Origin of the sequence: Lactococcus taiwanensis (assembly GCF_017068355.1) — a bacterium.
Lineage (GTDB): Bacteria > Bacillota > Bacilli > Lactobacillales > Streptococcaceae > Lactococcus > Lactococcus taiwanensis.
In genome coordinates, this window is sequence record NZ_CP070872.1 from 115,343 (window position 1) to 346,028 (window position 230,686).

The following is a 230,686-nucleotide window of genomic DNA, read 5'->3' on the forward strand; positions in this document are numbered from 1 at the left end:
CCCATTCGGAGACCTAGGGATCAATGCGTACTTACTGCTCCCCCTAGAATATCGTCGTTAGTCACGTCCTTCATCGGCTCTTAGTGCCAAGGCATCCACCGTGCGCCCTTATTAACTTTGCCATGATGATTTAAATCATCGTTTTTCAAGTATAAGTTTGTAAATTCTTTAAAATTCACAGCTTTTCGGTTTATTTATCGTTATTAGATATTGTTATTTAGTTTTCAATGTTCAAGTTTGAAACTTTCGTTTCAATGGAGCCTAGCGGGATCGAACCGCTGACCTCCTGCGTGCAAAGCAGGCGCTCTCCCAGCTGAGCTAAGGCCCCACAATCAAGAAGTTGATTCTTGTGTAGGTTTTTTACTAAACCCCTCAAAACTGAATAAAGTTGAATGCTCACTCTTGTATATATTCCTTAGAAAGGAGGTGATCCAGCCGCACCTTCCGATACGGCTACCTTGTTACGACTTCACCCCAGTCATCGGTCTTACCTTAGGTAGCGCCCTCCTTGCGGTTAGGCAACCAACTTCGGGTACTCCCAACTCCCGTGGTGTGACGGGCGGTGTGTACAAGGCCCGGGAACGTATTCACCGCGGCGTGCTGATCCGCGATTACTAGCGATTCCGACTTCATGTAGGCGAGTTGCAGCCTACAATCCGAACTGAGAATGGTTTTAAGAGATTAGCTAAACATCACTGTCTCGCGACTCGTTGTACCATCCATTGTAGCACGTGTGTAGCCCAGGTCATAAGGGGCATGATGATTTGACGTCATCCCCACCTTCCTCCGGTTTATCACCGGCAGTCTCGTTAGAGTGCCCAACTTAATGATGGCAACTAACAATAGGGGTTGCGCTCGTTGCGGGACTTAACCCAACATCTCACGACACGAGCTGACGACAACCATGCACCACCTGTATCCCGTGTCCCGAAGGAACTTCCTATCTCTAGGAATAGCACGAGTATGTCAAGACCTGGTAAGGTTCTTCGCGTTGCTTCGAATTAAACCACATGCTCCACCGCTTGTGCGGGCCCCCGTCAATTCCTTTGAGTTTCAACCTTGCGGTCGTACTCCCCAGGCGGAGTGCTTATTGCGTTAGCTGCGATACAGAGAACTTATAGCTCCCTACATCTAGCACTCATCGTTTACGGCGTGGACTACCAGGGTATCTAATCCTGTTTGCTCCCCACGCTTTCGAGCCTCAGTGTCAGTTACAGGCCAGAGAGCCGCTTTCGCCACCGGTGTTCCTCCATATATCTACGCATTTCACCGCTACACATGGAATTCCACTCTCCTCTCCTGCACTCAAGTCTACCAGTTTCCAATGCATACAATGGTTGAGCCACTGCCTTTTACACCAGACTTAATAAACCACCTGCGCTCGCTTTACGCCCAATAAATCCGGACAACGCTCGGGACCTACGTATTACCGCGGCTGCTGGCACGTAGTTAGCCGTCCCTTTCTGGTTAGATACCGTCACACGAGGAGCTTTCCACTCTCCTCGTCGTTCTTCTCTAACAACAGAGTTTTACGATCCGAAAACCTTCTTCACTCACGCGGCGTTGCTCGGTCAGACTTTCGTCCATTGCCGAAGATTCCCTACTGCTGCCTCCCGTAGGAGTTTGGGCCGTGTCTCAGTCCCAATGTGGCCGATCACCCTCTCAGGTCGGCTATGTATCATCGCCTTGGTGAGCCTTTACCTCACCAACTAGCTAATACAACGCGGGATCATCTTTGAGTGATGCAATTGCATCTTTCAAACTTAAAACTTATGTTTAAAGCTATTATGCGGTATTAGCATTCGTTTCCAAATGTTGTCCCCCGCTCAAAGGCAGATTCCCCACGCGTTACTCACCCGTTCGCTGCTCATCCAATCGGTACAAGTACCAATCTTCAGCGCTCAACTTGCATGTATTAGGCACGCCGCCAGCGTTCGTCCTGAGCCAGGATCAAACTCTCAAATAAAGTATTTAAGTCACCGAAGTGACTGGCTTGTCTTTCATTATTGATTGACAGATTTTTGATGTATTTCTACATCACATGAGTCATTCTTCTTTATTCAGTTTTCAATGGTCTAGCTCGCTTCAAGACCCTCGTCTCTCGCGACAACTATTATATTCTATCAAACCTAACTCCCCTTGTCAAGAATAAACTGTGACTTTTCCCCCTTTTTTCCTCCCTCGTTCGCTTTTTACGAACATTCTGGTAGCGCTTTATCCCATGGTGTCACTCGTTGTATCCTCAAAAAAATAAGTCAAAATTGACTTATTTTTTAATGAATCCATACACTCATCAACATCACCATCCCTAACCCTACTACAGCAATAATTGTTTCTAAGACCGTCCACGTTTTGAGCGTTTGTTTTACATCAAGATCGAAATATTCTTTAAACATCCAAAAACCCGCATCATTGACATGCGATGCTGCAATGGATCCCGCCCCAATAGCAAGGACCATCAATGCAGCAGTATTTGGGGAGGCGGAAGCAAGCATCGGTTGAACTAAACCTGCGGCAGTAAGAGCTGCAACCGTTGCAGAACCTAAAGCCACACGTAAAATAACAGTGATTATCCACGCAAGAAGCAATGGCGATAAGGGTGAATCTTTGAAAATTTCTGCGATCTGACCAGAAATACCCCCGTCTATTAGAATTTGTTTTAATGCTGCACCTCCTCCTATTACTAGAAGAAGCATAGCGATAGATTTTACAGATTCGACAAGAGTATTCATGATTTCAGTATTTTTTTTGCGTTGCATCCACCCCATTGTCACGAGAGCAAAAAGTAATGAGAGAATCATTGCAGAGACCGGATTTCCCAAAAACATCATGATATTTTCGAGTAAGCTGGATGGATAAGTGGTTGTTGTGACTACTTTCCCTGCTTTTATAACATTCGTTGTAGTAGCAACAATTGGCTTTCCGTCGTTTGCGACAATTGAGTGTACCGTACTGATTGCCATTAAAATTACTGGCATCAGTGCAGTTAAAATAGAAATCCCAAAACTAGGTGTATCTTTAAGCTCCCACTCTTTAATTTCCCCGAAAGCAGAAAGTTTCTTTTTAACAACAAACGCCTCAGGGACCCATTTGCGAGCGATTTTTGTAAAGACAGGTCCTGCAATAATCACAGTGGGTATAGCTGCAATAATCCCATAGATAAGAACAGTCCCAGGATTAGCTCCTAATACACCTGCGATTGCAATAGGAGCGGGATGAGGAGGAAGAAAACCATGTGTTACCGATAGACCAGCAGCCATTGGAACCCCTAAATAAATTAGGGGAACTGAAGCCTCAAGTGCTACGGCAAAAACAATAGGAATCAGAAGTACCATGCCTACTTCAAAGAAGAGTGCAATCCCGATAATAAAACTAGCAACCATGATAGCCCACTGGATTCTCTTTTTCCCAAAACGATTAATTAACGTTTTCGCTATACGGTAGGCCCCTCCTGCATCAGCAATAAGTCGTCCAAGCATCGCACCAAAACCAAATACAATCGCAAGCTCACCGAGAGAACCTCCAATCCCGTTTTGAATGGAAACAGGAATTTGTCCTAAAGGCATTCCCAAGCCTAAACCGACAAGGACTGAAACAATAATCAGTGACACAAAAGTGTTGAGTTTGAATTTTATTATAAGTAATAAGAGGATAAGGACTCCGATAAAAAGAACAAGTAAATCAAGCATTAGTTTTTCCTTTCAGGAACGACTGGAAGCACAAAATCATTTATGTTTACGCTTTCAGCACGTGCTATTTTTTTACTCAATGCTAAAGAACTGAATGTTATAGTGGTTCTCGCATTGAGTAATAAAAAATAAGTTTAGTAAAGTCTATATTCTTTGGCTCTCAGGAACGTTTTAATCTTCAAAACGCCTTTGAAAGTTAGAAATGTTTTGATATTCGGCGGTAAGAGCACGAGATAATCGAATAAATATAGGTGCAAGTTCACGATAAATCTCAAAGTGTTCCACTTGTGGTTCATAGGAACGATTTGTTCCCACCATCTCTTCAATCACTTCTAAATTATCTACTATTCCTAAGGCTTTTTCAGCCATAATCACAGCTCCTAGGCACCCTGCTTCACGGCTTTCAGGAACATTTATTGGTTGTTCAAAAATATCTGCCAGGATTTGTGTCCATAGTTCAGAGCTCGTGAAACCTCCCGTTGCTTGAATCATATTCAAGTTTCCCACTACTTCAATCAAACTCAGGGCTACCATATAAAGGTTAAAGACCACGCCTTCTAAAACACTACGTGTCATCTGACTTCGGTTATGGCCATAATTGAGTCCAAAGAAGGAACCTCTTGCATTAGCATCCCATAAAGGAGCACGCTCTCCACCGAGATAAGGATGAAAAAGAAGGCCATCAGCTCCCGGAGCTACTTTTGAAGCTAGAGCTGTAATTTCATCATAGCTTAACTTGCCATCGAAGATTTGGTCACGCGCCCAACGAAATACATCTCCCCCCGAGTTGACTGGCCCCCCAACGACCCAATGTTCTCGGTCTAAAGCATATGTAAAAGTTCTTCCTTTTTCATCAGTTTTTGGTTGATCTGTTACTACACGAATCGCTCCTGAGGTCCCAATGGTGATGGCAGCGACACCAGGTTTAATAGCATTGACTCCCAAATTTGAGAGTGGCCCATCTGCAGCACCCCACACAAATTTTGTATCTTCTTGAATACCCATTTTTTTTGCAAACTCATGGGGCATCCCTTGTTCAATCGTATAAGGTTCTACTACTTCTGGAAGTTGGGCTTTTGTAAGTTGAGTTAGTGCTAATGCTTTTTCTTCCCAGTCAAGTTTAAAAATATTGAATAAACCTGTTCCTGTGACAGTTGAAAGATCAATTTTATTGGTGGCAAAGAGGCGATAAAAGATATAGCCCTTCAAGTCTAAATAGTGTGCCGCACGCTGATAAATATTATTTTTCTCTTCCCTTAACCAAATCAGTTTAGACAGTGGGGCCATGGGGTGAAGCGGAGTCCCTGTGCGTTTATAAATTTCAAATCCTTCGGCACTATTTTTTATTTGCTCTGTATACTTCACTGCTCGAGTATCAGCCCATGTGATGACACGAGTTAGAGGCTGCCAATTTTCATCAAAAGCAATCAAGGAATGCATTTGAGTGCTAAATGAGACCGCCAAAAGTTCATCTTCCTCTGCTAGATTAAAGGAAACTTCTCGAATTGTGACGAGGACAGCTTCAAAAATATCTTCAAGTGCCTCCTCAGCCATGCCACTGGCATCACGATAGAGCGGATACGCTTGACTACTACTTGCTACAATTTTTCCATTTTTTTCAAATAATACGGCTTTTGTGGCGGTAGTACCAAGGTCTACGCCAATGAGATATTCCATAATTGCTCCCTTTCTTCAATAATATTATAGCAGTTTCATCTCTAGTAAGCACTGACCAGCCCGTCAGTAACTATTTATGAGCCAAATCATGTCCACCAAAGCCATTACGCAAAGCTGCCACGACTTTTCCCGTCATCGTATCACTTTGTAATGAACGGTTCCGCATCATCAAGGATAGGGCGATGATTGGTGCTGGTACTTCTAAATCAAGACTTTCTTCCACGGTCCATTTTCCTTCTCCTGAAGCCTGTACCTGCCCTAAAATTTCGTCTAATTTAGGATCTTTGGCAAATTGTTCTTCTGCCAGTTCCATCAGCCAACTGCGTATCACTGAGCCATTATTCCAAAGTTTGGCTACGGCCTCGTAATCATAATCATAAGGAGAAGCTTCTAAAATTTCAAAACCTTCGGCAATAGCTTGCATCATCCCATATTCTATTCCATTATGGATCATTTTAAGATAGTGTCCACTACCAAGTGGCCCCGTATAAAGATAACCATTTTTTTGAGCCAATGCTTCAAAAAGAGGCTCGATTTTTGGCCAAGTTTCCTTGTCTCCTCCAATCATAAAGTTTCCACCATGCCGTGCACCAGACATCCCACCAGAAGTTCCAACATCAAAAAATTTTATCCCTTTTTCTGCTAAGCGTTTATTTTGCTCCAAATTATCTTTATAGTTTGAATTTCCCCCGTCGATCAAAATATCACCAGCAGAGAGCATATTTGAGAGCGTCGCTATTGTTGAATTAGTCGGCGTACCCGCTGGCACCATCACCCAAACTATTCTCTGGCTTCTTTCAAGCTCTGAATTTACTGACAGCTCTGTCAGTAGCTGTTCCAATGTGTCAACCGGTGTAATTTTAGAAGAATAGGCTGCCATTTCTTGACGCGCTGTGCGATTCAGATCATAGGCGACCACTTCTATGTCATGGTCCACAGCATTCTTTACTAAATTTTTCCCCATTTTTCCAAGCCCAATCATCGCAAATTTCATCATTATTCCTCCAATGTTATCGTTTTCATAACTCTTGTTTTAATTATAGGAAATTTATTTTCATTTGTCAATAATATTTTTTGTAAAACTTTTTCTGATTTGTCTAAAAATTCATAATACACTTCGTTTTTGTTAAGAAGACGTCTCTAAATTTTGGCCCCCTTTTATGGTATAATGTAATCAAATTAGAAGGAGGCGTGTTATGGCGCGTACGCTCATTGGCCGTATCAAAAGTTATTATGATAACCTCAGCAAATCTGATCAAGCAATCTCAGATTACCTGATTGCTAATATCGACAGCGCTGCAATGCTCTCGATACAAGATTTTGCTAAAGCGACTCATGTCTCAACAGCAACTATCTCAAGATTCTCAAAAAAAATTGGTTTCAATTCATTCCAAGAACTGAAACTCGCCATCCACGCAACAGATGCTGGTGGAACTGATGAATTTTTTAGTGAACTTTCTCCAACAGATAACTACAAAGAAATCTTAACCAAAAATTTTAACGGTAATATCTCTTCACTTAGCTCAACATTAAATCTTGTGACAGAACATCAGCTCAATCAAACCATGGAGCTCTTACTTAATGCTGAAACGTGTGGTTTTTTCGGCCTAGGGGGATCAAACGCTGTTGCGCTGATTGCTTATCATAAGTTTTTAAGAATGCCTTTGAATACAGTCTACCATCAAGATTTTCACTTTCAACAGATGCAAGCTGCTAAACTCACTTCAAAGGACTGCGCTTTTGTTATTTCGCACACAGGAAAAAATAAAGACACCATGCATCTTTTAGAGATCTTAAAAGAACGTGGAGTGCCGGTGATTGCAATCACCTCTTTTGCAAGTTCTCCACTTGCCAAAGCCGCTGATGTCGCACTGATTTCTATTTCAGAGGAAATTTCATTTCGACCTGAAGCGGTAGCCTCCACAGTTTCACAGATTAGTTTGTTGGACGCTCTTTTTATGATGTATGGCATGCGGATGAAGGATGATTCTAAAAATACCATTTCAAATATTCGTCAGGTTATCCGAGACTCCCGGCTCTCCTAAGCTATTTTTATATCAACTCAGAAAGGATGTGATATTTTGGCATTTTCTAACACTAGACGTCGTTATGCAAGTTTTGATACTGTTTCTTCTATTCCAGGTGAAGTCATTGATGCATTTTGGTACATCATCGACCATCACCTTAAAGGTGTTTTCCCTATGGAAAACGTGATTCATTTTGATTTACTCAATTCCCAAGGGCTTTTATCCATCCGCTTTTCACAGGAAAATAGCCCAACGACACTCTTGATTGATTTCGATTATCCTTTTAATCCCTCTTGGCCAAGGGAGTTCCGTGCAGTAGACAACATGGGACGAGAAACCATTATGACGGCCCGAGAAATGTAAGAAGGATTTAAATTTACTAAGAAACACTCAAAAAAAGCCAGTGAGTAGCAACTGGCTTTTTTAAAGTTCATAATATACAATCTCAGGCTTTACTCCAAAACGAATCGGTAAAAAGGTCAATCCAATCCCGCAATTTACATAGAGTTTTGTTCGAGCGTTTAAGGGATAAAGACCACTATCAGCACTGCTAGAACCTTTATTGCGCAACCGCCAGTTTCCCAGCCGAATCTGTCCGCCATGGCTATGCCCTGATAAAATCAAATCAAATTGCTCAACCGTCTGCATTTCTAAAACAGTATCAGGTTCATGTAAAGCTAAAATTGAAAAGTCAGCATCAAGAGGTGCCAGTTGAAAATCAGGTTGTCCCTCGCGCCAATCATCAACCCCTGCAATTGCAATTTTCTTTTGATCAACCTCACGTACAATACTCTCATTTTTAAGCACTATAAAACCTGCCTTAGTTAAGAGTTCTTCTACAAATAGAGAAGACTTTTCTTCATCAAAATCATGATTTCCAAGCACCGCAAACTTACCTAAAGGAGCTGTGAGCGCTGATAACATGGTCAGTAAGTTCTCCCAGTTTTTGTGACGAGCCCAAGTGACCTTATCAAACAAATCACCCGAGAAAATAATCATATCTGGTTGTCGCTTAGCGATATCTTCTGCAAATTTTTTAAAACGCCGAGCACTGGTATGCCAGGTAAAATGTGTATCCGTAAAATGAGCAATGGTCAACTTTTGTTGCTCAGCTATCTTGATGTGACGCACCTGCATTAAATGCGGCTCCACAAAAACACCATAACCCAGTAACATCAGACCTAACGCTCCGATTATCAATCCAATCATTTGTCCATTCTACCATATTTTATGCCACAAAAAAATAGTAACTCTCAAAAAGTACTCTGACCGCCCTGTCAGCTGCACCTTTTTTACTGATTTTTACTGACGATAACGTCAGTAAAAGCTAACAAAAAAGACTGCTTTTGCAGTCTTTTTTAAATGTATTAGTTTTCGTCAGAAGCTACGAATGGAAGCAAAGCCATTACGCGCGCGCGTTTGATAGCTGTAACCACTTTACGTTGGTTTTTAGCTGAAGTACCAGTCACGCGACGTGGCAAGATTTTTCCACGTTCTGAGATAAAACGTTTCAAAAGTTCAGTATCTTTGTAGTCAACGACTTCGATTTTGTTAGCAGCGATGAAGTCAACTTTTTTACGGCGTTTGAAGCCGCCACGACGTTGTTGTGCCATTTTATTTCTCCTTATATTATTTTTTAAGATGTCCTGTTAAAGACTAGAATGGAAGATCATCATCCGAAATTTCCATTGGTGAGCCACCAAATGGATCAGCATCACGTCCGAAATTCGGAGTAGCGGTATTATTATTCGTTTGTGGTCGAGAATTAGTTGTAGATTGGCTTGGTGCAGAATATGAACCAGTAGAAGTTCCACCGCCCATACCTTCACGAGCCGAACGACTTTCCAACATTTGGAAACTATCAGCCACAACTTCCGTCACATAAACCCGTTGGCCTTGTTGATTTTCATAATTGCGCGTTTGGATACGACCAGTTACTCCGATCAATGCTCCTTTTTTAGCCCAATTTGCTAAATTTTCAGCTTGTTGGCGCCAGATCACACAGTTAATAAAATCAGCCTCACGTTCGCCATTTGCGTTCTTAAATTGACGATTAACCGCCAATGAGAAAGTAGCAACAGCTTGATTTTGTGGGGTATAACGAAGTTCAGGATCGCGTGTAATGCGTCCCACTAATACTACATTGTTAATCATGATGAACTTCTCCTATAAAGCTAATTAAGCTTCAACTTTAACGATCATATGACGAAGAATGTCAAGATTGATCTTAGCAAGACGGTCAAATTCGCTCAACGCTTCTGAAGTTGTTTCAGCTTCAAAAGTTGCGATGTGGTAGAGACCTTCGCGGAAATCATTGATTTCGTAAGCAAGTTTGCGTTTTTCCCAGTCTTTAGACTCAAGATTTACAGCACCGTTGTCAGTCAAGATAGTATCGAAACGTTCAACGAGGGCAGCTTTTGCTTCTTCATCAATGTTTGGACGAATAATATAAAGAATTTCGTATTTAGTCATTGATTTTTCCTCCTTTTGGACTAATGACGCAGGTTGAGGCCCGCGTAAGTTGTGAGTTTTTCCCACAGAAAGCTATTATAGCAAAACTTCGATCATTTTGCAAGCAAATTTTTACTGACAGAGTGGTCAGTAACATTTAATGCGTCATGCTGATTGTCGGACTTTCATTCAGCTTTTTTTAGTCTAACTTTTCATTCAAAAATACCGCTCCATAGGATCGGTAAACTTCTTTATCTTAACCCAACAAAGCTTTGAGGCCTGCATAAATCAGCAATATCACACCCAATACAATCCGGTATTTACCAAAGAAAGTGAAATCATGTTTTTTCACATAATCCATCAAGAACTTAATAGCAACCATCGAAACACCAAAGGCTACCACACAGGCAACCAATAAAACGCCAAATTGCTCGAAGGTAAGAACATTTCCTCCCTTGATGAAGCCGACAATTTTTACAAAGCTGGCACCAAACATGACAGGAATACCTAAAAAGAAAGTAAATTCGGCAGCCACTGCTCGACTGACCCCAATTAATAAAGCCCCTACAATCGTAGCACCAGAACGGGAAGTTCCTGGTAAAAGAGAAAGCACTTGAAAAAGACCAATGTACAAGGCAAATTTATAAGGTAACCGATCAATATTAACGACTGAGAACTGATGGTTCGGCACCCAGCGTCGCTCAATCACGATAAACGCCACCCCATAAATAATCAGCATGAACGCCACGGGGACAAAGTGGTAAAAATGTGCATCAAGCCAGTCATTCAAAGGCAAGCCAATGATGGCTGCTGGTAACGCAGCAATTAAAACTTTCAACCACAAACGCCAAGTCAACTGTATCTCACGTGGTGTTTTTTGTTTATCTTTCGGATTAAGTTGATTAAAAGGATTAAGTTTATGAAAGTATAAAACTACAACAGACAAAATTGCTCCGAGTTGAATCACCACATCAAACATTTCCTTGAAAGCTGCAGATTGATTCAATCGAATGAACTCGTCTGCAATTATTAAATGTCCCGTCGATGAAATAGGTAACCATTCTGTAATCCCTTCAATAATCCCTAAAATTATTGCACGAATAAAATCCATATTTTGCTCCTAGAATTGCTCAGTGAAACACTGAATATTTTGCTGTTCAAATTTTTCTTGAACAGACTTACTTCATAAGTATACCATAAAAAAAGGCGAACAAAACCTAAGAAGGGCAAGTGCTTACAAAGCTTTCATCTTCTTATTCTTGACAACCTCTATAAAATACGCTAAAATTACACGTAACACATCGATAGAGGTCGCAACCGATAAGAATCTATGCCGAGTTGGAGCACAACAAAGACACATAGAAAGAGGAGAGGTTGCCGAAGAGGTTTTGTTGCTCAGCAAAATCTTTGGGCTAGTGAGGAATACTCACTAGACTGTCGCACATGGTCACTGACCATAGCGGGGGGCTATTCGTTCAGAAAATTTCAAAATTTTTTCGTACGTTTAGCAATCTACTAGAAGATTGCTTTTTTTGTTTTTATCTAAAAAGTGAGCTGAACTTAACAGGAGCAACTCAGAAGATAATAAACACCTCGATGTAGAATAAATTTTATTAGGGAGAGAATTTTGGAAAATTCTTCAAACAATGAGTCGCACGTACAACGCGGCTTAAAATCACGACACGTTTCAATGATTGCCCTAGGCGGGACAATCGGAACAGGCTTATTTTTGACTTCTGGAGATGTCATTCATACCGCTGGACCTTTCGGCGCCCTTACAGCTTACATCCTTATCGGAGCCATGGTTTACTTTTTGATGACTTCACTAGGAGAAATGGCAACTTACCTTCCTACATCAGGTTCTTTTTCTGATTATGGAACGCGCTATGTGGATCCCGCTTTTGGTTTTGCTCTAGGGTGGAACTATTGGCTTAATTGGGCGATTACTGTTGCAGTAGACCTCACCGCCGTAGCTCTTTGTATGAAATTCTGGTTACCTGACGTTCCAAGTTGGATTTTCTCTCTTATCGCTTTAGTAGTTGTCTTTTCTATTAACGCTTTGTCGGTAAAAACTTTCGGTGAGACGGAGTACTGGCTGTCAGCAATCAAAATCACGGTAGTTGTACTCTTCTTGATTATTGGTTTCTTATCAATTTTTAATATTATGGGCGGCCATATTGACGTTGCCAAAAATCTTTCCGTAGGAAATCATGGTTTTGTCGGAGGTTTAGGAAGCTTTACGACTGGTGGAGGGATTCTTGGCGTCTTGCTAGTAGCTGGGTTCTCTTTCCAAGGTACTGAGTTGCTCGGAATCACAGCTGGTGAAGCCGAAAATCCCGAAAAATCAATTCCTAAAGCCATGAATTCTATCTTCTGGCGTATCCTTGTTTTTTATATCTTGTCTATTTTTGTCATGGCAGCTATTATACCTTTTACTGACCCACATTTAGTCGGAGGAGACTCTGCTGCCCAAAGCCCCTTCACCATTGTTTTTGAACGGGTGGGACTTTCTATCGCTGCCAGTGTAATGAATGCGGTTGTTTTAACCTCTGTAGTATCGGCAGCCAACTCTGGGATGTATGCTTCTACACGGATGCTTTACTCCCTTGCAAAAGATGGAGGGGCTCCAAAAATCTTTTCCAAAACTTCTAAAAACGGAATTCCCTTTATCGCTTTGTTGGCTACGACGGCTGTGGCTCTATTGACTTTCTTAACTTCTATTTATGGTGTGAGCTTCTTTACTTTCCTCGTATCTGCCTCAGGGTTAACAGGTTTCATCGCTTGGATCGGTATTGCAATCAGTCATTTCCGTTTCCGGCGCGCTTATGTTGCTCAAGGAAAAGATACGAAAGCCCTCCCTTACCACGCTAAATTGTTCCCATTTGGCCCTCTCTTAGCTTTATTGATGACTATTTTAGTCACGCTTGGGCAAGACCCGATGTTACTCTTTGGTTCAACATGGGTTCAAGGAGTTGTCATGTATGCAGCGATTCCTCTATTCTTTATCTTATACTTTGGCTATAAAATTAAAAATAAAACAAAACTCATTCCACTAAAAGAAGTTGATTTGAGTCGCCACAAAGATTAAAAAAATAAAAAGACCACTCAAACGAGTGGTCTTTTTATTTCGATATTTTCGTTAAATCGCGCTTAAATTTCTTCTCAGAATAAACTTCAAGTGCACCTGTCGACGTCCGCACCAGATATTCTCCAAGATGTCCAAAAGCGGGAATTCGGAATTGATTAACTATTAGCAGAATACTTTCAGGATAGGCATTGCCCATTTTATTGAGGGAAATGTAAAGTCCCGTCCACTCAAGGCTTTCAACTTCTTGAGCAAATTCTCCCTGCTGCGCAGGACCTGTCTTTCCCATCCCTTGCTTTTGTAGCTGTTGCTTTTCTTTAAGGGTGAGTGCAAATTGTCCACTCCAAGAAAGTTGCTTTTTTTGAAAAGCTTCCAAGACCCAGGTTTCCTTTGACGGTTGAGTTAAACTGATTTGCCAATAATCAATCTCCGTGTTACCAAGTTTTGCTTTCATCGCCTTCTCCTCTCTGATGTCACAAAATCCTATCACGCAATAGCCACCAACAGGGTTAAATTATAAAAGTAGAGAAGCCGCTAAGAAAATACAAAACCCTAAAAAATCTTTTCACTTTTTGAAAAATTATTAGCCAATTGGCTTACTGCTTCAGCAGCCCTCTTTTACTAGAAAGCACCGAAGAAAAAGCGTTTTCTTTAACGTTATTATAGCACTAAAAAATAAAAACACAATCCTAAAATTGCATTTTTATTGCTGTTATAACAAATATTAATCATTAATTTCAATGACTTTCTCACCAAAAAGTGATTTTGCAAGATCTAGCCCTTCGTCCTTTGAAGGTTGTTCCTCCTCTAAGGGTTCTGTCTTTTCGGATTTGAGGTTTGCGACATATTCTGCCCGGACTTCTTGCCATTCTTGCTCAGCGAGGGCAATGATTTCAGGAGAAAAACCAACGATAGAACTTAAGAGCTTTCCACAAAAGAGTTGCAAATCAGTATTTTCACTTACCCGTTTAGCTAAGTTTTCATGCGGGAAGGTCACAACTACAAAATGATCAGATGCTGCCACAGGAGCGGTGTTATTAAGTAAGGCTCGCTCTGCCGGTTTACTGATAGAAGCAACAAGCTCTGGCCAGGCTGCAAGTACAGCTTTACGCGCCTCATTCGTTGCTTCTGCTAAGGCTTTATAGATCAAATCTCTATTAGGTCCTGATTTTTTAGGAACAGTTGAAGGCGTCGGACGATCAGGTGATGAAGGCATTGAAGAAGGTAGGTTACCTTCTCCTAAGCGCGCTTTAAGCTGGTTAATTTCCACTTTCAACTCAGCCACTTCTAGACTCAATTGAGAAGATTCGACAGCATTTTCCGTCGCAGCTGTTTTTTCTGCCAAACGCATGGTCATCACATCTGCAGCAATTTTTGCTTGAGTTGTTTCTTTGATTGTTTTTAAACTTTCAATCGCAATGTCAATCCAGCTAAAAATCTGCTGACGTGACACAGAAAGTGTGGATTGATCCGCCAAAAGCAAATCCCTAAAATAAGCGAGCAAGTCCTCGGTAAACCGAAGCATATTTTTTCCTTCAGAAAAGCTCTTGGATAGTTCCTCCAATGCAGCTGTTTCATCATTTTCTGAGAGAGCTTGAACATAGTTGACTAAAGCTTCTTCTGCAATAGATCCTGTCACTAGTAAAGCGTCTTGCTCCTCAAGTTTACCTGCTGAAAAAGAGAGGGCTTGGTCCAAAAGAGAGAGGGCATCGCGCATCCCACCTTCGGCAGACTTTGCTAATACTTCAAGTGCTTTGGGTTCAAATTCAACTTGTTCGTCTGCCAAAATTTTTGCTAAATAATCACGAATCGCCGCAGTGGTAATCGACTTAAAGGCAAAGCGTTGCACCCGCGAAATGATGGTGGCAGGTATTTTTTGTAACTCTGTGGTTGCAAGAACAAAGACAACATTTTCTGTCGGTTCTTCCAAGGTCTTTAACAAAGCGTTAAAGGCTCCAGTAGACAACATATGTACCTCGTCGATAATGTAAACCTTATAAGTTGCCTGACTGGCGGCATAAGTAGACTTATCCCGTATTTCCCGTATTTCATCTACTCCATTATTTGAAGCAGCATCTAATTCAATTACATCATCAAGGGTCCCTTTTGTGATCGCCTCACAAATAAAACAGTTATTACAAGGTTCTCCATCCACTTGATTTGGACAATTGATTGCTTTGGCAAAGATTTTTGCCGCAGAAGTCTTACCCGTTCCACGGGGTCCACTAAAGAGATAGGCGTGCGAAATCTGATGATTAATGATTGCATTCTTCAGTGTAGTCGCAACAACTTCCTGTCCGACCATCTCATCAAACCTTTGACTTCTATATTTTCGATAAAGTGCTTGGTATGCCATATTTTCCTTCTATTTTGGGTGGTATGCTTAAATCTTTTTTAACTCAAAAGAGCTGACAGCTCGGTCAGCAAAATTTTTTATTAATACATATCTTGAGCGATGGTATAATTTAAATCTTTCAATATTTCAGTTGAAGCATCGCGAGACTGAATCAAAAGATCAATATCCTGTGATTGATAATTTTTCAGGGCTGTTCGTAAGGCAAACATTCTTGCACGATCAATGGTTTGCGTATCCGTGTCAGCAGCACTGAAAAAGATTTTACGCGCTTTTTCGTCAAAAAGTGTCCAAGCGATGGCCAAATCACAAGCAGGATCACCACTGACCGCTTGATCAGTAGCTTTTACACCAGTAAGCTTCCCATCTGTCACACTAAGATTTTCTGGCCAAAAGCGCCCCAAGACCCAGACTGGTTTTTTCTGCCATTTTGTTTTGGCCGCTCGTGTGAATTGTTCTTGAAGAAGTTCTGCTGGAACAATTTTTTGATACTGGGTGAGGAGTTCTGTAAATTCCGCTTCAAAGAAAATCAAATCTTGTCCTGCAAAAGCATTCTCAAAGCTTGGGGCTGGGGCTGTCTCAAGTGGTAAGCGATGAAGCTGATATAAAAAATTGCCAAGTTCACGTGCAAACTCACGCGGTTCTCCAAGATTAGCAGGTGTGACCTTTGCTCCACCCTGACTTCCAAACTTATCAGCAATAAATTTTTCAACTACTTTACTCATTTTTCTCTCCTTAGCCTCTTCAAATTTACATCCTTTTCACAGTCTTTTGAACTATTTTATCAACCAACAGGGAAAAATTCAAAATCTGTACATTCACATAAAATACGACTGAATTCTTCAAGATATTTTTGATCTATCGCATCATAAGCACCAATTTCTGAGCTATCTAAGTCCAAAACACCCATTAAATGTCCATTTTTAACAAGAGGAACCACGATTTCAGACATGGCTCGTCCATCACACGAAATATAATTTTTATGGGTTTTGACATTATCAACAATTACCGTCTCGCGATTTTCTGCTGCTTCACCACACACCCCTTTTCCTAATTCAATCTCAACGCAGGAGACTGAGCCTTGAAAGGGACCTAAAATCAACTTTTCACCATTGTAGAGGTAAAAGCCCGTGTAAACCTGTTTTGGCAAAAAGTTCCAGAGCAAACTGCTCGCATTGGCCAAGTTAGAAATTGTATAATTTTGCTCGCTCAATAGTCCCTTGAGTTGCAAATTAAGCATTTCGTAACCTTCTATTTTTTCTTCTTTATTCATTATATTCACTTCTTTTCTTCGTTAGCTTCGTGCCTTTTCTAGATAAAAACTCTGGCAACAGTAAACCAATTATAACATTTTTCTTTTATTTTTTTGATAGATTTTTTAAAAGTGGTCATTAAAAAAACTGGTGAATGCCTCGGCAGTCGTCTGACAAATTTTTTGAGTCTAAACCTGGAGTTAGAGCTACCTACAACTCAAGTATTTTGTTATAATAAAACACATGAATTTAGAAGAACTTCGAAACCAAATCGACCAAGTTGATCAAGATATTATCCAACTCCTAGAAAAAAGAATGACGATTGTCCAAAAAATCAGTGAAGTAAAAGAGGCTCAGGGTCATAATATTCTTGACTCCACTCGTGAACAGGAAGTTTTAAATCGGGCTCAACAGGCCATTAAAACTCCCGCTTATCAGGAAACGATTTTACAAACCTACCAAGATATTATGAAAAACTCTCGCGAATACCAGAGTAAAGCTCGCCTTAAATAAAAAGTTACTGACCGATTGGTCAGTAACTTTTTATAAGTTGAATTCATCAGTCAAACTATCTTTCAACATCATATATTCTAACTGAGGCAGATCGAGTAAAACCACCTTACTAGAAGCCAGTAGGTTGTTTTCCTTTAACGTATAGAGGAAACTTTTAATCTCTGTTGTGCCCAGATACAAACACTCTAGAAAGATAATATGATAAGGAGCCGACATCTGTTCAAGAGAAGCATCAATATCCTCTTGCGTGAGTGCCACATCAATATCTACACGACCTACTACTGTTAAGTCTTCATCCTCTGCCTTTAGTTCTGCCGCTAAGTCTTTAAAAATGCCGGTCGCCATTTTTGAACCCCCAGAGACAGCATCTTGCATTTCAGCATAAGCCCCACGGTCAATCATGGCTACAGTTGCAATTTCACCTGGTTCTAACGTTTTTAATGATTCTTTTAGCTCATTTAAATCCATTCTTATTTTTGCAAATCAAACCCTTCGGTCATAAAAGCGTCGATTCGGCTTCCTTTCTTCTTTTTCTCTTCTCCCTTAAGTTTACACTGCCAGAGCTTTTTTTTCAAAGAATCTGGCTTTTTTTGACGACATTTCTCTCAAGAGCGTATAATTTCACAATATATTTCTGCTTTGTTATAATGAAATTAGAAGAAAATGAAAGGATAAGTCCTATGAAATTTAAATTTAAAGGAATTGCTTCTTATGAAGAACCTGTTAACAATTATGTGGGAGCCGTTAAGAACCTTTCGGCAGTAAAAGAATTTGGTAGTTTCCAAGAAGCTATTGATTATGTCGCTGATCAAAAAGGCTTTTTAATGTCTGAAGATGGTAAGTCAGCTTTTAACGTCTTGACGATTAGTGAGATCGAGTAAAAAAGAAAGTTAAAAAAGCACAAACAGGCTACTCCTGTTTGTGCTTTTTAATTTTATATTAGTAGAGTTCTAAGTAATTATCGATTTCCCACTGCGATACAAATTGTGCATAGCTTGCCCATTCGATACGTTTTGCTTCAACAAAATTAACCAAAACATGTTCGCCTAGCGCTTCTGTGACAATCTCATCTTCGCGCAAGGCCTTTACCGCATTGTGCAATGTTGAAGGTAAATCAGTAATGCCGTGTGCTTTACGTTCTTCTTCTGTCATCACATAAATATTTGACTCAATAGCTTCTGGCGCTTCCATTTTATTCTCAACACCGTCAAGACCAGCTGCTAATAGAACAGCCAAGGCAAGGTATGGATTTGCTGTTGGGTCAACCGCACGAAGTTCAACGCGAGTTGACAAACCACGTGAAGCAGGTACGCGAATCAAAGGTGATCGGTTACGTCCAGCCCAAGCGACATAAACGGGTGCTTCATAACCAGGAACCAAACGTTTATATGAGTTAACAGTTGGGTTTGTAATGGCTGTAAAGTTATAAGCATGTTTCAAGAGACCGGCAATAAAGCTATGGGCAACATCTGAAAGTCCCATATCACCTGTTGGATCCGCAAAGGCATTGGCACCATCTTCTGTAAATAAAGACATGTTACAGTGCATCCCAGAACCGTTGATTCCGTGAACGGGTTTTGCCATAAACGTTGCATGTAAACCATGTTTACGCGCAATTGTTTTAACAACAAGTTTAAAAATTTGAATATTATCACATGCCTTCAAAGCATTAGTATATTTAAAATCAATTTCATGTTGTCCGATTGCTACTTCGTGGTGAGAAGCTTCCACTTCAAAACCAAGGTCTGTCAACACGTTGACGATTTCACGTCTTGTGTTTCCAGCAAGGTCGGTTGGTGCAAGGTCAAAATAACCACCTTTATCATTCACTTCAAGTGTAGGTTCATCATTTTCGTTAAGTTTGAAAAGGAAGAACTCAGGCTCAGGTCCAAGATTAAAGTTTTTAAAGCCTAATTTTTCCATTGCTTTCAAATTACGTTTCAAAACACCACGTGGGTCACCTGCAAATGGTTCTCCTTCAGCAGTGTAAACATCACAAATTACACCGGCAACCTTGCCATATTCATCCCCCCAAGGAAATACTATCCAAGTGTCAAGATCTGGATAAAGGTACATATCTGATTCATTGATGCGCACAAAGCCTTCGATCGATGAACCATCAAACATCATTTTATTTTCAAACAATTTGTCCAATTGCTCATCTGTCGCTGGAACTTCTACATTTTTGAGCGTTCCCAAGATATCAGTAAACATCAAGCGTAAAAATTTGATGTCTTTTTCTTTAACGTCACGACGAATGTCTGCTGCTGTGATTACCATTAGTGTGTTCTCCTATGGGGTGAAGTCGGATCTCCCAAGCTTCCTGTAAAGCTTGAAGACCTTCTCGTTTTGCAATGCCCTGTAAAGAAAGTTGACGCAGTTGTTACCCTCCTTTACATGCGGGGCTGGGTAAAATGAGTCGGATCAGGCGTACCAAATCGCCCTTGTTGGGCAAATTCGCGTTCAAGTGCATGGTGAACTTCGCTAATTGAGAGCGTTTGACCTTTTTTCGCATCTCTCTTGGCATAGATTTCTTTAATATCTGCAATATTATTGCCTTCATGCAATAAATCTGCGATATCAAAGAGAGCATCAATGTCATTAAGTGAGTACATCCGACGATTACCGTCGTTGCGCTCTGGAAAAATCAATTCTTGCTCTTCATAATATCGAATCTGCCGTGCACTTAAATCAGTGAGTTTCATGACAGTCCCAATCGGAAGAACTGCCATAGAGCGTCTTAATTCACGTTCTTTCACTAAGTATCGCCTCCATGTTTTTCATTATAGACCTTGTTTTGCACAATGTCAAGGGTTAATGTGAGATTATCTCACATCAGCATCATTTATACAGAATTTTCATTCTTTTTTAGCCAAAATTTTCTGACAGCCTTTACTGACCAAGCGGTAAGTTTCTTCAAAATCTCCAGTATACCAAGGATCAGGTACATCTTCTTCGAGCAACATTTTAATTTTATATTGCAAGTCAGCTGGAGCCATTTTTTTCAAATCTTGAACGTTAGAGTGATCCATCGCAATAATCTGGTCAAATGCTGAAAAATCTTCCAAACTTATCTTTTGACTTGTTTTTTTCTTATCAAATGGAATCTTTTCTTGCTTTAAGAGAAGTTGCGTGCCGGAATGGATCGGATTACCATGTTCCCAAGAGGAAGTGGCACGACTTTCGATATGATACTTTGTTTGAAGGCCTGCTTTTGTTAGTTCATTTTTCATAACAAACTCTGCCATTGGACTTCGACAAATATTTCCCAGACAGACAAAAACAATTTTTTCCATACACTCTCCTTTGTTCTTCTTATTCACCCACGCAAGTGTGTCTTACCTTCTATTATACCTTATTTCTTTTAAGAATACAGAACCCTTCTGAAAGGCAAAGTAAAAATCACTGACAGCTTGGTCAGTGATTTAATTTCATTTTTCATCTTGATAGGGATAACCCAAATGCTCATAAGCTCTTCTTGTTGCCTGACGTCCTTGTTTTGTACGCATCAAAAATCCCTTTTGTATCAAGTAGGGCTCATACATATCTTCTACAGTTTCACGATCCTCAGCAATATTAACCGCTAGAGTGCCTAAACCGACTGGCCCCCCATGATACATCTCAATCATGGTTTTCAAAATTTTCTGGTCGATATAATCAAGCCCAGCACTGTCTACATCAAGTATTGTCAAAGCCTTATCGGTGATGGCTTTATCGACACGACCATCCCCCATGATTTGAGCAAAGTCACGGACCCTCTTCAACAGGCGATTGGCGATACGCGGGGTGCCACGACTCCTTAACGCAATCTCCAAGGCCGCCCCTTCAACCACTTCGACTTCAAAAATATCTGCTGTACGCTTAACGATTTCTTCCAAATCTTCTTCTTGATAGTATTCCATATGGGCTGATATTCCAAAGCGTGCACGCAAAGGATTAGAAAGCATACCTGCCCTTGTAGTTGCCCCGACTAAAGTGAAGGGCGGAAGCTCCAAGTGGACCGAGCGCGACCCATCTCCTGAGCCTAGCATAATATCAATGTAAAAGTCTTCCATAGCACTATATAAGATTTCCTCAACTTGCATAGGCATGCGGTGGATTTCATCAATAAAAAGAACATCTCCTGGTTCCAATTCATTCAAAATTGCTACCAAATCACCTGGCTTTTCAATCGCTGGTCCAGCCGTTTGCTTGATGTTAACCCCCAGCTCATTGGCAATAACAAAAGCCATCGTCGTCTTCCCTAAACCAGGAGGACCAAAGAGCAAGACATGATCCAGCACCTCTTCTCTCATTTTAGCTGCTTTGATAAAAATTTCTAGCTGTTCTTTAACTTTATTTTGACCAATATATTGATTGAAGTACTGAGGGCGAAGAGATTTCTCCAACCCAGCCTCATCCTCCATTGGTTCCTTATTTAAAATATCATTCATCTTATGTTTATTATAGCAAGTTATTCTGACAAAGGCGATAAAAAGCTTATGAAAAACAACAATAAGAACTTATTACTTCATCATTAATTTCAAAGCCGCTTTGATATAAGCTTCGCTGGTCATGACGCCTTCTTGAGCGAGTTTCTTCTCAATCTTCTTCAATTCGGTTACCTTGTAACCAAGCGCTTGTAAGGCTTCCATTGCCTCTTCAAGTGCCAGATTACCTGTAGAATCGTTATCAAGCAAAGAGAGTCCCACGGCCTCATTGGCTTCAAATTTACCAGCTAAATCGAGGACCATTTGCATTGCCGTCTTTTTACCGACTCCCGGGAATTTTGTCAGATACTTGATGTCGCTATTATCTATTGCGTTTATCAACCCTTCATTATCACTTGCCGCAATAATGGCGAGGGCAGACTTTGGTCCAATACCCGATACGCTAATCAGGCGCAAAAAAAGCAACTTTTCAGCTTCGTTGACAAAACCATACAGCGTATGTGCATCTTCTCTAATCACCTGATGAACAAAAATCTTGACTTCGGTCTGCAATAAACTTGACCAAGCATAGGGATTAGCCACGCTAACAAGGTAGCCAACTCCTCCCAAATCCACTACAATATTAGTGGGGGAGATTTTAACGAGTTTTCCATTTAGATATTCAAACATATTTTATTTTTCTCATTTATTTTAATATTAAAAGTTACTGACAGCTCTGTCATTAACTTTTTGAGGGACACTTACTCAAAATCTTTCCAGCTTGCAGCTTTGGAGCGATGCGTTTCCTGAATACGCCGAAACATTTTTTGAACATCGTCTGTTGAAAAGTGGACGATGGTAGGGCGGCCGTGGGCGCAACTGTACGGATTTTGACACTTTGCCAAGTCACTTAATAAAGCACGGGCTGACACGGCATCTAACGGATGATTGGCCTTAATTGAACTTTTACAAGCCACCATTGCTGCAAGATCGTGCCGGTACTTCTTCAACGAAAAATCCTGGTGAGAGATGAGAATTGCCATCATTTCATTAATCGTTTCTTCCAGCTCGTTTTCTTTTAGCCAGACCGGGTGTTCCCGGAGAATAAATTGTTGTTCCCCATAAGTTTCTAAATAAATCCCTGCTTCGTGCAAAATAGCCTTGTGTTCATCAACGAGTAAAAATTCATTTTTAGGTAAAGTAAAGAGGTAGGGGGCGAGCAAGACTTGTTGCTCCATGCTAACCTCTCCAATCTTATCGCGCCAATACTCATACTTTATGCGTTCTTGAGCTGCATGCTGATCGACAAGATAGAGCCCTTCAGGGGCTTGACAAAGCAGATAGGTCGCATGAAGTTGCGCCAAATAATCGAGCTGAGGAAATTGAGCGCTGCTTTGTGAAGCGGCAACCGACGCCGCTTGTTCATTGCTTTCCTCCTCCTTTGCTAACGCATCGGACCCTTGATCGACTGATAAAGAAGGACTGACCACTTGGTCAGTGAGATTGGTGTCAACTTTTGGCTTAGCAACAAAGGTAGCTTCCTCATTCACATAGAAATCCTGCCGAATCTTATCATAATGAAGTGGCGCATTCTGTAAAGGAAGTTCCGTTTGAATCGCTGATGAGCTTGGAGTTTGTTTTTTCTGCCCTTGCAAATTCTCTAGAGCTTCAGGGATAAGCACACCTTGCGAAAGTGCGGTATCAATTGCCCCTGTGATCAATCGCATCAATTCACGCTCTTTAGACAAACGAACTTCCTGCTTCGTCGGATGAACATTCACGTCAGCCAGATGAGGATCAATTTGAATGGACAAAACAGCAATCGGAAAGCGTCCCACCATTAAGCGATTGCCATAGCCTTCTAAAATTGCTCGATTCAATAAGAAGTTTTTTATAAAACGACCATTAATCAGGAGAGTAATATAATTGCGATTGGCTCGGCTTAACTCTGGTAGGCTCACATATCCCGTTAGCTCAAAATCCAAGTCTTCTCCCTGAATCTGCCTCATTTTTTTGGCTGTGGCTATACCATAGATGGAGGCAATTACTTGGCGTAAATCTCCGTTTCCGGCAGTTTTTAAATATTCACGTCCTTCATTAATCAAAGTAAAGGAAATCTCAGGATGTGCCAAACTCAAACGGTTGAGGATATCAGTGATATGAGACAATTCTGCTTGAAGTGATTTAATGTATTTAAGGCGTGCAGGTGTATTATAAAAAAGATCTGCCACTACAATTTTTGTACCAACTCTTTGAGCAAGAGGTTCAATACTTTCAATTACACCTCCCTTAGCAAACAACTTCGTTCCCGAATTTTCCTTAGCATTACTGGTTTCTAGGGTTAGCAGGCTGACCGAAGCGATGGACGGAAGTGCCTCTCCTCGGAAACCAAGCGTCCGTATCCGAAATAAGTCCGACGCTGTTTTAATTTTACTAGTGGCGTGACGACGTAAAGCCAATGCTACGTCCTCTTTTTCCAAACCCGATCCGTTATCTGTTACCTCAATCTTTTTGAGCCCTGCTTCTTCAATGCTCACAATGATTTTGGTGCTACCAGCATCAATTGAATTTTCTACTAATTCTTTGACCACACTGGCTGGACGTTCTACAACCTCACCAGCCGCGATTTGGTTGGCGAGTGCTTCATTTAGTTCTACAATTTTTCCCACAAAATCCTCGCTCTCTTCCTACATGAAAATTAATACTAATTATAACACAAAAAGCGGTCGTCCCGCTTTTGATTTTTTACTCAATAGTTGCTAAAGCTATTGTAATTTTGATTAAATTGATCTTCAATAAAATGCATGTTATTGAAAAGGACCATCGCTATAACAGAAAAGAGAAGAATCACTAAAAGCAAGGCAGCAATCCCAACGATGAAAGCAATTAAACCTGCACGGTTCCAACCATCCATAATTTTCCGAAATTCTTCTTCATCACGGTAGTGATTGCTTCTGTTCTCAAGTGCCCATTTTTCTCCATTAAAGCCATACACAATCATCCAAACAATAGCAAAAATCCAACCAATCCAAGGAATCAGACCGATAAGAATCAGCAAACCAAGATAGGCCCGATTCGCAATCCCAAACCACATGGTAAAAGAGAAAGCACCCCAGTTCCACTTAGGTTTAATGCCTGTATTTGCGAATGCTGAAGAATTGGGCAGATCCGCATAAGGAACTGCTTGAGTAGTGGCAGTATCTTGTTGTGAAGTTCCTCGCTCTTCACTTTGCTTCTGCGAAATGAATGGGTCCACAGTTTCAGGCTGGGTCGTTACAGGTCGGTCAGGCATGATTTCTGGTTGGGGGTTCGGTACCTCGGGGATTGTCTGGGGTTGGGGCACCTCCGGACCTGGAGCCGGTTCAGGTTTGGGATGAGGAATCTCTGGCTCAGGGCTAACTTCTGGGGCTTCTGGGGACGGAACGAGCGTTGGCTCTGGAACTGGCATTTCAGGACCTACTTCTGGCTCTTTAGGTGTGTTATCAGGGTGCTGTGGGTTTTCTTTTTCCATACTGTACCTCCTTAGGTGCTCTGCAGTGAAACGTGGGCTTTATGCTTATTATAACCTTTTTCTCTCCTTATTTTAACAATTCAAGCTGGGATTTCAAAATTATACGTGCAATCTCCCCTCACAAAGCATCCTTTAACTCCCATAAGAAGTTTAGAGCCTCCCGTGCGGTCATATTATCTACATTCAGGTCTTTAAGTTTATCGATGATTTCCGAATAATTTTCATCGATGTCAAAAAGGCTAAGTTGTTCCTCTTGCGCTTCTACTTTTTTTGCAGGTAAAGGTTTATTTTCCAATTTTTGGAGAATTAAATCGGCACGCTCAAGCAAATCACTAGGAAGCCCTGCAATTTTAGCAACATGAATCCCATAAGATTTATCAGCTGGCCCTTCTGTAATTTTATGCAAGAAGGTAACATTACCATTTTGTTCCAAGGTGGCGACGTGGACATTATCCAGATGTTCCAAGGTTTGATCCAGTTCTGTGAGTTCATGGTAATGTGTTGCAAAAAGCGTTTTTGCCCCAATATGCTCATGCACATACTCGATAATTGCTTGGGCGAGGGCCATCCCATCATAGGTTGCCGTTCCGCGCCCCAATTCATCAAAAATAATCAAGCTTCGACTTGTCGCCTTCTGAATCGCATGATTGGCCTCTGACATTTCGACCATAAATGTTGACTCACCGGAAATCAAATTATCACTTGCGCCGATACGAGTGAAGATGGCATCAAAAATAGGAAGAGCCGCACTTTCGGCAGGCACAAAAGAACCAATTTGAGCCATGATGACCGTTAAAGCAAATTGACGCATATAAGTTGACTTCCCAGACATATTAGGCCCTGTGATCAATTGAATATCCGTTTGTTCTGGTAGTGCGATGTCATTTGGCACATATTCTTGAGCACCCATGACCGCTTCAACGACAGCGTGACGGCCAGCTTTTATCTCAACGTGCCTAGAATTTTCAGTGAGAACAGGCCGGACATAGCCTTGCTTTTCAGCAACGACGGCGAGACTTTGTAGGCAATCTATTTCAGCAATGGTCTTAGCTAAAGCTTGGAGCCTCGAGATATACTGCTCCGTTTGATCCCTTACACTCATAAAAAGTTCGTATTCAAGTATGCTAGATTTCTCCCGAGCTTCTAACATAATTTCTTCGATTTCCGTTAACTCTTGTGAGCCGAAGCGCTCAGAATTTTTAAGCGTTGCTTTACGGAAAAAATGCTCAGGTACGCTATCCAGTTGGCTCTGAGTAATGTGAAAATAATAGCCATCTTTGCGATTATAATCAATCCGTAAAGTGGAAATCCCCGTACGTGCTTTTTCAGTAGCCTCTAACTGAGCAATCCAAGAGGTGCCATTTTCTAAGGCTTCCCGGTATTTATCTAATTGAGGATTATAACCCGTTTTAATGATACCACCCTCGGTAATGGTTCGAGAAGCTTCTTCACTGATTGACTGATGGATTAAATCCGCAAGCTCTGGAAGGGCATCTAAACGTTCTATAAGTTGCTTCATCTGTTCTTGCGGTAGCAACTCCAAGATATTTTTTATTGCAGGAACATTTGATAACGAATGTGCAAGCTGTAAAAAATCAACGGGGAGAGCTTTCCCAAATGATACACGCGAAGCTAAACGTTCTAAATCATAGACCCCTTTTAGTGCTTCAATCAAATCGGAACGTTCAAAGAAATGATCCAAAAAGAGCTGTACGATTGCCATCCGTTTAGCTATGGCTACTTCAGAAATCAAAGGGCGCTCAATCCATGTGCGTAACATTCTGGTTCCCATGGCCGTCTTCGTCTCATCTAATAACCAATAGAGCGTGCCATGCTTTTTATTTTCTCGTTTATTCACTGTCAACTCCAGAGAAGTTTTAGTGGCAAAATCCATCTGCAAAAAGTCTTTAATCTCGTAATGCTCAACCTCTTGTAAATGGCTCAAGTCTCTCATTTGTGTACGCTTGACGTAAGCTAACAGCTTCAAAGCTACCTGTTCTTCAATGGCAGAGAGGTCCCCATGCTCCATCTGGAGTGTTTCAGGTAGGTCAAGTTGCTCCGAGAGCAGCAAATTCATTTGCTTATCCAAAATCTTTTTCTGGGACTCATCTAATAAAAATCCGATGACCACTTCACGCGCTTTGAGTGAGGCAATTTCGCCCACTACTGCAGAAAAATCTTGCAAGACCGTTACCTTAAATTCGCCTGTGGACAAATCCATATATGACAGGGCAAAACGCTGTTCTTGCTGCTCAATAGCAACTAGGAAATTATTGTCCACAGCATTCGCATGATCAATCGTTGTACCAGGTGTGATGACCTGTGTCACAGCACGTTTCACGATTCCTACCGCTTTTTTAGGGTCCTCCATTTGCTCCGCAACTGCTACTTTGTAACCCAAATTAACGAGTTTATCGATGTATTCAGTTGCGGCGTGATGAGGGACGCCTGCCATTGGTATGGGCTGTGCAGAATTCTTATTGCGAGAGGTCAGCGTCAGCTCTAAGATTTGCGCGGCATTAACTGCATCCTCATAGAAAAGTTCATAAAAATCGCCCATCCGAAAGAGCAAAAAAGCATCTGGATAATCTTTTTTGATATCCAAGTACTGTTGCATTCCTGGTGATATTTTCTCAGCCATTTCTCTCTCTTTTCTCGTTATTTTTCACTGACCAAGTGGTCAGTAATTGCTTTATAAGTTTTTATTACTGACAGGCTGGTCAGTAAGCACTTTACTCATCCGTTTTTAAAAGACTATTCACTTTTTCCTCAATTTGACCGGTTACATACTGAACTAAATCATTAACATTTTCCAATTTCATCGCATAATCTTCCACGATAGGATGATGTTTAATTTTTTTTTCCAGCTTTTGTGCCGCCTGAGCAGTCTCTTTATAAGCCTGACTTTTTCCTATTTTTTGGTAGAGGGTAGCCTCTTTTTGTAATTGTTTCATTTCTTCTTGGGTTTCAAAAAGTTCCTTCTCAGCCATCAAATGGGTTTCTGCTTTTTGAAAGTCCTGAACATAGTCTAACGTTTTTATTTTATGGACCAGACGCTCTACCTGACGGTCATATTCCTGCTTAATATCCGTCAGCTCTGACGATGGCTTTACCTCTTTTTTACTATTCATCATTAAATCCTCATGACTTCTCCGCTTAATTATAACATTTTTTGACCAATCCATCAGTAGCCTTACGATAAAGGAATTAGCACTCTCTGTATTGAAGTGCTAATTTTTGAGCTTTTTTCTTGAAAGTTTGACCAATACTGACTATAATAGAAGTGTAGGGTTAAGAGATAACCCAAAGGATAACTGGAGTTTCACCCCAACAAAACACTAATCGTACTGCTTTTTTGGCGGTAGAACTCCCATCTTTATTATTAGAGGAGGTATTACAATGTCAAACGATTTGATGAACAATCAAAACAATTGGATGGATTTTGGAGATGATTTCTTTAATCATTTCGGTCGAAATTTCTTCAAAAATGGCTTTAGTTTTCCTGCTTCTAACCGTCAAATGACGATGAAAACAGATGTTTCCGAATCAGATACGGCTTACAGCGTCAAAATTGATTTGCCTGGCTTAAAGAAAGAAAATATTGCGATAGAATACGAGAACGGTATACTGAGTGTATCTGGTAAACAAGAAAAAGCCAATGAAGAAAAGAATGAGGATGGTGAAATCATCCACAGCGAACGCTACTATGGCTCTTATAGTCGTTCTTACCATTTGCCAAATGTTGAGCGCGATCACATCACAGCCAAGTATGACGGTGGTGTCCTGACGCTCAACTTACCAAAATCGTCCTCCACACAAAGCACGCATCGGATTGAGATTCAATGATGACGTCTTTTAAATGAAAAAGTTACTGATAGAGCTGTCAGTAACTTTTTTGCTTATTTTGGAAGATGTCCTTGATCCCACCACAGTTTAATCAAAGCTTGCGTTCCATCATTTTCAAAGCCTTTGTCAGCGAGCTGATCGTAAAGCTTCTTAGCTTGAGCAGTGGCTGGAAGTTCCAGCCCCATCTTTTGCGCTTCAGCAAGGGCAATTCCTAAATCTTTGATGAAATGTTTAACAAAAAATCCTGCACTGTAATCTTCGCGTAAAATGCGCGGTGCATAATTGGCAAGTGACCATGTGGCACCAGAACCGCCACCGACTGTTGTTAATACTTTTTCCAAGTCTAGTCCTGCTTTTTGAGCATAGACAAGTAGCTCTGTCATCCCCGTCATTGTTCCTGCAATACAAATTTGATTAGCCATTTTAGTGTGCTGACCACTCCCCGCGGGACCTTGGAGCGTAATGGTTTTCCCCATTGCTTCAAACAGCGGATAAGCCTTATCATAAGTAGTCTCATCTCCACCCACCATAATGGTTAAAGTAGCTTTTTTAGCTCCTAAATCCCCACCAGAAACAGGCGCATCAAGCGCACTTGCCTCTTTTTTAGCAGCTTCTGTGTAAATCTCTTTAGCCAAAGTAGGTTCAGTCGTAGTCATATCAATCAGCACCTTACCCGAAAGCTCATTTTGAAAAATGCCCTCCGTCCCAAAGTAAACTTCTCGTACATCCTTCGGATATCCTACAATTGTAATTACGAAATCAGCTTTTTCAGCTGCCAATTTTGGACTTTGTGCATAGCTCGCTCCACGTGCTACTAAGTCATCTGTTTTCGATTTTGTTCGGTTATAGACAATTAAGTCATGACCAGCATCCATCAGATGCCCTGCCATTGCAGCTCCCATCACGCCTGTACCTATAAATGCGATTTTTGCCATATCTGTTCCTTCTTTCCTCGCTTAATTTTGAATATCACGTCGTTTTCTTGCCTTAGGTCCCCGCAAACGTTTAATTTTTCGATTGCGGTAATCCTCAAGCTGATACGTTTTTAATAATTTTTCAATCGCCCCACGGGACTGACCAGTCATGGCTCCTATACTCGATAAGGAACGCAGTGGCTGCTCATCAATGAGGGCTTGCAATGCTTCTTTCGTTAGTCTTTGCAAACTTTTATATCCCTTCTTATTTATACAAAAAACAGTTGGCACCCAGCCAACCGTCCCTTTGTGTTTTTGATGGGGAAGAAGGGATTTGAACCCTCACGCTCTTTCGAGCACATGCACCTGAAGCATGCGTGTCTGCCATTCCACCACTTCCCCAATATTTTATATGATAACAGTTTCATTATAAAAATGCAAGCTTGAGATTGGCCTATGCCTTAAGGCAAAAGCCCTAAAAATAAAAAAGAAACACCCCATCCAAAGAGGTGTTTCTTTTTTATTTAGGCTCCACCGTGACCAATAATCATGGCAACTAATAAAATAACCAGAACTAAGGTCGTGATTGCTACATACAGTTTATCCCCTTCTCTTGCAAAAGAAAAGATGGAGGCCACGACACGCAAAACTGGAGTTAAAATCAATAAAAATAAACCCGTCATTAACCACGCCAAAGCTTTAAAACCGACCAAGCCAGATAAGATAGCGTCAAAGCGCACAGGCCACTCGCCCGTTGCATACCCGGAATGCCCCGTCAATACAAACATGAGAATTCCAACAATAATTACCGCAGAGCTCACAAATACACCCGCCCGCAGTATTTTACCGATGTTGCGCTCAATTTTCAAGAGTTCTTCTTTAGTCATTTCTTCATTTTTCATCAGAAAGTTACCCCCAATCCTTTAAGCAACATTTGTAACGCCATAATTAAAATGACAGGAATAAAGATGATACGAATCGTTTTCGCAGGTAATTTCGGCATAATTTTAGAACCTAATGCGGCTCCCCCGACGATACCAATGGCGAGTGGACCTGCTAAAGTAGGATCCACATAACCATTAAAGAAATAAACCGTCGCAGAAGCTGCAGCTGTTACCCCAATCATCAAATTTGACGTTGCCGTGGAAGCTTTTAGAGGCATTTTCATCATGGAATCCATCGCCATGACCTTAAATACACCCGAACCGATTCCTAGTAAACCAGAAGCCACCCCAGCGCCTAGCATAACACCAGCACCTGCTGGAACTTTTTCTACTTGATAAGGCACTTCCTTACCAAGCTGTTTATCATAATAGCTGGAATTTAATTTCAATTTTTCAGCCACTTTATCTGCTTGCGCATTTTGAAGGACTTCTTCACCTTTATGCAATTTCTTCCACATATTATAACCTTGAAAGACTAAAAGACAGCCAAAGAGGATATTCAAGATGGTTGCATCAAAGAAGCCTGCTAAGATGGCTCCCACAAGCCCACCAATAGTGGTAAAAATTTCTAAGAACATGGCGGCGCGCACATTGATCATATCATCTTTCAGATAAGAAATGGCCGCCCCCGAACTTGTTGCAATGACTGCTACGATACTTGCACCAATTGCATATTTTATATCAACTCCAAAAAAAGTTGTAATAATCGGTGTGATAATGATTCCACCGCCTAACCCTAAAATAGAGCCAAAAACTCCTGCCACGAAGCCTAAAAGCAACATGCAGAGTGTAAAAGCTAATAAAGACATATTTTCTCCAATCTTTCTCTATTTTATCAAAAACTTCTCAAAGCTGCACTTCAACTGACAGCTCCATCAGTAAGTCAAAATCTTTTGCTCATTTTTCACCCTTGTTTTATGATATAATTTTAAATAAGATTAGTGTTTCACAAAGCAGTGTGAAACCCCTTTGGGAGGTTGAAATGAACAGAAAAGAATTAGAGCAGCGCCTGCGCCAAGAGCTCGCGCTTCCATATTACAATGCTAAAATTGCTGAGCGAGACTACAGTGAGTCTGAATTTCAAGAAATGAAAGCTCAACTTCAGGCAGATATTGAACAATATGCGCGGGATTACGTCAATGAAAGTAATGCCAATGGCTAAAAAGTTTACTGACCAGCCTGTCAGTGACCTTTTGCAATCCCCCCCTTTCTGTAAGTGACCGATGTTCTTACAGTTTGCTTTAATAAACCCCTAATTTCATAAGGAATATAGAAACAGGAAATCGTTATGACTGAACAAAAACAAGCTCTTTTCACTATTTTTGGTGCTACTGGTGATCTTGCAAAACGCAAGCTCTACCCTTCACTTTTTCGTCTCTTTAAAAAAGGAGAACTTGCCGATAACTTTGCCGTAATTGGTACGGCAAGACGCCCTTGGACGGACGAGTACTATCGCGGTGTAGTTTTAGATTCGATCAAAGACCTCATGCGTTCAAAAACTGAGGCTGAAGCCTTTGCCGCTCATTTCTACTACCAAAGCCATGATGTCGGTGATAGTTCTCATTATGTTAACTTAAAAGAGCTCGGTGAAAAATTACGTCACACCTACAAAACAGCGGGCAATCAAGTCTTTTTCTTGGCCATGGCTCCTCAATTTTTTGGAACCATCGCTGAACATCTTAAATCTGAACATATATTAACTGGAGAAGGTTTTGAACGGATTGTCATTGAAAAACCTTTTGGAACAAGTTATGATACTGCAAAAGCGCTCAACGACAGTCTCTCTAAAGTCTTTACAGAAGAACAAATTTTCCGTATCGATCACTATCTAGGAAAAGAAATGATTCAAGCGGTCTCTGCTGTTCGTTTTGCCAATCCAATTTTTGAATCTGTCTGGAACAATGAACATATTGATAATGTTCAAATCACTTTCGCTGAATTTATCGGAGTCGAAGACCGCGGAGGCTATTATGAAACCTCAGGGGCTTTGAAAGATATGATCCAAAACCACGTCTTACAAGTCCTCAGCCTCATCGCCATGGAACGTCCTGCAAAATTTGATGAATCACATATTGTTGAAGAAAAGGTCAAAGCCCTCAAGGCCATGCGCCAGTATACAGCAGAGGAAGCCTTAGAAAACTTCGTTCGCGGACAATATAGCGCTGGTTATTTCGATGGAGAAACCTATCGTGGCTACCGCCAAGAAGATTCCGTCGCATCCGATAGTCAGACCGAAACCTTTGCTGCTGGGAAGTTTGTAATTGACAATGAACGCTGGGCTGGCGTACCTTTCTATGTCCGCTCAGGTAAGCGGATGACTGAAAAAGGAACGCGGATTAACATTGTCTTTAAGAAAGATCCCGACAATCTTTTTGCAGGTAACTGCGATGATGAGCAAAGCCCAAATATCTTGACTATTTACATCCAGCCCACAGAAGGCTTCTCCCTTTCAGTGAATGGTAAAGCTGCAGGACAAGGGTTCCATCTTGAACCTTTCCGCTTGAATTTCAGACATGACAGCGAATTTCTCGGCAATTCACCCGAAGCCTACGAAAAACTCTTCTTAGATGTTCTCAACGGAGATGGCACGAACTTCTCACATTGGGAAGAAGCGGCTCGTGCGTGGGAATTAATTGACGTCATTCGACAAGCATGGGATAATCAAACGAGTGAGATTCCAACTTACCCAGCTCGCACAATGGGACCAGCCAATGCTTTTGAGCTTCTTGCTAAAGACGGAAGAGAATGGGCTTGGCAACCTGATCTCTGGTATCGAGAACGCGGTTATTACGAAAAATAAAAAATAATTTTAAAACCCGCCAAAAGGCAGGTTTTTTTATTTCTCCACAAAGTTTTACACAGTTTTCCACAACTTTGTGGAAAGACTTCACAATTCTGTGGAAAACTTTCCACTTTATCCTTACTAATTACCTCTATTATGAGAATATACCTGTGGATTTTATTTTCCACAATAAAAAACTTTCGATTTTTCTAAAGGCTAGTTTTCCACTCAGGTTGTCCATAACGCTCGATCAATTTCTTCCACATTCGACGTTCCCGCCAACGATTTACTTTAGTGCTCCAAGCATCCGATTCGACTAAGGGGCGTACCAAAATACTCCTTATCCCCGCGCGGTGAGCGGCTCGAATATCGGTCATCAATTGGTCTCCAACCATGACGACATGCTCTGGCTTTTCGCCTGAACGCTTCAAAGCTTTTTTTATTCCCCAAGAAAAAGGCTTGAGCGCTCTCCAAATATAATCCACGCCAAATTTTTCAACAGCTCGCGCCACACGAGTTCGCTTATTATTAGAAACTACAATAACACGAATACCGTTTACACGCATTTCTGAAAGCCAGACCAAAAGTTCTGGCGTTCCGTCGGGATTATCCCAAGCAATCAATGTGTTATCTAAATCAACGAGGACCACTCGGATTCCTAGCTCTTTTAAGCGCTCCGGTTCCAATTGGTAAACAGCTTCCACTAAAAAGTCAGGCTTATAATTATCAATTTTCATGCCCTTATTATACCAAAAACTCACCAAAAAACCTTTATTATTCCCCAGAAGTTACTGACAGCCCTGTCAGTAACTTCTCACTTGACTACATTCAAAAACCTACTAACCACTTTTTCAATATACAAAAAAGACCTTTTTGAGGCCTTTTTGTTATTTAAATTTATCAAAGAAACCTTTTTTCCCTGAGCCTGAAACTTCAATCCCACTCGCTTTAGCAAAAGCTTGTAAGGCTTCTTTTTGAGCATTGTTGAGATTTTTGGGTGTGACGATATCAATAATAACATACTGATCACCATTTCCAGAACCGCGCAATTTAGGAGCACCTTTCCCTTTCAAGCGGAAATTAGCACCCGTTTGAGTCCCTGCAGGAATCTTCAACTTCACATTTCCGTGCACAGTAGGAACTTCAACTTCATCACCTAAAGCTGCTTGAACAAAGTTCATTGGCATCTTGTAGTAGATTTCTGAGCCATCACGCTCAAATTTATCTGAGGCTTCTACTTGGAAAACCACATACAAATCACCATAAGGACCCCCGTTTACACCGGCATCACCTTGTCCTTGTAAACGCATCTTTTGACCCGTTTCGACACCAGCTGGCACAGTTACTTTAACAGTGTGTGCTACTTTTTCGTGTCCAGAACCATGACAAGTGGTACATTTTTCTTTAATCTCTTTACCTGTACCATGACAGACATCACAAGTCGTTTGAGTTTGCATCCGACCTAAGGGTGTATCACGTACCACATTGATTTGTCCACGCCCGCCACACTTATGACAAGTTTCGGGATGAGTACCTGCTTTAGCTCCTGAACCACCACAGGTGTGGCAAAGCTCTTCACGGTTATACTTAACTTGCTTTTCCACACCAAAGATCGCCTCTTCGAATTTTAAGTTAATCCGATATTGCAAATCATCACCTTGACGTGGGGCGTTAGGATTAACTTGTCCACCCCCGCCGCCAAAGAAGCTAGAGAAAATATCTTCAAATCCACCAAATCCGCCTGAACTTCCGAAGCCAGAAAATCCACCTGAGCCGCCAAATCCGCCACCGCCGAAGCCGCCGTTGGCTCCAGCTTCACCATATTGGTCATAAGCGGCACGTTTTTGCTCATCTGATAATGTTTCGTAAGCCTCTTGAACTTCTTTGTATTTTTCCTCAGCACCTGGTTCTTTATTTAAATCAGGGTGATATTTTTTTGACATTTTGCGATATGCTTTTTTTATTTCGTCTTGACTAGCATTTTTATCTACCCCTAGACGTTCATAATATTCAGTATTATTCATCTCTAAACGATACACTTCCTTTCCTTGATCCATTTTTCAATAGCACTATTTTACCATGTTTTTTGACTTTTGGCAAAAAAATTAGCACTCTTTTTACTAGAGTGCTAATTTCACTTCAAAAACTCTATAGCAAATTGATTTGTCCCTGTATAGATAGAAGCTACTGTAGCTTCAGACAGCCAATATTTCCCTTTAATCGGATCATTCACATGGAATTCACCTTTACTAGCATCATAGCCATCTAAGAGTACAGCATGTGTATTTGTCACTACCCGATGGCCATAGTAGTTAGTATAAGTAATATTTGGTGTGGCAAAATCAATCGTAACCCACATTTCGACGAGATGTTCTTTCAGCACTGCTGCCTTAATCTCATCCATACTTTTTCCCGATAAATCGATAACCGATACACCATTTTGCTGTGCAAAAGCCATTAAAGCTGTAGGCCAAATCGTAGGAAAACCACCATCTGGAATCTCGTTATCGGGAGTCCACGGATTTCCAGCATAACCACTGTTAGGGTCTCCCCCCCAACCTACTAGAGTTAACTCATCAATCAAGTCCTCGGCTGATTTCCCATGTGTTTGACCCAAATAAACTAAAGCATTATAAAGCGAAACAGTCTCACAACCTTGATAGGCTCCGATTTTTATTTGATTGACATCCCCAGTATCCATCAATACATAATCTTCTCGACCTTTGCTATCTGACTTTGAAGTTATTTTAGAAGCGGGTGTAACGGAAGTCTCATCTTTTTGAAAATGGTGAACAACCGCCCAGACTAAGAAGCACAGAACAGAAATAACAAAAAGGGCAAAAAGGAGATTTTTCTTTTTCAGACGTCTTTTCTTTTTATTTATCATCTTCTAAATCTTTTTTTCCCATCATCACTAAAGTTCGATGTATTGTTTCGGCCTGTGCATCAATGATATTGAACTCTTTAGTCAAATCATAAGCGTCATAAAGTACAGAGAGTTCCGTACAACCTAAAATCGTTACTTCACAATCCATCTCAGAAGCAACATCAGATAAAATTTCATGATAGAGCTCAAAATTGAGATTTTTATTCTCTTTAACTTCTTGGTAAATCAATCGATTAACTTTTTCTTGGAGTACATCACTTGGACTAACTGCCTCATAACCATGTGCTTTTAACTCTTCACGGTAAACCCCTGTCAGAATTGTCCCTTCAGTAGCCAGCACAGCTACTCTTTTCGCCTCAGGATAATGAGTTGCTATAGCTTCGACAGCTATCCTTGGCATATGGAGAATAGGAATTTCGGTTGCCTTTTCAAGCTCCGAAAAATAATAGTGAGCCGTATTACAAGGAATGACAAAAAACTTTGGAGCTAAACGACTTTGCAATTTGATATCATCAATCAGTTTCAATTCTGGATTTTCTAAAGAGGAATCTTTAATATAAGCTGTCCGGTCAGGAATCGTAGCATGATTGACAACAATATAATTCAAATAATCCTGATCGCGATGGGCTTCGGTCCGTTGGTTCAGTGTATGAATAAAACTCTCTGTCGCTAGAGTTCCCATTCCACCCAAGATTGTAAAGAAGTTTTCCATTGTCTCCCCCTGTCCTTCTTAGTGTTATTCTTTTATGTTAAACATTATTTTCGGAAGTAAGTTTTAAAGGCCCCAATATACCGATGAAAAGCATATTTCATCAAAAGATAACGTTTTGGCGATTTATCTTTTGAATAGAACAAGGTCGTCCCATAATTTCCTGATTGGATATAATTTTGGATTTCATCTTTAAAAGTTGGATTAACATATTGGAGCAAGACTTTTTTCGGTACCCCCAACCACAACTTAGAACCCTTTCCGTAAACAGTCTTGGTAAAAGGTTGATCAAAAACACGATCTTCCACTAGATATTGTGCTAAATTATAGCCATTTAAGGTCACGTAAAACGAACTCCGTCCTTGACGCAAATTAATTTCAAAGAGACGGTAAGACCCGTCTCGAGGGTCATATTTCATATCAAAATTGGCAAAACCAGTATAACCTATCTTTTCCAAAAAAACTTGAATTTGTTGATAAACTGCTTCATTATAATCTGGTAATATTCCAACATAGTTACCAATAGCCTTAGGACTTGGGTCCTCCAATAAAGGGTGTCCTAAACACATCATTCGAACTTTATGATTCTTATCGACATAAGCATTGAGAACACGCATATTTTCGTCACCACCAGGTATGAAATCCTGAATGATCATTTCATCAGGGTAACCTGCTTCGTAACAACGATGAAGCATAAGCTTCATCTCTTCACTATCCTTGATGGTGAAGGCTTTCTTTTGCCCTTCAAAATGAACTTCTAAATAGGAGATAGAATTTCCTGGTTTTAGAATCATTGGATAAGGGAAAGTCAAAGCATCGACCAATTCATCAATATCGGACTCTGGCGTAACGAGGACCGTTTTGGGATAAGGTAAACCATATTGCTCACAAATGTTATAAAAATCAGGTTTATTTTCTAATTGTTGATAGAGCGAATAGTCAATATAAGGAACTTCGAAAAACTTAGACAGTTCTTGCCGATGTTTAGAAGCTAATAAAGCATAACCATCCCCACAAGCCACCAATAGATATTTTTTTTGATCTGATTGATGTTGCTCAGCAAAATTTCTGAGGACTTCAAGGAACGTTTCCTCATGATCAAAGTTGGGGTGACTTCTGACCTCTACAATTTTCGAATATTTAGTGGGTGCTAGTTCAGACGCACTTAGCGCAATAGAGGTTATCCCAAAAGCCTCATGGAACGAGCGCGCCATCCCATAAACATTAATATCCGATCCTAAAAGAATCGGTTGAAACTCAATAGCATTCGACACAATAAACTCCTCTAAAAATTAACCACTGCAGGTTTTTCACCATTATGAATAAAGTAAACATCATACCAAGTTAAGAATGAATAAACCGTCCAAAGTTTACGACGCGCATCATTTTTACCAGCAAAATTATCATCCAGCATCTTTAAGAGTTGTTCTTGATCAAAAAACTCTGCTACAAATTCTTGTTCAAAAAGTTGACGGACCACTTTATAGTATTTTTCTTCTCTTAACCAATCTTTAATTGGTACAGGGAACCCGAGTTTTTTACGATTTGACCACTCTTCTGGTAGATGACGACGCGCAGCTTGACGAAAGGCATATTTAGTATTGTTTTCATTCAAAAGATATTTTGAAGGAATTTGCTCTGCCGTATGCATCAACTCAATATCCAATAACGGAACACGCAACTCAAGGGAGTGAGCCATAGCCATTTTGTCTGCTTTAAGCAGGATATCACCAGGCATCCATTGATGCATATCCAAATACTGCATCTTGCGTAATTCAGAACCTTCAGGTGCCTTTTTGTAGGTTTTGCCAACAATTTCTTTCACTGAAGGCGCAGCTTTAAAATCATCTTTTAGAAGTTCAACGGATTCTGATTCATCAAATACTTTGGCTTGACCGATAAAAAAGTCTTCTGCTGGCGCAAGTGAACGATAAAGATGTGTTTGTCCTTTAAAGTGTTTGTTCTTGATGCCACGAGCGATCGAAAAGCGCATCGATTTTGGTAGTTTTTTCAAGCCTTGTGCCACAACGCGTACAGCTTTCGAGTTTGTATTGAAGCCATAAGCCTCATAACCAGCAAAAAGTTCATCAGCCCCCTCACCGGACATGACAACACGTACGTCACGGGCTGCAAGCTCTGCCAAGAAGAACAACGGTACGCAAGAAGGATTTGAATCCGGTTCATCCAAATAATATTGGATTTGAGGGAAATGTTTAAAAGCTTCATCTCCATGAATTTCACGAGAAGTATTGTTCAAACCAATCATGTCGGTCAACTGTTTAGCTTGTTTAGATTCATTAAAAGTCCCTTGCCCAAAACCAATCGAGTAAGTATGTTCAGGACGTAATGTAGAAGCTACATAACTTGAATCTACCCCGCTGGACACAAATGCCCCGACTTCGACATCAGCAAATTTATGCGCTTCAACAGAATCTAGAACAGTCTTATCAATCAAATCAATAGATTCATCTAAACTAATATTTTTTTCATCTACCTTCATGTCCCAATACGGTTGAATATCCAAAACCCCCTCTTTATAGGTGAAGTAATGCCCCTCTTTAATCCGGTAAACACCTTTAAAAAAGGTTTCATCAAGCGCTGAATATTGGAAGGTCATATAAGGCTTGAGCGCTTCCTTGTTCAATTCTTTTTTGAAATTAGGATGTTTCAAGAAGCTCTTTATTTCAGAACCGTACATAAAAGTACCATTCATTTGGGCATAATAAAGTGGTTTGATACCAAAATGATCACGGGCACCAAATAATTCTTGTTTTTCTCTATCCCAAATGACAAAAGCAAACATCCCACGCAATTTTTGAAGTAACTCTACGCCATATTCTTCGTAACCGTGCAAAAGCACTTCCGTATCTGCATGCGTTGAAAAATCGTGTCCTTTAGCTAAGAGATCTTCACGCAACTCGCGGAAATTATAAATTTCACCATTAAAGGTTATTAATTTAGTTTTATCTTCATTAAAGATGGGTTGGTCCCCACCCTCTAGGTCAATAATACTTAGGCGTCGGAAACCTATCGCCGCGCCTTCATCAATAAATTCACCAGAACTACTAGGTCCTCGGTGGACAATCGTATTCATCATTTCTTCCAAAGTTTTTGCTTTATTTCCTTGATCCATATGATCAATAAAGCCAACAATTCCACACATTGATCTCTATCCCCTTATAAAATTTTCCCTTTTATTATACCATAATAATAAAAAATGATTTGACAGAAGGAAAATCATCCCCCCTATCAAATCACTTTTCTTATCTTTAAAAATTTTAGACTAATTTGGCATCAAGAAGGTAACACCTGCTGCGCTCACGTGTGAACGTGTGTGTCCCCAACCAAATCCTGAACCACCTTCAACAACATCAATTGTACCATCAGAATTAACTGCTGTTACAATCGCCACGTGGCCATAAGGTGAACCAGCGTAGCCAACAAAGTCTGTTGAGAAGCCTGAAGCAATTACACCAGGGGCTGCACTAACGACGTGAAGGACGCCTTGGGCAGGTCCATTGGATGCCCATTGTCCTCCATTACCTGGCATGATGTTACGGATATAAATACCTTGGGCAGCGAAGTGTTGCCATACGTAGTCTGTACATCCACCACCTGCATATGGATTAGCTATAGGGGTACTATTGATACCTGAGCTTCCACTGTTTGAGGAATTATTACTAGAACCTGTATTTGATGAGCCAGAGTTCGATGTGCTTGAGTTCGAAGAACTTGAACTTGATGAACTGTTTGAGCTTGATGAACTAGATGGTGTGCTTGAGTTAGCAGTACTTGAACTTGATGAAGTGCTTGCAGTACTTGAGCTTGATGAAGCAGTTGAAGTTGATGAACTATTTGAGCTTGATGAAGCTGCACTTACGCTGCTTGAAGCAGGAATATTAGCTGATGTTGAAGTTGCTTTTGCTTCAGCGACTGCCTTATTAGTAGCTGCCGTAGCTGCGGCTTGAGCTTCTGCTGCTTTCTTTTGTTGCGCTTCATAAGCAGCTTGTTTTTCAGCAGCTTTCTTAGCGGCAGCTTCTGCTGCAGCTTTTTGAGCCAACAAATCAGATTTTTTATCTTGAGCAGTTGTGATAGTTGCTTGGTAATTCAAAGTGGCAACTTTAAGTTCAGCTTGTTGTGAAGTGATTTCTTTAGCTTGAGAATCTAAATCTTGAGAAAGTTTTTCAAACTGATTGTAGTTTTTCTTAACATCATCAGATTTTTGCTTCACTTCTTGTTGCTCTTTCTTTTGTTGTTCCAACATTTGTTTATTGGCACTAGATACAGTAGAAATAGCTGTTACTTTTTGGATAGCGTCCGTCAATGATTTTGAGTTTACAACGGCATCCAAGTAATTCGTTGCTGAATTATTCACTTGGGCACTACGTGCTTGGGCTTCCAATGCGCTTGTCCGTTCACTGATGCTTTTGTTTAAAGCTTCAATTTGTTTGTTCAATGATTCAGCTTGAGCTTTAATCTGAGCAAGTTTTTCTTTTGTAGCAGATTGCTCACTCTTTAATTTATCAACTTTGGACTGCAAAGCATCAACTTGTGATTGAGCTTGAGCTTTTGCTGATTGAGCGCTTGCGATAGTAGCATCTTGTTTTGCGATATCTGAATTTGTATCAGCATAGACCCCTGATAAAGGCGCTGCAGCAGAAAGAACCACTGTAGACATTAAAATAGCCGAGATTAACTTTTTTTTCATAACTTTTCTTTTTAATTTTCCTCCCAATAGAAGTTCGGTTGAATAAACATATTATACTATTCTTAGCTTATAGGATTATTTCTTTTTTGTTACAAGATAGTTTCTATCTGTATCTTTTGTGACCTTTTCTTAATCTATAAAAGAGTTCCAAAGGAAATTGCAAGGCCGCAGCAAAGATAATATTGAGGAAAAGCGTTGGTGCAAGCTGGTATACAACAAAGTTGCTAAAGTTCAACTCTGATAAACCGAAGCCAGCAGTTATTAAAGCACTGCACACCTCAAATGCGGTGATAATGATAATCAAGGTAAAAAGACGTGTCCACCGATTGGTAAAAATAGTCGTTTGTATGTTATAGACAAAAAGAGCTATGAGCGGAAACAAAAGGGTGGCGATACCATAAATTCCTAAATAGTAACTATCATAAATAGCACCTAACAAAGCGGCTAGAATGATGATATAGCTTGGTCGGTGTTGTAGTACGCTATAGAGTAGAAAAAGTAAGAATAAATGACTTACGGGAGTCCAAACTCCACCACTTAACATTGTTAGGACATGTGTGATTTGTCCATCTAGTATCAGAATGAAGAAAAGCAGGAGAGGTGAAAAAAATTGGAAAGTGAAGCGACTCATTAGTTGCCCCCAATCATGCGTTCAACCACGAAGACGAAACGAATATCATAAAGGTTACTTGCCGGTTTAACATAAATTTGACGATTTAACCCTTGCTTATCATCTTTTTCACCAATTACCGTACCAACTAAGAGGTCCCGAGGACTATCTCCTCCACCCAAACCACTGGTATAAACCTGAGTGTCTTTATCAAACTTATCTTGAGTCGTTAACTGTGTAATGATATAAGCATTTTGCTGGCTATCATAGCCGGTTAAGAGCCCATAAGAGCTCTCTTCCCCGTTGCCTAGACGGATTGGGATTTTATTTTCAATCCCTTTGGATGAGCTAAGCAATGCTACTTTAGAGCTTTCTTTGTTGACTTGTGTAACCCGTCCAATAACACCTCCATTGGCCATAACGATCATCCCCGTTTTTAGGCCGTCTTTACTACCGCTGTCAATGACTAGTGTATCATTCCAAGAGGTGGGGTTGCGGGTGATAACATTTGCTGCAACTGTCTGATAGTCGGTCAATGTTTCTTGTAGTTTAAGGGCTTTTTTTAATTCCGTATTTTCTGACTCTAAGCCATTAAGCTTGCTTGCATCATCTTTTGATTTTGCTACTTGCGTCTTCAAACTTTCATTTTGTTTGTAAGTTTGCATCAAATCTGTAAGTTGATTGGTTTTATCTTGGACAAAACGAATTGGGGCAGCAAGCACTCGGTCAACAAAGCTTGTGCCATCATTAATGACTTGTGTCATCGCAGAAGGTTCGCGATTTGACTTAAAATTCTTAGCTGAAATGACGATAGCTGACATAGCTGCAATAATAATAATTAAAGTAATAATGATCAGCTTACTTAAGTTAAATTTTTTCAATGTTCTGGGTTCCCTTCAGTAATCCTGCTCCAGATTTTTCACGGTTGCTCTGAAAGCTACAAAATTCTCGTAGCCTTTTGCTCAATGCAAAAGCAAACTTTCCTTATTATTCAAATTTTGAAGAATTAAGTTCAGTTGTTGTTACTCGTACCTTATTTTATCAAATTTGGCAGAAATTTGATAGAATAGTGATAAGAATTTTTTGTAAGCGGTTTTGCTATTTCTATCAATAATTTTACGTTAAGTTTTGGGGAGGTTTTAGAATTGAAAGAAATTCCAGTTTTTGGGGAAAAAGTCGAAGGAAAGAGCTATCAAGCTCGCTATGGGGTGTATGCCATTGTCACAAAAAGCGGCTCTGATATTTGCCTTGTCCAAGCTCCAAATGGTGCTTTTCTACTGCCAGGAGGAGAAATTGAACCTGGTGAAAATCATGAGCTTGCATTAAAGCGGGAGCTTTTAGAAGAGCTTGGAGCAACTGCTCGTATTGGAGCTTATCTCGGACAAGCTGATGAATATTTTTATAGCTCGCATCGCAATAAATATTTTTATAACCCAGCTTATCTATACGAAACACAGGAGCTTCGGATAGAAGGAGCTCCACTTGAAGATTTTAATACTATTTTTTGGTGTTCACCTCAAGAGGCACTCCAAAAACTCAAACGTGGTTCGCATCGCTGGGGTGTACAAGAATGGCTAAACAAACAACAAAACACGATCTAATTGAGATCGTGTTTTATTTACTGACAGCTCTGTCAGTAAATTTTAACTTCATTTCTCGATGATGCGTACGCCATCAGTACCTGCTACAATGACTTTTTTGACCATGTTATTAAATAAGCCATGTTCTACAACACCCACTGTACAATCCAATTCATGAGCAAGTGTCGCGGGATCCTCAATCTTATCAATGTGAAGATCAATAATGTAGTGCTGCATATCTGTCACCACTTTTTCTCCGCTAGTAGACATGCGCCAAGTGGGGGCATATCCTACTTCTTTGAATTGGCGAAATAACTGCTCAGACCCATAAGGAATGACTTCAACAGGTACCTTGAAACTTCCAAGGTGGGTAGAAAGCTTCCCTTCATCTACTATCCAAATATAATCTTTTGAGTAAGTGGCTACGATTTTCTCCATTAAAAGGGCCGCCCCGCCACCTTTTATACCGTTAAGTTGATGGTCAATCTCATCTGCACCATCTACGGTCAAGTCCACATGGCTCACTTCGTCGATAGACTTAAGCGGGATTCCTAAGGCTTTCGCTTGAGCACTTGTAGCATGTGAGGTCGTCACACCAATTACTTTCAAGCCTTCTTCTTTAATGCGTCGCCCAAGTTCCTCTACAAAAAAAGCTGCGGTAGAACCTGTCCCTAATCCGACAATCATTCCTGATTCTACATACTCAGCCGCTTTTTTTCCCACTTCTTTCTTTAACTTTTCCATTCTTACACCTCACCAATACTTTAGTTTAATTATAACAAAAAAGCTACCTTAAGTAGCCTTTTTATTATATAAACAATTAACTGATGTAATCTTCGAGGTACTGGGCATTATAAATCATGATTTTATTATCAATGACTCCAATTACTTTTTCATCTTTTAAGTCATGAAGGATACGATTGACACTGTTGCGTGTTGAAATTCCACAAAAACCTGCAATATCTTCATTCGTTACTGGAAAATCGATGAGAATGCCTTCTTTTTTACGGATACCAAAATCTTCAATCAAACTGTTAAGACAGGCACATACTGCACCTTTTTTACCATTAATTGTCATTTTTTGGAGGATTTCTAAATTAAGGGCTAACCGACGTTTATAGAAATCATCTACCACCCGAAAAAGTTTTAAATCGTTTTTCACCCAACTCCAAAAATCACTGCGTGAGATTTTGTAAAAGCTAGCTTCATCAGTTTCAATTCTTACATTGAATAATGCCGAAATGCCATCGGATTGGTTTTCTTCAAGAAGAGAAACAAAATCCGGCTCAGCGACATATAAAATATTAAATTCGCGTCCGTCTCTCAAAATATTGCTAATTTTGGCGACGCCTTCTTTAAGCACATAAATATACTCAGATTCTATACCTTGGTACATAATGTAGCTGTGCTTTTTGCGTGTCACAACACTCACTCTTTTTTCTTCGAGTATGTTTATTAAATAATCAATATTTGGATTTGCCATTTCTTTCATTCTATTAAAATTCATCACTCACTAAATTACTTTTGATATTTGCTCTTCTCCCAAAGGATGATTAGCTTTATTATTATATCATCCTATGTCAAGATATACCAACCTCAAGAGCGAGTACTAACTTTTTGATTTTTTCCGTGAATAAGATAATAGATAATCCAGACAACCACAACAGCAGGAGCACTATAAAGATAAAGATTACGAAAACCAAGCATCCCTTTACCGAGCATTGGAATAATTGCTCCTAAAATAATTGGCCCGCCACCAACACCAAGGTCTAAGAAACCAAAGAAAGTTGAAGTAGCCACACCAATCCGCTCTTTGCTAGAATCGCGAATCGCGACGGCTTGACCAAACGGAGCAACTCCTCCGTAACCAAGTCCGAAAGCTCCACCAGCAATAAGTAAGATCACAAAACCGATAGCTGGGCTAAAGAAACCAGCAATTCCGACAAGGAGCATGGCTACTGCAAAGAAAGCAAAAGTAGGGTTGAAAATCCAATTGTCACCTTTCGCATCGAAGAGTCGGCCTGTAAAGGGACGTGAGATAAAGATAAAGATTGCGTACATTGTGAAGAAAAGTGAACCCGCAAGTGGAATTTTAAGATCTGTTGAGAATGAGCCCATTCCTGTTAAAATGGCTGAGTCAATAAATCCGGCGAGAAAAGCAATGATAGAGATAGGAAGTGCTGATTTTTCGATGTAGCGTTCCACCCCTTTAGGCTCATTTGCAAGTGCAATTTCTCGTTCTTCGGGTGTAAATTCTTGCACATGAACAAAAAAGACTAAGATAAAGGTAATAACAAGTAAAGCTAAAGCAAGACCTAAAAGTGTATTAAATCCAAGAGCAGAATAAATCATGATAGATAATGCTGGTCCAACAGCAGCTGCGAGAGTTACTGACAGAGCGTAATAACCAATTCCTTCCCCGCGCCGTGCGGCAGGGACAACATGTCCAGCAATTGTTCCTGAAGCCGTTGCTCCAATCCCAAAACCTGCACCTTGAATGATTCGAATAATAAAGAGTAGCGGAATATTTGTTGTTAAATAATAGCCAAAAGTTAAAATAAGAAAAATGAGTCCGCCAATGTAAAGCAACCGTTTCATTCCGATGCGGGTAATACTTATCCCTGTCCATACACGCCCAATCAAGGCACCAATAACAAAGACGCTAGAAAGCGAAAGGCTAATCACGGTTGATTGGTGGAGTTGTTCTAGCGCATACGTCCCGATTGAAGAGGTTAAAACGTAAAATACGATATAAAATAAAAAACTAATAAGTGTGTTGATGATGAAAGTAGGGGTAAAGATACTTTCTTTTTTCATGATTCTTTCCATTTCTATGATAACGACTTGAGATCGTTTGTTAAGTAGTAGTTGCTTATTTTCTTACAATAAGCGTGTTACATGGGGCATGGTTGACAATATAAGAGGCAACTGAACCAACGACAACCCGTTCAATATAACTAATCCCTGTTGCTCCAACAACGATCAAATCAACGTTTTCCTCTTTTGGAATTTTCGTTGACATTAATACCTTTGGAGAACCATATTGTAAGACTGTTTCAACCTTACTGACACCCGCGTCAGTAGCTTCTTGAGCAAATTGTTCGAGCAAAATTTTTGTACCTGCTTCGTGGCGTTCTTCTGCAATCGTGTCATAAGTATTGACAGCTAAAAAAGAACGTTGTTCAATTACATTTGCAAGAATCAATGCCGCATCATTGCGTTTAGCAATTCGTAAGGCTTCATCGAAAGCTTTCAATGATTCAGCTGAACCATCCATCCCGACGAGTATACGTGTGTATTTTTTTTCCATTATGTTTGTCCTTATCTAATTCGCTAAAATAGGGCTGGCAGAGCCAGAAGCGACAAATTAACCTACAGCAGAAATATTTCTCACTTCAAAAGCAAACTTCCCATCTTCTGTTTTAACAAAACCATGGTGATTAGAAACATATTCAATTGCTTCATCCATATTGATAAACTCTTGAATGACGCTACGGATTTCTGCATCACCCATAAAGTTTGGCATTGAGTTTTCTTCATAAGAAGAGAGTCCTTTAAATTCGAATTTCATTTTGAAATTCCTTTCTTACTATTTTTTGAGGACAACCAGTCGGTTTAATTTTTGTTAACTGATTGCTTCAACTTACCCACTTATTTTAAACAAAACCGCGCCCTTGTGCGCTAACAATTTTTGATAACATACTTTGATAACAATTTCTGATAACAATTGTTAACAAAAATGCATTAAAAAAATTACTGACAGCTTGGTCAGTAATTTTAATTTTAACGATTTACTAAATTAAGGTTTGAAGCTACTGCTGACGCTTCTGTCAGTTCCTTTTCTTGAGCTTTGACAGCCTTTTTGGCCGTTGCCATCATTAAACGAATACGATTGAGCTGATTTACAGAAGAGACCCCTGGATCATAATCAATTGGTGCTAGATTGGCTCCTGGGTACTGACGGCGGAGCTCTTTCATCATCCCTTTCCCCACGATATGGTTAGGTAAGCAACCAAAAGGTTGGAGACAGATGATATTCTTAATGTCCTTTTGGAGCAACTCAATCATTTCACCTGTAAGGAACCAGCCTTCTCCGGTATGGTTTCCAACGGAAATAACCTCTTGAGTTGAAGTGGCGATTTCATAAATAGACTCGATTGCTTCAAAACGTTTTGAAGCCTTGAGCGCCTTATTCATTGGTTTTTCCAACATATTAATGATGCCAATAAAAGTTTTAGCCATTAATTTATTTGTTTTGCTAAAACCAATTTCATCCGACTTCCAAATTTGATTGTACAAACTATAGTTCATAAAACCAATCAAATCAAGAACTACAGCTTCTCCCCCTTCCTCTTCAATGATAGAAACAATATCATTATTTGCAGTTTTACTGTATTTAACAAGGATTTCGCCCACTACCCCAACGCGCGGTTTCTTAATTTCTAGCAATTCAATCTCATCAAACTCTGCAATAATTTTTTTCATGTTGCGATTAAATTCAAAAATTGAACCAGATTCAACATTTTTCTTCGCTTTTTCCAACCATTTAGCATGAAGAGCATTCACCGAACCGCTGACAGCTTCGTAAGGGCGCGTCCGATAAACAACACGCTCAAATAAATCTCCATAAAGGACTGCAATCATGAAACGTGTGATTAACGGTACAGTGAATTTAAAACCTTTTTCTGTTCCTTGGTTACCCATTGACAAAGAAACAACGGGTACTTGCGGGAAACCGGCATCAATTAAAGCTTTTCTAAGCAACGGAATATAATTGGTAGCACGACACCCACCACCCGTCTGCGTCATCATCACAGAAGTGTTATTGACATCATATTCTCCCGATTGCAAGGCTTCAATCAACTGACCAATAGTAATAATAGCTGGATAACAAGAATCATTGTTGACATACTTTAATCCGTTATTGACAGAGGTATTACTTTCAGGAAGTGAAACCACATTATATCCTGCTGAAGCAAAAGCCACATCGAGTAAACCTTCTTGGTGAATTGGTGACAACATCGGCAACAAAAGTGTATGCTTTTTAGCCATTTCTTTTGTGAAAGCTGGGGTTTCTTGTACTAACTCATGAACCTCTGTCGTTGCTTCAATATTATGACGCACGCGCTCTGAAACTGCTGCTTTCAGACTACGTAAACGAATCCGAACAGCTCCCATGTTTGAACCTTCGTCAATTTTCAAGACGGTATAGAGCTTATTGTGTCCGCGCATGATTTCTTCTACTTGGTCTGTCGTTACAGCATCAAGGCCACAACCAAAGGAATTAAGTTGAACAAGTTCGAGATTTTTATTTTTACAAACCACATTTGCAGCTGCATAAAGGCGGCTATGGTAAACCCATTGATTGACCACACGCAGACCAGAAACTTCGGCTAAATGACTAATAGAATCCTCAGTCAAAACGTGAAAACCTTCTTGAGTGATGATGTCAGCAATTCCATGATTGATTTCTGGGTCCAAATGATAAGGACGTCCAGCAAGAACAATGGCCTTTTCATTATTTAAATTAATTTGCATGAGCAAATCTTCAGCTTTAAGACGCAAATCTTCTTTAAAGTTATCCATTTCTTCAAAGCCATGAGTCACAGCTTCTTGCACTTCCTCAAGAGCTACTACGATTCCTTGTTCTAGAAGCATTTTGTGAATATTTACCGCAACCCCAGCAGGATCTGCAAGATTGATAAAGGGATGGAAATAATTCACTTGTCCTTCCCGAATTTCATCAATATTATTTTTGATCACTTCAGGATAAGATTGGACGATAGGACAGTTAAAATGATTTTGAGCATTTTTTTGTTCTTTTTGTTCAAATAAAACTGAGGGATAGAAAATATTTGGCACACCTTTATTAATCAATGCTTGGATATGTCCATGGGCCATTTTTGCTGGATAACATACTGTATCTGAGGGAATGGTTTCAATCCCAGTTTCAAAAAGTGCTTTATCTGACTTAGGTGAAAGCACAACCCGAAAACCAAGATCGGTCAGCAAAGTATGCCAGAGGGGATAATTTTCGTACATGTTAAGCACCCGTGGAATCCCAATTTCTCCACGTGTTTGTTTTTTGCGAGAGAGGCTATGGTACTTGAAGAGTTTTTTGTACTTATAATCAACTAAGTTAACTTTTTTATCTTTCTTTGCAATTTTAACTTGAGTTGCTTTTTCTGCACCACGTTCACAACGGTTCCCTGTAACAAATTTACTGCCATCGTTAAAGACAGTCAAGGTCATCTTGCACATGTTTTCACAGAGTCCACAAACCATAAACTCTTTATGCGTTTCAAAGTTCTCTAAATCTGCTAATTTGAGTAGCGTCGATTCTTCGTTCGCCACATAATGATCGAGTGAAATCAGTGCACAGCCATAAGCACCCATCAGTCCAGCTATCGAAGGTCTTACAACCTCACGCTCAGAAATTTTTTCAAAAGCACGAAGGACGGCTTCGTTATAAAAAGTTCCCCCTTGAACCACAATTTTCTTACCAAGTTCTTCTGGACGTTTTACTTTTATAACTTTATAGAGGGCATTTTTAATGACACTGTATGAAAGGCCTGCGGAAATATCTCCGACAGTTGCTCCTTCTTTTTGAACTTGTTTCACTTTTGAGTTCATAAAGACAGTACAGCGAGAACCCAGGTTTACTGGATGCTCAGCTAAAAGGGCTTTTTGGGCAAAATCTCGGACATCGTGTTTGAGAGAGTTAGCAAAAGTTTCAATGAATGAACCACAACCTGATGAACAAGCTTCATTAAGTTGAATACTTGATAAAGCACCATCACGAATTCGCATAGCTTTCATATCTTGTCCACCAATATCAAGAATGAAATCTACTCCTGGATTGAAATAATCAGCAGCCTTATAATGAGCCATTGTTTCAACTTCACCATAATCAACGTGAAGTCCTGCTTTAATCAGGTGTTCTCCATAACCCGTTACTGTTGATTTTGCAATATAGACGTCCGCTGGAAGTTTCGCATAGACCTCTTTTAAAATATTAATGACAGATTCAAGTGGTTCTCCATTGTTAGAACCATAATGGTCATAAAGAATATTTCCTTCCTCATCAATCAGCACAACTTTGGTTGTCGTGGACCCTGCATCAATACCAAGGAATGCAGCACCGTGGTGATTCGAGAGTTCTTTATAGTTAGCCTGTGCTTTAGCATGGCGTGTACGAAATTCTTCAAGCTCAGCTTCATTCTCAAAAAGTTTATCCATTGTATCCTGAGGAATTAAGCTTGCCGAATGATCTTCTTCTAAGCTCTTAATCAGCGTTGAAACGTCTTTTTCCGTCGTTTCTTCAGAAAGAGAGGCGCCCATTGCTACAAAAAGCTGTGGATTTTCTGGGAAAATAACTTGTTCAGGCTGCAAATTCAAAGTTTCAATAAACCGTTGGCGTAACTCGCTCATAAAATAAAGCGGTCCCCCTAAAAAAGCAACGTTTCCTTTAATTTTTCTTCCTGAGGCAAGTCCAGCAATCGTTTGATTAACAACCGCTTGAAAAATACTCGCCGCAATGTCTTCACGTCGTACTCCCTCATTAAGTAGAGGTTGAACATCTGTTTTAGCAAACACCCCACAACGTGAAGCGATCGGGTAGAGTTTTTCATAATTTTTGGCCAATTCATTGACCCCGTTGGCATCTACTTTTAATAGTGCTGCCATTTGATCAATAAAGGCACCTGTGCCGCCTGCGCAGGTCCCATTCATCCGTAACTCTTGGGTGCCATTATCAAAAAAGGTCATTTTAGCATCTTCACCACCAAGTTCAATCATCACATCAGTTTCTGGAATGAACTTTTCAATTGTCATGGCACTCGCAATGACTTCTTGAATAAAAGGAACATCGATGACTTCTGCTAAGCCCATACCGCCAGATCCCGTAATCGCTAAGCGCAAACTAAGGTCTCCATGTTCCGCAATAAAATCTTTTAATACTTTGATGGTGGCCGTTTTGACATCAGAGAAATGACGTTCATAGCGGCTAAAAATAAGTTGATCTTGGGGATCAAATACGACTAATTTTACAGTGGTTGACCCAACATCTATGCCTGCTTTATAATTATTTTCCATTATTTTTTCCTTTATCACTTGGTTGTTCTTCACGGTTTCTTTTATCATTTTAAGAGCGAATCACTGAGTGTTTGTTTGAATTATTTTTGTAAAAAATATCTTGACACTTTGTTGGTTATCTCATCTATTCTTAATTTTATCATTTGTGAACTTTTTTTCAACCAGCAAAAACGGCGTGGTTGTCACATAAACAACAAAGTCAGAGGGCATGTCGTTTTTGTTAAATTGTTTTGACATCCAATGACAAAATGTTTTGACGTGATTGGAAAATGACTTTGACATTTTTTTCGTCTATAATAGAAAGTAAGTTTTGTGATCAAAAGAGAGTGATCATCAAAGGATTGGGAAAGAATGAGATTATGGTAAAAGTAGATGATTTACGAGTCAAACGAACGCGAAAGTTAATTACTCAGGCTTTCTTTGCTTTACTACGCAAAAAGAAATTTGAAAAAATTTCAATACAAGAAATTGCTGATTCTGCGATGATTAATCGAGCCACTTTTTATGCGCATTACGCGGATAAACAGGACCTCTATGATAGTTTGGTAGATGAATTTTTAGCAAATTTTTCAGAAATTTTAGATGAACAAAACCTTGTCGATGGAAATAATGTGCATGTTAAAGAAATTGAAACCATGCTAGCACGCTTTTATGATTTTGTGCGAGATAATCCTGAAGTTGCCCGTATCATTACTGACCGTGCAAGTGATGAAAGTCTGATCAATCGGTTCTTAGAAATCCTATCTAAGCGGTATAAAGCATTGTTTGAACAACTTGAGGTCCGCGAGATGGATGTCGTTGTACCCAACGATTTTGTCATTTCCTATATCAGTTCAATCTTAGTCGGAACCTTGAACTGGTGGATTAACTCCTCTCAACAAATGTCTTCAAAAGACTTTGCTCATCTGATTATTAAATTAATCTCGAACGGTCATTTGACGGTACTTGGAGTAAATATTAACCGTGATAATTAAAAAAAAGTTACTGACCAGGCTGTCAGTAACTTTTTTAATTAATTTTTCAAAAGGGCGATTTCATCAGCGGTTAGGGGACGATATGCTCCTAAAGCTAAGTCTTTATCAAGCGACAAAGCCCCCATTCGTAGCCGTTTTAAGCTCAAGACATACATGTCGACGGCTTCAAACATACGTTTGACTTGGTGAAACTTTCCTTCATGAATAATAACACGTATCTCACTTTGCCAGCCGTTTCGTGTATTGCTTTTTGTCACCTTTTCGATAAAAAGTTCCCCGGGACGAGCCTGTTCCCCATTTTTTAGAAGGAGACCTTTAGCAAACTGCTGTACCGTTTGAGGTGTTACTTGACCATCGATTTGCGCGTAATACTCTTTTTCAACATGTTTTTTAGGTTGCGTCAAATCGTGTCCTAGTGCGCCGTCGTTGGTTAAAATCAGAAGACCTTCAGTATTTTTATCGAGGCGTCCAACAGGGAAAATATCCGGACGATAATCTTCCGGACGAAGTAAATCTACCACTGTTTTGAACTGCTGATCTTTTGTAGCAGAGACCACTCCTTGTGGTTTATTGAGAAGATAATAATAAAATTCTTGATAAATTAGGGGGGCTCCATCAAAAGCGACTGCGGTTGTATTTTTATCAATCTGAAATCGCCCGTCTTTTTGTACCTGTCCTGCGACAGTCACGCGCCCTTTTTTCAGTAATATCTTGACCTCGCTGCGGCTTCCTAGCCCAGCTTCTGCTAAAAATTTATCTAATCTCATATTTTCCATTATATCAAAAAATATTGGCCCTTTTAATTGCGCTGACAGGCTCGTCAGTCAATTTTTTCGTCTTTTTTTGGTTGCTTCTGCCCTTTTCTTTTAATTTTCATAAAAAAAGTGCTTCAATTTAGAAAAAATAAGGTAAAATAGAGTCATGAGTTTAACACAAGAATTTGATACAATCGCGGCGATTTCAACGCCGCTTGGCGAAGGAGCAATTTCCATCGTTCGCTTATCTGGAACGGATGCGCTAAAAATAGCACAATCTGTTTTCAAAGGAAGAAATTTGACAACCGTAGCCAGTCATACCATTAACTATGGGCATATTTATGAAGATAAACGCTTGGTAGACGAGGTAATGGTCTCGGTCATGCGCGCCCCCAGAACCTTTACCAGAGAGGATATTGTCGAGATCAATACTCATGGCGGAATTGCTGTGACTCAAGAAATTTTGCAACTTTTACTTCGCTCTGGTGCACGACTTGCTGAACCGGGCGAATTTACCAAACGTGCCTTCTTAAATGGACGGATGGATCTTGCCCAAGCAGAATCTGTCATGGACTTAATACGTGCCAAAACAGACAAAGCCGCCAATATCGCCGTCAAACAGCTTGAAGGAAGCCTCTCCAAAATGATTCAAAACATCCGTCAAGAGATCTTGGAAAGTTTGGCTCAGGTAGAGGTTAATATTGATTATCCCGAGTATGATGACGTCGAAACGATGACCTCTCAAATGTTGATTGAAAAAACCACCCGGTTTGAACAGTTGTTGGAAAATCTTTTAGCCACAGCGAAACGTGGTAAAATTCTGCGTGAAGGCTTAAAAACAGCCATTATCGGTCGACCAAATGTCGGAAAATCTAGTCTTTTGAACCAAATGCTTCGTGAGGAAAAAGCTATTGTAACAGATATCGCAGGGACTACCCGCGATGTGATTACCGAGTTTGCCAATATCGGTGGTGTCCCTCTAGAACTGATCGACACAGCGGGTATTCGTGATACAGACGATATAGTAGAATCAATCGGTGTGGAGCGTTCTAAAAAAGCATTGGCCGAAGCTGATCTTGTCTTACTTGTGCTGGATGCCTCTTCTGCGCTGTCTCCTAAAGATAAAGAGTTACTCGAACTTTCAGCCTCAGCAAACCGGATTATTTTACTTAACAAAACTGATCTACCAGAAAAGATTGAAATAGCGGAGCTTCCTGCTGATTTTATTCGTATTTCAGCTTTGAAAAATGAAAATCTCGATGCCGTAGAAGATAAGATTAATAAGATTTTCTTTGCAGGTGAAATTGAAGCTGGTGACGCGACCGTGCTCTCCAACGCACGACACATTGCTTTAGTAGAACAAGCACTTGCCGCACTTAAAGAAGCAAACAACGGCCTCATGATGGGCTTGCCGGTCGACTTAATTCAAGTCGACGTCACGCGGTGTTGGCAGCTTTTAGGCGAGATAACAGGTGAAGCAGCTCCCGATGAACTGATCACACAACTCTTCTCCCAATTTTGTTTGGGCAAATAAAAAAGCGCTTTTTAGAGCGTTTTTTTGTACTGTTTTACTGACAGGCTCATCAGTAACTTTTTAAACTAGAGCTTTTATTTTTTGAAGGCAAGTTTTAACAAACGATTCAGTCATTCCTCCAAAATATGTCCCTTGGAAATTACGACCATTGATCACAATCACGCTTTGGTCAACACGGTACGCCCGCACATATTTTGCAGCTTTACCTGGAACTTCCTCATTGAAGATTTCTTCAACTTGGTCTCCCACTTTGCCCAACAAGATTTTCAAATTAGGGGCTGACAGACTGGTCAGTATTATATCAGGTTGCAAGTAGGCAAGGAGTTTTGGAAAGATCATCTCAAATTGTGCCTGTTGCGTTTTGCTCAGAGCCGGCCAGACCGGAGTTGTAGCAATAGGAGTGAATAGATCGACATGTAAAGCACAGGATTGTGTTGATTTTTCTGGTGCATAAGCTGCATCAAAAACAGGCAAAAATTTAGCCAATTGCTTAAACCATGGGTTGGGAGCTTCTTGAAAATAAGCATTTAAGGCCTTTTGATAGCATGCAGAATTTACTGACGGCGCTGTCAGTAAATCCTTCAGCTCCTTAAAGCGTTTATTTGCTCCGAATTCTGCGTCGGAGGGATTTTTACTAACCGTCAAAACACGTAAACTTGACGTTTGATACGCGGGAAGATTACCAAACCATAAGAGCGGCATACTTTCTGGTACTAGAATGTCTGCCGTTTCGGGAACTGATTTTAGTTTCGCAAAATCCTGCCACGTTTGGATAATTAAAGTGGCGAGTTCCATCAATCAAAACCACCTTCCACTGACACTTGAGCGATTAATTCAGGGTAATGCTCAGCTTCTTTGAAGAGCGCGACTGCTTCTTTCCGAGCAACTTCTAAGATATTGTAATCATTGACCAGATCAGCTGCGACAAATTCGGGAAGTCCCGATTGCCGGACCCCAAAAATTTCTCCAGAACCTCGCATCTTTAAATCTTCTTCAGCTAAAATAAAGCCATTTTGAGTTTCAGTCATAATTTTCATACGTTGTTTACCTGAGTCTGACTTAGGATTTGCCACCAAAATAGTGTAAGATTTTTTGGTACCGCGTCCCACACGTCCGCGCAATTGATGGAGTTGCGAAAGGCCAAAGCGATCGGCATCCATAATCACCATGATTGTGGCATTGGGCACGTCCACCCCTACTTCAATAACAGTGGTAGAGACCAAAATATCAAGTTTTTTAGCCTTGAAGTCTTGCATGATGTGATCTTTTTCATCATTTTTCATCTTCCCGTGCAAGAGCCCTACTTGAGCAAACATTCCAAAATATTCCTGAAGTTCAGTAAATAAAGCTTCCGCATTTTTTAGATCTAGGGCTTCTGATTCTTCAATCAAAGGAGAAACAAAATAAACTTGAGCGCCGTGATCAACCTCACTTTTAATCCACTTTAAAACTTCAGCAAATTGCTCATGCTTCACCCAACGTGTAGTAATGGGCTGACGTCCCTTGGGAAGCTCATCAATGATGGAGACGTCCATATCCCCAAAGGCCGTGATCGCCAGTGTACGAGGTATAGGTGTTGCAGTCATCATCAGCACATCTGGGTTCTGACCTTTCTCACGTAATACTTTTCGTTGGTTGACACCAAAGCGATGCTGTTCATCAGTAATAACAAGCCCCAAGTTGTAAAAATCCACTCCCTCTTGGATTAGCGCATGTGTGCCGACCACCATATGAGTCCGTCCGCTCGCTAAATCTGCCAAAATTTCACGGCGCTCTGAAGTTTTTAAACCCGATACTAATAGCGAGACCGAGAGCTCTGGAAAGAGGGCCTTCAAATTAGCATAATGCTGCCGCGCTAAGATTTCTGTTGGCACCATAATTGCTGCTTGAAAATTGGCTAAACATGCGGCATACATGGCGAGTGAAGCCACGACTGTTTTTCCCGAACCCACATCGCCTTGCAGTAAGCGATTCATATGATAAGAGGATTTCATATCTTGCAAGATTTCATTTAAAGCTCGCCGTTGCGCGCCCGTCAATTCAAAAGGAAGCTCAAAAATTTTATCCTCAATCTCTTGAGTTTCAAACGCAATAGCTAAACCTGCTCGTCCTGATTTTTCTTTATTTTTTAGAGCTTGAAGTTTAAGCTGGAACATAAAAAGTTCTTCGAATTTTACACGCCGCAAGGCTTGCTTATGCGCCTGCATATCTGCAGGAAAATGCATTGCCCGAACTGCTTCTTGTCGCCCCATCAACCGGTATTTTTGTAATAAAAATTGAGGCAGGTTTTCCGTCAATTCTGTCAAGACTCCCGCATCAAAAACCTGTTGAATTGCCTTTACTAGACTACTTTGCTTCATTCCAGCCGTCAGGTGATAGACTGGTTCTAGCCCATCATCTACTTGGGCCACGACCTTCATCCCCAAGAGTTGCTGTTTGGCCTGCTCCCACTTACCATACACAGCGATTTCCTTACCAACTTCGACCTTGTCTGCCAAATAAGGCTGGTTAAAAAAGCTGACAGCAATTACTGCTTCATCTTGTTTAATTTTAAAAGAAAGCCGATTACGCTTAAAACCATAGTACTGCACATTAGCAGGCGTTACGACCTTCCCAATCAATGTGGCTTTTTCGCCATCAAGGAGTTCAAAGACAGAACGGCTCGCAAAATCTTCATAGCGAAAAGGGAAGTACAAAAGTAAATCCTGAACGGTAAAAATACCTAATTTCTGAAAATTTTCGACGGATTTTGGTCCGACTCCTTTTAAAAATTGGACGGAATCTGTTAGTTTCATAGTTTCATTATACCAAGTTGTCAGAAGAAATGGGGATAAAATCACATCAAAGGGCTCTGAGAGCTCCAAAAAAGTTACTGACAGCTTCGTCAGTAACTTTACATTACATAAAAATTCGATTTTAAAAGTTTGTATTTATTTTGACCAGTTTCTCTTTATTAAAAATAAAAAAACCAGCTCGAAAGCTGGTTTTTACACTGTTAAAACGCGAAAATTATTTAGCGATTTTAGCGAAGTGTGCAAGTGTACGAACAAGGTTTGAAGTGTATGACATTTCGTTATCGTACCAAGATACTGTCTTAACAAGTTGAACACCGTTAGCTGAAGTAACTTCAGTTTGAGTAGCGTCAAAGAGTGAAGAGTTAGAGATACCAACGATATCAGATGAAACGATTTGGTCTTCGTTGTAACCAAATGATTCATTTGAAGCTGCTTTCATAGCTGCGTTGATTTCTTCAACAGTAACTTCTTTGTCAAGGATAGTAACAAGTTCAGTCAATGAACCAGTTGGAACTGGTACACGTTGAGCATGTCCTTGAAGTTTACCATTAAGTTCTGGCAATACAAGACCGATAGCTTTAGCAGCACCTGTTGAGTTAGGTACGATGTTTTCAGCTGCAGCACGTGCGCGACGGAAGTCACCACCACGGTGTGGGCCATCAAGAGTCATTTGGTCACCAGTGTAACCGTGAACTGTAGTCATTGTACCAACTTTGATACCGAAGTTTTTGTTCAAAGTATCAGCCATTGGAGCAAGACAGTTAGTTGTACATGAACCAGCTGAAATTACTGTTTCTGTACCATCAAGTACGTCGTGGTTAGTGTTGTAAACGATAGTTTTAACATCTGATCCACCAGGTGCTGTGATAACAACTTTCTTAGCACCGTTAGCGTGCAAGTGTTGTTCTGCTTTTTCTTTAGTTGCGAAGAAACCAGTTGCTTCAAGAACGATTTCTGCACCAACTTCAGCCCAGTTGATGTTAGCTGGGTTAGCTTCTGCAGTTACTTTAACGAATTTACCGTTAACTTCGAAACCACCATCTTTAACTTCAACTTTACCATCGAAACGACCTTGAGTTGTATCGTATTTAAGCAAGTGAGCAAGCATTGCTGGATCTGTCAAGTCGTTGATTGCAACAACTTCAACACCTTCAACATTTTGAATACGACGGAAAGCAAGACGACCGATACGACCGAAACCGTTAATACCAACTTTAACTACCATTAGTAGTTTCCTCCTTATAGGGATTAGATTTTATAAAAGGCATACCTTTTAAATTGACTAAGTTAACAATTTAACTTACTCTTTTATTTTATCACTTTTTTCGAAATTTGCAAACATAAACTCCCTTAGAAAGCGCACCACATAAGGAACCACGCTCCAATCGAACTGTAAGCGGTTAACACCTTTCTGTGGCTTCTTCATAAATGAACTAGTTCGCAACAAGCTTTCTCAAAAAGTTACTGACCGCCTCGTCAGTAACTTTTTTACATTATTTCTTCTTAAATAAGCGCCCAAAAAAACCTTTACTTTCAACATTGCCTGCATTCTGTATTTGTTCTTGCAAGTCAGTGAAGAACTGGTTTTGATCTGTTAGAGCCTTTTCCATCAACTCTTGTTGTTTCTTAATTTGCGCATCTTTTTCAGCGATCTGACTATCCTTCACCGTCAATTGTTGGTCCTTTGCCACTAACTGACTATTAAGACGTTCAATTTCTGCATTTTTATCCTTCATCAGCGCGCTGATCATCTCATAAGCTGCTGACGCCGCATCGTCAGACTGAAGCGCAAGATCCGCACTCGGACTTCCTTGTTTTTCCAACATTTCCGCCTGAGCTGTAACCACTTTTCCATAGAGGCCTTCAAGTTCATGAATTCCCTCTTTTGTGACAACTGTTACATTTTTCTCATTTTTTTCTACAAACTTAGGGTCAAGCGACTTGACACGCTTATTCATCGCTTGTCGCGTTACGCCAAAAAGCTCTGCTAATTCACTTACTGTTTTCGTTTCCATATCATCCATAATACCATATTTTTGGCGATTTATACAGCCTTTTATCAAAAAACAGTCTTATCATTTTTCGATATATGAGAATTATATTATAATTAAATTACAACCACTCATTAAGTTAGAAAAAATAGAAAGGAATTTCTAATGAAATATCGTACTGCCTCCTTAGAGCAAATAAAAAAATACTACCAACTAGAGACCGACAATGGTCTAAGCCCCTCACAAATCAAAGCTTCGCGCGAAAAATATGGTCACAATGACTTCTCAACCAAGGCAGGTCCTAATCTTTTTCAAAAAATTCTGCATCACCTCTTAGAAGTCATGAATATTATCCTACTTCTAGTCGGTGGGCTCTCTGCTTACTTAGCTGCCATCAGTAATGGAAACTACACAAAAACAGTTGTTGTTTTACTGATTGTGATCATTAATGTTGTCGTCTCTGTCTTTCAGGAAAGTCGTGCAGAAAATGCACTTGCCGCTCTCAAAAAGCTTGCTTCACCTACTTCTACTGTACTACGTTCTGGAAAGATCCAAACAATAGCCCCTAATGAACTTGTTTGCGGTGATATTATCGAACTTTCAGCAGGGGTGCAAGTAGGTGCTGATATCCGCTTACTTACAAGTAATTCCCTCCAGATTGATGAGTCCTCATTGACTGGAGAATCTGAACCCATTGATAAGAATGCCGAAGTTGAGATTTCTACCGATGTTCCTCTAGGAGATCAACTCAATATGGTCTTTTCTGGAACCAATGTCCTCAACGGGACAGGTCGTGGAATTGTAATTGCAGTTGGTAAACAGTCACAAATGGGACAAATTGCCACACTTATCGGTGAACAGGTTAAAGGCAAGACCCCGCTTCAAAAAAGAATTGATAAACTTGCCAAACGTTTGGCAATTATTGCCTTTGCCGCAGGGGTATTAATCTTCATCATTAATCTTTTCTACGGCAATGTACCTCTCGTCGATAATCTCATGACAGCTGTAGTCCTAGGAGTTGCCGCTGTACCAGAAACACTACCAGTCATCGTCACACTCAGTTTAATCTATGGCGTAGAGAATATGGCACAAAAAAAGGCTATCATCCGAAATATCCCCGCTGTCGAAACCTTAGGAAATGCAACAGTTATCGCTTCAGATAAAACCGGAACCCTCACCCAGAACCAGATGACTATCCAAAAAATTTGGCTTTCTGGACAAAAAGTCTGGTCCGAAGGTCATCTCTCTGATCACGAAGTCACTCTCTTACAAAACTTTGCCTATGCTTCTAATGCGACAGCACAATTCCATGATGGTGGTTGGGAGATACATGGAGATCCTACTGAAGCGGCTATCATTCGCTTTCTTATTAAGCATGATCTCTACCATCCCGAAAACTCACCCAAACGCATTATCGAACTCCCTTTCGATAGTACACGAAAAAAAATGTCTGTGGTTATCCCTCATCCAAAAACTCCGGGGCGCTACATGGTCCTAACCAAAGGGGCATTTGATCGCCTAGCTCCTACCAGTCAACATCAACCCCACCATCCTCAAATCCTCCATATAGATGGCACGGCTGCTTTACAGTCCGATCCAGAGGAGGCCTTACTTCTGGAAGCCGAAAATATTCATGATGACTTTGCGGCTAACGCTCTGCGAGTCCTCGCCCTCTCTTACAAAGACTTAGATGAAATCCCTAAAGATTTATCAAATCTCGAAGAAAATCTCAATTTCCTAGGAATAGTAGGAATGATAGACCCTCCACGTGATGAATCAAAAGCAGCGGTTCAAGAAGCACGAACAGCTGGAATTAAACCCATCATGATTACAGGAGACCATGCTCTTACTGCAAAAGCGATCGCTAAGCAGATTGATATCTTTCGCGAGGGGGATCGTGTCGTTGATGGACCTACCTTATCTCAAATGTCCAATGAAGAACTAAATACTAAAATTGAAAAAATTTCCGTCTATGCACGTGTTAGCCCTGAAGATAAATTACGTATAGTAAAAGCCTGGCAAGAAAAAGAACAAATTGTTGCAATGACTGGTGATGGCGTCAATGACGCACCGAGTTTACGTGCCGCAGATGTCGGAACAGCAATGGGGATTGCAGGAACAGAAGTCGCTAAATCTGCTTCAGATATTGTTCTTGCTGATGACAACTTTGCCACAATTGTAGCGGCTATCCGTGAAGGACGAAGAGTTTACACAAACATCAAAAAAACTATCTACTACCTCCTATCAGCAAACGTAGCTGAAATTCTTACGATGCTCATAGGGGCTATCGTTGGGTGGGGGCTTCCTTTCACTGGAATACAGCTCCTTTATATTAACGTTCTTGCTGACGGTATTCCTGGCTTCGGATTATCAAGAGAAAAAGCAGACTCGCACCTGATGGAACAACCACCTATAGGGGTAAAAGAAAGTATCTTCTCCAGAGGTGTAAGTCAACGCATTGCTATTTGTGCCATAGCTTTCATTTTCACAGCACTCACAGGTTTTTATATTGGAAAATTCATTGAAATAGGCGGTTTAACTCCTCATCATCAACTCGGACAAACCATGGCATTTGTCATACTAACTATTGCCTCAACAATCAATGTTTACAATGCAAGAAGTAATGAATCCCTCTTTAAAAGAGGAATAACAACAAATAAAACAATTTTTGGCACCACCCTGTTATCCCTCGCGATAACTATCATCTTTACAAATACCCCCTTATTGATGAATATTCTAGAGATTGTTCCTTTATCACTAACCCATTGGCTAATCGCAATTACCCTAGCCCTGATACCTACTCTTGTCATTGAAGTCACAAAAGTGATCCTTAACAAAACAGGAAAAAAATTTATCGGTTAACAGCATAATCTAAAAAAAACCAAGGAAAAAATTCCTTGGTTTTTACATTAACTAAAACTAACTCTCTATCACTAATAAAATAAAAAAGCTAACAATAGGCAAAGTTAGCTCAATATAATATGCCGAAGGCCGGGGTCGAACCGGCACTCCCGTGAAGGAACCAGATTTTGAGTCTGGCGCGTCTGCCTATTCCGCCACTTCGGCGAATAAAACAACTGGGGTAGCTGGATTCGAACCAACGCATGAGGGAGTCAAAGTCCCTTGCCTTACCGCTTGGCTATACCCCATTAAATAGGCGGATGACGAGGATCGAACTCGCGAGTGCCGGCGCCACAAGCCGGTGTGTTAACCACTTCACCACATCCGCCATAATTTTAAAACACGGGCAGCAGGAATTGAACCCACACTAAAGGTTTTGGAGACCTTTGTACTACCTTTATACGATGCCCGTACAACTATGGAAGGGGAGGGATTCGAACCCCCGAACCCGAAGGAGCGGATTTACAGTCCGCCGCGTTTAGCCTCTTCGCTACCCTTCCAACACACTATTCAATTAAGGCTGAACCAACCTATGGGAGTTAACGGGATCGAACCGCTGACCCTCTGCTTGTAAGGCAGATGCTCTCCCAGCTGAGCTAAACTCCCAAACTTGGCCACTCGCCTATCTCCCAGGGGGCAACCCCCAAGTACTTCCGCCGTAGATGGACTTAACTTCTGTGTTCGACATGGGAACAGGTGTATCTCCATCGCAATGATGACCAAATCATTAAATGTTACCTTGAACATTCAAAACTAAATAACAATTCTTCTAACTCATAAACCTTAAGCATTTTATATTTGACTCTTTGGTAAAGTCCTCGAGCGATTAGTACTGGTCCGCTCCACGTCTCGCAACGCTCCCACTTCCAGCCTATCTACCAGATCATCTCTCTGGGCTCTTAATTCTTACGAATGGGTAATCTCATCTTGAGGTGGGCTTCGCACTTAGATGCTTTCAGCGCTTATCCCTTCCCTACATAGCTATCCAGCCGTGCTCCTGGCGGAACAACTGGTACACCAGCGGTAAGTCCATCCCGGTCCTCTCGTACTAAGGACAGATCCTCTCAAATTACCTACGCCCGCGACGGATAGGGACCGAACTGTCTCACGACGTTCTGAACCCAGCTCGCGTGCCGCTTTAATGGGCGAACAGCCCAACCCTTGGGACCGACTACAGCCCCAGGATGCGACGAGCCGACATCGAGGTGCCAAACCTCCCCGTCGATGTGAACTCTTGGGGGAGATAAGCCTGTTATCCCCAGGGTAGCTTTTATCCGTTGAGCGATGGCCCTTCCATGCGGTACCACCGGATCACTAAGTCCTAGTTTCCTACCTGCTCGAGTTGTAGCTCTCGCAGTCAAGCTGGCTTTTACCTTTACACTCTACGATTGATTTCCAACCAATCTGAGCCAACCTTTGAGCGCCTCCGTTACTCTTTAGGAGGCGACCGCCCCAGTCAAACTGTCCGTCAGACACTGTCTCCCTGGCCGATTATGCCAGCGGGTTAGAGTAACCATAAGTCAAGGGTAGTATCCCAACAACGCCTCAATAGAAACTAGCGTCCCTATTTCAATGGCTCCTACCTATCCTGTACATGACTTACAGGTACTCAATATCAAACTACAGTAAAGCTCCATGGGGTCTTTCCGTCCTGTCGCGGGTAACCTGCATCTTCACAGGTACTAAAATTTCACCGAGTCTCTCGTTGAGACAGTGCCCAAATCATTACGCCTTTCGTGCGGGTCGGAACTTACCCGACAAGGAATTTCGCTACCTTAGGACCGTTATAGTTACGGCCGCCGTTTACTGGGGCTTCAATTCATACCTTCGACTTACGTCTAAGCACTCCTCTTAACCTTCCAGCACCGGGCAGGCGTCACCCCCTATACATCACCTTGCGGTTTAGCAGAGAGCTGTGTTTTTGATAAACAGTTGCTTGGGCCTATTCACTGCGGCTGGCTTTTACACCAGCACCCCTTCTCCCGAAGTTACGGGGCTATTTTGCCGAGTTCCTTAACGAGAGTTCTCTCGATCACCTGAGGCTACTCGCCTCGACTACCTGTGTCGGTTTGCGGTACGGGTAGATATGACTTTACGCTAGAAGCTTTTCTTGGCAGTGTGACATCACGGAGTTCGCAACCGTAGTTGCTTCCCCATCACAGCTCAATGTTAAAGAGAAATGCATTTGACACATCTCACACCTCACTGCTTAGACCAGAATCCATTAACTGGCATCCGTTAGCCTACTGCGTCCCTCCATCACGATCATATCTAGTACTGGAATATCAACCAGTTGTCCATCGACTACGCCTTTCGGCCTCGCCTTAGGTCCCGACTAACCCAGGGCGGACGAGCCTTCCCCTGGAAACCTTAGTCTTACGGTGGATAAGATTCTCACTTATCTTGCGCTACTCATACCGGCATTCTCACTTCTTAACGCTCCAGCACTCCTCACGGTATACCTTCATCGCGGTTAAGAACGCTCTCCTACCATTGATAAAATATCAATCCAAAGCTTCGGTAATATGTTTAGCCCCGGTACATTTTCGGCGCAGGGTCACTCGACTAGTGAGCTATTACGCACTCTTTGAATGATAGCTGCTTCTGAGCTAACATCCTAGTTGTCTGTGCAACCCCACATCCTTTTCCACTTAACATATATTTTGGGACCTTAGCTGTTGGTCTGGGCTGTTTCCCTTTCGACTACGGATCTTAGCACTCGCAGTCTGACTGCCGAACATGTGTATTAGCATTCGGAGTTTATCTGAGATTGGTAATCCGAGATGGACCCCTCACCCAAACAGTGCTCTACCTCCAATACACTTACATTTCGACGCTAGCCCTAAAGCTATTTCGGAGAGAACCAGCTATCTCCCAGTTCGTTTGGAATTTCTCCGCTATCCACAAGTCATCCAAACACTTTTCAACGTGTCCTGGTTCGGGCCTCCAGTGCGTCTTACCACACCTTCACCCTGCTCATGGATAGGTCACTAGGTTTCGGGTCTACATCATGATACTAAGTCGCCCTATTCAGACTCGGTTTCCCTACGGCTCCGTCTCTTCAACTTAACCTCGCATCATAACGTAACTCGCCGGTTCATTCTACAAAAGGCACGCTCTCACCCATTAACGGGCTCGAACTTCTTGTAGGCACACGGTTTCAGGTGCTATTTCACTCCCCTCTCGGGGTTCTTTTCACCTTTCCCTCACGGTACTGGTTCACTATCGGTCACTAAGGAGTATTTAGGGTTGGGAGATGGTCCTCCCGGATTCAAACTGGATTTCGCGTGTCCAGCCCTACTCAGGATACTGCTAGGTATAAGCGCTATTTCGTCTACGGGATTATTACCCTCTTTGATTAACCTTCCCAGGTTATTCGACTATAATGCTTAAGTCCACGTTGCAGTCCTACAACCCCAAGAAGCAAGCTTCTTGGTTTGCCCTTCTTCGCGTTCGCTCGCCGCTACTTACGAAATCGTTTTTACTTTCTCTTCCTGCAGGTACTTAGATGTTTCAGTTCTCTGCGTTACCTTCACGTAAGCTATGTATTCACTTACGGATAACTGCTAGTAGCAGCTGGGTTTCCCCATTCGGAGACCTAGGGATCAATGCGTACTTACTGCTCCCCCTAGAATATCGTCGTTAGTCACGTCCTTCATCGGCTCTTAGTGCCAAGGCATCCACCGTGCGCCCTTATTAACTTTGCCATGATGATTTAAATCATCGTTTTTCAAGTATAAGTTTGTAAATTCTTTAAAATTCACAGCTTTTCGGTTTATTTATCGTTATTAGATATTGTTATTTAGTTTTCAATGTTCAAGTTTGAAACTTTCGTTTCAATGGAGCCTAGCGGGATCGAACCGCTGACCTCCTGCGTGCAAAGCAGGCGCTCTCCCAGCTGAGCTAAGGCCCCACAATCAAGAAGTTGATTCTTGTGTAGGTTTTTTACTAAACCCCTCAAAACTGAATAAAGTTGAATGCTCACTCTTGTATATATTCCTTAGAAAGGAGGTGATCCAGCCGCACCTTCCGATACGGCTACCTTGTTACGACTTCACCCCAGTCATCGGTCTTACCTTAGGTAGCGCCCTCCTTGCGGTTAGGCAACCAACTTCGGGTACTCCCAACTCCCGTGGTGTGACGGGCGGTGTGTACAAGGCCCGGGAACGTATTCACCGCGGCGTGCTGATCCGCGATTACTAGCGATTCCGACTTCATGTAGGCGAGTTGCAGCCTACAATCCGAACTGAGAATGGTTTTAAGAGATTAGCTAAACATCACTGTCTCGCGACTCGTTGTACCATCCATTGTAGCACGTGTGTAGCCCAGGTCATAAGGGGCATGATGATTTGACGTCATCCCCACCTTCCTCCGGTTTATCACCGGCAGTCTCGTTAGAGTGCCCAACTTAATGATGGCAACTAACAATAGGGGTTGCGCTCGTTGCGGGACTTAACCCAACATCTCACGACACGAGCTGACGACAACCATGCACCACCTGTATCCCGTGTCCCGAAGGAACTTCCTATCTCTAGGAATAGCACGAGTATGTCAAGACCTGGTAAGGTTCTTCGCGTTGCTTCGAATTAAACCACATGCTCCACCGCTTGTGCGGGCCCCCGTCAATTCCTTTGAGTTTCAACCTTGCGGTCGTACTCCCCAGGCGGAGTGCTTATTGCGTTAGCTGCGATACAGAGAACTTATAGCTCCCTACATCTAGCACTCATCGTTTACGGCGTGGACTACCAGGGTATCTAATCCTGTTTGCTCCCCACGCTTTCGAGCCTCAGTGTCAGTTACAGGCCAGAGAGCCGCTTTCGCCACCGGTGTTCCTCCATATATCTACGCATTTCACCGCTACACATGGAATTCCACTCTCCTCTCCTGCACTCAAGTCTACCAGTTTCCAATGCATACAATGGTTGAGCCACTGCCTTTTACACCAGACTTAATAAACCACCTGCGCTCGCTTTACGCCCAATAAATCCGGACAACGCTCGGGACCTACGTATTACCGCGGCTGCTGGCACGTAGTTAGCCGTCCCTTTCTGGTTAGATACCGTCACACGAGGAGCTTTCCACTCTCCTCGTCGTTCTTCTCTAACAACAGAGTTTTACGATCCGAAAACCTTCTTCACTCACGCGGCGTTGCTCGGTCAGACTTTCGTCCATTGCCGAAGATTCCCTACTGCTGCCTCCCGTAGGAGTTTGGGCCGTGTCTCAGTCCCAATGTGGCCGATCACCCTCTCAGGTCGGCTATGTATCATCGCCTTGGTGAGCCTTTACCTCACCAACTAGCTAATACAACGCGGGATCATCTTTGAGTGATGCAATTGCATCTTTCAAACTTAAAACTTATGTTTAAAGCTATTATGCGGTATTAGCATTCGTTTCCAAATGTTGTCCCCCGCTCAAAGGCAGATTCCCCACGCGTTACTCACCCGTTCGCTGCTCATCCAATCGGTACAAGTACCAATCTTCAGCGCTCAACTTGCATGTATTAGGCACGCCGCCAGCGTTCGTCCTGAGCCAGGATCAAACTCTCAAATAAAGTATTTAAGTCACCGAAGTGACTGGCTTGTCTTTCATTATTGATTGACAGATTTTTGATGTATTTCTACATCACATGAGTCATTCTTCTTTATTCAGTTTTCAATGGTCTAGCTCGCTTCAAGACCCTCGTCTCTCGCGACAACTATTATATTCTATCAAACCTAACTCCCCTTGTCAAGAATAAACTGTGACTTTTCCCCTTTTTTATTCAGTAACCCTCTCAAAACCCTCTGTTCTCACGTTTTCGTTTGAAAATTTCAGGTGTAGTTTTTTTAATTTATCGTGTTATTTCTTTTTTACGCCTTAGTGCAATATTATATATTCTAGTAGTATTCTGCCCAGAATGAATAGAAAAAGGCACTCCTTTTCGGAGTGCCTGAAACATTGACATTTGATAAAATATTAACGTTTTGAGAATTGTGATGCTTTACGAGCTTTCTTAAGACCAGCTTTTTTACGTTCAACCATACGAGCATCACGTGTAAGAAGACCAGCGCGTTTCAAAGAAGCACGGAAGTCTGGGTCTACTTGGAGCAATGCACGAGCGATTCCGTGACGGATAGCTCCTGCTTGACCTGATACACCACCACCATTTACGTTTACGAGTGTATCGTAGCTACCTTCTGTTTGTGTAGCTGCAAATGGTTGGTTGATAACGAGACGCATGTCTGCGTGTGGGATGTAGCTTTCTACTTCACGTCCGTTAACTGTGATTTTACCAGTACCAGGTACGAGACGTACGCGTGCTACTGCATTTTTACGACGGCCTGTGCCGGCATATTGTACTTGTGCCATTATGTTCGTTCCTTCCTGATTAAATCAAACCTGTGATGTCAAGGACTTCAGGTTTTTGAGCTGTATGTGTGTGTTCTGCGCCAACAAACACTTTAAGTTTCATGCCTTGAGCACGTCCAAGTGTGTTGTGTGGAAGCATACCTTTTACTGATTTTTCAATCAAACGTACAGCATTTTTTTCACGGAGTTCACCAGCAGTAACTGATTTCAATCCACCTGGGTGAAGTGAGTGTGAGTAATATACTTTATCAGTTGCTTTTTTACCAGTCAATTTGATTTTTTCAGCGTTAATAACGATTACGAAATCACCTGTGTCAGTATGTGGTGTGTATGTTGGTTTGTTTTTTCCGCGAAGTACGCTTGCGACAACTGCAGAAAGACGTCCAAGAGGAACATCAGTTGCATCGACGACGTACCATTTACGGTCAACGTTTTGAGCGTTAGCCATGAATGTAGTTTTCATCATTTTGGTTATTTTCCTTTTACTAGAATTTGTTTACAGCAGGTGTAAGAGTCCTGCAAAGTATTTTTGGGTTTCCGGGGCCACAAAAATGGGGTAAACAATACCGTTTATCATCATATCACAATCATGGTCGATTTGTCAATAACTTTTAGAAAATAAGCTAACTTTAAAAACGATATACTTTGGTAAGCGTTTTATCTCATGCAGAAGCAGGCAAGCAATCCTCTATGACATTATCTTAAAGTATGGTAGACTTTCTATATAAGTATTCTTTTTAATACAAACTATTTCATTTTTACCTTTTTTACTTTGCTTAATAAGGAGGATTATGTCACAATTTCTTAGATTATTTTTCGCTACAGCTCTCATTTTTTTATTTTTTGATTTGATTTGGTTGACCTTTATTTCTAAACGTATGTATCAAAATTTTATCAGCCATCTTTTGGGAGATACGCGCTTAGCACCTGCTGTCATATTTTATTTACTTTATACACTAGGCATGGTTGTTTTCATACTACTTCCTAGTATAGAGAAACAAAGTGCTGGTTACCTTTTATTCGCTGCAGCTCTTTTTGGTTTAATTTGCTATGCGACTTATGATTTAACAAACCTTGCTACTTTGAAGGGTTGGCCCGTCGGCATGACGCTTATAGACCTTGCGTGGGGAGTTTTTGTTACAACTTTGACTGCTATAATTGTTTATTTCTTTAATTTAATAATACTATCTGGAGGATAAGAGGATGAGTGAAAAGTTAGACAGTTTTCGTCTCACAGAGAGTTTTTTACAAGGCGCTAAACGAGTGATTGAGAAAAAACAAGAACTTAACAATATTAATATTTTTCCTGTCGCTGATGGTGACACTGGAAGCAATCTCTCTTCTCTAATGCAAGCAATCCTCGATAATGCGCAAGGAAATACTACTTCTATTAGTAATTTTCTTAATGAAATGGCCGAAGCTTCTTTATTAGGGGCACGTGGTAACTCTGGGCTTATTTTCGCTCAGTATTTGAGTGCTCTTGCCGAAAACTATCCTAAAACCTCGCATAAAGTCCAGGACTTAATCAATGCCTTGAATCATGCTGTGAACAAGGCTTATTCTTCCTTAATTGATCCGCGCGAAGGAACAATCCTTTCCGTTATGAGAGCATGGTCTAATGCATTACTAAGTGCTTCTCAAGAGGAAGAGCCGTTTAGAGAAGCACTCCTGTCATCAAAGCTATCTGCTAAAAAAGCTCTTACACAAACACAATTTCAAATCAAAGTCCTTAAACAAAATCAGCTAGTTGACTCTGGTGCAATGGGATTCTACTATTTTGTAGAGGGTTTTACCGAAACTTATTGTTCTGAAGGTAAAATAACTTATAAAAAGGAACAGAGCACTGAGCTCGTTTCCTCTTTACCTTCACATTTTGAAACAGTAGCTCCAACCTACCGTTATTGCTCTGAGTTCATCCTTAAAAACCCTCTCCTTTCAAGTAAGGAGCTACAGAACCTCCTTGAAGACTATGGTGATTCTTTAGTCATCATTGGCAATAGTGCCCAACTTAAAATACATCTCCATGTCCATAGCCCAGAAAAAATTCTCCAGTTATTAGAACCCTATGGTGAAGTGACTTATCAAAAAGTAGATGATATGCAACTTCAGTATGATATCACAAAGCATAGAAAAGCCTCCATTGCACTTGTTACAGATTCCATTGCAGACCTCCCCTCTACTTTTTTAAACAATCATCAGATTAATGTTTTACCAATGAACATCATGATCAATGATCAAGCCTTCCTGGACAAACTGACAATCCGTGCTACCAGTCTTGAGAACAAACTGGTTTCTCAACCCAAATTGAGTACCGCCCAACCCACTATCCGGACCGTTGATGCATTACTGTCTTTTTTAGAGGAAAAATATGAACATGTTCTTGTAGTCACCGTCTCTTCTAAGCTGAGTGGAACTAATCAGCTGATTAACCAACGGATTAAAGAAAAACAACTTTCTCCTAATTGGATACGAGTGATTGACTCTAAACTTAATTCTGCTGCTCAAGGGCTTCTTGTACAAGAAGCGTCAAAGTGGATTGAGACAGGAATGACTTTTGAGAGTCTTATATTCAATGTAGAAAAACTCAGAGAGCGTATTTTTATTTATGTTGCTGTTGAGGATTTATCTGCAATGATAAGCTCAGGTAGAATACCAGCAAAACTGGGTAAAATCGCGCAAAAACTCTCACTCCATCCGATTATCACCCTTGATTCCTCAGGAAATGGCCGTCTAGGTGGTCTCTCTTTTAGCCAAGAGGGCAGTATGAAAAAAATCAAGAAAAAGATTGACAAATTAGTTGCCAAAAATAAAGTTCAAAATTTAGCAATCACGCATGCTGCGGTTCCAAACAAAGCTCTCCAGTGGCGCGAGGAATTACTGGGTACTGCACAGCTCGATTTCATCGTCGAAAGCTCAACAGCTATTGCTATTAGTGCCGGTATCGGTAGTATAGCAATTGCTGGTATACAAAAGGAGAAAAATTTATGATATATGGCATAGTCGCATCATCTTTACTTCTATATTTTATCTTTTGGTTTATCTTATCCAAGGTAAATAACAACTACTCATTGGTTGATATCGCATGGGGCGGTGGTTTTGTGGTTGTAGCTTGGGTAGGTTTTATATTTACATCTTCTAGAACTTTGCAAAATGAACTCATACTAATTTTAGTTAGTCTTTGGGGTATACGTCTTTTCGTGCACCTCGCGCGTCGTAATTGGAACAAACCTGAAGACTATCGCTACGTTAATATGAGAAAGCGCTGGGGAAGTAAATGGGTGAACTTAAAAGCTTTCTTAAATGTCTTTATTTTACAAGGTATTCTCCTCTTCATCATTGCGCTCCCCGTCATCCATAGCTTTTCTGCAATGCCTTTGACTTTAATGCATTGGTGGAATTTTTCCGGTCTAATAGTGTGGCTGATTGGCTTTATCTTTGAAGCGGGAGGGGATTACCAACTAACTAAATTCAAAAAGAATCCTAACAATCATGGTACTTTACTTACCAGCGGGCTTTGGTCTGTAACCCGTCATCCCAATTACTTCGGAGAAGCACTGTGTTGGTGGGGCGTATTTTTGGTGAGTATTAGAAATTTTAGTGATAGCTGGCTTTTAATTAGTCCTTTGCTTATAACTTTACTACTCCTATTTGTTTCAGGTGTACCTCTCCTTGAGAAAAAATACAAAAATCGTCCAGATTTTCAACAATATGCTCAAAAAACTCCCAAATTTTTCCCATTTATTGGAAAAAAAGGATTATAGATTAGGAGGTCCGAATGTTTTTAGCATTAAACGAAATTCGCCATTCAAAATTAAGATATGCCTTAGTTATTGGCGTTATGTTTTTAATCGCTTATTTAGTTTTTTTCCTATCTGGACTCGCTTATGGATTGGCCCAAGAAAATCGTATGGCCGTTGATAAATGGAAGGCGACAGATATCCTGCTCTCCGACAAAGCGAACGATACTTTAACCCTGTCTATGATTGATCCAAATTTGGTAGATGAAGTTACAGCTAAAGATACTGCGGTATTAGCACAAACTTCTAGTATCATTTATAAACAATCAGATAAAAATGCCAAAGAAAATGTGAGTTTCTTTGGAATTGAATCTGATCAATTTTTAAAGCCGAACATCATAGAAGGAAAAAATTTTAAACAAAAGGGTGAAGTCGTTGCTGATATCAGTTTGAAAGATCAAAAAAATTATGCTGTAGGAGATAAAATCAAACTTGCCACAAATGAGGAAGAATTAACAATTGTTGGATTTACTGACAATGCTCGATTTAGTGTTTCTCCAGTTCTCTATACTTCTCTGGACACTTTTCAAACGGTACGTTATGGATCTTCTATGTCTATCCAACAAAAACCAAGTGTTAACGCCATTGTGACCAGAGGAAAAGTTCAAGATAAGCCTGCAAGCCTCCAAAAACTCTCGATAGGTAAATTTATCAACAAACTTCCTGGGTATAGTGCGCAAGTCTTAACATTCGGCTTTATGATTGGCTTTTTGGTCGTCATTGCTGCGGTCGTAATCGGGATCTTCATCTACGTTTTGACCATGCAGAAAATTGCAATTTTTGGAGTAATGAAAGCCCAAGGGATTTCTAGTCAATACATTGCTCGTTCGGTGATTGCCCAAACCTTTATCTTGGCTTTTACTGGTGTTGCAATTGGCTTTCTAGCAACGCTCGGTTCTGCACTTGTCTTACCGAGCGCTGTTCCCTTCCAAAGTAATCTACTTTTCTTTAGTGGTATCGGGATTTTGATGATTATCGTCGCGATTATCGGAGCTTTATTCTCTGTGCGAGCTATCGTAAAAATTGATCCATTAAAAGCAATTGGTTAGAGGAGGAAGAACGATGTATGCCATTGAATTGAAAAAGGTCACGAAATTTTTTAAAGATGGAGACGAAACGATTGAAGCTTTAAAGGAGACTGATTTCTCTGTTAAAAAAGGTGAATTTATCGCGATTATTGGTCCTTCTGGTTCTGGTAAGAGCACGTTACTGACTATAGCTGGAGGATTGCAAACACCTTCTGATGGTGAAGTGTTGGTTAACGGCCAGTCTTTCACAGGGAAAAAAGAGAAGGCACGCGCTAAACTACGCTTTAATGAGATTGGTTTTATTTTACAAGCTTCTAATCTTGTACCGTTTCTGACAGTAAAAAAGCAACTTGAACTGGTCGATAAAGTGATGAAACAGAAAGCTAGAGAAAAGGGGAGCGAATTACTTGCACAATTAGGTGTAGACGACCTAGTGGATAAGTATCCTGATGAACTCTCTGGAGGTGAACGCCAGCGTGTGGCTATTGTGCGGGCGCTCTATAATGACCCTGCGATCATTTTAGCCGATGAACCGACGGCTAGCTTGGATACTGAGAAAGCTTACGAAGTGGTCAAAATACTTGCCAGAGAAGCAAAAGAAAAGGATAAAGCGACGATTATGGTTACCCATGATTTAAGGTTAGTGGAGTATTGTGATCGCGTTTATATCATGGAGGATGGAAAATTATCAGAAAAAAAGACTAGCTAATTCATAAAGACCTTCTCGTTCTTTTAGGAAGGTCTTTTTATTATTTTTCCTAAATGTGAAGCAAGGTTTTTTGTTGGCTCTCTTTTTATGGTAGAATATTCTTATGAATATTGTTCTCAACTTGAACCAAGAAGAACTTGTACGTCTTAAAGCAAAGTATTATTCGTCAAGTCAACCTTCTAAAAATCCTTATATTACTTTTTTTGCTAAAGTAGGGAAAACTTCTATTTCCCTATATAATTCTGGCAAAGTAGTTTTTCAAGGTTCAGATGCTGAGAAATTGGCTGAAGATTTTGGGTACGTTCGTACACCGGTGCCAAAGAAACAAACTGATCTGATAGGAACTGATGAAGTCGGCAATGGTTCTTACTTTGGAGGTTTGATGGTTACTGCTAGCTTCATAAGTGAGGAGAATCTTCCTTTTCTTAAAGCGATCGGAGTTGCTGATTCTAAAAAATTAACGGATGAAAAGATTTGTCAAATTGCTCCGTCATTAATAGAGAAGATCCCTCATGTCGCCTTAGTGGTCGAGCCACAGAAGTATAATGAGGTTATTGCTTCTGGTTACAATGCTGTCAGTATCAAGGTTGCCCTTCATAACCAAGCTATTTATCTCCTTGAAAAGCAATTAAAGCATCAGCCTGAACATGTTATCATTGATGCTTTTACAAGTGCCACGAATTATCAAAAGTATGTTAATAAAGAACAGAACCATCCACTGACAACAGTAACATTACTGACCAAAGCTGAAGATCAATTTTTTGCTGTCGCAGTTAGTTCCATAATTTCACGTTTTCTTTTTTTAGAGAGTCTTAAAAAATTATCCAAAGAAGTTGGTCTGGTATTACCGAGCGGCGCTGGGGCCTTGTCTGATCAAGTAGCAGCGCAAATTATTAAAACCTATGGTATTGAAATGCTGGAACACGTGGCTAAACTACATTTTGCTAATACACAAAAAGCCCTAAAATTGGCTCAAAGATAGAAGGTAAAATTTATGATTAAATTTTTAAAAGAATGGGGTATCTTTCTCCTCATTATTGTCGCAATTATCCTTTCACGGATCTTCATATGGTCCTTAGTTATTGTCGATGGTCATTCAATGGATCCGACTTTAGCTGACAAGGAACGCCTAGCTATCGTCAAAACTTCCTCTATTGACCGCTTTGACATAGTGGTTGCCAAAGAGGAAACTTCTACAGGGGACACGAAAGACATTGTTAAGCGGGTCATTGGTATGCCAGGTGACGTCATCAAATTCAACAACGATAAGTTGACTATTAACAATAAAGTTTATTCCGAAACCTATCTCAATAATTTCCATAAGCAGCTTGCAAATGGGACTTTAGCTGAAACTTATGGCGCTTACCCCCTTACAAACAGTCTGACAGAGCAAAATCGTAATTTGTTTGTAAGTTTAGCTGAAAACACAAAAGCTTTCACGACTGATAGCACTGGAAACCCTAGTTTCACGGTGACAGTTCCTCAAGGAGAATATTTCCTCATGGGGGATAATCGAGTCGTATCGCAAGACAGCCGTGCTGTTGGAACCTTCAAACGTTCAGCAATTATCGGAGAAGCCAAGCTTCGAATCTGGCCGCTGAATAAAATTTCCTTACTCAAATAAAAAAACTACTGACCAAGCTGTCAGTAGTTTTTTTACTCCGTTTTCTCGTCAAAAATATTTCCCAACTGTACATCGATTGAACGATTTGCAATATCAATACGATCTACTTTGAGAATTGATTTATAATCCTCTACGAGTCGCTCCCCTTTAAAAGGTCCCTCTAGAAAAACAGCGACTCCTGCTAAGAAACAATCAAATTCATGCACTAAACTGCGCATCCCATTTATTGTCCCTGCACCTTTCATAAAATCGTCAACAATCAAAACATTTTGACCAATGGACAAGCTTCTTTTTGAAAGTGTCATGTTTTCTACACGCGAGCTGGAACCTGACATGTAGTTAACATTCAAGGTTGCACCCTCTGTGACTTTAGGATCACGTCTGACAATAACAAAGGGTACGTCTAAGATTTCAGCCACCGACTGAGCAATTGGTATTCCCTTTGTTGCAATGGTCATGACAACATCAACTTGCTTTCCATGATACTCATGGGCAATAATTTGCCCAATTTTACGTAAGTTAGAGGGCGTGCCTAAGATATCAGATAAATAGATATAGCCCCCAGGCAAAATGCGATTTTCTTCTCGCAAAAGCTCCGCAATTTCTTCACTCATCTCCCGTGAGCGCTCATCTGAAATATAGGGTGTAAAGCGAACTCCACCAAGACTACCTGGAAAAGTCTCTACCAAACCTACGCTCTGGTTCTCAAAGACGCGCTTGATAAAAACTAAATCTTCAGAAATAGAAGACTTGGCGACTTCATAATGCTTACTAAGTGTGTTGAGATTAAGCATTTGATTAGGATGATTGATTAAAAAGTTTGTAAAGTCAACTAAACGTTCGTTTCTTTTCATTTTTTACCCTATTTTCTATTTGATACGTTCATTATATCACTGTATTTCCGAACATTCAAGTTTCACATGAAACTTTTTACACTCTGGTAAGAAAATAAAAGTAGCATGACACACATGCTACTTTTATTTTAGGAGTAAATTTATGAAAAATTTTATTGGAATACTATTATGATACAGCACTTCTCTTAAATTAAATTTAAAGAAGCCACAACTCAAACTAAAGTTTACTGACCACTTTGTCAGTAAAAAAAAAAATCCGTCAGTTCTGACGGATTATTATTCAATTAGAGCTTATTCAGCGTTCCGACCGCTTTTAGCAATAATTTCTTCTTGTACTGATTTAGGTACGTCTGAATAGTGGTCAAATACCATCATGAAAGTACCACGTCCTTGTGTAGATGAACGGAGAGTTGTTGCGTAACCGAACATTTCAGCAAGTGGGATGAAAGCATTAACGATTTGTGATTTACCGTGAGCTTCCATTGAGTTCACTTGACCACGACGTGCAGTCACGTGACCCATGATATCTCCAAGGTTTTCTTCAGGAACAGTGATGGTAACTTTCATCATTGGTTCAAGGATAGCTGGTTTAGCAGTTTTAGCAGCTTCTTTCATAGCGAGAGATGCGGCAACCTTGAAGGCAGTTTCTGATGAATCGACATCGTGGTATGAACCATCGTAAAGTTTAGCTTTAATGTCAACCATTGGGTATCCAGCAAGGACACCGTTAGCCATAGTTTCTACCAAACCTTTTTCAACGGCTGGTACGAATTCACGAGGAACGACACCACCGACGATAGCATTTTCAAATTCAAATCCAGCGCCTTCTTCATTTGGTGTGAATTCGATCCATACGTCACCGTATTGACCTTTACCACCTGATTGACGTTTGAAGAATCCACGCGCTTGTGTAGAAGCACGGAATGTTTCACGGTAAGCAACTTGAGGTGCACCAACGTTTGCTTCAACTTTGAATTCACGTTTCATACGGTCAACAAGGACGTCCAAGTGAAGTTCACCCATACCAGAGATGACTGTTTCACCAGTTTCTGGATTTGTTTCAACACGGAAAGTTGGATCTTCTTCTGCCAATTTTTGAAGAGCAACACCCATCTTATCTTGGTCAGCCTTAGTTTTAGGTTCAACCATCAATTGGATAACTGGTTCTGGAACTTCAATTGATTCAAGGATGATTTTAGCTTTTTCATCTGTCAATGAGTCACCAGTTGTTGTATTTTTCAAACCAACAGCAGCAGCGATGTCTCCAGCATAAACGGTTTGAATTTCTTGACGAGTGTTAGCGTGCATTTGAAGGATACGTCCGATACGTTCACGTTTACCTTTAGAAGTATTCAAAACGTATGAACCAGCATCAAGTGTACCTGAGTACACGCGGAAGAATGAGAGACGTCCAACAAATGGGTCAGTCATGATCTTGAAGGCAAGCGCAGCAAATGGTGCATCATCTGTTGCTGGACGTTCGTCTTCTTCATCTGTATCTGGGTTAACCCCTTTAATTGCAGGGATGTCAAGTGGGCTTGGAAGATAGTCAATAACGGCATCAAGCATCATTTGAACACCCTTATTCTTGAAGGCAGAACCAGCAAGCATTGGGTAGAAATCAACATTGATGGTTGCTTTACGGATAGCAGCTTTCAATTGATCAACAGGAATTTCTTCACCAGCGAAGTATTTTTCCATGATATCTTCATCAAAGTCAGCAATTGCTTCGATGAGTTTTTCACGCCATTCGTTAGCTAATTCTGTGTATTCTTCAGCATTGAAATTAAGTGAAGCCAACTCAGCATTAAATTCGTCTGAACCTACAACAGTTTCTTTGATATCAGTACCAAGGTCGTTAGTATAGATTTCAGATTTCATAGTTACCAAGTCAATGATACCGATGAAGTCGTCTTCAGCACCGATTGGGATTTGGATTGGATGTGCATTTGCACCCAAACGATCGCCCAATGTAGACAATGAGTAGTAGAAATCAGCACCGATTTTGTCCATTTTGTTAGCAAAAACGATACGTGGTACACCGTACTCAGTTGCTTGACGCCATACAGTTTCTGTTTGTGGTTCAACACCTGATTGAGCATCCAGAACGGTTACAGCACCATCAAGAACGCGGAGTGAACGTTGTACTTCGATTGTGAAGTCCACGTGACCTGGTGTGTCGATGATGTTGACGCGGTTACCTTTCCATTGCGCAGTAGTCGCAGCAGATGTGATTGTGATACCACGTTCTTGTTCTTGCTCCATCCAGTCCATTTGTGATGCACCTTCGTGAGTTTCACCGATTTTATGGATTTTACCAGTGTAGTAAAGAACACGTTCAGTTGTTGTTGTTTTACCAGCATCGACGTGGGCCATGATACCGATATTACGTGTATTAGCAAGTGAAAATTCGCGAGCCATGTTGTTCTCCTATTTGATTTTAGTCATGAGAAATTCTCATTAGTTTTATTGTATCAAATTTATGTTTAAAAATTAAAACAAAACCGAGCAGGCGAGGAGCCCAAGCCCGGTAATTGTTCGTTTTTACATCAATTCGATGTTTTACAATCTTTCTGACTGTAAAATTCGATTTGCTAAGCAGATTCGAGGAAGAAGCTGCGACGCAAATTGGATCTTACCAGCGGAAGTGAGCGAACGCACGGTTAGCTTCAGCCATTTTGTGAGTATCTTCACGTTTTTTGACTGCTGCACCTGTGTTGTTAGCTGCATCCAAGATTTCTTTTGCAAGACGATCTTGCATTGTGTGTTCACCACGATTACGAGCGATTGTTACCAACCAACGAAGTCCAAGTGTTGTACGACGTTCTGGACGAACTTCAACTGGGACTTGGTAGTTAGAACCACCGACACGACGAGCGCGAACTTCAAGAACTGGCATGATGTTTTCCATAGCAGTTTCGAAGACTTCGAGTGGGTTGTTTCCAGTAGCTTCTTCAATTTGTTTGAAGGCACCGTAAACGATTTGAGCCGCAACACCGCGTTTACCATCAAGCATTACGCGGTTGATAAGACGAGTTACGACGATTGAGTTGTACATTGGATCTGCCAAAACTTCACGTTTTGGGGCACGATTTTTACGCATTCTTACTTATCTCCCTTCTTAAGCTTTTGGTTTTTTAGCACCGTATTTAGAACGGCTTTGTTTACGGTCAGCGACACCCGCTGTATCAAGTGCACCACGAACGATATGGTAACGTACCCCTGGAAGGTCTTTTACACGTCCACCACGAAGAAGTACAACACTGTGTTCTTGGAGGTTGTGTCCGATACCTGGGATGTACGCTGTTACTTCCATAAGGTTTGAAAGACGTACACGCGCGAATTTACGAAGCGCTGAGTTAGGTTTTTTAGGAGTCATCGTACCAACACGAGTTGCTACTCCACGTTTTTGTGGGCTTGCAAGTTTAGTTTGTACTTTTTTACGGCTGTTGTAGCCAACGTTCATTGCTGGTGATTTAGATTTAGTCACTTGAGCACGACGTGGTTTGCGTACCAATTGGTTAATTGTAGGCATTTTACTGTCTGCTTTTTGTATTTTTCCACATTTTATTTATGCGAAGCGATGAGAAATACAAAAGCATTCCTTTCTTTTTATTGGATGGCGAATCGCCAATTTTTTAGTCAGTATATGGTCGCTTAAGCCAAGTTCTGACAAGAAGTTTAGCAACTTATACAAGTTCTCCTGAGAGTCCAAAGTAAAAAGTACCGTTTAATATAATATCATTTTTTATAAGAGTTGTCAATCCTTTCTGATAGTTACTGATAATAGGGTCAGTAAATAAGAAAGTTTGCACCTTACTTTGGGCTTTTAGTCATTTTTTGATATAATCAGAACATGAAAAAAATAGTTTTAATCTTTTGTAGCTTACTGATGGGGCTGTCAGTAATGACAGGTGTCCAGGTACATGCAGACTCTACTTCTTCTAATGATTTTTCGGTCGCGGCAAAATCTGCCATTGCAGTAGATGCCTCCAGTGGCAAAATTTTATATGCACAAAATGCAGATGATGCAAGCACAGCGATTGCTTCCATCACGAAATTATTAACGGTTTACTTGGTTTATAAAAACATCGAAGAGGGCAAGCTAAGTTGGGATACCAAAGTATCTATATCGGATTATGCTTATGAATTAACACAGAATTCTAATGCAAGCAACATTCCCCTCTCTAAGGATGAACAATATACCGTTAAAGATTTAACCAACGCCTTGCTTTTACCTTCAGCAAATTCTGCAGCCGTAGCTTTAGCTGAAAAAATTGCTGGCTCAGAACCTAAATTTGTAGATATGATGACCGCCCAGATGAAGGCTTGGGGGATCACAGATAGTCACTTGGTTAACGCCTCTGGTCTTCCCAATGATGATTTAAATGGACACATTTATCCTGGTTCAGATGAAAACGCCACAAACACCATGAGTGCTAAAGCAGTGGCTGTATTAAGTTATCATCTTTTGAAAGATTTTCCAGAAGTTTTAAAAATAACTAAGCAAACCGAGCTTCCTTTTGATACCAACGGAGCCACAAAAACTACGCTCACTAACACCAATCAAATGTTAAAAGGTTACTCAACCACTAGAAGTGGTGTAGACGGATTAAAAACTGGATCAACCAGTTTTCAGGTCGATTGTTTTGCTGGGACCACCAATCAAAATGGTTTTCGTATTATTACAGTCGTTTTAGAAGCTGAAAATCCTGCTACCGACAATACAACCCCCTTCACCTTAACCAACCAACTGATGAATAATGTTTATGGTTCTTGGACCGCAACAAGTCTTGTCACCAAAAATCAACCCTTAAGTACCTTGAAGAATCTGCCTGTTACGGATGGGAAAAGTGATAGAGTCCCTCTCGTCGCTGCAAAAAACATCACTGCAGTCGTTCCTTATGCAAAAGATGGAAGTGCAGATAAAGATGTACTCTCTCTAAAATTTAATCATGAAAAAAATACAAGCATTGAAGCACCGATTACTAAAGGACAAGAGCTAATGACCGTTTCTGCTTCTGTGAAAGATAAACTCGGCTACCTGCCTAAATGTTCTGCTTACGAATTTCCGCTTGTTGCCAAACATCAAGTCGAACGTAGCAATCCTATTAAAGTGCTTTGGAATCATTTTGTTACTTTTGTGAACGAAAAACTTTAAATATTTTTACTGACAGCTCTGTCAGTAAAAAAAATCTGTCTATTATAGACAGATTTTTTTATCCTTTGGATTTTACAATCGCAAGTAAGATAGCCCCAACAACGAACAAAACAATTCCGATGGATACATAAACCATTTCTTTTTTTGTTTTCTTTTCGCCAAGGAAGAAGATTCCTCCTAAAGTTGAGATAATAATTCCCAGTTGAGAGAATGAGAAGGCAATTGCATTACCCGCTTCGCTCGCAGCCATCAACATGAAGATGTTACCGATTCCCCACATAACGCCGACAAGCATATTTTGGAAAACATATTTTTCCATTTTAATTTTAAAGCGACCCATAACAAGTGCACCTACAATCATCCCCACAGACATCGGCATGATAATAGTCAAAGTGTCAAAGTGAACATCGAACCAAAGTGCAGCCAAATTGTTAAATAAAATGACATAAATCACATATCCTAATGTCGAGTAAACAAGAGCTGTCAACCCTTTGGTCGAATTTTGAGGAGCATAAACTCCTGTGTTTTCTGGATCACGTTTTGATGAAAAGTAAAAACCAACAACCAAAACAATCATCGCAATAAAGCCAAGCACAAATTGAATATGTTGCGTCCATTCTTGGAAAGCAAAAACACCAATCAGGCTTCCGATTACCAACTGACTTCCTGATGACAGCGGACTTGCAACGGATACACCCATATATTTCATTGCATTAAATTGACCGAATTGTCCAATAGCCCAAAGCAAACCACCAATGAAACCAATTAAAAAGATTTGCCATGTCAATGTCGGCATACGGAACAAGAAAACAATAAGTGCAAAAACGAAGGCGCCCAAAGTCATACCAAGTGTTTGTTGTTTAGCATCCCCACCAAATTTGTTGGCCACAAATCCGATAGAACCCCAAGCAAACATTGGGACAAGCGCGAGAAGAACTCCTTGCATATCTACCTCTTTTAAAAATTTTTTTCTTTGCTCAAAAAATCAAGCATTTCTCTATTTTACTCTTTTTTCAAAAAAAAACAAGAGACAAAAGAATACAGTAAGTGAAACGACAGGCTTTAAGCCTCTTTTCTTTTTTCTAAAACAATTAAAAAAGGAGGGGTATGAATCTGGTTGAGAGGGGCATAGGACATGACTTCCCAACATTCTTGAGGTAAAGAGGTCACCCAGTTAACCACGGCTGTTTTTTCAGCTTCTCCACCTTCATGCCCATAATATACCATGACTGCAATACGACCTCCCACTTTCAACTGTTTAGCTAATGCTGACAGCGCCGTCAGCGTAGTTTCAGGACGCGTGATCAATTTTTTATCTGCTTTAGGCAGGTATCCGAGATTAAAAATCGCTGCGGTAACGGGCTTCTTTACATATTGACCTACAGTTTCATGGCCACTATGGATGAGATGCACAGTTGAATGGGAAGCGAGTTCTTTTCTCCCTTCTTCTAAAAAATCAGAGAGGATCCCTGCCTGATTAAGCCGTTTTTCAGTCATTTCAAGTGCCGTTTTTTGAATATCAAAAGCATATACTTCTGCTTGAAGCATGGCTAAAAAAAGCGTATCATAACCATTTCCCATCGTAGCATCTACTACAACATCTTTAGGGTTAATAACCTCGGCTAATAACTCATGTGCCATTTCTAAAGGCTTTAACATTTTTCTCCAATCTATTAACTACTGATTAAAATTATCAAACCATAATTTGTCGCGTGATTACTGACCAGCCGGTCAGTAATCCTTTTACCCTTAAACGTATAATTTTTTCATAATTATTCATGAAAATACACCAAAAAAGAGGCAATGATCCTCTTTATATTAGTAAGTTACGTGTTCGGTTTGTCGAATATCTTTACAACCTTGCACGGCACCCCGTCGCTCCATTTCTGCGTCAATACTATTGAGTACTTCCCATTTTTTAAGTGACCACATTGGCCCTATAATAAGATCGCGTGGCGCATCTCCTGTTAAACGGTGTATAACAATATCTTTTGGAATCAACTCCAATTGGTCACAAATTACTTGCACATAGTCCTCTTGGTTCATCAACTGGAGACGCCCCTCATGGTAATCACGTTGTAAGCGTGTTTGTTTCATGAGGTGAAGTAAATGAAGTTTTACGCCTTGAATATCAGAATCTAAAATCATCCGACGAACATTTTCTCGCATCATCTCTGGCGTTTCACCTGGTAAACCATTAATCAAATGTGTACAAACATTAATCCCATGGACTCTCAAACGCTTAACCGCATCTACATAGGTTGCATAATCATGCGCACGATTTATCATTTCAGAAGTCTCTTCATAGGTAGTCTGCAGCCCCAAATCAATCCACACCTCCATGCGCTCATTTAACTCTGCCAAATACTCTACCACATCCTCTGGTAAACAATCTGGTCGCGTACCAATTGATATCCCCACAACGTCAGGTTGACTTACTGCTTGTTCAAAACGTTCACGGAGTACCTCAACAGGGGCATGTGTATTCGTGAAATTTTGGAAATAAACAATATATTTTTTAACGCCAGGCCACTTCTTATGAAATTGTTTAACCTCTGCCGCAAATTGATCCGCAATTGGCGCCTCCGGCTCCAAAATCATATCCCCAGAACCAGAAACCGTACAAAATGTACAACCTCCATGCGCCACCGTCCCATCCCGATTGGGACAATCAAACCCCGCATCAATAGGGACCTTAAATATTTTTTCACCAAAATTTTTGCGCAGATACTCATTCCACGTCGTATATCTTTTTTGCATTCTATCCCTCAGTCAAAATATAAATAAATTATAACAAAAAAGGAGACTTATAGTCTCCTAAAAAGCTGCGGATGTCAGACTCGAACTGACGACATCATGATTAACAGTCATGCGCTACTACCAACTGAGCTAATCCGCAATAACATAAAACCCGGTTCCCCGAGTTTTAATAATATAGTCCGTACGGGATTCGAACCCGTGTTACCGCCGTGAAAAGGCGGTGTCTTAACCCCTTGACCAACGGACCATAAGAGTTTTCCCAAACTTGGCCACTCGCCTATCTCCCAGGGGGCAACCCCCAAGTACTTCCGCCGTAGATGGACTTAACTTCTGTGTTCGACATGGGAACAGGTGTATCTCCATCGCAATGATGACCAAATCATTAAATGTTACCTTGAACATTCAAAACTAAATAACAATTCTTCTAACTCATAAACCTTAAGCATTTTATATTTGACTCTTTGGTAAAGTCCTCGAGCGATTAGTACTGGTCCGCTCCACGTCTCGCAACGCTCCCACTTCCAGCCTATCTACCAGATCATCTCTCTGGGCTCTTAATTCTTACGAATGGGTAATCTCATCTTGAGGTGGGCTTCGCACTTAGATGCTTTCAGCGCTTATCCCTTCCCTACATAGCTATCCAGCCGTGCTCCTGGCGGAACAACTGGTACACCAGCGGTAAGTCCATCCCGGTCCTCTCGTACTAAGGACAGATCCTCTCAAATTACCTACGCCCGCGACGGATAGGGACCGAACTGTCTCACGACGTTCTGAACCCAGCTCGCGTGCCGCTTTAATGGGCGAACAGCCCAACCCTTGGGACCGACTACAGCCCCAGGATGCGACGAGCCGACATCGAGGTGCCAAACCTCCCCGTCGATGTGAACTCTTGGGGGAGATAAGCCTGTTATCCCCAGGGTAGCTTTTATCCGTTGAGCGATGGCCCTTCCATGCGGTACCACCGGATCACTAAGTCCTAGTTTCCTACCTGCTCGAGTTGTAGCTCTCGCAGTCAAGCTGGCTTTTACCTTTACACTCTACGATTGATTTCCAACCAATCTGAGCCAACCTTTGAGCGCCTCCGTTACTCTTTAGGAGGCGACCGCCCCAGTCAAACTGTCCGTCAGACACTGTCTCCCTGGCCGATTATGCCAGCGGGTTAGAGTAACCATAAGTCAAGGGTAGTATCCCAACAACGCCTCAATAGAAACTAGCGTCCCTATTTCAATGGCTCCTACCTATCCTGTACATGACTTACAGGTACTCAATATCAAACTACAGTAAAGCTCCATGGGGTCTTTCCGTCCTGTCGCGGGTAACCTGCATCTTCACAGGTACTAAAATTTCACCGAGTCTCTCGTTGAGACAGTGCCCAAATCATTACGCCTTTCGTGCGGGTCGGAACTTACCCGACAAGGAATTTCGCTACCTTAGGACCGTTATAGTTACGGCCGCCGTTTACTGGGGCTTCAATTCATACCTTCGACTTACGTCTAAGCACTCCTCTTAACCTTCCAGCACCGGGCAGGCGTCACCCCCTATACATCACCTTGCGGTTTAGCAGAGAGCTGTGTTTTTGATAAACAGTTGCTTGGGCCTATTCACTGCGGCTGGCTTTTACACCAGCACCCCTTCTCCCGAAGTTACGGGGCTATTTTGCCGAGTTCCTTAACGAGAGTTCTCTCGATCACCTGAGGCTACTCGCCTCGACTACCTGTGTCGGTTTGCGGTACGGGTAGATATGACTTTACGCTAGAAGCTTTTCTTGGCAGTGTGACATCACGGAGTTCGCAACCGTAGTTGCTTCCCCATCACAGCTCAATGTTAAAGAGAAATGCATTTGACACATCTCACACCTCACTGCTTAGACCAGAATCCATTAACTGGCATCCGTTAGCCTACTGCGTCCCTCCATCACGATCATATCTAGTACTGGAATATCAACCAGTTGTCCATCGACTACGCCTTTCGGCCTCGCCTTAGGTCCCGACTAACCCAGGGCGGACGAGCCTTCCCCTGGAAACCTTAGTCTTACGGTGGATAAGATTCTCACTTATCTTGCGCTACTCATACCGGCATTCTCACTTCTTAACGCTCCAGCACTCCTCACGGTATACCTTCATCGCGGTTAAGAACGCTCTCCTACCATTGATAAAATATCAATCCAAAGCTTCGGTAATATGTTTAGCCCCGGTACATTTTCGGCGCAGGGTCACTCGACTAGTGAGCTATTACGCACTCTTTGAATGATAGCTGCTTCTGAGCTAACATCCTAGTTGTCTGTGCAACCCCACATCCTTTTCCACTTAACATATATTTTGGGACCTTAGCTGTTGGTCTGGGCTGTTTCCCTTTCGACTACGGATCTTAGCACTCGCAGTCTGACTGCCGAACATGTGTATTAGCATTCGGAGTTTATCTGAGATTGGTAATCCGAGATGGACCCCTCACCCAAACAGTGCTCTACCTCCAATACACTTACATTTCGACGCTAGCCCTAAAGCTATTTCGGAGAGAACCAGCTATCTCCCAGTTCGTTTGGAATTTCTCCGCTATCCACAAGTCATCCAAACACTTTTCAACGTGTCCTGGTTCGGGCCTCCAGTGCGTCTTACCACACCTTCACCCTGCTCATGGATAGGTCACTAGGTTTCGGGTCTACATCATGATACTAAGTCGCCCTATTCAGACTCGGTTTCCCTACGGCTCCGTCTCTTCAACTTAACCTCGCATCATAACGTAACTCGCCGGTTCATTCTACAAAAGGCACGCTCTCACCCATTAACGGGCTCGAACTTCTTGTAGGCACACGGTTTCAGGTGCTATTTCACTCCCCTCTCGGGGTTCTTTTCACCTTTCCCTCACGGTACTGGTTCACTATCGGTCACTAAGGAGTATTTAGGGTTGGGAGATGGTCCTCCCGGATTCAAACTGGATTTCGCGTGTCCAGCCCTACTCAGGATACTGCTAGGTATAAGCGCTATTTCGTCTACGGGATTATTACCCTCTTTGATTAACCTTCCCAGGTTATTCGACTATAATGCTTAAGTCCACGTTGCAGTCCTACAACCCCAAGAAGCAAGCTTCTTGGTTTGCCCTTCTTCGCGTTCGCTCGCCGCTACTTACGAAATCGTTTTTACTTTCTCTTCCTGCAGGTACTTAGATGTTTCAGTTCTCTGCGTTACCTTCACGTAAGCTATGTATTCACTTACGGATAACTGCTAGTAGCAGCTGGGTTTCCCCATTCGGAGACCTAGGGATCAATGCGTACTTACTGCTCCCCCTAGAATATCGTCGTTAGTCACGTCCTTCATCGGCTCTTAGTGCCAAGGCATCCACCGTGCGCCCTTATTAACTTTGCCATGATGATTTAAATCATCGTTTTTCAAGTATAAGTTTGTAAATTCTTTAAAATTCACAGCTTTTCGGTTTATTTATCGTTATTAGATATTGTTATTTAGTTTTCAATGTTCAAGTTTGAAACTTTCGTTTCAATGGAGCCTAGCGGGATCGAACCGCTGACCTCCTGCGTGCAAAGCAGGCGCTCTCCCAGCTGAGCTAAGGCCCCACAATCAAGAAGTTGATTCTTGTGTAGGTTTTTTACTAAACCCCTCAAAACTGAATAAAGTTGAATGCTCACTCTTGTATATATTCCTTAGAAAGGAGGTGATCCAGCCGCACCTTCCGATACGGCTACCTTGTTACGACTTCACCCCAGTCATCGGTCTTACCTTAGGTAGCGCCCTCCTTGCGGTTAGGCAACCAACTTCGGGTACTCCCAACTCCCGTGGTGTGACGGGCGGTGTGTACAAGGCCCGGGAACGTATTCACCGCGGCGTGCTGATCCGCGATTACTAGCGATTCCGACTTCATGTAGGCGAGTTGCAGCCTACAATCCGAACTGAGAATGGTTTTAAGAGATTAGCTAAACATCACTGTCTCGCGACTCGTTGTACCATCCATTGTAGCACGTGTGTAGCCCAGGTCATAAGGGGCATGATGATTTGACGTCATCCCCACCTTCCTCCGGTTTATCACCGGCAGTCTCGTTAGAGTGCCCAACTTAATGATGGCAACTAACAATAGGGGTTGCGCTCGTTGCGGGACTTAACCCAACATCTCACGACACGAGCTGACGACAACCATGCACCACCTGTATCCCGTGTCCCGAAGGAACTTCCTATCTCTAGGAATAGCACGAGTATGTCAAGACCTGGTAAGGTTCTTCGCGTTGCTTCGAATTAAACCACATGCTCCACCGCTTGTGCGGGCCCCCGTCAATTCCTTTGAGTTTCAACCTTGCGGTCGTACTCCCCAGGCGGAGTGCTTATTGCGTTAGCTGCGATACAGAGAACTTATAGCTCCCTACATCTAGCACTCATCGTTTACGGCGTGGACTACCAGGGTATCTAATCCTGTTTGCTCCCCACGCTTTCGAGCCTCAGTGTCAGTTACAGGCCAGAGAGCCGCTTTCGCCACCGGTGTTCCTCCATATATCTACGCATTTCACCGCTACACATGGAATTCCACTCTCCTCTCCTGCACTCAAGTCTACCAGTTTCCAATGCATACAATGGTTGAGCCACTGCCTTTTACACCAGACTTAATAAACCACCTGCGCTCGCTTTACGCCCAATAAATCCGGACAACGCTCGGGACCTACGTATTACCGCGGCTGCTGGCACGTAGTTAGCCGTCCCTTTCTGGTTAGATACCGTCACACGAGGAGCTTTCCACTCTCCTCGTCGTTCTTCTCTAACAACAGAGTTTTACGATCCGAAAACCTTCTTCACTCACGCGGCGTTGCTCGGTCAGACTTTCGTCCATTGCCGAAGATTCCCTACTGCTGCCTCCCGTAGGAGTTTGGGCCGTGTCTCAGTCCCAATGTGGCCGATCACCCTCTCAGGTCGGCTATGTATCATCGCCTTGGTGAGCCTTTACCTCACCAACTAGCTAATACAACGCGGGATCATCTTTGAGTGATGCAATTGCATCTTTCAAACTTAAAACTTATGTTTAAAGCTATTATGCGGTATTAGCATTCGTTTCCAAATGTTGTCCCCCGCTCAAAGGCAGATTCCCCACGCGTTACTCACCCGTTCGCTGCTCATCCAATCGGTACAAGTACCAATCTTCAGCGCTCAACTTGCATGTATTAGGCACGCCGCCAGCGTTCGTCCTGAGCCAGGATCAAACTCTCAAATAAAGTATTTAAGTCACCGAAGTGACTGGCTTGTCTTTCATTATTGATTGACAGATTTTTGATGTATTTCTACATCACATGAGTCATTCTTCTTTATTCAGTTTTCAATGGTCTAGCTCGCTTCAAGACCCTCGTCTCTCGCGACAACTATTATATTCTATCAAACCTAACTCCCCTTGTCAAGAATAAACTGTGACTTTTCCCCCTTTTTTCCTCCCTCGTTCGCTTTTGAATTCTTTGTATCCGTTTGCTTTGTATGCCACGACTCACTTTACCCTAAGCAATCTTTTTTCAAAAAGAAAGGCCTCTTCTCAATTGAAGAGGCCTGCTCAGTTACGGTTAGTCTTCATCAAATAATATCGCTTTTTACTTGATTTGTGTTTATTTAATAGTAGAAAACGAAAAAGTTTCTCATTTGAGCTCCTCAATCATAATTATAGCTTATTATGCCCTTTCCACAATATCATTTTACTTTGTATAAAAGTTGTGATTAAACCCCTCTACTTTTTTCCCTATCCACAGAAAAAAGACTCTTGTTTTAACTTTTCTACTCCTGTGGATAACTATCTCAATCGCTTTTATTCTCCTGTTTCCAGCAGTTATTTTTTCAAGTTTACACACTTTCCACAAAAATGTGAATAACTTTTTCAAGCGGTGGAAAACTTTCTTTTTGAAATATCAACAGACTGTGGAAAAATAGAGATTGAAATGATATAATGAGTTATCAACAAACTAAAAGTAAAGGAGTATTATGGCATCCCCTAATGATAATCAAAAGTTTTGGGCTCGAGTCACTGAACTTGCAAAGCAGAGTATCGGAAAGCAAGCTTACGACTTTTTTATAGAACCTGCTCAATTGATGTCCGTTGAGCAAGATACCGCCAATATCTTACTTGATAGCGGAATGAAAAAAGATTACTGGAAAAAACAGTCTGATTTGATTACCACTGCTGGTTTTGAAGTCTTTGGACGTCTTATTGATTATGTCCTTTATGCGAACGATGAATTAACAGATTTAGAGCTTCAGCGTCTAAGTAATCAATCGGCTCCTTCTCTCGAAACTCCAAGTGATAATAAAGCTACTCTACCTATGGTCAGCGGACTCAATGAAAAATATAATTTTGAAAATTTTGTTCAGGGCCCTGGTAACCGTTGGACTTTAGCTGCAGCCATTGCAGTTGCCGATAAACCAGGTGATACTTACAACCCCTTATTTATCTATGGTGGAGCAGGCCTAGGTAAAACCCATCTGATGCATGCGATTGGAAATCAAATCTTAACAGACAACCCAACAGCTAAAATCAAATATGTTTCTTCTGAAAATTTCGTGAACGATTACGTGAATGCAACCCGCAAAAATCAAATGGAAAACTTTGAGAACACGTATCGAAATCTAGATCTTCTCCTCTTAGATGATGTTCAGTTTTTTAGTGATAAAGAAGGAACAAAAAATGAATTTTTCAATACGTTTAATGCACTTTATGATAAAGGATCTCAAATTGTTCTGACTTCTGACCGTATCCCGCAAGAGTTAAATAATTTGGAAGATCGTTTAGTATCCCGCTTTTCTTGGGGACTAACTACTGATATTACAGCTCCTGACTACGAAACACGAATGGCCATCCTCTTAATAAAATCAGAATCAAGCCACCTTGAATTTCCAAGTGAAACCTTATCTTACATTGCCGGACAAATTGATTCAAACGTCCGAGAGTTGGAAGGAGCACTTAACCGCGTAGAATTTGTTGCACGCGCTAACGGTGTTTCTGTGGTAGATATTGAAACAGCAAGCCAAGCCTTACGCTCTTTAAAAAATGCAGCCCAACAATCTTTATCTAACTTGACGATTAAAAAAATTCAAGACGAAGTGGCTAATTATTATCATATCTCGTTTTCAGATCTTATAGGCCCTAAGCGTCCGAAAGAAATTGCTTTTCCAAGACAAATCGCTATGTACCTTGTTCGTGAATTGCTCGGAACAAGTCTTCCTGCAATAGGAAATGCCTTTGGAGGACGAGATCACACAACTGTGATGTATGCCTACAAGCAAATTTCAGATAAAATGAAAAATGATATGGAAGTTCAAAAAGATATTGATAGTATAAAACGTAAATTTTAGGCTTGTGGAAAACTCTAAGAGTTATAAAACGGTTGTTCTTATTTTATCCACAGGGCAAATGTCCTGTTTTCTAAGCGAATTTCTCTTATTAAGGTTATCCACAGGGCCTACTACTATTACTATTATATTTATAAAAAGAAATAATAAAAGGAGTCTCATGATTAAATTTTCAATTAATAAAAATGCTTTTCAAAATGCTTTAAAAATTACTAAGCAAGCGATTGGTTCTAAAGTTACTATTCCTGCACTGACAAAGTTGAAAATTGAAGTAGAAGAAAACGGGATTACTTTGATTGGTTCTAATGGACAAATTTCAATCAAAAACTTCTTACCCGTAGATAATAAAGATGCAAGCATGCTCATCTCAGGAACTGGCTCTGTTTTGTTAGAAGCAGCTTTCTTTGAAAATGTGGTAAGTCAACTGCCCGAAGTTACTCTGGAATTTACTGAAAAAGAACAAAAACAAGTCTTGTTAACTTCTGGCAAGTCAGAAATCACTTTAAAGGGTTTGGATTCCGAAATTTATCCGCACTTACAAGAAATTTCTGAAGGTGCCTCTTTAAAAATGAAAGTTAAAGCACTCAAAGAAATTTTTACTGAGACCGTCTTTGCTGTAAGTACACAAGAAAATCGTCCGATTTTTACAGGGGTCCATCTGGAAACATTACCCACTGGTGAACTAAAGGCCGTGGCAACGGACTCACATCGAATGAGTCAACGTTTGCTTCCCTTGGAAGATTCAGAGTTAAAATTTGATGTGATTTTGCCAAGTAAATCAATCAATAGTTTTAAAAATGTTTTCACAAATGATGAAGAAGAGATTGAAATTTTCATCAGTGGAAGCCAAATGCTTTTTAGAAATGAAACAATTAGTTATTATAGTCGTTTGATTGAAGGATCTTATCCTGATACTAATCGTTTAATTCCTAAAGAGTCGGATTATACATTAGATTTAGTATTCGATGCTGCGCAATTACGTCATACCATGGATCGTGCTCGTTTACTTACGGTTATGACAACAAATGGAACAGTAAAATTATCGGTTTCAGGTGATTCAATCATTACAACAGCAAATTCACCTGAGGTTGGGTCTGTCCATGAAGAGCTGACAGCCTTGTCAAAAGAAGGAAATGACTTATCAATTAGTTTTAATCCTGAATACTTAATTGATGCCTTGAAAGTGATTAAAGCACCAGAAGTGCGCATTCGTTTTATTTCAAATGTCCGTCCCTTTACTTTGCAACCTCGGAACGAAGCAGAAGGATTTATTCAATTGATTACACCTGTACGGACAAATTAAAAATTATGAGGCTTTAGTCGCTGGATTTTCTACTGATGGAGCTGTCAGTAAGCTAAAAAATTAGAATTTGTTATAATGGACTTAACGAAAGTTAGGTCTATTTTTTATGGAAATTATATATACAGAAATTACTCAAGATTTGACAGCAGGGCTTTTGGAAGTCGCGCTCCAAGAACTTGCAGCAAAGCGAAAGGTCTATTATATTGTCCCTTCTTCCATGTCTTTTGAAAAGGAGAAGGAAATTTTAGAGCGTCTCGCTCATGGAACTGACACTGCTGTTTTTGATTTAATGGTTACAAGATTTAAGCAACTGCCCTATTATTTCGATAAGCGAGAAAGTACCACTGACAAAGTTGAGCTAGGTTCTGCTGGTTTTTCAATGCTCTTTCGGCGTGTCCTAAGAAGTTTTTCAAAAGAAGACTTACCGCTCTACTATTCCATGCAAAACTCAGCAGGCTTCTTAGAACTTCTTGTTCAACTACGAACGGAGCTTTTGACAGCCAATTTAACAGCAGATGACTTACCAGTAAATCCCAAAAATGAAGAATTAAAAAAAATATTTTCGCGTTTTGAGATTGAATTAGACAAAGAATACGCTAATTTTTCAGAATTTAGTGATTTTACCCAGCGAATTGCTCAGGGGGAATTTGATAGAGTTCTCCAAAAAGCTGTTTTTGTTATTGATGGTTACACACGGTTTTCTGCAGAAGAGGAATTTTTTATCTCAACAGTGCAAAACCGACTGGCGCGTCTTATCATGGGAACTTATGCTGATGAAAAGTCACTGACCAGTCTGTCAGAGAGTATCTATACAAATGGTGTCGAACTGATCCAACATTTTCGTGATAAATTTGGAGCTCAACTGACCAGATATCATGGAAAAGATGTCAATGAAGTTTACAGTAAGTTGACAACACTGATTGATCAGGATAGTCGTTTTGTTATAAGTGACGAACCAATCAAAATTACTGATGACGATAGTACACATTTTAGAATTTGGGAAGCTGAAAATCAGACTGCTGAAATAGAGCGAGTGGCCAAAGAAATTCGTCAGAAAATCTCGCAAGGGATACCCTTTAAAGACTTTACAGTATTAGTTGGGGATGTTTCGGCTTATGAGATTCCAGTTAAAGAGATTTTTGACCTTTATGAGATTCCTTATTTCTATGCACAGGAAGAAGCGATGAGTCAACATCCGCTCATTGTCTTTTTTGAGAGTCTTTATGCAATCAAAAAAAATAATTACCGACCGGATGATGTTGTTAATTTATTAAAAAGTAAAGTTTACAAGATTGACAACTTAGAAGAGGAAGTGATTGATCAATTTGAATATTATGTTCATAAATTTAAAATTTCTGGACACAAAAGATTTACTGAGGAGTTTACTGAAAGTGAATTTAGTGGGTTAGAGTCGGTCGATACTTTACGTGAATTGCTACTTGGAGCTCATTCTCCCCTTCAGCATTTTTTGACCACTAACCAGAAAAAAACGGGAAAAAATTGGGTGAAAGAACTTCGCAAGTTTTTGGAAGAAGGAAATGTAATGGCCGAAATGAACCATTATTTTTCAGAAGCTGAGGCACAGGGCGATCATCAACTCGCAGATCGTCACGAACAAGTGTGGCGTCTCCTCTTAACTGTTTTAACTGAATTTGAAGCTGTTTTTTCAGCTGAAAAGATGAAGAATATCGAATTTCTCGATATCCTGTTAGCGGGTCTAAAGAATGCAAAATATCGCCAAATTCCAGCTAATGTTGATGTTGTCAAAGTACGTGACTACGAACTGGTTGAACCACAAACTAATAAATATGTCTATGCCATTGGTTTAAGTCAAACTAACTTTCCTCGGATAAAGCGAAATTCGACCCTTTTAACAGATGAGGAGCGTGCTGAAATCAATGCGCATACAGCAGATCATCAGTTTATTGAACAACTCAATGTTCGCAATTACCATAAAAATATGTTTACCGTGCTATCCTTGGTTAACTCTGCCACAAAGAGTTTGGTAATGTCTATGCCACAGATTATGGGCAACGAACAAGGGGAGCTCTCACCCATTTTTCAACTTTTTGTGTCGCACGCTGAAGGCAAAGTTATCAATAAAATTCAAAGTGTAAACTTACAAGAAGGCATAGAGCACGTTGCTAACAGCCGGGCAGTGATTGCTATGATGGGAAAAATCGAACGTGCGCTCCATGAAAATGAAGAAGGAGCCAAGGATAAACGGGCCTTTTGGTCCAGTCTTTTTCGCTTACTTGTCAAGGAGCACCCTGATTTTCAAAATATTTTAATAAGTGTAGATCACGATATTGAAACGGAAAAACTTGCTCCAGAAACACTTGAAAAACTCTATGGTGATAAGATTTATGCCTCTGTCAGCAGCTTTGAACGTTTTTATAACTGTGAGTACCAGTACTTTTTAGAAAATACGTTGGGGCTTGAAACCTTTGAAAATATTGACATTAACTCTAAAATTGTTGGTAACTTTTTCCATGAGGTATTTGAAAAAGTCATGCTACTGACAGAGCTGTCAGTAGATAATTTTGATGAAAAATTGGGTACTGTTTTACAAGAGGTTGATAAAAATTACGCTCGTTATTTTACACAAGATGCCACTGCTCGTTTTACATGGGTTAATTTAGAAGAAATTGTACGTCAAACTGCTCGGATGTTAAAACGGACTGTGGCAGCTGATGAGTTAACCACTTTACTGACGGAAAGTAGTTTTGGCTTACCGAAAAGTGAACTCGGTCAATTTTCTATAGAAGAGATTTATTTGCGAGGACGGATTGACCGAATTGATCAACTCTCTTCTGAGCGATTAGGCGCTGTAGACTATAAATCGAGTGCACACAGCTTTAAGTTACAGGATGCTTATGATGGCTTGAGCCTACAGTTTTTAACTTACCTTGATGTTTTGAAAAAAGCTTTTCCGCAGCAAAAAATCTGGGGCGCACTCTATTTACAATTTAAAAACCAACCGCTTAATCTGAATGAGGTCAATCATTTATCAGAAATTGCTTTGCTTTTAAATCAAGCGATGCGCTATGAAGGGCTGTTGTTGACTGATGCTATTGCTGATGTACAGAAAGTTGATAGTATTGCAATCAAGAAGAATAATCTGTATAGTCCTGAGGTTTTTGATGAACTTTTGCAGATGAATGAGCAGCATTATAAGAATGCGGGCAAGCGTCTAAAATCAGGTAAAATTGCCATTAATCCTACCATGAAACGATCTGAAGGAATAGATAAATCAGGGAATGTTCAGGGATGTCGGTATTGTCCTCTTAAGTCAATCTGTCGTTTCGAAGCAAATGTGCATATGCAACAGCATACACGGGAAATAGGACAAAAATCAGCCGCAGAGATTTTAGCAGAACTGAAAGGGGAAGCCACAAAAGATGAGTGAAATACAGTTAACACCAGAGCAGTTTGAAGCTATCCATAGCTCTGGTAAAAATATTTTAGTTTCAGCAAGTGCTGGTTCAGGGAAGACTTTCGTGATGGCTCAGCGTATTGTTGAGAAAGTCAAACAAGGGGTTGAAATCGACCATCTTTTTATCTCGACCTTCACAAAAAAAGCTGCGAGCGAATTACGCATGCGTCTAGAAAAGGATTTGAAAAAAGCGCGAGCAGAAAGTAAGGATGTGCACTATCAAAGGTTGACAGGAGCTTTACAAAATCTTGCTAATGCAGATATTGGAACAATGGATAGTTTCACCCAAAAACTTGTAAAGACTCATTTTAATCGAGTAAACATTGATCCTAATTTTCGTATTCTTGCTGATCAAACGGAGAGCGATTTAATCAAACAGGAAGTTTTTGAGCGTCTGGTAGAAGAGTACCTTGCAGCAGATCACGAACAAGACATTCCCAAAGAAAAATTTGAGCGTTTGATCAAAAATTTTTCCAAAGATCGAAATATTTCGGGATTTCAAGAAGTCGTTTACAAGGTTTACAGGTTTATAACCGCCACAGAAAACCCCACAAAATGGTTAGAAGATCAGTTTTTAAAAGGTTTTGAGACATATCAGCAGCTGACAGATCTATCAGTAGATACTCATGGACTCATAAAAGAAAAGTTATTATCTTTTTTTGAACTTTTAGAAGCAGCATTGGATAATGGAGTGATAGCCAAAAAAGGGGTTGGTCGTGATAAAGCGAACATTATCTTAGATAATAAAAACGAACTCTTAGAAGCTTTAATCAATCAGGAGTTTACGACTTTTTCTGAGCTTTTTCTGACCTTGGATACTGACATTCGAGTTGGTACTTCAAAAGATGCAAATATTTCGGTCTTGAAAAAAGAGTTTTCTGCACTTAAACAAGAGTTGGTAGGTTCAAATAGTAAACCGGGGCTGATTAGAGAGTTCGTCAATAAAATCAAACATGCGGAACTTATACAAAGGTATCAACCTGAAGCTTTTGATGTAGCGAAAGATTTACAGCGCTTCATGCTTCATTTTTATCAAGCATATCTTGAACGTAAAAAGATTGAAAATGCTTTTGAATACTCTGATATTGCGCATTTTGCTATAGAAATACTGGAAAATAATCCGGATATTCGTGAGGAACTGCGTCTTTATTATGAGGAAATCATGATTGATGAGTACCAAGATACCAGTCATACGCAAGAGCGAATGTTGGAGCTTCTCTCAAACGGACAAAATCTTTTTATGGTGGGTGATATTAAGCAATCCATTTATGGATTCCGCTTAGCTGATCCAAGTTTATTTTTAGAGAAGTATCAAAGTTATGATCAGGAAAACGACCCTAATCAACTGATTCGCTTGAAAGAGAATTTTCGTTCTCGTGGTGAGGTGCTCAACTTTACGAATGTTATTTTTGAGCATTTGATGGATCAGGATATTGGTGAAATGACCTATGGTCAAGCTGAAAAGCTAATCCAAGGAAATACCACAGATTACCCTACTCAAGCAGAGCAAGAATTTTATCCAGAGCTCTTGTTATACAATGAGACTAAAGAAGACGAGTCTACTGAGGAGAATGGGGAAAATCTTTCTGATGGAGAAATCAGAGGAGCAGCTCAAAAGATACAGCATTTGATTCAAAAAGGGGTTCAACCCAAAGATATTGCGATATTGGTACGCTCAAAATCAAATAATAATAAAATTGAGGATATACTTTTAAGTTATGACATCCCCGTAGTTTTAGACGAAGGTCGTGTGGATTTTCTAAAATCAATTGAGGTTTTAGTCATGCTAGATGTCTTACGCGCCATTGACAATCCTCTATATGATTTATCTCTCGTGGCCACCCTGCGTTCTCCTCTTTTTAATTTCAATGAAGATGAATTGACAAAGATTAGCCTGCAGGGGGGAAGAGAAGTTCGCTTTTGGGATAAGTTAAAGCAAGCACTTACTCTAACAGGGCAAAATCCTGAATTAATCGACGGAGCCTTCTCCAAAAAGCTGAAGTCCTTCTATGATAAGTTTACAGAATGGCGTAAACTTGTCAACCAAATTTCAATTCACGAACTCCTTTGGCGAATATATACAGAAACCTACTATTTCGACTATGTGGGAGCCTTAAAAAATGGTGAAATGCGACAGGCAAACCTTCAAGCTCTATCAATAAGGGCTGAATCTTACGAAAGCAGTGGCTATAAAGGACTCTTTAAATTCATCAGATTGATTGATAAGTTTATGGAACAAAATAATGACTTGGCTTCTGTAAATATAAAATTACCTCAAAATGCGGTACGTGTGATGACTTTTCATAAGTCCAAAGGATTAGAGTTTGACTATGTTTTTCTGATGAATCTTCAGTCGCGCTTTAATAGTCGTTCGCTGCAAGAAAGTGTAATTTTAAGTCGAGAAAATGGGTTGGGCATGAAATACGTGGCAGATTTGAAAAAAGAGCCAGAAGTCGTCACTGATTTCCCATATGCTCTCGTTCGGATGGAAACTTTCCCTTACATGGTAAATCAAGAGCTTGAACAGAAGGCGACACTTTCTGAGGAAATGCGCGTGCTCTATGTTGCCTTCACAAGAGCAAAGAAGAAATTGTATTTAGTCGGAAAAATAAAGTCTACGGATAAAAAATCAGGGCTTGATCTTTACGATACAGCTGTACTAGAACAGAATATTCTCTCCGATAAATTCCGGAAGTCAACACGTGGTTTCCAACACTGGATACTTGCTCTGCAAGCAGCAATAAACCTCCCGCTGAAAATGAATATTTATACAAAAGATGATATTGCCTCGCCATCTTCAAATCTTTTAGGCCATCCTGATTTTAAAAAATTGGTAGAAGAAGCAACGAATTTTGATCAAATCATGTCATTTTCGGAAGAGATAAAAGCAGCCCAAAAAATTATGACTTACCAGTATCCACATCAGGCAGCGACAGAGTTGTCTAGTATACAGACTCCTAGTCAAGTCAAAAAAAGGAGTTATGAAAAGCAGCTAGCAGTTGGAGAGGTACAACCGAGTAGTGAATTTATCCGATCTAAGCGTCTCGACTTCAGCGCCTTTGATGAGCATCAAGTGACAGCTGCTCAGATTGGTTCGGCAACACATACTTTCATGCAATATGTTGACTTTTCACATCCCGATTTATTTAGTTTTCAAAGCACTTTAGACGAGATGGGATTTGTTGAGGAGATAAAAAATCAGATTGATTTAGTCAAAATTTTGACGTTATTTGATACTGAACTTGGGAAATTTTTAACTGAGAATGTCGCAAATACAAAAAAGGAAGCACCATTTTCGATGTTAAGGACGGATGAATACGCTGAAGAGCAATATATTGTTCGAGGAATTTGTGATGGTTTTGTGCAGCTGGAGGATCGGATTGTTCTTTTTGATTATAAAACAGATCGCTTTACAACTGCTCAGGCTATCCCAGAAATAAAAAATCGTTACCAAGGTCAAATGGAACTTTATGGAGAAGCTCTGCAAAAAGCTTACCAAGTCAAGGAAGTTGACAAATATTTAATATTACTAGGCGGACCAAAGCAAGTATTTGTGGAAAAATTGGACTGAAAAATTACTGACCAGAAGGTCAAAAACATCAAGGAGAAAATATGGTAGATTATCAGCTGCATTCCATTGTGGAAATGAAAAAGCCTCATGCTTGTACCATAAAGGCAACAGGTAAAAAGGCTAATGCTTGGGAAATTACTCGTCTTGGTGCGGACATTCGCATTCAGTGTACTAACTGCCATCACGAGGTAATGATGAGTCGTTACGACTTTAATCAGAAGATTAAAAAAGTGCTCAATTGAGCACTTTTTAGTTATAGAGAGATTTAAGATTAAATTTGAGGTATTGAATAAGTCCATTGTAAAGGACTTTAGTAAAGCGCCAAATATAGCGTCCCAAAACTATGACAAGCGTACAAGAGAAAATTGCTATGAGCCATTGCCACCAAGCGTATCCAGCAACACCTGTATTACTGATAAAAGTGATATTCGGATTGTGTGTGAAGGTCCCAATGATCATTAAAAGGGGTGAAATCAGTAGGGCAGCAAGTAAGCTATACAGCGCAGCAAGTAATAGTGCCACGGCAACGATAAGCCATACTCCAATAACAAAATTAAAGGCAAGTACGCCTATGCCTGCTAAAATATTGAGATGCTTCTTACGTTTTCTGGGGTTAATCCCTGCACATAGTGCTGCTAAATCTGTTTGATAAAGCGCTGCTAAAGCAATCAGAGTTTCCAGATTTGGCTCTGTTTTGCCCGCTTCCCAACGTGATATAGCTTGGCGGCTAAAATAAAGTTCTTTAGCAACTTGTTCTTGGGTTAAATTTTGTGCAAGTCGTGCAGCTTGTAAGTTTTCTCCGAGCATTTTGCTACCTCCTGAGTTTCTGTCTACATTATTAACTAAAATCCTAAGAATAGCAAGGCTTGTAGAGCAAAATAAGAGCAACATTTTGTAGCACATTGGATTTTAGAGAAAAAAGTGGGAAAAAGGTGTAAACTTGTAAAGTTCTAGTTTTAACAGGAGGGACTAGCCGTTTATTGTCTTTTTTGACGATTTACAGTATAATTAGAACTAATTAATCTTAATTTTGGAGAATATAAAACATGGCTTTAACAGCAGGTATCGTTGGTTTACCTAACGTAGGTAAATCAACTCTTTTTAATGCAATTACAAAAGCAGGCGCAGAAGCTGCAAACTATCCTTTTGCAACAATTGACCCAAATGTTGGGATGGTAGAAGTACCAGATGAACGTTTAAACAAGTTAACAGAGTTGATTAAACCTAAGAAAACTGTTCCGACAACTTTTGAATTCACAGATATTGCTGGGATTGTTAAAGGGGCCTCACGCGGAGAAGGTCTAGGAAATAAATTTCTTGCCAATATCCGTGAAGTAGATGCCATCATTCATGTGGTCCGTGCTTTCGATGATGAAAATGTAATGCGTGAAAATAATCGTGAAGGTGAATTTATTGATCCCATGGCAGATATTGAGACCATTAATTTGGAATTAATTTTAGCAGACTTGGAGTCAGTCAATAAACGTTATGCGCGCGTTGAAAAGATTGCCCGCACTAAAGATAAAGATGCAGTGGCGGAATTCAATGTTTTGCAAAAAATCAAACCTGTCCTTGAAGATGGAAAATCAGCTCGTACGATTGAATTTGACGAAGATGAAGCAAAGGTAGTTAAAAGTTTGTTCTTGTTGACCACGAAACCTGTGTTGTATGTGGCGAATGTTTCTGAAGATGAGGTGGGTGAACCAGACAATATCGAATATGTCAAACAAATTCGTGAATTTGCAGCTACTGAAAACGCTGAGGTGGCTATAATTTCTGCGCGTGTTGAAGAAGAAATCTCCGAGTTGGAAGATGACGAAAAAGCTGAATTTTTAGAAGCCATTGGGTTACAGGAGTCTGGTGTTGATATGTTGACGCGTGCAGCCTACCATTTACTAGGTCTTGCTACTTACTTCACAGCAGGAGAAAAAGAAGTTCGTGCTTGGACTTTTAAACGCGGCATGAAAGCGCCACAAATGGCTGGGATTATCCATTCGGACTTTGAAAAAGGCTTTATCCGCGCAGTGACCATGTCTTATGAGGATTTGATTAAATACGGCTCAGAAAAAGCCGTTCGTGAAGCTGGTCGCCTGCGTGAAGAGGGGAAAGACTATGTCGGCCAAGACGGGGACATCATGGAGTTCCGCTTTAACGTGTAAACCCATTGTAAATTTAGAAATTGCGCCATTTTGGTGCTTTTTTTAATTCTAAAGTTGCTGACAGCTTCGTCAGTAAGAAAGTACCAGTTTGCTAGGTAAGATATGTTATAATAAATGCAGTCGCTGATTTCTAGAAATCAGCCTTTTGGCATTTGGTCAGTAAAGTGTCTACCGATGAAAAAACTAGCGAAACAGAAGGGACTAATCCGCTAACAGCTACCCTATGACAGCTTCGTCAGTAAATTTTTTTTGGGGGGGAATGATGAAAATTTACATCGTTGGAACGGTCGGTTCTGGAAAATCGACTTTGGCTAGGCAACTTGGAGATTTACTGGATGTGCCAGTCTTTCATTTGGACAATGTGGTGCATGATGGCGAACGGAAACGTTCTGAGCAAGAGATTTCTGGTTTGATTCAGCAGATTTTGCAAGATGAAAATTTCATCATTGAGGATACTTTACGTGATCGTTTTACAAGCTTGTTGCCAGTGGTTGACAGTGTGATTTTCCTAGATTTACCGGAAATTTTCTTGAAATATCGAGTCATCAAGCGGTATATTAGACAAAAATTGGGACTGGAAAACGCCAATTATCAACCAAGTTTACAGATGCTCAGGCAAATGTTCATCTGGCAAAAAATTGACCGTAGGGATCTGATTGAGGTTCAACCGCATCTTATCGTGCTACGGAGTAAAAGCCAAATCAAGAAATTTATAGAAGGATTTAAAAATGACAAAAATGATTGTAGGCCTGGGTAATCCAGGTGATAAGTACGACAAAACCAGACACAACATGGGTTTTATGGCGCTGGATTTGCTGGCCAAGGAGTTAAATGTTGAATTTCGTGAAGAAAAAACGTTTATGTCCTTGGTCGCATCGACTTTTATTAATGGTGAGAAAATGTTTCTCGTGAAACCTTTGACTTTTATGAATGAGTCAGGTCGAGCAGTAGCACCTCTTTTGAAATATCATAATCTTGACCCAGCAGATTTGACGGTGATTCATGATGATTTGGATTCGCCAGTCGGGCGTGTACGTTTACGGCAAAAAGGTTCGTCTGGTGGTCAAAATGGTATCAAATCGGTCATCACTCATGTCGGGACGCAAGCATTTAACCGAGTTAAAATCGGTATTGGGCGTCCGAAAAATGGGATGACGGTCGTTAATCATGTTCTCTCACGTTTTGATAATGCAGACAAAGAAATCGCTCAAGACGGTATTTTCAAGGCGGTAGACGCCATGAAATTCTATATTGAAAACGGTGATTTCCAACAAACGATGAATAAATTTAACTAGATGAATATTATTGAATTTTTTGACCAAAATTGGCAGTTACAAAAATGGCAACAAGGCTTTTCCAAGCGCGAGCGTACGCTACTGACAGGGCTGTCAGGAACCGCTAAAAGTTTGGTTATGGCCAATGCTTATGAAAATGTCCCTGACAAGTACATCATTATTACGGATAGTCAATTTCATGCCAATGAGCTGTATGATGAGTTATCAACGCTCCTTGGTGAGGAAAAAGTTTATCAATTTTTCTCAGATGATAATGTTTATGCGGAATTTGCCTTGGCTTCCAAAGATCGTGTGGCTTATCGCTTAGAAGCACTGAATTTCCTGTTGGATGAAGCGGCAACAGGCTTTTTAGTGGTACCGTTTTTGGCAACACGTAGTCTCTTGCCCCATCCAGATAATTTTTTGGAAAACTATCTTTTACTGACAACTGGTGACGAATATGACCTGAAAAATTTACTGACCATGCTGTCAGCAGCTGGTTACGAAAAAACGCAGCGCGTGATGACGCCGGGGGAATTCTCTATTAGAGGGGACATCGTGGACCTCTATCCTTTAGATGCCGCAAATCCTGTGCGCTTAGAATTTTTTGGTGACGAAGTAGATACTATTCGCACTTTTGATGTCGATAGCCAACGCTCACTTGACAGCTTAGAAACGCTTGAAATTTACCCTGCTAGCGATTTTATTTTATCGGATAAAGAGTTTGACAAGGGTGTAAAAGCTTTGCGCACACAATTAGATTTACTGACAGAGCCGTCAGCAAAATCCTACATGGAAGAAGTCATCTCAGCAGCAGAAAATCATTATTATCACAAGGATTTACGAAAATTTGCTGCTTATTTTTACGATAAGAACAATTCACTCTTAGATTATTTTCCAAAAAATGTTCAGATTTTCATTGATGATTTCCAAAAAGTCAATGACGCCAATAATAAATTAGAAATGGAATTGGCGGATTTTATCTTGTCTGAAAAGACTATGGGACGTGGTCTTGATGGACAAGTTTATCTTGTAGATACGATGGCTAAGGTACGTAATTACAAACCTGCCACTTTCTTTTCAAATTTTCAAAAGGGACTAGGGAACCTGCGCTTTGATCAGCTTTATAACTTCAAGCAGCACTCCATGCAGCAGTTTTTTGGACAGTTAGAACTGTTTTACACTGAAGTCGAGCGTTTTGTTAAGCAAGATTTCACAGTCGTCTTAGCCGTTTCTTCTGAAAAATTAAGAAAATCTCTTCTTGAACTGGATCTTAAGTTCTATGAAGTTGACAATGAAAATTTACAGGTTGGAAAGATCAATCTGATTGATTTACAGTTGGCTAACGGTTTTAATTTCCTTGATGAAAAACTTGTCGTCATGACCGAGCAGGAAATTTTTGGGAAGATGCGCAAGAAAAAAGCGCGTAGACTCAATATTACCAACGCAGAGCGACTAAAAGACTACAATGAATTGGCAGTCGGCGACTTTGTGGTCCATAAAAACCATGGGATTGGGAAATATCTTGGTTTACAGACCCTTGAAGTGGGTGGCATGCACCGTGATTATCTGACCATTCAATATCAAAATGGTGATACAATTTCTGTACCGGTCGATCACCTGGATCTGCTCAGCAAGTATTCCGCAGGTGAAGGCAAGACCCCAAAGATTAATAAGCTGAATGATGGACGCTGGCGTAAAACCATGTCAAGTGTTTCCAAGCAAGTGGAAGATATTTCCGATGATCTTATCAAACTTTACGCTACTAGACAGGCTCAAAAAGGCTTTGCATTTTCGCCAGATGATAGCAACCAAGAGGAATTTGATAGTGCTTTTGCTTACGTGGAAACTGAGGATCAGTTGCGATCGGTCAATGAAATCAAACAGGATATGGAACAAGAGCGTCCAATGGACCGATTGTTAGTAGGTGATGTCGGATTTGGTAAAACTGAAGTGGCTATGCGTGCGGCTTTCAAAGCCATCAATGACGGTAAACAAGTCGCTGTACTTGTGCCAACGACCGTGCTTGCAGAACAACACTTTAACAACTTTTCTGAGCGCTTTATTAATTTTGGTGTCAATGTCGAGGTGCTCAGCCGTTTTCAAACGAAGGCGCAGCAAGCGGAAATTTTAGCCAAGTTGAAAAAAGGTCGGGTAGATCTCATCATCGGCACACACCGCTTATTGTCAAAAGATGTTGAATTTTTTGACTTAGGTTTGATGATTATTGACGAAGAACAACGTTTTGGTGTCAAACATAAAGAGCGACTAAAGGAGTTGAAAACGCAGGTTGATGTTTTAACACTCACTGCAACACCTATTCCCCGGACCTTACATATGTCCATGCTGGGAATTCGTGATTTGTCAGTCATTGAAACGCCACCTACTAACCGTTACCCCGTTCAGACTTACGTTATGGAAACGAACTATGGTGTGGTTCGAGATGCAGTTTTGCGAGAGATTTCACGCGGTGGACAGGTTTACTATGTTTACAATAGAGTTGACACGATTGAACAGAAAGTTTCCCAGTTGGAAGAGCTGATTCCAGAGGCTCGGATTGCTTCTATTCATGGACAAATGACTGAAATTCAGCTGGAAAACACCTTGCTTTCGTTCATTGCTGGTGATTATGATGTACTCGTAGCTACTACCATTATTGAAACTGGAGTTGATATTCCAAATGCTAATACGCTTTTTATTGAAAATGCGGACATGATGGGCCTATCACAACTTTACCAATTGCGTGGGCGTGTGGGTCGTTCTAATCGAGTTGCCTATGCTTATTTCATGTATCGGCCTGAAAAAATATTATCTGAGGTGTCCGAAAAACGTTTGGAAGCGATAAAAGGTTTTACAGAGCTGGGTTCTGGTTTCAAAATAGCCATGCGTGACCTCTCGATTCGTGGGGCAGGAAATCTCTTGGGTGCTGAGCAGTCTGGCTTTATCGATTCCGTCGGTTTTGACCTTTACTCACAACTGCTTGAAGAAGCTATTCATAGTAAATTAGGCACCCAAAAACAAAAAAGGACGACAAATGTCGAAATAAGTTTGGGATTGGATGCCTTTATTCCAGGTTACTATATCGCAGATGAACGGCAAAAAATCGAAATTTATAAACGTATTCGCCAGATTGATAGCCGTAGTGTTTATGAAGAACTGCAAGATGAGTTGGTGGATCGGTTTGGTGAATATCCCGATGAGGTTGCCTATCTTCTCGAAATTGGTCTTTTGAAGCACTTTGCAGATAACGCACTAGTGGAAAAAATTGAGAAAACGCGTTTTGAGGCAATTGTTACTATGGATCGTTCAGCACATACCATGTACGATCCACAAGAATATTTCCAAGCTTTAGCAAGTACTACAATTAAAGCTTCTGTGGGAGAAAAGTATGGGAAAATGACCTTTCGCTTTAAGATTGACCAGCGTAGTACGGTCGTCCTAATGCGAGAGTTGATGAACTTTGTTGAAAGTTTGTCGGCTTTGCGAGATACGCATGAAAAAAGTTAAAAACTTACTGACGGCTTGGTCAGTAAAAATTTAAAGCTCTGTCAGTGCTGACAGAGCTTTAATTATTATAAGTAAAGCCATTTTCAAACAAAATGAAATATGTTATAATCAAGCCATGAGATTAGATAAGTTTTTAAAAGTTTCGCGCCTGATTAAACGTCGTCCAGTCGCGAAAGAAGTTGCTGATAAAGGTCGTATTAAAGTGAATGGAAAATTGGCCAAGTCCTCTACGGATGTCAAATTTAATGACCTTATTGAGATTCGCTTTGGTAATAAGATAGTTGAGGTCCGAGTTGCAGAACTTAAAGAGTTCACACGCAAAGAGGATGCGGACAAGATGTATGAAATGATTAGCGAAACACGCATTCAGGCAGAAGAAGAATAAGACAGCGCCTTGGGAGGTTTTAATGGCTAAACACGTGATTCAATTGAATAATGAGTTTATTCAAAATAAAAATAGAAAAGCTGTAGCACCAGTACCTAAACGTAAACATTTAGGGCTGATTTTAGTCGTTGCTATTCTATTGTTTAGCTTGGCAAGCATGAGTTTGATCAAATCTTATGAAAATTTGCAAAAACAAGTTGCTTTAGAGCAAAGTGCCAAAAAACAGTATGATACTCTGTCAAAAGAAGTCGCAACGAAAAAAGAAGAGATAAAAAAACTTCAAGATGCAAATTACTTGCAAAAATATGCTCGTAGTCAAGACTATTCTCAGAGTGACGAGAAAGTTTTTAACACAAATAATCCTCTAGTTGATGGAGACGGGACAAGCCAATGATTGGAAAGGTTGAGCATATCACAAGATTTGGACTGTTTGTGACTTTTTCTACTGACGACACTGTCAGTAAAAAAACAGGACTGATGCGCTGGTCAGCACTACCCAAAGGGCATCCCAAATACCAGATTGGGGACTTGGTTTCGTTTGAGATTTCTAAGGAGCATACTGACGGAAAAATTGACTTAACATACCTAGACGAGGATTTCAAAAGTATTTTTGGACAGTTTTTAGAAGAAACTGAACACCGATTAGAAAGCCTAAAAGCAGTAAATAAGGATTTAAGATGAGCCTGAAAGAGGACATTCTTAAGCACGGGCGGTTAGTTAATCGTTATGAAAAAAGGGAAAGACATGGCTTAAGAGCCTGTCTTTTCACGTATATTTAAAAAAAACAGACAGCGCTTTGAAGGTTTCAAAAAGAGAAATAGTTATAAAATAAATTTTTCGATGGAGCTGAGCCAGCTAGGAGTGTACACTCCTAGCCACTGTCTGCAGATTTATAGTCTGCTTATTAAGAGTTGAACAAGGTTTTAAAACATGCAAAAAATGAAAGATAAATTTAATATTGCAGTGATCTTAGTGATGGTGTTCATGCTAATTCCTAGCTTTTTTGTGTCACTTCATTCGCAAAAATCAACCAATCATTCACTCAGTAAAACAAGTAATACGGTTGTTGCAGATAAAGTGACCCCTGAGGATTATTGGACAACAGTGCCCCAGCGACCAGTTGCACTTAAGACTATCAAAGTCTATAGTGATGAGAACTTGTCGAAAACCGTTGGCGAGATCAGTGCCCGTACTCAATTAAACTTAACTGAGCTTAAAAATCAAGCCTTCAAAATTAAGGATGGAAGATATATTGCTGCTTCGAAGGCGCAGATTGTTTCGGATGTCCCACTTTCTCGGAAAAAGGTAACAACTCCTTTATATACGACCAAGCGTGTCAACGTATTTTACAGTCCGGTGACCACTTATGACCAAGAAGTTTTAACAGCTATCTCAGGAAATAACCAGTTCGTTGCTGATAAGATTGCACAAACTTACTGGGGGAGTTATTATGAGATTGCTCTAAGTAATGGTCAAAAAGGTTGGGTTTCCTCAGACGATATTTCTTTAGTAAATCCCAAATTACAGAAGGTTCAAACCTTACTGCAAAAGAAATACAAGGATAAAAAGTACTCGATTTATGTAAAGGAACTCAATGACAATAGTTATACAGCTGGTGTAAATGAGGATGAGAAGATGTATTCGGCAAGTCTTTCTAAACTTCCGATTTTATACTGGACACAAAAAAGATTAAACGAAGGATCAGCTTCTCTAGAGGATCAGCTGCTTTATCGCACTGCTGTCAATACTTTTTACGGGAGTTATAAGCCGGCTGGAACTGGAAACTTGCCTAAAACTGCGGACAATAAGAATTACAGTTTACAAGATGTGATTAATCGTACCGCAAAACTCTCTGACAATGTTGGGAGTAACTTACTGGCTTATTATGAAACAGATCAGTTCAGTACTAGTTTTCAAGATGCAATTACGCAGATAGCGGGTACACCATGGAATCCTAAAGAAAGAGAAGCATCAGCGAAGATGGTAGGTAAAGTACTGGAAGCTCTCTATAATGAAGGAGGGGCATCATTTAATGCACTCTTTAACACCGCTTTTGATGATGTAAAGATTCGCGCAGGGGTTCCTAAAAACATTCCTGTTGCGCATAAGATAGGAGGGGCAGGTAGTGATAATCATGATGCGGCGATTATATTTACTGAGCAGCCTTACCTCTTGGTCATTGAAACAGATGGGGCTACGGATGAACAAATTCAAACAATTTCCCAGGAGATTTATGAGGTCATGAAATGACACCAGCAGAAAAGAAATTTTTGAAAATCGTTACTGAAGAACATTATTTTGATCAGCATCATAAAGTTCTGATAGCCTTATCTGGCGGTCAGGACTCAATGACGTTATTCAATTGGTTATATGCCTTTAGAGAAACCCTAGGTATTACCTTAGGAATTGCGCATATTAATCATGGTTTACGTGCAGAATCAATAAAAGAAGAGCGTGCGATTAGAGAATTGGGAAATGATAAACAAGTTCCTGTCTATGTTGACAAGTTTACGGGAGAGTTTACTGAAAAAAAAGCACGAGAATTTCGGTATCATTTCTTCGAAAAAATAATGAGCACAGATGGCTACACTGCTCTAGTAACAGCTCATCACCAGGGAGACATCGTAGAAACGGTATTAATGCGGCAAATAAGTGGAAGAGGACTACGAAGTTTACAAGGCATAGAGCCGCGTCAACCTTTTGGCTTAGGAGAATTAATCCGACCTCTTCTTCGGTTTGAAAAAAAGGAACTTGACGCCCCCGTTTTCTTTGAGGATGCAACAAACAAAGGGACGGATTATTTACGGAATCGGATTAGAAATCAACTCATTCCCGGCTTGACCCAAGAAAATCCTCAATTCTCTGAAGCAATACTCTCGATGACCGACGAAATTAGGATGTCTTTCTCCATTATCCATGATAAAATTGATGAATTAGATATTTTAAAGGATAAAATTTCTCTCTCTAAGTTTTTAGCTCAAACTGAGGCTTTGCAACACTTCATTTTACAGGAATATTTTACTCAATATCCAAGTATCCAAATAAACAAAAAGCAATTCCAGCTTCTCCTTCACATTATTAGAAGGCCCCAACAGTATAAAGGAGAGCTTAATAAGTCTTTCGAGTTCATTAAAACTAAGACGGTCTTTTATCTCCGACCCAAATTACAAGCTCAACTCGAAGATCTCCTTGTGTTGTCAGAAAATCCTAAAGATTCCAGTTTCATGGAAGTCGCCCTCCCAATAGAGGGAGAAATTGAGATTCGAAAAAGAAGGCCAGGTGATGTGATTTTGATTAATGGCCATCATAAAAAATTGAGGAAATTTTTTATAGAATATCAGGTTCCACTAGAAAAACGTGAGATGCCTTTAATCTTTGTAGATAAGATGCTTTATGCAATAGTCGATGTGGCATGCTCTGATTTGAGTAAAGCTGCTAAAAATGATAAAATTAAAAGAATATTATGGGTTAAACCCAGTGTAAGAGAGGAAACACACCATGCTCGAAAAAAATCTTGATAAGACAATAGAAAAAGTACTGGTTTCAGAAAAAGAAATTATTGAAAAATCCAAAGAACTTGGTGCAATATTAACAAAGGAATACGAAGGAAAAAATCCTTTAGTATTAGGAATTCTACGAGGCTCAGTTCCTTTCTTAGCGGAACTTATCAAGCATATTGACTGTCACCTTGAAACAGATTTCATGACCGTGTCAAGTTACCATGGTGGGACAAAATCTTCTGGAGAAGTGAAGTTAATTTTAGATGTCGATACGGCTGTCAAAGATCGAGAAATTCTTATCGTTGAAGACATTATTGATACGGGCCGTACCCTTAAATATCTGAAAGAACTTTTGGAGCATCGTGGAGCAAATGTAAAAATTGTGACGCTTTTAGATAAACCTGAGGGGCGTATTGTGGAAATCAAACCAGATTATTCTGGCTTTACTATTCCTAATGAATTTGTGGTCGGCTTTGGTTTAGACTATGACGAAAATTATCGTAATCTCCCTTATGTCGGTGTTCTCAAACCAGAAGTTTACAAAAAATAAAGGAACAATAAATAGAGTAATAGAGTTTTTCTCAGACTAAAGTATGAAAAGGACTCTGACCAATACTTACTATTAGCATTCCACTAGGAAATGTGCTATAACTAGTTATGGACTGTTATTGATTTTTAAATAAGACAAAATTGATGACAAATAAATAAAAGATAAGGTAAATATGAATAACAACAAACAACCAAGACAAGGAAATTTTGTAAAAAATATCTTGATGTGGGTGATATTGGCAATTGTTGTTGTCGTCGGTTTTAATTTCTTCTTCGGTACAAATCATGCCAATGTGGATAAAATTAGCTATTCACAATTGATGACTAAACTTAGTGATGATGATATTAAAACAGTCACAATGCAGCCTTCAGATAGTCTGATCACAGTTACAGGTGAATATAAAAAACCTGTAAAGGTCGATAATGCGGCCAGTTTCCCCCTTTTAGGAAATTCTACAACAGAAGTTAAGCAATTCCAAGCTTACATTATCCCAACAGATAGTATCATCAAAGACTTGCAAGATACTGCCAAAAGCAATGACATTAAAGTCAATGTCATTCAAGCTTCTTCTAGCGGCATGTGGGTTCAAATTCTCTCTTATATCGTCCCAATGCTCCTATTTGTGGGTATTTTCTGGTTGATGATGGGTGGAATGAATCGTGGCGGAGGCGGCGGTGGAAATCCGATGTCCTTCGGTAAATCTCGGGCTAAACAACAAGATGGTAAAACATCAAAAGTTCGTTTTGCTGACGTTGCTGGTTCTGAAGAGGAAAAACAAGAGCTTGTAGAAGTTGTTGATTTCCTTAAAAATCCGAAAAAATATCATGATTTAGGCGCTCGTATCCCAGCAGGTGTTCTTCTTGAAGGCCCTCCAGGTACAGGTAAAACATTGCTTGCTAAGGCTGTTGCCGGTGAAGCAGGAGTTCCTTTCTATAGTATCTCAGGTTCTGATTTCGTTGAAATGTTTGTCGGTGTCGGTGCCTCACGTGTCCGTGACTTATTTGAAAATGCGAAGAAAACTGCACCATCAATTATCTTCATCGATGAAATTGATGCCGTTGGTCGTCAACGTGGCGCAGGTCTTGGTGGTGGTAACGATGAACGTGAACAAACCCTTAACCAATTGCTTGTTGAAATGGATGGTTTCCAAGATGATGGCAACTCAGTAATCGTTATTGCTGCCACTAACCGTTCAGATGTACTTGACCCTGCGCTTTTACGTCCAGGTCGTTTTGACCGTAAAGTTTTGGTCGGAGCTCCAGATGTGAAAGGTCGAGAAGCCGTTCTTAAAGTTCATGCTAAAAACAAACCTTTAGCAAGCGATGTTGATTTACACAATGTTGCTACACAAACTCCTGGTTATGTCGGAGCTGATTTGGAAAATGTTTTGAATGAAGCTGCACTTGTTGCTGCCCGTCAGAATAAGACCGAAATTAACGCTGCTGACATTGATGAAGGAATGGACCGTGCAATGGCTGGTCCAGCTAAGAAAGATCGTATTCAATCCATGCGCGAACGTGAGATCGTGGCTTACCACGAAGCAGGTCACGCTATTGTTGGACTCGTTCTTGAAAATGGTTCTACTGTCCGTAAAGTTACCGTTGTGCCACGTGGACGTATCGGTGGTTACATGCTTGCTCTTCCAGATGAAGAAATCATGCAACCAACAAACTTCCACCTCAAAGATCAACTTGCCAGCCTTATGGGTGGACGACTTGGTGAAGAAATTGTCTTTGGTGTAGCTACACCAGGGGCATCAAATGATATTGAAAAAGCTACTCAAATTGCTCGTTCAATGGTTACCGAATATGGGATGTCTAAGAAACTTGGTATGGTATCTTATGAAGGAGATCATCAAGTATTTATTGGCCGCGACTATGGTCAAACTAAGACTTACTCAGAAGCAACTGCTGTTATGATCGATGATGAAGTGCGTCGTATTCTTGGTGAAGCTTATGACCGTGCTAAAGAAGCAATTGAAACACATCGTGAGCAACATAAAGCAATTGCGGAAGCTTTGCTTAAATATGAAACACTTGATGCGAAACAAATCATGTCACTCTTTAAAACAGGTAAAATGCCTGATGAAGCAGCGGCAGCAGAAGTTCCAGAACCAAAAACATTTGAAGAATCTCTCAAAGATGCAAATGCGAATGTTGAAGATTTCTCAAATATTAACATCTATAATGGTGAAGAAGAAAAAGCAGACTCTAAACCAGCGGAAGATGCGGAAGATAAGGAATAAACATAAAAACAGCCCAATAAGGCTGTTTTTTTATGTTTTAGAGTAAATGGTCTAGTTTATTCTTGACAAAAACTATTAATTTGATATAATTAAATAGTTGTCGTTTGAAACAACACTTTCCCTAGGATACACAAAAGTAGTTGCAAAAGTAAACATAGTTTATTCTTGACAAATGCTAAAAATAGTGTATAATAGAAAAGTACTGTTTGAGACAGCACAAAATATATGGTCCGTTGGTCAAGGGGTTAAGACACCGCCTTTTCACGGCGGTAACACGGGTTCGAATCCCGTACGGACTATATCTGGAGGATTACCCAAGTCCGGCTGAAGGGAACGGTCTTGAAAACCGTCAGGCGTGTAAAAGCGTGCGTGGGTTCGAATCCCACATCCTCCTTTATAATTATCGCGGGATGGAGCAGCTAGGTAGCTCGTCGGGCTCATAACCCGAAGGTCATAGGTTCAAATCCTATTCCCGCAATTTGTTTGGCTCGGTAGCTCAGTTGGTAGAGCAATGGATTGAAGCTCCATGTGTCGGCGGTTCGATTCCGTCTCGCGCCATTACATTTTACTACGCGGATGTAGTTTAATGGTAGAACCCCAGCCTTCCAAGCTGGCTACGCGAGTTCGATTCTCGTCATCCGCTTAACTTAATAATTTGGGAGTTTAGCTCAGTTGGTTAGAGCACTGTGTTGATAACGCAGGGGTCCCAGGTTCGAATCCTGGAATTCCCATATTTGGTATTTATTGCATAGGAGATATACCTGTTCTCATGTCGAACACAGAAGTCAAGCCCTATCGCGCCGGAAGTACTTGGGGGTTGCCCCCTGGGAGATAAGGTCAATGCCAAGTTGTATTGCGGATTAGCTCAGTTGGTAGTAGCGCATGACTGTTAATCATGATGTCGTCAGTTCGAGTCTGACATCCGCAGTTAGTAAGATCACCTAAGGGTGATTTTTTTTATTGGCTTAACTTGTTTGTATGAAATCTTGACACAGAAGAACGTGTCAAGATTTTTATTTACTTCACGGTTGTTAGCGGTTACAATATATTTATAGTAAGTATAATATAAGGAGCTTAAAATGACTGAAACCGTAAGCTTAAAAGTACGAGTGCAAAAACTTGGTACGGCATTATCTAACATGGTAATGCCCAATATTCCTATTTTAATTGCCTGGGGGGTGTTGACAATGTTCTTCATTCCTGATGGCTTTACCCCTAATAAAACATTTGCCGCTATGGTAAGTCCAATGCTAGCGTTTTTGATACCTCTCATGATAGGCTACACTGGTGGTAAAAATATATATGAACATCGTGGTGGAGTGGTTGGCGCAATAGCAACTTTTGGTTCGATTATTGCCACAGCGACTGTCTCTGTAGGAGGTCTCAATACTAAAGGAAACGTTCCAATGATTTTGGGAGCGATGATTTTAGGTCCTTTTGGTGCTTGGTTAATTAAGAAGTTTGATGAATATGTTCAACCCCATATTAAAGCGGGTCTGGAAATGTTAATTAATAATTTCTCAGCTGGATTAGTTGGTTTTGGACTTGCCCTTTTTGCTGTAAAAGTGGTTGGACCACTTGTAGCGTGGCTAACCGATGTGATGGGACATGGGGTTGATTTTTTAATTGCTAATCACTTGATTCCTCTTGCTAATCTTTTTATTGAACCAGCCAAAATATTATTTTTAAATAACGCAATCAATCAAGGAATCTTATCACCTTTAGGCCTTCAACAGGTTTCTGAAAGTGGTAAATCGCTTCTATTTTTACTAGAAGCCAATCCTGGACCAGGACTTGGAATTCTAATTGCTTTTATGCTTTTTGGGAAGGGTTCGGCTAAAGCAACGGCACCTGGAGCGATTTTAATTCAATTTGTCGGTGGGATTCATGAAATTTATTTTCCTTATGTCATGATGAAACCTGCACTCTTCTTTGCTGTGATGGCTGGTGGGGTATCGGGTACCTTGACAAATAACTTACTAGGTTCAGGTCTTGCTGCTCCTGCTTCACCTGGTTCAATTATTGCGATCACAGGGATGGCGTCTGGTAAATCAGCAGGTGGTTTTGGAAATGTAGTTTGTGTTTGGGCAGGAATCATTGTGGCTGCCTTGGTATCATTTGCAGTTGCTGCAGTCATCTTGAAGCGTGACAAGTCGTTGGTGGATGATTCCACTTTCGCTCAGGCGCAAGCAGAGGTTGCTGCTGACAAAGCGGTCAGCAAGGGCCAAGCGCAAGCAGCAGCTACAAAGAAAACGTCAGAAGACTTCTCTTCTGTAAAACATATCATCTTTGCTTGTGATGCAGGGATGGGTTCTAGTGCTATGGGGGCTTCAATCTTACGTAATAAGGCTAAGAAAGCAGGACTGTCCCAAGACGTTACGAATGTAGCGATTGCCAATCTAAAAGCTGGTCCCGATACCATTGTCGTAACTCAGGATGAACTAGCTCCTAGAGCTGCGACAATGGCTCCTGAGGCAATACGTTATTCCGTAGCTAATTTCTTGAACTCACCACGGTATGATGAGATTATCAGTAATCTTTCTGGCATTGATGAACGGCTCTCGGCACCAGAAGTTGCTGACCAAGCTGTCAGTGACGAAGAGATAGATTTAAATCAGATTGATGAAGTTGTTTTTGCTCATGACGGCGCACATGTGGGCTCAAGTACAATGGGCAAAGAAACACTTCAAGCAATTTTTAGAACGCATGAGGTTAAAATCCCAGTATCTGATGTTGAATTTTTGGGCTTGGGTGCTTTCAATGCTAGTAATATTATGGTGGTGTCCCTCCATGAGTTTACAGAGCAAGCTAAAACTAAAGCACCAAATGCACAACATCTATCAGTTGAAAGCTTAATTACGACGCCTGAATACTTAAAAATGGTCAATAGAATGAATAAATAGCAAAGGAAGATTGCTGACAAGCCCGTCAGCAAATTCTTTACGAATAAATGGAAAATAAAAGTAATATAAGACAGAGAGAAGAGTCATGTTTGTAACAAGTCGTGAGCAAAAATTAATTCAAAGTTTTTTAAGACGAGAGCGCCTCACGATTTCTGAGATGATGGAGCTCACCGGTACAAGTCGTCGAACGCTTTACCGTGATCTTGAAAAGTTGCAACAATCTTTACCTGAAGCTATCGAACTCAAAACCTCAGAAGAAGGTTATTACTTGGCAGGCGATCTAACGGAGCTGACAAGGGCTCACGAATTAGTGGAGTATTCGGTCATTGAGCGGCTTTATGGAGAGCTCCTCCTTTTGATTGAAAATAGGGCATCGATACTCTCACTAACCGAGCACTTTGGGGTTAGTCAACCAACTGTAACGAGTGATTTACGTCAAATTGAGCAAACGCTACTAGAAAGCGAATTAGTTTTGGAGCGTGAACATGGCCTAAGAATAAGAGGGAAAGAAGAAAACATTCGATCCGTATTGGTCTCCAGTCTCTTTAATTCTAGTACAATCCAAGAAATTATCAGCGGAACATCCACTAAAAATCGAGTTTTAGAATTTTTAGATTCAGAAAAATTTGTACAAGCTCAAAAGGGGTTTGAACAGCTCGAACTTCCAAGCGGGATGACAGATAAAATCCGTGTGTTGATGCAACTTTTTCTGACAGTGGTTCTCTTACGAATTGAAGAAGGTTACTCATTAGAGTTAGAGAAGGTTCGACAACCCAGTAAACAAGCACTGAGCTTTGTCAATCAGTTACTGACCAAGCTGTCAGTGACTAATTTTAGAATATCAGAGATCCTTTATCTAGCATCAATATATGATGTTCTCTATTTTGGGTTTGGACGCGAAATTCTATTTATGGAGAAATTTGATACAGATTTTTCTTATAAGATTCGTCAGCTTATTGCACAAGTTTCTTCAACTCTAAACATCGAATTTAGTAAGGATGATCGATTGTACGGGCTTTTGTATGCTCATTTAAAAGGGACGGATGTTTTACCAGCTCTCTTTTCAGAAAAACAAAATGATTTTGTAAAGAAAATCGCCAATGATAACGCAAAAATTTTTCAAGCTGTAAAGAAAGAACTCACAGCAGTATTCAAGAAACGTTTTTCAGACGTTGAGTTCGCCTTTGTCACTTTACATTTTGTTGCTACGCTGGAACGGAGTGATTTAGTACTTCCCTTACGTGCCGCCTTAGTAACGAGCCGCGGGCGGATTTCCTGTGAGTTTCTTATGAGTAGCTTAAGAAAAAATTTCCCTTTCTTGAGGAAGATTGATTTAATTCAAAGTTCAAAATCTGTAGATAAAAACCAATATGATGTTATCTTTACGACAGAAAAAGAACTTGATTATCTTTATGTAAGTCGCGACTTAGATCAAAAAAATCTTGATGAGATTCGTCATAAACTTCGAATAATTCAGCAGAACACGAATCCTTCAAGTTCAGAAGAACCACAGAAAAGTTTCGTTAATCTGAATGAACTTTTTAAAGTAGGTAATAAACTTCTGGCGAGTTTTGAAGTAACAGCAATCAAAAATCGTGCAGATTTGACAGATGTTGTCAAACAAGTTGTCAAAGATGTCAATGTAAAAGATTCCGGGTCACTTGTTTCATTGTTAAAAGATAGATTTGAAGAAACACATCTAGCCATTCCAGAAACTCAACTCGCTTTACTTCATGGTGTGCATTCCTCTGTAAATGCCCCGCTCTTTAAAATATATGATTTGAGTCAAAGTATCGAAGTCATTGCTATGAATCGTCAACCTTTGGAGGTCAAACGTATTCTTCTTCTTTTGGCGCCACCAGAAGTACCCGAAGACGTGGCTTATCTTCTCGGTAAAATTTCAAGTTCAATCATTGAAAACAAACTCTATACAAGTATCTATAATTCAGGAAATTATGATATCGTTAGTGAACTTTTAAGAAAGATTATTACCGACTCAATCAGAACCTATGGGGAGTAACTTTACATTTACTGTAAAGACTGTAAACTAAGAAAGGAACTGAAAGCTCGAGTGTTTGTGAGCTTTTCAAAGATTAAAATGGAAATTCAAAAAAATCTAATCAAACTTAATCAAAACTTCCAAACAAAGGAAGAAGCTATTGAATTTTGTGGGGAGCTTTTGGTGGCTGGCGGACATGTGACTCCTGATTATATCCCAGCTATGCTACAGCGTAATGAAGAACTTTCCGTGTACATGGGAAATTTCATCGCAATCCCTCATGGGACAGATGCTGCAAAAAAAGAAGTATTAAAAACAGGTATTGCTATTGTGCAAGTACCACGCGGAGTAAATTTTGGAACGGAGAAAGATCCGAAAGTGGCTACGGTACTTTTTGGAATAGCTGGGATCGGGAATGAGCACTTAGAGCTTATTCAAAAAATCTCAATTTTCTGTGCGGATGTAGACAATGTGGTTAAAATTGCTGATGCTCAAACAGTCGAAGAAATCGCAAATTTTTTTGAAAATTAAGCGTCAAAAGATGAAAAAATGACACAAATTTCTGTGTCATTTCTTTTATTTATTTCCAAAATGTAAAAGCTTACAATTGTTATTATAAAGGGTTTTGAAGGATTTTTTAAAGTCACAAAACTTATAATAAGGAGATGTAAGAAAATGAAAAAAGCAGTACATTTTGGAGCAGGAAATATTGGACGTGGTTTTATCGGTGAAATTTTAAACAAAAATGGATTTGAAATTACTTTTGTTGATATGAACGCATCCGTCATTGATGCGCTTAATGAACGACACGCTTACGAAATCGGTTTAGCAAGCCCTGAGCATGAAAAAATTGAGATTACAAATGTTCAAGGGATTAATAATGGGCAAGATCCCCAACAAGTCGTAAAAGCTATCGCTGAAGCTGATCTTGTGACTACAGCGATTGGTCCAAATATCTTACCATATATTGCAGAACTTATAGCTCAGGGCATTCAAGGACGTAGAACTTCTGGTAAGCAAAGTCCTCTTGATTTCTTAGCTTGCGAAAATATGATTGGAGGCTCTGAATTTTTAGGTGAAAAGGTAGCTGAATATTTATCAGATGAAGATAAAACCTATGTGTCACAGTACATTGGATTTCCCAATGCTGCAGTTGATCGTATCGTTCCCGGCCAACACCATACCGATGTACTCTACGTGGAAGTAGAACCTTTTCGCGAGTGGGTCATTGATGAAAGTCAGTTAAAGAACACTAGCTTTAAACTTGAAGGTGTGCACTATGCCACAGACTTAGAACCTTTTATTGAGCGTAAACTCTTTTCAGTCAACTCTGGGCACGCAACTGTTGCCTACAATAGCGCATACAAAGGCTACCCTACGATTTTGGAAGGTTTACAGCATAAAGAAGTGCTTCAAGCCCTCAAAGACGTACAAGCAGAAACGAGAGCACTCCTTCTAGCAAAATGGGGGAGCTATTTTACAGAGGAAAGTCTATTAGAGTACCATAAAGTGATTATCTCACGTTTTGCAAATCCGGAAATTGTGGATGAAGTTTCACGTGTAGGACGTACACCCATCCGTAAATTAGGCTACGATGAACGTTTTATCCGTCCTATCCGAGAACTAAAGGAGCGAGGTCTTAACTATACTGCACATCTTGATGTTGTAGGTAAGATTTTTGCTTATCAAGATGATCAAGATGTGCAAGCCGTAGAGCTTCAGAAAAAAATAGCAACTACTGATTTACTACAAGTTATCAAAGAAGTGACGGGGCTAAGTGATCCACAACTCCTCCACGAAATAGAAAACATCGTAAAAAAATACAAAAAATAAGATAGCGCTGGAGGTCATCTCCTCCAAGGAACGTTGAATACAAAAGGTAAATTAAACCGTTTCCACTTGAAAAAATTAGGAGAAAGTGTTAATATAGAAGCATAGAAAAGCACTGGAATGTGCGAGCTCTTTCATTTTTTTGACCGACTATATTTGTATTGCATAGGGGTTCATGAGACATTCAATAGCGTAATACCTCGAACGAAAGTAGGGGAAGCTGACTTGAAGCGAGAACACCCACCTGGCGTTTTGGCGGGTTCAATACACGGAAGAGCATACGGCATTCAATCAGTGTTTTTTTGTTGTCTTGAAAACTTAAGGGATAGGTGTGTAAAGGCCGACGAGGGTTATGGTCCTGATGTAAAGCATAGTGTCCCGAAATAGTTAAAGATTCAATCTCATTTTACGTTATCAGCACTATGTGGGCTTATCTAACAAAAATTCTTGCATTTTTAGGCGAAAAGGCGTAAAATAATAGAGTAAGTCTTGTGAAGACATTTCTTATTGTTATAGGCCTCCTTAGCTCAGTTGGTAGAGCAGTAGACTCTTAATCTATGGGTCGTTGGTTCGAGTCCAACAGGGGGCATCATCAAGACATAAAGTCCAGGTAACTGGGCTTTTATTTTATTTAAAAACTTAAAATTAGGCTTGATAGATCTAAAATAGAGGTCGTAATGATGGTTTTACCACTATTTACTGCTGTAATATTAATTTTCATTTCATTTTTCCCGATTATATGGGTTCAACTTTTTGGCTTAAAACCTTTTACAGAGAAAAGATTTGTGGAAGAGCAAAATTCAATAGAGGAACTTGAGCAAATTATTATTGCTGTGCTCGAGTCTTGGAATCAGAAAAGTTTAGTAGATGCTCAGCAGTATTATACGCCAGCACTCATGAAAAAACATGAGAGTCATTTGACGACTCTAGGTTTTGATGGTAAAAAGGTGACTTTAAAGGTCCAAGATGTGGCGGGCCTGATTGCTTCACAAAAAAGAAAAGGAAAGATTTCTGTAAAGGCTACGGTTGTGGCAACTACAGTAACGGATTATCCAGAAGAGTGGTATTATTATCCTAGTGTAACGAGGACTAGAATGCTTGACCATATGATTAAAGGCCCAAGCAAGGCTCCGCCAATGAAAGTGATATATGTCCAACGGTGGTGTTTTATCCGTGATGACAATAAGTTAAAAGTTCAAAAATTTAGTGGCATTTAATCCAATAATTGATGAAAATTTTCTGAAAAAAAGCTATAATAAGGTCAATGTTTTTAGCGAAACTAGCGCACAAAGGAGAACATATGAACTTAACGCAAAAATTTAACCCTAATCTGGATCGTATTGCTATATCATTGATTCGTCAGTTTGACCAACAAGTTTCATCTATTCCTGATATTATTAAGTTGACTTTGGGAGAACCTGATTTTTATACGCCTGAGCATGTTAAACAAGCAGGGATTGCGGCAATCGAAAACAATCAAAGTCATTATACTGGAATGGCTGGTTTACTAGAACTACGTCAGGCAGCTAGTGAATTTATGAATAAAAAATATGGTTTATCTTATGCAGCAGAAGATGAAATTTTAGTTACTGTTGGCGTAACGGAAGCCATTTCTAGTGTTTTATTGTCAATTTTGGTTGCTGGTGATGAAGTTTTGATTCCTGCGCCTGCATATCCTGGTTATGAGCCATTAATTACGCTTGCTGGCGGTTCTTTGGTTGAAATTGATACAAGAGCTAATGATTTTGTTCTTACGCCTGAGATGCTTGAACAAGCGATTGTCGAGCGTGAGGGAAAAGTTAAGGCCGTTATTTTGAATTATCCAGCAAATCCTACAGGGGTAACTTATAATCGGGGGCAAATTAAGGCTTTAGCTGAAGTTTTGAAAAAGCATGAAGTATTTGTGATTGCTGATGAAGTTTATTCTGAATTAAATTACACTGACCAACCGCATGTGTCAATTGCTGAATATGCACCTGAGCAAACAATCGTACTTAATGGTTTATCAAAATCGCATGCGATGACTGGTTGGCGGATTGGATTAATCTTTGCAGCGCGTGAATTAGTGGCACAGATTATTAAGACTCACCAATATTTGGTGACTTCGGCTTCAACTCAGTCACAGTTTGCAGCGATTGAAGCGTTGAAAAATGGTGCTGATGATGCTCTTCCGATGAAAAAAGAATATCTTAAACGTCGTGATTATATTATTGAAAAGATGTCAGACCTTGGTTTCAAAATTATTGAACCAGATGGAGCTTTCTACATTTTTGCAAAAATTCCAGCTGATTTAGAACAAGATTCATTCAAATTTGCTGTGGATTTTGCAAAAGAAAATGCAGTTGCCATTATTCCTGGTATCGCTTTTGGTCAGTACGGTGAAGGATTTGTCCGCTTATCTTATGCGGCTTCAATGGATGTGATTGAGCAAGCAATGGCAAGATTGACGGATTATATCACTCAAAAACGCCCCTAAAAAAATTACTGACAGAGCTGTCAGTAAAATATTTTCAGAGAAAAATCACTGACAAAACCAAGAATTGTCAATGATTTTTTTGATATAATGAAGTGAAATTAGTAAAGGAGAAAAAGAATGCGCGATGCTGAAACCCGGGGATTAGTGCTTTACAGTCGGAATTATAAAGAAAAAGATAAATTAGTTAAAGTGTTCACCGAATCGTTTGGGAAGAGAATGTTCTTTGTTAAAAATTTTGGTAAGTCGCGCTATGCTAGTTCTTTACAGGCTTTTTCAACTGCTCAAATTACGGCGACAATAAATGATGAAGGCTTCTCATTTATTGATGATGTGAGTGAAGTAATCACTTACAAAAATATTGCTGCTGACATTTTTGTCAATGCGCATGCCTCTTATCTGATAAGCTTGGCTGATGCAGCCATTAGTGATAATCATTATGATCCGGCCCTTTATGCATTTCTTATCAGAAGTCTAGAGCTCTTAGATCAAGGTTTTGATATGGAAGTTATTACTAATATATTTGAGCTACAAATCCTTAATCGATTTGGAGTTTCTTTAAATTTTGCAGAATGTGCTTTTTGTCATACTACTAGAGGACCATTTGATTTTTCTTATAAATTTAGTGGCTGTCTTTGCTCCCGGCATTTTGATGAAGATTTACGGCGGAGCCATCTTGACCCGAATGTGATTTATTTGGTCAATCTTTTTCAAGAAATATCTTTAGATGAACTCAAAAAAATCTCGATAAAAGCAGATATGAAATTAAAAATTCGGCAATTTATTGATGGGATCTATGATGAATATGTGGGTATTCATCTCAAGGCGAAGAAATTTTTGGACTCCATGCAGCCAGGTTCGTGGGCGGATATTATGAAATGAGCCTGTGGATAAGATCAAAAATCTTTTCCTAATAAAATTATCCACAGGGAAAACTTTTCAAGGGGATGAGCTTTATCGAAATTTACTATAAAAAAACACTGACAGCTCTGTCAGTGTTTTTTAATTTTATTAAACGTGGATTGGTAAGCCATCAGCCAATTCAGCTGTATCCATAATCGCTTCACCAAGTGTTGGGTGAGGTTGGATGGTCAATGAGATATCTTTAGAAGTCAATCCATTTTCAATCGCTAGTGACAAACCAGAAATCAAGTCAGATGCACCAGGACCAACAATTTGCGCTCCAATGATGGCTCCTTCCTTAGTTTCGGTAATCAACCGTAAGAAACCAGTAGTATCATTCATTGAAATGGCACGACCATTTGCAGCAAATGGGAACTTAGAAATCTTAACATCTTTGCGATCTTTCACTGTTTCAGGCGTTTCACCGACAGTTGCCAATTCAGTAGTCGTATAGGCTACAGCTGGTAAAGCCACGTGTAAATCGACATCATCTTCAGCGCCAGCAATTGCAGCTGCAGCAACTTTAGCTTGGAAAGAAGCTTTATGAGCAAGCATTGGACCAGGCACCACATCACCAATTGCATAAATGTGGGGCACGTTTGTTGCATAAGATTCATTAACCTCAATCAACCCGCGGTCAGTCAACTTAACATCAGTATTGTTCAAACCGATTAAATCAGTATTTGGGCGACGGCCAATAGAGACGAGTAAGTAATCACCAGTCACTGTTTGTTCTTTTCCGTCCACTTCAAACGTCAAAGTCACATCTTTATCAGTTTGAGTAGCAGATTTAGCCATTGCTGAAGTAAAGATTTCAGAACCAGCAGATTTCACGCGATTAGCAATGATATCAGACATTTCTTTATCAAACCCATTTAAGATGTGATCCAATCCTTCAACGATTGTAATCTTAGAACCGAGCATCCGGTAAGCTCCACCAAGCTCAGATCCAATAACTCCTCCCCCAACAATAATCAAATGTTTAGGAACTTCTGGAAGTGACAAAGCACCAGTGGAGTCAATAATACGACCACCAAATGGGAAAGAAGGGATTTCGATAGGACGTGAACCAGTAGAGATAATCACATCATTAAATTGTAAAAGTTGGAAACCATCTTCTTGTTCAACATTAATTGTATTATTGTCAACAAATTCTGCCGTTCCTTTAATCACGTCAACTTTGTGCTTTTTAAGTAGCATTTTAACGCCACCTGTCAACTGGTTGACAACTTTATCTTGTTTCCATTTTTGAGCAGAAGCCCAATCAAGCTCTACTTTACTCATTGAAAGGCCGAAAGGATTTTTCTTTTCCGCAGCCTCCAAAGATTCTTGATAATGGTGACCAATATTAATCAATGCTTTTGAGGGAATGCAACCAATATTTAAACAAACCCCACCGACATTATCTTTTTCGATAATTGTAACTTTTTTACCAAGTTCAGCCGCACGAATGGCAGCAACATAACCACCAGGGCCAGAACCAATAACAACCAAATCAACTTCTGTTGCTTGTGCACCAACAACCATAATATATCCTCTTTCTTGTAAACATTAGTGTCAAATTGATTGACAATATTGTAAACTAGCTGACAAAACTTGTCAGCTGATGGAAAATGACGTTTTCGTTATTTTCCTATTAAATCTCCATCAACATAAACTCAGGATCAGCCAAAAGTGATTTCAAGTAGTTAAGAGAACTTTGTCCTAACATGCCATCAATCAAACGGTGGTCATAAGTTAGTGACAATTTCATATTTTGACCTACGACAATTTCACCTTCTCCATTGACAATTGGTTCTTTAACAATTGAGCCGAGTCCCAAAATCATGACATCAGAACCATTAATAATAGGTGTAAACCATGAGCCACGCGCAGAGCCAATATTTGAAATTGTTATAGTTGAAGCTTGCATTTGCTGTGGTTTCAATGTGCCTTCACGTGTAGCAGTAGCTAACTCAGCGATTTCTTTGGCAATTTCAAGAATTGATTTATTTTCAGCTTCATGAATAACCGGCACATACAAACCGGTCGGTGCATTGACTGCAATCCCTACATTAACGTGTTCGTGATAAACAATTTCTTGTTTTTCATAATCCACAGAAGCATTGATATCTGGGAATTTATGAGCAGTAGTGGCCAAAGCTTTAGCAACATAAGCAAGATAAGTTAATTTGATATCTTGTTTAGCGGCAATTTCTTTAAACATTGCACGATGTTTGACCAACTTAGAAACTTCAACTTGATCAAAGTTTGTTACTGGTGGAATGTGTGTATGTTGAGCAGTCATGACTTTAGAAACAACTTTACGAGTTGGATTCATTGCTTCACGTCGATCACCAGCCCCTGCTTTAACGCTTGGCGCTTTTTCAGCAACAGGAGCTGCTGGTTTATCAGCCTTAGGTGCTGGAGCAGCTTCTGATGCTGTATTTGCTGCAGGAGCAACATTGCCAGATTCAAAGGCTTTAACATCAGCTAAAGTGGTATGACCATGACGACCCGTTGCAGGAACTTGTGTTAAATCAATCCCTGCTTTACGAGCGTAGTGACGGACAGAAGGCATCGCAAGGATGTGTCCAGTAGAAGTCGTTTTTGTCATTGACGAATCAGCAGGAGTGGGTTGAGGAGCTTCAGCTGTTTGTGGTTGAGCTGGAGTAGGAGTAGGATTAGTTGTTGTACTCTCACCACTTCCATTGTATTCAATCAAAGGAGCCCCAACTTCTACAGTTGTTCCAGCTTCAACGAAAAGTTTAGTGACTTTTCCAGAATATGGAGAAAGAATTTCTTGCATGAGTTTATCATTTTGAACCTCTGCAACAGGATCATCTTCTTTAATTTCGTCTCCAACTTTAACTAACCAGTTGGCGATATCTCCTTCATGCATTCCTTCACCAATATCAGGCATCGTGAAGATTTGAGCTTCTCCAGAAGGCGCATCAGTTGTAGCAGTATCAGAACCAGCTGTTTCTTGAGGAGCAGGAGCGGCTGCAGAAGAGCCTGAACCGTCACCATCAAACTCAACCAAAGGAGCATCAACTTCTACGGTTGTTCCCTCTTCAACAAATAGTTTAGTAACAGTCCCAGAGTAAGGAGAGAGAATTTCTTGCATAAGTTTATCATTTTGTACTTCAGCAATGGGATCATCTTCTTTAACAACATCTCCAACTTTAACTAACCAGTTGGCAATGTCTCCTTCGTGCATTCCTTCGCCAATATCAGGCATTTTAAAAATCTCAGTCATAGTCAACCACCTCTTTAACTTTATTCACAATATCTTCAGCTTTAACTGCCCAGTCATTTTCTGCTTGTGCAAATGGGAAAATTGAGTCAGGGCCAGTAACACGTCCAATTGGCGCTTTAAGGTTCAAAACAAAACGTTCTGAAATTTCGGCCATGACATTCGCTGCGATACCGGCTGTACGTTGAGCTTCTTGAACAACGACCACACGCCCAGTTTTTTCAACTGTTTTACCAATTGAGGCAATATCAAGAGGAGCAACTGTTCTGAGGTCAAGGACTTCAGCTTTAATTCCCTCTTTTTCGAGTTGTTCAGCTGCTTTAAGAGCAAGTGGAACTGTTCCACCATAAGCAATGATTGAAACATCAGAGCCTTCTTTAGCGACTGCAGCAGTATCAAGTGGCGTAGTATAGTAACCTTCAGGAACCTCACCTTTAAGAGAGCGATAAAGGTGAAGGTTTTCAAGGAAAATAACAGGGTCGTTATTTTCAATTGAAGCCAGCAACAATCCTTTAGCATCAGCAGGATTTGAAGGCATTACAACACGAATTCCGGGGATTTGTGAAAAGAGCCCTTCAATTGAATCCGCGTGCATTTCAGGCGTTTTAGTCCCAATTCCATAAGGTGTACGCACGACAATATTATTTGAACGTGTGTTATTAAAACGATAACGTGTCCGGCTCATTTGTCCAGCAATTGAGTCGAAAACTTCAAAGATAAAGGTTCCGAATTGGATTTCCATAATGGGGTGGAAACCTTGTGTTGCAAGACCAATGGCCATTCCACCAATTCCTGATTCAGCAAGTGGCGTGTTGAAAACACGTTCTTCTCCATATTTTGCTTGCAGACCATCAGTAGCACGGAAAACCCCACCATTTTGTCCAACGTCTTCACCAAAAATGAGTGCATCTTTATCTTTTTCGAGCGCCAAATCAAGCGCTTCTGTAATTGCTGCAATATAAGTTTTTACTGCCATTCTTATTTGCCCTCGCTTTCAAATTTTGCAATTTGTTCTGCCATTGCTTGGCTTGGCACTTCAAGTGTATTTTTAATAAAGCTAGAAATTTTTTGTTTTTCAACATTATTAGCTTTTTTAATATCAGCATCAATGCGAGCATCAAGTTCAGCAATATAAGCTTCCTCTTTCTCTGTATCCCAAAGTCCTTTTTCAGTCAGGAAATTACGCATACGAACGAGAGGTTCTTTTTTCCACCAAGCTTCAATGTCTTCTTTAGTACGATAGCGAAGTGGGTCGTCACCAGCTGTTGAATGTGGTTCTAAACGGTTTGTAATGGCTTCAATAACAACGGGACCATTTCCAGCTACTGCCCAAGCACGAGCTTCTTTAGAAGCAAGATACATGGCAATCGCGTCCATTCCATCCACTACGATAGAAGGAGCGCCTGCGGCCCAACCTTTAGCAGCTAAATGAGGAGCAGCACTTTGGAGACTACGAGGTGTCGAAATGGCATAGCCGTTATTTTGGATAAAGGCAACAAGTGGGGCTTTGTAAGCTCCAGCAAAGTTAATTCCTTCATACGTATCACCTTGTGAAGAACCACCATCACCAGTGTAAACGAAAGCGACAGCATCTTTTTTACGTTTTTTTAGTCCGAGTGCGACACCAGCGGCTTCAACGTATTGAGCACCAATGATAATTTGTGGGAACCAAGAGTTTACAGGTTTACCGTCGTCGGTAGTATACTCATTACCAAGTTGATGTCCACGAGACCAAAGAAGACCTTTCCAAATTGGCCAACCTTTTGCGTAAATCTGTGGCAAGTCACGGTAACCAGGGAAGAGCCAGTCTTCGTCAGTGAAAGCAAAAGATGAGGCCATTTGAGAAGCTTCTTGACCAGCGTGAGGTCCAAAGAATCCCATACGTCCTTGTTTAGCTAATTTCATGGAGCGAATGTCAACTTGACGCGCAAAAAGCATGCTTTTAAAGAGTTCAACGAGTTTTTCATCAGAAAGTCCTGCACGTTTAAGACCCTCTTCGTCAACAATTTTTCCTTCTTCATTAAGAATTTGAAGCATTGGAAATGTAGTGTCTTGCAGTTCTAGCTGCGCTTTGAAATCTAAGATTTGTTGTGAGTTTGACATAATAGATTTCCTTTCTATTTTTGTGTATCTATATCTAGAACTTAGCATTTTTAGCTGAAGTTTTCTAGGAGTACGCTTGTGAATATTACAATGCTTAGTTTAAATCACCTTTAAACATTTCAGCAAGTTCTGCATTGGTAATTGTGCCAAAATATTGACCTTCTTTGTTCTTTTCAAGGACATTCATAACCGCTTCCGGTGTGAATTCAACGCCCAGAAATTGATCCTGGATATCACGCCAATCTCTCACGCCTAAGAAGTCTCCTTGGAAATTGATATCGGTGATTTTACCATTTTCAACATTCACTTGGATATCAATCACCCCACCTGCATATTTGGCATGATTTTGAAAGGAGAATTTTGGCGACTCGCCATAATTCCAATCCCAAGTAGCAAATTGCTCATCACGCAATTTTTTGATTGAGGAAAGTTGGTCTTCACTAAGTACGAGTTCGCCATCTTTACCTTGATCAGTGAGGTAGTATTTCAAGGCATCGATAAAACTTTCTAAAGTTAAATCGTTCGGAGCAAAGTCTTTAATGTTACCCACTCGAGCACGTACGGATTTTGCCGCCTTACTCACGAATTTTTCATCGGAAACATTAAGGGAACGTATCATTGCCTCGACATCAGTGTCCCATAAAAGCGTACCATGATGCATGAGATAACCACCAGCGTAGCGTTGTGCATTTCCCGAAATTTTCTTACCGTCTACTTCAAGATCGTTTCGACCAGTGATTTCAGCATTGATGCCAACGGCATGAAGTGCTTCATACATGGGTTGAACAAATTTCTTGAAGTTTACTGTTCCTGAGTTTTCAACAGGAACAAAAAAAGTGAAGCAGATATTACCTTCATCGTGATAAACGGCTCCGCCGCCAGACACACGACGTACAACTTGAACGTCGTGGCTATCGATGTAGTCTTGATTCACTTCAGCAAATGTATTCTGGTTGCGTCCTACAATAACAGCACGTTTATTTTGCCAGAGAGCAAAGACAGGTTCAGTTGGTTTCAAATGTGTAAGTAACCAGCTGTCCATTGCGATGTTAGTATAGGCGTCTTGACCAAGATAGTTGATAAATTGCATGTTTATGCACCTTCCCCCAATCGTTGTGACTGTTTTGTCAAAGGTATTTGACAAATTTACACGCACAGTTTAATTATACCTATTGTGAAACCAAAAGTAAAGGAAAATGGTTTGCGCTTACATCAGTTGTTACTAACAGGTCCAATACTTAAAGATTGTGAAATTATTAGCATTGGGGAAATTTATAAAAAAATGCCCTTGTGTGCAAGAAGGCATTCTTTATTTCTATTTTTATTTCTGGCATTGCTTACGAATACGTCGCGCTTTTTCGGGATAATCCGTAATAATAGCAGCAACATTTTTTGTAAGTAACTTTTTTATGTCTCGTTCAGCGTTGACTGTCCAGACACGTAAAGGTTTACGGGAAGATTCAAAATGCTTAGATAAAGCGTAACTTTTTTTAGGGTGGAGAGCAGTTATGAAGTCAGCTTCTAATCCTCGCTCAATTTCATTTTGATTATTATAGGTGAGGTAGGCTAAATCTACTGTGGGTTCAAGTTCATGAAGAAGTTCCAGACTTCGAAAGTTAAAAGAGCTATAAAGGTATGTAAAAGAGAGTTCTCGCTGAACCATTTCCTCAGAGAGAATGGTCTCGATATCGGGATAGTGGATATGATCCGTTTTAACTTCAATATTTAAGCAGCCGGTAAAGTTGTTAGCTTCCAAGAAGTCAAGAACTTCACCTAAAGTAGGAATTTTTTCGTGCGTATAGACTTTTTTGATGAGCAGTGAACGGAAGCGCTGGATAAAAGTTAGAAGGGGACTAGAAGCTTGGAGCTTAAAGTTGCATCCAGCGTCGAGCGTCTTGAGTTGTGACAAGGTCAAATCATGAACAAATCCCTTGGCGTTGGTCGTACGATTAACTGTTTCATCGTGTATTACGATAAGTTCATTATCCTTGCTGAGATGTACATCTAGCTCAATACCGTCAGCTTTTTCTCGGAGCGCTTGTTGAAAGCTTGCAAGAGTGTTCTCGGGTCGGCACCAACGGGCACCGCGATGGGCAAAAATTTTAGTTTCCATGGGGTAGAGTATTTTCCTGATATTCACGTTTTATTTCATGCACGAAATCGTGCATGATTTTACTGCGAGTGGATCCAATACGTCGAGCTTCTGCAGTATTGAGAAGATCCTCTAGTAGAAAGAGCTTTTCGTAGAAATGATTGAGGGTGGTGCTTTTAGAATTCTTATGATAAGCCGTTTTAGAGGCATAGCTAGTTGGTTTAAGCTGTGGATTGTAGAATTCCCGATTATGAGCCCAGCCATATTCTAGCGTGCGAACGATGCCCCATGCGCCCATAGCATCAAGACGGTCAGCATCTTGAACAATTTTCCCATTCAAAGAAAGATTATTCTTTTTTATGATGTTGTTAGAGTAGCTCATCTTGTCAATGATATCAAAAATTTCACTGATGGTTTCGTCAGTAAAAATTTGGCTCAAAAAAGTCGTGACTTTTGCTTTTTGAGTAGGCACGTCAGTTGTCAATTTATCATCGTAAGTGTCATGGAGATAGCAGGTGGCAAGTACCAGCTCGCGATTTGCTGATGGCTCTGTCAGTAAAATTTTTTCAGCCAACGCTACCACGCGCTCGATGTGGTCAAAGCCGTGACCGTCATTGTTCTGCGCGTGAATGTCTTTGGCAAAATTGGCGATTTTTTGTAGAGGTGTCATGATTCAATTATACTTTAAAATGGCAAAAATTGGCTGGAAAAGCTGATTTTTAACTGTTGAAAATTAATGATTGACAAAATAGTCAGAATATTTTATGATTACTCATAAGCTTTACTTCAGTGTATAAAAGTTCATAGTGATAAAAGAGTATTGAAATCATAGGAGGAGAGATATGAAAAAATTATATTTGTTACTTATCGTTGTTGCCCTCATTTGTTTAGCTGCAACGTTAGTTCTCTTTAAAGTAATGCCAACAGGAAGTTATGTTCCTTTTGTTCCATGGCTAGTTTACATTATCTTTCTCTTTATTTTTCAATATCAAAAGAAAAAAGTAAAACAATAAAATAGAGTAGCTAAAGCTACTCTATTTTATTTAAAATAATTAATTCCCATGGCAGATTTGACTTCGTCAAGTGTTTGTGCAGCCACGCTTTCAGCTTTTAGGGAACCCGCTTTGAGCATGTCGTAAACGTAGTCCATGTTTTTCGCGAACTCGATGCGGCGCTCGCGAATTGGCGACAGCTCACGGTCGAGGACTTCCAGCAGGTAGCGCTTGGTTTTGACATCGCCCAGGCCGCCGGCTTGATAGTGCGCCTTCATTTCAGCGATCGTCGCCGCATCTTCAGGTTTACCGAAAACGTCAAGGTAATGGAAAACCATATTGCCCTCGATTTTTCCGGGATCTTCAACTTTGATGTGGTCGGGGTCCGTATACATGGACATGACCTTTTTCTTGAGCGTATCCATGTCGTCTGCTAGGAAAATACCGTTGCCCAATGATTTGGACATTTTAGCGTTACCATCAAGTCCTGGCAGGCGTCCAGCTGCTTCATTTTCAGGGTAAATACCTTCTGGTTCAACCAGTGCGTCGGTGTTATAGGCATTGTTGAAGGAGCGTACGATTTCGCGTGTTTGCTCAATCATCGGTTTTTGGTCATTACCAACCGGGACATGTGTGGCTTTGAAAGCTGTAATGTCTGCCGCCTGTGACACGGGGTAAACCAAAAAACCAGCAGGAATTGATTCGCCAAAAGCTTTTTGAGCAATCTCGGTTTTAACTGTTGGATTACGTTCAAGGCGTGCTAGAGAAACTAAATTCATGTAGTACATTGAAAGTTCAGCTAGTTCAGGGATTTGGCTTTGGATGAAAATGGTTGATTTTTCAGGATCTAGACCAGCCGCTAAATAATCTAGTGCTACATCCCCTACAGACTGGCGAATAAGCTCAGGTTCTTTAGCGTGGTCAGTTAGCGCTTGTTGGTCTGCTAAAAAGACAAACATATTGTATTTATCTTCGTTTTGCATTTTAACTCTATTTTGAAGTGAGCCTACGTAATGGCCAATATGAAGTTTTCCTGTTGGGCGATCGCCTGTTAAAATGGTTGGTTTTGTCATGAGATTCTCCTTTTGTTTTCTGTTTATAGAGAGGCATAGCATATTGTAAACTTGGTTTACAAACTTCAGTAAATCAAACAAAAAACACCCGTAGAGCAAGCAAATGCTCTACGGGCGCTAATGCGCGGTGCCACCGTAATTTTGAAATCAAAGATTTCCTTAAAACTTGTCAATAAACAAGTTGCTTTGTAACGGGAGCTACCGTGATTTTTATTGTATTAAATCAGTATGGAAAGAACCAAGAAGTTCTAAATTATTGCTTACGCATCAAACAAGCCCATTCACCTTGTGAGAAACATCGGTTTACACAGCCACCGACTTCCTAGAGATTCTACCTCAAAGCTACTTTCTTGTTTATTGTTATAAATTTTACACTTTTTGTGTGAAACTGTCAACATTTAAAAATAAAACGGATTTCTTGATTCCCCAAAAATAAAGCGCTATACTCGAAAAGTAAACGTCGTTTTACTATTGTAAATTAAGAAATAAACGAAGCGTCTTCGCTTTTGACTTGTAAAGGAGAAAATCATGGCAAATATATCAGTAGCATCAGCTCATTGGGAAGATAGTCTGGAAGAAGGTTTTGGGACAATTTCCGCAGAATCTTCCCAACTCTTCACGGAAGCACCTTATAATTTTAAAGCTCGAGCAGAAAGCCAAGTGCATATTACAACACCTGAAGAATTACTTGGAGCGGCTCATGCGGCTTGTTTTTCTCAAGCTCTGGCTCTCTTTTTGGGAGAAAAGAAGTTAGTCGCTAAATCAATTGATACTACAGCTGAGGTCACTTTTGATGTAGTAGATGGTGCACCAACGGTAGCGAAGATTCATTTAAAGAACGTAAGCGATATCCCGGGACTTTCACAAGCTGATTTTGCAGAAATTGCGGAGTATACAAAAAACAATTGTCCTGTATCACGGGCTCTTGCAGGTGTGCAAGAAATTAGCTTAGAAGCTCATCTAGCCTAACAGAGCGTAAAAAGTAGAGTTTTTTCCTGCTTTTTTTTAAGCGTTTATAAATAAGCGTACACAAATGGAGGAGCAACAATGACCCTTAAAATGAGCACACAGCTGTATGTAGAGAATGTTGCTCTAGAGCGGCGTTTTTTCAGCGCTATTGGCTTTACTGAGATTGCTTTTCAGGAGGTAGAAGGAAGTGAGACCGTAACCTTTGCACCAGATAATAAAGGAAATGCGCTTTTACAGATTTGGGATATCCAATTTATCCGAGCCGTAAGCCCTGAGGTGGCAGAAAATAAGCCTTCTTTGCTGTTTACGGTAGATGATATCGGGGAGTGGCATGATCGTGTGGAGGCGCTCGGAGGCTTTACGAGTGAACTTGAGACACTTGGAGATAAGCAAACATTTAACTTTCAGACTCCTAATGGTTGCTTTTTTGCATTTATGGAGAACTAAAAAAGAACGCCTGAGGGCGTTTTTTAACTGATATTATAAGATGTTCTTTTAGAGCACTCTTTTCGTCAATTTCTGATATAATCTGTTTAAAGAAAAAAAGAAAACGATATCATTTTAGGAAGAGGTGTTGTGATGAAAAAGCCTGCTTTACTTTCACCTGTCGCCATTTATTTATTAGGCATAAATTCTATTATTGGATCAGGGATTTTCCTGCTTTCAGGTAAGATTTATCAGGAAGCTGGACTGATGAGTTTAGGGGCCATTCTATTGGCGGGTTTGTCTGTCTCAGTGATTGCCTTTGCTTATGCTAACATGAGTAAAATTTATTCTAAAAATGGCGGAGCGTTTGTCTATGTCAAGGAAACCTTTGGTCGTTTTCCGGGGTTTGTCGTTGGCATGGTGACCTGGATTTTGGGAACGGTCACATTGGCAACAGAAGTTTCGGCTCTTTTGACTGCACTGAAAATGATTTTACCGCACTTTAATGGACTTCTGTTTGGTTTAGGGCTTATTCTGTTTCTCGGTCTTCTCTCTTATTTTGGCAGCGCCTTGATTGCAGGATTGGATAATTTGACCTCTTTTGTCAAAATTGCACTGGTAATGATTTTTATCTTCAGTTGCATTTGGATAGTAAAAGGGAGCCATTTTAGCGCTGAAAATTTACTGACAGCCTCGTCAGTAAAAAATTCGGGTTTACACGGTTTTCTGTCAGCTTATGGTACCGTATTTTTCTTCTTTACAGGCTTTTCGTTTTTACCAGTTAATGCGGAGAAAATGAAAAATCCCGCCAAAAATTTGCCAAAAATGTTGACCCTGGTCATGTTGACTTGTCTGTCAGTTTATTTGATCATTCAAGCCATTACCATTGGTGTTCTAGGTCCTTCCTTAGTAAATACAGTAGTGCCGGCAGCGACAGCTTTCAGTAAAATTGTAGGAATGCTTGGGATTCCTTTATTTGTGGTCGGGATTTGCTTATCCATTTTAGGCGTTATTGTGGCGACGACTTTCAATACCCCAACCATCCTAGCCAGTCTTGCGCAGGCTCATGAGGATGTGCCCATGTTTGTCGCCAAAACTAACCGATTTGGTACGCCAACTTGGGCGATTATCTTGTCGACTCTTGCGGCTATGGCCCTTTTTCTGACAGGAAACTATGTTTTTTTGAGTGGGTTGACCGTTTTTATGAGTTTTGTGCAATATTTATCAACTGGCCTAGCCAATCTCAAGAAAAAGTTTATCTGGGTTGGGCTTGGGAGTAGCTTATTCTCACTGGTCTTATTAACTAGTTTCACCCTCTCTGTTTTAGTTTTAGGCAGTGGTATTTTGCTGGCGCTGGTACTAATTTACTTCATTGTCAAGCTAGACGATACGGCAAGAGAAGCGTGGCTGAAAACCAAAGAAAATAAGGCGAAGGGTGCTGATGTCAATACGGTAAAACGTTTGTAAACTTTACTGACAGCCTCGTCAGTAAGGTTATGGGTGAGGCAGGATAGAAAGGATTAAAGATGACAAAAAAAGAATATGCTTTTTGGTCGGTCAGTTCCCTTTTTCTAGTTGTTGGTGCTGGAATTTTCTTCTTAGCGGCCTATCCAGCTAGAAATTGGGGCTTAGTAACTTTAGTTATCGGTCTTGTTTTATCCTTGTTGATTAAAGATAAAAAATCCCCGCCCAAACCTCTTCCACAAAAACTTTATCAAAGGCATGCTTTTTGGGCCGGGATAATTATTGCTCTGCTCTTAATTTGGGCGGTTTACTGGTTTCTTTTTGGTAATGAAGCGAGCTATAATTATGTTATTTTGATTCTTGTAGCTGAGGTGGTGATTTTTAATTATTTTGGTACAAAATATGATTGGCGAAGTAAAAAGTGAGGGATAAAAAGTCACTGATGGACTTGTCAGCAAAAAAACTCGGTTTTCCGAGTTTTTTATTTGTTCATATTTTCAAAATGATTAACTAATTTACCAGATACGTCAGAGTCGACCATCTTGTGGACTTGACGTAAGGCTTGGGCGATTTCTTCAGCACCAGAATTACCGTGTGCTTTTACTACAGGAGCCTTTAATCCAACAAATGCTGCTCCTCCACCGCTACCAGCTAAATCTTTAAGGCTGGCAAGGGCAGGCGCCACCAAAGCTCCCCCAATTTTTGTTTTCAAACTTCCGTTTTTAATCGTCGATTTAATGAGTTTAAAGACACCACTCATTGTACCTTCTATTGACTTCAAAATGGCGTTTCCCGTGAAACCATCAGCAACAACGACATCTGCGCTGCCTTCTAAGATATCCCGTGATTCAATATTACCAATAAAGTTAATTTCGGTCATTGCAGAGAGAAGCGCATGAGCTTCTTTAACGGCAGGTGAACCTTTTGACTCTTCGGCACCGTTAGAAATAAGGGCAACGCGAGGTTGCGTAATACCACGAACGTTTTCAGCATAATAGGCTCCCAAAATGGCGAAATCTACCAAGTGTTGAGCGGTATTTTCGGTGTTAGCTCCAAGATCTAGCATGTCAAAGCCACGTCCATCAAGTGTGGGGAGAGTAGACATCAAAGCAGGGCGCGAAACTTGTTTGATGCGTTTGACAAGCATCAAACCAGCGGTTAAAAGTGCCCCTGTTGATCCAGCTGATAAAACAGCATCAGCTTCGCCTTTTTTGACTGCTGTTACGGCTCGGACGAGAGAGCTATCTTTTTTCGATTTGATAACAGCGACGGGATCATCGTGGAAATCAATGACCTCGGTCGTTTCGATAATTTCCACATTTTGTTCATCTTCTAAGTATTCCTCTATTTGAGCTTTATCGCCGTAAAGTTGAAAAGTCACATTCGTCAGTTCTTTTTTCGCCAAATTGACTCCTTTGACGATATTTTCGGGAGCGAAATCTCCTCCCATTGCATCAATTGCAATTTTCATATAAAATTCTCCAAATCAAATAAGTTATCATTAAAATTATAACAGAAAAAGTGACGCAGGCGTCACTTTTGGTGATTTCATCTTTCGGTCACCCAAGAGAGGATTAAACCTCTTCCAGAATTTTTTCAATCTCGAGAAGAACAGCATCTTCATCGTTGCTCAGGATAACTTTGTCAGCAATCGCTAAGATTTCCGGAGCTGCATTACTAACGGCATAAGCAGCACCAGCATATTCTAACATTTCAAAATCATTCATTTGATCACCAAATACTGCAAGGTTTTCTGGTAACCAATTGAAATGGGCTAAAAGATGCGCGAGGCCAGAAGCTTTGGAAATACCCGTGGGTACAATATCAATACTCGTAAATCCTGTGGTTGTAGCACGAATGAAAGGCAGGCGGTTGGTTACCCATTGCTCACAGTCACGCACATGTTGATCTGGAAAATCTGTCGTGATTTTCAAAAGCTTGTCATCAATATCTGCCAAGTCGTGATAAAGTTGGCAATTAGGATAATAGAGTTTGGCATGTTTCAAGTAATCTTCGGAAATTCCTTCAGGGTAGTAAGCTCCCTTAAGCCCTGAAATTAAATAATCTTGTTTAGGACTATAGGGCATTTCTTGTAGTGCGTCAATAAGTTCTTGAGTTTGCGCAATGCTTAAATCCTTCGCAAAAAGAATTTTTCCTTGATAAGCTACCACTCCGCCATTTTCAGCCACAAAAGCCATGTGATCTTTATATTCTGAAAATACTTGGGTTAACCCAAGTAAGGAACGTCCTGAAGAAGCAGCGAAAAGAAGTCCCTTGGCTTGAATCTGTGGAATGAGTTCAGCAAGTTTTTTATGGTTGTAAGAATGGTCATTACGTAAAAATGTTCCGTCCATATCGGTTGCAAAAAGTTTTAATTGTTTTGTCATAAATGTCTCCCACTTTACTGATAGCGCTATCAGTGAATGAAAAGGAATTCTGTCAGTAAAAATTACTGACAGAACTATAAATTTTAATTATTTTCCCAAAGTGCTTTGACTTTTTCTTGTACTTCAGTATTTTCTAAGAAATCATCATAGGTTTCACCAATACGGTCAATGACCCCAGATTTGCCAAGAACAACAATGTGATTAGCAATAGTATTGATAAATTCACGGTCATGAGAAGCAAAGAGAATAGAGCCTTTGAAAGCTTTCAAGCCGTCATTAAGTGCAGAAATAGATTCCAAATCCAAGTGATTGGTTGGATCATCCAGCACCAGCACATTAGCACGTTGAAGCATCATTTTAGAAAGCATCACGCGTACTTTTTCTCCCCCTGAAAGGACATTCACTGATTTCAGAGATTCTTCCCCTTTGAAGAGCATACGTCCGAGGAAACCGCGAAGATAAGTATTATCATCTTCCTCTTTCGTCAAGACAAACTGGCGAAGCCAATCCAAGATAGAATCCGTAGTATCAAAGTCTTTGCTGTTATCTTTTGGTAAGTATGAACGAGAAGTCGTCACGCCCCATTTAATCTCGCCAGTCACCGTCCAATTGTCTTCAATATCATCCATAAGTGCACGAATCAGGGTCGTTTGTTGAATATCATTTTGCCCGATGAAGACGGTCTTATCGCCTGGGTTCAAGATAAAGGAAATGTTTTCTAAAATCATTTCGCCATCGATAGCAATCGAAAGATTTTCTACACGAAGTAAATCATTACCAATTTCGCGTTCTTGTTCAAAACCAACAAAAGGATATTTGCGTGATGAAGGAACGAATTCTTCAACTTCAATTTTATCAAGCATTTTCTTACGTGAAGTTGCTTGTTTTGATTTAGACGCATTCGCAGAGAAACGCGCGATAAAGTCTTTCAACTCAGCAATTTTTTCTTCGGCTTTACGATTAGCATCCCCTTGCAAGCGCAGAGCAAGTTCAGAAGATTCTTTCCAGAAATCATAGTTCCCTGGGTAAAGTTTGATTTTACCGTAGTCAAGGTCAGCCATATAAGTACAAACGTTGTTCAAGAAGTGACGGTCATGGGAAACAACGATAACCGTATTTTCAAAATTAATCAAAAACTCTTCCAGCCAAGCAATCGCTTGAATATCCAGCCCATTGGTTGGTTCGTCAAGAAGAAGAACATCAGGTTTACCAAAGAGGGCTTTAGCAAGAAGGACTTTAACGTGTTCGCCAGAAGTCAAATTGGCCATTAAATCTGTATGTTGTTCAGTTTTAATGCCGAGGTTTTGCAAAAGACGAGCAGCATCGGCTTCGGCTTCATAACCACCCATTTCGCCAAATTCTGCCTCAAGTTCGGCAGCTTTCATGAAGTCATCATCTGTCGCATCAGGGTTCATGTAAATGGCATTTTTTTCTTGATTAATGGCGAAAAGTTTTTCATTTCCCATCATCACGACATCAAGTGGTGTTTGGTCTTCGTAATCGTAATGATTTTGACGAAGAACAGACATGCGTTCGTTTGGCCCCATTGAGATGTGACCTGTTGTTGGTTGAATTTCACCGTCCAAGATTTTCAAGAAAGTTGATTTACCAGCACCGTTGGCACCGATTAAACCGTAACAGTTTCCCGGTGTAAACTTGATGTTTACTTCGTCAAAAAGCTTGCGGTCAGAGAATTGTAATGAAATATCAGATACTGTAAGCATGTAATTTCCTTTTTTTATTGATGAGAAATTTTCTCAAATATTTTTCGATAAAGTAGTTTGACTACTTTTGTGCTCAAAAATAAGCATTCTGCCCCTATTCTATCATAAAAAAGACACTTTATAAAGCTCACTTTTTTAGAAAAAAGTCCTCAAGATAAACAGCGCTTGCTAGACATGGTTTTCAATAATTGTTAAGTAAGGTTGTATGAGGGGAAGGTGCAAGTTCAGTTTCGCTTTAGTGCTATTTTAGTAAAACTTAAGCGAAGCTGCTTATAATATATTTATTCCAATTAAATTTTTCATAAAGTTTACTCCTAAATAAAAAATGAGCGACAACCAATCGCTCATTTTTTATTTTGAAGTATTTTGTTTTTCAAAGTAACGCATGGCTATAATTATTGCTTTGCGGAAAATTTTGGGATGTCTACGTGCCACATTAACCATAAATTTATCGCCGAAAGCGTGTAAATAACGTAAACTTGGCTTAAGTTCAGTTGCTGCTTTATAGAAGACCTCCGCTAAATCCGAAGCCTTCACACTCCGCTGCATAAAACGATCAAGCCCCGCTGAAACAGTGTCAACCAAAGGTTGGTAAGCTGAATTTTCCCTCATGTTACTGTGTGAATTTTTAAGAGCAATCGTTCCCCAGCTGGATTGAGTCCCCCCGGGTTGCACACAAACCGAACGAATACCAAACTGGGCAACCTCAAGGTCTAAGACATCACTCCATTGTTGAAGCGCTGCTTTTGTTGCATGGTAGTAGGCTCCAAGGGGCATGTAGACATCACCTCCTATAGAAGAAATATTCACGATTCGCCCGTAATTTTGAGCCCGCATTGTTGGTAAGACCAGTTGCGTTAATTCAACTGCACCAAAAAAATTAGTTTCAAATTGATTGCGTATCTTCGTCATTGAGATTTCTTCAGCAGGACCATATTCGCCATAACCAGCATTGTTGATTAGAACATCAATGTGTCCAGCCTCTTTTAAAATGTGCGTCACAAAAGCATGATTGGAGTCTGTATTTGTAACATCAAGATGGAGCGCCACAATTCGATCGGCATCACGTGGTATTTTTTCCACCCGACGCGCTCCTGCAAAGACTTTCCAACCTTTATTTGCAAAAAGTTTGGCGGCTTCTAGCCCCATTCCGTTTGATGCTCCTGTAATTGCTACGACTTTTTCATTCATTGTATGTTGTCCTTTCCGTGAACGTTTTTATTTTAAGGTAGTTTTATAGAGCGCTGCCGTCTTAATACGTGCTTGCATAGCAGCTAGAAATTCACTAAGGCGCCTGTCTCGAGTCTTCTGATGTTTCGCTGAGTAGATATATCGTGCCCAGTCTCGCTGATAACCGGGTGATAGACTTTCAAAGAAGGCCAATTCAGCTGACCGAGCTGTCAATAGTTTTGAAAGCTCAGGCACTCGGTGTTGGTAATCGGCGATACGTTGACTTGGCGTAGGCATTTTTCTGTTGCTGACCGAGCTGTCAGTAAGATCAAAGTGCTCTAAATCAGCTAAATAGCTTGAATCAGGACGGTGGAGCAGGAGTTTACTCTCAAATGAGTTGAGTTTTAATTTTTCAACCAGTGTTTTAACCATTGGGAACCTCCCATTTTTAAAATAATTATACCATTTCAAACCCCTAAATTGAAAAAAAACTTCCGTGGAGTAGACGGAAGTTTTAGGAGTAATTTATGAAAAAGTTTATTTAGGAGTATGAAAGATATTATATGTTATATAGCTGAAATGAAACTTAAATAAAAAGAAAAATATTTTCTTTAAATCGTAAGGGCAGAAAATGGTACTAAAAGAGTAAAGAGATGTCTTATTTTCATTGTATTTAACATACGAAAGTCAACAAAAAATAAACGATCCTAGATAAAGTCTGATTCTGGTTTTTTCTTGTTTGCCACGGCTATTTCAACGTTATAACGAGCATATTTGGAAATAGCTTCTATAAAGATATCAAGAGTTTCAACAGAAAAATGTGAAATAACAATATAGCAAGCCTGACCCCTTACTTTATAAAAATCTTGTATACCTTCAAATTGATTAACAAGTTTTTCCAACTCATTAAAATAAAGATCTTTTAAAAAAATTCTTATAAACTGGGTTTCAAGATATGTTTCAGAAATAGTAAACTTTTCTATAATACCATGGTTAATCATGTTGTTAATTCTGTTTCCAACAGCTTGTCCAGTTAGATAAACTCTTTCACCAATCTCTTTATTTGTTAACCTGCTGTTTTCTTTTAAGAGTTTCAAGATAAGCTCATCTGTATGATCCATACTTTTTCACAATGAAAGAAAATTGATTAACAATTTTCATCATACCCTTTCTTCTGATAGATGCTATGTTTATAATTAAGTATACCAAAAAGAAAAGGACTAAGAGAATGAAAAAAGCCTTAATGATTATTGATGTGCAAAAAGATTATTTTACAGCAGGGAAAATGGAACTGTATCAACCAGAAAAGGCTCTACAAAGAATCAATAAATTAGAAGAAAGCTTTTTAGCTTTAGAATGGCCAATTATTTATATACAACACATCAACGTTAAAAAAGATGCGTCCTTTTTCATCCCTAACACCAAAGGTGCTAAACTCCATGAGAAGTTAAAATTAAGAAGCCACTCGATAATTATTGAAAAAAACTTTCCTAATAGTTTTAAAAATACCCAATTGCTTGATATATTGCAATATTTTAAAGTGGAACAGGTTGTAATTACAGGTATGATGACACATATGTGCGTTGATTCCACGACTCGAGCCGCCGCAGAACTGGGTTTTAAACCGATATTACTTACCGATGCCACGGCGACAAGAAGTTTGAATTATCTTGGAGAAGAAGTGACAGCAAAACAAGTACAGATTAGTTATTTAGCCGCATTACAAAATTTTGCTATTTTACAGACAGTCGATACTTTTCTTGGTAAAGAGTAGATAAGAATATTGTCGATTAGCATAGATGATATAAAGTATTTCATTAATTACAGAGGCTCCAAAGCTAATGAGTTTCCTAATTCTTTGTATTCTATTTAATAGATTATGCGCCGTTTAATTGGACTTCTTACTAAAAATAACGTAAAATGTTAAGGAGGAGGGCGCTTACAATGATGAAAAATTACAAAAAAATCCTAGTTGCCGTTGATGGTTCCGAACAAGCTGAAGCGGCTGTAAAGGAAGCTGTCGTCATTTCCAAACTGAGCGATGCTCAACTGTTTATTCTGTTTGCTACTGATAAAATGAATCTCTATGCAGCAGCAGCACCGATGCCTGCAGTTTCTGCACCTGCTGTGCCAGTGGTGCCCGCTGTACCAATTGTGGAAGAAGACCTTGATGAAGAAGCAAACGATATTCTAGATCGGGCAACTGCCTTGATTGGTAATGAAGCAAAATACGAAGAAGTTCGAGTAGATGGTTCAGCGAAAAAAGAAATCGTTGATTTTGCCAAAGAGCATGAGATTGACTTAATTGTTATGGGCTCATCAGGAAAAGGTGCTCTTGACCGGATGTTGCTTGGTTCTACGGCTGTATCAGTAGTTAAACACTCCCCATGCAGTGTGATGATTATCAAATAACTTCAAAAAATAAAAAAGTCGACGCGCTCGACTTTTTTTGATTGAACTCAATCTTAATTCTTGACAAGAAAACTCTTTTCGTTTACAATTGTAAACATAAAGAACAGAAAGTTGGTAGAACAAATGAAAGTAACATTTAAAACCCTTGATGGACGTACAGGAACAAAAGAATTTAGCAGCGTTGACGAATTTGTCACTTTGCAAAATCGCGAAATCCCAGCCATTGATGATGCGGCAAAAGTTGTAGAACTCATTGTAGAGGGAAAAACAGAAACTTTTGAAGGAAATATTGCAGATTTGTATTTCAAACTGAGCAAGTAAGACACACTAACAATCAATCCTAAATTCAGTAGAAGGAGAGCAAAGTGACCGATTATTTATTTAAACCTGGCGACAATAAGTTAGCTCCTCTTTTGCTTTTACATAGCACGGGCGGTGATGAGCAACAACTTTTGCCTCTAGCAGAACTTGTAGCGCCTGGACATCCCATTTTGTCCATCGCAGGTCGTGTAAACCCTGATGGACCTCGCCGCTATTTCAAACTCAGAGGGACTGGGGGATTTACACCTGATAATTTTGACTTGAACTCCTTGGCGAAAGAAAGTCAATGGTTGTCTCAAACAATTATTAAGCTTAGTCAAAAACATGAGCTCGATCTTTCAAGAATGATTGCCTTGGGTTATTCTAACGGGGCCAATATTCTTCTTGATATGCTCTTATCCGACTTGATTGCCTTTGATAATAGCATCGCCTTCCATGCTATGCGTCTCAAAGAACACCCTACCCTACGGGAAAAAAAATCGCGCTCCCTCTTTTTAACTTATGCTAAAAATGATGAAATTGTCCCCTTAGATAATTTTAAATCACTAAAGACAGAATTAGAAAGTGCGGGCTGTCGTCTGACAGTATTTGAAAGTACTTTGGGTCATCAGCTGAGCGAAGAAGAAGTTTGGGCAGCAAAGCAGTGGCTGACAGACTTGTCAGCAGCTACAAATAAAACGTAATAATGATAAAGCAACTGATGAAGCCATCAGCAGCTTCTGCTAATAGATCAGAAATGGAGAAAGCACATGACTGAAACAATTTATCCATCCATCCCTAATTCTTACATTTTAGGGGGAGTGCACCACGTTACCGCCATTACCTCAAGTGCACAAAAAATCTATGATTTTTTCACTAATATTTTAGGACTCCGTCTCGCCAAATTAACGGTTAACCAAGATGATTATGAAACTTATCATCTGTATTTTACAGAGGAAGACGGCAAAGGGGCGGATATGACTTTCTTTGATTTTAAAGGGATTCCTCAAGGAAAGCATGGTATAAATAATATTGAGCGTGCTTCTTTTCGAGTACCGAGTGACGCTTCGCTTGACTACTGGGAAGAACGCTTCACAAAGGCGCATGTCCCACATGGTAAAATCCAAGAAAAGTTTGGTCAACAAACACTTGAATTTGAAGATTTTGATGGGCAACGCTATCAACTGATCTCAGATCAATCTAATACGGGGGCACCTTCTAAGGGGCGCTCTTGGCAGCTTTCTAATGTTCCTGCAGAGCATGGCATCACTGGTCTTGGACCGGTCTTTGTGAAAGTAGAAAATCCTGAAGGCCTTCGATTAGTCTTGGAGTCGGTATTTGGTTTTCGTTATGCTGGTACAGAGGGTTCTCTCTCTCTTTATGAAGTGGCGCAAGGGGGAAATGGAGCAGCGCTAATCCTAGAAGAAGCTGCACAAGAAGATGTTTATGCCTATCAAGGTTATGGAACCATTCATCATCTAGCCCTTGGGACAACTGATCCTGATAGTTTAAATTACTGGATTGAACGAATTAACGCCTTTCGTTTGCCGAACTCTGGCCTAGTAGACCGCTTCTATTTTTCAAGTGAATATGTCCGAGTCGCACCCGGTGTTTTGTTTGAAATTGCTACTTATACACCAGGTATTGGTGCATTAGAAATGGCTAAATCCGGTTTAGGTCAAGTGGATAGTTATGAAGAAGCACTGATCACATCAGGTTTTTGGATAGATGAATCCAAAGAAGAATCTGGAAAACAACTCAGCCTTCCTCCTCATCTCTTCCCAGGAGATGAAGCAACTAAAGCGCGGACTGCTGCGGCTCTTCGCCCTCTAGATACCTCAGACACCATGCGAGATCGCTCAATGGATGACTTATGGACACTGGAGCGTGTTGAACAACGTAAAGCTGGATCCCCTATTGAAGCACTCGAATAGAAAGGATTTCTCATGAAATCTTATAGAGCTAAAGAGTTGGACGAGCAACTCATTTATAAACTCCTTTCTGGTAGCGTTGTTCCACGACCTATCGCTTGGTTAACGACCCAAAATGAGGAGGGGCTTGTGAATGTCGCTCCTTTTAGTTTTTTTAATGTTGCCTCCGCAAACCCTCCGCTACTCTCTGTGGCGTTCACGGGAGAGAAAGACAGTTACCTTAATCTACGAACTACAAAAGAAGCTGTGATTCATCTGATAAACAGTGATAATGTTGTACTGATGAATCAAACAGCGGCAAAGTTAGCTGCAAATGAGAGTGAGGCAGAAAAGTTTGCTCTGGACTTAGAACCCTCCCAAATAGTCAACGTCCCAAGTTTAGTAAAGAGTAGGGTGAGGTTTGAAACACAGCTTTATCAAGATATCTCTTTGGGCCAAGAGGGTCATCTGGTTTTACTAGAAGTTGTCTCTCTATCATTTACCGATGAAGTTATAGACACGGAAAAATTTTATATCGATGTAGAGGCATTAGGACCTATTGCACGGCTTGCAGGAAATGATTATGCTAAACTTGGCGAAAGCTTCAAAATTGAACGACCTCATTAAAACACACTGTAGCAGTGTGTTTTAATATAGGATAAAAAAAGCAGGCTACCGCACTGCTTTTAAATTTTTTCAAAACGTTCCACATAAAGCAAACAAAAAGTCATTACAGCCGCTAGAATTAACAGAATAACTTTTGCGGGAAACCATGATTGAAAAAGGACGTGCGCATAACCAAAACCAATCGGTCCGACTGCAGCAAGGAAATATCCCCCAGTCTGAACCATACCAGAAAGCTGGGCAGCTTGATGAGCAGAAGTTGTTTTCAAAGATAAACTAGTCATGAGGTAGGGAAAGAGCGCACCAACAGTCAAACCTAACAAAGCATTAATAATCAACCAATAGATAAAGTTATTCAACGGGATTAACAGTAGAATCAGTGAAACTATGCCGAGTCCACTGATACCACCCATGAGATAGCGGCGTTGCTTAAGTTCTAAGCGTGTGAGCGCAATGGGAAGAAAAAGTGAGAAGGGCATTCCAATCAAAGTGTAGACGCCTGCCAGTATTCCTGTTAGTCCAGCTGAAATTCCCGCATCTTGTGCCATAGTAGGCAACCAGGTGACACCAGTATAAAAGAGAAAAGACTGTAGACCGCCAAAGACGAGAAGAAACCACGCTAATTTGTTTTTCCAGAGTTTCTCACGGGAGGCATTACTTATCTCTTGGGAAAGTTGAAGTTTATGATTATTTTTGTTATTGGGAAGCCAAACGACTAAAGTGACGACGAGCAAAGCTGTTAGTACCAATATTAATATTTTCCAAGATGAGGCCATTACAATGGGGACTGCAAGTGCAGAAAAAATAGCCATGGCAACTGTCATAGCAGTCGTATATAGAGTGGTATAACGACCAATTTGATGAGGTTGATTAACCAAAATCAGTGCAGGCAGTAAGACATTTAACATCGCAATAGCGGCCCCAATAATAATGGTTCCTAAATAAAGGGTTGGGACGTTAAAGATTCGGATGAAAGAGCCTATAACCATAGCGAGTAAGGCCATGGTGAATAAACGTTCGATTCCTGAATATTGGGCGAGTTTGGGCGCTAAGGAAGAAAAAAGAGCAAACATTAATAGCGGAACGGTTGTTAAAATACCAAGGGAATCGACCGATACGTGTAACGCCTGCGCAATTTGATTAAGCACAGGAGTCAGGGTAGTAAAGGGCACACGGATAGCAAACCCTAGCAGGATAAGTCCCCAGATAAAGAAGGGGGATGGTTTTGAGGTGGGCATAGGAACTCACTTTCTTTAAGAGTTTTTATCAGAAACCTGGAAACTATAGGATTCTAAACGATGTTATTTCACAGATTGATTTATCAATTATAACAAAAAAAGCCCTGTTATCGTCTCTTTTTACGATACAGGGAAAATTTTTAAAGTAAAGTGATTACTTTTTCAGCAACTGCTTTAGCAGATTGAGGGTTTTGACCAGTTACCAAGCGTTCTGAGACTCGGACGACCGAGGTAAAAGGTGCTTCAGCTTGATAATTAGCTCCCGCCTTGATTAAGGCATCTTCTGTCAAAAAGGGTACTTCCGCTGTCGTTTGATTGGCAGCTTCTTCAGCATTACTAAAGCCGGTAAGCGTTTTGCCCTCAATGAGGAGCCGATGGTTTTGCCCTTTAACTGGTAGCAGGCCTACTACTCCGTGACAGACCGCGCTTACGATACCGCCTTTAGTATAAATATAACTAGCAATATCGGCAATGGCTCTTGATTCTGGGAAATCCCACATGGTCCCGTGACCACCAGTATAATAAATGATGGAGTAGTCATCAGGATTGATTTCTTCTGGTTTTAGGGTTTGGCTGAGCGCTTTATTTTGAAAGGAAGCATTCGTATAATACTTGTTGTCCACTTCATCAAGATTCGTTAAACTGCTTGGATCTAATGGGACATACCCTCCGTTGGGACTCACAAAATCTGCTTCGATATTATTTTTAAGCATAACATCGTAGAAGTGGGTAAGTTCGCTTAACCATAGACCAGTGAGACGATTGATTTTATCATACTTGGGGGTGTTCGTTACAACAATGAGTGCTTTAGTCATTTTATCTCTTTTCTGTTTTTTATTTACTAAGCTATTTATAATAGCTCGCCCTCGCTTTAATGCAATGGATTATAGCGCAAAATATTTTTAGATACAACTATTTGGATTTAAAAAAACTACACTAAATAGTGTAGTTTTTATTTCTTTATTAAAAACTTATTTAACTTCTTTAAAGATTACGTGTTTGCGCAATTTTGGAGAGTATTTTTTAAGTTCAAGTTTATCAGGTGTGTTACGTTTGTTCTTTTGTGTAAGGTAAAGACGTTCGCCTGATTCTTTATGTTCGAGAATAACGTGTGTACGTACTCCAGCTGCCATAGTATGTTACTTCCTTTCTAAAATTACTTTGTTTCGCGGACTTTGCGGCCTTTGTAGTAGCCTTTAAGTGAAACGCGGTGTGAGTGACGGTAGTCACCAGTAGTTTCGTCAAAAGTAACAGTTGGAGCTGTCAATTTGTAGTGTGTACGACGACGGTTTTTCTTTGCTGATGAAGTGTGACGTGCAGGTACTGCCATGATTTTTTTCCTCCGTAGATTTTATCGATTTTTGCAAGCGTGCAAAAACGTACTTTACTAGTATAGCATAAATTTTAGGAAATGCAAGTTTTGTAAAGTAAAAATACTTGACAAAATAGTCTTAAAAAAAGCTGACACATGGGTGAGAGGCTTTGACAAAAACCTTTGACAGCATAAGTTCACTTAATAGCTTTGCTTTTTTGATAGAATAGAAGTAAGAAAAATCAGGAAAAACCCTTAAAGTTTAAGCTCAGCTTCGAAAGAATCAAAGCGGCGTGTGGAGAAATTAAGTAGAAAAACTTCTCCCATAATGCAGGGCATTGTTCAAGGACAAAAAATTTAAGGAGAAGAAAGATGAAAAACTGGAAAAAGTTAATCTTTGTTTTTATCATCGCACTGGCTGCACTCGTAGCCTCATTTGTTTTTGGGGAGCCACTTATAGCTCGTCTGATTGTGACCATAGCGGGAGGGCTCTTGGCCCTCAGTATGTTCATTGAGATGATAAAAACACTACGAAGTGGTTCTTACGGGGTTGATTTGTTAGCAATCACTGCAATCATTGCAACCTTGACTTTTGGGGAATATTGGGCTGCTTTAATTATCATTTTAATGCTTGTAGGTGGGGAAAGCCTCGAGGATTATGCAGCAGGTCGTGCGAATCGGGCTCTGACAGCATTGTTGGATAAATCACCAACAATTGCCCATGTTCAAAAAGAAGGTCATATTGAGGATGTTCCACTTGAAGAGGTAGCGATTGGGAGTAAACTTCTGATTAAACCTATGGAAGTTATTCCGATTGATGGAAAATTGCTGTCTGAGGCTGTTGTGCTTAATGAAGCGTCAGTCACTGGAGAAACGAAGCCTAATGAATTGCTGCAAGGAGATGAGGTAATGTCTGGAGCGGTAAATGGCAATTCTACTATCGAAATTGAAACGCTCGTTTTGGCTTCAGATTCGCAATTTCAAAAGATTGTCCAGCTTGTTAAAGCGGCAGAAGAAACACCCGCACAGTTTGTCCGCTTGGCCGATCGTTATGCGGTTCCTTTTACGATTATTGCCTACCTTATTGCTGCAATCGCCTACTTCATCTCTGGTGACCCTGTACGGATCGCTGAGGTACTTGTGGTGGCTAGTCCATGCCCTTTGATTTTAGCGGCTCCTATAGCCTTCGTATCAGGGATGAGTCGTACGAGTCAAAATGGAGCATTAGTCAAAAATGGTACTGTTATAGAGAAATTGGCCAAAGCGAAAGGAATATTTCTTGATAAGACCGGCACCATCACAGAGGGAAAAATAGAAGTGGACACCTTGGAGCCAGTAGGGGAGGTGAGTACCACTGAACTTTTACAGTTGGTTTACAGTCTGGAACGTTCTAGTGGTCATATCTTAGCGAAAGCTGTATCAGATTACGCACAGCAAAAAGGTATGGCTGTTTTGCCGATGGACTCTTTAAGTGAAGTAGCGGGTTTAGGTGTAGTGGGGACAATAGACAATCAGGAGATAAAGATAGGCCGAAAAAGCTTTGTCAACGCACCTGAGGGTTTAAATTATGAAACGGCCTTTTATGTAAGCCGTGCTGGTAAGTACATTGGAGCGATAACTTTTACTGACACATTGCGTCCAGAAGCTAAGGGGACGATTAAAAAACTGCGTCAATTAGGCCTTTCTCGTATCGCGATGCTTACGGGGGATAATGAAACGGTTGCTGAAAAAATTGCCTCTGATGTAGGCATCAGCGAGATACACGCTGGGCTCATGCCAGATGAAAAGTTAACCTTTATTAAAGAAGCTGAGGAAAGACCTATAATTATGGTAGGGGATGGGGTGAATGATGCCCCAGCACTTGCAACAGCTGACGTAGGTATCTCTATTGGTGTTGGCTCAGGAACCGTAGCGAGTGAAGCGGCAGATATCGTGTTACTGCAAAACGACCTATCTAAGGTGACGCAATCAATTCAAATCAGTAGAGACACAATGAAGATAGCTAAGCAAGCAGTAATGATTGGGATTGTGATTTGTATTATTTTGATGTTTATTGCAGCAGCAGGGGTTATACCTGCGGTAATAGGTGCTCTGTTCCAAGAAGTGATTGATGTTATTTCTATCCTCTATGCTTTACGAGCTTTGCGAGGTTGAAAAAAATGAACTTACAGCTCTGTAAGTTCATTTTTTTAATAGTTTTATTAGCTGTTCCAGCTCTTCTAGGGTAGTAAAGTCGATGGACAGTGTTCCTTGATAATTTTTATTGGCTTTGATTTTGACTTTATTTCCTAGAGCTTGGTGTAAGAGTTGTTCAGTTTCATTAATGAAAATATTATTGGACGCTTTCTGAGCAGGAGGAGGCGAGGAGTGTCTCCTTTCTCCATAAATCAGCCTTTCCAGTTCTCGGACATTGAGGTGCTCAGCAATAGCTTTTTCTGCAAGGAGACGTTGTTTTTGTAAGTTCTTTTCTGCAAGCAGGGTCCTCCCATGTGCAGGTGAAAGCTCTCCTTTTTCGACATAATCAAGTAAAGGAGCAGGTAAGCTGAGGAGACGGATGAGGTTCGAAACATAGGAACGTGATTTCCCGAGAGTTTTAGCTATTTCTTCATGTGTCAGCCCTAACTTTTCAGAGAGTTGTGTCAAACTACGTGCCTCTTCAACAGGGTTGAGGTTTTCACGTTGCAAATTTTCTAATATTGACAGGGTCATCATTTCTTGATCCGTGTATTCTCTGATAAGAGCAGGTATATATGTTTTGCCTGCTAATTTTGAAGCCTGAAAACGACGCTCGCCAGCCAATAATTCATAACCTAAGAGGTCCGATTTACGAACGATGATAGGTTGGAGTACTCCATTTTCTTTTATAGACTGTGCGAGCTCTTCTAGCTTATCCGTGTCAAAGACTAGGCGGGGCTGGTAAGGATTCTTTACAATCAGATGGAGTGGAAGTTGTACAATTTCTTCAGTCATAATATCTTAATAAGGAGGAGACGAGCTATAGCAACTTTACTCTTTGGTACTCGATTTACCACCTGTACCTCCTTTCTGTTCATCAATCCATTGTTTTCTACTGTGGAGGGCACGTTCATATTTTCCCATATCATCTGGGTGGAAGTAATTGGCTTTTTTTAGTTTATCAGGTAAATACTGTTGATCCACCCAATGCCCAGGGTAATTATGGGCGTACATGTAACTGACAGAGCGCCCTAAATCTTTCGCTCCAGCATAGTGACCATCTTGGAGATGAGAAGGTACGGGAAGATTCCCGTATTTTCCCAAGTCCGCTAAGGCTTCATCCATGGCGGTGTAGGCTGCATTTGATTTGGGAGAAAGAGCTAAGTCAATGATAATATTAGCAAGTGGAATACGTGCTTCAGGAAACCCTAATTTCTCTGCTGCTTGAAGTCCCAGTACCGTATGAACTGCAGCATCTGGATTAGCTAAACCAATATCTTCGTACGCCATGACGGTCAGTCGTCGCGCCAAGCTTTGAAGATCGCCACCTTCAATCAGACGTGCTGCGTAGTGTAAACTGGCGTTGACATCAGAACCACGAATTGATTTTTGTAAAGCTGAAAGTAAGTCGTAATGTGCATCTCCATCTTTATCAAATGTCGCCGCTTTACGTTGGAGAGAATTTTCCATATCATCAAGTGTGACATGATGGTTTTCACTGGATAAAACAGCTAATTCTAGTGCATTAAAAGTGGAACGCAAATCGCCGTTGGTTGAATGGACTAGAAAATAGAGTGCATCCTCATCAAGTGTTACTGAAAAGTCAAATCCTCGTTCTTTATCGTGTAAACTTAAGTTTACAGCCTCTTCTAAATCTTGTGGTTCTAGCGGTTTTAACTCAAATATTTGCACGCGGGAACGGATGGCAGGAACCACTGAAAAGTAGGGGTTCTCAGTTGTCGCACCAATTAGGATAATTTGTCCATTTTCTAAAAGTGGTAACAAAAAATCTTGCTTAGGCTTATCAAGGCGATGGATTTCATCAAGGAGCAAGACGAGTTGACCCGAAAATTCAGCTTCTGCTGCAATTTCTTGAAGTCTTTTTTTAGTGTCTGTTGTAGCATTAAAAGTGCGAAAAGCGGCATTCATGGTGCCAGCTATAGCTGAAGCAATAGATGTCTTGCCTATCCCTGGTGGACCGTAAAGAATCATGCTTGATAAAAGCTCAGTTTCCACCATACGGCGGATGATCTTTCCTTTCCCAACTAAATGTTTTTGACCGATAATCTCATCAATATTTCGCGGCCTCATCCGCCGCGCCAGATTTTGTGTCATCTTAATCTCCTGTCGCTGTGTTTACAGTTGTGTAAACTTAGGTTACTTGGCTTATTTATTGAGAGGAAAGCCTAAAATATAGTCATCTATATAACGGCCATGGATAAAAAATTCATTGCGTAAGCGTCCTTCTTCAATGAAACCAAGTTTTTTATAGAGGGCTAATGCTTGGGGGTTTGATCCCATTGCCTGAATAGTAATTTTTTGATAACCTTCTTTTCGCGCATACTCGATGAAAAACTGTATAAGTCGAGAGGCCACGCCTTTACCACGTGCATCCTCATCAGTCATTACACCAAAAGTGATAACGTGCTGCCCAAATTCGGATTTATGTCGTGGGCCATAATCTAAAACACCAAGAATTTTTTCATCTTCTACAGCAAGAAAATAGCCCATACCATGAGTAATTTTCTCAATAATTTTTTCAGCAGAGGACTCCATCACATGAGGAGTTGAGTCTAGGGTCCAATTTTTATTTTCCAGTTGAGCGACAATAGCGAAATCCCGTGGTTCTATTTTACGAATGTTCATACAGATACCCTCCAACCTGCTTATCATCCCTAAAGATTACTGACAGCTCCGTCAGAAGCTTAGTTTTACTGTCAAGTTGGGCTAATTTTTCAACAAGTTATCCGTCAGTAATGGAGCATCAGTAAAATTTATTTCCGAGATGTCTAAAAAACAGGCTAATCTCTAAGTATTTTTTGTTATAATTATTTTAACATAATATAGATGAGGTTTGAACATGGCTAAATTTGGATTTTTAGATATTTTAGAAGAAGAGCTGGAAAAAGGCTTTTCTTATGATTTTGAGATGAACTGGGACAAGCGTAACTTTGCGGTAGAGGTCAGCTTTTTACTAGAAGTTGAAAATGCAGCAGGCGTTGATGTTGTTGATGCTGACGGGGTTGAGTCGGCTGAAAATATCATGTATGAGGACGCGGTGATCTTTTATAACCCCGCCAAATCACGTTTTGATGAGGCTGACTATCTGGCGGCAATTCCTTATTCAGAAAAAGGACTTTCTCGTGAATTTTTGGCTTATTTCACACAATTTTTGCAAGAAACCGCTGACCAAGGCTTGGATGAGCTTATGGATTTTTTGGCTGACGATGAAGCCGAAGCATTTTCGGTCAAATGGGATGCTGACCGCTTCGTAAGCGGACTGACCGCTTTGTCAGAAACGGAATTTTACAAATATCCGCGCTACTAAAATTTTTAGAAAGAATTAACAAGTAAACAATGAGTATTTTAAATGTAAAAAACTTATCCCATGGTTTTGGTGATCGTGCGATATTTGAAAATGTAAGTTTCCGTTTGCTCAAAGGCGAGCACATTGGCTTTGTTGGGGCAAATGGTGAGGGTAAATCAACGTTCATGAATATCATCACAGGAACACTGGTGCCTGATGAGGGAAAAGTAATTTGGTCTAAAAAACACCGGGTTGGCTATATGGACCAACACGCTGCGCTTGGAAAAGGTAAAACGACGCGTGAAGCATTGGCTGAGGCTTTTCAATATCTTTTTGATATCGAAGCGCAAATCAATGATACTTACATGAAAATGGCAGAAATGTCAGAAGACGAGATGAATGCTGCGCTTGAGAATGTCGGAGAGCTTCAAGAAGAATTGGATAATAGTGACTTTTATCTCATTGATGCCAAAGTTGAAGAAACAGCACGAGGTCTTGGTTTAACTCCTCTTTTGGATAAAGATGTGGCCGAGCTTTCTGGAGGGCAAAGAACAAAAATTTTACTTGGTAAACTTTTGCTTGAAAAACCAGATATCTTGCTTTTGGATGAACCAACAAACTATTTGGATGAAGAACACATTTTATGGTTGAAAAATTACCTTAAAAACTATGAAAATGCCTTTATTTTGATTTCGCATGATGTGCCATTTATGGATGAAGTGGTCAATATCATTTATCATGTGCACGGTCTTGGGATTACCCGCTATTCAATGGGTTATGCGGAATTTGAACGTGTCTTTGAAGAGAAAAAGGCACAGCTTGAAGCTTTGCATAATGCGCAGGTCGCTGAGCAAGCTAAACTTAAAGATTTCATAGCCCGTAAAAAAGCGAATGTGGCAACGTCTGGTCAAGCAAAAGCGCGTGAGAAAAAATTGGCGAAAATGGAAATTGTTGAAACGATTTCTGAAAAGCCAAAACCTCATTTTGATTTTAAATTTAGTAGAAAACCAAGTCGTCTCGTTTTTGAGGCAAAAGATTTAGTCATTGGTTACAATGAACCTTTGTCGTCAGAAATTAATTTAAAAGTAGAAGCTGGACAAAAAATTGCCTTTATTGGTTCCAACGGGATTGGGAAATCGACGTTGCTCAAGAGTTTAATGGGCTTGATTCCAAGTCTTGATGGGGAAGTTGAAAAAGGGAATTTCCAAGATATTGCTTACTATGAGCAAGAAATCAAAAATCCTTCGCAAAAAACGGTACTTGATGATTTATGGGATGAATATCCAAGTTGGAATCAAGCAGAGCTTCGCGGGGCACTTGCTCGTGTGGGCTTGACAGCCAAACAAATTGAATCACGTGTTTATGTTCTTTCAGGTGGAGAACAAGCAAAATTACGTTTTGCTAAATTAATGAATACTGAATCAAATATTCTCATCTTGGATGAACCAACCAATCATTTGGACGTGGACGCTAAAGAAGAACTCAAACGTGCATTGATTGAATATCCAGGAACTGTTTTGATGGTTTCACATGAACCAGAATTTTATGAAGGCTTGGTTTCTGATGTGATTAATTGTGAAGAATGGACCACACGGATTTTGTAAGAAACGATGACTTGCTGGAGGTGAAAGATGGCAGAGCGACATTCTCCTTGGGAAAATCCCCAACAAGATTACAAACTGATTTTGGCAAAACGTCGCTCAGAACGGCGTTATCGAAGTTTACAGCTGGCGAAAACACTCAAAATTTTACTGACGAAGTTTAAAAAATTGAACGTGGACAACCTTAATGCAGAAATACTAGGTTGGATTGACCAACTTGAAAATGATGCAGAATATTTAGATGATGAAGACTTCGCGGCAGCTAAAAAGTTCGTCTCGCGTATGCAAAAAGAACTGACGAAGCTTGAAAAATGAACTGACAGGGCGGTAAGCCAGAAAGTGTACGAAAAATGAAAGCAAGTCTGCAAAATTATTTTGATCAGTGGGAAAGTCCTTGGATGCAGCTCTACTATCGGATGGTTTGGGCACAAGTCGGTCAGCTTGAAGGTCAGAAAATCTTGGATTTCGGTTCGGGATTTGGCTGGAATGCTAATCACTTTGCTGCGCATAACGAGGTAGTGGCAGTTGAACCCGATTTGGAAATGGTGGAAAATCGGCAGCGAGAAAATACCTATGAGCAGATTGTTGGTGGACTTTCAGCGCTTAGCGCCTTTACTGACGGAAGTTTTGACGTCATTCTCTGTCATAACGTTTTTGAATATGCACCAAAAGAGCGCCTGGCGATGTTGCGAGAATTTGCCCGCCTGATTAGTAAAGAAGGTTTCATTTCGATTGTCAAACACAATCACGCAGGAGCACTGATGCAAAAAATTGTCTTTGAAAATGCCTTGGACGAAGCTTACGCTTTACTGAGGGGAGCGTCAAAAGTTAATCAGATGTTTGGCAAGATTCATTATTATGATATAGCGGCTATGCTAGAAGCTGACAGCGCTGTCAGTACTTTTAAAACGTATGGCTTACGGACTTTCTGGGCTTTACAGCCTAATGAATTTAAAGGAGAAGCTGGTTGGGCAGATAAAATGTTTAAAGTCGAATGGGAAGTTTGTGATAAGCCGGAATTTATTGCACTTTCATTTTTCAATCACGTGCTCTTGAGGAAAAAATAATGATGAAAACTCATGAATTTACAGCTGAATTAGAAATTGTCGGGGTTAATCCTTTTGTGACGGTGCCATCAGCCATTTTACAAGAAATTTTTAAGGCAGCAGGTAAAGAAAAATCACCTATTCCCATTTGCGGTGCCGTCAATGACAAGCCCTATCAACAAAATCTCATGTTTTTCAAAGGGCAGTGGCGCTTGTATGTCAATATGAAAATGCTAAAAAATTCACCCCAAAGAATTGGCGAAACCTTAAAAATGACGATTGCTTACGATGCTGAGCCTCGGCTCATTGAGCAGCCGCAGCCCCTCAAAGAACCTTAGCGGCAAATCCCGATGCTCAGGAAGTGTTTGAAGCTTTGACACCATCCAAGCAACTTGAGATTAACCGCTATATCGCCAAATTAAAAAGCCAAGAAGCTATTGAGCGCAATGTGGCGCGCGCCATTGGCTTTTTGTTAGGCAAGAACCGCTTTGTCGGTAGAGACAAACCTTAGAAAGAGATAAAGATGAATAATTGGAATTCCATTACTGTAACCATTGTTCGGGAGGCTGAAGAAGCTATTTCAGCACTCTTGATTGAAGCTGGCGCTGGCGGCGTTGAAATCAACGACAGTGCGGATTATTTGACACACGAAGATCAATTTGGCGAAGTTTTGCCAAAGGTTGAGCAATCTGACTATGTCGAAGTTACGGCATATTACCCTGAAAATATGCCCATTGTCGAACTGAAAGCAGAGTTGGAACATAAGATTGCTCGTTTGAGTGACTATTTTTCACTGACAGGCTTGTCAGTGAAAACAAACAATCTGTCAGAGACAAATTGGGAAGAAGCTTGGAAAAAATATTTTGAACCCGCACGTATCACACATGATTTGACGATTGTCCCTAGCTGGACAGAAGACTACGAAGCTACAGGTTCTGAAAAATTGATTCGCCTTGATCCAGGCATGGCCTTTGGAACAGGTACCCATCCAACGACTAAGATGTCACTTTATGCTTTAGAACAAGTCCTTCGAGGCGGCGAAACTTTGCTTGATGTGGGTACAGGTTCAGGGGTACTCTCTGTGGCAGCAAACTATCTGGGCGCTAAAGAAATTTTTGCTTATGATATTGATGAAGTGGCGGTGCGTGTAGCTCGAGAAAATATCGAACTTAATCCAGGACATGAAAAAATCCATGTTTCAGCAAATAACCTCCTTGAAGGGATTACTCAAACGGCAGATGTCATTGTGGCCAATATCTTAGCGGATATTTTAGTCCTAATGACTGAGGATGCTTATCGCTTAGTCAAAGAAGAGGGTTATCTTATCATGTCAGGAATTATCGCAGATAAGGCAGAAATGGTAATTGCTTCCGCTGAGGCTGCAGGCTTTTTCCTTGAAACACGGATGATTCAAGGGGAGTGGAACTGTGTGATTTTCAAAAAAACTGAGAACAGAGAAGGTGTAATTGGAGGATGAGTTTACAGCTGTTGTAAACTTCGTGTAAACTCTTAAAGGACAATGGCAAATCAATATTTTATTTTTAAAGAAAGACCTGAAGTAGGTGCTCTTATCACAATCGATGATGAAGCTGCTGCACATCATATATTTACAGTAATGCGTACCCAGCCAAAGGAGCAGCTCCGTCTGGTGTTTGATAAAGGAGAGTTGGGCTTAGTAGAAGTGGTTTCTGTTTCTGACCGTTCGGTCAGATTGATTGAACGGCTTACCGAGCAGTCAGAACTACCAGTTGCAGTGACGGTTGCTGTCGGGTTTCCAAAAGGTGATAAGCTTGATTTTATTACAGAAAAGGCCACTGAACTGGGCGCTTCAGCCATTTGGTCGGCGCCCTTCAAATGGTCTGTAGCCAAATGGGATAGGAAAAAATTGGCTAAAAAACAAGAAAAGCTGAAAAAAATTGCACGGGGTGCTGCCGAGCAATCTCGGAGGTTGCAGATTCCGCAGGTCGAACTTTTTGAAGACTTTACGACTTTTCTTACTCAATGTAAGGATTTTGATCAGATTCTTGTCGCCTATGAAGAAACGGCCAAAGCAGGAGAAATGTCGGGTTTGAAAAAAGCACTGACAGAGCTGTCAGTCGGTAAAAAAGTGCTTCTCGTTTTTGGACCAGAGGGAGGGATTAGCACGCAAGAAGTTGAAAAATTTGAGGCACTTGGTGCAAAATTAATTGGCTTAGGCCCACGAATCTTACGCGCTGAAACTGCTCCGCTCTATGCATTATCTGCTTTTTCAACTTATTTTGAGCTTTTATAAAAGAAAATGAACTCCGAACGATCGGAGTTTTAGCTTTATTTTTTGACAATCATTCTTTTTCTTCGCTTACAAATGTGGTAGAATAGATTCAATTAACTTTAAATGAACCTTTAACTGTAAAGGTAACAGAGCCATCTAACAAATCTAATAAGGAGGAAAGCTAGTTCATGTTGACCATAGGCTCAACGACTGACAACAGATACTAGCATTTCAAACTATGCCTTCAGAACCAGTCTTAACGGGCGCAGAAGTTGTCAATATCTGCGCAGAATATATGAATGAAACCGACCTTTTGCTGGTGCAGAAGGCATTAAATTGCGCCTCATTGGCGCATGCTGATCAATATCGTGCTTCGGGAGAAGCCTATTTTGTGCACCCTACACAAGTTGCTGGCATACTTGCCAAATTAAAACTTGATGCGGTGACTGTAGCATGTGGTTTTCTCCATGATGTGGTAGAAGACACTAATTTTACTCAAGGAGATTTAGAAGAACTCTTTGGTCGTGAAATTGCGGACATTGTGGATGGTGTGACGAAACTTGGAAAAGTTGAATATAAGTCGCATGAAGAACAATTAGCTGAAAATCATCGTAAGATGCTGATGGCTATGTCTAAGGACATTCGAGTGATTTTGGTCAAATTGGCGGATCGCCTACACAATATGCGTACGCTTAAACATCTTCGTCCCGATAAACAAAAACGGATTTCACGTGAAACGATGGAGATCTATGCGCCTTTGGCTCACCGTTTAGGGATCGCCAGTATTAAATGGGAGTTAGAAGACCTTTCTTTTCGTTATCTAGAAGAAACTGAGTTTTACCGTATCCGTGGGTTGATGAATGAAAAACGTGCTGCTCGCGAAGCACTCGTTTCTCAAGTCATCGAAAAACTTCAAGAACGCGTAGAAAATTCTGGGGTGGATGCAGAAATCTACGGACGTCCAAAACACATCTATTCTATTTATCGTAAAATGCACGATAAAAAGAAACGATTTGATGAAATTTATGATTTGATCGCCATCCGCTGTATCACTGAAACGACCAGCGACGTTTACACTACTCTCGGTTATATTCATGATTTGTGGAAACCAATGCCTGGCCGTTTTAAAGACTACATTGCTAATCCGAAAGCAAATGGCTATCAATCTGTGCATACCACCGTATATGGTCCTAAGGGGCCGATGGAATTTCAAATTCGAACACGCGAAATGCATCAAATCGCTGAATATGGGGTAGCCGCACATTGGGCCTATAAAGAAGGACGCAAAGCAAAAGTAGATGTTCAAGAGATTTCCGAAACCCTAAACTGGATTCACGAATTGGTTGAATTGCGCGAAGAGGCGGGAGATTCAGCAGAGGACTTTGTAAAAGCAGTTCAAGAAGATATCCTTTCAGATAAAATATACGTCTTCACGCCAAACGGGGAAGTCCAAGAACTCCCCCGTGGCTCAGGTCCGATTGACTTTGCTTATGCAATCCATACGAAGGTAGGGGATCACGCTACAGGTGCTAAAGTGAATGGCCGTATGAAACCCTTATCTGTCCAATTAAAAACAGGTGATCGGGTGGAAATCATCACAAGCCCTACATCGTTTGGACCAAGTCGAGATTGGATTAATCTTGTCAAAACCAATAAAGCGCGCAATAAAATCAAACAATTCTTTAAAAATCAAGATAAAGAGCTGTCAGTCAATAAAGGACGCGAACTCTTGCAAGATGCTTTGGCAGAAGCAGGTTTTGTTCCTAATCAGTACCTTGATAAAAAACATCTGGATGAGTTGTTTAATAAAATGAGCTATCGAAGTGCTGAAGCACTTTATGCTGCAATCGGATTTGGAGAATTATCGGCGACCACAGTTGCCAATCGTTTAACAGAAAATGAACGACGTCAAGCAGAGAAAGCGAAACAAAAAGCAGAAGCCGAAGAACTGATGAAGGGTGAGGTGAAGCGCGAAACAACCAAAAATGTCATGAAGATTCGTCATGATGGGGGAGTGAGCGTTTCAGGAATCGACAGCCTTTTGGTGCGGATTGCGAAATGCTGTAACCCTGTACCTGGCGATGCTATTGTAGGTTATATCACGAAAGGGCGTGGTGTCTCGGTTCACCGCGCCGACTGTCAAAATGTTCGAAGCATGGAAGATTTTGAACAACGGTTGGTAGAAGTAGAGTGGGATGACTCAGAAAACTTAACTAAAGAATATGTAGCAAACATTGACGTCTATGGATTCAATCGGCCCGGTTTACTCAATGATGTCATGCAAGTCTTGTCAAATTCTACTAAAAATTTGATTTCAATTAATGCCCAACCCACAAAAGATAAAAAGATGGCGAATATTCATATCGCTTTGGGTATCAAAAATTTGTCTGATTTAACTTTAGTGGTGGATAAGATCAAGATGACACCTGATGTTTATTCTGTAAAACGTACCAATGCATAAAAAATGCTTGACATTAGTCAAGCGTTTTTATATTACTTTCTTTAATGAGATAGTTAGGTCGCCTTTTAGTTTCCAAAAAGATCTTTGCAATATACTTCCCAATAATGCCAAGAGACAGAAGCTGAAGACCGCCTAAAAGCAGGATAAGGACAATTAAAGTAGGAAAGCCTTGAACAGGATCACCAAAAACAAGGGTCTTGAAAACGAAGAAGGCGCCGAGAGCGAGTGAAGTAAGAAAGCTTACAAAGCCGATAAAAGTAGCGATATTAAGGGGTGCCTCGGAAAAACTGACAATTCCATCAATCGAATAGCTAAGCAGTTGACCAAACGTCCAAGACGTTTTTCCGGCACTACGCTCGTGGTTACTGTATTCTATATAGGTTACTTGATAACCGACCCAAGCAAAAAGACCTTTTGAGAATCGATTATTTTCTTCTAAGCGCAAAACACTATCAACAACAGGGCGTCGCATTAAGCGAAAATCACGTGCTCCTTCTACAATAGGTACTTTGGAAATTTTGTTAATGATTTTATAAAAAAGTCGCGAGAAAAAAGAAATGACTACTGGCTCACCATCACGAGAAATACGTCGTGTTCCAACCACATCAAAGCCATCTTGGAGTGTTTGATACATCTTAGTTAATAACTCTGGTGGATCTTGTAAATCAACATCCATGACTGTAACGAGCGGTTCAGAAGTTGCTTTCAACCCAGCTAACAGGGCGGCCTCTTTCCCAAAATTTCTGGAAAAACTGACATAGTGAATGGTTTCGTTTTCCGCAGAGAGTTTTTTTAAAAGGGAAAGTGTCTGATCACTAGACCCATCGTCGATAAAGTAAAAGTTTTTCTTTAGGTCAAGTTGTACTTTGTTGACTTCTTGAATGAAAAGCTCAATGGTTTCTTGTTCGTTATATACGGGAACAACGATAGCTAGTTCTTCCAAATTTTCTCCTTTTTGCTTTGATGATTTTAAATGACTTATTATGATAGTAACTAAACATGAGGTTGATGTCAAGACTCGTCTGTTTATGCTACAATGGAAACATGAAAATTGTAATTCAACGTGTAAAAAGTGCTTCTGTTAGTATTGATGGTTTGATCAAAGAAAAAATTGATTCAGGTCTGTTACTTTTAGTGGGTGTAGAAGATGCTGACACTGGCTGGGATTTGGAATATGCTGTGCGTAAAATTACTCAGATGCGCATCTTTTCTGATGAACAAGGAAAGATGAATTGTTCAATCCAAGAAATTAAGGGTGAAATTCTATCTATCTCGCAGTTTACCTTGTATGCCTCTACCAAAAAAGGTAATCGCCCAAGCTTTTCGGGTGCAGGTAAACCTGATTTTGCAAAAGCCTTTTATGAAAATTTTAATGAAAAATTGGCAGAAGTGGTTCCTACAAAATCAGGAGTATTTGGTGCAGACATGCAAATTGAGTTAGTAAATGATGGTCCGGTAACCATTATTTTGGATACGAAAGAAGCTCGTAAGCACTGATGGGAACGTCAGTAAAGTAAGACAGCCGATGAAAGGGGTAAATGATGACTCAAGCAATTATTTTTGACTTAGGGGGAGTAATACTCGATCTTAATTTCAAGCGCATGGTTGACCAATTTGAAAGATTAGGGGTGCAAAACTTTGCGCAATACTTTACACTGCAAGGTCAAGTTGACTTTTTTGAACAGCTGGAGTTGGGGCAAATTCGTCCCGAAACGTTTTTTGCTAAATTGCGCTCCGTCACGAATACTTCAATAACTGACGATCAGATCCGTGAGGCTTGGAATCTTATTCTGACAGATTTTGATTTATCTCGCTTAAGTCTACTGACAGAGCTGTCAGTAGACTATCCCCTCTATCTTTTTTCAAATACCAATGCCATCCATGCGGCTTATTTTGAAAAGCGTTGTCTTGAGCAAACCGGTCATCCTTTAAGTTATTATTTTACTAAAATCTATTATTCACATGAGCTGCACTTACGTAAGCCAACTATTGAGAGTTTCAAAAAGGTATTAGAGCAAGCCCAGTTAGAAGCAGCTGACACCCTCTTTATTGATGATAATGCTGCCAACATTGCAGGTGCGCAGGCTGCTGGCTTACGCACTCATCATTTAAGTCCTGTTGAGCAGCTCGTAGACCTCGATTTTGTTCGACTTTTTTACTGATTTTTTTATTAGTAACTTCCTATTTTTTCACATTAATGCCTCATAAAATTCTTTCTTGACAATTGTCTGACAATTCGGTAAAATACAGTTTATTGAAATTATTTGATTAAAATATCAGAAAATGAGGATTTATTATGGGATTTACGAAAAAAGCTGATTTTGAGCTCTATCAAGATGCAGACAAGCATTACAAACAAGTACTCAGTACGCGTGATTTTCTGGCCTTAGGTGTAGGAACAATCATTTCTACTTCTATTTTCACACTACCAGGCCAGGTCGCGGCTCAATTTGCGGGCCCAGGTGTCGTCTTTTCTTACCTGTTAGCTGCTTTGGTGGCGGGTTTTGTCGCTTTGGCATATGCTGAAATGTCCACCGTTATGCCTTTTGCTGGCTCGGCCTATTCCTGGATTTCGGTTTTGTTTGGAGAAGGTTTTGGTTGGATTGCAGGATGGGCTTTGTTGGCAGAATATTTCATTGCCGTAGCTTTTGTTGGTTCTGGATTCTCTGCTAATCTGCAGCAACTTTTAGCACCACTTGGTTTTCATCTACCTGCCTTCCTAGCAAGTCCGTTCGGTACCAATGGCGGTGTTGTGGATATTATTTCGCTTATTGTGATTTTGCTGTCCGCTTTGATTGTTTTCCGAGGTGCATCTGATGCTGGGCGTATCAGTCAAATTTTGGTAGTTCTTAAAGTTGCTGCGGTTATTGCTTTTATTATTGTCGGTATTACAGTGATTAAACCTGCTAACTACCATCCTTTCATCCCGCCTCACAATCCTAAAACTGGTTTTGGTGGATTCTCTGGGATTTGGTCTGGTGTTTCGATGATTTTCTTAGCCTATATTGGTTTTGACTCTATTGCAGCAAATGCTGCAGAAGCAAAAAATCCGCAAAAAACGATGCCTCGTGGAATCATTGGTTCCCTTTTGATCGCGGTCGCACTTTTTGCAGCCGTAACGCTTGTTCTTGTTGGAATGCATCCTTACTCCACATATGCTGGTAATGCTGCACCGGTTGGCTGGGCATTGCAAGAATCTGGTTATGCGGTACTTTCAGAAGTAGTGACTGCAATTGCTCTTGCTGGGATGTTTATCGCCCTTTTAGGAATGGTTCTAGCGGGGTCACGTTTACTCTACGCATTTGGCCGTGATGGACTTTTACCAAGTGGTCTTGGAAAATTAAACAAGCGACAATTGCCTGCTAATGGAGTGTGGACATTAGCTATTGTTGCTGTAGTGATTGGGGCATTTTTCCCCTTTGCCTTCCTCGCTCAATTGATTTCAGCTGGGACGTTGATTGCCTTCATGTTTGTAACTTTAGGTATTTACGCTCTGCGTCGCCGTCAAGGTAAGGATTTACCAGTCGCTTCTTATAAAATGCCTTTTTATCCTGTGCTTCCTGCCCTTGGTTTCCTTGGCTCCCTCTTTGTTTTCTGGGGCTTAGATTTTGAAGCGAAGGTTTATTCAGGAATATGGTTCCTTCTTGGCCTAGTGATTTATTTTATCTATGGCTACCGTTCTAGCAAGAAAGCCGCAACAAAAAATGAAGAGAGTGTTGCTGAAGTAAAATAAAGTTTCCTAAAGAGGAGAGAGTTCCAATTTTTGGAGCTCTCTTTTTATGTCGCTTGCGATTTCAAACATTGATAAAATCATTAAAATAAGTTAAAATAATGAAGTTATTAGCAATGATCAGGAGTAAAGAAATATGAAAGAATATGAAAAACAACATCGGCTCTTCTATGTGTTCTTACGCAATCTTGTAGCCTTTTTGCTGTTTATCTTTAACGGAAAAAGTAAATATTATCATGTGGATCGTATCCCCAAAGATGAAAACTATATTCTAGTAGCACCTCATCGGATGGCTTGGGAACCAGTTTGGTTCGCTTTTGCTACCCGTCCTAAACAATTTATTTTCATGGCGAAGAAGGAATTGTTTAAAGGATTTGGTGGTTGGTGGATTAAAATGTGTGGGGCCTTTCCAGTTGATCGTGAAAATCCAGGAACTAAACCTATCAAGCATGCGGTAAAAATGTTAAAAGAATCAGACAAGTCAATGATTATGTTTCCTTCTGGTAGCCGTCATAGTGCAGAAATGAAGGGTGGAGTAGCAGTCATTGCAAAGATGGCTAAAGTTCGTATTGTGCCTGCCGTTTATCAGGGACCTCTCAGCATGAAAGGTGTTTTTAAACGTCAGCGCGTATCCATTAATTTCGGTGATCCTATTGATATTTCTGATATTAAAAGAATGAATGATGAAGGGATTGCCGAGGTCAATCGTCGTATGGAAGAAGCCTTTGAAAGATTAGACAAAGAGTTAAATCCTGATTTCCATTATGAAGCAAAATAAAAAAACGGACCTACTAGTTCGTTTTTTTATTTTGCTCAAAAATTTGTGCTTCGACTCTATTGAAGTCTGTTAAGAATTTAAGCATTTGTTCTTTTTCGGAGATTGTGTAAGAGGACAAAAGAATATTGAACTTTTCCTCGATGAGCTTGTGCATCTTGTCATGGGTGAGGGCTACTTTTCGACCCTTATCAGTCAAGTGAAAATAAATTTTTTTCTTATCCTGTATTCCTTGATGACTTGTTAAAAACTGATATTTCAAGAGATTTTGAACTGCCCGACTCACTCCCCCACGTGTTACCTCAAGTTGATTGGCTAGTTCAATGCCAGTTTTATCATCTGTTTTCAAGGCAGATAAGATATGGAGAGCCGTAACAGATAGTTTCATTACTTCTTGTGTGAGACCTTCGTCTTGAAGCTGATCTAGTATCCAATCACGTTCTTTTGAAGGTGTCAGCGATGAATGCCGTAGCGCGTGCAACTGTCGTGCAATATTTTGATTGAGGTCGGTACTATTCATTCTTTAATTATACACTATAAAATAACCTTTTAGAAATTTTTTCCCAGAGAGATAGCATCTGTAAAGGATTTTTCTTTTAGGGAATCGGCGCGTTCCGGATATCGCGCATAGCCTTCAATAAATAGTTGTTGGCGATCTTTATCAGCAATACCTATCATTTTCATAGTTTGGTCGATATAAGCGGCCCCTAAATCTTCAGCCATATGTGCGGGATCTTTTTCATTGTGATAAAAGCCGCCAGCTGATTGAATGTGAAGTGATTTTTTTCCTTTGAGCAGACCAATTGGGCCATTTTCACTATATCGGAAAAGTTTTCTAGGGACAGCGATAACATCAATATATTGCTTTAGTTCAGCGGTAACAAAACCATTGTACATTGGATTGACAAAAACATATTTATCTGCAGATAAAAATTCGTCTAAATAGACCTTATGGCGTGCAAGTAAAGTTTTATCATGGACAGTAAGTGTATCAGGTGCATACTTATTACGTTTCCAAGCTGCAAAAGTTTCATTATCTAGAGCAGGTACTTTTTCAGAAAACAAATCTCGGATAATTACTGTATCAAAAGGATGTTCTTTCTGGTAGCTTAATTTAAATTTCTCTGCAGTGGTCAGCGACCAGCTGAAATCATCGGTATGTGGGTGGGCAAGAATCATTAGTAGAGTAGTCATAGTATTACTTCTTTCTTCGTTTTATTTGTTGACAAGCAACATTATAAATCAAAATATGTTGCTTGTCAACAAATAAAAGGGTCTCTTTCAGAAGAACAGGTTATTCCAATTTGTAAAAATGCTGTAAAAGTGCTAAAATTAAGGATAATATCCACTATTTATCTGAAAGAGAAAATATGCCAAACATTATTAGAAAATTTGTCGAAAATGACAAAAAAGAGCTAAAAAAACTCAATAAAATGGCGCTCAAAGTTGAATCATTCGCTGAAGAAATGGAACATTTGACAGATGAGCAGTTAAAAGCCAAAACTCCAGAATTAAAAGAACGCATTGCCAAAGGAGAAAGTCTTGATGAGCTTCTCTATGAAGCATTTGCTGTCTGTCGTGAAGCAGCCCGCCGTGTGCTTGGCTTGTACCCTTTCCATGTTCAAATTATGGGTGGGATTGTCTTACACAATGGTGACGTGCCCGAAATGCGTACTGGTGAAGGTAAAACTTTGACCGCAACAATGCCTGTATACTTAAATGCTTTGACAGGGAACGGGGTTCACGTGGTTACCGTCAATGAATACTTGGCAACTCGTGATATGACGGAAATGGGTGAACTTTACAGCTGGCTTGGATTGACTGTTGGTTTGAACTTGAATTCAAAATCACCAGAAGAAAAGCGTGAAGCCTATAACTGTGATATCACTTATTCAACATCAGCTGAACTTGGCTTTGACTATCTTCGTGATAACATGGTCACACGTGCCGAAGATATGGTTCAAAAGCCATTGAACTATGCTCTTGTCGATGAAGTTGACTCAATTTTGGTCGATGAAGCCAGAACACCTTTGATTATTTCTGGACAAGCTGAAAGTTCATCAGCACTTTACTATCGTGCGGACCAATTCACTAAGACTTTAAAAGGACAAAACTTGAATGTTGCTACTTCGGAATATGAAGAAGGCGACGATTACAAGATTGATTTACAATCAAAAACAATTTCCTTAACTGAAGAAGGAATTGATAAGGCCGAAAAATTCTTCCAAATCGAAAATCTTTATGATATGGAAAATGTCGCCTTAACTCACTTTATAGATAATGCTTTACGTGCCAACTTTATCATGCTTCACGACATCGACTATATGGTTGATGAAAACCAAGAAGTTTTGATTATTGACCAATTTACTGGACGTACGATGCCTGGACGCCGTTATTCTGATGGGCTTCACCAAGCAATTGAAGCGAAAGAAGCTGTGCCAATTCAAGATGAATCAAAAACAATGGCTTCAATTACGATTCAAAACTACTTCCGGATGTATAAAAAATTGTCAGGGATGACCGGTACTGCTAAAACCGAAGAAGAGGAATTCCGTGAGATTTATAACATTCAAATCACACCAATTCCAACCAACCGTCCTGTTCAACGTTTAGACCATCCAGATTTACTTTACCCAACTTTGGAAGCTAAATTTAAAGCAGTGATTGATGATATTAAACGTCGTCATGCGGAAGGGCAACCAATTTTGATTGGTACTGTTGCTGTCGAAACTTCCGAATTGATTTCTAAGAAATTGGTTGAAGCTAAAATTCCTCATGAAGTTTTGAACGCAAAAAATCACTTCCGTGAAGCACAAATTATCATGAATGCGGGTCAACAAGGGGCAGTAACGATTGCGACCAATATGGCCGGTCGTGGGACTGATATTAAGCTTGGACCTGGTGTTATTGATCATCCAGATCCCGAGTTTCGTGGACTTGCTGTTATTGGTACTGAGCGTCATGAATCTCGCCGTATTGATAATCAATTACGTGGTCGTTCTGGACGTCAAGGTGACCCAGGGGTTTCACAATTCTACCTTTCTCTTGAAGATGAATTAATGAAACGTTTTGGTTCGGAACGTGTTTCAGCTTTCCTAGATCGGATGCGTATTTCTGGTGAAGATGCAGTCATCAAATCTGGATTGATTACTCGTCAGATTGAAAGTTCACAAAAACGTGTCGAAGGAAATAACTACGATTCTCGTAAACAAGTCTTGCAATATGATGATGTCATCCGCGAACAACGTGAGGTGATTTACGCACAGCGCCATGCGGTCATCATGGCTAAAGAAGATTTAACACCCGTACTTATGGGCATGTTCAAGCGAACAATTGATCGTCAAGTGGATGGTCATGAACTTGCAGGAAGTCTTAAAGATGAAGAAAATGTCAAAAATCTCTTGCAAACATTACACAATACAATGTTGCCAGAAGATGGCATTGAATTGTCTGAACTGACAGGCCTGTCAGTACAAGCAATGAAAGATTTGATTTTTGATAAAGTCAAAGCTCGTTATGCTTCACAAATGGAAAAATTATCTGACCCAGAGCGTCAGTTGGAATTCCAACGTGCAGTTATCTTGCGAGTTGTTGATAATAACTGGTCAGAACACATTGATGCGCTTGACCAGATGCGTCAATCCGTAGGACTTCGCGGTTATGCCCAAAATAATCCTATTGTTGAATATCAAGAAGAATCATATAAAATGTACAATAATATGATTGGTGCGATTGAATTTGAAGTGACGCGTTTGATGATGAAAGCTCAAATTCAACCACAAACGGCGATCCGTCAGGAAGCACCGCGGATGACCACCACCGCTTCACAAGGAAATATTACGAATGTCGGTACTGAGGAAGCAGTCAGTGATGAAGTTTCATTTGAAAATGTGGGTCGAAATGAGCTTTGTCCATGCGGATCAGGTAAAAAGTTTAAAAACTGCCATGGACGTACTCATATTGCCTAACACACCAAAAAAAATTTACTGATGACGCTATCAGTAAATTTTTTTACAAATTTCTCTTAAAAAAAGAGATAATTAACAGAAAATTTGATACAATAGATAAAATAAATTTGTGAAACCTGAGGAAATATCATGTCTTTTAAAGAAGTAAGCCCCAAAATAAATATCGATGCAATCAAAATGTTAGGCCACCTCAATAGTGAGCAGCAGGCTAAAAAAATGGAGCGTGATCAAGAGCTTGAGGCCATCATTAAAGGTGAAGATGACCGTTTACTCCTGATTATTGGCCCATGTTCGTCAGATAATGAAGAAGCTGTCTTGGAATATGCTCGCCGTTTAGCTAAACTTCAAGAAGTAGTTAAAGATAAGATTTTTATGGTCATGCGTGTCTATACGGCAAAACCTCGTACAAATGGGGACGGCTATAAAGGATTGATTCATGAGCCAGGAGCTGATGGACGTACAGATCTCATCAATGGGATAAAAATGGTTCGTGACCTTCATTATAAAGTGATCACGGAAACGGGGCTGACGACGGCTGATGAAATGCTCTACCCAGAAAATGTGCGGCTAGTTGATGACTTGGTGAGTTACCACGCGGTGGGGGCGCGTTCAGTTGAAGATCAGCAACACCGCTTCGTAGCATCAGGTATTGATGCTCCGGTAGGAATGAAGAATCCGACATCAGGTAATCTCAAAGTCATGTTTAATAGCATTTATGCAGCGCAACAAAAACAAGATTTTATTTTTGCGCGAGCTGAAGTTGAAACATCAGGCAATAGTATGGCACACGCGATTTTACGTGGGGGGCTAGACGAAAATGGTAAGAATCATCCTAATTATTACACAGACAATCTGGTGGAAACAATTGAGTTGTATGAAAAAATGAACTTAAAAAATCCTTTTATTGTGATTGATACCAATCATGATAATTCAGGCAAGAAGTTTATGGAGCAGATTCGGATTGTTCGCCAAACATTGATTAATCGTGAGTGGGATGACAGCATTAAAAAATATGTTCGTGGTTTCATGATTGAGTCTTATCTGGAAGATGGTCGTCAAGATCACCCTGAGATATTTGGCAAATCAATCACAGATCCTTGCCTGGGCTGGGAGAAAACAGAGCAATTAGTACAAGAAATTTACGCAGCGGAGTCTAAAAAATAAAACGTAATCTAAAAAAATCTGTCAACTCTGCAGATTTTTTGTTTTTTTAGCAAAAAATGCTCGAAAAATTTAAAGCAAATATTGCAAACCCTTTCGTTTTGTGGTACAATTTTTAGAGTGATAAATATCTCGGATATTATCAATAAAAACGAAAATAACTAAGGAGAACCATAAAAAATGGCATCTAAAGAATTCCACATCGTTGCAGAAACTGGTATCCACGCACGTCCAGCTACATTGCTTGTGCAAACAGCTTCAAAATTCACATCAGAAATCACTTTGGAATACAAAGGGAAATCAGTAAACCTTAAATCAATCATGGGTGTTATGTCACTTGGTGTTGGTCAAGGTGCAGACGTTACTATCTCAGCTGAAGGTGCAGACGCTGATGATGCTATCGCAACTATCGCTGAAACTATGACTAAAGAAGGACTCGCTGAATAATCATGACAACTATGCTCAAAGGTATCGCTGCATCTTCAGGTGTAGCAGTAGCTAAGGCATACTTGCTTGTCCAACCAGACTTGTCTTTCGAAACAAAGACAATTACTGATACAGCTAATGAAGAAGCTCGCCTTGATGCAGCACTTGCTACGTCGCAAAGCGAGCTTCAACTCATTAAGGACAAAGCAGTAACAACCCTTGGTGAAGAAGCCGCTTCTGTATTTGATGCACACATGATGGTCCTCGCTGACCCAGATATGACCGCTCAAATTAAAGCAGCAATCAATGATAAAAAAGTTAACGCTGAAGCAGCCCTCAAAGAAGTAACTGATATGTTTATCGGTATCTTTGAAGGTATGACAGACAATGCTTATATGCAAGAACGTGCAGCTGACATTAAAGACGTTACAAAACGTGTTTTAGCTCACCTTCTTGGTGTTAAATTGCCTAGTCCAGCACTCATTGACGAAGAAGTAATTATCGTCGCTGAAGACTTGACTCCATCTGATACTGCTCAATTGGATAAGAAATATGTCAAAGCCTTTGTTACTAACATTGGTGGACGTACTTCTCACTCTGCTATTATGGCGCGTACTCTGGAAATTCCTGCTGTTCTTGGAACAAACAATATTACTGAACTCGCTTCTGAAGGTCAACTTTTGGCTGTTTCAGGATTGACTGGTGAAGTAATTCTTGATCCGACTGAAGAACAACAAAGTGAATTCCATAAAGCTGGCGAAGCTTACGCGGCGCAAAAAGCAGAATGGGCTGCCCTTAAAGATGCTGAAACAGTAACAGCAGATGGTCGTCATTTTGAATTGGCTGCCAACATTGGTACACCTAAAGACGTTGAAGGTGTTAATGATAATGGTGCTGAAGCCGTTGGTCTTTATCGTACAGAATTCTTGTACATGGATGCACAAGATTTCCCTACAGAAGATGACCAATACGAAGCATATAAAGCTGTACTTGAAGGAATGAACGGTAAACCAGTTGTTGTCCGTACAATGGACATCGGTGGTGACAAAACATTGCCTTACTTTGACCTTCCTAAAGAAATGAACCCATTCCTCGGATGGCGTGCACTCCGTATCAGCCTTTCAACAGCTGGTGACGGAATGTTCCGTACACAATTGCGTGCACTCTTGCGTGCTTCTGTACACGGTAAACTTCGTATCATGTTCCCAATGGTTGCACTTTTAACAGAATTCCGTGCAGCGAAGAAAATCTACGAAGAAGAAAAAGCAAAATTGATTGCTGAAGGTGTTCCAGTTGAAGATGGTATCGAAGTAGGTATCATGATTGAAATTCCAGCAGCAGCAATGCTTGCCGACCAATTTGCGAAGGAAGTTGATTTCTTCTCAATCGGTACAAACGACCTCATCCAATATACAATGGCTGCAGACCGTATGAATGAACAAGTTTCTTACCTCTACCAACCTTACAATCCATCAATCCTTCGTTTGATTAACAATGTAATCAAAGCAGCTCATGCTGAAGGTAAATGGGCTGGTATGTGTGGTGAAATGGCTGGTGACCAAACTGCCGTACCATTGCTTATGGGTATGGGGCTTGACGAATTCTCTATGTCAGCAACATCAGTACTCCAAACTCGTTCACTTATGAAACGTTTGGATTCTAAGAAAATGGAAGAATTGGCTAACAAAGCCCTTAGTGAATGTGCAACAATGGAAGAAGTTGTTACCCTCGTTGAAGAATACACTAAATAATTCTTTATCTAAAAAGTAAAAATCCTGTCAGTTACTGACAGGATTTTTTTAGCTTCGATAAAAAAACTACTTATCTCTATGGATAAGTTTGACATAAAGTTGTATAATCAATGTGAAAAGAAGGACGAGCAATGAAAAAATTAAACTTTTTTGACTATTGGACCATTGGTGAATTACTTTATAGCTTAGTTCTGCTCCTTATTTTACCACGTCAAATCCAAATTAATTTTTGGCTTATTTTAACAAGTCAAGAGCCGTCTGGTTCGTCCTTCAATATTTTTGCCCTTCCTGTCATTATGGCCTTACCCAATTTGCTTCAGAGAATTTTGGAAAATAAGTGGATTTATTTTGAAAATCTGCACAGGTTGTTTCTGCTGGCTAATCTTATTTTACTTTGTCTGACGAGCTTTTGGCTCTTTAGCCTCCCTTTCATCCAATAATTTTTTACTGACAGGCTGGTCAGTAGAAATTTAGATAAAAAATTACTGACTAATCTGTCAGTAATTTTTATTTTATTTAAAATGGCAAACCTTTGCTGAATTTACCCATTTTTTGTTCTGTGATTTTTTCGATTTGAGTAAGTGCATCATTAACTGCATCAGCCACCAAATCTTGAAGTGTATCAGGGTCTTCAGGATCGATGATGTCAGATTTAATTGTTAAAGAGGTGAGTTTACGTTCCCCTGTAAATTCAGCAGTCACCAAGTCCTGAGCTGATTTTCCCACAAATGTAGTGTTTGCAATTTCTTCTTGTGAAGCTTGCATTTGTTTCTGAAGTTTTTGGGCTTGTTTCATCATTGATTGCATATTCATCATGATTGATTGGTCTCCTTTATTCCTCAACGAGGGTAAAATAAATTTCAAATAGAGTTTTACCACTTAGTGATTTAAAGAGGTAATACGAAAGTTTTACGCTTTCAATTATAACATTTTCAGCCTTTTTTTTGTAGTGCCATGGCGGTATGCTCAAAGTCATCTTATATCCGAAAAATTAGAGTTTTTCGGATACTTATAGTTAAAAAGCTCTTTTTACTTAAAAACTGAGCTTATTTTTATTAATAAATTCTCTTTTATCAATAAAAATAGAAACGTAACGCATGCTCTTGAATTATTCTATATATTCTTGTAGAATATTAAATACATAGATGAAACAAATCAAACAATTTTTACAAAAATATAGCTCTGTATTATAAGAAAAACTCTAATTTTTCTGAGTTGATGTAGCAAGGATTAGAGAAATTATTTGCTCTTTTAGAATTTTTAAAATAAGAAAAAAGTATTTATTTTTTAATTTATTTTAAAAATATTTGTATTTTTATAATGTCGTTTGAGGAAGAAGTATTAAGTCTAGAGTTATTGGAGCCATGTGACTTGAAAGAAACACTTTTGATGGCGTAAGTAGGAGTGAAAAAGGAATATGATGAAAAAATTAATGTTTATTTTCGGAACGAGACCAGAGTTTATAAAGTTATTTCCTTTGATAAAGGAAGCGGAAAAAAGAGGAAATAAAGTGGTTGTCGTTAATACAGGGCAACATCGAGAAATGCTTAGTACGCTACTCACTCACTTTAAAGTTGAAGCAGACTATGACTTAAAGATAATGCGTCAATCTTCAAATTTATCAGACATAGTGGCAGGTACGATTAGTGGTTTAGATCCTATTGTCAAAACAGAAAAACCTGATCTCATCCTTGTTCACGGTGATACAGCAGCTACTTTGGCTGGGGGTCTTGTCGCATACTTCAATCAAGTGCAATTGGCGCATGTCGAAGCAGGCCTACGAACTTATAATAAATATTCACCTTTCCCTGAAGAATTGAATCGTCAAATGGTAGGCGTTCTTGCCGATTTACATTTCGCACCTACGGCGGTTACCAAGCAAAACCTTTTAAAAGAAGGAAAAGATGAAGAAAATATCTTCGTTGTAGGAAACAGTGCAATTGACATGTTTCAGTACACGCTTCAAGATAATTATCAGCATGAAGCTTTGAGTTGGCAAGCTGATAAAGCAATGATTTTGATTACAGCACATCGACGTGAAAACTTAGAAGATTTAGAGCAAATTTTTGCTGCAATTGGAGAGATTGCTGATGAATTCAAGGAAACCCATAAAATAGTTTACCCCATTCATTTAAATCCTCTCATACGTGAAAAGGCTAAAAAATTGCTGTCTTATACCAATATCAAAATTATAGACCCTCTAGAGACAGTTGATTTTCACAATGTGATGAGACACGCTCAACTCATCTTGACAGACTCTGGTGGTATCCAAGAGGAGGCCGCCCATTTAGGCATTCCCGTACTTGTACTGCGTGATACAACTGAACGTCCAGAAGGAGTCACAGCTGGTACGTTGCGTTTGGTAGGGACTTCTAAAGCAAATATCGTCAAAGAAACCCGACGACTTTTGACCGATAAAAAAGCCTATGAAGAAATGGCCAATAAAGAAAATCCTTATGGAGATGGGACGACTGCAATTAAGATTATGGATATCATAAATGGATAATTTGAAAATAAAATCGAGTTCACTCATTTTTGTTGTTTTACTGTTTGCTTTGAATGTGCAGGGCTTAGTAAGAATGACACAAGTAGGATGGAGAGAAAATCTCGCTGCTCTGTTATTATTGACGCTACCTTTACTCATTATTTTTTATATTAATCTTACACGAGTTAACAAAAATTCAACGTTTTTAACGCTGTTTCTCTATTTTCTCCTGAATGGAGTTTTACTTGAAGAGCTGGTTCAGCTGGGTAATACCTTAACTTCAATGACTGAAATAGGGCTGTTCGCCAATTCGGGCTTTTTAGTCCTAAGTTTTGTTATGGGGATAGTTTTAACTTTTCTCTTATCACTTCGGCTTAATTTTCTCTCGCTTTTTATCAAATTTCTCTCTTTTGCTTCCCTCACAATCTTTTTAATACTTTTAGTGAGTGGATTATGGCGAGGTGTACATCCAATTTTATTTGATACTCAAGCTAATCCCGTCCTGAGCCTTTTTAACTCATTATCTCTCCTAGCTTGTGTCAGTTTTTTCAACTTGAAACCTGTAGGTGAAATCAAGAGGATTAAAGTGGTTTTGGGGAGCATTGCTAGTTTTTATCTGGCCTATTTTGGAGGGATACACTTTTTTGCAAAAACAGGACTTGCCATTTTTAATGATTCTGCGATGATTATTTTTGCTCTGAGTATGCAACTCATTCTCACTTTAGTTGCTCTAGCGATTGTGGTAAACCAGATTGGTAAAAAATTCTCACACACAAGCTACACCATTACGTTGGCTATGGCGCCTTTGAGTATCGCGGTGTTTTATTTCTACTTTTTAAGTTCATTTACCAGCCCTAAAGAAGTTCAGGAAATACAATTCTTGCTCCAGTTCATCCTTATTACAGTCCTTTTTATACGGACTATCTATATTGGATTATCAAATTATCTGCCCTCTTATCGCAAAATTTTTTTATACATCATCTCAAGTTTCCCGATTTATTTCATCGTAAAGTTTCAGTTTTTTGAGATAAAATTTTTGAGTAATTTAGGTCAGGAGTTGATTAATAAATTCACTCTAATCGCTATTTTCTTTTCTATATTAACCTTTGTCTACTACACTTTAGAAACGTTATTGCTCTGGTATGCCTACGGAACTAAAAGTTATACCAGTGATTTGGAAGACGTAGAAATTGAGACGGAACATCATATAGTAGTACTCATTCCGTGTATGAACGAAGAACTTGTAATTAAAGATACTGTTCAGAGCTTATTAAATACTGGTTATAAGAATTTAGAGATTTATGTTATTGATGATGCCAGTGAAGACAATACGGTCGCTGAACTTGAAAAATTTCAAACTGATTCTCGCTTTCAACTTTTGAGAAGGGTAAAACCAGAAGCTCAAAAAGGGAAGGGTGAGGCTTTAAATTGGGCTTATCAAAAAGTTACAGATAAATATTTAAAAAATAGAGGAATTTTTGAAAATACACTTATTACTATCATTAATGCAGATTCAAGTGTCCAGCCAGATTATTTTGAAAAAGTCAATCGTGTCTTCAACTCTGATTTTGAGCTTACAGGTTTACAATCTAAAGTTCAAATTATCAATAAAGATGATAATACTGCACAAGACTTGGAATTTGAAGAAATCATTAATGCGACACAATCCCTTAGGACGAAGACGAACACAGTTGCTTTTGGGGGAAATGGTCAATTTTGTAAACTGAGTACCCTTTATTCACTTCATGAACTTCCTTGGACAGATTCTCTCGTAGAGGACTTTGATTTGTCTTTACGTATTTTCCTATCGGAGATTTATAATGTACGAAACGTACAGTACGATGACATTATGATTACTCAAACAGGAATTTACGGTGATCATCAAGCACTAGTAAAACAACGAGTACGTTGGGCTCAAGGAAATATTCAAACCTTTAAATATTTATATAGAATTATAAAATCTGATAATTTACTGCTCAAACAGAAACTTGAACTCAGCTTTACTCTATTAAAACCTTGGCTGATGTCAATTGAATACCTGGTGGTTGTCTACACTATTATTGTAATGGCTGGTACGATTATAATTAGTGGGTTTACTGCTTCTATACAAATTTTTATCTTCATGTTTTTACTAATGGTACTTTACATTTTTGCAATTAACTTAGTTTGGGCAACGCTCTATAATCGTAATCAAAAGAGAAACAGTGAGGCGGCATTTACAGGAAAAAAAGTCATCAAAGATACTTATTATCTGACAAAATTTCTTATACTCTTAACACAGATTTATCCCCAAGCCACCATACGTTATTTTACGGCTCAAAACGGTTGGGATAAAACCAAAAGACAAGCCAGTATCAAAGATAATGAATAAAAAATAACGATAATTGCTGAGATAGAGGAGGTTGAAGTGTTCGGTAAAACAAAGAAAAACGATAATTATTTATATTTCTTTAATAAAATCTATGACCGATCAGGAAGTGTCTTTGGATTTGAAAGTTTACTGCGTATCAAAGATACGTCCGGCGAATGGGTTTTGCCACAAGACTTTGATAAGATTTCCTTGGAGATAATTAAAGAAGCAGTGATAAAGTCTAAAGAAAACCTTCCTCAAGGAAATTTTAAGTTTATCTTAAAGCTTACTAGTAAGCAACTATTAAGTTATCGCTTGCGTAAAATTATTAAAGAGGTGAGCCCACAAATAGCACCAATGGTTTTAGTTATTGAACTATCGCATAATGAAATTCAAAAAAAACCTAAAAAAGTGAGAGCTATAAAGCGACGAATTTTGAGATACCAAAAACAAGGCGTTTATTTTTCTATTAACAATATAGGCTCAGAATTTAGTCATGCAAAAAATATCCATAAACTATTGCCTTACATCGATTTTATAAAATTAGATATGAAATACTTTAATAAAGAGCAAAGCTGGTTGGACTTGACTTTAAAATTTTGGGGCAAACTAACTAAGAAATATCAAATTGAATTAATTGTTTCAGAGGTAGAAACCAAAGCTGATGCGGAACTTGTAGACCTTTTAGGTATAAATCTGAGGCAAGGTTTTCTGTATGGTAAGCCACAAATGCAAATTAAATAATTATTAATTAAAGATAAACAGAAGTGCTAAATTAGAGTGTGTGAACTTTAATAATTTTAAGCAAAATAAAAATATGTCGGAGACATAAAGGGAAGTTTGCTTTTTAGATAGAGTAAAGAGGTGATGAGATGAAAAGCGGAACTCCTTTTCCAATCAAAGATTTAATTTTCTTCAAGCAAGGCATTTATAATTTACATGAAAGTGAAACGCATGAGTATGAACTCCTGTTAAGATGTGAAGCAGAAGGACTTTGTGCTTTTCCGAGTCAACTGTTTTATAAGATTATGACAGATGAAAGGATTCATAAACTCTATATAGATCATATTGAAGAGTTACTGAATGACTATTTTGAGCAAGATCAGAATATCTATTGTCTTAATTTGGATTATCAGGAATTATTTTATGAGGAAACACTTGTATTTTTGAAAAAATTTAAATACAAAGATCGCTTAAAAATAGAATTTACCGAGCGGATTCCAGTAAGGCGTAATAACGCATATGAGGAATTAGTGCCTGTAAACATCATAAAAGCAGTTAAACAGATGGGATATAGCATTGCTTTAGATGATTTTTTGTCTGGTGTAAATACTTTTGAAACTCTGTACGCTTTAGATGAATTGATATCTCGTGTAAAAATTTCTTGGGTAGGGTTTAAACGGATTCTCCCTAGTAAAGAAGCTCATAAGTTGCTCTTTTCACTGGCTCATATCATTAGTGAACTGGGGAAAGAAGTGGTAATAGAAGGTGTGGAAGAACAAGGGCTTCTCGATAGCTTTCCAAAGGAATGGAAGCAACAATCTTACTATTATGAGCTTCCTCGAAAAATAAAATAATGTGCTGTAAATTAAGAAAAGAATGGTAGCGGGAGCTATAGGAGGTAGTGATGATAGATTTTACTAATATACTAGGCAAGGAATTTATGGTAAAGCTATTTGTGATACCGACTGTGTTAGGTTTCCTCTTTGTGTTTCGACATATTATCAACCATTATTTGAAGCATACAAATAAGTATCTCGTCTTTTGTTTGTATTCTTTAAACTTTTTTGTATGGATGGCAATTTTAAGGATTCTGTTTAATCGAATCGATCCCAATGCTGTGCAAGGGTATTTAATCAGTGATATCTCGCTAATGCTCGTCACGATTGTAGTGAACTATTTCCTTTATTCTCTCTATGATTATGCTGAATATACAGTAATCCCTACACTCGTTGTATTTTTGGGTCTTTATCTATTTACTTATGAATTTGATTGGTTAAAAGTTCTTGCGGTTATCGCAGGTCTTGTACTGTTCTGGTTCACGATTATGAAAGTTTTTAGACACCGAGAATACATCAATAAATATAGTTTAATATTTTATCCAATTATAGGTTTTGCTGTAAATATTTCAGTATTTTTACTCTACAGTACCATCGCAACTTGGCATGATAGTTACTTTTTAGAAGTGTATATAAAAACTTCTCTTCCTATTTATTTTTTCCAGATTTATATAAAAATAGTTTTCCTTTTATTTTTAGCAAAAATAGTTTTTTCTGCAATTAATATTATCATCAAAGAGTATAATTTGATGAAAAAAAATATATATATTGATGACTTAACACAAGTTTATAATAGGCGTAAGTTTGAGGAAGTTCTCAAGGACTTACTCATTAGTAAAAATATCACGATGTTCTCTGTTGTATTGTTTGATGTGGACGCCTTTAAACATATCAATGATACATATGGACATGGTTCTGGAGACTATGTTCTGAAGCGGTTATGTGAACTCGTTAAGGAAACTTTAAAAGAGGAACAGAGTAACGGTCAGTTGTTTAGATATGGTGGTGATGAGTTCTTTCTTATATTTAGAAATGTCACGGGGATGAATGCGAAATTCGTGATGGAAAAAGTACTGAGAAAAATATCTGGAGAACTTTTCGAATATCGTGGTCACTGTTTCAAAATTACTATTTCAGCGGGTATCTCAGAAATAACAGAATTTATGGATCGAAACGAAGTGATTCATCAGGTTGATGAATCACTCTACGTGGCAAAACATAAAGGAAAAAACCAAGTTTACTACAAAGAGGACTAAAAAAGTTCTAAAAAGAAACACTTAGTACAGTTTGTACTAAGTGTATTTTATTTAATAAAAAAACTCCTAAATAGGTAGGAGTTTTTTGTAATTATGATGCGGTGGGAGGGACTTGAACCCTCACGACCTAAAGCGGTCACAGGATCCTTAATCCTGCGCGTCTGCCAATTCCGCCACCACCGCAAAACAGTACCTTAATATAATACCATTTAGAGGTGGAGTTGTCAAGAATAAACCCAATAATCCATCGGTTTAGGTGTTGTGTTATTTACTGATAGGATTGTAAGTTGACATAAACTGGGCAATAGTTTTGCGATAGAGCTTAGGATCAGTTTCGAAAGATCTCGCATGTGTCGCTCCTTTGACAATTAACAGTTTTTTAGGTGTACCTGATTTGACAGCTTGATAATTCTCATAAACCATTTTTGTGGGAACATATGTATCTTTATCACCATGGATAAGAAGAATGGGGCGCGTGTTCTTCGACAAAGCTTTAGTGGCGTTTGCTTCATTGAAAAACCAGCCTTGACGAATCTTGCTTTCGAGAGAGACGCTATAGACCAAAGGAAATGCAGGTAGATTATAACTAGATTTTGCTTGATAAACAATCTCATCCCAAGCATTCGTATAGCCACAATCTTCAATGATGTTTTTGACAGAACTTGGAAGTGCTTTTTCACTGGAAGCCATCATGACTGTTGCCGCACCCATAGATAGCCCATATAAGGTCAAGTCGCTTTGGGGGTTCTTTTGAGTAAGATAATTCGCCCAGGCAATAACATCAGTTTTATCATGATATCCAAAGGTAATGAATTTACCCTCAGAGTCACCTGCACCACGATTATCAGGCATTAAGACATTATATCCTAACTCATGGAAAAGCTCGCCGTACTGACGCATTGCAGATTTATTCTGACGGAAACCGTGGACTACTATGACAGTCTTGTCAGTACGAACGGTGGCTGGAACATACCATGCTTTTAATTCTAAGTGATCACTCGTTATTGTTTCAGTAGATTTGGGAAGTTTGTCAAACTTTTTGACAAGGGAGTAGTTTGGACTACTAGATTTTACTTGGCTTACCGGTGTATCATTACGGACACAAGCTACTTTATAAAAATAAAGGGTTACCCCAAAGTCTATTATTAATAGCAGTGCAAAGAGGGCTATTACCCAACGCCAAAGTCGCTTTTTTTTCAAATTTTTCATGAGCTATATTATACACGAAATGTGATAAAAATACTATTTAAGAGAGATGAGACATTAACGGGCCTAAAAGCCTATATTTTTTAGTTGAAATATGTTAGAATAATGGAAATGAATAAATGCTCCACCGGGAGTCAAACGCTAAGCGGTTTTTACATTTCAGTAGGTCTTTGAAGAAATGTGGGAAGTCGTTTTTTTATTTGAAAAAGGAGTAGACAATGACGTGGTTTTATCTTATATTAGCAGGATTGTTTGAAGTGGCTTGGGCAACTACGATGAAAATGAGCCAAGGATTTTCTAACTTTAGGTTTTCATTGTTGACAGTAGTGGGAATGATTGCTAGTTTTACTTTTTTAGCATTTGCTCTAAAAAAGATGCCTTTAGGTATTGCCTATCCTATTTGGACAGGGGTGGGTGCCGTAGGCTCCATTATTATAGGTATTATCTTATTTAAAGATAAGGTTCCGACTATGACTTGGTTATTTATAGGATTGCTAATTATTGGAATTATTGGCATAAAAGTAACAAGCGGTCACTAAGTCTTCTTGAAACAATAATGTATTCTATCCATTAGATTCATGTTATAATGGATGAATTGGTAAAAAATAAGATAAAGTAGCAATAGTTCGTTCTATTTGCTATTTTTAATGAGGAGGAAAAAATGAAGAACAAAAAAAGAATGATGAATTTGGCTATTTCAAATTTATTTCTTGTTTTTTTGGGAGCAGGTTTAGTTATACCAGTGTTGCCAACATTGAAAGAACAAATGCATTTCTCAGGGACAACGATGGGAATGATGATTTCGATTTTTGCGATTGCGCAATTGGTTGCTTCACCTATTGCAGGAGCTTTATCAGATAAAATCGGTCGGAAAAAACTCATTGCATTAGGTATGATTGTTTTTTCTTTTTCAGAATTATTATTTGGTTTAGCTCAGGTAAAAACAGGATTCTATATTTCGCGCGCTCTTGGAGGAGTTGCGGCGGCTATGATTATGCCATCAGTGACAGCCTATGTGGCTGACCTAACGACTATTGCAGAACGTCCTAAGGCAATGGGGCTGGTATCAGCTGCAATTAGCGGTGGTTTTATTATCGGACCGGGGATCGGCGGATTTCTAGCAGCCCTAGGAATTCGTGTACCTTTTTTTGCGGCAGCACTCTTAGCTTTTATAGGTTTCGTTTTGACTCTTACTGTTTTAAAAGAACCTGAAAAATCAATGCAGAGTGAACATACGGCTGAAAAAGTATCCTTTATGTCAATCCTTAAGAATCCAATGTTTGGGTCTTTATTTGTGATCATCTTGATTTCTTCTTTTGGTTTACAAGCCTTTGAATCAATATATAGTATTATGGCCACAATCAATTTTGATTTTTCAATGGGAGAGATAGCTCTTGTTATTAGTGTGAGTGGTGTTTTAGCACTCTTCTTTCAAGTTTTTTTATTCGATCCAATCGTCAATAAAATAGGAGAATTAGGGTTAATTCAACTTACGTTTTTTGCTAGTGCCGTCTTTATCGGCGTTATAGCGTTCACAAAAAGTAATTTGCTAGTGGCGATTTCTACGTTTGTAGTATTTCTAGCTTTTGATTTGTTTAGGCCTGCTGTCACTACTTATCTTTCTAAAAATGCAGGAGAAAGGCAGGGGGCTATTAATGGACTTAATTCTGCATTTACAAGTTTTGGTAATATACTAGGTCCCTTGGCAGCCGGATACCTTTTTGACATTAATCATCTCTTCCCATACTACGTTTCGGCAATCATTTTATTAGGAACAGGCTTTTTATCATTGTTCATGAATAAAAGAAATTTTAGTAAATGAGACTAATCCAATAAAAAATACCTTGAAATTTCAAGGTATTTTTTTAATACTAATATGATAGAAGATTATTAATTTTTTTATGATTAATCAAGACACTTTATGAGTAGTATTGTTAGAATAATCCAATTGCGACCTGATCCAATCTTGACAAAGGACAATGAGCTCTTTTTTTTGCTTAAAATCAAGAGTATTGAAGATAGATTCAATAGATTTTGAGCGGCTTGTAGTATCTTGCCCAATAAGATATTCAGGTTCTACTTCAAAATAGCTTGCAAGCTCTAAAAGCCTTACTGCTGAAGGTTCACGACCAGTTTTATAATTGTGTAATGCATTTCGTGGATAGCCAAGTTCTCTTTCAATTTGATTCATGGATTTGTGTGATGAATTCATGAGTTCTAAGAGACGTTCATAAAATAAATTTTCTTTGCTCATAGTTATATCCTTTCTGCTAGAGTTTGTTTTGATTTACATTGAGATATGAATGCTTTGACTAAATATACCTTGTATTCAAAAAGATAGATTTAAGCATCCGAAAAACAATGTGACGTCTATTAGTATATACTTTCTGTCTGTATTTGTGGCATCTATTATGGCACCCTTTTAGTACAAATTACGATTTTTATAAAAGTATTCTATAGGATAACAGGTCGGAAATGCAATCTGAAAAAAACCTTTCTTTGTATTAATGATGTCTTAATTTAGAGAGTGTTATTCTTATGAAACATTTGCTATTTTTTATCTTTTTGTTTAATACATCACAAGGCATCACTTCTAAATTAACAGATAAATTAGATGCTGTGTAAGATAATGGTCTTTTAAGAAATGCTTATGTAATTTTATAGTTTTGGCGATACGTGTATTTTATTTAAGCTTGGTGTAAAATAACTTTTATAGACATAATGTTTTTATGGGGAGAAACAGATGAAATTTAAAACGAGTATATTGTTAGCAACAGCAGTTGTTACAACATTAGGCGGTGGTGCATTATCATCGCATAATGTCGTAAATGTCTTTGGAAATAGTAAGGTTTACGCAGCAACCTCTAGAGACATTACGATTACAGGGGAAACTTTTCCAGACTACTTTCAAAGCAATGGGTCCGCAGCAGCTCATCCCTATGATGAAGTTAATTATATCCAGACTTTGACTGATGATGCTACATATTTGGCAGGAAATGTTACTTTGACTACCAAGGTAGATATGTCGCAGAGCTTCAGCTTTAAAGGCGAAGTTAATCTTGGAAATAAAAGTAAACAAGATGGAGGTGCAGACGGTATAGGTTTTCTTTTCCACCCTGGTGATACAGATGTAGTTGGTGCTATAGGTGGAGCTGCAGGTATAGGTGGAGTTCAGGGAGCTTTTGGTTTCAAATTAGATACTTATTATAATGGAACTTCTGAATCTAGCTTTATGGCGGATCCAGATATCTATAGTGCTTCTAAAAGTGCTACAAAAACCGATGAATCTTTCGGTGCTTTTGTTGATGGGACTGACGGTGTAGCAAAGACAATTGAGGAGGGTTCCTTAACAATACCGCAACCTACTGATAACCAGTTCTTACCCTTTGAAATTGTGTATGATGGTACAACTGAAACCATGACTGTTACTTATAATGGTGAAACATGGGAGAAAAATGTAAAAGAATTTATGGGTAATGAAACAGCCATGTCTTTCTCTATTGCAGCATCTACTGGAGGAAATAAAAATTTACAACAACTTAAAAATGTAACCTTTACCTACACGATAGCTCAAGGAACTGTGGTTTCACATTTTGTTGATGAAGATGGTAATCCTATTTTAGATGCAGATGGTAATCCCATCTCTGAAGAAGAATCAGGAGACTTAAATACTACTTGGAGCTTAAAACCTAAAGAAATACCCGGATACACTTTTAAAGAGGTGAAGGATAATGAACCAACGGAAGGGACTTACACAGCAAATGATCAAGAAGTAACCTTTGTTTATACCCGAAATGTTGGACAAGCAGATGTGACCTATATTGATGATACAACTGGAAAAACTTTAACTACTAAAGATTTATCTGGGGGGGTAGGAACTTCATTAAATTATGCGACAGCCGATACGATTAAGTCTTATACGGATGCTGGTTATGTTCTAGTTTCTGATGATTACCCTACTCAAGATGTGCAGTTTACTGAAGAGCCTCAACACTATGAGGTTCATCTAAAACATGATACAACTGAAGGTAGTGAAGAAAAAGAAGTGAAAGAGACCATTCACTATGTCTTTGAAAACGGTGATCTAGCTAAGGAGGATTATCAAGCAACACCTATTACCTTTAGTCGTTCTTATGTGATGGATAAAGTAACGGGTGAAAAAACCTATGGTGAGTGGAAGGCAGTTAATGGTAACCAATTTGATGAGGTGGCTTCGCCAGAAATCAAAGGATATACACCTGACCAAGATAAAGTGAGCTCCATCCCTAACGTAACTGTAGATATGGATGATATCGAAAAAACGGTCACTTATAAAAGAAATCCAGGTAGTGTTGTTATTACTTATATAGACGATACTACGAATAAAGTTTTAGAAGAAAAAGAACTGACGGGTGAAGTAGAAAGTCTCGTAGATTACACAACTGCAGATCGTATAAAGTATTACATTGATAAAGGTTTCGTGTTGGTATCTGATGGCTATCCAGAAAGTGAAGTTACCTTTACGGAAGATGGACAAAAATATATCATACGTTTGAAACATGATGAAATGAGAGAAGACGAAGAAAAAATGGTAAATGAAACCATCCACTATGTCTTTCAAAATGGAGAAAGTGCTTCAGAGGACTATGTTGCGACCCCTATTAAATTTAGCCGTACTGTAACAACGGATAAAGTAACAGGTGAGATAACATATGGCGCATGGCAAGCTGAAAATGGGAATCAATTTGCTGAGGTAGTTTCACCAAAAATCAAAGGATACTCTGCTGATCAATCCAAGATTGATGCTATCACGGGAATAACACCTGAGACGGGAGATATTGAAAAAACAGTCGTTTATACTAAGGATACTTCAACGACTACTTTGCCTCCAGTAACTTTCCCTGATTCTGGTAATCCCTCATTACCTAACCAAGTAATTGACAATCAAAAAACGGAAGAATTTGATTTTAAATCAGATGATACCGCAGATGTTCCTACCTCTGAAGAAGGCACTGAGGTTACAACAGAGGAAGACAACTTGCCAATTACAGGTGAAAATATAACCAAAATGAGATTATTAAGCACCCTAGGAGTGTTCCTACTCGCTGTTTCTGCAATGCTTTATGAGCTAAAGAGAAGAATAAAAAAACAATAGTAAAATATAAAGAAGACTATATTAAATCGTAAAAAACTCCAGAGTTTCTTTCTCTGGAGTTTTTTACGATTTAATATTGAGAATCGATAGGATAAGTGTCTGCCCATTTGTCTTAGAATGATTCACTTACTCATCTATTTCTAAATTATCTAAATCTCTTTGTATAAGATTTACAGTGTCGTAGCAGTTATAAAAGACTAAGTCCTCTTTACATTTTTTAATGATTTTGGCTGTCTCAACATCTCCTGCTACGTACTGTAAAATAGCTTTGTCGTATACTAGAGTTATTTTTTCATATAAAAATCGATCATCAATATTTATATTTTCTAAGAAGGTTATAAAGTCTGTCGTTAGTGAATAAAACTTGAGATGGATCAGCTGTGAAATGACATTGAGGACGGCATCAATTAAAGCATGTCTAGTATACTGTAGCTTTAAACTTTTTTGGGTGGGGGAAATCATGTTATTGGTTAAATCCCACAAAGTGTAGCCATCAAAGAGATGAGAACATTGACCAAATAGTTTTATATCATACTGTCCCCATTCCTTTATCTCAGATAAATAAGTTTTTAAGAAGTTAATCTCTTTAGTTTTAATTTCAAAAGGTTCTAATAAAGAGATGACAGCTTTTACTCTTATTTTTTCCAATTTATAGTGTCTGATATTGGGATTATCTTGTTCTAAGTTGATGATTTCATCAAGAATAGCTTTTAATTGGATAACATCCCTTTTGTAGTAAGCCATGGACACCCTACTATCAAAGACAGTAACATCAGAATGTCTTTGATTTAAGTTGTAAAGAAATTGAAATTCGTAAGTATTAACATTTATATTTCTTAAAAGTTTTAAAAAGTGATCAACATGGGGGATGCATTTCCCGTTTTCAAAGTGTGAAAGTGAGGTAGTAGATAGCTCACCAGCGACCTCTTTCTGGGTTAATCCTTTAGCAAGTCGTAGTTGTTTGAACGTTAATCCTAAAATATTAGGTGTATTGTTAAGAGTATTAAGATTTTTTTCTGCCATATTTATCCCCCAAATAAGATATTCAATCTTAAGTATACTAATATTATAGGCTAAAATACGAAAAATTACATAAAGGTTGTTTATAAAATACGAAGATTCCCAATGTGTTACAAATAATACAAAAGAACAAATTTTGTACTGTAGATTATAATTATTGCACGTGTTTTTTTAAGTAAAGTTTAAGCTAATTAAAAATATCAGTTTGCTATTTTCCTTACTAAACTGGGAAAATATCGGTAAAAATATAGTTTATAGAAGGTGAAGTTTAATTAAAATAATACAGAGGTAGTTATGTACTTTATAAAAACCAAGTAGGCTATAATGAAAACATGATAAATAAGAAGACACTTATTATTTAATAAATGTATGGAGGAATAAAATGAGTGACTATCCTATTATTACAGATATGTAATTTCAACATCATACTCTTAAATGAAAGGACGGATTAATGTACGATATTAATATTCTTAATTATGAAGTGCTAAATTATCGTTTTAATTTGGGTGTAAATAAAGCCCCGCCTATTTAAAGAAATAAAAAAGAAAAACTAAATAGGAAAAACGATTAGAAATGTATTGGGAGATACTAAAATGAAAAAATTTAAAAAAACAAGTGCTATTACCCTTTTATCAACCGCTATAATTTGCGCTAGTGGTTTAGCTGTTCCTTTGATGAATGCGACTACTATGACTGCTGAAGCTTCAGAAGTTGATGTTACTTTAGCTTCAAAAACTGGTTTAGATTCATCTTATAAATCAGCGATTAAGACAACAGGTTCTCATTCAGGAACCCTTACGGTTACTAACACTATTGGTGCCCAAGCAAACATATTGCTACAAACGTTAAAATCCGCAGAAATTAAGCTTCCAGCAGAACTTGCGAATAACATAAAAGTAGCTGATAATGCGAATATTCAAATGAAAATGGGAATCAACCTCACACAAATTCCACTACTTGGCGATTTGTTCAATGGCTTGGCTACTGGTACAGATAATGCAATAAAAAAACAACTTGCTATTATTGTAAATAATCCTTCATTTGAAGGAAGTAACGTGGATAAAGTATATGACGCAATCAATGCACTGGAAACATTCCAAAATATGGATATTTCTGAACAAGTATCACAAATTTCAGTAAAAGATGGTGTAGTTACTGCTAAATTTGATGATGCAACAGCAAGACATATTGCCAACCAAATTATCCAATTACTTGAAAATCTTCAAACAGCAATCAATATGGTTGACTGGGGTAATGGTATAGCTGCAAGTATCGCAAACACAATTACTGAAACAGTTAAACCTTTGGTAAATAAGGCTATTGATACTTTGCAAACAGGTATTAACAGTGGTGTTGGTAACTTGGCAAGCTTATTTGGTAATACAGGGGTTTTGACTTCAGCTACAATCAGTTTCCCAGTAGATATTGATGTCCCAATGTCTTGGTATCAAAAATATGCCCCAAATGGTACCTCTTCTAAATTTACAGCAGGTATTGAAAATACGTCAGGAATAAGTTGGGATATTTTTGAAAATACTGCCTCTGCCAATACAGTTGTTGAATTTGCAGACATTGTAGCCCCTAAAACCCCAAGTTTGAGTAATGTTAAGAAATCTTCTGCTACCGTAAAAGCTGAAGCTGGATCAACTGTTAAAGTGTACAATGCGTCAGGTCAACAAATTGGTTCTGCGAAAGCCTCAGGAACAGCTGATGGTAAAACACAAGTATCTGTAAATGTAAATTATACATCACAAAAAGCAGGTGCTAAAATTACAGTAAAAGCCACAGATATTCATGGTAATACCTCATCAGCTGCAACAGCTACCACTCCAGCTGCAAATACTACTAATCCAACAAATCCTTCAGTACCTGTAAAAACTCAAGTTGTTTACCGTCTATACAATCCAAATACAGGGGAACACTTCTATCCAACTTCAAAATATGAACGTGATGCAACAATTAAAGCTGGATGGAGAAATGAAGGTACTTTGGAAAACGCACCTAAAGAAGGAAAAGCTGTATATCGTATCTACAACCCTAATGTGAAGGGCGGCGACCATTACTATACAATGAGTAAATATGAAGCTGAAGTACGAGTTTCAGAAGGCTGGAAGTGGGATAATAATGCTAAACCTGTCTTTTACTCAGGCGGTAACAAAGCGGTTTACGTAGCATATAATCCTAATGCGAAATCTGGTGCTCACAACTATACAATGAGTGCATTTGAAGAACAATCATTATTGAATTCCGGTTGGAAATATGGAAAAACTGCTTGGTATGCAGTCAAATAGGTTCAATGATTGATTAAACTGAAACTAAAAACAGAGTTTTAAACTCTGTTTTTTTTTTATTCAATGAGAAAAGTTACAAGCCATTTCTCAAAATGCTAGCTGCACCCTTTAAAGTTTACAAGATAACTAGAGATAACGAGAGGGTGGCTCATGTTTCATTAGAATTTTGTCAAAGTTAAATAGAGGTGCAATAAGCATTTAAAACTGATTTTTATAATAGAAAGCTAAAATCTACAAAAAAAATGAAGTAAGGATAATTTGGATATAAAACAAAAGAAAACCACCTGTGATGAAGTAACAGGTGGAAAAGGAGTAAGCTGGTATTAAGGAGTCAAGGGGATTATTTAGTCGCTCTCAAAGATAAATACAGGCTCTATAAGAATCTCAAAGTATTTCCTATAGTAAAATTCTTTAAGTGAAAAATGAAATGGGGTAAATTGAGGGGGCAAATAATTAAATATTAAAAAACGAAGTAGCAAGAGGTTATGTTACTACACGTCCCTCTCTTGCAAACTTAGCAGTACAGCTTATTTCAGACGAATGTTTATATCCAAGGGAAAGTGTGAGTATTACAAGAGATATGACAAATAAAAAAGCTGTTGAAAATTGAGGGACTTTTTGAACACGCTGGCATATAGTCACGTTTTAGATATAGTAAAATCTCTTTTTGACTGTATAATAAACAGGTTATAGTTTCCATTTATCTGTATAGCTTTTCAGTATAAATCCTACTAGTTACTGTATATGTCTTAGAATAAAGTGAAGAAAAAAAGACTTGTTGATGCAAGTACTTTTTTTCTCAATTATATTATAACAAGATAGTTTTTCAAGCCAAATTTACTTGAGTCAGTTACAATTAAATTCCATAATTTTTTCTCTAACCCAATGACGGTCTGAAAGCCCAAATTTACTGATCGCTTGTTTTTCGGCTGTTATCCAGATAGCTAAGTGCTCTGATAGCATCATCCGTATACAATCCTCTGGAAATACTTCTTGAAGGACTAAAAACCTTCGATGGCATTCTCGCTCATAGGCCTGTTGAATATCTAATAAACTGGTTGAGCGCTCTAAATCTTTCTTATATATCATTTCTAACCCTACTTTCCTAAATAAATTGGCTTCTTTATGAAGTACTTATCTTAAGTTATCTTGCATCTCATTATACCACAATATTTTTTAATTATCATTTTAACAGATAAATAATATTGATTTTTAATTAAAAAGGGAGTATAATATCAATTAAACTGATATTATATATTTTAAAGGAGGATGCTATGGACCAATTAAATCAAAGTCAATACTTTGACTATTCACTTGAACCAAGACGAGCCATCCTCTTTCAAGATGTCAAATCTAACTATGCTTCAATTGAATGTGTCCAACGTAACCTTAACCCTTTAACAACTTCCCTTTGTGTAATGAGCCGTGCAGATAATACTAAAGGTTTGTTATTAGCCTCTAGTCCAACCTTTAAGAAGGTTTTCGGAGTGAAAAACGTGAGTCGAGCGAGCGATTTACCCTTTCTCATTGAAACAAGGAAGTTCAATTATCCGCAATGGTATCGGTCACACACGGATATTCATGGTCAACGAACAGCACCAAGTGTTCAGTATGTTGCCTACATTGAGAGCTGGGCAAAACGAACATGGCTAGTACCTCCGCAAATGCAACTGTATGTGGATTACAAGATTAAGGTCACTGACATTCTCACTAACTATACCTCCATTGAAGAAATTCATTCTTACTCTATTGATGAGTCTTTTTTGGATGTGACGGAGTCCCTCAATCTCTTTTATCCTGATATTGAAAATCGATATGTGCAAATGAATCAAATTGCCTTAGATTTGCAGCGAGAAATACTCCATAAACTAGGACTGTATGTGACGGTAGGTATAGGAGACAACCCTCTGCTTGCCAAGCTTGCCATGGATCTTTATGCCAAGCATAATCGGAACATGAGGGCTTTAATTCGTTATGAGGACGTTCCTGACAAGCTCTGGACAATTCCAAAAATGACCGACTTCTGGGGAATTGGTAAACGGACAGAAAAAAGGCTCAATAAGTTAGGCATAACCACCATAAAAGAACTAGCCAATGCCAATCCTCTTTTGCTGAAGCAAAAACTAGGCACAATAGGTCTTCAACATTTTTTCCATGCCAACGGTATTGATGAAAGCAATGTTCGAGAAAAGTATGTGCCTAAGTCCTCTAGCTTCAGTAATTCGCAAATTCTTCCACGTGACTATCCTAAGCAATGGGAAATTGAACTAGTCATTAGAGAAATGGCGGAAAACTTAGCCACAAGGCTTAGAAAGGGAGGAAAGCTTGCAAGTAACCTTTCACTCTATGTCGGAGCTGCAGTGACCTCAGAATATTCCTCCCTTAAAATCTCTCGCAATATAGAAGCTACGCAAAATACCAAAGAACTGCAAGACCTGGCAATAACCCTCTTTCGTGAAAAGTACGAAGGCGGAGCTGTTCGCCAGATTGGGATAAGCGGAAATCGCCTTTCATCCGCTTCAGTCAAGCAGCTTTCTTTATTTGAAACACCAGAGGAAAGTCAAAATACAGAGAAACAAGAGTCACTCCAAAAGGCTATTGATGAGATACGAGAGAAATTTGACTTTTTAGCCATTCGAAAAGCAAGCAGTTTATCTGAGGGTTCACGTGTCATCTACCGCAATAAGCTTATTGGTGGCCACGCTGCGAATCAAGAAATGGAGAAAAAAGATGTCAGTTGATCGCTCATACAGTCCTTTTGAAGTCATCCGAGCTTATCATGATCGAGGGATGATGAAATGGGGGGCATTTGCGACAGGCGAATTAACAGAAGCCCAATGCACCTTTGAGAAGGAACAAAAAAAGGATGAAGTGATCCATCCCTTATCCCCTCATGCTATACTTCATCTTTTAAATCAATCTTTTACCAACCAGGTACAAATTAAAGTCACTTATCAAACAAAAAATACGCTCCAAGTCGTTTATGGTTTCGTTTCTGAATTTATTAGTAGCCAAGTACGAATAAAATCAACCGATAAAATTTATCTCATTTCCATTGATCAAATTATAAAAATTTCATAAAAAATATACCCTGACGAATCGTGTGTGAAATCAAGGTGTATTTTTTGCTTTAAGTTTACGGCTCTCTAAAAATAACATAAATGTCAAAGAGAAAAAAACAATAGTTATCAATAAATACTAAATCAAACTAAATTATAGGTCATACAAAAACGTCTGTACAATCTTAAAAAAAGGAGTAAAATATATTTCATAAACAAAACCAAAATATAGTATTACAGGAGAGAATAATGGTAGAATTTAGGTTTTTTTGTCAGAGAATCAAAAATACAAAAAATAGTAATGATAAATCCTATGAATTATTGCTTAGATCGGCAGATGGCGCTTCATTCCCCGCAGAAGAATTTAGTAAAATTGTTGTCAATAAAGAGAAGCATAAAGAATATTTGATATGGCTTGAAAAGGCTATAAAGTCAGTCGTTGAACGTTATCCAAACAAGATTTTTAGCTTCAATTTAGATCATCAAGAGCTTGAATATGATGATACATTTAACATGCTAAAAAAACTTAGTAAATTTAAAAATAGGATTATTATTGAGGTCACCGAAGTTCCACCAATAGTAAGAAATACTCCTTATTTCTCTCATGTTAACCTCTATGCTTTCCAAAAGATTAAAAATATGGGGTATAGAATTGCACTAGATGATGTCGCAGAGGGGATAAATTCAATAGGAAATTTATTTCTACTCTTAGATTTTATAGATCGTGTTAAATTTTCAACATTAAGTTTTAGGTGTTCGATGAATGAGGACCAGCTGAAAAAATTTATAATATACATTTCTAACATTGCAAAGTTTGCTAAAAAGGACCTTGTAATTGAGGGGATTGAGGATGATCTATTCTCGCAATGGGTCAGTGAAAATATTACACACCTTCATCAAGGTTATATATATTCAAAACCACATAATATATGGCCTGCTGAACTTAAAAAACTGTAGTGGAACACCAATAAAAAGAGCTCATATATTTATCTTATATGGGCTTTTTACTTTAACTAGGTTAAGTACGATAAGGATTGGATTTCTGGCTTTTATTTGCTTAATTTAAACTTTTAAATCTTATAATATTTGAGGATAATTCCACTTTTTACTTGATTAAAGTTTTCTTACTGACAAAATAATTCAGATAATATATTGTATGGATTACAATATATGAAGCTGCCAAAAATATCAAATAGGTTATCATAGTATTAGATCAATAAAAAGGATAGGGGCAATGATGGATCTATTCATTGAGGTACTAGGAAAATACTTTTTAACAAAAATTCTCTTAATCCCTAGCATTCTAGGGTTTATTTTTATCTGCAAAAACTTACTAAGAAAAAGTAAATTTACTCAAAACAAATTTCTAATTTATTTATTCTATTCACTTAATTTCACTTTTTGGTTAATATTATTAAAACTTATCTTTGTCAAAATTGATCCAAACCCTCATGTTTTTTCGATAAAAGATATTTCTCTTATTTTCACATCAATCTTAATTGATTATTTCATTGTATCTTATTACAAATATATTGAGTACACAGTACTTCCATTTTTTGTAGTATTTTATTTTGCATATCTTAAGGAATATGGTTTCACACTACAATCTTTTATCGTAGTATGGTTGGCTTTAGCGTCGTTTTGGTTTCTATTATTATTGGTGTCTAAAAAAAGAGTTGATATCATTCAAAATATACCTAGACTCCTACTAGTCAGTCTAATTCTTGTGTTAGTACTGCTCCTGATAATATCTTCACAGTTTTCCATCAATTTTCTATACGCATTAACTTTGTTTGGTAAAGTTTTTATCCTTCTTTGTATTACTAAGATTATTTTTAACGAGATAGCCTCAATAATAGAAGAATACTCAAAATATAAAGAGTATACTTATATTGATGAATTGACAGGGGTGTATAATAGGCGAAAGTTTGATGAAACATTCAAAGAGATACTTAGTAGCGATACAATAAATAAGTTTTCATTAGTACTTTTTGATGTGGACTCATTTAAACAAATAAATGATAAATACGGGCACCTTTCAGGAGATATAGTACTAAGAGACATCAGCTATCTAGTTGAAAAACACTTGAGGGAGAATGAAGAGAACGGCCAACTTTTCAGGTTTGGTGGTGATGAATTTTTCATAATTTTTAGAAATCGATCTGGAAATGAAGTGAAAAAAATAATGGTGGAGATAGTGAAGAAAATCTCCTGTACCGAGTTTCAGTGTAATTCATTTAAAATTAAAGCATCAATTTCTGCAGGTATTGTAGAAGCCACACCTGGAGTAATGGGAAAACATATTATCTCTCAAGGCGATAAAAATCTTTACGAAGCAAAAGCACGAGGTAAGAATCAAGTATATTTACAATAGTATAGAAAAGAGGTGTGTGGGATTATTTCGAAAAATGAAGGATTGTTGATGGATTACTTTACTTTTGAAGATATTCTGATTGATATTATTAGACTAGTCGATATTATTGCGGAAGGGTAAAACTACTTTTCAACTAAAATGAGGAGCTATTAATTGCTTGTTCGTTAGTAGCATTTCAATAGAATGCTTGACTCATTTAAAAACTATAAAATAAAATGGGGCAAATTTTGGGGCAGGTCAAAAAAAAAAACCACCTGTAATGAAGTAACAGGTGGAAAAGGAGTAAGCTGGTATTAAGGAGTCAAGGGGATTTGAACCCCTGCGCCGCTTTACACGGTTCGCTGGATTTCGAGTCCAGTGCATTACCACTCTGCCATGGCTCCATTCCTTTATTGTAATTCCATTATAGCATACATTCCAAATGGAGGACAGCAAAATGCATAGCGCAAAAAACGCATAAATATTCAATAGTGTTGACAAATGAATATTTATGCCATATAATTGTATTTAAATTAAATGGAAAGAAGCATATCTATGGAAAATAAAAAATTAGTGCTAGCTTATTCTGGAGGTTTAGATACCAGTGTCGCTGTAAAATGGTTGTCAGAAAGGGGATTTGATGTCATTGCGGCATGTATGGATGTAGGTGAAGGGAAAGATTTAAGCTTTATTCAGCAAAAGGCCTTAAAAGTTGGTGCTGTAGAATCCATCGTTTTGGACTGTAAAGCCGAATTTGCAGAGCAATTCGTCGGGGTGGCATTAAAAGGGAATTTGATGTATGAAAATAAATACCCATTGGTTTCTGCCTTAAGTCGTCCACTGATAGCTAAAAAATTGGTAGAAGTTGCCAAAAAATATAAGGCTACGGCTATTGCTCACGGTTGTACAGGGAAAGGGAATGATCAGGTGCGTTTTGAAGTAGCAATCCATGCGTTGGCACCAGAAATTGAAGTAATCGCCCCTGTGCGGGAGTGGCACTGGGCGCGTGAGGAAGAAATCAATTATGCTGTTCAAAATCATATTCCGATACCAGCGGATTTGAATAATCCTTACTCGATTGATATGAATTTATGGGGGCGTGCAATTGAAGCTGGAGTTTTAGAAAATCCGTGGCATAATTGCCCAGAGGAGGCATTTTTTATGACTTGTGCAGTAGAAGATGCTCCTGATAAACCAGACTATTTGGAGATTGATTTTGTTGAAGGCCTTCCAGTAGCCCTAAATGGTGAAAAATTGCCTTTGCATCAAATTATACAAAAAGTGAATATTATTTCGGGGAAACATGGAGTAGGTCGGATTGATCATGTAGAAAATCGATTAGTAGGGATTAAATCTAGAGAATTTTATGAATGCCCAGGTGCGTTAACTTTACTTCAGGCTCATAAGGATTTGGAAGATTTGACCTTTGTCCGTGAAGTATCTCATTTTAAACCGATCATCGAAAATGAGCTATCGAATTTAATTTACAATGGGCTTTGGTATAATCCAGCAACACAAGCGATGATTGCTTATCTCGAAGCAACACAAAAAGTTGTAAATGGGACTGTAAAAATTAAATTGTATAAAGGTTCGGCAACACCTGTTGGACGAAAATCTGCCAATTCTCTTTATGAAGAAAAACTAGCAACTTATACAGCTGCTGACGAATTTGATCAGGCAGCTGCTGTTGGTTTTATCAAACTATGGGGACTTCCAACAAAAGTGAATGCCCAAGTTAATAAAAAATAAGCCCGTCAGTTTACTGACCGGTCTGTAAGAAGGCATATAAATGACAGAGAAACTATGGGGAGGACGCTTTGAGGCGTCTTTAGATGAAGCAACAGAAAATTTTGGGGCATCTATTAAATTTGAACAGCGGTTAGCATATTTTGATTTACAGGGATCGTTAGCACACGCAAAAATGCTTGGTGCAACTGGCATTGTAACGGACAAAGAAGCTCAAATAATTTCTGATGGGTTGAAAAGTTTACAACAACAACTTCTTGAAGGTAGAATTGAGTTCAAAACTGAAAATGAAGATATCCATATGAATATGGAACACTACCTAAGAGAGGAAATCGGTCCGGTGGCAGGCAAATTGCACACGGCGCGTTCCCGAAATGATCAGGTGGCGACGGATATGCATCTTTACTTGAAATCAGTGGTGCACCAAAGCTTAGAAAAGCTAAAAAAATTGAGAACGACCCTTGTCAATCTAAGTGTAAATCATGTTGACACGATATTACCTGGCTACACCCATCTTCAGCGCGCTCAACCCATTTGTTTAGGTCAACATTTTATGGCCTATTATCAGATGTTTACTAGGGATTATGAACGTTTTGAGTTTAATCTTAACCATATTGATATTAATCCGTTGGGCGCTGCAGCGCTAGCTGGAACAACATTTCCGATTGACAGGAAGTTGACAACTCAATTATTGGGCTTCTCCAAAGCCTATGACAACGCTATGGATGCTGTTTCTGATCGTGATTTCATCTTAGAATTTTTATCTAATGCGAGTATGTTAATGATGCATTTATCAAGGCTTTGTGAGGAAATTATTTTGTGGTGTTCTCAAGAGTTTCAGTTTATCACTCTCTCCGATCAATATTCAACCGGCTCTTCTATCATGCCTCAAAAGAAAAATCCCGATATGGCAGAACTAATTAGGGGGAAAACTGGTCGTGTTTATGGTAATCTTTTGGGCCTTTTAACAGTGATGAAAGGTTTACCTTTAGCTTACAACAAGGACTTGCAAGAAGATAAAGAAGGGATGTTTGATACAGCGGATACTCTACTTATGGTGTTGTCAGTAATGGATGGAATGATGTCAACGATGACTGTCAACGTTGACAATATGGAAAAAGCAACTCATCAGGACTTTTCCAATGCAACGGAGTTAGCCGATTATCTCTCAACTAAAGGGATGCCCTTCAGAGAGGCTCACGCGATTGTTGGACAAATGGTTCTTCATTGTCTTAAAGAAGGAAAATATCTTCAAGATGTTAGTTTAGAGCAGTACAAAGCAATGTCTCCTCTAATAGAAAAAGATGTTTATGAAGTTTTAGATCCTAGAGTGGCTGTAGCGCGCCGAACTTCACTGGGAGGGACTGCTTTTGAATCTGTCAGGGCACAAATTAAACAAGCAAAAAGTGAACTTAGAAGATAAAGTTCACTTTTTGTAATTAAGAATGTTTTGCCAGCTCTTTTGTATGAGAAAAGTAGTTAATAAGGTTAAAGACGACAAGAATGGCTGATCCTACAAAGACATACCGATAATCAATAAAACCGGCGATTGCAGATCCAAGAAGAGGTCCTGCAAAGGCACCAATGGATTGCGCGGATTGGTTATAAGAGAAAATTCTTCCCGTGACTGCCTGAGGTGATTCTTTAGCAAGAATTGCTTGTACAGAAGGTAAAATGGCGGCATCAGATATCCCCACTAGCAGACGCATGACAATAAGGAACCAAATGTTTGTAGTAGTTGCGGTAACGGAAAATACGATAAATGAGAAGATTAATCCGAAACCTAAAATTTTACGTTGGCCGACCTGATCTCCCAGACGTCCCAAAAAGGGCGCGGCAATGAGTGTGACAATACCAGGCGCAGCAGCAACTATACCCGCCATAAAGGTAATGTTGCCTTGACCATGCATCAATTCTTGTACGTAGAGTGAAAGCACAGGGTTGATTGATTGGTTTGTCATTTGAGTAATTAATGTGGCAAAAAACATTCCCCAAATGACGGAAGGATGGGCGATGACTTTCCAAACTTCTGAAGCTGATAGCATGTCTTTCTTTTCAATAGGTTTAAAGGTTTCTTTTACAAAAAATAGTGCCAGGAAAAAAACAAGAAACATGATTATACCAGTTACACTAAAGACACGACGGTAGCCAGTAAAATTAACCAGTATCCCACCGACAATTGGTCCAATTAAAGTACCAGCGACTGATCCTGTTGTAAGTAGGGACAGCACAGAACCAGACTTTTCTTTCGGAGCTGAGCTTGCCATAAGTGCCATAGAGTTAGAGATGAACCCAGAGAAGGCCCCTAATAGCATACGGAGAATGAGAAGCTGCCAGGCGACAGTTACAAAGGCCATTAAGGAAATAACCACAGCCATTCCTAATGAAGCGCGCAAAAGCATGAGCTTGCGCCCTTTTTGGTCAGCCAGCCTCCCCCACAGCGGAGAAACGATGGCTAAAACAATAAATGTAGAAGAAAAAACAAGACCCGACCAGATGTTGAGTTCTGTTTTGCTATAATTTCCTAAAGTGCTTATATAAAGCGATATAAAGGGTGCGATGAGACTGGAGCCAATGCCAGTCATAAATGTACCGAACCACAGGACAACTAAGTTTCTTTGCCAAGATTCTTTCATGATTTTGATAACTTCTTTCTTGAAAGGTTAATAGCTTCATTATAAAACTATCATCAGTAGTTTGTCAATGATGAAGCGTCACTTGAAAAATATTTGAAATAGTTTTATACTAAATGATATGACTGAGGGACCAAGGGGATAAACCTTTTTCTTTTAGTGGTATGTATAAGTTTGAAAGGAAACTGATGATGGCAAGAATTGCATTAAATCGTGACAAAATTGTTCAGGCAACCATCCAGTTAGCAGGAGAAATAGGTTTATCAAATGTAAGCTTCCCTCGATTAGCTGAGTTTTTTGGTATTAAAGCGCCTTCTCTTTATAATCACTTTAAAAATATGGAAGAGGTACGGGTGGCAACGGCAGTATTTCTTCAAAAAGAGCTAAACTATGAGTTGACCCATGCTATGGTTGGACTGACACCTTTAGCAGCCTTACAAGCTTATGCTGTAAGTTATAAAAAATTTGCTGAAAAATATGAGGCCGTGTATGAATTAGTTAATGTGATTCATCAAACAAATAACGAAGAATTGGAAACTTTAGCTCGGGAAAATATCCGATTGGTTCGAAGAAGCCTGGAAAATTTCGAGTTATCTGAAGAAGAAAATTATCACATCAGTCGCATGTTCCGCTCAACGCTACATGGGTTTATTACACTTACGCAACTGGGATATTTCAGAAATTCGGGTTCTATCTCTAAAGAGGAATCCTTTAAATACATGGTTCATCAACTACTAGCCCCATTGGCTTTGCGAAAAGAAGAATAAAAGTGAAAAGGGCCCTCAGCGAAGAAATTAATTGCGAAAGAGCGTTTTCATATCTAATAGTGACTTTTTAGCAACTTTATGATAAAATTAAAACGATAATTTCTAGAATGGGAGAGAGTGGCTTGGCTATCAAAAAAACATATCGCGTGAAACGCTCTAAAGATTTTGATCAGATTTTTTCAGCGAAACATAGCTTTGCCAATAAACGATTTGTTGTTTATAAGTTAAAGGCAGATCAGCCTCATTTTCGTGTGGGTTTATCAGTAAGCAAAAAATTAGGACATGCAGTGATGCGCAATCGGATTAAACGTTTATTACGTCATGCAATCGCTGATTTTTCTCCTTATTTGGCTGATGAAGATTTTGTGATTATTGCGCGTCGAGGCGTGGAAACACTTAATTTTGAAGAAATCAAGAAAAATCTGAAACACGTTTTGAAGTTGTCAAAAATCTATGTAGATGGAGAAAACGATTGAAAAAGAAACTTAGTTTGATCGGAATGGCAGGAGCTGCCTTGCTTTTACTTACTGCTTGTGGAACATCAGAAGTAACAAGTGGATCAAGTGGAATATGGGATCAGATTGTGTATGGATTTGCACAAGTGATTCGCTTCTTATCGTTTGGTGGATTGACCGGAATCGGTATTATTTTGTTCACGATTATTATCCGGGCGGCCTTACTACCGTTGATGAATGTACAAATCAAGTCTAGTCAACGGATGCAAGAAATTCAACCTGAGATTAAAAAAATCCAAGCGAAATATCCAAGTAAAGACATGGAATCTCGTCGTTTAATGAACGAAGAAATTCAAAAACTTTACGCTGAAAATAAAGTCAACCCATACATGGGATGTTTACCGCTGGTTGTTCAAATGCCAGTATTATGGGCGCTTTATCAGGCATTGTCACGTGTGGATTTCTTGAAGCACGGATCATTTCTTTGGTTTGATATTGGTGCTAAAGATCCAACGTTCATATTACCAATATTAGCGGCGGTATTTACCTTCTTAAGCTCATATTTGATGATGAAATCTGCACCTGAAAAGAATGCAATGACAACATCTATGACTTACATCATGCCAATTTTTATCCTGATAATGGGGATTAATTTTGCTGCTGGGATTGCACTTTACTGGGTTATTTCAAATGCTTTCCAAGTTTTCCAAACGATGTTATTAGCAAATCCTTGGAAAATTATTGCAGCGCGTGAAGAAAAGCTCAAAGCTGAAAAGGATAAGATTAAAGCGCGTGAAAAAGCAATGAAAAAAGCGAAAGCAAGAAAAAAATAAAATAAAAAATCTTTTGACAGTTTTTATTTTAATTGGAAGATGTGCTAGAAATTGTCATTAGATTTATCATATTTACAGGAGTAGTTTTATTATGGCTATTTTTACTGGTGAAACGGTCGAAGATGCAATCGAACGTGGTTTAAATCGATTAGGTGTCAAGCGCGAGAATGTTCATATTCACATTGAACAAAAAGAGAAAAAAGGATTTTTAGGTTTCGGAAAGAAGCGAGCTCGGATTAATATTGAGCCTATCCATGAAGAAACAGTGCGTAAGGCGGATCATCTGGCACAACGTGGGGTGGATGAGAACATTAATTTGGGCGTACCTAAGGCTCAATCTGCAATGGAAGCAACCCTTGAGCTGAGTCAAGTTGTGAAAGCAGTACGTGCGGCAGAAAAAGAGCAAAATGGCGAGATTACTGAAGAAGAGCGCAATGCAATCATTGAAGTGGCGAAAAAAACAGTTGTGCAAAATCGTCAAGGCACAACAGATCTCTCTGAAGTTGTTGAAGCTGTGAAAGAAGAAGTTGCTGTTCAAAAAGAGGCTTCGAAAGAAGTTACTAATGAAGAAGAAAAAATTGCTTCGAAGATTTCAAGTTATTTGACAACCATCACACAAGAAATGGGAATTGCAACACGGGTCGCTGTGTCACGCGAGGGTAATTTGACAGTTTTTAATTTAACTTCTAATCATGATGCGCTGTTGATAGGTAAACATGGTAAGATTCTACAAAGTTTACAAATTTTGGCAAAAGCTTATGCTAATAGCATCTTGAATACCCGCATGAATATCGCAGTAAATGTAGGGGACTACCATGAAAAACGAAAGGCCTACATCGTAAGTCTAGCTCATCGTGCGGCAGAGCGTGCTCGCGGTGGCGAGACCGTCTATATCAATGACTTGCAATCAAACGAACGTAAGATTGTTCATACGATTATTGCACAGGAAAAAGGGGTGTCTAGCCATTCTGAAGGTCAGGAATATAATCGCTATATTGTAGTGGCTAAAGAGATTTAGTCTTGACAAAAGACCTTTCATAGTGTAGAATTGTAAGGTATGCTTTTAATAGCAGTAAACTAAGATGAAAGGAACACCGAAAAGGTGGAGCTACTTTCAACCAAAAAGTGAAGTAGCCCAGGGACTTATATAATGAAACGTACTTACCAACCACACAAAAAATCTCGTAAGACTACTCACGGATTCCGTAGCCGTATGGCAACTAAAAACGGACGTCGTGTCCTTGCAGCTCGTCGTCGTAAAGGACGTGCTTCACTTACAGTTTAATCAAGAGGAATTCACGATTAAAGATGCGGATATTTTTTGTAAAACAGAACGTCCGCTGTTAGATGTAAATGAGAATATAAACCAGCTGATAGCTGGTTTTTTTATTCTTTCAAACTTAGTTAAGCGATTTCAAAAAATGTGGTATAATAATCTTAGTAGTAAATTATTGAAGAGTTATTTTCTTAAAGTAGAAAGAGCTCTTTCACACAAAGGAGTCGTTCAATCATGAAAACATTTAAAATCGGTGAACTCGAAGCTTCACAAATTATTTTAGGTTGCATGAGAATCAATGAAGCGGGCAAAGATCCTGTGGCGGTTATTGAGACTGCGTTTGCTTCAGGGATTAACTTTTTTGATCATGCAGATATTTATGGGGGTGGGGAGTGTGAAACGCTATTCTCTAAGGCTTTGAAACAATCGTCTGTAAAGCGAGAAGAGATTATCTTGCAAAGCAAGTGTGGGATCGTTCCAGGAAAAATGTTTGATTTTTCTAAGCGACATATTATCGAAGCGGTGGAAGGGAGTTTACAACGTTTAGATACTGATTATTTGGATGCCCTGCTTTTACATCGCCCAGACACGTTAGTAGAGCCTGAAGAGGTAGCGGAGGCTTTTTACGAATTGGAAAAAGCAGGAAAAGTGCGTTATTTTGGGGTTTCTAATCAAAATCCAGGTCAGGTTGAACTATTGAAAACCGCAGTGAAACAACCTTTGTTATTTAACCAACTTCAGTTTGGATTAAAGCATACGGGGATGATTGATGCTGGAATTCATGTCAATATGAATGATGAAGGATCAGTCGTTCATGATAATGGAATTTTAGAGTATTCTCGAATTAATAAGATGACGATTCAGGCCTGGTCACCATTCCAATATGGTTTCTTTGAAGGCGTCTTTGTGGGAAATGAAAAATTCCCAGAGTTGAATAAAAAATTGGAATTTTATGCAGAAAAATACAATTCCACTCCAACGGGGGTTGCCGTGGCTTGGATTAATCGCCACCCCGCCAATATTCAAACAATTATTGGAACAATGACAATAAGTCGAATCAAAGAAATTGCGGCTGCCTCAGATATTGTGCTTAGTCGGGAAGAGTGGTACGATCTGTATATGGCTGCGGGTAATATTCTACCTTAGTTGCATTTTTTAACTTTGTTTTTCAAATAATGGTCTGTTCTGTTTTCGGCTGGAGCAAGTGATTTTTTTGGTCTCGCTGAGGGAGAAACGGTTGAATTTGCAATGAAAATAACGTATAATTAATTATATCTAAGGAAATTTTAATGATAGATTGCTGTCAATATTTATCGAGCCAACTGACCACTTTGTCAGTGGCAATAGGAGTTTCATAAGTTGCTGACAGGACATATTATTGAGTTTTAGGCACATTTGGCTGGTCCAAATGATTTTAAAGGAGGTGTCTTATGAGTTTTACAGATGAAACGGTCCGTTTTGAATTTGGTGATTCGGACAAAAAAGAAATTAGCGAAACACTTGTTGATGTTTATAATGTACTTGAGGCAAAGGGTTACAACCCAATCAATCAGATCGTAGGTTATGTTTTGTCGGGTGACCCTGCTTACATCCCACGTCATGATGATGCCCGCAATAAAATTCGCCGCTTTGACCGTGATGATATTGTGGAAGAATTAATTAAAAATTATCTGAAAGATAATGGTGTGAATTTATAATGTTTGCACGTATTTTAGGCCTAGACGTTGGGACAAAAACGGTAGGTGTTTCAGTGAGTGATTTACTTGGCATGACGGCGCAACCTGTGGAAACAATCAAAATTGATAGTGATGCAGGGGACTTAGGCTTTGACCGCCTTGGCGAGTTGATTAAAGAATACAAACCTGAAAAGGTCGTTCTTGGGTTACCTAAACACATGAACGGTGATGAAGGAATTCGTGCTGAGGCTTCACGAGATTATGGAACAAAACTTTCGACTGAGTTTGGCTTGGAAGTCGCGTATCAAGATGAACGGTTGACCACGGCACAAGCTGAAAAAGTCCTGATTGATGGTGGTGTACGACGTAAAGATCGTAAAAAATCCATTGATAAATTAGCTGCGGTCTTGATTTTACAAAATTATCTTGATGCTCATGCCCTGAAATTTTGACTTTCATAAAAGGGCTGATGAAGCGGTAAGCTTCTCAAAATTGAAGGAACAGAAAAGGAAAACTAATGACGCATACACATGATCACGAACATGACCATAACCATGAACCTGACTATATTACTTTGGTAGATGAAAATGGAAACGAAAGCTTATTCCAAATTTTGATTACCATCGATGGACAAGAAGAGTTTGGTAAAAACTATGTTGTTTTACAACCAACAGAATTCGAAGAAGATGAACAAGGTCTTATCGATGTCTTGGCTTACTCATTTACTGAAAATGAGGACGGCACTGAAGGAGACTTGCAACCCATACCTGAAGATGCTGAAGATGAATGGGATATGATTGAAGAAGTCTTCAATAGTTTCATGGATGAACAAGAAGATTAAAATAAAAAGCTGTCATGAACTGACGGCTTTTTATTTTTCCTTATCCTTTTTTGTAATTGTTAAAAAAGTTACTGACCAGCCTGTCAGTAACTTTTATTTGTTTCATTTGCACTTTTAGTCATTTTTAGCGATTTCTTGAATAACTTTATGAGAGAGACCTGGTTCATAGTTATCATAAATTGTTCCGTCAAAATTAATAATTTGAGCATTATGATTTTTGTCATCAAAAATAAATTGACTAATCATTTGAGCTGTTTCTTCAGGAGATTTTACAAATGGATTGTCGCCAACTTTTGCCCCGTTCAAATCTGTTGCAACTGCACCAGGCATAACAGCAAAGATTTGTTTTTTAGATTGGTCTTTTTTGAATTGATGACCAAAAGCAAAGGTCATGGCATTTTGTGCGGCTTTTGAAGTGACATAAGCAAGTGGCATCCAATATTCTTGAGAAACAGGTACGGTGATGTTAATAATTTTAGCATTTTCTGTCAGTGAATGTGGAAGAAGTTCTTTAATCACAGCATGTGTTCCCAAAAAATTGGTCTTAATTGTTTCTTCTAAATCAGCTGTTGAATAATCAAAAGCTGATTTTTCCATATCAAGATGCCCTTTATCTGAATGGATATTACCAGAAATTCCAGCATTATTAATTAATAAATCAATATCTGTCAGTGCTGACAGACTCGTCAGTTGATTTAAGTCATCTAAATCAACTTTGACAAATTCGGCAGTAATTCCTTCGGCTTTCAGTTTTTCAACGGCTTCTTGTCCACGCGTTTCATTACGGGCTCCGACCAAGACCTCATAGCCACGATGACCAAGGTTTTGAGCAAGTGCAAAACCAATTCCTTTATTTGCGCCAGTGATAAGTGTTTTCATGATTTTTCTCCTTTGAGTTTTAGTTGTCGCCTTCAGACATTTGTCGCTGGTCAATTAGATTGGAATCTAAAAACCAGTGACGGTGCCAATCTCCAGCTAAAGCGGTAAAGGGAACAGGTTGTTGACCTGTTTTTTCTACTTTTTCTAGTAAATAATTTCGTAAAATCCAAGGGTCTTCGAGCCTTCTTTGTTTAAGATTAAATATTTTTTCAAGTTTTACTTCGCTAATTTTTAAATCAGTAGCAACTTCAGATTTGCTAAGTCCTGTAAGTTCAAAATTTTTACGGAGTTCTTTTTTGGTATGTTGCATTTGAAGGGGATTAAGTGACATTTTTCTTCTCTAATCTTTCATTTTGGGAAAATAAGTAGTGAGCATTTGTTGAGAAAGTAGTTTGGTGTTTTCGTCACTGTTTACTTTGCCCATTTGGTGAAGTTGTTTAGCAAAACCAGCGTCAATCCGGTCTAAGCCATTTTCAAGCCCGGCTAAAGTTTCACTAATTAAGTCTGAAAGTGCCATGTTATTGGGTGCGTCAGTATTTGTATGGCTTTCGAGATTTGTTTCAGCAACTAATGGTGGCACTAATTCGATGACTTTTAAAGTCTTTTCAAAATATTTAGCTTGTTCTCGAAGCGCATCAGAGTAAAAATGAACCCCAGCTTTGGTCAAATTGTAAATAGGATGTGCACCGTCAGCCAGATTTGATAATCCTGATGAAACATTAATGACCAGTCCATCATTAGCGACAAGGGTGTTCAAAAATGCTTGTGTCACAGCAATTGTTCCTAATAAATTAATATGAATTTCTTCTGTCAGTACTTTTAGAGAATTATCAGCTTGTTCAAATAAATTAATCGCACGCATAATTCCGGCACAGTTCATAATGACATCAAGTTGAGGGAAATTTTCTTTGATGAAGTTGACCAATTGGGGGAGGGAGTTTTGGTCAGCAACATCACTGACAAATCCTGTAAAAGTTGGATTTTCATTTAAAATTTGATGAAGACGTTTTTCATTTCGGGCGGTAATGATGACTTTATTTCCTAATTCGGAAAACTTTTTAGCAAAACCAAGTCCGATTCCGCTTGTGCCACCTGTGATTAAAATTGTATGTCCTGTAAATGTCATGATTTCTCCTTTTTAATAGGTTATTTTTTTTATCTTTTATAACCAACAAAGTGAATTATAAACCAGAAAGTTATATTTGTCAAGAATTATAACTTATGATACAATTAATTTATGAATACACGTGAAAAGATATTAGGAAAAACAGAAGAATTTATCTTAGAGCATGGAATAGAGAAACTCACCATTTCAAAAATTGCTCAAGAACTCGATATTAGTCAACCGGCTATTTATAAGCATTTTAAAAGTAAAGAGGAGCTTTTAACGATACTTGCCCTTCGTTGGCTCAATGGTCAGACACTTGTAAAAATATTTCCTTTTGACACAAGCAAGTATGAACATCAAAAAGAGATTGTTCATGACTGGCTCTGGTCAGTCGCTAGTGCTAAATATGAAGCACATCGAAAAACACCAGAAATGTTTGCCTTATACACAACCTACATTGGGGAAAATTTAGAATTAGGGCGTAAACATATTTTAGAAATGGTTGAGAGTCTAAAGACAGCTGCTCAATTGGAAACAGAAGAAGAGGCTGGTGCTTATATCCAAGCGTTTGCTTATTTTCACCACCCCAAAATTGCTCCACAGTGGGATGACCAATTTCAAAATCAATTTGAAAAGCTTTGGACTTTGCTTGAGCCAAATCTAAATGCCTTTTAAGTTTACTGACAGCTCTGTCAGTGAGAAAAAAACCTGTCATTTGGCAGGTTTTTACTATTTAATCTGGAAAACCATGGCAGTTCGCGCTTCGAGAAGGAGGTCGAGTTGCTGATTTTGCCATTGAAAAGTATTGCGTGGACCAAATCCTCCAAATTGCTCATCGTCAGTGTCAAAGATGAGAAGAGGCTTTTGGCTAAGCTTAAGTTTTAAAGTTTGTGAGTCTGTAGGATGAAAATTAAACACAAATAATAAGGGACCTTTTTGATAGGCGAGCAGCTTGTCTTCATTTTTTATCCACAGTTGGTTTAGTTCTGAAGCTTCTAAGAGTTTAAAATGCTGCTCAAGTTGGAGCATGGCTTGATCAAAGTGGGCCAAATCTTGAAAACGTAACTGGGTATTGTCCACGAGAGACCATTGACGTCGTGCATATTGAAAACTGTCATGATTTCCTTCGCGTGGAAAATCAAGCCATTCTGGATGCCCAAATTCGTTCCCCATAAAATTTAGATATCCTTCTCCAGCTAAACTAAAGGTAATGAGACGAATTAATTTATGTAAGGCTATTGCACGGTCGATTTTTAGAGATTGGCTATCTTTTGACATAGCATCATAAATCGCCTCGTTCGCTAGCCACATCATTAGTGTTTTATCGCCTACTAAAGCTTGGTCATGACTTTCAGCATAGCCGATATTTTTTTCTCCCGGACGTCTAGTTGTTAGCTCCCACCAAAGTTTCATGAGATCCAGACTTTCATCCTGCTTTTCTTTTAACTGTTCTATCCAAAAGTCAGGTATACCCATGGAAAGGCGATAATCAAAACCAATTCCTCCAGCTGAGATGGGCAAAGCCATTCCTGGCATGCCTGACATATCCTCGGCAATGGTAATGGCATCAGGCTTAATTTCATGGATGAGCTCATTTGCTAACATCAGATAGGTCACCGCTTGAGTGTCGGTATTAGCGCTAAAGTACTTCGCATAATCGGTAAAAGCTGTCCCTAGCCCATGATCTTTATAAAGCATCGAGGTCACGCCATCAAAGCGAAAACCGTCAAACTTATAGACTTCCAGCCAGAATTTCAAATTAGATAATAAGAAGTGAAGCACTTCATCCTTACCATAATTAAAAAGTTTGGTATTCCAAGCTTCGTGTTCTCCCCGTTTACCTTCATGAAAATATTGAGAGGTTGTCCCATCAAAAAGATTTAAACCATCTCCGACATTTTTGACTGCATGGGAATGAACCACATCAAGTAAAACACGTAACCCTAACCCATGGGCGCAATCAATCAATGCCATTAAATCCTCTGGCGTGCCGAAACGACTAGAAGCGGCAAAGAAATTAGAAACTTGATAACCGAAACTGGCATAAAGGGGATGCTCCATAATGGCCATTAGCTGAATCGTATTGTAACCAGCCTTTTTAATCCGAGGGAGCACTTCTTGCATAAAAGCGCGGTAGCTATTAATCTTGTAATCTTCAGATGAGATACCGATATGCGCTTCATAGATGAGAGGAGCTTCAGTACTTTGAGGAGCTGAGTGTTTCCATTGATAGTTAGGATTTACGATTAATCCATCAAGTTCATGACGCTCATTAGGAAGCGCACAAAGACTATAACTTGGAACACGGTAGACTATTTCATCATTTTCCAGAAGAAATTTGACTTTAACTTTCGAACCTACGGGGAGTTTTCCTGGGATAAGAATTTCCCAATTCCCGCCGTAGCTTCTTTTAAGCTCGTAATTATTCTCCCAATTATTAAAATCACCGACTAACCAAGCTCTCTTTGCACCTGGTGCCCACTCACGAAATGTCCAATGCTTTTCTTCTTGCTGAAAGCCGAAATAATGATGACCGCAAGCAAAATCACTGAGGCGGCCATCAGTGCCCAGGAGTCTTTTTTTGGTGTGTGCATAATCATAAAGACGTGAAGAGAGCGCATCTTTAAAAGGTTCTAAATATGGATCATAGTCCAAGATATTAAGAGGCATGGGCAAGTTCTCCTTTGTGAAAGCTATTTTCTCTATTTTAACACGATTGCAAAGGTTTTCACAACAAAATCTTAGTTACCTACAAAAATATAAGAATCGCACTAGTGATAATAGAGAGCGATTAAATATTTTTAACGTTGTAAAATAGACTCAGTCATTAAAACCAAACCAGGGATCCTCTTCTCCAGTCAAGGTTTCACCTTGAGAAGGAGTAGGCTCAAGAGGGAGAGGAACTGACCGACTTGTCAGAAAAGAAGCAGGATCTGACGCGCGTAACTGTGGGCTTACCGTTTGGTCAGTAATAAATAATTGCCGCTCAAGATCTTGAATATAATCATAAAAATCATTTAATAGCTCTTGATAGTAGGCGACTTCAGTAGTTGATTCGATACTTTCGAATGCGGCTTGGGCCTCGCCCCAGCGCTCAGCGATGTGTTTACTTTTTAGAAATTCTTCATAATTCATTTAAAAGCCTCAGTTCTTTTTCTCTATTTATTATAACGTATTTAGAGTGGAGTCCTTCAAAATTGCCTTACGAAATAATGGCTTCAACAACTGAAAGAGGATAAGATTTCAAAAATTTCGAAAAAGTGGAGGAAAACAGCAATTTGCAAGAGTTGGCGAAAATTCGAAATTCTTTTTTTAGGGCTTGTGGATCGAATGTATTATACTATGGAAATGGTTCCTTATTATCACAGCTGAACGATATTAAATGAAGGGATAATAAAAAAGAAGGAGAAAGCTAGTCATAATGCACATTTTTGTATTATAATGATGACATGAAAAGAATATACGGCACGATTTTTAAAGAACTTCGCCTCAACAAGGGCTATTCGATCAAAGAAATATCTGATACAGAAGTTTCCAAAGCCACGATATCAAAATTTGAACATGGGGCCGCGATGATCTCTATTGATAAATTCTTTAGACTACTTTCGAATATTAATGTTTCTCCCGGAGAATTTACCCTTTATGTGGAAGAACGCTTGGATATACCTTACTCGTTTTCTAGTGCGACCAATAATTTTTCAGCTTTTCAAGATAAACAAAAAAATTTAGTTAAAGTCGAAAAAACGATTAAACGTCTGGAAGATCAGATACAGAAATTTCCCGAGCGTAAATTTTTACGCATTCAAATTATTAATCTAAAGGCGATTATTTCACAGGCTATCCCTGATTATAAAGATAAGATTGATGCTAGAGACAGACAAGTTATCAAACAGCATTTATTGGTCACAAAGAATTGGAACGACTTTGAATTAAGGATTTACTGCAGCACTATCCATCTTTTTGATTTGGCTACCATTGAGCTGCTCACACACAAGCTTCTTAATCCCTTTAATTATCGTCTTATTACCCCCGATATCAAGTGGATGATGAGTGTCGCATTGGTTAATTTGACTGATGCGCTATTGATACGTGGGGCAGAAGATCTGACAGAAAGTACACCCTACTTTAAACAAATCATTCGCTATCTTGAAGATCATCCCATTCCTAATAAACATATCGCTGAAAAAGCATTTGTAAAGTTTAATATTGGGAGTCACTATTATCTTATTAATCAAACCGAAAGAGGGCTCGAGGACATGCGTGAGGTCATTCAAGGTTTGAGTTTACTAGGTTGTGATGAATGGGCCAACGCTCTGATTTTAGAGTTTGAGAAGTTGACGAAGACGTCATACCTTGAATTATAAATGTTTGATGTCGATACAAACCCAAGGAGATATACATGGATACTTATATTTTTGATTTCGATGGTACGCTGGCCAATTCCGGAGAAACGGGAATTTTAGCCACACAAGCTGCTTTTGAAGAGTTTAATTTACCTTGGCCAGATAGAGAAACGATCATCTACTATATGGGGATACCGATTGAACTTTCTTTTAAGAAAATGGCTTTACCACATACGTTTGATGAAACGGAATTTGAAGATTTGTTAAATTGCTTTAGGGCTTACTATAAGCGTTTCGAAACATCACACCTTCATCTTTTTCCAGGAACTCAAGAAGTCTTACAACAGCTAAAAAAAGCGCAGAAGCATTTATATGTTGTCTCAAGTAAACATTCTAGCTCCCTCGCCCGAAATCTCGAGCAACTTGACATTGCTCAATATTTTGATGGTATTATAGGTTCTGATGATGTGCACCACTACAAGCCTGCTCCTGACGGAGTTCTACTCATTTTAGAACGATTCCAGCGTAATGAAAAAACTACACTCATGATTGGGGATGCTGTTTTTGATCTTCAAATGGGACAGGCTGCACATGTAAAGACTTGTGGAGTAACATGGGGCGCCCATTCTAAAACGGAACTCCAGCAGGCTCATCCCGATTTTTTAATTTCTGATATGAGAGAGCTTCTTAAAATAAAATGAAAACACCAATCCTTCTATGAAAATAGGGCAAATGTATTTTTAATTTATTGGCCACACGAAAGATAGAGTTGTTTTGATTTGTTGAAATATGAGGAGAGTAAGATATGGAAGAAAATTTGTTATTTACTAGAATTAAAGCGTTGGCTGATCTATCAGGAAAATCCATTAATCAGGTTGCTAAGGACTTGGGTTATCCAAGAAATTCCTTAAACAATTATAAGCGAAATAAGATTCCTTCAGCCGTAAGACTTTTTGAACTTGCAAGATATTTTGAAGTGGCGCCTGAATATCTTTTGGGAGAGATTGATGACTGCTCTGTTAAAGCTGTGGAACAGATATTTCATCGTTTGACAACAGAGCAAAAACAAGAAATGTACAATCTGTGTCAGGATTGGCTATTCGAACGAATGGAACTTTTAGAAGAAAATAGAGATCAGCAGTCAGTAATTCTAAAAAGAGACTAGTGGCTTCTGGTCATTTTTATCGCAAAACCTTATTTCAACTAAAGTTTATTACTTATAAAAATATGCGAGAAACTAGAAATGATTTATAAAAAATATGGGCAAGCATTTAAAAAATTAAGACTTCAGCACCGATTATCTTTAAGAGATTTTGAGCGAATTGGTTTATCAAAATCTACGCTCTCTTATTTTGAAAATGGAAAATCTTTGATTTCTTTTGATAAGTTAGATTTGGCCCTCCAAGAGATGCACACTACTTTTCGTTCCTATATGCTCATGCTTAATAATGACGAAGAGGATTATTGGTTGAGTCAGTTTAAAAAAATTGAAAAGTACTATTTTAGCAACGATACCTCCGCGCTACACCAAATTTACTTGGAAAATAGTGCTTATGATTCGGAGGAGAGTCAGATGATTGCTTTGTCAGCTAAAGCATGTTACAGTCGACTATCAACTGATGAGGTCCAGTATGTTGAAGAGTGCCTATCTGGTTATCATGTCTGGCACAGTTATGAAATGTTTGTTTTGGTCAATACATTGGATGAAATTAAGCCTCGCCTGCTTTATTGTATTATGGAACGAATTTTATCGCATGATTACCAATATCTGAAAGAGGTTTCTGATTTTAGAAATCTTCTCATTCGACTGGTTATTCGAACAATTTTGTCAATGATTCGCCGAGGTTATAAAGATTATTCTGAAAAACTGATGGGGGAATTAGGAAATTTGCTGACACCTTTTGATACTTATGTACGGATTTCGAGTATCTTTGTTCAAGGCTGTTGGATTTACAAATTTGAAGACGAAAAACGAGGGTATAAAATGGTACGGCATACACTCAGCATTTTATCGGAAATTGATGCTTTGGATTTACGAAAAGTTTTTTTGAGAAATTTTGAAAGTATTGCCTATCAGGCTTAGGATATATAACAAAAAACTGCCTCCTTAGAGACAGTTTTTATTTATGCCGAGTGTGGGATTCCTTAGGTTACTCTCAAAATTAAATTCAAGGGTTATAAGGCTTTATAAAAAGTTCCCTATGCTAAAACTCTTAAATTGAAAAATAAATTGGGGCAAATTTGGGGTAATTTCAAAAAATAGGTATTAAAAATACAAATTTTATTCGAAGTTTTATTTTAAGTAAGATTTTAAATAAAACGTAAACCTACAATTTTAAATTTAAAAGGTATATCACGTCTTTTACAAAAACAGAAAAACATTCAGATGTCTTCATAACACTATAGTATCGGAATAGAAGCTGAGTATATTGCCTACATATCTTACATTAATTTTTCTTGATATTACATAAAGGTGTAATGATGTACAATAAATGGCATCCAAATTGAAAATTATTTTGTTAAAATATCCTAAGAAGTAGAATTTAAGTTGAGTTAATTATATGAAGGTACTTATAAAATTCCTGAAGAACACTGAGATAGGCCATTAGTAGAAGGTCACCATTCTGCAACTGAAAAAATGGTGGAATGTCAGAGCAGAATTTACCACAAACAGGTGAAAATGCAATGTCATCTTTCTTCATTCTAGGTATGGGATTTCCCTTAATTATTGGTGGTTTAAGCATGTTTCTATTATTATTAAGTTCACGAAAAGATAACAGAAAATAGATAGAAATAGCGTAAAGCTGTTTTTTTCAATAAAATTTAATTGGTTATAATAAAAACCACTAAAAGTTACCTTTAGTGGTTTTCTATTTATTAAAACATTATTTATATAGTCAATGCCAGAGAATTATGAATGAACAAGGCTAATTTTCTAATTCGTTATAGATCTCAAAGAATTCACCTTGATGAGATTTACCGTCTAGAATAATAGAACTCATCTTTTGAGCAACGTCTTCTGGAGAGTGAAAACCTTCAGCACTAATATTGCCGTTCAAATCTGTGGTTGTTGGCCCCGGATGAATACTAAAAATTTCTAGTGTACGATTTTCTTTGGTGAAATCAATAGCCAGTGAATTCATCATGACATTTTGCGCTGCTTTTGTAGCCTTGTAAGCAAATGGATTCCAAAAAGGGTTAGCTTTTGTTGGGATGGTAATATTCACAATCCGTCCATTATTCTTTTCTAAAAGTGGTAACAAGCCTTGAGTTAATTGAAAAGTACCAAAGAAATTTACTTGCATTGTGTTTTTTAAATCAGTTAATTCAGTATTTAGACTAGTTTCGTGTTTTCCGGGGACACCAGCATTATTGATTAGCAGATTAATTGAAGAAAACTTTTCCTTAATCTCGGAGAGTGTATCTTTAATCTTATTAGAGTCTTCCAAATCAACTAGTACGTATTCGATATTATCAACTCCCGCATTTTTGAGTTTTGACACTGCTGATTCAGCTTTTGCTTTGTCTCTTGCTCCTAAGATAACTCTCCATCCTTGTTTAGCCATGGTTTTACTGAGAGCAAAGCCAATTCCCTTATTTGCACCTGTAATGAAAACTGTATTCATCATATTTCCTCCATTTATTCTTGATAATAGACATTATAAAGTATAAACTATAGTTTAGGGCAAGCGATAAGATCAATGAATTTTTATTAGGGAGAAAATTGATGAATAAAACTTACACAATAAAAGAAGTAGCAGAACATTTTTCTCTACCAATATCAACTATAAGATATTACGATAAAAAAGGCTTGCTTCCCTTTGTTTCGAAGAATTCTTCGGGCTATCGAGAATTTACAGAGAGTGATCTCTCGATGATTTATACTATTTGCTGTTTGAAAAATACTGGTATGCAAATAAGGGAAATAAAAAAATATATAGAGTTATGCATGGTTGGTCCACAAACAATCAATGCTAGATTAGACATCCTGTCCAGGCATAAAACTCAAGTATTAGCGAGACAGATACAACTCGAAGAAAGTTTAAAAGAAGTTAATAATAAGATCGAACGCTATAGTTCCCCACAGGCTAATAGAATTATTGAGCAACAAATAAAGTTAACAAAGAGACAGAAGTTATCTTCTAATCTAGAAGATAAATTTAAACACTTATAGGTACGCTATTAAGACACCTTAAAACATAATATTTTTATAAAAGAAAGTAGAGAATTTTGAGTAAAGAAAGATTTTTAGCATTTACAGATGCGATAATTGCGATTATCGCAACAATAATGGTTTTGGAATTTGAAACACCTAAAGAAAGTGGCGTCACCTCCCTTTATCAACTGGCAATTCCTGTTTTTGTGTACGCACTGAGTTTTTTTATGATTATGACTGTATGGTATAATCATCATCAATTATACAAGGATATATCGATAGTGACTCCACGTGTGTATATGATAAATGCTATTTGGTTATTTATTATGTCTTTTTTCCCTTTTACGACTGGGTGGGTAGGAAAAAACTCTGGTAAGTTAGTGCCTGAATTGCTTTATTTGATTGTTATGCTTATATGGCCGATTATATTTCATATCATGGAACGCGAGTTGAAGAAAGAAAATGAGGGAGTACAACGAAATGAGTTAACGCATACACTGTCTTCTAAAAGACTGTTTACAGTTATTCTAATTCCATTCTTCATCGTTTGGTTTTGGCCACCAATTGGGTTAGTTAGCGTTTCTATTATTGCGATTGTTGCAATTGTTAGTTTTATTAAAAAATAAAATAGGGTTATTTCCAAAAATTATAAAATAAAAAGCTACTAAATAATTAGTGGCTTTTTATTTTACAAATTACATTGAATAATTTGTGAAAAGTTTCAAATTAAAAGAAGACAAACAAAAAACCGTATATACGGTTTTATAATTATGCCGAGTGCAGGAATCGAACCTGTGACCCCTTCGTTACGAGTGAAGTGCTCTACCGACTGAGCTAACTCGGCAATTTATGAAAGTGAAATTTCCACTTCCATAATCATACAACTTTTCAAAAATATTTTCAAGACTTAAAAATCTTTGGCGTTAGGTAAATTATAACCGTAACGCTCACAGAAATCTTCACGGAATTCAAGGAGATTGTCGTCCATAATAGCTTGACGGACGTCTTTCATGAGATTGACAAGGAAATGAAGATTATGATAAGAACAAAGACGTAAACCAAAGGTTTCATCGGCTTTGATCAAATGACGAAGGTAGGCGCGTGTATAGTTAGTACATGTGTAGCAATCGCACATTGGGTCAAGTGGAGTGAAATCGTGCTCATACTTGGCATTTCGGATATTTACTCGGCCAAAGTGAGTCATTAAGGTACCGTTTCGGGCGATACGAGTAGGGAGGACGCAGTCAAACATATCAACCCCACGAATGACACCATCAATCAAGCTATCTGGCGCACCAACACCCATTAAATAGCGGGGTTTGTCTTCTGGAAGCATTGGTGTTGTAAAGTCAAGGACAGCATTCATTTCTTTATGAGATTCACCAACGGCAAGGCCGCCGATAGAATAACCAGCGAAGTCCATTGAAGTCAAGTCTCTAGCCGATTGACGACGTAAATCTTCAAAACCAGCGCCTTGAACAATCCCGAAAAGTCCTTGATCATTTGGACGGCGGTGAGCATTGAGACCACGTTCCGCCCAACGTGAAGTCCGCTCAACTGAGGCTTTGACATAGTCATAGGGCTGATAAAAGGGGGGACATTCGTCAAAGGACATCATGATATCAGAGCCAAGATTATTTTGAATGCTGATTGCTTTTTCGGGATTAAGGAAAAGTTCACGTCCGTCCAAATGGCTCTTGAACTTGACACCTTCTTCGGTGATGTTTTTCTTGTTTTGGACCAAGCTGTAAACTTGGAAACCGCCGCTATCAGTCAGAATAGGTTGGTCCCAATTCATAAATTTGTGAAGACCGCCAGCTTCGGCAACTAACTCGTCTCCGGGACGAAGCCAGAGGTGATAGGTGTTAGAGAGGATGATTCCAGAGCCAAGGGTTTTGAGTTCTTCTGGGCTCATGGTTTTTACAGTGGCTTGAGTGCCGACAGGCATGAACATTGGTGTTGGGAAGGTACCGTGTGGTGTGATAATTTCACCAAGCCGTGCGCCGGTGTGTTTTTCTTTTTTGATAAGTCTATATTTTATAGCGTGTTCAGTCATATTTTTCCTTTATTAGATTAAAAAATTAAGCACTTATAAGTATAACAAAAAAAGGGGTGTTTTTATAGGTAATGTTCCAAAAATCAGGCAAAAGTCTTAGGTTTTTCTTAGCAATTATTGGTATAATAGAATTAAGTAAAGATTATTTGAGAAGGCTAGCGTTTCTAGCGAGGATAAAGGAGGAATTTAGATGACGAGAAAGGCTTTAAAGGAGCGGGCAAAAGGGGCATTGAGGGATAATTTTGGTTCGAAGATGCTTTTATTCATTATCCCCATCGTACTTGGTATTTTAGGGGGTGGCAACGGAATGCGGACCACACTTGATGAAAATAGCTCTGGGCTGGATGCTCTGCCAGGAAGTGTATGGTTGGCTGTTTCAGTGGTGGGACTCATCATGGCGGTTTTAATTATTGCCCTTACTTTATTTGTGGCAGTGATTACAGTTGGCGCAGTTTTCAACTACATCAAGATTTATCGTGGCGAACGTAATAATCCTCAGTTCAGTAACATTTTCGTCCCATTTCACGACGGGTCAGCTGGAAAAATCATTTTGCTGACAATTGTTAAGGGGCTCATCTTTATCGTCTTAATGTTTATTCCGATTATAGGGTGGGCATTTGGCATCTACTTAGCTTTGGGCTGGTCGCAATCCACTTATGTCTTATTTGATCAATTGGAGCAAGATAAATATGAAGGGGTAATGGGTGTACTTCGTGACTCTGCTACGATGATGAGAGGATTACGCGCGGATTACTTTATCTTTAAATTGAGCTTCTTTTGGTGGTATGTTTTGTATGGCGTTACAGGAGGACTAGCCGGCTTTTGGACAACCCCATACGTGAATATGGCTTCTGTAGCCTATTATGAAAATATTGGCGCTTAAGCACAAATATTTTACTGACAGAGCTGTCAGTAAAGGTGATCATTCGATAATAAAAAAGACAATATCTTATTTTTGATATTGTCTTTTTAGCGAGGTAATTAAATGTCTTGATTAGAATGAGAATGTCGTCCATGAACAAAATAATAAATCACAGCAATAAGTACCGCTAAGATAGCAGAGGCAAGATAAAGATTACGGTAACCCAGTAAAGGCATGAGTAAACCTAGAATGAATGGTCCAAAGCCGACGCCCATATCCATCAATCCAAAGAAGGTTGAAGTTGTCACACCTAAGCGGTGCACCTCCGCACTACGAATTGCAATAGCTTGTCCGAAAGGTGAAAAGGAACCATATCCTAACCCGACAAAAACTGCGGCAAGGAGGAGCATCCAACCAGATTGGGCAAAACCAATTAACAAAAGTCCGAGGGCAAAGAAGAGGTAAGTAGGATACATGACTGCGTTGTCCCCAAAGCGGTCGAAAATTCGTCCTGTTACGGGGCGTGAGACAAGAACTGTAATAGCGTAAACTAAAAAGAAAAAGGAAGCCGCTTCTGATAAGTGGATATTTTGTGCATAAGCATCCATGAACGAAAGGATACTTGAATAAGAAATCCCAATCAAAAAGGCAATAAAGGAAATTGGAACCGCTTGTTTTTCAAAATAATTAGACCAAGCAAATTTCTTAGTGGTTCCTTCACTGACGGAGGGGTCAGCAGGAGTTGCTTGTATACGAAGAAAGAAAATTCCAATCAGTGCGATAAAAAGAAGCAGCGCAGAGAGTAAAACCACGGCATTAAAGCCATAGAGCCGGTAAAGAAACATGGATAAAAAAGGTCCGACTGCTGAGGAAAGGGTAACGGATAGGGCATAGTAACCAATTCCCTCTCCTCGCCGACTAGATGGGACTATCGCACCTGCTAAGGTTCCTGAAGCTGTTGCGGCTATACCAAATCCCATACCGTGGATAAGGCGTAAAAGCAAAAGCAAGCCAACGCTATGAATAAAAAAGTAGCCAAATGTAAGGACAAAAAAGATGGTTGTCCCGATATAGAGGAGTTTTTTAGCGCCAAAACGCTTCATGTTATTTCCTGTCCAGAGGCGGGCAACGAAGCCTCCGACAATAAAAATTCCCGATAAAATCCCAGCAATACTAGCGGAAGCATGGTAATTTGTCATCGCCATCGTTCCGATAACGACGGTTGGGAGATAAAAAACGAGATAAAAAATGAAATTAAGCATCATATTGACCACGAAAGTGGTCGTCCAAAGTTTTTCTTTCATAAAATCCTTTCTTTAAAAAAACTGTACATTGAATGTATGCGGAAACATAGAAACTAAAAATAGACAAAACTCTCGCAGGTGGACGAGAGTTTTGTGTTTTCGTAATTAACTTTGCTATTATATCAAAAAAAGACAACAATTTGTTGCATCGTGTATGAATAAGGTTACTTGGAGCGATGAAAAAAGGACTGAGCGTTTGGTCAGTCCTTGAAAAACTCACAAGTTTGCTAAGCCGGAATAGGCATATTCAATCTTGATACAGCGATTCATCACAATGGAATCACGCTGAGCGGAGCGTAAGATTTGTTCGGCTTCTTGAGATTGTAAACCCAATTGAGCCCAGAAGACATCAGCATCGGTTTCCAAAAAATCATGAGCCACCTCGGGTAAAAATTCACTTCGACGAAAAATATCTACAATATCAATATGAAAAGGAATTTCTTGAAGTGTACCATAAACCTTTTCGCCCAGTAATTCAGTACCTTTTAAAGTAGGATTAACAGGAACGATACGATAGCCATTTTTTTGTAAGCCTTCAGCAATTAAGTAGGACGTCCGGTCAGTTTTGTTGCTAAGCCCTACAACTGCAATCGTTTTAGCTTTTTTGAGGTAACCAAAGATGGTGGCGGGACTTGGATTTTCAAATTCGTACATAGTAGTACCTCCGTTTGATTTTGTCTATATTATACACTAATGCGCTAAGTTGCATGTAGATTTGCATTTTTATTAGTTGAAAAAGTTTTTCTGGTATAATTAAGTTATGAATAAGAAACAAAAGAAAGCTTTAACACGACTGATAATTGTCGTGATTGCCTTGCTAGTGGGCTATTTGGGAAGTGACCGTTTAAATCTTGAACAATGGGTTAAAGGGCCAACCACATCTTCCAGTCAAGAACCAACTTCACAGGCGACAAAGCAACTGGCTAGCTCTGTCGCTCAAAAACCTTTATCATTTCAAAATAAACGCCAGTTGGTTCTCGCAAATACGGATGCGTTAGGACGGGCTGTGGATGCTCACATTCAGCTAAAGGATTCACAAGAACCAAAGGTAAAACGGGAGCCGCTGAACTATAATCCTGTGGGCTGGCATAACTATAATTTTTATTATAAAAAATCTGATGGTTCAGTGGGAAAAATGTGGCTGATGGCGCGCGGTCATCTGGTCGGTTACCAATTTTCTGGACTCAATGATGAACCACGGAATTTAGTGCCTGAAACGGCTTGGTTTAATGGAGGTAGTTTTACGGGGATGAATGATGGCAATACTGCAAGCATGCTCTACTATGAGAATCGTTTAGACAGTTGGCTCGCAAATCATCCTAACTACTACTTGGATTATCAAGTTACCCCACTTTACAAAGGCAATGAACTTTTACCGCGACAAATCCGTTTGGCTTATGTAGGCTTTGATCAAAAAGGGCAACCACTGACTATAAAATTGGGTGGTGGACGAGAAAAAACAGGTCATGATGGGGCAACAGTGGTCGTGCTAGATAATGTTGCGCCCAATGCTAATATTAATTATGCTGATGGGACGGCCACTAACACCGTAAAAGCTCACTGACAGAGCCATCAGTAAAAAAGGAAGAAAAAAATCAGTCAAAAGGCCGAGAGAAACGGTCTTTTTTATTGATATAATTAGGGTAAGAAAAGTAACTGAAGAAGCTCACGAAGTTGAGGAGGAAGAGAATGTTTGTATTATTAATGCTTTTAGCTTTATTTTTAATGATGAGAGGAATGTTTAAGATTGTTTTGCCCGTTTTAGTGCTTTTACTGATAGTGCGTGTCTTGTTTGGCGGTTTGATGCTCTTGTTGAGCCCTCATTTTCTTGGGACGGTACTGGTGATTGCTTTTATCGTCTGGTTAGTAAAAGCCAGTCGTGGGCCCCGTTTTAATTAGAAGGAGAATAGTATGTTTTTAGGTTTTTTATCAGGGTTAATTTTGTTTGGCGCGATTATTTCCATCTTGCTTGTCGTTTTTGGTGTGGTGGCTACACGGATTTTCTTTCGCTACATTTTACCCATTTTACTTATTTTGCTCGTGATTCGGATTATTTTCGCAGGGATTATGCTTCTTTTTAATCCACATTTTTGGCTCTTTATCGCCGTACTTGCCCTTGCCATTTGGTTAGTGGGAAAGTTTAAAAGATAAGATGGAGAATGCTTGTAAGAGGCTTAATTACTGACCAGTTGGTCAGTAATTTTTTTGACTATAATTTTCTAATATTTTCAATTTTATTGAGTGTTGTCCAAAAATTTGATATAATTCTTTTACTACTATGGTTTTTCATAAAATGGAAAACCCTACAAAAAAGGTTTCCCCCGCGGAAACATCGGAGGACGTCATGTCAAATGAATATAAAACGCGCTCGTCACGCCATGAGCGCCGGAGTTCGCGTTGGGCTAAAAAAGACTTTGATGTTGTAGAGGCAGCAGCAGATCAGGCAACAGAACATCTCGAAGTAACACCACTGACTGAAACACGCCAGAGAGCTGCTCGCTCAAGCTTCTCACGTCATGAAGCCGTCAGTGCTCCTTTGTGGCTCTATGGCTTACTGACAGGGCTGTCAGTACTTTTGGGCTTGACTTTTTATGCTTTTCCTTTATGGCAGCATGTAGCAACCCCCTTACAATCTCAAAACCTCTACTCAGGTTTAGCTATGCATCAAGGCCTAGTGCCTTATAATGATTTTTACGGTTCGGGTGGCTCCTTATTTTACCTGATTAATTGGCTGGGGAATATTGGTGGGAGCACATGGCTTCTCTGGCTTTTTGAGCTTGTTGCTCTGCTGATTAGTGGGATTTTGTCTTATCGCTTGGTTTTTCAACAAACGCGCAACCAGATGGCGGCAACAATTGTTTCAGCCTTTACCTTAGTCACAATTACGGGATTAGCTCGTGGAGGAGATACTCCAACACTTTTTGCCCTTCCTTTTGCTTTGTGGGCAGCAGGTTTCATCTTTCGCTATTTTCAGGAAGGAACAACAGATAAAGGCTTCATTCGTTTTGGGATGGCGGGGGCTTTTACATTTGTAATCGCTCCAATCATGACGCTCTTTTTTGTACTCTCGGGTGTCGCTTTATTAATTTATAATCTGCTCCATCGTCGAGTGGGGCGTGGGTTTTATCAATTGCTTGCAAGTATCTTAGGGATTTTACTTGTTGGCTATTCTGTGGCTTACTATGCCTTAGAGGAACAAACGCTTTACACTTCTATTGAGCAATCGGTGCTGATTCCTTTTTCAAATTTTGGTTTACCTGATGATTTACTATTGACACTTGCAAAAGCGTTGGTTTTGGTTTTAGTTTTTGGTATTGTTACAGGATTTGCGCAAGGAATACTTCAACTAAAAAAAGCGGGGCGTGCTAACATTTGGTACGTACTACTTTTACTTGGTATCGTTGTAGTTACTTTAATTGTGATTTTCAATAAGAGTTTTGACAGTTCCAATTTATTAGCTGTATTGCCTTATATTGCTGTGTTTGCTGGGCTCGGTGTAAAAGACAGCGATCAAATATTGCTAAAATATTTGCAGAATCGTTTGTTTGCCCCTATCTTGGCTGTTCTTTTTATAATTTTTACTCCCTTGACTTATCATTTCTTAAATCATAAGACCTTTAGCGAAGAGAATGCTGTTGTGCATTACCTGAACCAGCATGCAAAAACATCAGATCGGGTTTATGCAGTGACAGCTGGTAAAGACATCAACCTTAAGAGTAAACGGGTCTCTACCATAGATACTGTCCCTTCAAATTACCCTGTGAAATTTACACAAAGCTATGACTTAAAAGTTGAAAAAATGTCTGACCAATATGTAGTGCTTCAAGCAGGACAGACTGTTCCAAAATCTTTAGAAAAAGCCTTAGCAAGTCATTACAAAGTTGCCAATTATTCGGGGGAATACTTCCGTATTTATCAGAAGAAATAGACTAGACTTTTCGTCGACTGCTGATCGCACGGTCAGTTACTGACGAAATCAGCATCACCGTATCCAAAAGTTCTGGAGGCCAATATGAGAACATTTGAAAAATCAAATAAACTTGATCACGTCAGTTATGATATCCGTGGACCTGTGCTTGATGAAGCACAACGCATGCGTGCTAATGGTGAGAAAATACTCCGGCTTAACACAGGTAATCCTGCTGAATTTGGCTTTTTAGCGCCTGATGAGGTTATCAGTGATTTGATGGCGCATGCCGTTGAGAGCGAAGGGTACTCAGATTCTCGCGGTATTTTCTCAGCACGTAAGGCGATTATGCAATATTGTCAGATAAAAGGTTTCCCTAATCTTGATATTAATGACATCTTCACAGGTAATGGTGTTTCCGAATTGATCGTCATGGCGATGCAAGGGCTACTCAACACGGGTGATGAGGTACTGATTCCGATGCCAGACTATCCTCTTTGGACAGCGGCAGTGAGCTTAGCAGGCGGTAAGGCAGTGCACTATATCTGTGACGAACAAGCGGGTTGGTTTCCTGATATTGATGACATACGGGCAAAGATTACGAGTAATACCAAGGCGATTGTACTGATTAACCCCAATAATCCTACGGGAGCACTCTACTCGAAGGACTTACTACTTGATATCGTCCAGGTAGCACGTGAAAATAATCTTATCATCTATTCAGACGAAATTTATGATCGCTTGGTAATGGATGGCGCAGAGCATATCCCTATTGCAAGTCTTGCTCCTGACTTATTTGTAGTAACAATGAACGGCTTATCTAAATCCCATCGCATCGCTGGTTTTCGTGTGGGTTGGATGGTGCTCTCAGGGGAAAAATCGCATGTAAAAGGCTATATAGAAGGACTTAATATGTTAGCCTCAATGCGTCTATGTTCAAATGTGTTGGCACAGTCGGTGGTGCAAACTTCGCTGGGGGGAATTCAATCTGTCGATAAACTGTTATTGCCTGGTGGAAGAATCTTTGAACAACGAGAATTCATCTATAAAGCAATTAACGATATCCCGGGTCTCTCAGCAGTTAAGCCCCAGGCCGCTTTTTATATTTTTCCAAAGATTGACAGAGAAATGTATCAGATTGACAATGATGAGCAGTTTGTGTTAGACTTCTTGAAGCAAGAAAAGATTCTCTTGGTGCATGGACGCGGATTCAATTGGCAAGAACCTGACCATTTCCGGATTGTCTATCTTCCGCGGGTAGATGAACTGGCGGAAATACAAGAAAAAATGGAACGCTTCTTGCAACAGTATCGTAGATAGTTAAAGACTCGAAGATGTATGAATAATTCATATATCTTTTTTTGTTGAGAATAATTTTCTGACAATTTTTATTGTCAATCAACTTTTTTTATGTTATACTAATTATGAAAAATTTTGTATAAAATGAATAATATAAAAAAACTAGGAGAACAGAGTGGCTACATTACTTGAAAAAACACGTAAAATCACCGCGATTTTGCAAGATGGCGTGACCGATTTGCAACAGGAGCTTCCATACAATAGCATGACGGAACGCTTAGCAAATGTCATTGACTGTAATGCCTGCGTGATTAATACGAAAGGTGAGTTACTTGGTTACTCACTTCCTTACAATACGAATAATGAACGCGTAGATCAATTTTTCTATGATCGTAAATTACCAGATGAATATGTTCGTGCTGCGGTTCGTATCTACGACACTATGGCTAACGTACCTGTAGACAAACCTTTGGCAATCTTCCCAGAAGAAGTTTTAGAAAACTTTCCTAAGGGTGTGACAACTTTGGCGCCTATTTATGGTTCAGGCATGCGTCTTGGAACCTTTATTATGTGGCGTGAAGACGGAGAATTTACGGATGATGACCTTATTTTGGTCGAACTGGCTACCACTGTAATTGGGGTGCAACTTTCAAACCTTAAGCTTGAACAAATGGAAGAAAATATCCGTAAAGATACCATGGCGACGATGGCGGTAAACACACTTTCTTACTCAGAAATGAAAGCCGTGAAAGCCATTATTGAAGAACTTGATGGAGAAGAAGGCCACGTTATTGCCTCAGTCATTGCTGATAAAATCGGAATTACACGCTCAGTGATTGTTAATGCTTTACGCAAACTTGAATCTGCAGGTGTGATTGAATCTCGTTCACTTGGTATGAAAGGGACTTATCTGAAAGTCCTTAACTCAGGTTTGTTTGATAAACTTGCTGGACGTAATTTCTAAAAGCCAGGGTCTAAAAACCTCGGTAGTTAGAATACGACTTCGTTAACCTCCTGTCCTCGACGGGAGGTTTTTATGCATCAAAAATTTGCTGACGTAATAAGCTGTCAGCACTTTTCGAATGGATCAGCGTTTAAAAGAGGGCAGTCAGTAAAAAATATGAAGGAATGTTGTAAAGTTACTGGTAGCCTGCTAAAAGCGTGATTTTTTGTTATAATTAACAAGAATACACTCTAAAAAACTGGAGATTAAAAATATGAGTCAAATTACAGAGGAACAAGTCAAGCACGTGGCGCTTTTGTCAAAGCTTGAATTCTCGGAAAATGAAGTAAAATCATTTACCGATACTTTTGGAAAAATCATTGATATGGTTGAAATGTTAGATGAAGTTGATGGTGAAGGTGTCCCATTTACTATGAATGTGGCAGATAATCTCAACTTCATGCGTGAAGATGTGGCAGAAAAAGGACTTGACCGTGAAAAACTCATGGCAGCCGTTCCTGAAAAAGAAGACGGCTTTATCAAAGTTCCAGCGATGCTTTCTGATGGAGGAGATGCTTAATGTCATACAATAACAAATCAATCAAAGAGCTTCATGAGCTACTTGTCAATAAAGAAATTTCTGCTCTTGAACTGACAAAAGCAACGCTTTCTGATATTTCTGCACGTGAACCACAAATTGATGCTTTTTTGAGCATTACAGAAGAAAAAGCTTTGCAAGATGCTGCTGCAATTGATGCTCGTGGCATTAATCCAGATGTTGTGACTGACGGAATCTCAATTGCTGTCAAAGATAATATTGTTACAGAAGGAATTGAAACAACAGCTGCCTCAAAAATTCTTGGAGGTTGGATTCCGCCTTATAATGCAACGGTTGCGAATAAATTGAGCGAATCTGGGTTAATTACAATTGGTAAACTCAATATGGATGAGTTTGCGATGGGTGGTTCTGGTGAAAATTCTTCAGTTAAGCCAACCAAAAACGCTTGGGATCAAACAAAAGTACCTGGTGGTTCTTCATCTGGTTCTGCGGCTTCAGTTGCTTCTGGTCAAGTTCGTTTATCATTGGGTTCAGATACGGGTGGCTCAATTCGCCAACCTGCCGCATTCAATGGTATTGTTGGTTTGAAACCAACTTATGGTCGTGTGAGTCGTTTTGGTTTAATTGCTTTTGCTTCATCATTAGACCAAATCGGTCCATTGGCGCCAACAGTCGAAGAAAATGCTCAACTTTTGAATGTCATTTCTGGCTTTGATAAAAATGATAGCACATCATCAAATGTTGCAGTTCCCGACTTTACAAGTAAAATTGGTCAAGACATTAAAGGAATGAAAATTGCTTTGCCTAAAGAATATTTTGGTGAAGGAATTGATGAAAAAGTAAAAGAACAAATTTTGGCAGCAGCTAAACATTTGGAAAAATTGGGTGCCATTGTTGAAGAAGTGAGTCTTCCTCACAGTAAATATGGTGTTGCAGTTTATTATATTATTGCCTCTTCTGAAGCCAGCTCAAATCTTCAACGTTTTGATGGTATTCGTTACGGTTATCGTGCACAAGACATCAAAAATCTTGAAGATTTGTATGTAAAATCACGTTCTGAAGGATTTGGTCCAGAAGTTCAACGTCGAATTATGTTAGGAACTTTCAGTCTTTCAGCAGGTTCTTATGATAAACATTTCAAAAAAGCAGGTCAAGTTCGTACTTTAATCATCAATGATTTTGCAAAAGTTTTTGAAAAATATGATTTAATCTTAGGCCCAACAACTCCGACACCAGCTTGGGACTTGGGAGCACGTGTTGATGATCCACTTTCAATGTATTTGGCGGATTTATTGACAATTCCAGTCAACCTAGCTGGCCTTCCAGGAATTTCAATTCCTGCTGGTTTTGCCGATGGACTACCTGTGGGAATGCAATTGATTGGTAAACGTTACGATGAAGAAACGATTTATCAAGTAGCGGCTGCTTTTGAAGCAACTACTGATTTCCACAAAAAACAACCGATTATTTTTGGAAAATAAAAAATGGAATTTGACGAATTAATCAAGCGATTAAATGCAGTTGCTGATGCAGGACTTTTTTACGGGAAAGATGTCTTTGATATTGAACGTTATCATGAAATCAAAGCGATTTTACCTCAACTTTTAAAGCATTCAA

Annotated in this window: 210 protein-coding genes, 23 tRNA genes, 9 rRNA genes and 1 riboswitch (2 of these 243 cut by a window edge); of the genes, 124 read left to right on the forward strand and 118 right to left on the reverse strand. The window is 39.3% G+C overall.

The window, feature by feature from the left end; genetic code table 11:
- The 6 genes from JW886_RS00590 to gnd all read right to left on the reverse strand — a co-directional run.
- Positions 1–122 (reverse strand): 23S ribosomal RNA (locus JW886_RS00590); it reaches 2,779 nt to the left of the window's first position.
- Between the two features lie 133 nt (positions 123–255).
- Positions 256–328: transfer RNA gene (locus tag JW886_RS00595), tRNA-Ala, on the reverse strand.
- 91 nt (positions 329–419) lie between these two features.
- Positions 420–1,966, reverse strand: a 16S ribosomal RNA gene (locus tag JW886_RS00600).
- A gap of 307 nt (positions 1,967–2,273) precedes the next feature.
- Positions 2,274–3,689 carry a gluconate:H+ symporter gene (locus tag JW886_RS00605; RefSeq protein ID WP_205872048.1) on the reverse strand — a complete coding sequence of 472 codons (1,416 nt, stop codon included), beginning with the start codon at positions 3,687–3,689 and terminating at the stop codon, positions 2,274–2,276.
- A gap of 171 nt (positions 3,690–3,860) precedes the next feature.
- Entirely contained in the window at positions 3,861–5,366 is a 1,506-nt protein-coding gene (gntK, locus tag JW886_RS00610; RefSeq protein WP_205872049.1) for a gluconokinase, read from the reverse strand.
- Positions 5,367–5,436: 70 nt separating this feature from the next.
- Positions 5,437–6,360, reverse strand: coding sequence for a phosphogluconate dehydrogenase (NAD(+)-dependent, decarboxylating) (gnd, locus tag JW886_RS00615; RefSeq protein ID WP_205872466.1), 924 nt, complete (start codon positions 6,358–6,360; stop codon positions 5,437–5,439).
- A 202-nt stretch (positions 6,361–6,562) separates the two neighbouring features.
- Between gnd and JW886_RS00620 the strand changes: the two genes are divergently transcribed.
- A complete protein-coding gene (locus JW886_RS00620) occupies positions 6,563–7,411 on the forward strand; it encodes a MurR/RpiR family transcriptional regulator (RefSeq protein ID WP_075525974.1) in 849 nt (282 codons plus the stop codon).
- A 36-nt stretch (positions 7,412–7,447) separates the two neighbouring features.
- Complete coding sequence (locus JW886_RS00625) at positions 7,448–7,756, forward strand: DUF960 domain-containing protein (RefSeq protein ID WP_075525975.1); 309 nt, start codon at positions 7,448–7,450, stop codon at positions 7,754–7,756.
- Positions 7,757–7,816: 60 nt separating this feature from the next.
- Here JW886_RS00625 and JW886_RS00630 read toward each other — a convergent pair whose 3' ends face one another.
- The 5 genes from JW886_RS00630 to JW886_RS00650 form a co-directional block, all read right to left on the reverse strand.
- The gene (locus JW886_RS00630) at positions 7,817–8,602 is read right to left on the reverse strand and encodes a metallophosphoesterase (RefSeq protein ID WP_205872050.1); all 786 of its coding nucleotides are present in this window, start codon (positions 8,600–8,602) and stop codon (positions 7,817–7,819) included.
- A 158-nt stretch (positions 8,603–8,760) separates the two neighbouring features.
- Positions 8,761–9,006, reverse strand: a complete 246-nt coding sequence (gene rpsR, locus JW886_RS00635; RefSeq protein WP_075525977.1) for a 30S ribosomal protein S18 — start codon at positions 9,004–9,006, stop codon at positions 8,761–8,763.
- A 43-nt stretch (positions 9,007–9,049) separates the two neighbouring features.
- Positions 9,050–9,547, reverse strand: coding sequence for a single-stranded DNA-binding protein (locus JW886_RS00640; protein ID WP_075525978.1), 498 nt, complete (start codon positions 9,545–9,547; stop codon positions 9,050–9,052).
- Positions 9,548–9,571: 24 nt separating this feature from the next.
- Complete coding sequence (gene rpsF, locus JW886_RS00645; RefSeq protein ID WP_075525979.1) at positions 9,572–9,865, reverse strand: 30S ribosomal protein S6; 294 nt, start codon at positions 9,863–9,865, stop codon at positions 9,572–9,574.
- A 235-nt stretch (positions 9,866–10,100) separates the two neighbouring features.
- The gene (locus tag JW886_RS00650) at positions 10,101–10,955 is read right to left on the reverse strand and encodes an undecaprenyl-diphosphate phosphatase (protein WP_075525980.1); all 855 of its coding nucleotides are present in this window, start codon (positions 10,953–10,955) and stop codon (positions 10,101–10,103) included.
- A gap of 186 nt (positions 10,956–11,141) precedes the next feature.
- A riboswitch (Lysine riboswitch) is annotated at positions 11,142–11,322 on the forward strand.
- 149 nt (positions 11,323–11,471) lie between these two features.
- Here JW886_RS00650 and JW886_RS00655 point away from each other — a divergent pair.
- Positions 11,472–12,932 carry an amino acid permease gene (locus JW886_RS00655; RefSeq protein WP_200407745.1) on the forward strand — a complete coding sequence of 487 codons (1,461 nt, stop codon included), beginning with the start codon at positions 11,472–11,474 and terminating at the stop codon, positions 12,930–12,932.
- Between the two features lie 34 nt (positions 12,933–12,966).
- On the opposite strand, the gene JW886_RS00660 is transcribed toward JW886_RS00655, so the two are convergent.
- The 4 genes from JW886_RS00660 to JW886_RS00675 form a co-directional block, all read right to left on the reverse strand.
- A complete protein-coding gene (locus tag JW886_RS00660) occupies positions 12,967–13,383 on the reverse strand; it encodes a hypothetical protein (RefSeq protein ID WP_205872051.1) in 417 nt (138 codons plus the stop codon).
- A gap of 270 nt (positions 13,384–13,653) precedes the next feature.
- The gene (gene dnaX / locus JW886_RS00665; RefSeq protein ID WP_205872052.1) at positions 13,654–15,285 is read right to left on the reverse strand and encodes a DNA polymerase III subunit gamma/tau; all 1,632 of its coding nucleotides are present in this window, start codon (positions 15,283–15,285) and stop codon (positions 13,654–13,656) included.
- Positions 15,286–15,365: 80 nt separating this feature from the next.
- The gene (locus JW886_RS00670) at positions 15,366–16,007 is read right to left on the reverse strand and encodes a phosphotransferase (RefSeq protein WP_075525984.1); all 642 of its coding nucleotides are present in this window, start codon (positions 16,005–16,007) and stop codon (positions 15,366–15,368) included.
- 59 nt (positions 16,008–16,066) lie between these two features.
- Positions 16,067–16,555: a GAF domain-containing protein gene (locus tag JW886_RS00675; protein WP_075525985.1), complete on the reverse strand. Its 489-nt coding sequence runs from the start codon at positions 16,553–16,555 to the stop codon at positions 16,067–16,069.
- Between the two features lie 223 nt (positions 16,556–16,778).
- Between JW886_RS00675 and JW886_RS00680 the strand changes: the two genes are divergently transcribed.
- On the forward strand, positions 16,779–17,048 hold the full coding sequence (locus JW886_RS00680; protein WP_200407750.1) for a chorismate mutase: 270 nt from the start codon (positions 16,779–16,781) through the stop codon (positions 17,046–17,048).
- A 30-nt stretch (positions 17,049–17,078) separates the two neighbouring features.
- On the opposite strand, the gene JW886_RS00685 is transcribed toward JW886_RS00680, so the two are convergent.
- Positions 17,079–17,516, reverse strand: coding sequence for a hypothetical protein (locus tag JW886_RS00685; RefSeq protein ID WP_075525987.1), 438 nt, complete (start codon positions 17,514–17,516; stop codon positions 17,079–17,081).
- 212 nt (positions 17,517–17,728) lie between these two features.
- On the opposite strand from JW886_RS00685, the gene JW886_RS00690 reads away from it, so the two are divergent.
- Positions 17,729–17,929, forward strand: coding sequence for a hypothetical protein (locus tag JW886_RS00690; protein WP_205872053.1), 201 nt, complete (start codon positions 17,729–17,731; stop codon positions 17,927–17,929).
- Between the two features lie 58 nt (positions 17,930–17,987).
- Here JW886_RS00690 and glnA read toward each other — a convergent pair whose 3' ends face one another.
- From glnA to JW886_RS00735, 9 genes are all read right to left on the reverse strand, one after another.
- A complete protein-coding gene (glnA, locus tag JW886_RS00695) occupies positions 17,988–19,328 on the reverse strand; it encodes a type I glutamate--ammonia ligase (protein ID WP_200407751.1) in 1,341 nt (446 codons plus the stop codon).
- A gap of 113 nt (positions 19,329–19,441) precedes the next feature.
- Positions 19,442–19,807: a MerR family transcriptional regulator gene (locus JW886_RS00700; protein WP_200407752.1), complete on the reverse strand. Its 366-nt coding sequence runs from the start codon at positions 19,805–19,807 to the stop codon at positions 19,442–19,444.
- A 99-nt stretch (positions 19,808–19,906) separates the two neighbouring features.
- Positions 19,907–20,344, reverse strand: coding sequence for a low molecular weight protein-tyrosine-phosphatase (locus JW886_RS00705; RefSeq protein ID WP_205872054.1), 438 nt, complete (start codon positions 20,342–20,344; stop codon positions 19,907–19,909).
- 135 nt (positions 20,345–20,479) lie between these two features.
- The gene (ruvB, locus tag JW886_RS00710; RefSeq protein ID WP_205872055.1) at positions 20,480–21,481 is read right to left on the reverse strand and encodes a Holliday junction branch migration DNA helicase RuvB; all 1,002 of its coding nucleotides are present in this window, start codon (positions 21,479–21,481) and stop codon (positions 20,480–20,482) included.
- A 72-nt stretch (positions 21,482–21,553) separates the two neighbouring features.
- Complete coding sequence (gene ruvA, locus JW886_RS00715) at positions 21,554–22,147, reverse strand: Holliday junction branch migration protein RuvA (protein ID WP_200407755.1); 594 nt, start codon at positions 22,145–22,147, stop codon at positions 21,554–21,556.
- A gap of 71 nt (positions 22,148–22,218) precedes the next feature.
- The gene (mutL, locus tag JW886_RS00720) at positions 22,219–24,126 is read right to left on the reverse strand and encodes a DNA mismatch repair endonuclease MutL (RefSeq protein ID WP_205872056.1); all 1,908 of its coding nucleotides are present in this window, start codon (positions 24,124–24,126) and stop codon (positions 22,219–22,221) included.
- Between the two features lie 80 nt (positions 24,127–24,206).
- Positions 24,207–24,968, reverse strand: coding sequence for a hypothetical protein (locus tag JW886_RS09815; protein WP_075525994.1), 762 nt, complete (start codon positions 24,966–24,968; stop codon positions 24,207–24,209).
- A gap of 118 nt (positions 24,969–25,086) precedes the next feature.
- A complete protein-coding gene (mutS, locus tag JW886_RS00730; RefSeq protein ID WP_205872057.1) occupies positions 25,087–27,609 on the reverse strand; it encodes a DNA mismatch repair protein MutS in 2,523 nt (840 codons plus the stop codon).
- A gap of 91 nt (positions 27,610–27,700) precedes the next feature.
- The gene (locus JW886_RS00735) at positions 27,701–28,102 is read right to left on the reverse strand and encodes a YlbF family regulator (RefSeq protein WP_241003776.1); all 402 of its coding nucleotides are present in this window, start codon (positions 28,100–28,102) and stop codon (positions 27,701–27,703) included.
- 265 nt (positions 28,103–28,367) lie between these two features.
- Between JW886_RS00735 and JW886_RS00740 the strand changes: the two genes are divergently transcribed.
- Entirely contained in the window at positions 28,368–28,814 is a 447-nt protein-coding gene (locus JW886_RS00740) for an Hsp20/alpha crystallin family protein (protein ID WP_205872058.1), read from the forward strand.
- 53 nt (positions 28,815–28,867) lie between these two features.
- On the opposite strand, the gene JW886_RS00745 is transcribed toward JW886_RS00740, so the two are convergent.
- The 5 genes from JW886_RS00745 to JW886_RS00765 form a co-directional block, all read right to left on the reverse strand.
- A complete protein-coding gene (locus tag JW886_RS00745; RefSeq protein ID WP_205271899.1) occupies positions 28,868–29,749 on the reverse strand; it encodes an NAD(P)-dependent oxidoreductase in 882 nt (293 codons plus the stop codon).
- A 21-nt stretch (positions 29,750–29,770) separates the two neighbouring features.
- The gene (locus JW886_RS00750; RefSeq protein WP_075526027.1) at positions 29,771–29,977 is read right to left on the reverse strand and encodes a hypothetical protein; all 207 of its coding nucleotides are present in this window, start codon (positions 29,975–29,977) and stop codon (positions 29,771–29,773) included.
- A 70-nt stretch (positions 29,978–30,047) separates the two neighbouring features.
- A tRNA-Leu gene (locus JW886_RS00755) sits at positions 30,048–30,130 on the reverse strand.
- Positions 30,131–30,252: 122 nt separating this feature from the next.
- Positions 30,253–30,630 carry a DUF1634 domain-containing protein gene (locus tag JW886_RS00760; RefSeq protein ID WP_082272343.1) on the reverse strand — a complete coding sequence of 126 codons (378 nt, stop codon included), beginning with the start codon at positions 30,628–30,630 and terminating at the stop codon, positions 30,253–30,255.
- Positions 30,630–31,481: a sulfite exporter TauE/SafE family protein gene (locus tag JW886_RS00765; protein WP_075525998.1), complete on the reverse strand. Its 852-nt coding sequence runs from the start codon at positions 31,479–31,481 to the stop codon at positions 30,630–30,632. Before JW886_RS00765 ends, JW886_RS00760 begins: the two co-directional genes overlap by 1 nt.
- Positions 31,482–31,654: 173 nt before the next feature.
- On the opposite strand from JW886_RS00765, the gene JW886_RS00770 reads away from it, so the two are divergent.
- Positions 31,655–31,834, forward strand: coding sequence for a hypothetical protein (locus JW886_RS00770; protein ID WP_075525999.1), 180 nt, complete (start codon positions 31,655–31,657; stop codon positions 31,832–31,834).
- Positions 31,835–31,960: 126 nt separating this feature from the next.
- Positions 31,961–33,472, forward strand: a complete 1,512-nt coding sequence (gene zwf / locus JW886_RS00775; RefSeq protein WP_205872059.1) for a glucose-6-phosphate dehydrogenase — start codon at positions 31,961–31,963, stop codon at positions 33,470–33,472.
- Between the two features lie 191 nt (positions 33,473–33,663).
- On the opposite strand, the gene JW886_RS00780 is transcribed toward zwf, so the two are convergent.
- From JW886_RS00780 to mreC, 9 genes are all read right to left on the reverse strand, one after another.
- A complete protein-coding gene (locus tag JW886_RS00780; protein WP_075526001.1) occupies positions 33,664–34,191 on the reverse strand; it encodes a YqeG family HAD IIIA-type phosphatase in 528 nt (175 codons plus the stop codon).
- Between the two features lie 150 nt (positions 34,192–34,341).
- Complete coding sequence (gene dnaJ, locus JW886_RS00785) at positions 34,342–35,478, reverse strand: molecular chaperone DnaJ (RefSeq protein WP_075526002.1); 1,137 nt, start codon at positions 35,476–35,478, stop codon at positions 34,342–34,344.
- 110 nt (positions 35,479–35,588) lie between these two features.
- Complete coding sequence (locus JW886_RS00790) at positions 35,589–36,341, reverse strand: C39 family peptidase (protein ID WP_075526003.1); 753 nt, start codon at positions 36,339–36,341, stop codon at positions 35,589–35,591.
- Positions 36,331–37,053 carry an amino acid racemase gene (locus JW886_RS00795; protein WP_075526004.1) on the reverse strand — a complete coding sequence of 241 codons (723 nt, stop codon included), beginning with the start codon at positions 37,051–37,053 and terminating at the stop codon, positions 36,331–36,333. Before JW886_RS00795 ends, JW886_RS00790 begins: the two co-directional genes overlap by 11 nt.
- A gap of 44 nt (positions 37,054–37,097) precedes the next feature.
- On the reverse strand, positions 37,098–38,324 hold the full coding sequence (locus tag JW886_RS00800) for a carboxylate--amine ligase (RefSeq protein WP_205872060.1): 1,227 nt from the start codon (positions 38,322–38,324) through the stop codon (positions 37,098–37,100).
- Between the two features lie 11 nt (positions 38,325–38,335).
- The gene (gene asnB / locus JW886_RS00805) at positions 38,336–40,213 is read right to left on the reverse strand and encodes an asparagine synthase (glutamine-hydrolyzing) (protein ID WP_205271895.1); all 1,878 of its coding nucleotides are present in this window, start codon (positions 40,211–40,213) and stop codon (positions 38,336–38,338) included.
- A 120-nt stretch (positions 40,214–40,333) separates the two neighbouring features.
- Complete coding sequence (locus JW886_RS00810) at positions 40,334–41,758, reverse strand: CHAP domain-containing protein (protein ID WP_205271894.1); 1,425 nt, start codon at positions 41,756–41,758, stop codon at positions 40,334–40,336.
- 103 nt (positions 41,759–41,861) lie between these two features.
- A complete protein-coding gene (mreD, locus tag JW886_RS00815) occupies positions 41,862–42,389 on the reverse strand; it encodes a rod shape-determining protein MreD (protein WP_075526008.1) in 528 nt (175 codons plus the stop codon).
- Positions 42,389–43,249, reverse strand: a complete 861-nt coding sequence (gene mreC, locus JW886_RS00820; protein WP_075526009.1) for a rod shape-determining protein MreC — start codon at positions 43,247–43,249, stop codon at positions 42,389–42,391. Before mreC ends, mreD begins: the two co-directional genes overlap by 1 nt.
- A 264-nt stretch (positions 43,250–43,513) precedes the next feature.
- On the opposite strand from mreC, the gene JW886_RS00825 reads away from it, so the two are divergent.
- Positions 43,514–43,969, forward strand: coding sequence for an NUDIX hydrolase (locus JW886_RS00825; protein WP_075526010.1), 456 nt, complete (start codon positions 43,514–43,516; stop codon positions 43,967–43,969).
- A 48-nt stretch (positions 43,970–44,017) separates the two neighbouring features.
- Here JW886_RS00825 and rpiA read toward each other — a convergent pair whose 3' ends face one another.
- From rpiA to JW886_RS00855, 6 genes are all read right to left on the reverse strand, one after another.
- Entirely contained in the window at positions 44,018–44,692 is a 675-nt protein-coding gene (rpiA, locus tag JW886_RS00830) for a ribose-5-phosphate isomerase RpiA (protein WP_205872061.1), read from the reverse strand.
- A 76-nt stretch (positions 44,693–44,768) separates the two neighbouring features.
- Positions 44,769–45,455: a Crp/Fnr family transcriptional regulator gene (locus tag JW886_RS00835; protein ID WP_082272344.1), complete on the reverse strand. Its 687-nt coding sequence runs from the start codon at positions 45,453–45,455 to the stop codon at positions 44,769–44,771.
- Between the two features lie 89 nt (positions 45,456–45,544).
- Entirely contained in the window at positions 45,545–46,765 is a 1,221-nt protein-coding gene (locus tag JW886_RS00840) for an MFS transporter (RefSeq protein WP_075526012.1), read from the reverse strand.
- A 55-nt stretch (positions 46,766–46,820) separates the two neighbouring features.
- The gene (locus JW886_RS00845; protein ID WP_075526013.1) at positions 46,821–47,258 is read right to left on the reverse strand and encodes a universal stress protein; all 438 of its coding nucleotides are present in this window, start codon (positions 47,256–47,258) and stop codon (positions 46,821–46,823) included.
- A gap of 57 nt (positions 47,259–47,315) precedes the next feature.
- The gene (locus JW886_RS00850) at positions 47,316–47,519 is read right to left on the reverse strand and encodes a hypothetical protein (protein WP_075526014.1); all 204 of its coding nucleotides are present in this window, start codon (positions 47,517–47,519) and stop codon (positions 47,316–47,318) included.
- A 212-nt stretch (positions 47,520–47,731) separates the two neighbouring features.
- Positions 47,732–52,042, reverse strand: coding sequence for a 2-hydroxyacyl-CoA dehydratase (locus JW886_RS00855; RefSeq protein ID WP_205872062.1), 4,311 nt, complete (start codon positions 52,040–52,042; stop codon positions 47,732–47,734).
- A gap of 359 nt (positions 52,043–52,401) precedes the next feature.
- Between JW886_RS00855 and JW886_RS00860 the strand changes: the two genes are divergently transcribed.
- Positions 52,402–53,016 carry a TetR/AcrR family transcriptional regulator gene (locus JW886_RS00860; protein ID WP_075526016.1) on the forward strand — a complete coding sequence of 205 codons (615 nt, stop codon included), beginning with the start codon at positions 52,402–52,404 and terminating at the stop codon, positions 53,014–53,016.
- 38 nt (positions 53,017–53,054) lie between these two features.
- On the opposite strand, the gene JW886_RS00865 is transcribed toward JW886_RS00860, so the two are convergent.
- Positions 53,055–53,783 (reverse strand): pseudouridine synthase, encoded by a 729-nt coding sequence (locus JW886_RS00865; RefSeq protein WP_200407769.1) that lies wholly within the window; start codon positions 53,781–53,783, stop codon positions 53,055–53,057.
- A gap of 154 nt (positions 53,784–53,937) precedes the next feature.
- Here JW886_RS00865 and mnmE point away from each other — a divergent pair, with 154 nt between their 5' ends.
- Positions 53,938–55,305, forward strand: coding sequence for a tRNA uridine-5-carboxymethylaminomethyl(34) synthesis GTPase MnmE (mnmE, locus tag JW886_RS00870; RefSeq protein ID WP_205872063.1), 1,368 nt, complete (start codon positions 53,938–53,940; stop codon positions 55,303–55,305).
- A 60-nt stretch (positions 55,306–55,365) separates the two neighbouring features.
- Here mnmE and JW886_RS00875 read toward each other — a convergent pair whose 3' ends face one another.
- The 4 genes from JW886_RS00875 to JW886_RS00890 form a co-directional block, all read right to left on the reverse strand.
- A complete protein-coding gene (locus JW886_RS00875) occupies positions 55,366–56,100 on the reverse strand; it encodes a hypothetical protein (RefSeq protein WP_205872064.1) in 735 nt (244 codons plus the stop codon).
- Positions 56,100–58,100, reverse strand: coding sequence for an ATP-dependent DNA helicase RecG (gene recG / locus JW886_RS00880; protein ID WP_205872065.1), 2,001 nt, complete (start codon positions 58,098–58,100; stop codon positions 56,100–56,102). The genes JW886_RS00875 and recG overlap by 1 nt, the downstream gene beginning before the upstream one ends.
- 214 nt (positions 58,101–58,314) lie before the next feature.
- The gene (gene gap / locus JW886_RS00885) at positions 58,315–59,325 is read right to left on the reverse strand and encodes a type I glyceraldehyde-3-phosphate dehydrogenase (protein ID WP_200407773.1); all 1,011 of its coding nucleotides are present in this window, start codon (positions 59,323–59,325) and stop codon (positions 58,315–58,317) included.
- 268 nt (positions 59,326–59,593) lie between these two features.
- Positions 59,594–60,124 (reverse strand): DUF536 domain-containing protein, encoded by a 531-nt coding sequence (locus JW886_RS00890; RefSeq protein ID WP_075526022.1) that lies wholly within the window; start codon positions 60,122–60,124, stop codon positions 59,594–59,596.
- A gap of 132 nt (positions 60,125–60,256) precedes the next feature.
- Between JW886_RS00890 and JW886_RS00895 the strand changes: the two genes are divergently transcribed.
- Positions 60,257–62,953: a cation-translocating P-type ATPase gene (locus JW886_RS00895; protein WP_205872066.1), complete on the forward strand. Its 2,697-nt coding sequence runs from the start codon at positions 60,257–60,259 to the stop codon at positions 62,951–62,953.
- 120 nt (positions 62,954–63,073) lie between these two features.
- Here JW886_RS00895 and JW886_RS00900 read toward each other — a convergent pair.
- The 12 genes from JW886_RS00900 to rplM form a co-directional block, all read right to left on the reverse strand.
- Positions 63,074–63,157, reverse strand: a tRNA-Leu gene (locus tag JW886_RS00900).
- An 11-nt stretch (positions 63,158–63,168) separates the two neighbouring features.
- Positions 63,169–63,240, reverse strand: a tRNA-Gln gene (locus JW886_RS00905).
- Positions 63,241–63,247: 7 nt separating this feature from the next.
- Positions 63,248–63,320: transfer RNA gene (locus JW886_RS00910), tRNA-His, on the reverse strand.
- 13 nt (positions 63,321–63,333) lie between these two features.
- Positions 63,334–63,404, reverse strand: a tRNA-Trp gene (locus JW886_RS00915).
- Between the two features lie 7 nt (positions 63,405–63,411).
- Positions 63,412–63,492: transfer RNA gene (locus tag JW886_RS00920), tRNA-Tyr, on the reverse strand.
- A 33-nt stretch (positions 63,493–63,525) separates the two neighbouring features.
- Positions 63,526–63,598, reverse strand: a tRNA-Val gene (locus JW886_RS00925).
- Between the two features lie 2 nt (positions 63,599–63,600).
- A 5S ribosomal RNA gene (rrf, locus tag JW886_RS00930) occupies positions 63,601–63,716 on the reverse strand.
- Positions 63,717–63,798: 82 nt separating this feature from the next.
- Positions 63,799–66,699: ribosomal RNA gene (locus tag JW886_RS00935) — 23S ribosomal RNA — on the reverse strand.
- A gap of 133 nt (positions 66,700–66,832) precedes the next feature.
- Positions 66,833–66,905, reverse strand: a tRNA-Ala gene (locus JW886_RS00940).
- A gap of 91 nt (positions 66,906–66,996) precedes the next feature.
- Positions 66,997–68,543: ribosomal RNA gene (locus tag JW886_RS00945) — 16S ribosomal RNA — on the reverse strand.
- 404 nt (positions 68,544–68,947) lie between these two features.
- Positions 68,948–69,340, reverse strand: coding sequence for a 30S ribosomal protein S9 (gene rpsI, locus JW886_RS00950; protein WP_075525356.1), 393 nt, complete (start codon positions 69,338–69,340; stop codon positions 68,948–68,950).
- A 19-nt stretch (positions 69,341–69,359) separates the two neighbouring features.
- Positions 69,360–69,806: a 50S ribosomal protein L13 gene (gene rplM / locus JW886_RS00955; RefSeq protein ID WP_075525357.1), complete on the reverse strand. Its 447-nt coding sequence runs from the start codon at positions 69,804–69,806 to the stop codon at positions 69,360–69,362.
- A gap of 325 nt (positions 69,807–70,131) precedes the next feature.
- Between rplM and JW886_RS00960 the strand changes: the two genes are divergently transcribed.
- The 7 genes from JW886_RS00960 to lepB all read left to right on the forward strand — a co-directional run bounded on the left by JW886_RS00960 (position 70,132) and on the right by lepB (position 76,498).
- A complete protein-coding gene (locus JW886_RS00960; RefSeq protein ID WP_205872067.1) occupies positions 70,132–70,539 on the forward strand; it encodes a DUF2177 family protein in 408 nt (135 codons plus the stop codon).
- 4 nt (positions 70,540–70,543) lie between these two features.
- Positions 70,544–72,328: a DegV family protein gene (locus tag JW886_RS00965; RefSeq protein ID WP_205872068.1), complete on the forward strand. Its 1,785-nt coding sequence runs from the start codon at positions 70,544–70,546 to the stop codon at positions 72,326–72,328.
- The gene (locus tag JW886_RS00970) at positions 72,325–73,101 is read left to right on the forward strand and encodes a DUF1295 domain-containing protein (protein ID WP_200407798.1); all 777 of its coding nucleotides are present in this window, start codon (positions 72,325–72,327) and stop codon (positions 73,099–73,101) included. Before JW886_RS00965 ends, JW886_RS00970 begins: the two co-directional genes overlap by 4 nt.
- 14 nt (positions 73,102–73,115) lie before the next feature.
- On the forward strand, positions 73,116–74,186 hold the full coding sequence (locus JW886_RS00975) for an ABC transporter permease (protein WP_205872069.1): 1,071 nt from the start codon (positions 73,116–73,118) through the stop codon (positions 74,184–74,186).
- A gap of 13 nt (positions 74,187–74,199) precedes the next feature.
- Complete coding sequence (locus tag JW886_RS00980; protein ID WP_205872070.1) at positions 74,200–74,874, forward strand: ABC transporter ATP-binding protein; 675 nt, start codon at positions 74,200–74,202, stop codon at positions 74,872–74,874.
- Between the two features lie 103 nt (positions 74,875–74,977).
- Positions 74,978–75,856, forward strand: a complete 879-nt coding sequence (rnhC, locus tag JW886_RS00985; protein ID WP_205872071.1) for a ribonuclease HIII — start codon at positions 74,978–74,980, stop codon at positions 75,854–75,856.
- Between the two features lie 12 nt (positions 75,857–75,868).
- The gene (gene lepB / locus JW886_RS00990; protein ID WP_205872072.1) at positions 75,869–76,498 is read left to right on the forward strand and encodes a signal peptidase I; all 630 of its coding nucleotides are present in this window, start codon (positions 75,869–75,871) and stop codon (positions 76,496–76,498) included.
- Positions 76,499–76,530: 32 nt separating this feature from the next.
- On the opposite strand, the gene purR is transcribed toward lepB, so the two are convergent.
- The 4 genes from purR to rpsL all read right to left on the reverse strand — a co-directional run bounded on the left by purR (position 76,531) and on the right by rpsL (position 80,887).
- Positions 76,531–77,352 carry a pur operon repressor gene (gene purR / locus JW886_RS00995; protein ID WP_075525365.1) on the reverse strand — a complete coding sequence of 274 codons (822 nt, stop codon included), beginning with the start codon at positions 77,350–77,352 and terminating at the stop codon, positions 76,531–76,533.
- Positions 77,353–77,643: 291 nt separating this feature from the next.
- Positions 77,644–79,773, reverse strand: a complete 2,130-nt coding sequence (gene fusA, locus JW886_RS01000) for an elongation factor G (RefSeq protein WP_075525366.1) — start codon at positions 79,771–79,773, stop codon at positions 77,644–77,646.
- A gap of 214 nt (positions 79,774–79,987) precedes the next feature.
- A complete protein-coding gene (gene rpsG, locus JW886_RS01005) occupies positions 79,988–80,455 on the reverse strand; it encodes a 30S ribosomal protein S7 (protein WP_003129876.1) in 468 nt (155 codons plus the stop codon).
- Positions 80,456–80,473: 18 nt separating this feature from the next.
- The gene (gene rpsL, locus JW886_RS01010) at positions 80,474–80,887 is read right to left on the reverse strand and encodes a 30S ribosomal protein S12 (protein ID WP_003129874.1); all 414 of its coding nucleotides are present in this window, start codon (positions 80,885–80,887) and stop codon (positions 80,474–80,476) included.
- A gap of 321 nt (positions 80,888–81,208) precedes the next feature.
- Between rpsL and JW886_RS01015 the strand changes: the two genes are divergently transcribed.
- The gene (locus tag JW886_RS01015) at positions 81,209–82,513 is read left to right on the forward strand and encodes a serine hydrolase (protein WP_205872073.1); all 1,305 of its coding nucleotides are present in this window, start codon (positions 81,209–81,211) and stop codon (positions 82,511–82,513) included.
- A 58-nt stretch (positions 82,514–82,571) separates the two neighbouring features.
- On the opposite strand, the gene JW886_RS01020 is transcribed toward JW886_RS01015, so the two are convergent.
- The 9 genes from JW886_RS01020 to JW886_RS01060 form a co-directional block, all read right to left on the reverse strand.
- Positions 82,572–83,459: a GRP family sugar transporter gene (locus JW886_RS01020; RefSeq protein WP_075525368.1), complete on the reverse strand. Its 888-nt coding sequence runs from the start codon at positions 83,457–83,459 to the stop codon at positions 82,572–82,574.
- A gap of 116 nt (positions 83,460–83,575) precedes the next feature.
- The gene (gene mnmM, locus JW886_RS01025) at positions 83,576–84,172 is read right to left on the reverse strand and encodes a tRNA 5-(aminomethyl)-2-thiouridylate-methyltransferase MnmM (protein ID WP_205872074.1); all 597 of its coding nucleotides are present in this window, start codon (positions 84,170–84,172) and stop codon (positions 83,576–83,578) included.
- Between the two features lie 159 nt (positions 84,173–84,331).
- A complete protein-coding gene (mnmL, locus tag JW886_RS01030; RefSeq protein WP_205872075.1) occupies positions 84,332–85,273 on the reverse strand; it encodes a tRNA modification radical SAM protein MnmL/YtqA in 942 nt (313 codons plus the stop codon).
- A gap of 65 nt (positions 85,274–85,338) precedes the next feature.
- Positions 85,339–85,412: transfer RNA gene (locus tag JW886_RS01035), tRNA-Asn, on the reverse strand.
- 36 nt (positions 85,413–85,448) lie between these two features.
- Positions 85,449–85,520 (reverse strand) — tRNA-Glu (locus tag JW886_RS01040).
- A 16-nt stretch (positions 85,521–85,536) separates the two neighbouring features.
- Positions 85,537–85,652 (reverse strand): 5S ribosomal RNA (gene rrf / locus JW886_RS01045).
- Positions 85,653–85,734: 82 nt separating this feature from the next.
- A 23S ribosomal RNA gene (locus JW886_RS01050) occupies positions 85,735–88,635 on the reverse strand.
- A gap of 133 nt (positions 88,636–88,768) precedes the next feature.
- A tRNA-Ala gene (locus tag JW886_RS01055) sits at positions 88,769–88,841 on the reverse strand.
- 91 nt (positions 88,842–88,932) lie between these two features.
- Positions 88,933–90,479, reverse strand: a 16S ribosomal RNA gene (locus JW886_RS01060).
- 748 nt (positions 90,480–91,227) lie between these two features.
- Between JW886_RS01060 and dnaA the strand changes: the two genes are divergently transcribed.
- The 5 genes from dnaA (at position 91,228) to JW886_RS01085 (ending at position 101,144) form a co-directional block, all read left to right on the forward strand.
- Positions 91,228–92,595, forward strand: a complete 1,368-nt coding sequence (dnaA, locus tag JW886_RS01065) for a chromosomal replication initiator protein DnaA (RefSeq protein WP_200407670.1) — start codon at positions 91,228–91,230, stop codon at positions 92,593–92,595.
- Positions 92,596–92,752: 157 nt separating this feature from the next.
- The gene (gene dnaN, locus JW886_RS01070; RefSeq protein ID WP_205271883.1) at positions 92,753–93,895 is read left to right on the forward strand and encodes a DNA polymerase III subunit beta; all 1,143 of its coding nucleotides are present in this window, start codon (positions 92,753–92,755) and stop codon (positions 93,893–93,895) included.
- 106 nt (positions 93,896–94,001) lie between these two features.
- Positions 94,002–97,304, forward strand: a complete 3,303-nt coding sequence (rexB, locus tag JW886_RS01075; protein WP_205872076.1) for an ATP-dependent nuclease subunit B — start codon at positions 94,002–94,004, stop codon at positions 97,302–97,304.
- Positions 97,297–100,902, forward strand: a complete 3,606-nt coding sequence (addA, locus tag JW886_RS01080; protein WP_205872077.1) for a helicase-exonuclease AddAB subunit AddA — start codon at positions 97,297–97,299, stop codon at positions 100,900–100,902. The genes rexB and addA overlap by 8 nt, the downstream gene beginning before the upstream one ends.
- 41 nt (positions 100,903–100,943) lie before the next feature.
- The gene (locus tag JW886_RS01085) at positions 100,944–101,144 is read left to right on the forward strand and encodes a DUF951 domain-containing protein (RefSeq protein WP_200407666.1); all 201 of its coding nucleotides are present in this window, start codon (positions 100,944–100,946) and stop codon (positions 101,142–101,144) included.
- 7 nt (positions 101,145–101,151) lie between these two features.
- Here JW886_RS01085 and JW886_RS01090 read toward each other — a convergent pair whose 3' ends face one another.
- The gene (locus tag JW886_RS01090; RefSeq protein ID WP_205872078.1) at positions 101,152–101,709 is read right to left on the reverse strand and encodes a helix-turn-helix domain-containing protein; all 558 of its coding nucleotides are present in this window, start codon (positions 101,707–101,709) and stop codon (positions 101,152–101,154) included.
- A gap of 239 nt (positions 101,710–101,948) precedes the next feature.
- Between JW886_RS01090 and ychF the strand changes: the two genes are divergently transcribed.
- The 27 genes from ychF (at position 101,949) to recO (ending at position 124,609) form a co-directional block, all read left to right on the forward strand.
- Positions 101,949–103,061, forward strand: a complete 1,113-nt coding sequence (gene ychF, locus JW886_RS01095) for a redox-regulated ATPase YchF (RefSeq protein WP_075526137.1) — start codon at positions 101,949–101,951, stop codon at positions 103,059–103,061.
- A gap of 259 nt (positions 103,062–103,320) precedes the next feature.
- On the forward strand, positions 103,321–103,818 hold the full coding sequence (locus JW886_RS01100; protein ID WP_241003777.1) for a P-loop NTPase family protein: 498 nt from the start codon (positions 103,321–103,323) through the stop codon (positions 103,816–103,818).
- Positions 103,790–104,356, forward strand: a complete 567-nt coding sequence (pth, locus tag JW886_RS01105) for an aminoacyl-tRNA hydrolase (RefSeq protein WP_205872079.1) — start codon at positions 103,790–103,792, stop codon at positions 104,354–104,356. The genes JW886_RS01100 and pth overlap by 29 nt, the downstream gene beginning before the upstream one ends.
- Positions 104,357–107,842: a transcription-repair coupling factor gene (mfd, locus tag JW886_RS01110; RefSeq protein WP_205872080.1), complete on the forward strand. Its 3,486-nt coding sequence runs from the start codon at positions 104,357–104,359 to the stop codon at positions 107,840–107,842.
- Between the two features lie 115 nt (positions 107,843–107,957).
- A complete protein-coding gene (locus JW886_RS01115; protein ID WP_075526134.1) occupies positions 107,958–108,227 on the forward strand; it encodes an RNA-binding S4 domain-containing protein in 270 nt (89 codons plus the stop codon).
- Positions 108,228–108,249: 22 nt separating this feature from the next.
- Entirely contained in the window at positions 108,250–108,621 is a 372-nt protein-coding gene (locus JW886_RS01120; RefSeq protein WP_075526133.1) for an FtsB family cell division protein, read from the forward strand.
- Positions 108,618–108,908, forward strand: a complete 291-nt coding sequence (locus JW886_RS01125; RefSeq protein ID WP_075526132.1) for a S1 domain-containing protein — start codon at positions 108,618–108,620, stop codon at positions 108,906–108,908. The genes JW886_RS01120 and JW886_RS01125 overlap by 4 nt, the downstream gene beginning before the upstream one ends.
- Positions 108,909–109,157: 249 nt before the next feature.
- A complete protein-coding gene (locus tag JW886_RS01130; RefSeq protein WP_205872081.1) occupies positions 109,158–110,477 on the forward strand; it encodes a serine hydrolase in 1,320 nt (439 codons plus the stop codon).
- Complete coding sequence (tilS, locus tag JW886_RS01135) at positions 110,474–111,745, forward strand: tRNA lysidine(34) synthetase TilS (RefSeq protein WP_205872082.1); 1,272 nt, start codon at positions 110,474–110,476, stop codon at positions 111,743–111,745. The genes JW886_RS01130 and tilS overlap by 4 nt, the downstream gene beginning before the upstream one ends.
- Positions 111,726–112,277: a hypoxanthine phosphoribosyltransferase gene (gene hpt / locus JW886_RS01140; RefSeq protein ID WP_200407660.1), complete on the forward strand. Its 552-nt coding sequence runs from the start codon at positions 111,726–111,728 to the stop codon at positions 112,275–112,277. The genes tilS and hpt overlap by 20 nt, the downstream gene beginning before the upstream one ends.
- Before the next feature lie 172 nt (positions 112,278–112,449).
- A complete protein-coding gene (gene ftsH / locus JW886_RS01145; protein ID WP_205271875.1) occupies positions 112,450–114,522 on the forward strand; it encodes an ATP-dependent zinc metalloprotease FtsH in 2,073 nt (690 codons plus the stop codon).
- Between the two features lie 227 nt (positions 114,523–114,749).
- A tRNA-Glu gene (locus JW886_RS01150) sits at positions 114,750–114,821 on the forward strand.
- A gap of 5 nt (positions 114,822–114,826) precedes the next feature.
- Positions 114,827–114,916: transfer RNA gene (locus JW886_RS01155), tRNA-Ser, on the forward strand.
- A 10-nt stretch (positions 114,917–114,926) separates the two neighbouring features.
- Positions 114,927–115,000: transfer RNA gene (locus tag JW886_RS01160), tRNA-Met, on the forward strand.
- 7 nt (positions 115,001–115,007) lie between these two features.
- Positions 115,008–115,080: transfer RNA gene (locus JW886_RS01165), tRNA-Phe, on the forward strand.
- Between the two features lie 14 nt (positions 115,081–115,094).
- Positions 115,095–115,165, forward strand: a tRNA-Gly gene (locus JW886_RS01170).
- Between the two features lie 14 nt (positions 115,166–115,179).
- Positions 115,180–115,253: transfer RNA gene (locus tag JW886_RS01175), tRNA-Ile, on the forward strand.
- A gap of 2 nt (positions 115,254–115,255) precedes the next feature.
- Positions 115,256–115,371, forward strand: a 5S ribosomal RNA gene (gene rrf, locus JW886_RS01180).
- Between the two features lie 5 nt (positions 115,372–115,376).
- Positions 115,377–115,450, forward strand: a tRNA-Asn gene (locus JW886_RS01185).
- Positions 115,451–115,601: 151 nt separating this feature from the next.
- A complete protein-coding gene (locus tag JW886_RS01190) occupies positions 115,602–117,425 on the forward strand; it encodes a PTS mannitol transporter subunit IIBC (RefSeq protein ID WP_205872083.1) in 1,824 nt (607 codons plus the stop codon).
- A gap of 85 nt (positions 117,426–117,510) precedes the next feature.
- Positions 117,511–119,445 carry a BglG family transcription antiterminator gene (locus JW886_RS01195; protein ID WP_205872084.1) on the forward strand — a complete coding sequence of 645 codons (1,935 nt, stop codon included), beginning with the start codon at positions 117,511–117,513 and terminating at the stop codon, positions 119,443–119,445.
- Positions 119,446–119,523: 78 nt separating this feature from the next.
- Positions 119,524–119,955: a PTS mannitol transporter subunit IIA gene (locus tag JW886_RS01200; RefSeq protein ID WP_075526149.1), complete on the forward strand. Its 432-nt coding sequence runs from the start codon at positions 119,524–119,526 to the stop codon at positions 119,953–119,955.
- A 144-nt stretch (positions 119,956–120,099) separates the two neighbouring features.
- Entirely contained in the window at positions 120,100–121,257 is a 1,158-nt protein-coding gene (locus tag JW886_RS01205) for a mannitol-1-phosphate 5-dehydrogenase (RefSeq protein WP_205872085.1), read from the forward strand.
- A gap of 513 nt (positions 121,258–121,770) precedes the next feature.
- Positions 121,771–121,843 (forward strand) — tRNA-Lys (locus JW886_RS01215).
- Positions 121,844–121,931: 88 nt separating this feature from the next.
- On the forward strand, positions 121,932–122,471 hold the full coding sequence (locus JW886_RS01220) for a hypothetical protein (RefSeq protein WP_205872086.1): 540 nt from the start codon (positions 121,932–121,934) through the stop codon (positions 122,469–122,471).
- An 83-nt stretch (positions 122,472–122,554) separates the two neighbouring features.
- Positions 122,555–123,730, forward strand: a complete 1,176-nt coding sequence (locus JW886_RS01225; RefSeq protein ID WP_205872087.1) for a pyridoxal phosphate-dependent aminotransferase — start codon at positions 122,555–122,557, stop codon at positions 123,728–123,730.
- A gap of 117 nt (positions 123,731–123,847) precedes the next feature.
- Positions 123,848–124,609, forward strand: coding sequence for a DNA repair protein RecO (recO, locus tag JW886_RS01230; protein WP_200407653.1), 762 nt, complete (start codon positions 123,848–123,850; stop codon positions 124,607–124,609).
- 129 nt (positions 124,610–124,738) lie between these two features.
- Here the strand turns inward: recO and lpdA are convergent, their stop codons facing one another.
- The 7 genes from lpdA to JW886_RS01265 form a co-directional block, all read right to left on the reverse strand.
- On the reverse strand, positions 124,739–126,157 hold the full coding sequence (gene lpdA, locus JW886_RS01235) for a dihydrolipoyl dehydrogenase (protein WP_205872088.1): 1,419 nt from the start codon (positions 126,155–126,157) through the stop codon (positions 124,739–124,741).
- Between the two features lie 109 nt (positions 126,158–126,266).
- Positions 126,267–127,868, reverse strand: a complete 1,602-nt coding sequence (locus tag JW886_RS01240) for a 2-oxo acid dehydrogenase subunit E2 (RefSeq protein ID WP_205872089.1) — start codon at positions 127,866–127,868, stop codon at positions 126,267–126,269.
- Positions 127,861–128,841 carry an alpha-ketoacid dehydrogenase subunit beta gene (locus JW886_RS01245; RefSeq protein WP_205271867.1) on the reverse strand — a complete coding sequence of 327 codons (981 nt, stop codon included), beginning with the start codon at positions 128,839–128,841 and terminating at the stop codon, positions 127,861–127,863. Before JW886_RS01245 ends, JW886_RS01240 begins: the two co-directional genes overlap by 8 nt.
- A 2-nt stretch (positions 128,842–128,843) precedes the next feature.
- Entirely contained in the window at positions 128,844–129,968 is a 1,125-nt protein-coding gene (locus tag JW886_RS01250) for a thiamine pyrophosphate-dependent dehydrogenase E1 component subunit alpha (protein WP_205872090.1), read from the reverse strand.
- Between the two features lie 94 nt (positions 129,969–130,062).
- Positions 130,063–131,058: a lipoate--protein ligase gene (locus tag JW886_RS01255; protein ID WP_075526117.1), complete on the reverse strand. Its 996-nt coding sequence runs from the start codon at positions 131,056–131,058 to the stop codon at positions 130,063–130,065.
- A gap of 231 nt (positions 131,059–131,289) precedes the next feature.
- Positions 131,290–132,081, reverse strand: coding sequence for a glycerophosphodiester phosphodiesterase (locus JW886_RS01260; RefSeq protein WP_200407648.1), 792 nt, complete (start codon positions 132,079–132,081; stop codon positions 131,290–131,292).
- Positions 132,071–132,730, reverse strand: a complete 660-nt coding sequence (locus tag JW886_RS01265) for an HD domain-containing protein (RefSeq protein ID WP_205872091.1) — start codon at positions 132,728–132,730, stop codon at positions 132,071–132,073. Before JW886_RS01265 ends, JW886_RS01260 begins: the two co-directional genes overlap by 11 nt.
- Positions 132,731–132,902: 172 nt before the next feature.
- Here JW886_RS01265 and JW886_RS01270 point away from each other — a divergent pair, with 172 nt between their 5' ends.
- Positions 132,903–133,073, forward strand: coding sequence for a hypothetical protein (locus JW886_RS01270; RefSeq protein ID WP_205872092.1), 171 nt, complete (start codon positions 132,903–132,905; stop codon positions 133,071–133,073).
- 26 nt (positions 133,074–133,099) lie between these two features.
- Here the strand turns inward: JW886_RS01270 and trpS are convergent, their stop codons facing one another.
- On the reverse strand, positions 133,100–134,125 hold the full coding sequence (gene trpS / locus JW886_RS01275) for a tryptophan--tRNA ligase (RefSeq protein WP_200407645.1): 1,026 nt from the start codon (positions 134,123–134,125) through the stop codon (positions 133,100–133,102).
- A 528-nt stretch (positions 134,126–134,653) separates the two neighbouring features.
- Between trpS and JW886_RS01280 the strand changes: the two genes are divergently transcribed.
- The 4 genes from JW886_RS01280 (at position 134,654) to JW886_RS01295 (ending at position 137,409) form a co-directional block, all read left to right on the forward strand.
- Positions 134,654–135,094, forward strand: coding sequence for an OsmC family peroxiredoxin (locus JW886_RS01280; RefSeq protein WP_200407644.1), 441 nt, complete (start codon positions 134,654–134,656; stop codon positions 135,092–135,094).
- Positions 135,095–135,172: 78 nt separating this feature from the next.
- Positions 135,173–135,541 carry a VOC family protein gene (locus JW886_RS01285; RefSeq protein WP_241003778.1) on the forward strand — a complete coding sequence of 123 codons (369 nt, stop codon included), beginning with the start codon at positions 135,173–135,175 and terminating at the stop codon, positions 135,539–135,541.
- A gap of 132 nt (positions 135,542–135,673) precedes the next feature.
- Complete coding sequence (locus tag JW886_RS01290; RefSeq protein WP_205872093.1) at positions 135,674–136,987, forward strand: APC family permease; 1,314 nt, start codon at positions 135,674–135,676, stop codon at positions 136,985–136,987.
- Positions 136,988–137,046: 59 nt separating this feature from the next.
- Positions 137,047–137,409 (forward strand): hypothetical protein, encoded by a 363-nt coding sequence (locus tag JW886_RS01295; protein WP_205872094.1) that lies wholly within the window; start codon positions 137,047–137,049, stop codon positions 137,407–137,409.
- A 56-nt stretch (positions 137,410–137,465) separates the two neighbouring features.
- Here the strand turns inward: JW886_RS01295 and plsX are convergent, their stop codons facing one another.
- The 6 genes from plsX to JW886_RS01325 all read right to left on the reverse strand — a co-directional run bounded on the left by plsX (position 137,466) and on the right by JW886_RS01325 (position 143,386).
- Positions 137,466–138,455: a phosphate acyltransferase PlsX gene (plsX, locus tag JW886_RS01300; RefSeq protein WP_205872095.1), complete on the reverse strand. Its 990-nt coding sequence runs from the start codon at positions 138,453–138,455 to the stop codon at positions 137,466–137,468.
- Positions 138,456–138,558: 103 nt separating this feature from the next.
- The gene (locus JW886_RS01305; protein ID WP_075526109.1) at positions 138,559–139,371 is read right to left on the reverse strand and encodes a Cof-type HAD-IIB family hydrolase; all 813 of its coding nucleotides are present in this window, start codon (positions 139,369–139,371) and stop codon (positions 138,559–138,561) included.
- Between the two features lie 83 nt (positions 139,372–139,454).
- Positions 139,455–141,095 (reverse strand): ABC-F family ATP-binding cassette domain-containing protein, encoded by a 1,641-nt coding sequence (locus JW886_RS01310; protein WP_075526108.1) that lies wholly within the window; start codon positions 141,093–141,095, stop codon positions 139,455–139,457.
- 351 nt (positions 141,096–141,446) lie between these two features.
- Positions 141,447–142,286 carry an SDR family NAD(P)-dependent oxidoreductase gene (locus tag JW886_RS01315; RefSeq protein WP_205872096.1) on the reverse strand — a complete coding sequence of 280 codons (840 nt, stop codon included), beginning with the start codon at positions 142,284–142,286 and terminating at the stop codon, positions 141,447–141,449.
- A 27-nt stretch (positions 142,287–142,313) separates the two neighbouring features.
- Positions 142,314–142,697, reverse strand: coding sequence for a YdeI/OmpD-associated family protein (locus JW886_RS01320; protein ID WP_205872097.1), 384 nt, complete (start codon positions 142,695–142,697; stop codon positions 142,314–142,316).
- Positions 142,698–142,972: 275 nt separating this feature from the next.
- Positions 142,973–143,386 carry a winged helix-turn-helix transcriptional regulator gene (locus JW886_RS01325; RefSeq protein WP_205872098.1) on the reverse strand — a complete coding sequence of 138 codons (414 nt, stop codon included), beginning with the start codon at positions 143,384–143,386 and terminating at the stop codon, positions 142,973–142,975.
- A gap of 107 nt (positions 143,387–143,493) precedes the next feature.
- On the opposite strand from JW886_RS01325, the gene JW886_RS01330 reads away from it, so the two are divergent.
- From JW886_RS01330 to JW886_RS01355, 6 genes are all read left to right on the forward strand, one after another.
- Entirely contained in the window at positions 143,494–144,039 is a 546-nt protein-coding gene (locus JW886_RS01330) for a cysteine hydrolase family protein (RefSeq protein ID WP_205872099.1), read from the forward strand.
- Between the two features lie 170 nt (positions 144,040–144,209).
- A complete protein-coding gene (locus JW886_RS01335; protein ID WP_075526105.1) occupies positions 144,210–144,677 on the forward strand; it encodes a universal stress protein in 468 nt (155 codons plus the stop codon).
- 123 nt (positions 144,678–144,800) lie between these two features.
- On the forward strand, positions 144,801–144,998 hold the full coding sequence (locus tag JW886_RS01340; RefSeq protein ID WP_075526147.1) for a hypothetical protein: 198 nt from the start codon (positions 144,801–144,803) through the stop codon (positions 144,996–144,998).
- Between the two features lie 44 nt (positions 144,999–145,042).
- Positions 145,043–145,681, forward strand: a complete 639-nt coding sequence (locus tag JW886_RS01345; protein ID WP_205872100.1) for an alpha/beta hydrolase — start codon at positions 145,043–145,045, stop codon at positions 145,679–145,681.
- Positions 145,682–145,747: 66 nt separating this feature from the next.
- Complete coding sequence (locus JW886_RS01350; protein ID WP_205872101.1) at positions 145,748–146,911, forward strand: VOC family protein; 1,164 nt, start codon at positions 145,748–145,750, stop codon at positions 146,909–146,911.
- Positions 146,912–146,923: 12 nt separating this feature from the next.
- Entirely contained in the window at positions 146,924–147,514 is a 591-nt protein-coding gene (locus JW886_RS01355) for a flavin reductase family protein (protein ID WP_205872102.1), read from the forward strand.
- A 59-nt stretch (positions 147,515–147,573) separates the two neighbouring features.
- On the opposite strand, the gene JW886_RS01360 is transcribed toward JW886_RS01355, so the two are convergent.
- From JW886_RS01360 to rpmF, 4 genes are all read right to left on the reverse strand, one after another.
- Complete coding sequence (locus tag JW886_RS01360) at positions 147,574–148,749, reverse strand: MFS transporter (protein ID WP_205872103.1); 1,176 nt, start codon at positions 148,747–148,749, stop codon at positions 147,574–147,576.
- A 140-nt stretch (positions 148,750–148,889) separates the two neighbouring features.
- Positions 148,890–149,564 (reverse strand): type 1 glutamine amidotransferase domain-containing protein, encoded by a 675-nt coding sequence (locus tag JW886_RS01365; RefSeq protein ID WP_205872104.1) that lies wholly within the window; start codon positions 149,562–149,564, stop codon positions 148,890–148,892.
- Positions 149,565–149,720: 156 nt separating this feature from the next.
- Positions 149,721–149,882, reverse strand: a complete 162-nt coding sequence (gene rpmG / locus JW886_RS01370) for a 50S ribosomal protein L33 (protein WP_075526099.1) — start codon at positions 149,880–149,882, stop codon at positions 149,721–149,723.
- 23 nt (positions 149,883–149,905) lie between these two features.
- Positions 149,906–150,079 (reverse strand): 50S ribosomal protein L32, encoded by a 174-nt coding sequence (gene rpmF / locus JW886_RS01375; protein ID WP_075526098.1) that lies wholly within the window; start codon positions 150,077–150,079, stop codon positions 149,906–149,908.
- A gap of 354 nt (positions 150,080–150,433) precedes the next feature.
- Here rpmF and JW886_RS01380 point away from each other — a divergent pair, with 354 nt between their 5' ends.
- On the forward strand, positions 150,434–152,215 hold the full coding sequence (locus tag JW886_RS01380) for a heavy metal translocating P-type ATPase (protein WP_205872105.1): 1,782 nt from the start codon (positions 150,434–150,436) through the stop codon (positions 152,213–152,215).
- 27 nt (positions 152,216–152,242) lie between these two features.
- Here JW886_RS01380 and JW886_RS01385 read toward each other — a convergent pair whose 3' ends face one another.
- Genes JW886_RS01385 through JW886_RS01395 form a run of 3 tightly spaced genes read right to left on the reverse strand, consistent with a single transcriptional unit; the run spans position 152,243 to position 154,882 of the window.
- Positions 152,243–153,031 carry a ParB/RepB/Spo0J family partition protein gene (locus JW886_RS01385; RefSeq protein ID WP_205872106.1) on the reverse strand — a complete coding sequence of 263 codons (789 nt, stop codon included), beginning with the start codon at positions 153,029–153,031 and terminating at the stop codon, positions 152,243–152,245.
- Positions 153,032–153,067: 36 nt separating this feature from the next.
- Positions 153,068–154,351, reverse strand: a complete 1,284-nt coding sequence (locus JW886_RS01390) for a replication-associated recombination protein A (protein ID WP_205872107.1) — start codon at positions 154,349–154,351, stop codon at positions 153,068–153,070.
- A gap of 51 nt (positions 154,352–154,402) precedes the next feature.
- Positions 154,403–154,882 (reverse strand): GNAT family N-acetyltransferase, encoded by a 480-nt coding sequence (locus JW886_RS01395; protein WP_075526093.1) that lies wholly within the window; start codon positions 154,880–154,882, stop codon positions 154,403–154,405.
- A 214-nt stretch (positions 154,883–155,096) separates the two neighbouring features.
- On the opposite strand from JW886_RS01395, the gene JW886_RS01400 reads away from it, so the two are divergent.
- The 9 genes from JW886_RS01400 (at position 155,097) to JW886_RS01435 (ending at position 162,902) form a co-directional block, all read left to right on the forward strand.
- Positions 155,097–155,564, forward strand: a complete 468-nt coding sequence (locus tag JW886_RS01400) for a DUF3013 family protein (protein ID WP_205872108.1) — start codon at positions 155,097–155,099, stop codon at positions 155,562–155,564.
- A 29-nt stretch (positions 155,565–155,593) separates the two neighbouring features.
- Positions 155,594–157,147, forward strand: coding sequence for an ABC-F family ATP-binding cassette domain-containing protein (locus JW886_RS01405; RefSeq protein WP_205872109.1), 1,554 nt, complete (start codon positions 155,594–155,596; stop codon positions 157,145–157,147).
- 27 nt (positions 157,148–157,174) lie between these two features.
- A complete protein-coding gene (locus JW886_RS01410) occupies positions 157,175–157,459 on the forward strand; it encodes a hypothetical protein (RefSeq protein WP_205872110.1) in 285 nt (94 codons plus the stop codon).
- A 35-nt stretch (positions 157,460–157,494) separates the two neighbouring features.
- Positions 157,495–158,211 (forward strand): class I SAM-dependent methyltransferase, encoded by a 717-nt coding sequence (locus JW886_RS01415; RefSeq protein ID WP_205872111.1) that lies wholly within the window; start codon positions 157,495–157,497, stop codon positions 158,209–158,211.
- Positions 158,211–158,528, forward strand: coding sequence for a DUF1905 domain-containing protein (locus JW886_RS09820; RefSeq protein WP_241003779.1), 318 nt, complete (start codon positions 158,211–158,213; stop codon positions 158,526–158,528). Before JW886_RS01415 ends, JW886_RS09820 begins: the two co-directional genes overlap by 1 nt.
- Before the next feature lie 35 nt (positions 158,529–158,563).
- Positions 158,564–158,701: a hypothetical protein gene (locus JW886_RS09825; protein ID WP_241003780.1), complete on the forward strand. Its 138-nt coding sequence runs from the start codon at positions 158,564–158,566 to the stop codon at positions 158,699–158,701.
- 12 nt (positions 158,702–158,713) lie between these two features.
- On the forward strand, positions 158,714–159,667 hold the full coding sequence (gene prmA / locus JW886_RS01425) for a 50S ribosomal protein L11 methyltransferase (RefSeq protein WP_205872112.1): 954 nt from the start codon (positions 158,714–158,716) through the stop codon (positions 159,665–159,667).
- A gap of 42 nt (positions 159,668–159,709) precedes the next feature.
- Positions 159,710–160,462 (forward strand): 16S rRNA (uracil(1498)-N(3))-methyltransferase, encoded by a 753-nt coding sequence (locus tag JW886_RS01430; protein ID WP_205872113.1) that lies wholly within the window; start codon positions 159,710–159,712, stop codon positions 160,460–160,462.
- Between the two features lie 217 nt (positions 160,463–160,679).
- On the forward strand, positions 160,680–162,902 hold the full coding sequence (locus tag JW886_RS01435) for a RelA/SpoT family protein (RefSeq protein WP_075526086.1): 2,223 nt from the start codon (positions 160,680–160,682) through the stop codon (positions 162,900–162,902).
- 13 nt (positions 162,903–162,915) lie between these two features.
- Here JW886_RS01435 and JW886_RS01440 read toward each other — a convergent pair whose 3' ends face one another.
- Complete coding sequence (locus JW886_RS01440; RefSeq protein WP_205872114.1) at positions 162,916–163,845, reverse strand: glycosyltransferase family 2 protein; 930 nt, start codon at positions 163,843–163,845, stop codon at positions 162,916–162,918.
- 101 nt (positions 163,846–163,946) lie between these two features.
- Here JW886_RS01440 and dtd point away from each other — a divergent pair, with 101 nt between their 5' ends.
- The 4 genes from dtd to JW886_RS01460 all read left to right on the forward strand — a co-directional run bounded on the left by dtd (position 163,947) and on the right by JW886_RS01460 (position 167,410).
- Positions 163,947–164,399 carry a D-aminoacyl-tRNA deacylase gene (gene dtd, locus JW886_RS01445; protein WP_205872115.1) on the forward strand — a complete coding sequence of 151 codons (453 nt, stop codon included), beginning with the start codon at positions 163,947–163,949 and terminating at the stop codon, positions 164,397–164,399.
- A gap of 41 nt (positions 164,400–164,440) precedes the next feature.
- The gene (locus JW886_RS01450) at positions 164,441–165,064 is read left to right on the forward strand and encodes an HAD-IA family hydrolase (RefSeq protein WP_205872116.1); all 624 of its coding nucleotides are present in this window, start codon (positions 164,441–164,443) and stop codon (positions 165,062–165,064) included.
- Between the two features lie 134 nt (positions 165,065–165,198).
- Positions 165,199–166,635: an APC family permease gene (locus tag JW886_RS01455; protein WP_200407620.1), complete on the forward strand. Its 1,437-nt coding sequence runs from the start codon at positions 165,199–165,201 to the stop codon at positions 166,633–166,635.
- A 133-nt stretch (positions 166,636–166,768) separates the two neighbouring features.
- Positions 166,769–167,410, forward strand: coding sequence for a lysophospholipid acyltransferase family protein (locus tag JW886_RS01460; RefSeq protein WP_075526081.1), 642 nt, complete (start codon positions 166,769–166,771; stop codon positions 167,408–167,410).
- A gap of 13 nt (positions 167,411–167,423) precedes the next feature.
- On the opposite strand, the gene JW886_RS01465 is transcribed toward JW886_RS01460, so the two are convergent.
- Positions 167,424–167,927 carry a MarR family winged helix-turn-helix transcriptional regulator gene (locus JW886_RS01465; RefSeq protein WP_205872117.1) on the reverse strand — a complete coding sequence of 168 codons (504 nt, stop codon included), beginning with the start codon at positions 167,925–167,927 and terminating at the stop codon, positions 167,424–167,426.
- Positions 167,928–167,956: 29 nt separating this feature from the next.
- On the reverse strand, positions 167,957–168,601 hold the full coding sequence (locus JW886_RS01470; RefSeq protein ID WP_205872118.1) for an FMN-dependent NADH-azoreductase: 645 nt from the start codon (positions 168,599–168,601) through the stop codon (positions 167,957–167,959).
- Positions 168,602–168,777: 176 nt separating this feature from the next.
- Here JW886_RS01470 and secA point away from each other — a divergent pair, with 176 nt between their 5' ends.
- From secA to JW886_RS01495, 5 genes are all read left to right on the forward strand, one after another.
- Complete coding sequence (gene secA, locus JW886_RS01475; RefSeq protein WP_205872119.1) at positions 168,778–171,375, forward strand: preprotein translocase subunit SecA; 2,598 nt, start codon at positions 168,778–168,780, stop codon at positions 171,373–171,375.
- A gap of 129 nt (positions 171,376–171,504) precedes the next feature.
- A complete protein-coding gene (locus JW886_RS01480; protein WP_205872120.1) occupies positions 171,505–172,539 on the forward strand; it encodes a 3-deoxy-7-phosphoheptulonate synthase in 1,035 nt (344 codons plus the stop codon).
- A 177-nt stretch (positions 172,540–172,716) separates the two neighbouring features.
- Complete coding sequence (locus JW886_RS01485; protein ID WP_011834224.1) at positions 172,717–172,983, forward strand: phosphocarrier protein HPr; 267 nt, start codon at positions 172,717–172,719, stop codon at positions 172,981–172,983.
- 2 nt (positions 172,984–172,985) lie between these two features.
- Complete coding sequence (gene ptsP, locus JW886_RS01490; RefSeq protein ID WP_205872121.1) at positions 172,986–174,713, forward strand: phosphoenolpyruvate--protein phosphotransferase; 1,728 nt, start codon at positions 172,986–172,988, stop codon at positions 174,711–174,713.
- A gap of 131 nt (positions 174,714–174,844) precedes the next feature.
- Complete coding sequence (locus JW886_RS01495; RefSeq protein ID WP_205872122.1) at positions 174,845–175,153, forward strand: hypothetical protein; 309 nt, start codon at positions 174,845–174,847, stop codon at positions 175,151–175,153.
- A 76-nt stretch (positions 175,154–175,229) separates the two neighbouring features.
- On the opposite strand, the gene JW886_RS01500 is transcribed toward JW886_RS01495, so the two are convergent.
- Positions 175,230–175,529: a YbaB/EbfC family nucleoid-associated protein gene (locus JW886_RS01500; protein ID WP_075526074.1), complete on the reverse strand. Its 300-nt coding sequence runs from the start codon at positions 175,527–175,529 to the stop codon at positions 175,230–175,232.
- Positions 175,530–176,133: 604 nt separating this feature from the next.
- On the opposite strand from JW886_RS01500, the gene wecB reads away from it, so the two are divergent.
- The 5 genes from wecB (at position 176,134) to JW886_RS01525 (ending at position 182,363) form a co-directional block, all read left to right on the forward strand.
- Positions 176,134–177,219, forward strand: a complete 1,086-nt coding sequence (wecB, locus tag JW886_RS01505) for a non-hydrolyzing UDP-N-acetylglucosamine 2-epimerase (RefSeq protein ID WP_205872470.1) — start codon at positions 176,134–176,136, stop codon at positions 177,217–177,219.
- A gap of 661 nt (positions 177,220–177,880) precedes the next feature.
- Positions 177,881–179,569, forward strand: coding sequence for a glycosyltransferase family 2 protein (locus tag JW886_RS01510; protein WP_420844223.1), 1,689 nt, complete (start codon positions 177,881–177,883; stop codon positions 179,567–179,569).
- A gap of 36 nt (positions 179,570–179,605) precedes the next feature.
- Positions 179,606–180,292: an EAL domain-containing protein gene (locus tag JW886_RS01515; RefSeq protein WP_205872123.1), complete on the forward strand. Its 687-nt coding sequence runs from the start codon at positions 179,606–179,608 to the stop codon at positions 180,290–180,292.
- Between the two features lie 128 nt (positions 180,293–180,420).
- Positions 180,421–181,125 carry an EAL domain-containing protein gene (locus JW886_RS01520; RefSeq protein WP_075526072.1) on the forward strand — a complete coding sequence of 235 codons (705 nt, stop codon included), beginning with the start codon at positions 180,421–180,423 and terminating at the stop codon, positions 181,123–181,125.
- Between the two features lie 50 nt (positions 181,126–181,175).
- Positions 181,176–182,363 (forward strand): GGDEF domain-containing protein, encoded by a 1,188-nt coding sequence (locus JW886_RS01525; protein WP_075526071.1) that lies wholly within the window; start codon positions 181,176–181,178, stop codon positions 182,361–182,363.
- A gap of 97 nt (positions 182,364–182,460) precedes the next feature.
- Here the strand turns inward: JW886_RS01525 and JW886_RS01530 are convergent.
- Positions 182,461–182,546 (reverse strand) — tRNA-Leu (locus JW886_RS01530).
- A gap of 81 nt (positions 182,547–182,627) precedes the next feature.
- Positions 182,628–183,572 carry an alpha/beta hydrolase gene (locus JW886_RS01535; protein WP_205872124.1) on the reverse strand — a complete coding sequence of 315 codons (945 nt, stop codon included), beginning with the start codon at positions 183,570–183,572 and terminating at the stop codon, positions 182,628–182,630.
- A 215-nt stretch (positions 183,573–183,787) separates the two neighbouring features.
- Here JW886_RS01535 and JW886_RS01540 point away from each other — a divergent pair, with 215 nt between their 5' ends.
- Together JW886_RS01540 and JW886_RS01545 are read left to right on the forward strand one after the other, a co-directional pair.
- Entirely contained in the window at positions 183,788–184,108 is a 321-nt protein-coding gene (locus tag JW886_RS01540) for a DMT family transporter (protein ID WP_075525115.1), read from the forward strand.
- Between the two features lie 122 nt (positions 184,109–184,230).
- Entirely contained in the window at positions 184,231–185,391 is a 1,161-nt protein-coding gene (locus JW886_RS01545; RefSeq protein ID WP_075525116.1) for an MFS transporter, read from the forward strand.
- 87 nt (positions 185,392–185,478) lie between these two features.
- On the opposite strand, the gene JW886_RS01550 is transcribed toward JW886_RS01545, so the two are convergent.
- Entirely contained in the window at positions 185,479–185,823 is a 345-nt protein-coding gene (locus JW886_RS01550) for a helix-turn-helix domain-containing protein (RefSeq protein WP_075525117.1), read from the reverse strand.
- A gap of 489 nt (positions 185,824–186,312) precedes the next feature.
- Here JW886_RS01550 and JW886_RS01555 point away from each other — a divergent pair, with 489 nt between their 5' ends.
- On the forward strand, positions 186,313–188,703 hold the full coding sequence (locus JW886_RS01555) for a lectin-like domain-containing protein (protein WP_205872125.1): 2,391 nt from the start codon (positions 186,313–186,315) through the stop codon (positions 188,701–188,703).
- 126 nt (positions 188,704–188,829) lie between these two features.
- Here JW886_RS01555 and JW886_RS01560 read toward each other — a convergent pair whose 3' ends face one another.
- Positions 188,830–189,726, reverse strand: coding sequence for an Rgg/GadR/MutR family transcriptional regulator (locus JW886_RS01560; protein WP_205872126.1), 897 nt, complete (start codon positions 189,724–189,726; stop codon positions 188,830–188,832).
- A 590-nt stretch (positions 189,727–190,316) separates the two neighbouring features.
- Here JW886_RS01560 and JW886_RS09930 point away from each other — a divergent pair.
- Positions 190,317–192,014 carry an adhesive domain-containing protein gene (locus tag JW886_RS09930; protein ID WP_205872127.1) on the forward strand — a complete coding sequence of 566 codons (1,698 nt, stop codon included), beginning with the start codon at positions 190,317–190,319 and terminating at the stop codon, positions 192,012–192,014.
- Positions 192,015–192,860: 846 nt separating this feature from the next.
- Here the strand turns inward: JW886_RS09930 and JW886_RS01570 are convergent.
- A complete protein-coding gene (locus JW886_RS01570) occupies positions 192,861–193,103 on the reverse strand; it encodes a hypothetical protein (protein WP_205872128.1) in 243 nt (80 codons plus the stop codon).
- 185 nt (positions 193,104–193,288) lie between these two features.
- Between JW886_RS01570 and JW886_RS01575 the strand changes: the two genes are divergently transcribed.
- The 4 genes from JW886_RS01575 (at position 193,289) to JW886_RS01590 (ending at position 197,447) form a co-directional block, all read left to right on the forward strand.
- Positions 193,289–194,755 (forward strand): Y-family DNA polymerase, encoded by a 1,467-nt coding sequence (locus tag JW886_RS01575; RefSeq protein ID WP_205872129.1) that lies wholly within the window; start codon positions 193,289–193,291, stop codon positions 194,753–194,755.
- Positions 194,745–195,095, forward strand: coding sequence for a hypothetical protein (locus JW886_RS01580; protein ID WP_205872130.1), 351 nt, complete (start codon positions 194,745–194,747; stop codon positions 195,093–195,095). Before JW886_RS01575 ends, JW886_RS01580 begins: the two co-directional genes overlap by 11 nt.
- 227 nt (positions 195,096–195,322) lie before the next feature.
- Positions 195,323–196,030 (forward strand): EAL domain-containing protein, encoded by a 708-nt coding sequence (locus JW886_RS01585; RefSeq protein WP_205872131.1) that lies wholly within the window; start codon positions 195,323–195,325, stop codon positions 196,028–196,030.
- Between the two features lie 277 nt (positions 196,031–196,307).
- On the forward strand, positions 196,308–197,447 hold the full coding sequence (locus tag JW886_RS01590) for a GGDEF domain-containing protein (protein WP_205871998.1): 1,140 nt from the start codon (positions 196,308–196,310) through the stop codon (positions 197,445–197,447).
- 296 nt (positions 197,448–197,743) lie between these two features.
- Here JW886_RS01590 and JW886_RS01595 read toward each other — a convergent pair.
- Positions 197,744–197,830: transfer RNA gene (locus JW886_RS01595), tRNA-Ser, on the reverse strand.
- A gap of 151 nt (positions 197,831–197,981) precedes the next feature.
- On the opposite strand from JW886_RS01595, the gene JW886_RS01600 reads away from it, so the two are divergent.
- Together JW886_RS01600 and argH are read left to right on the forward strand one after the other, a co-directional pair.
- Complete coding sequence (locus JW886_RS01600; protein ID WP_205872132.1) at positions 197,982–199,175, forward strand: argininosuccinate synthase; 1,194 nt, start codon at positions 197,982–197,984, stop codon at positions 199,173–199,175.
- Between the two features lie 40 nt (positions 199,176–199,215).
- Complete coding sequence (gene argH, locus JW886_RS01605; protein ID WP_205872133.1) at positions 199,216–200,595, forward strand: argininosuccinate lyase; 1,380 nt, start codon at positions 199,216–199,218, stop codon at positions 200,593–200,595.
- Between the two features lie 16 nt (positions 200,596–200,611).
- Here the strand turns inward: argH and JW886_RS01610 are convergent, their stop codons facing one another.
- Positions 200,612–201,808: a multidrug efflux MFS transporter gene (locus JW886_RS01610; protein WP_205872134.1), complete on the reverse strand. Its 1,197-nt coding sequence runs from the start codon at positions 201,806–201,808 to the stop codon at positions 200,612–200,614.
- 185 nt (positions 201,809–201,993) lie between these two features.
- Between JW886_RS01610 and JW886_RS01615 the strand changes: the two genes are divergently transcribed.
- From JW886_RS01615 to JW886_RS01655, 9 genes are all read left to right on the forward strand, one after another.
- A complete protein-coding gene (locus JW886_RS01615; RefSeq protein ID WP_241003782.1) occupies positions 201,994–202,572 on the forward strand; it encodes a TetR/AcrR family transcriptional regulator in 579 nt (192 codons plus the stop codon).
- Positions 202,573–202,694: 122 nt separating this feature from the next.
- The gene (gene rnpA, locus JW886_RS01620) at positions 202,695–203,048 is read left to right on the forward strand and encodes a ribonuclease P protein component (RefSeq protein ID WP_155724357.1); all 354 of its coding nucleotides are present in this window, start codon (positions 202,695–202,697) and stop codon (positions 203,046–203,048) included.
- A complete protein-coding gene (locus JW886_RS01625; RefSeq protein ID WP_075525129.1) occupies positions 203,045–203,860 on the forward strand; it encodes a YidC/Oxa1 family membrane protein insertase in 816 nt (271 codons plus the stop codon). Before rnpA ends, JW886_RS01625 begins: the two co-directional genes overlap by 4 nt.
- Positions 203,861–203,951: 91 nt before the next feature.
- The gene (jag, locus tag JW886_RS01630; protein WP_075525130.1) at positions 203,952–204,878 is read left to right on the forward strand and encodes an RNA-binding cell elongation regulator Jag/EloR; all 927 of its coding nucleotides are present in this window, start codon (positions 203,952–203,954) and stop codon (positions 204,876–204,878) included.
- 132 nt (positions 204,879–205,010) lie between these two features.
- Complete coding sequence (gene rpmH, locus JW886_RS01635) at positions 205,011–205,145, forward strand: 50S ribosomal protein L34 (protein ID WP_003131818.1); 135 nt, start codon at positions 205,011–205,013, stop codon at positions 205,143–205,145.
- Positions 205,146–205,370: 225 nt separating this feature from the next.
- Positions 205,371–206,282 (forward strand): aldo/keto reductase, encoded by a 912-nt coding sequence (locus JW886_RS01640; RefSeq protein WP_205872135.1) that lies wholly within the window; start codon positions 205,371–205,373, stop codon positions 206,280–206,282.
- 284 nt (positions 206,283–206,566) lie between these two features.
- Positions 206,567–206,833, forward strand: coding sequence for an IreB family regulatory phosphoprotein (locus JW886_RS01645; protein WP_075525132.1), 267 nt, complete (start codon positions 206,567–206,569; stop codon positions 206,831–206,833).
- Positions 206,833–207,264, forward strand: coding sequence for a Holliday junction resolvase RuvX (gene ruvX / locus JW886_RS01650; RefSeq protein ID WP_075525133.1), 432 nt, complete (start codon positions 206,833–206,835; stop codon positions 207,262–207,264). Before JW886_RS01645 ends, ruvX begins: the two co-directional genes overlap by 1 nt.
- A gap of 65 nt (positions 207,265–207,329) precedes the next feature.
- Entirely contained in the window at positions 207,330–207,653 is a 324-nt protein-coding gene (locus JW886_RS01655) for a DUF1292 domain-containing protein (protein WP_075525134.1), read from the forward strand.
- Between the two features lie 114 nt (positions 207,654–207,767).
- Here JW886_RS01655 and JW886_RS01660 read toward each other — a convergent pair whose 3' ends face one another.
- Genes JW886_RS01660 through JW886_RS01670 form a run of 3 tightly spaced genes read right to left on the reverse strand, consistent with a single transcriptional unit; the run spans position 207,768 to position 209,658 of the window.
- Positions 207,768–208,532 (reverse strand): SDR family NAD(P)-dependent oxidoreductase, encoded by a 765-nt coding sequence (locus tag JW886_RS01660; RefSeq protein WP_205872136.1) that lies wholly within the window; start codon positions 208,530–208,532, stop codon positions 207,768–207,770.
- A 19-nt stretch (positions 208,533–208,551) separates the two neighbouring features.
- Positions 208,552–208,863 carry a DUF2316 family protein gene (locus JW886_RS01665; RefSeq protein ID WP_205872137.1) on the reverse strand — a complete coding sequence of 104 codons (312 nt, stop codon included), beginning with the start codon at positions 208,861–208,863 and terminating at the stop codon, positions 208,552–208,554.
- Positions 208,864–208,872: 9 nt separating this feature from the next.
- Positions 208,873–209,658 (reverse strand): SDR family oxidoreductase, encoded by a 786-nt coding sequence (locus JW886_RS01670; RefSeq protein WP_205872138.1) that lies wholly within the window; start codon positions 209,656–209,658, stop codon positions 208,873–208,875.
- A 111-nt stretch (positions 209,659–209,769) separates the two neighbouring features.
- Here JW886_RS01670 and JW886_RS01675 point away from each other — a divergent pair, with 111 nt between their 5' ends.
- A complete protein-coding gene (locus tag JW886_RS01675; protein WP_205872139.1) occupies positions 209,770–210,315 on the forward strand; it encodes a TetR/AcrR family transcriptional regulator in 546 nt (181 codons plus the stop codon).
- Positions 210,316–210,369: 54 nt separating this feature from the next.
- Here JW886_RS01675 and JW886_RS01680 read toward each other — a convergent pair whose 3' ends face one another.
- On the reverse strand, positions 210,370–212,310 hold the full coding sequence (locus tag JW886_RS01680) for an alpha-amylase family glycosyl hydrolase (RefSeq protein ID WP_205872140.1): 1,941 nt from the start codon (positions 212,308–212,310) through the stop codon (positions 210,370–210,372).
- Positions 212,311–212,460: 150 nt separating this feature from the next.
- Positions 212,461–212,775: a hypothetical protein gene (locus JW886_RS01685; RefSeq protein ID WP_205872141.1), complete on the reverse strand. Its 315-nt coding sequence runs from the start codon at positions 212,773–212,775 to the stop codon at positions 212,461–212,463.
- A gap of 314 nt (positions 212,776–213,089) precedes the next feature.
- On the opposite strand from JW886_RS01685, the gene JW886_RS01690 reads away from it, so the two are divergent.
- From JW886_RS01690 to JW886_RS09945, 5 genes are all read left to right on the forward strand, one after another.
- Positions 213,090–214,004, forward strand: coding sequence for an Rgg/GadR/MutR family transcriptional regulator (locus JW886_RS01690; RefSeq protein WP_205872142.1), 915 nt, complete (start codon positions 213,090–213,092; stop codon positions 214,002–214,004).
- A 35-nt stretch (positions 214,005–214,039) separates the two neighbouring features.
- A complete protein-coding gene (locus JW886_RS01695; protein WP_205872143.1) occupies positions 214,040–214,684 on the forward strand; it encodes an HAD family hydrolase in 645 nt (214 codons plus the stop codon).
- A 104-nt stretch (positions 214,685–214,788) separates the two neighbouring features.
- The gene (locus tag JW886_RS01700) at positions 214,789–215,148 is read left to right on the forward strand and encodes a helix-turn-helix domain-containing protein (RefSeq protein ID WP_082272301.1); all 360 of its coding nucleotides are present in this window, start codon (positions 214,789–214,791) and stop codon (positions 215,146–215,148) included.
- A gap of 78 nt (positions 215,149–215,226) precedes the next feature.
- Positions 215,227–216,066 carry an Rgg/GadR/MutR family transcriptional regulator gene (locus tag JW886_RS01705; protein WP_075525143.1) on the forward strand — a complete coding sequence of 280 codons (840 nt, stop codon included), beginning with the start codon at positions 215,227–215,229 and terminating at the stop codon, positions 216,064–216,066.
- Between the two features lie 563 nt (positions 216,067–216,629).
- Positions 216,630–216,770 (forward strand): LPXTG cell wall anchor domain-containing protein, encoded by a 141-nt coding sequence (locus JW886_RS09945; RefSeq protein ID WP_205872144.1) that lies wholly within the window; start codon positions 216,630–216,632, stop codon positions 216,768–216,770.
- 140 nt (positions 216,771–216,910) lie between these two features.
- On the opposite strand, the gene JW886_RS01715 is transcribed toward JW886_RS09945, so the two are convergent.
- A complete protein-coding gene (locus JW886_RS01715; RefSeq protein WP_241003783.1) occupies positions 216,911–217,612 on the reverse strand; it encodes an SDR family NAD(P)-dependent oxidoreductase in 702 nt (233 codons plus the stop codon).
- Between the two features lie 98 nt (positions 217,613–217,710).
- Between JW886_RS01715 and JW886_RS01720 the strand changes: the two genes are divergently transcribed.
- Together JW886_RS01720 and JW886_RS01725 are read left to right on the forward strand one after the other, a co-directional pair.
- A complete protein-coding gene (locus tag JW886_RS01720; protein ID WP_205872145.1) occupies positions 217,711–218,157 on the forward strand; it encodes a MerR family transcriptional regulator in 447 nt (148 codons plus the stop codon).
- A gap of 56 nt (positions 218,158–218,213) precedes the next feature.
- On the forward strand, positions 218,214–218,765 hold the full coding sequence (locus JW886_RS01725; protein ID WP_205872146.1) for a TMEM175 family protein: 552 nt from the start codon (positions 218,214–218,216) through the stop codon (positions 218,763–218,765).
- Positions 218,766–218,910: 145 nt separating this feature from the next.
- Here the strand turns inward: JW886_RS01725 and JW886_RS01730 are convergent.
- Together JW886_RS01730 and tgt are read right to left on the reverse strand one after the other, a co-directional pair.
- A tRNA-Thr gene (locus JW886_RS01730) sits at positions 218,911–218,983 on the reverse strand.
- Between the two features lie 63 nt (positions 218,984–219,046).
- Positions 219,047–220,195: a tRNA guanosine(34) transglycosylase Tgt gene (tgt, locus tag JW886_RS01735; RefSeq protein WP_075525144.1), complete on the reverse strand. Its 1,149-nt coding sequence runs from the start codon at positions 220,193–220,195 to the stop codon at positions 219,047–219,049.
- 190 nt (positions 220,196–220,385) lie between these two features.
- Here tgt and JW886_RS01740 point away from each other — a divergent pair, with 190 nt between their 5' ends.
- Entirely contained in the window at positions 220,386–221,078 is a 693-nt protein-coding gene (locus JW886_RS01740; RefSeq protein ID WP_205872147.1) for a DUF975 family protein, read from the forward strand.
- A gap of 98 nt (positions 221,079–221,176) precedes the next feature.
- Here the strand turns inward: JW886_RS01740 and JW886_RS01745 are convergent, their stop codons facing one another.
- Both JW886_RS01745 and JW886_RS01750 read right to left on the reverse strand, forming a co-directional pair.
- Positions 221,177–222,361, reverse strand: coding sequence for an MFS transporter (locus JW886_RS01745; RefSeq protein WP_075525146.1), 1,185 nt, complete (start codon positions 222,359–222,361; stop codon positions 221,177–221,179).
- A gap of 216 nt (positions 222,362–222,577) precedes the next feature.
- The gene (locus JW886_RS01750) at positions 222,578–223,015 is read right to left on the reverse strand and encodes a CoA-binding protein (protein ID WP_205872148.1); all 438 of its coding nucleotides are present in this window, start codon (positions 223,013–223,015) and stop codon (positions 222,578–222,580) included.
- Positions 223,016–223,121: 106 nt separating this feature from the next.
- On the opposite strand from JW886_RS01750, the gene JW886_RS01755 reads away from it, so the two are divergent.
- The 9 genes from JW886_RS01755 to JW886_RS01795 all read left to right on the forward strand — a co-directional run.
- Positions 223,122–223,925, forward strand: coding sequence for a DNA/RNA non-specific endonuclease (locus tag JW886_RS01755; RefSeq protein ID WP_205872149.1), 804 nt, complete (start codon positions 223,122–223,124; stop codon positions 223,923–223,925).
- A gap of 125 nt (positions 223,926–224,050) precedes the next feature.
- Positions 224,051–224,260 (forward strand): hypothetical protein, encoded by a 210-nt coding sequence (locus JW886_RS01760; RefSeq protein WP_075525149.1) that lies wholly within the window; start codon positions 224,051–224,053, stop codon positions 224,258–224,260.
- Between the two features lie 12 nt (positions 224,261–224,272).
- The gene (locus JW886_RS01765) at positions 224,273–224,512 is read left to right on the forward strand and encodes a hypothetical protein (protein WP_075525150.1); all 240 of its coding nucleotides are present in this window, start codon (positions 224,273–224,275) and stop codon (positions 224,510–224,512) included.
- A gap of 193 nt (positions 224,513–224,705) precedes the next feature.
- The gene (locus JW886_RS01770; RefSeq protein ID WP_205872150.1) at positions 224,706–226,289 is read left to right on the forward strand and encodes a glycosyltransferase; all 1,584 of its coding nucleotides are present in this window, start codon (positions 224,706–224,708) and stop codon (positions 226,287–226,289) included.
- An 84-nt stretch (positions 226,290–226,373) separates the two neighbouring features.
- On the forward strand, positions 226,374–227,588 hold the full coding sequence (locus JW886_RS01775; RefSeq protein WP_200406947.1) for a pyridoxal phosphate-dependent aminotransferase: 1,215 nt from the start codon (positions 226,374–226,376) through the stop codon (positions 227,586–227,588).
- A gap of 154 nt (positions 227,589–227,742) precedes the next feature.
- Entirely contained in the window at positions 227,743–228,531 is a 789-nt protein-coding gene (codY, locus tag JW886_RS01780; RefSeq protein ID WP_075525153.1) for a GTP-sensing pleiotropic transcriptional regulator CodY, read from the forward strand.
- Between the two features lie 253 nt (positions 228,532–228,784).
- Complete coding sequence (gene gatC / locus JW886_RS01785; protein ID WP_010905163.1) at positions 228,785–229,090, forward strand: Asp-tRNA(Asn)/Glu-tRNA(Gln) amidotransferase subunit GatC; 306 nt, start codon at positions 228,785–228,787, stop codon at positions 229,088–229,090.
- Positions 229,090–230,550: an Asp-tRNA(Asn)/Glu-tRNA(Gln) amidotransferase subunit GatA gene (gatA, locus tag JW886_RS01790; RefSeq protein ID WP_205872151.1), complete on the forward strand. Its 1,461-nt coding sequence runs from the start codon at positions 229,090–229,092 to the stop codon at positions 230,548–230,550. The genes gatC and gatA overlap by 1 nt, the downstream gene beginning before the upstream one ends.
- A gap of 3 nt (positions 230,551–230,553) precedes the next feature.
- A protein-coding gene (locus tag JW886_RS01795) for an NUDIX hydrolase (RefSeq protein WP_205872152.1) crosses the window boundary here: on the forward strand, positions 230,554–230,686 show its 5' end (the start). It continues 470 nt past the right edge of the window; 133 of the gene's 603 nt are visible here — the first part of the coding sequence; its start codon is at positions 230,554–230,556; its stop codon lies beyond the right edge, outside the window.

Coding starts and splice junctions, on each gene's coding strand:
- JW886_RS01130 (WP_205872081.1), top strand. CDS start 109,158: ATGCAAAAAATGAAAGATAAATTTAATATTGCAGTGATCTTAGTGATG.
- JW886_RS00875 (WP_205872064.1), bottom strand. CDS start 56,100: ATGGAACTCGCCACTTTAATTATCCAAACGTGGCAGGATTTTGCGAAA.
- JW886_RS01195 (WP_205872084.1), top strand. CDS start 117,511: ATGTTTGTAACAAGTCGTGAGCAAAAATTAATTCAAAGTTTTTTAAGA.
- ptsP (WP_205872121.1), top strand. CDS start 172,986: ATGACAACTATGCTCAAAGGTATCGCTGCATCTTCAGGTGTAGCAGTA.
- JW886_RS01225 (WP_205872087.1), top strand. CDS start 122,555: ATGAACTTAACGCAAAAATTTAACCCTAATCTGGATCGTATTGCTATA.
- ftsH (WP_205271875.1), top strand. CDS start 112,450: ATGAATAACAACAAACAACCAAGACAAGGAAATTTTGTAAAAAATATC.
- JW886_RS01245 (WP_205271867.1), bottom strand. CDS start 128,841: ATGGCAGTAAAAACTTATATTGCAGCAATTACAGAAGCGCTTGATTTG.
- JW886_RS01200 (WP_075526149.1), top strand. CDS start 119,524: ATGGAAATTCAAAAAAATCTAATCAAACTTAATCAAAACTTCCAAACA.
- JW886_RS01290 (WP_205872093.1), top strand. CDS start 135,674: ATGAAAAAGCCTGCTTTACTTTCACCTGTCGCCATTTATTTATTAGGC.
- JW886_RS01285 (WP_241003778.1), top strand. CDS start 135,173: ATGACCCTTAAAATGAGCACACAGCTGTATGTAGAGAATGTTGCTCTA.
- rpmH (WP_003131818.1), top strand. CDS start 205,011: ATGAAACGTACTTACCAACCACACAAAAAATCTCGTAAGACTACTCAC.
- dnaN (WP_205271883.1), top strand. CDS start 92,753: ATGATTAAATTTTCAATTAATAAAAATGCTTTTCAAAATGCTTTAAAA.
- JW886_RS00630 (WP_205872050.1), bottom strand. CDS start 8,602: ATGATTGGATTGATAATCGGAGCGTTAGGTCTGATGTTACTGGGTTAT.
- JW886_RS01335 (WP_075526105.1), top strand. CDS start 144,210: ATGATGAAAAATTACAAAAAAATCCTAGTTGCCGTTGATGGTTCCGAA.
- JW886_RS00760 (WP_082272343.1), bottom strand. CDS start 30,630: ATGAAAAATGAAGAAATGACTAAAGAAGAACTCTTGAAAATTGAGCGC.
- JW886_RS01495 (WP_205872122.1), top strand. CDS start 174,845: ATGAAAAAATTAAACTTTTTTGACTATTGGACCATTGGTGAATTACTT.
- JW886_RS00620 (WP_075525974.1), top strand. CDS start 6,563: ATGGCGCGTACGCTCATTGGCCGTATCAAAAGTTATTATGATAACCTC.
- JW886_RS01775 (WP_200406947.1), top strand. CDS start 226,374: ATGAGAACATTTGAAAAATCAAATAAACTTGATCACGTCAGTTATGAT.
- JW886_RS00980 (WP_205872070.1), top strand. CDS start 74,200: ATGTATGCCATTGAATTGAAAAAGGTCACGAAATTTTTTAAAGATGGA.
- JW886_RS00860 (WP_075526016.1), top strand. CDS start 52,402: ATGGTAAAAGTAGATGATTTACGAGTCAAACGAACGCGAAAGTTAATT.
- JW886_RS01270 (WP_205872092.1), top strand. CDS start 132,903: ATGAAAAAATTATATTTGTTACTTATCGTTGTTGCCCTCATTTGTTTA.
- JW886_RS00895 (WP_205872066.1), top strand. CDS start 60,257: ATGAAATATCGTACTGCCTCCTTAGAGCAAATAAAAAAATACTACCAA.
- rpsF (WP_075525979.1), bottom strand. CDS start 9,865: ATGACTAAATACGAAATTCTTTATATTATTCGTCCAAACATTGATGAA.
- JW886_RS01390 (WP_205872107.1), bottom strand. CDS start 154,351: ATGACACAAAATCTGGCGCGGCGGATGAGGCCGCGAAATATTGATGAG.
- JW886_RS01610 (WP_205872134.1), bottom strand. CDS start 201,808: ATGAAAGAATCTTGGCAAAGAAACTTAGTTGTCCTGTGGTTCGGTACA.
- JW886_RS00735 (WP_241003776.1), bottom strand. CDS start 28,102: ATGATGAATAGTAAAAAAGAGGTAAAGCCATCGTCAGAGCTGACGGAT.
- JW886_RS01100 (WP_241003777.1), top strand. CDS start 103,321: ATGATGAAAATTTACATCGTTGGAACGGTCGGTTCTGGAAAATCGACT.
- wecB (WP_205872470.1), top strand. CDS start 176,134: ATGAAAAAATTAATGTTTATTTTCGGAACGAGACCAGAGTTTATAAAG.
- JW886_RS01305 (WP_075526109.1), bottom strand. CDS start 139,371: ATGACAAAACAATTAAAACTTTTTGCAACCGATATGGACGGAACATTT.
- JW886_RS01510 (WP_420844223.1), top strand. CDS start 177,881: ATGATTATTTTTGCTCTGAGTATGCAACTCATTCTCACTTTAGTTGCT.
- dtd (WP_205872115.1), top strand. CDS start 163,947: ATGAAAATTGTAATTCAACGTGTAAAAAGTGCTTCTGTTAGTATTGAT.
- purR (WP_075525365.1), bottom strand. CDS start 77,352: ATGAAAAGAAACGAACGTTTAGTTGACTTTACAAACTTTTTAATCAAT.
- JW886_RS01260 (WP_200407648.1), bottom strand. CDS start 132,081: ATGGAAACTAAAATTTTTGCCCATCGCGGTGCCCGTTGGTGCCGACCC.
- JW886_RS01695 (WP_205872143.1), top strand. CDS start 214,040: ATGGATACTTATATTTTTGATTTCGATGGTACGCTGGCCAATTCCGGA.
- lepB (WP_205872072.1), top strand. CDS start 75,869: ATGATTAAATTTTTAAAAGAATGGGGTATCTTTCTCCTCATTATTGTC.
- JW886_RS01740 (WP_205872147.1), top strand. CDS start 220,386: ATGACGAGAAAGGCTTTAAAGGAGCGGGCAAAAGGGGCATTGAGGGAT.
- JW886_RS00840 (WP_075526012.1), bottom strand. CDS start 46,765: ATGAAAAAAGAAAGTATCTTTACCCCTACTTTCATCATCAACACACTT.
- JW886_RS01550 (WP_075525117.1), bottom strand. CDS start 185,823: ATGAGCAAAGAAAATTTATTTTATGAACGTCTCTTAGAACTCATGAAT.
- JW886_RS00765 (WP_075525998.1), bottom strand. CDS start 31,481: ATGTCTTTATTAGCTTTTACACTCTGCATGTTGCTTTTAGGCTTCGTG.
- tilS (WP_205872082.1), top strand. CDS start 110,474: ATGACACCAGCAGAAAAGAAATTTTTGAAAATCGTTACTGAAGAACAT.
- rexB (WP_205872076.1), top strand. CDS start 94,002: ATGGAAATTATATATACAGAAATTACTCAAGATTTGACAGCAGGGCTT.
- mnmE (WP_205872063.1), top strand. CDS start 53,938: ATGAGTTTAACACAAGAATTTGATACAATCGCGGCGATTTCAACGCCG.
- dnaX (WP_205872052.1), bottom strand. CDS start 15,285: ATGGCATACCAAGCACTTTATCGAAAATATAGAAGTCAAAGGTTTGAT.
- JW886_RS01570 (WP_205872128.1), bottom strand. CDS start 193,103: ATGATATATAAGAAAGATTTAGAGCGCTCAACCAGTTTATTAGATATT.
- JW886_RS01460 (WP_075526081.1), top strand. CDS start 166,769: ATGAAAGAATATGAAAAACAACATCGGCTCTTCTATGTGTTCTTACGC.
- JW886_RS01755 (WP_205872149.1), top strand. CDS start 223,122: ATGAATAAGAAACAAAAGAAAGCTTTAACACGACTGATAATTGTCGTG.
- jag (WP_075525130.1), top strand. CDS start 203,952: ATGGCTATTTTTACTGGTGAAACGGTCGAAGATGCAATCGAACGTGGT.
- JW886_RS01600 (WP_205872132.1), top strand. CDS start 197,982: ATGGAAAATAAAAAATTAGTGCTAGCTTATTCTGGAGGTTTAGATACC.
- rplM (WP_075525357.1), bottom strand. CDS start 69,806: ATGATGAAAACTACATTCATGGCTAACGCTCAAAACGTTGACCGTAAA.
- JW886_RS01750 (WP_205872148.1), bottom strand. CDS start 223,015: ATGTACGAATTTGAAAATCCAAGTCCCGCCACCATCTTTGGTTACCTC.
- JW886_RS01690 (WP_205872142.1), top strand. CDS start 213,090: ATGAAAAGAATATACGGCACGATTTTTAAAGAACTTCGCCTCAACAAG.
- JW886_RS01715 (WP_241003783.1), bottom strand. CDS start 217,612: ATGATGAATACAGTTTTCATTACAGGTGCAAATAAGGGAATTGGCTTT.
- JW886_RS01255 (WP_075526117.1), bottom strand. CDS start 131,058: ATGCAATTTATCAACTATCTTGGTCAAGACGCCTATACTAACATCGCA.
- mreD (WP_075526008.1), bottom strand. CDS start 42,389: ATGAGTCGCTTCACTTTCCAATTTTTTTCACCTCTCCTGCTTTTCTTC.
- JW886_RS01660 (WP_205872136.1), bottom strand. CDS start 208,532: ATGAAAACACTTATCACTGGCGCAAATAAAGGAATTGGTTTTGCACTT.
- rnhC (WP_205872071.1), top strand. CDS start 74,978: ATGAATATTGTTCTCAACTTGAACCAAGAAGAACTTGTACGTCTTAAA.
- JW886_RS01360 (WP_205872103.1), bottom strand. CDS start 148,749: ATGCCCACCTCAAAACCATCCCCCTTCTTTATCTGGGGACTTATCCTG.
- gap (WP_200407773.1), bottom strand. CDS start 59,325: ATGGTAGTTAAAGTTGGTATTAACGGTTTCGGTCGTATCGGTCGTCTT.
- JW886_RS00770 (WP_075525999.1), top strand. CDS start 31,655: ATGAACAGAAAAGAATTAGAGCAGCGCCTGCGCCAAGAGCTCGCGCTT.
- JW886_RS01665 (WP_205872137.1), bottom strand. CDS start 208,863: ATGTCACTTAATCCCCTTCAAATGCAACATACCAAAAAAGAACTCCGT.
- gnd (WP_205872466.1), bottom strand. CDS start 6,360: ATGAAATTTGCGATGATTGGGCTTGGAAAAATGGGGAAAAATTTAGTA.
- JW886_RS01265 (WP_205872091.1), bottom strand. CDS start 132,730: ATGACACCTCTACAAAAAATCGCCAATTTTGCCAAAGACATTCACGCG.
- JW886_RS01575 (WP_205872129.1), top strand. CDS start 193,289: ATGGACCAATTAAATCAAAGTCAATACTTTGACTATTCACTTGAACCA.
- JW886_RS01760 (WP_075525149.1), top strand. CDS start 224,051: ATGTTTGTATTATTAATGCTTTTAGCTTTATTTTTAATGATGAGAGGA.
- JW886_RS01350 (WP_205872101.1), top strand. CDS start 145,748: ATGACTGAAACAATTTATCCATCCATCCCTAATTCTTACATTTTAGGG.
- prmA (WP_205872112.1), top strand. CDS start 158,714: ATGAATAATTGGAATTCCATTACTGTAACCATTGTTCGGGAGGCTGAA.
- JW886_RS00850 (WP_075526014.1), bottom strand. CDS start 47,519: ATGAAATTCGAATTTAAAGGACTCTCTTCTTATGAAGAAAACTCAATG.
- JW886_RS00670 (WP_075525984.1), bottom strand. CDS start 16,007: ATGAGTAAAGTAGTTGAAAAATTTATTGCTGATAAGTTTGGAAGTCAG.
- ruvX (WP_075525133.1), top strand. CDS start 206,833: ATGTTTGCACGTATTTTAGGCCTAGACGTTGGGACAAAAACGGTAGGT.
- rpsG (WP_003129876.1), bottom strand. CDS start 80,455: ATGCGTAAAAATCGTGCCCCAAAACGTGAAGTTTTGGCAGATCCAATG.
- JW886_RS01435 (WP_075526086.1), top strand. CDS start 160,680: ATGCCTTCAGAACCAGTCTTAACGGGCGCAGAAGTTGTCAATATCTGC.
- JW886_RS01280 (WP_200407644.1), top strand. CDS start 134,654: ATGGCAAATATATCAGTAGCATCAGCTCATTGGGAAGATAGTCTGGAA.
- rpiA (WP_205872061.1), bottom strand. CDS start 44,692: ATGGAAAAGTTAAAGAAAGAAGTGGGAAAAAAAGCGGCTGAGTATGTA.
- JW886_RS01470 (WP_205872118.1), bottom strand. CDS start 168,601: ATGACTACTCTACTAATGATTCTTGCCCACCCACATACCGATGATTTC.
- fusA (WP_075525366.1), bottom strand. CDS start 79,773: ATGGCTCGCGAATTTTCACTTGCTAATACACGTAATATCGGTATCATG.
- JW886_RS01500 (WP_075526074.1), bottom strand. CDS start 175,529: ATGATGAATATGCAATCAATGATGAAACAAGCCCAAAAACTTCAGAAA.
- glnA (WP_200407751.1), bottom strand. CDS start 19,328: ATGGTAATCACAGCAGCAGACATTCGTCGTGACGTTAAAGAAAAAGAC.
- rpmF (WP_075526098.1), bottom strand. CDS start 150,079: ATGGCAGTACCTGCACGTCACACTTCATCAGCAAAGAAAAACCGTCGT.
- JW886_RS01325 (WP_205872098.1), bottom strand. CDS start 143,386: ATGGATCATACAGATGAGCTTATCTTGAAACTCTTAAAAGAAAACAGC.
- JW886_RS00845 (WP_075526013.1), bottom strand. CDS start 47,258: ATGGAAAAAAAATACACACGTATACTCGTCGGGATGGATGGTTCAGCT.
- JW886_RS01125 (WP_075526132.1), top strand. CDS start 108,618: ATGATTGGAAAGGTTGAGCATATCACAAGATTTGGACTGTTTGTGACT.
- JW886_RS01115 (WP_075526134.1), top strand. CDS start 107,958: ATGAGATTAGATAAGTTTTTAAAAGTTTCGCGCCTGATTAAACGTCGT.
- JW886_RS01465 (WP_205872117.1), bottom strand. CDS start 167,927: ATGAATAGTACCGACCTCAATCAAAATATTGCACGACAGTTGCACGCG.
- JW886_RS01220 (WP_205872086.1), top strand. CDS start 121,932: ATGATGGTTTTACCACTATTTACTGCTGTAATATTAATTTTCATTTCA.
- asnB (WP_205271895.1), bottom strand. CDS start 40,213: ATGTGTGGAATTGTTGGCTTTATTGATCATATGGATCAAGGAAATAAA.
- JW886_RS00685 (WP_075525987.1), bottom strand. CDS start 17,516: ATGGATTTAAATGAGCTAAAAGAATCATTAAAAACGTTAGAACCAGGT.
- JW886_RS01090 (WP_205872078.1), bottom strand. CDS start 101,709: ATGCTCGGAGAAAACTTACAAGCTGCACGACTTGCACAAAATTTAACC.
- recG (WP_205872065.1), bottom strand. CDS start 58,100: ATGAAACTAACAGATTCCGTCCAATTTTTAAAAGGAGTCGGACCAAAA.
- JW886_RS01590 (WP_205871998.1), top strand. CDS start 196,308: ATGATGGATCTATTCATTGAGGTACTAGGAAAATACTTTTTAACAAAA.
- JW886_RS00890 (WP_075526022.1), bottom strand. CDS start 60,124: ATGGATGATATGGAAACGAAAACAGTAAGTGAATTAGCAGAGCTTTTT.
- JW886_RS01485 (WP_011834224.1), top strand. CDS start 172,717: ATGGCATCTAAAGAATTCCACATCGTTGCAGAAACTGGTATCCACGCA.
- JW886_RS01415 (WP_205872111.1), top strand. CDS start 157,495: ATGAAAGCAAGTCTGCAAAATTATTTTGATCAGTGGGAAAGTCCTTGG.
- argH (WP_205872133.1), top strand. CDS start 199,216: ATGACAGAGAAACTATGGGGAGGACGCTTTGAGGCGTCTTTAGATGAA.
- JW886_RS00790 (WP_075526003.1), bottom strand. CDS start 36,341: ATGATAAATAAAAAGAAAAGACGTCTGAAAAAGAAAAATCTCCTTTTT.
- JW886_RS01250 (WP_205872090.1), bottom strand. CDS start 129,968: ATGTCAAACTCACAACAAATCTTAGATTTCAAAGCGCAGCTAGAACTG.
- JW886_RS01020 (WP_075525368.1), bottom strand. CDS start 83,459: ATGCAAGGAGTTCTTCTCGCGCTTGTCCCAATGTTTGCTTGGGGTTCT.
- JW886_RS01310 (WP_075526108.1), bottom strand. CDS start 141,095: ATGCTTACAGTATCTGATATTTCATTACAATTCTCTGACCGCAAGCTT.
- JW886_RS01545 (WP_075525116.1), top strand. CDS start 184,231: ATGAAGAACAAAAAAAGAATGATGAATTTGGCTATTTCAAATTTATTT.
- JW886_RS01720 (WP_205872145.1), top strand. CDS start 217,711: ATGAATAAAACTTACACAATAAAAGAAGTAGCAGAACATTTTTCTCTA.
- JW886_RS01520 (WP_075526072.1), top strand. CDS start 180,421: ATGAAAAGCGGAACTCCTTTTCCAATCAAAGATTTAATTTTCTTCAAG.
- JW886_RS01640 (WP_205872135.1), top strand. CDS start 205,371: ATGAAAACATTTAAAATCGGTGAACTCGAAGCTTCACAAATTATTTTA.
- JW886_RS09820 (WP_241003779.1), top strand. CDS start 158,211: ATGATGAAAACTCATGAATTTACAGCTGAATTAGAAATTGTCGGGGTT.
- lpdA (WP_205872088.1), bottom strand. CDS start 126,157: ATGGTTGTTGGTGCACAAGCAACAGAAGTTGATTTGGTTGTTATTGGT.
- mnmL (WP_205872075.1), bottom strand. CDS start 85,273: ATGCAAAAAAGATATACGACGTGGAATGAGTATCTGCGCAAAAATTTT.
- JW886_RS01525 (WP_075526071.1), top strand. CDS start 181,176: ATGATAGATTTTACTAATATACTAGGCAAGGAATTTATGGTAAAGCTA.
- tgt (WP_075525144.1), bottom strand. CDS start 220,195: ATGACTGAACACGCTATAAAATATAGACTTATCAAAAAAGAAAAACAC.
- JW886_RS00780 (WP_075526001.1), bottom strand. CDS start 34,191: ATGAAAATTGATAATTATAAGCCTGACTTTTTAGTGGAAGCTGTTTAC.
- JW886_RS01380 (WP_205872105.1), top strand. CDS start 150,434: ATGAAAAACTGGAAAAAGTTAATCTTTGTTTTTATCATCGCACTGGCT.
- zwf (WP_205872059.1), top strand. CDS start 31,961: ATGACTGAACAAAAACAAGCTCTTTTCACTATTTTTGGTGCTACTGGT.
- JW886_RS00965 (WP_205872068.1), top strand. CDS start 70,544: ATGAGTGAAAAGTTAGACAGTTTTCGTCTCACAGAGAGTTTTTTACAA.
- JW886_RS01455 (WP_200407620.1), top strand. CDS start 165,199: ATGGGATTTACGAAAAAAGCTGATTTTGAGCTCTATCAAGATGCAGAC.
- JW886_RS01585 (WP_205872131.1), top strand. CDS start 195,323: ATGGTAGAATTTAGGTTTTTTTGTCAGAGAATCAAAAATACAAAAAAT.
- JW886_RS09930 (WP_205872127.1), top strand. CDS start 190,317: ATGAAAAAATTTAAAAAAACAAGTGCTATTACCCTTTTATCAACCGCT.
- gatC (WP_010905163.1), top strand. CDS start 228,785: ATGAGTCAAATTACAGAGGAACAAGTCAAGCACGTGGCGCTTTTGTCA.
- JW886_RS00660 (WP_205872051.1), bottom strand. CDS start 13,383: ATGAAAGCAAAACTTGGTAACACGGAGATTGATTATTGGCAAATCAGT.
- JW886_RS01560 (WP_205872126.1), bottom strand. CDS start 189,726: ATGGCAGAAAAAAATCTTAATACTCTTAACAATACACCTAATATTTTA.
- pth (WP_205872079.1), top strand. CDS start 103,790: ATGACAAAAATGATTGTAGGCCTGGGTAATCCAGGTGATAAGTACGAC.
- JW886_RS01355 (WP_205872102.1), top strand. CDS start 146,924: ATGAAATCTTATAGAGCTAAAGAGTTGGACGAGCAACTCATTTATAAA.
- JW886_RS01295 (WP_205872094.1), top strand. CDS start 137,047: ATGACAAAAAAAGAATATGCTTTTTGGTCGGTCAGTTCCCTTTTTCTA.
- JW886_RS01555 (WP_205872125.1), top strand. CDS start 186,313: ATGAAATTTAAAACGAGTATATTGTTAGCAACAGCAGTTGTTACAACA.
- JW886_RS01405 (WP_205872109.1), top strand. CDS start 155,594: ATGAGTATTTTAAATGTAAAAAACTTATCCCATGGTTTTGGTGATCGT.
- rpsI (WP_075525356.1), bottom strand. CDS start 69,340: ATGGCACAAGTACAATATGCCGGCACAGGCCGTCGTAAAAATGCAGTA.
- JW886_RS01205 (WP_205872085.1), top strand. CDS start 120,100: ATGAAAAAAGCAGTACATTTTGGAGCAGGAAATATTGGACGTGGTTTT.
- mutS (WP_205872057.1), bottom strand. CDS start 27,609: ATGGCTGAGAAAATATCACCAGGAATGCAACAGTACTTGGATATCAAA.
- recO (WP_200407653.1), top strand. CDS start 123,848: ATGCGCGATGCTGAAACCCGGGGATTAGTGCTTTACAGTCGGAATTAT.
- JW886_RS01655 (WP_075525134.1), top strand. CDS start 207,330: ATGACGCATACACATGATCACGAACATGACCATAACCATGAACCTGAC.
- JW886_RS01480 (WP_205872120.1), top strand. CDS start 171,505: ATGTCTTTTAAAGAAGTAAGCCCCAAAATAAATATCGATGCAATCAAA.
- JW886_RS00690 (WP_205872053.1), top strand. CDS start 17,729: ATGAAATTTAAATTTAAAGGAATTGCTTCTTATGAAGAACCTGTTAAC.
- JW886_RS00865 (WP_200407769.1), bottom strand. CDS start 53,783: ATGAGATTAGATAAATTTTTAGCAGAAGCTGGGCTAGGAAGCCGCAGC.
- JW886_RS01680 (WP_205872140.1), bottom strand. CDS start 212,310: ATGCCTCTTAATATCTTGGACTATGATCCATATTTAGAACCTTTTAAA.
- JW886_RS01685 (WP_205872141.1), bottom strand. CDS start 212,775: ATGAATTATGAAGAATTTCTAAAAAGTAAACACATCGCTGAGCGCTGG.
- JW886_RS01670 (WP_205872138.1), bottom strand. CDS start 209,658: ATGACATTTACAGGACATACAATTTTAATCACAGGTGGCACAAGCGGA.
- JW886_RS01340 (WP_075526147.1), top strand. CDS start 144,801: ATGAAAGTAACATTTAAAACCCTTGATGGACGTACAGGAACAAAAGAA.
- JW886_RS01385 (WP_205872106.1), bottom strand. CDS start 153,031: ATGACTGAAGAAATTGTACAACTTCCACTCCATCTGATTGTAAAGAAT.
- JW886_RS01240 (WP_205872089.1), bottom strand. CDS start 127,868: ATGACTGAGATTTTTAAAATGCCTGATATTGGCGAAGGAATGCACGAA.
- JW886_RS01765 (WP_075525150.1), top strand. CDS start 224,273: ATGTTTTTAGGTTTTTTATCAGGGTTAATTTTGTTTGGCGCGATTATT.
- JW886_RS01745 (WP_075525146.1), bottom strand. CDS start 222,361: ATGAAAGAAAAACTTTGGACGACCACTTTCGTGGTCAATATGATGCTT.
- JW886_RS01705 (WP_075525143.1), top strand. CDS start 215,227: ATGATTTATAAAAAATATGGGCAAGCATTTAAAAAATTAAGACTTCAG.
- dnaJ (WP_075526002.1), bottom strand. CDS start 35,478: ATGAATAATACTGAATATTATGAACGTCTAGGGGTAGATAAAAATGCT.
- plsX (WP_205872095.1), bottom strand. CDS start 138,455: ATGAAAATTGCAATTGATGCAATGGGAGGAGATTTCGCTCCCGAAAAT.
- JW886_RS00960 (WP_205872067.1), top strand. CDS start 70,132: ATGTCACAATTTCTTAGATTATTTTTCGCTACAGCTCTCATTTTTTTA.
- JW886_RS00855 (WP_205872062.1), bottom strand. CDS start 52,042: ATGGAAAATAATTATAAAGCAGGCATAGATGTTGGGTCAACCACTGTA.
- ruvA (WP_200407755.1), bottom strand. CDS start 22,147: ATGTTTGAATATCTAAATGGAAAACTCGTTAAAATCTCCCCCACTAAT.
- JW886_RS01430 (WP_205872113.1), top strand. CDS start 159,710: ATGGCAAATCAATATTTTATTTTTAAAGAAAGACCTGAAGTAGGTGCT.
- mnmM (WP_205872074.1), bottom strand. CDS start 84,172: ATGTTAAAGCCTTTAGAAATGGCACATGAGTTATTAGCCGAGGTTATT.
- JW886_RS00650 (WP_075525980.1), bottom strand. CDS start 10,955: ATGGATTTTATTCGTGCAATAATTTTAGGGATTATTGAAGGGATTACA.
- JW886_RS00975 (WP_205872069.1), top strand. CDS start 73,116: ATGTTTTTAGCATTAAACGAAATTCGCCATTCAAAATTAAGATATGCC.
- JW886_RS00745 (WP_205271899.1), bottom strand. CDS start 29,749: ATGGCAAAAATCGCATTTATAGGTACAGGCGTGATGGGAGCTGCAATG.
- JW886_RS01315 (WP_205872096.1), bottom strand. CDS start 142,286: ATGAATGAAAAAGTCGTAGCAATTACAGGAGCATCAAACGGAATGGGG.
- JW886_RS00640 (WP_075525978.1), bottom strand. CDS start 9,547: ATGATTAACAATGTAGTATTAGTGGGACGCATTACACGCGATCCTGAA.
- JW886_RS00740 (WP_205872058.1), top strand. CDS start 28,368: ATGTCAAACGATTTGATGAACAATCAAAACAATTGGATGGATTTTGGA.
- JW886_RS00810 (WP_205271894.1), bottom strand. CDS start 41,758: ATGAAAAAAAAGTTAATCTCGGCTATTTTAATGTCTACAGTGGTTCTT.
- JW886_RS01700 (WP_082272301.1), top strand. CDS start 214,789: ATGGAAGAAAATTTGTTATTTACTAGAATTAAAGCGTTGGCTGATCTA.
- gntK (WP_205872049.1), bottom strand. CDS start 5,366: ATGGAATATCTCATTGGCGTAGACCTTGGTACTACCGCCACAAAAGCC.
- JW886_RS01615 (WP_241003782.1), top strand. CDS start 201,994: ATGATGGCAAGAATTGCATTAAATCGTGACAAAATTGTTCAGGCAACC.
- addA (WP_205872077.1), top strand. CDS start 97,297: ATGAGTGAAATACAGTTAACACCAGAGCAGTTTGAAGCTATCCATAGC.
- gatA (WP_205872151.1), top strand. CDS start 229,090: ATGTCATACAATAACAAATCAATCAAAGAGCTTCATGAGCTACTTGTC.
- JW886_RS01395 (WP_075526093.1), bottom strand. CDS start 154,882: ATGAACATTCGTAAAATAGAACCACGGGATTTCGCTATTGTCGCTCAA.
- JW886_RS00795 (WP_075526004.1), bottom strand. CDS start 37,053: ATGGAAAACTTCTTTACAATCTTGGGTGGAATGGGAACTCTAGCGACA.
- dnaA (WP_200407670.1), top strand. CDS start 91,228: ATGGCATCCCCTAATGATAATCAAAAGTTTTGGGCTCGAGTCACTGAA.
- mfd (WP_205872080.1), top strand. CDS start 104,357: ATGAATATTATTGAATTTTTTGACCAAAATTGGCAGTTACAAAAATGG.
- JW886_RS00705 (WP_205872054.1), bottom strand. CDS start 20,344: ATGGAAAAAATTGTTTTTGTCTGTCTGGGAAATATTTGTCGAAGTCCA.
- JW886_RS01675 (WP_205872139.1), top strand. CDS start 209,770: ATGAATACACGTGAAAAGATATTAGGAAAAACAGAAGAATTTATCTTA.
- JW886_RS01535 (WP_205872124.1), bottom strand. CDS start 183,572: ATGAAAAATTTGAAAAAAAAGCGACTTTGGCGTTGGGTAATAGCCCTC.
- JW886_RS01580 (WP_205872130.1), top strand. CDS start 194,745: ATGTCAGTTGATCGCTCATACAGTCCTTTTGAAGTCATCCGAGCTTAT.
- ychF (WP_075526137.1), top strand. CDS start 101,949: ATGGCTTTAACAGCAGGTATCGTTGGTTTACCTAACGTAGGTAAATCA.
- secA (WP_205872119.1), top strand. CDS start 168,778: ATGCCAAACATTATTAGAAAATTTGTCGAAAATGACAAAAAAGAGCTA.
- JW886_RS00835 (WP_082272344.1), bottom strand. CDS start 45,455: ATGAATTTTAATAGAATGAAAGAAATGGCAAATCCAAATATTGATTAT.
- JW886_RS01450 (WP_205872116.1), top strand. CDS start 164,441: ATGATGACTCAAGCAATTATTTTTGACTTAGGGGGAGTAATACTCGAT.
- JW886_RS01770 (WP_205872150.1), top strand. CDS start 224,706: ATGTCAAATGAATATAAAACGCGCTCGTCACGCCATGAGCGCCGGAGT.
- JW886_RS00675 (WP_075525985.1), bottom strand. CDS start 16,555: ATGAATAAAGAAGAAAAAATAGAAGGTTACGAAATGCTTAATTTGCAA.
- JW886_RS09815 (WP_075525994.1), bottom strand. CDS start 24,968: ATGGAAAAAGAAAACCCACAGCACCCTGATAACACACCTAAAGAGCCA.
- ruvB (WP_205872055.1), bottom strand. CDS start 21,481: ATGAATGATATTTTAAATAAGGAACCAATGGAGGATGAGGCTGGGTTG.
- rpsR (WP_075525977.1), bottom strand. CDS start 9,006: ATGGCACAACAACGTCGTGGCGGCTTCAAACGCCGTAAAAAAGTTGAC.
- JW886_RS01540 (WP_075525115.1), top strand. CDS start 183,788: ATGACGTGGTTTTATCTTATATTAGCAGGATTGTTTGAAGTGGCTTGG.
- rpsL (WP_003129874.1), bottom strand. CDS start 80,887: ATGCCTACAATTAACCAATTGGTACGCAAACCACGTCGTGCTCAAGTG.
- JW886_RS01015 (WP_205872073.1), top strand. CDS start 81,209: ATGAAAAAAATAGTTTTAATCTTTTGTAGCTTACTGATGGGGCTGTCA.
- JW886_RS01645 (WP_075525132.1), top strand. CDS start 206,567: ATGAGTTTTACAGATGAAACGGTCCGTTTTGAATTTGGTGATTCGGAC.
- JW886_RS01400 (WP_205872108.1), top strand. CDS start 155,097: ATGGCTAAATTTGGATTTTTAGATATTTTAGAAGAAGAGCTGGAAAAA.
- JW886_RS01085 (WP_200407666.1), top strand. CDS start 100,944: ATGGTAGATTATCAGCTGCATTCCATTGTGGAAATGAAAAAGCCTCAT.
- hpt (WP_200407660.1), top strand. CDS start 111,726: ATGCTCGAAAAAAATCTTGATAAGACAATAGAAAAAGTACTGGTTTCA.
- JW886_RS01365 (WP_205872104.1), bottom strand. CDS start 149,564: ATGACTAAAGCACTCATTGTTGTAACGAACACCCCCAAGTATGATAAA.
- JW886_RS01190 (WP_205872083.1), top strand. CDS start 115,602: ATGACTGAAACCGTAAGCTTAAAAGTACGAGTGCAAAAACTTGGTACG.
- JW886_RS00680 (WP_200407750.1), top strand. CDS start 16,779: ATGAATTTAGAAGAACTTCGAAACCAAATCGACCAAGTTGATCAAGAT.
- rpmG (WP_075526099.1), bottom strand. CDS start 149,882: ATGGCAGCTGGAGTACGTACACACGTTATTCTCGAACATAAAGAATCA.
- JW886_RS00605 (WP_205872048.1), bottom strand. CDS start 3,689: ATGCTTGATTTACTTGTTCTTTTTATCGGAGTCCTTATCCTCTTATTA.
- JW886_RS01320 (WP_205872097.1), bottom strand. CDS start 142,697: ATGGTTAAAACACTGGTTGAAAAATTAAAACTCAACTCATTTGAGAGT.
- JW886_RS09945 (WP_205872144.1), top strand. CDS start 216,630: ATGTCAGAGCAGAATTTACCACAAACAGGTGAAAATGCAATGTCATCT.
- trpS (WP_200407645.1), bottom strand. CDS start 134,125: ATGACAAAACCAACCATTTTAACAGGCGATCGCCCAACAGGAAAACTT.
- JW886_RS00970 (WP_200407798.1), top strand. CDS start 72,325: ATGATATATGGCATAGTCGCATCATCTTTACTTCTATATTTTATCTTT.
- JW886_RS01120 (WP_075526133.1), top strand. CDS start 108,250: ATGGCTAAACACGTGATTCAATTGAATAATGAGTTTATTCAAAATAAA.
- JW886_RS01330 (WP_205872099.1), top strand. CDS start 143,494: ATGAAAAAAGCCTTAATGATTATTGATGTGCAAAAAGATTATTTTACA.
- JW886_RS01410 (WP_205872110.1), top strand. CDS start 157,175: ATGGCAGAGCGACATTCTCCTTGGGAAAATCCCCAACAAGATTACAAA.